The following is a 226,719-nucleotide window of genomic DNA, read 5'->3' as shown; positions in this document are numbered from 1 at the left end:
CGATCCGGCGGACCCGGCGCTCGACCAGCCGGCGCTCCAGCTCGCGCAGCAGACCACTGGCCAGGCCGCGCCCGCGCCAGGCCGGGGCGATGGCGATCCGCATCACCCAGGCCCGGTCGCCCGCCAGGTGGGCCAGCGCGGCGCCGATCGGGGCGCCCTGGCTGACCGCGACCACGGCCGGCTGCCGGGAGGTGAGCGCGGTGATGCACTCGGCCAGCGAGAACACCGACTCCTGGCCGAGCTCGGCGGTGGTGTCGATGAGGTGGACGACCGCCGCCAGGTCGTCCTCGCGGTAGTCGTGGATCAGCCAGTCCATGCCGGGGCCCGCTCTCTCGTGCTCGGTGGTCCCGGAACGGTAGGCCGAGGCAGGCCGGTGGGGCGCTCGACGGCGCGGACAACGGCGCGGGTGCGAACCGTACGGATCGCGGGTGGCCGTACCCGTCAGTAGTCGAACCCCAGGGCGCGCACCCGGTGGTCGAAGCTGGACGGGATCAGCTCCGGCTCGCCGACCGAGCGCAGTCCGGGCAGCCGGTCGTACAGCTCGCGGAAGAGCACCTTCATCTCCTGCCGGGCCAGGTAGGCGCCCAGGCAGAAGTGCGGGCCGCCGCCGCCGAAGCCCAGGTGCGGGTTGGGCGAGCGGGTGATGTCGAAGGCCTCCGGGTCGGTGAAGACCGCCTCGTCCCGGTTGGCCGAACCGAAGAACAGCACCACCTTGTCGCCCTCGCGCAGCCGGTTGCCGTGCAGCTCGAAGTCGGTCGCCACGGTGCGGCGGAACTGGATGATCGGCGTCGAGTACCGGACGATCTCCTCCACCGCGGTGCCCAGGTGGGTGTCCGGGTCGCCCAGCAGCAGGGCCCGCTGCTCGGGGTGGGTGGTCAGCAGGTGCAGCCCGTGGGCGAGCGCGTTGCGGGTGGTCTCCACGCCCGCCACCAGCAGCAGCGAGAAGAAGGCGCCCAGCTCCCGGGAGTTCAGCCGGCGGCCGTCCACGTCGGCGGTCACCAGGGCGGAGATCAGGTCGTCCGCGGGCCGGCGGCGGCGCTCCCGGCCCAGCGCGGCGATCACCGACTGCATCCGGGCCAGCGCCCGCAGCCCCCGACCGGGGACGCGGATCCGGCTGCGGGCCACGCCGGTGTTCTCCGAGGCGTGGTTGACCAGGGCCAGGATCTGCCGGCGCTGCCGGTCCGGGATGCCCATCATGGTGCAGATCACCTGGTACGGGAGCTCGGCGGCGACAGCGGTGACGAACTCCTCGGGGCGCTCGGCCACCACCCGGTCGACCAGCCCGGTCGCGATCTCCCGGATGGAGTCCTCGACCCGGGCGACCAGCCGCGGGGTGAACGCCCGGGAGACGATCCGGCGCAGGTCGGCGTGGCGGGGATCGTCCAGGTTGACCATCGAGTCACCGAACACCGTCCGCACCCAGCGGGCCGGCTCGGGCGTGGTGACACCCGGCCCGCTGAGGAACACCTCCGGCGTACGGCTGGCCGTCACCACGTCCGCGTGCCGCACCAGCGCGTGGAACGGCCGGCCGGTCGCCCGGTCGGTGAAGACCACCGGCGCGTCCAGTCGGCGCAGCTCGGCGAACGCCGCCGCGCGGTCGGGCGCGGGCAGCCGCCAGAACTCCGGGTCGCCGAGGTCGATCCCGCTCGGCGTGTGGACGCCCGCCGGTGCACTCATGCAGCACGTTATGGCGCACCGGCGGATGCGCTGTCAAATCCCGTCAACGGGACGGGAATTGGGATTATTGTCCGATCATCATGACTTACGGAAGGCGTCTGGGGTGTCCTGCCCGTCGGGGGTGCCGGGGGCGTCGGGGGTGCCGGGGGCATCGTCCTCGTCGGTCCCGCCGTCCTCCTCGCCCGGCTCCTCGACCGGAGCCAGGTCGCGGGCCAGCAGCGTCGCGCCGGCCACCGCTCCCGGCATCGCCAGCACCGTCAGGAACGGCACCAGGAACAGCAGCACCAACGCCGCACCGAAGCCCACCGCCAGCGGCAGCCGGCGACGCAGCATCCGCAGCCGCTCCTTCTGCGCGAAACCCCGGCGCTGCAGCGCGACGGCCGACAGCTCCACCGTCAGGAAGTAGCCCGACACGCAGATGCCGATCGCCGGCACCACCGTCTGCCCCACCACCGGGATGAACCCGCACAGGAACAGCACCACACCGAACGCCGCCACCCGCAGCAGCACCGCCAGGCTGTCCCGCGCCGAGACCAGCAGCTCCCGCCAGAGCGGCACCTCCGGCTTGGCCGGCGCGCTGCCCTCCGACTCGTCCACCTTCTCGCACAGCGACTCGTAGAACGGCTGCCCGACCAGCAGCGTCACCGCCGTGAACGTCACCAGCGCCAGCAGCCCGCCGGAACCCACCACCGCCACCGAGACCGCGTCCCGCACCAGCCCCTGCCAGGGCGAGCCCCAGCCGTCCGCGAACGGCGTCGCCCAGTCGGCGATGTCCCCCGACCAGACGATCAACGCGGTCATCACCGCGACGTACCCCACCAGGGTGATCAGCGCCGGAATCATCCCGAACGCCCACCACCGGCCGTGCCGCGCCACCCACCGCTGGCCCTTGAACAGATAGCCCAGGCCCGCCCCGAAATCTCGCATGCGGGAAGCCTACGGTCAGGTCCCCGGACCGCTCGGGCGGGGTGCCGAGCGGGTACGAGTCGAGAGCAGAGCCGCGGTGGCCGTACGACGGCCGGCACGACGGCGGCACGACGGACGGACCGAGCTGGAGGACCGATGGACCCGGAGAACGACACCGCGCGGATGCTGGCGGTCGCCGTCGAGGAGGCCCTCACCGGGCTCGCCGAAGGCGGCATCCCGATCGGGGCGGCCCTGTTCGGCCCCGACGGCGAACTGCTCGGCCGCGGCCACAACCGGCGCGTCCAGGACGGCGACCCGTCCATGCACGCCGAGACCGCCGCCTTCCGCGACGCCGGCCGACTGCGCGGCTACCGGCGCACGGTGATGGTCACCACGCTGTCACCTTGCTGGTACTGCTCCGGCCTGGTCCGGCAGTTCGGCATCGGACGGGTGGTGATCGGCGAAGCCCGCACCTTCAGCGGCGGCCACGACTGGCTCGCCGAGCACGGCGTGCGGATCACCCTGCTCGACGACCCCGAGTGCGTCCGGATGATGAGCGGCTTCATCGCCGCGCAGCCCGAGCTGTGGTTCGAGGACATCGGCGAATGACCGCGCCCGCCCGCCGGAAACCTCCGGCGGGCGGGCGCGGTCGTCCCTCGTCGTGACGTCAGGCGGTGCGGACCTCGGCGACGGCGGCGCCCAGCGCCTCCTTGATCCGGGGGCCGAGACGGGCGAACCCGAGCTCCTTCATGGCGGCCCGGAGCAGCTCGTCGTCGGACCGGGTGCTGCCGTCGGTGTCCAGCCACCGCACCAGCGCGACCAGCTCCGCCGGCTCGTACGCGGTCACCGGACGCCCGGCCACGACCGCCGGCCGCGCCGGCCGCCCACCGGCCTCGACGACCGCCTCGGACTCAACCTCGGCCACCGGCTCGGCCTCGGCAGCGGCCTCGACTACCGGCTCGGACTCAACCTCGGCCACGGGCTCGGCCTCGGCAACGGTCTCGACTACCGGCTCGGGCTCAACCTCGGCCACCAGCTCGACGTCAGCCTCCGGCTCAACCGCAGCCACGACCACGACCTCGGCCTCGACCTCAGCAGCGGTCTCTGGCTCGACAGCAGCCTCGGCGTCGGTGACTGCCTCCGACTCCGGCGAGGCAATGACCTCCGCCTCAGCGGCAGCCTCGACCTCCGGCTCCACGTCCGCCTCGGGCGCAGTGGCCGGCTCAGCGGCGACCTCGGGCTCGGCCGCAGCCTCGACCTCGACGACGGGCTCCGCCTCAGACTCGGCAGCAACCTCGACCTCGGCAACGGCAACGGGCTCAGACGCAACCTCGGCCTCGACCTCGGCAACGACCTTCGGGTCAGCCTCGGGCTCCGGCTCGGCAGCAGCCTCGGCCTCAGCGACGGCCACCGGCTCAGGCTCTGCGTCGGCCTCCACCTCGGTGGCGGCGTCCTCAACGGCGACCGGCTCAACGGCAGCCTCGACATCCGCCACCGACTCGGTCGCAGCCTCGGCCTCGGTGACGGTCTCCGCCTCAGCAGCAACCTCGAGCTCAGCGACGGGCTCCGGCTCCGGGTCCGCCTCGGCCTCGGTGGTGACCTCAGCGACGGGCTCGACGTCCGCCTCGGCCTCGGTGGTGACCTCAGCGACGGGCTCGACGTCCGCCTTGGCCTCGGTGGTGACCTCAGCGGCGGGCTCGACGTCCGTCTCCGGCTCGGTCTCCGGCTGCGCGGCGGTCGCGGCGTCGGTGACGGTTTCGTCGGCCGGGGTGCGGGGGCCGGCGGCGAGGGCGCTGCGGGCGGACTCGGGCTCCAGGTGGCGGTCGTACGCCGCGAGGGCGGCGTCGCGGTCGGCCTGGCGCTCGCTGAGTTCGGTCAGCAGGTCGCCGAGGCCCTGCTCGTCGAGGGCGGTGCGCAGCTCGCGGAGGGCGGGCAGCCGGTAGAGGGTGCCCTCGTCCGCGGCGAGCCGGTCGACGAGGTCGGCGAGTTCGCCGAGCGGGTGGGTGTCGAGGCTGCGGTCGGGCAGCAGCCGGCCGAGGGTGCGGACGGCGTCGGCGAGCGACTCGACGGCCTGGGCGGTCTCGGCGAGGAGGGTGCCGTCGACGGGTACGGACGGACGGGCGGTCGTGCCCTCGGCGGCGAGCGCGGCCCAGTCGGCGCGGACGGTGCCAGCGGCGAGCAGCGCTGCGTGCAGGTCGGCGCGTCCGGCGCGCTTGCCGCCGACGGCGTAGCCGCGGGCGGTGGAGCGCAGGGTGCGGCGCAGGCCCCAGGAGAGCTTGACGCCCTGGTCCTTGCGCCAGCGGCCGCTCGCGGTGGCGGCGGTGAGCGCGTCGAGGTCGGCGTCGTACGCGGCGGCGGTGAGGACCGCGGCGGTGGCGTGGACGCGCTGGAGCAGGTCGAGCAGGGTGGCGAGGCCGATCAGCGTCTCGGGGACGTCGAGGCCGGCCTTGGCGGCGATGCCGGTGACGGAGCTGCCGATGGCGCGGATGTCGCGGCTGCGCAGTTCGGCGAGGACGCTGGACGCGGCGCGGGCGTCCTCGGCGCCGGCGATCGAGTCCGCGGCCTCGAGCCAGGGGTTGGCGGCGGCGGTCAGGGTGAAGCCGCCCTGTTCGGCGTACCGGCCGAGCTCCTCGCGGGTGCTGGGGCGGTCGTCGCCGTCCCTCGGGCCGGGGGCGGCCGGGGCGGCCGACGCCGTGTTGTCGGCGTCCTTCAGGTTGGGCACAGTCATGTGAAGTCCGGTTCGTGGCGGGGGGAGGCGTTGGGACGGGAGGTGCGGCGGGGGTTTGCGGAGGGCCAGGATACGGGTGAGCGTTCGAGCCATGCACGCACCGGACCCCTGTCTGCACCGGCGTGCCACGGCGTCGCCGGGGGCGGCGTCATTGCCGTCCCCGCCGGTGCCGGGGTGCGAGGTGGGCGAGGTCCTCGATGGTGACGGGCGGGAGGTACTCGCGGACCGGGGTCCGCTCCCACCACGCGCCGTCGGAACGGAGTTGGCGCGGGTGGGTGAAACGGTAGCGGTAGAGCCTGGCGCGGACGCAGGCGGGCGGGCGGTCGGGGAAGGGGTTGTGGCGCAGCAGCCGGAGGGTGTCGGGGTCGTTGACGAGCAGCCGGGCGACGAACGGGGCGAACCAGGGCCTGGCGTAGTCGGGTGAGATCGCGGCGAACCACATCAGCCAGTCCAGGCGCAGGTGGTAGGGGGCGAACTGGCGGGGCATCCGTCGCAATTCGCCCGGTTTGCCCTTGAATCCGTACGGGTGCCAGCGGGTGTGCCGGTCCGGTGGGAATTCGGTGGTGCCTTCGACCACGATCTCGTACCGGATCCGGTTGACCGAGCCGAAGGCGCCGTACGCGTTGACCAGGTGGAGGCGGTTGAAGGAGAAGTTCATCCGCTGCCGCGGGGAGATCAGGTTGCGCACCGGCCACCAGCTGAGTGCCAGCACGAGGGCGGTGAGGGCGGCCAGCAGTCCCTGGTACCACAGTGGTTGGTCTCCGAACGAGGGCGGTGCGGGCAGTGCGGACAGCCGGGTGGTGTCGACGGCGGAGAGGGCGAGGGCGATGGTCAGCCAGTTGAGCCAGGCGAAGTTGCCGGAGAGGACGAGCCACAGCTGGGTGACGGTGATCAGCAGGGCGGCGACGGTCGCGCCGGGCTGGGGCAGGAAGAGGCCGAAGGGCACCACGAGTTGGACGGCGTGGTTGGCGGCGGCCTCGACCCTGTGCAGCGGGCGGGGCAGGTGGTGGAAGAACCAGCTGAGCGGGCCGGGCATCGGCTGGGTCTCGTGGTGGTAGTAGAGGCAGGTGAGCTCGCGCCAGCAGGCGTCGCCGCGCCATTTGATCAGTCCGGCGCCGAATTCGACCCGGAAGAGCAGCCAGCGCAGCAGCCACATGCCGAGGACGGGCGGTGCGAGGTCGCCGTTGCCGAGGAAGGCGGCCAGGAAGCCCGCCTCCAGCAGCAGGGACTCCCAGCCGAAGGCGTACCAGGTCTGGCCGACGTTGACGATCGAGAGGTAGAGCGCCCAGAGCAGCAGCCACAGGGCGATGGCGGCGGCCGGCGGCACGAGGTCGTCCGCCCCGGCGGCGAGGGCGGCGGAGAGCAGCGCGCCGGTCCAGGAGACGCCGGCGAACAGGCGGTCGGAGTAGCGCCAGTGGAACAGGCTGGGTGAGCGGCGGAAGCCGGCGCGGGCCAGGTGGCGCGGGACGGGCAGCATGCCGTGTTCGCCGATCAGGGCGCGGAACTGGCGTGCGGCGGCGACGAAGGCGATCACGTAGAGGGCGGCGATCAGGCTCTGGCACACCTCCCGGGCGAGCCAGTACTCGGGGGCGGCGAACCAGTCCATCCTGGCCGCTCCTCGGGTCGTCGGGTCGGCTGCGCTCGGGCCGCCCCCATCCGTACCACCCGGCGGGCCGGGGCGGCGGGCCTCGCGGGCGTGCCGGACCTGCCGGTTCATCCGGTCGGCCCACGGTCGGCACCCGACCGGCGCACGGCCGGCCCGCGGTCGGCGCACGCCCGCTCGACACCGCGACCGGTCGGCGGTATTTCGCGGTGATCCTGCCGGAATGCCGCTGTCGGGGACGGCCTGCGGTGTGGTCTCATGCGAGCGACCCCCACAACAGGACCGTAACCCGGAGATGCTCATGACCACCCAGTCCCGACCACCGGTCTCCCCTCCCCTCCAGGACTCCGCTCCCCCGGCGGCCCGCTCCACCTCCGGCGCGATCTGGGCCGCCCTCGGCATCGTGTACGTGGTCTGGGGCTCCACCTACCTGGCGATCCGGGTGGTGGTGGAGACCATCCCGCCGTTCCTCTCCGCCTCCGCCCGCTTCCTGGTCGCCGGGGCACTGCTGGCCGCGCTGGTGGCATGGCGGCAGGGCCCGTCCGCGCTGCGGGTGGGCGGGCGGCAGTTCGCGTCGGCGGCGCTGGTCGGCGTGCTGCTGCTGATCGGCGGCAACGGCCTGGTGGTGCTGGCCGAGCGGACGGTGCCGTCCGGGCTGACCGCGCTGCTGGTGGCGAGCGTGCCGCTGTGGGTGGTGCTGCTGCGGCGCGCGGCGGGCCGGCGGACCCCGGCGGCGACGGTCGGCGGGGTGCTGCTCGGCCTGGTCGGACTGCTGGTGCTGACCTCGCCCGGACTGACCGGCGAGGTGCGGCTGACCGGCCTGCTGATGGTGGTCGCGGCGGCGCTGGTCTGGGCGTTCGGCTCGTTCCTCGCGGGCTATCTGCCGATGCCGGCCAACCCGTTCGCGGCCAGCGTGTACGAGATGCTGACGGCCGGCGTCGGCGCGGGCCTGCTGGCGCTGGCACGGGGCGAGCAGCGGCACTTCGACCCGGCGGCGGTGTCCACCGCGTCCTGGTTCGCCCTGGCGTACCTGTTTACGTTCGGTTCACTTGTCGCGTTCACGGCCTATGCATGGCTGCTGCAGCGCGCACCGCTTCCGCTGGTCGCGACGTACGCGTACGTCAATCCGGTGGTGGCGGTGGTGCTCGGCTGGCTGATCCTCGCCGAGCCCCTGACCTGGCCGATCGTCCTGGGCGGCGCGATCGTGGTGGCCGGGGTGTGCCTGGTGGTGCGTACCGAGCGGTAGTCGGGGACCCTGAACGGAGCATTCAAGAAGGTAACGACTTGGTCGATTCTGTGAGCAGATTGTTTTACTTATTGACGTCACCTTGACGCGCCCGCTTGACTCCTTCACCTCGCTGCAATGTTGCGGCGCTGTCAGGAGGCCCCACCCACCATGAGCGCAACCCCGCCTCGCATCGCCGTCGCCACGGCCGCCGCCGTGGCGCTGGCCCTGTCGCTGTCCGCCTGCGGGTCGGACGGCGCGAAGCCGTCGTCGAGCAACAACCGAGCGGTCGGACTGCTCCTGCCCGAACGGGCGTCGTCCACCCGCTACGAGGCGTTCGACAAGCCGATGATCGAGGCTTCGGTCACCGGTCTGTGCACCCGCTGCACCGTCGACTACGCCAACGCCGACGGTGACGAGAACAAGCAGAAGGAGCAGTTCGACGCGCTGCTCTCCCGCGGGGTCAAGGTGATCGTGCTCGACCCGGTGAACGCCGCCGTCACCGCGCCCTGGGTCGAGAAGGCCACCAAGCAGGGCACCAAGGTGATCGCGTACGACCGGCTCGCCGCCGGCAAGGTCGCCGCGTACATCTCCTTCGACAACAAGCGCACCGGCGAACTCCAGGGCCAGGCCCTGCTGGACGCGCTGGGCCCGAAGGCCGCCAACGCCGAGATCGTGATGATCAACGGCTCGGAGACCGACCCGAACGCCGCCGACTTCAAGGAGGGCGCGCACAAGGCCCTCGACGGCAAGGTCAAGCGGATCGCCTACGAGCAGTCCGGCGAGTGGAAGCCGGAGGTCGCCGCGCAGAAGATGAACGACGCGATCGGCAAGCTCGGCAAGAACGGCTTCCAGGCCGTCTACTCCGCCAACGACGGCATGGCCGCCTCGATCATCGACACCCTGCACAAGGCCGGGCGCAACGACGTCCCGGTCGGCGGGCAGGACGCCTCGCTGGACGCGGTCCGGCGGGTGCTGACCGGTGAGCAGACGTACACCATCTACAAGCCGTACCGGCCGGAGGCGGACGCCGCCGCCAACCTCGCCGTCTACCTGCTGAAGGGCCTGGACGTCACCGCCGTCGCGGCCACCATCACCGACAGCCAGGGCAACCAGATCCCCTCGATGCTGCTCACCCCGATCGTGGTCACCAAGGCCAAGATCAACGACACGGTGATCGCCGGCGGGCTCTACAAGGCGTCCGAGGTCTGCTCCGGGACGTACGCCAAGGCCTGCAAGGACCTCGGCATCCAGGTCTGACCCGGGATCCGCCGCCGGGCCACCGGGCCACCGAGGCCGGCCGGCTCAGCGGCGGATCCGCTGGGTGGCGGCGATGCAGCCGACCACCGCCAGCGCCGCGACCGGCGCGGCGGCCGGCAGCCGCTCGCCCAGCACCAGCACCGCCCAGCCGAGCGTCAGCAGCGGCTGGGCGAGCTGCAGCTGACTGGCCCGGGGCACGCCGATCTCCGCCATCCCCCGGTACCAGGGCACGAAGCCGCCGAACTGCGAGACCGCGCCGACGTACACCAGGCCCAGCAGTCCGTGCGTGCTCGCCCGCACCGGTTCGGCGCCCAGCCCCAGTGCCGCGGTCAGCACCATCACCGGCAGCGCCGCCACCACCGCCCAGGCGATCACCTGCCAGCCCGGCATCCGCCGCGCCAGCCGGCCGCCCTCCGCGTAGCCGGCCGCGCAGACCAGCAGCGCGCCCATCAGGTACAGGTCCGCCAGGCCCGGCGCGCCGCTGCTCTGCTGCAGCGTGAACGCCGCCACCACGGCCGCCCCCGCACCCGCCGCCCACCAGAACGCCCGCGGCGGGCGGGCCCCCGTCCGCACCGCCGAGACCACCGCGGTGGCCAGCGGCAGCAGGCCGATCACCACCGCCGAGTGCGCAGTCGAGGAGCTGGTCAGCGCCAGCGTGGTGAGCAGCGGGAAGCCGAGCACGCACCCCGCCGCGACGACCAGCAGGCCCGGCCGGTCGGCCCGGGCCGGCAGCGGCACCCGGCGGACCACCAGGCAGACGCCCGCCACCAGGGCGGCCAGCACACCGCGCAGTCCGGTGGCGCTCCAGGGGCCGAAGCCGTCGAGCGCCCACACCGTGGCCGGGAAGCTGAAGGAGAAGCAGAGCACCCCGAGGGAGGCGCGGGCGGTGCCGCCGACCGCTATCGAGCGGGGGAGAAAAGCGCTATCGTGTGCTGTCATACAGGAGCGTAGCAGTTGCGAAGGGCGGCCGGCCATGGAGCGGACGAGCGTGGCTGAGCTGGCCTCGATGCTGCGGCGGGAGGTCGTCCGCTACTCCATCGGCGAGAAGCTGCCGTCCAGCCGGGAGCTCGTGCAGCGGCACCAGGTGAGCCCGGTGACGGTCTCCCGGGCGATCTCCGCGCTGGCCGCCGAGGGCCTGGTGGTGGCCCGGCCCGGCGCCGGGGTGTTCCGCGCCGAGCCGAGGCGCTCCGCACCCGCCCCCGGCGACACCTCCTGGCAGGAGGTCGCGCTCAGCGCCGAGGCCGGGCTGCCACCCGCCCGCTCCATCGACGCCTCCGGCGTGCTCACCGCCCTCGCCCTGCCGCCCGCCGAGGTGATCGACCTCAACAGCGGCTACCTGCACCCCTCGCTCCAGCCCGAGCAGGCCCTCGCCGGGGCGCTCGCCCGGGCCGGGCGGCGGCCCGGCGCCTGGAGCCGCCCGCCACTGGAGGGCCTGCCCGAGCTGCGCGCCTGGTTCGCCCGGGACATCGCCGAGAGCGTCACCGCGGCCGACGTGCTGATCGCCGCCGGCGGGCAGTCCGCGCTCACCACCGCGCTGCGCTCGCTGGCCGCGCCCGGCGCGCCGGTCCTGGTCGAGTCGCCGACCTACCCCGGGATGCTGGCGATCGCCCGCGCCGCCGGGCTGCGACCCGTCCCGGTGCCGGTCGACCGCGACGGGCTGCGCACCGACCTGCTGGCCGGAGCCTTCGCCGCCAGCGGCGCCCGGCTGCTGGTCTGCCAGCCGCTGTTCCAGAACCCCACCGGAACGGTGCTCTCCGCCGAGCGGCGCCGCGAGGTGGTGCGGATCGCCCGGGACGCCGGGGCGTTCGTGGTCGAGGACGACTTCGCCCGGCGGCTGGTGCACGCCGACGCGCCCGAACTGCCGCCGCCGCTCGCCGCCGACGACCCGGACGGCGTCGTGGTGCACATCCGCTCGCTCACCAAGGCCACCTCGCCCAACCTGCGGGTCGCGGCGCTCGCCGCGAAGGGTCCGGCGCTGGCCAGGCTGCGCGCGGTGCAGGCGGTGGACTCCTTCTTCGTACCGCGCCCGCTCCAGGAGGCGGCACTCGAACTGGTCGGCTCCCCCGGCTGGCCGCGCCACCTCAAGGCGCTCGGCAACGCCCTGCGGGAGCGGCGCACCGCTGCGGCCACGGCGCTCGGCGGGCTCGCCCCCGCCCGGCTGCCGTACGGCGGCTACCACCTGTGGCTCCGGCTGCCGGAGGGCACCGACCCGGCCGCCGTCGCGGCCGCCGCCCTGCGCGAGGGCGCAGCCGTCACCCCGGGCCGCGGCTACTTCACCGCCGAGCCGCCCGGCCCGCACCTGCGGGTCGGCTACGCCTGCGCCGAATCCCCGGCCCGGATCACCGAGGGCGTCCACCGCCTCCGCCGCGCCCTGGGCGAGACCTGAGGGCTGGGCCCGGGGGCTAGACCGCCGCCGCGCTGAGGGCGCGGTCGCGGACCCGGTCGAGCAGGGCGAGCAGCACGTCCTTGCTGGAGGCGCGGTCGCGCACGTCGCACAGGACCACCGGCACCGACGGGTCGAGGTCGAGCGCGGCCCGCACCTCGTCCGGGGTGCAGTCGCGGCGCCCGTGGAAGCAGTTGACCCCGACGGCGAACGGGATGCCGCGCTGCTCGAAGAAGTCGACCGCGGCGAAGCTGCTCTCCAGCCGCCGGGTGTCGGCCAGCACCACCGCGCCCAGCGCGCCGAGCGAGAGGTCGTCCCACATGAACCAGAAACGGAACTGCCCGGGCGTGCCGAACAGGTAGAGCACCAGCTCGTCGTGGATGGTGATCCGCCCGAAGTCCATCGCCACCGTGGTGGTGGACTTGGTGCGGACCCCGTCCAGGCTGTCCACGCCGACGCTGGCCTGGGTGATCCGCTCCTCGGTCTGCAGCGGCTCGATCTCGCTGACCGAGCCGACCATGGTGGTCTTGCCCACGCCGAAGCCGCCGGCGACCAGGATCTTGACCGCCCCCGGCACCAGGCCGGCGGTCATGCGGCGAGCTCCATCGTGTGTACCCCTCAGTGCAGGTGACGTGCGGTCGGGGCGGTCGGGCGGTCGGCCCGGCCGCCGGTCAGAGGTTGCGGACGCCCTCGATCACGGCCTGGATCAGCGCCAGGTCCGGGACCTCGGCCAGCGGGACGGGCGCGCGGGTGAGGATCAGCGCGGCCTCCGCGAGGTCGCCCAGCAGCACCTTGACCACGCTGACCGGCAGGTCCAGGCTGGCGGCGATCTCCGCCACCGCGAGCGGCCGCTCCAGGCAGAGCGCCAGGATGGCGGCCTGCTCCGGCGACATCCGCGTGGTGTCGGTGCGCGGGTCGGTGGTCACCACGAGGGTGATCAGCGAGAGGTCGGCCCGCTCGGAGGCGGTCCGCCCGCCGGTGATGGCGTACGGGCGGACCAGGTGACCGGCGTCGCGGTCGAACCAGGCGTCCTCGGACTCCACGGTCACGCGCCGTCACCCGCGGCGCCCCGACCGGCGTCGCTGCGCGGCGCGGCGGTCAGGTACTGGCCGACCTGCTTGACCAGCATGTTGATCTCGTACGCCATCAGGCCGGCGTCGACCTCCTCGGAGGTGAGGACGGCGAGCCGGGCGCCCTGGCCGGCGGTGGTGACGAACAGGAACAGCCGGTCCATCTCGATCACCGTCTGCCGGACGGTGCCGCCGTCGAAGCGCTGGCCCGCGCCGCGAGCCAGGCTCTGCAGGCCGGAGGCGACCGCGGAGAGGTGCTCGGCGTCCGCGCGGTCGAGCTGCTTCGACATGCCGACCAGCAGGCCGTCCTCGGACAGCACGATCGCGTGCCGGGTCTCGGGGACCCGGGACACCAGCTCGTCGAGGAGCCAGTTGAGATCGCGCTGGGTGTCGGTGAGCTGGGTCATCGGTGGGGATCCTCGGTAGGCGATGCGTCCTCGGGCGCCGGGGCGGCGGCCTCGGCGGCAGGGTGGTCGGGGGTCAGCCGGGCGCTCCGGGTGCCGCGCTGGATCGCGGCCATGGTGGCGCGGGAGCGCTGCGGGGTGTGCTCGGCGGCCGGTTCGGCGGGGGACGGCGCGGCGGGCTCGGGCCGTTCGGCCGCGGCCTCCCGCAGCTGGTCGGCCAGGCTGGCGTTGCGCACCCGCTTGGGCAGCACCGCGGGGGTGCGCAGCCCGTCGTCCTCGCCGGACTCGAAGCCCGAGCGGGCGGCGTCGAACCAGTCGGCGCCGGGCCGGGCCGGCTCCGCGAGCTCGACGGCGTCGGCCACCGCGCCGTGCACCGGCGGCTCCGGATCGGTCGGCGCGGACTCGGCCGGGTCGGCCTCCAGCGCCTCGGGCCGGGCGGCGGCGCGCGCGGAGAGGGCGGCGGCCAGCGCCGCGTCCAGGTCGTCCGGCTCCAGCGGGCCGTACGGATCGGCGGCCTCGGCGGTCGGCCGGGGGAAGGAGAAGGCGGCCACCACGGCGCCGGGCAAACCCGGGATCGCGTCGCCGGCCTGCGGCTCGACCGCCGCCGGCTCGACCGCGCCGCCGGTCAGCGCACTCAGCGCGGGCGCCGCGCCCGGGCCCGCGGCCGGGCCGGCGACCCGGGCGCCGAAGGGCAGCCCGGGGATGCCCGCCGGGGACTCCGGCTGCTCCAGCAGCGCGGCGGGGACCAGCACCACGGCCCGGGTGCCGCCGTACGGCGAGGGCCGCAGGGTGACCTGGATGTCGTGCCGGGCGGCGAGCCGGGAGACCACGAACAGGCCGAGCCGCAGGTCGTCGCCGAGCGCGGCGACGTCCAGCTCGGGCGGGTCGGCGAGGTAGGCGTTGAGCCGCTCGTACTCCTCCTCGGACATGCCGAGCCCGCGGTCCTCGACCTCGACGGCCAGGCCCTTGGGGACCTCCTGGGCGGAGACCAGCACCTGGGTGTACGGCGGGGAGAAGGTGGTGCCGTTCTCGATCAGCTCGGCGGTCAGGTGGATGACGTCGGCGACCGCCTGGCCGCTGAGCGAGATCCGCGGCACGCCCTGGACGGCGACCCGGGCGTAGTTCTCGGTCTCGGAGACCGAGCTGCGCAGCACGTTGACCATCGGCACCGCGTTGCGCCAGCGGCGGGCGGGCAGCGCGCCGCCGAGGATGACCAGGTTCTCGGCGTTGCGCCGCATCCGGGTGGCCAGGTGGTCGACCGCGAACAGCTCCTTGAGCAGCTCGGGTTCCTCGTGCTCGCGCTCCAGGGCGTCCAGCATGTTGATCTGGCGGTGGATCAGCACCTGGGTGCGGCGGGCGATGTTGAGGAAGACCTTCTTGGATCCCTCGCGGCCCTGGGCCTGCTGGACGATGGCGGCGACGGCGGCGCTCCGGACGGCGTCCACCGCCTCGGCGACCTGCTGGAGCTCGTCGCCGCCGGCCCGGCGGTCGCGCGGGGCGGCGGGGAAGGACTGGGCGAGCGGCGGGAGGTCCTCGCCGGCCCGGATCCGGTCGACCACGTCGGGCAGTTCGCTCTCGGCCAGGCCGCGGGCGAGCTCGCGCAGCCCGTCGATGCGGGCGGTGAGCGCGAGGGCGGTCTGGCGGCCGCGGACCAGGCTCCAGGCCAGGACGGCGGCGACCAGCGGGGTGCCGACCGCGGCCGCTGCGCCGTGCCCGCTGCTCAGCAGCAGGACGGCGGCCCAGCCCCAGCCGAGCGCCAGGCCCAGGCAGGGCACCAGGACCAGGGGAAGGAGCGAGGTGCGGAGGGAGCCGGAGCGGCCGGCGCGGTGTCCGGGGTGCGTGGCCGGTGTGCCTGGCATCTGAGTCCTTGTACGGGTGCGCGGCGCCGGGTGGACGCCCGGTCCAGTCGGTGGATTTGACTGTCCGTCATCGAACGGTTCCGTGCAGCGAGCTTGCTGGCTGCACGCACGCTACCAGCCCCGACGGGCCCGATAGCAACATCAACTGACGATACGTTAATGAACACGTCATGTCCGGGCGGCCCGTCGGACTGCTCCGACGGGCCGCCCGGTCCGGCGTCCTCGCAGGTCAGCTGGCCAGCGCCCGCAGGCCCGGGCCGTCGTCGGGGAGCTTCGCGAGGTGGCCGAGCTTCTCCGACCACTGGACGCCGTAACTGCCCGCCGCCACCTGCCCGAGACGCAGCCGCTGGACGTCCGAGGTGCCGGCCGGCGGGTAGACGTGGGTCGCGTCGCGCAGGTAGCGCTCGATCGCGAAGGACGACTGCAGGCCGCGCGCGGCGTGGATCTCCATCGCGGCGCGGGCCGAGTCCAGCGCGTACTCGGTGTTGATCAGCTTGGAGTTCATCAGCTCGGCGTCGCAGGGCAGTCCGCGGTCCAGCAGGTGGGCGGCGTGGTACGCGGCCAGCCGGGCGGTCATCAGCCGGGACTGCATCTCACCGATCTTCAGGCTGATGTTGGGCAGCGCGGACAGCGGCCGGCCGTACATCGTGCGGTCCTCGGCGAAGCGGACGGTGTCCTCGACGATCGCCCGGTGGATGCCGAGCGCGACCGCGGCCAGGTTGGGCCGCCCGTAGAGGATCGACGAGGAGTACGCGACGTCCAGCCCCTGGCCCTCGCGGCCGAGCCGGTTGGTGGCCGGGATCCGGCAGTCCTCGAAGACCAACTCGCCGAAGCTGAAGCCGTGCAGGCCGCTCTGGCTGCCGAGGTCGCCCAGCCGGAAGCCCGGCCGGTCGCTCTCCACCAGGAACGCGGAGAGCCCGCGCGAGCCCTTGCCGGTCCGGAACACCACGCCGTGCACGTCGCCGATGTGCGAGTTGCCGACGAACCACTTGCGACCGTTCAGCACGTACTCGTCGCCCTCGCGGCGGGCGGTGCCGGACATCCCGAGCACGTGGCCGCCGGACTCCGGCTCGGTGACCGCGATCGTCGGCAGCGCCTCCCCGGAGGCGAACCGCGGCAGCCAGTACCGGCGCTGCCGCTCGTTGCCGAAGTGGATCACCTTGGCGACGCCCAGCTGGGAGGCCTGGGCGATCGCGCCGATCGCGCCGCTGACCCGGGCCAGCTCCTCGATCACCACGGTCTTCGCCAGGTGGCCGAGCCCCATGCCGCCGTACTCGCGTCCTATCGTGACGCCTATCCAACCTCTGCGCGCGATCTCCCGCGCCAGCTCGAACTCGACCTCGCGGTCGGACTCCATCCGCGCCACCTGCGGGCGGACCTCCTTCTCGGCGAACGCCCGGACCTCCTCGCGGAGCCGGTCGTGGCGCTCGTCGGTGAAGTAGTCCGCACCTGTGCCCGTGCCCACCATGCTCCAGTGTCCTCTCGTGATCGGTCGTCGCCCCCGGCTGCCCCCCGAGGCCGCGTGGCCGCCCATCGCACGGGAGCGGACCTGTTCGGCGCCGCTCATTGTCATATGGGGTGAGCGTGGGACTCCAGGGTGTGATCATGGAATGGCGAGAAGTCGGCGGAACGAATTCGCGAATGGTTTGAGCGCCCGCCAGGTGGGAATTGATCTTGCCCAGGTTCCACGGAGCGGAACTGACGGGCCGTCTTCGAAGGCGCTACCGAAGTCTGATTACATGTGCGCCATGACAGATGTGATGGGCGCTCAGAACGCCTTCCCGGGCGGCGGTGGCGGCGAGTCGGAGCGGACCCGGCGCCTGCGCAGCCTCGGCTTGAACGACCCCAGCCCGGACGAGGCCTTCGACCGCTTCGCGCACCTCGCGGCCAGCATCACCAGGGCCCCGATCGCGATGGTGAACTTCGTCAACGACGAGCGGCAGATGTTCCGCGGGCTCTACATTCCGCCAAATCCGGCCCAGCTGGAGGACGACGACACCTGGGCCGACCGGGGCATCGCCTTCGACCTGCCCAACCGGGAGATGCCGCTCAGCCACGGCTTCTGCCCGCACGTGGTGGCACAGCGCTCCCCCCTCGCGCTGGACGACATCCTGGCCTACCCGCGGTTCGCCGGAAACCCGGTGGTGGACGAACTGGGTGTGCGCGCCTACCTGGGCGCCCCCCTGGTCGACGACACCAACACCGTGATCGGCACCGTCTGCGTGCTCGACCGCGAACCCCGCCAGTGGGGCCGCGAGCGGCTCAAGGACATCCAGCACCTCGCCGAGGCCCTGCTGTCCGAGATCCGGCTGCGCGACAACCTGCTGCTGCAGCAGCAGGAGATGTTCGCCGCGTTCGACGGCTCGCCGTTCCCGATCATGCTCACCGACGGCCCGGACCACCTGATCCGCTACGCCAACGGCGAGCACGCGGGCATCTTCGGCAACCCCGGGCCCTACGCGCCGATCGGCCAGATGTACCCGCAGCTGGCCGCCGCGGGCCTCGCCCACGCGGTCGCCGACGCGTACCTGAGCGGGCGGGCCACCGTGCTCAAGGAGGTCCGGGTGCAGTCCTACCTGCCCAGCGCCCGGCGCGCCGAGCAGGTGTACACCTTCACCTGCACCCCGCTGCGCAACGCCCGGAGCGGCCAGGTCAACGGCGTGCTGACGGTCGGCATGGACGTCACCGCGCAGTCCCGCACCGAGGAGGAGCTGGGCACCCTCGCGGCGCTGCTGGTCGACCGCCTGCAGCAGTCCGGCCGCGGCCTGCCCGGCTGAGATCGGTCGTGTCCCTGTCACTACGGCGTCGATCCCGGTACGGTCGTGCTGCGCGCCCGACCGGGTCGGGACGGCGTCGGGACAGGGGGCCCTCCGTCCGCGGCGCCGTGCTGCGCGCGCTCGCGGCCCGACCCTCCCTCCCACTCGTCCTCCCCGCGGGAACCCGCTCGCCCCGCGGACACCCGCCCGCGGGAACTCACGCCAGCTGCGCCACCAGGGCCGTGCGCAGGCCGGTCGGAAGGTTGGCCTCGGCGGCCAGGGTCGTGCGGTACGCGGCGTCCGCCCCGGCCGTCAGGCCGTCCAGGCCCAGCGCGGTCAGCGCCGCCGGCGGCGCCAGGTCGATCACCGGCCCGCTCGGCCGGTCGCCGAACGGGAGGCGCGGACGCAGCTCGGCGCCGGTCTGCTGGATCTCGTCCAGCGCCAGCCGCCAGGTCGGCCGCTCACCGGGCACGGCGAGCGGACCCGGGCCCACCCCGAGCGTGGGCAGCGAGGCCAGCGCCCCGGTCAGCCGCCGGGTCGCCTCGGCCAGCGTGACCCCCGCGACCAGCGGATCGCCGTCCTGGTCGTCCAGGTCCACCAGCCGCTCCGGTAGCGGCTCCTCCAGCCGGGCCCCCGGCGCGGCCAGGCTCCGCATCAACCCCGCCTCCCCGTACCGGGCCGTGCCGTCGATCGCCACCAGCCGGATGTCGCCGTCCCGGGCGGCGACCAGCCCCCGGTACGGATCGGCGTCGGTGGTGGCCACCGCCAGCAGATCGGCCCGCAGACCGGGCCGCAGCATCCCCAGCGCCCCGTCCCAGCGCAGGATCCGGGCCGCGTCACGGGTCGCCATCGCCACCAGCTCCTGCTCGGTCACCGTCCCCGCCGCGGCCAGCCGGGCCGCCTTCAACTCGCCCAGCAGCCCCTTCGACCCCGACACCGACCAGTCCGACCCCAGCGCCACCCGCACGCCCGCCGCCCGGGCCGCGGCGATGTCGGCCGTCCGTCCGTACAGCAGCAGGTTGGACAGCGGCGACCAGACCATCGAGCCGCCGTGATCGGCGAGGATCTTGAAGTCCTCGCTGCCGAGGCCGGTGCAGTGGATGCCGACCAGGTTCTCGGTGATCGCCCAGCGGCCGGGCTCGAACTCCAGCGCCCGGAAGTGGCCGCGAGCCACGTCGTCCACGCCCTCGGCGAGGTGCAGCAGCAGCCGCTGCTTGCGGTTCAGCCGGTCCAGGAAGCGGCGGGCGTCGTCCGCGTCCACGTCCGCGATCCGCGACGCGGCCGCCGGCAGCGCCGGGTCCTTCGGCTGCTCGACGTTGCGCACCACGCCCCGGTACATCCGGCGGGCGCCCGCGTTGCTGAACAGCGCGATGCCCTGGCTCGTCGTGGTCCCGTTCAGCAGCGCCTTCGCCTCGACGTACCGCACCACCGCGGGCATCAGCAGCGGATCGTGCCCCAGCGCCGTCATCGGCCCCGTCACCAGCCGCCGGTAGTCCTTCGTGCCGCCCCACTGGCCGCGGTTGTCGAACCGCTTGGGCACCTGCCACAGCTGCAGCACGTCGTACGGCAGGTGGTTGTGCAACTCGATCAGCCCCGGGTAGACCGTCGCCCCCGTCCCCGTCACCGGGACCCCCGCGAACCCCGCCGGCGGCGGCTCCGCCGCCGGCCGCACCGCCTCGATCACCCCGCCCGCCCCGACGTACAGCACCCCGTCCGGCAGGACCGTGTCCCGCTGGTCCATCGTGACGATCCGCCCGCGCAGGGCGATCCTCCCAGCCATCGCACCGACGCCTCCTCGCACAACCCGTCGGACTCCCCACCCCCCATCGTCCCGCCCCCACCCCCACCCAGCACCCCCACCGAAACCCCAGCCCCCGCAGCACCACCCCAGGCACCCCTCCCGGCGAAGCCGGCCCCCGCCACAGGCGAGCCAGCCCCGGCGAAGCCAAAGCCCACCCGCAGGCGCAGCTCGACGCGCCCCGCAGACGCACCCCCGGCGAAGCCGAAGCATCGCCACAGGCGCACCTCCCGGCGAAGCCGGAACACCGCCGAAAGCGGGCCACCACGGCGAAGCCAAAAGCCCACCGCAGACGCAACTCGACGCCCCACAGACACACCCCCGGCGAAGCCGAAGCATCGCCACAGACGCACCTCCCGGCGAAGCCGGAACACCGCCGCAGGCGGGCCAGGCCCGGCGAAGCCAAAGCCCACCCGCGCGCGCACTTTCCGGCGGACGCCGGGCAGAGCTTCAGGCGCGCCCGTGTCGCAGGCCCAGGGCCGTCGCAGGCAGCTCGGTCCCGGCCGGCCGTGGGCGCGGCGCGAAGCCACGCCGCAGGCGGGGGCGGGGCTCAGCCGGGGGCGAGTTGCAGGACGGCGATGCCCGCCAGGACGGTCGCGCCGGCGGCGAGCCGCCAGTGGCCGAGCCGTTCGCGGAAGACGACGGCGCCGATGACCGCGGCGACCACGATCCCGGTCTCCCGCATCGCGGCGATCACCGCCAGCTCACCGTACGACTGCGCCCAGACCACCAGCCCGTACGCGGTCAGTGACAGCACCCCGCCCGTCAGGCCGCGCAGGCGGCCGCCTCGCATCGCGCCTCGCAGGTCGCGCCCCCGCACCGCGAAGGCGACGAGCAGCATGGCCGCGCCCTGGGTGACGAACATCCAGGCGATGTATCCGCCGACGGAGGCGGACACCCGCACTCCCGTGCCGTCGATCACGGTGTACCCGGAGATCAGTACGCCGGTGGCGAGCGCGGCGCCGAGCGCGGGCAGTTGTTCGCGGCCGGGTGCGCCGCCGGCGAGGGCGAGGCCGGCCAGGCCGAGCGAGATGACCAGGACGCCGGCCCAGGTGCTGCCGGGCAGGGTCCGGTGGAGCAGGGTGACCGAGAGCAGCGCGACGGCGAGCGGGGAGGTGCCGCGGGCGATGGGGTACATCTGCCCGAAGTCGCCGAGCCGGTAGGCGCGGACCAGGAGCAGTTGGTAGCCGAGCTGGCAGGCGGTGGAGGCGGCGAGGTAGGGCAGGGCGGCCGCGCCGGGCAGTGGGAAGAGTGCGGTGAGGGCGAGTCCGCAGCCGAGGAACGCGCAGTTCATCAGGGCCATTCCGGCCAGTTTGTCGGTCGCGGAGTGGGCGAGCGCGTTCCACACCGCGTGCAGTACGGCGGCGGTCAGCACGACGATCGGCACCGCTGCTTCCGGTCCCACGAGCACCTCCGAGGCGAGAAGTTGTCTGCACAACTTAGCGCTCCTCGGTGAACGCCGGGCGTCGGGGCACCCGGGGGCCGCCCGCCGGGCGGAGCAGCCGGACCGGCAGACTGACGCCATGTCACCGACCCGCCCGACCTCCGCCGGCCTCCCCGCCCAGACGGCTGCCACCGTCCCCACCGCCTCCGCCACCGCGGCCACCACCGGCGCGATGGTGGTCTGCGGCGACGACGCGCTGGCGCTGCGGCTGGCCCAGGAGCTGACCACGGTGTACGGCCGGCCGGTGACCGTGGTGCTCCGCTCGCTGCGCGAGGGGCAGGGGCCGCAGCTGGCCGCGCTCGCCGCCCAGCACCCGGGCCTGCGGCTGGTGGAGGCCGAGGACCTCGCCTCGCACACCCTGGCCGCGGCCGGGGTGCGGGAGGCGTCCGCGCTGGCGCTGACCGGCGACGACGACCAGGCGAACATCCAGGCCGCGCTGCGGGCCCGGCGGCTCAATCCCGGGCTCCGGCTGGTGCTGCGGGTCTACAACCGCAAGCTCGGCCGCCGGGTGGGTCTGCTGCTCGACCGCACGGCCACCGCCCGTGAGCGTTCCGCCTCCACCGCCGTCCTGTCCACCTCGTTCACGGCCGCGCCGGCCCTGGTGGCCGCCGCGGTCTCCGGCGGCAGCGTGGTGGTCAATGTGGGCGGGCGGCTGCTGCGGGCCACCGAGCTGCCCGCCGGGCAGCCCGCCACCGGCACCGAACTGACCACCCTGGCGGCCCTCCCCGAGGCCCGGACGGCGCCGGCCGAGCTGCTGCCGGACGCGGCGGAGGGCCGCCGGCTGGTGCTGGAGATGCTCGGCGGCACCGCGGAGCCGCCCCGCCGCCGTCGCCACCTGCCGGGCCTGGCCGAACTGCCCTTCGCCGCCCTGTTCTCGCCCCGGCTGCGCTGGGCGTTCGGCTCGCTGGCCCTGCTGCTGCTGGCCTTCGCGGGTCTGACCTCGGCGCTGACCGGCGCCGACCCGCTGCACACCGGGTACCTCGCGGTGCTCGACGTGATCGCCATCGCCGACCCGGCCACCGACCAGGCAGCCCCGCGCAAGGTACTGCAGATCCTCACCGCCGTCAGCGGGCTGCTGCTGATGCCGCTGCTCACGGCCCTCGCCCTGGAGGCGCTGGGCACCTTCCGCGCCGCCAGCACGCTGCGCCGTCCGCCGCGCCGGATCTCCGGTCACGTGGTGCTGCTGGGCCTGGGCCGGGTCGGCAGCCGGGTGCTGGACCAGCTCTGGGAGCTGGACATCCCGGTGGTCTGCGTGGAGAGCGACCCGACGGCCCGCGGCGTGGCCCGGGCCAGGGCGTACGGGGTGCCGGTGGTGCTGGGCGACGCCACCCAGGAGGGGGTGCTGGAGGCGGCCCGGATCGGCCGCAGTTCGGCGCTGATCGCGCTGACCGGGGACAGCTCCAACCTGGAGGCCGCGGTCCTGGCCCGGGAGTCCTCCCCGGAGCTGCGGGTGGTGCTCGGGCTCTTCGACGACGACTTCGCGACCGAGCTGTACCGGGCGCTGCGCGACTCCTACCCGGAGGCGGAGACCCGCAGCCACAGCGTCTCGTTCCTGTCCGCGCCGGCGTTCGCCGCCGCGATGATGGGCCGGCAGGTGCTGGGCGCGCTCGCGGTGGGACGCCAGGTGGTGCTGATCGCGGCGGTGGACGTCTCCGGGCACCCGGAGCTCGCCGGGCGGACGGTCGCCGACGCCGAGCAGTCCGGCGCGGTGCGGATCATCGCCGTGCAGCCGGCCGGTACCGACCGGCCGGAGCCGCGCTGGCGGCCGGCCCGGGACAGGGTGCTCCGCGAGGGCGAGCAGGTGGTGGTGGCGGCCAGCCGGGCCGGCCTGGGCGCGATCCTCGGCCACTCGCCCGGCGAGTAGCGGAACCCGGGTCCGGCGGTGCCCGGTCCCGGCGGTGCCCGTCCCGCGCCGCCGGACACGCGTCGGGCCCGGCGCACCGTACGGATACGGAATGCCGGGCCCGGCGAAGCGCTGGACGTCAGCCGACGTTGACGGCCTTGAACTCGTCCCAGGACAGCAGGCCGTCCTTGCTGGTGTCGGCCTTGGCGATGATCGCCTGCGCGACCGTCACGGTGACGTTGAAGTCGCCCATCTCGGCCATGACCTTGGAGTACTCCTCCGGCGAGATGAAGCCGTCGCCGTTCACGTCGAAACGGTCGAACGCGGCCTTGGCCTTGTCGATGTCCATCTGGACGATGCCCCTTCTGAGTGTTGCTGTGACGCCCGTACCCTAGCCCAGGCCCGGCTCAGCTTGCGATGCCGCAGTACTGCTGCTGCTTGCCGATGGCCCGGTACATGCAGTCGGCGTTCTCCAGCAGCCGCAGCATCGCCTCCCGGTTGCGGGTGGTCTCCCGGGTGATGACCGAGCCGGGCGGGTAGAAGCCGCCGCCGCTGCTGGAGGTCGGGTACATCTCGAAGGTGTACGCGAAGATCCGCTGCGCGCCCCACAGCCAGTCGTCGATCGACCCGTCGGTGATGTACAGGTCGCTGGACTGCTCGGGGGTGTAGCCGTTGGTGCCGGCCATGTTCCGCCCGAAGGCGGCGAAGGTGTTGGCCTCGTCGGCGGTCATGCCGGTCGCGGTGTCGGCGGTGGTCCAGCCGAACGGCCAGAGCACCAGCTCGCTGTAGGTGTGGAAGTCGATCGCCGCGGTGATCTGCTGCTTGCCGCCGACCACCCGGGAGCGCACGAAGTCGGCCACCACCTTGACCTCCTTCGCGGACTCCGGGGCGCTGCCCCGGTAGGTCTCGCTGGAGGTGGAGCCGGACGAGCCGCCGCAGCAGCCGAACTTGTAGTCCCAGTTCCGGTTGAGGTCGGTGCCGACGTACCGGCTGCCGGAGTTGGGCTGGCGGTCCTTGCGCCAGCTCTTGTAGCTGCCGGTGGAGATGTCGTACTCGCCGCCGTCCGGGTTGAGGTCCGGGACGATCCAGATCTCCCGGCCGTTGACCGCGGCCGCGATCCGGGAGTCGGTGGCGTACTTGTCGCCGAGCTCGTGCAGCAGGTAGAGCGCCATCTCCACGGTCAGGTGCTCGCGGGCGTGCTGGTGGAAGGTGAACAGCACCTCGGGCTCGTTCTCGTCGGTGGCGACGTTGTCGCTGACCTTCACCGCGAGGATGTCCCGGCCCTCGTAGGACTTCCCGATCACCTGCTTGCTCATGATCCCGGGGTGGGCGGCGACCACGGCGTTGATGTCGGCGGTGGCCTCGGCGTAGTTGTGGTAGGCCGAGTCCTTGCTGGGGAAGTCGTTGATGCCGGGGCCGAGCTGGGCGTTCTGCTCGGGGCCGGGCAGCTCGGTGAGCCGCCAGCCGAGGGCCTTCAGCCGCAGCAGTTCGGCGGCGTTGGCGGAGACGACCAGCGAGCGGGCGTCCACCTCGTCGATGGAGGCGCCGGTGGCGGCGACGGCGGTCCGCTCGGCCACCGTGGAGGGGCCGTCGACCGCGTACTGGCGGACGGTCTCCTCGGCTGCCCCGATCCGAGCGGCGTCGAAGCGGGCCGCGTCGAAGGGTGCGGCGTCGGAGCGCGCGGCGGCGGGAGCGGCCGCGCCGAGCGGTGCGGCGAGGGCGAGTGTGAGCAGGGCGGCGGCGGCGAGGGCCGGCCGGCCGCGGCGGGGCAGTCGCATGACTGTCCTCCTGTGGGGGTCCGGTGGGGGATTTCGGAACGTACGGAGGAGGCGCGCCCAGCCGATGGTGACTCAATGTCATGGGACCGTCAAGAGAGCGCGTCATCAGTCAACACCCATGACACGACTGATGGTTGACTCGTACTGGGCCGAACGGCGGCGCGTCGGCGGATGGCACTGCGCCTGCCGGGTGACACTGGACGGGTGCCCGAGCTGCCCGAAGTGCAGGCCCTGGCCGAGCGCATGACCACCGCCTGCGCCGGCCGCACCCTCGCCCGCGTGGACACCCTCTCCGTCCAGGTGCTCAAGACCTTCGACCCGCCGGTCCACGCGCTGCACGGCCTTCCGGTGCGGGAGGTCGGCCGGCACGGCAAGTTCCTGGACCTGGCGACGGAGGACGGCCCCCACCTGGTGGTCCACCTCGCCCGGGCGGGCTGGGTGCACGAGCGCACCTCCTTCCCCGCCGCGCCGCCGAGCCGCCGCGGCCCGCTCGCGCTGCGGATCGTGCTGGACGACGGGTCCGGCTTCGACCTGACCGAGCAGGGCACGACCAAGCGGCTGGCCGCGTACGTGGTGACCGATCCGCAACTGGTGCCCGGCGTCGCCCGGCTCGGGCCGGACGCCCTGGCGGTGACCGCGCAGGAGCTGGGCGCGCTGGCGGACGGGGCGCGGCAGCGGTTGAAGACCTTCCTGACCGACCAGGCGGTCATGGCCGGGATCGGGAACGCCTACTCCGACGAGATCCTGCACGCGGCGCGGCTCTCGCCGTACGCGATGGCGTCCGCGCTGAAGGAGGAGCAGGTCGAGCGGCTGCACGCGGCGGTCCGGCAGGTGCTCGGCACGGCGCTGGAGCACGCCCGCTCGGCACCGCCCGGCGGCCTGAAGTCCGAGAAGAAGGCCGGCCTCGCCGTGCACGGGCGGGCCGGGGAGCGCTGCCCGATCTGCGGGGACACCGTCCGCTCGGTCGACTTCGCCGACTCCTCGCTGCAGTACTGCCCGACCTGCCAGACCGGCGGCCGGACCCTGGCCGACCGGAGACTGTCGCGACTCCTCAAGTAGATGATTGAATCTGCGCAGAACGAGTTATTTTCGAGCGCATTCAATCATGGGAGCCTGTCGTCGTGATCCTGACCGTCACCCCCAACCCGGCCCTGGACGTCACGTACGCGGTGCCCGGGTTCCGGCCGCACCGCAGCCACCGGGTGGCCGAGGTCGCCGCCCAGGCCGGCGGCAAGGGGGTGAACGTCGCCCGGGTGCTGAGCGCGCTGGGCCGGGAGGCGCAGTGCGTCCTGCCGCTCGGCGGCGCGACGGGCGACGCGGTCGAGGCCGACCTGCGGGCGGCCGGGCTGCGGTACCACGCGGTGCGGATCGCCGGCGAGACCCGCCGGACCGTCGCCGTGGTCGACGAGACCGACGCCACCATGCTCAACGAGGCCGGTCCGGAACTGACGGACGCCGAGTGGCAGCGGCTGTGCCGCGAGGTCGGGCGGCTGCTGCCCGGGGTGGGCGTCCTGGTGCTGTCCGGCAGCCTGCCGCGCGGCGTACCGGCCGACGGGTACGCGCAGCTGGTGGCCCTGGCGCGGCGGGCCGAGGTGCCCTGCGTCCTCGACGCGGACGGCCCCGCCCTCACCGCCGCGCTCGCCGCCGGCCCGACCGTGGTCAAGCCGAACGCCGCCGAACTGGCCGCCGCCACCGGCCTCACCGACCCGGCCGCGGCCGCCGCCGCCCTGCTCGAACGCGGCGCCGGCGCCGTCCTGGCCTCCCTCGGACCGGACGGGCTGCTCGCCGTCGACCCCGAGGGCGCCTGGCGCTGCGCACCGCCCGCCGCCGTCACCGGCAACCCCACCGGCGCCGGCGACTCCGTGGTCGCCGCGCTGGCCGCGGGCCTGCTCGGCGGCGCCGGCTGGCAGGCGATCCTGCCCGACGCGGTGGCCCTCTCCGCCGCCACCGTGCTCGCCCCGCGGGCCGGCCGGTTCGACGCCCCCGCCTACCACCGCCTCCGCGCCACCACGACCGCGCACGCGGGGCGGTAGGCGGGGGCGGTCGACGGGGGGGCGTCGGCGGGCTTCGGCTGGGGGCGTCGGCCGGGTGGGCGGTCGGCGGGGGGCGTCGGCCGGTGGGCGTCGGCCGGTGGGCAGTCGGCGGGGGCCGAGGGCCGGGGGGCCCGGCGCCTACCGGACGTACTCCGCCAGGTGCTGGGCCGTCAGCGTGCCGCCCGCGGCGATCAGCTCCGCCGGAGTGCCCTCGAAGACGACCCGGCCGCCGTCGTGGCCGGCGCCCGGACCGAGGTCGATGATCCAGTCGGCGTGCGCCATGACGGCCTGGTGGTGCTCGATCACGATCACCGACTTGCCGGCGTCGACCAGCCGGTCGAGCAGGCCGAGGAGTTGCTCGACGTCGGCCAGGTGCAGGCCGGTGGTGGGCTCGTCGAGGACGTAGACGCCGCCCCGGTCGGCCATGTGGGTGGCGAGCTTGAGCCGCTGCCGCTCGCCGCCGGACAGCGTGGTGAGCGGCTGACCGAGGCTGACGTACCCGAGGCCGACGTCCGCCAGACGGTCCAGGATCCGGCTGGCGGCCGGGGTCTTGGCCTCCCCCGCCGCGAAGAACTCGCGCGCCTCGGCGACGGGCATGGCCAGCACCTCGCTGATGTCCCGCCCGCCGAAGCGGTACTCGAGCACCGAGGCGTCGAACCGCTTGCCCTCGCACTCCTCGCACGGGGTGGCCACCCCCGCCATCATCGCCAGGTCGGTGTAGACCACGCCCGCGCCGTTGCAGTTCGGGCAGGCACCCTCCGAGTTGGCGCTGAACAGCGCCGGCTTGACCCCGTTGGCCTTGGCGAAGGCCTTGCGGATCGGCTCCAGCAGCCCGGTGTAGGTGGCCGGGTTGCTGCGCCGGGAGCCCTTGATCGGGGCCTGGTCGACCGAGACCACCCCCTCCCCCGCCGGGATCGACCCGTGCACCAGCGAGCTCTTACCCGAACCGGCGACACCGGTGATCACGGTCAGCACCCCGAGCGGGATGTCGACGTCCACGTCCCGCAGGTTGTTGGCGGACGCCCCGCGGATCGACAGCTTCCCGGTCGCCGCGCGCACCGAGGGCTTCACCGCGGCCCGGTCGTCGAAGTGACGCCCGGTCACCGTCCCGCTGGAGCGCAGCCCGCCGACCGTCCCCTCGAAGCAGACCGTGCCGCCCGCCGTGCCGGCGCCGGGGCCGAGGTCGACGACGTGGTCCGCTATCGCGATGGTCTCCGGCTTGTGCTCGACCACCAGCACCGTGTTGCCCTTGTCGCGCAGGCGCAGCAGCAGGCCGTTCATCCGCTGGATGTCGTGCGGGTGCAGGCCGGTGGTGGGCTCGTCGAAGACGTACGTGACGTCGGTGAGCGAGGAGCCGAGGTGGCGGATCATCTTCACCCGCTGGGCCTCGCCGCCCGAGAGGGTGCCGGCCGGACGCTCCAGCGAGAGGTAGCCGAGGCCGATCTCGACGAAGGAGTCGAGGGTGTGCCGGAGGGTGGCGAGCAGCGGGGCGACGGACGGCTCGTCCAGGCCGCGGACCCACTCCGCCAGGTCGCTGATCTGCATCGCGCAGGCGTCGGCGATCGAGACGCCGCGGATCCTGGAGGAGCGGGCGGCCTCGCTCAACCGGGTGCCGCCGCAGTCGGGGCAGGTGGTGAAGGTGACGGCCCGGTCGACGAACTCCCGGATGTGCGGCTGCATGCCCTCCTTCTCCTTGGCGAGCATGGACTTCTGGATCCGCGGGATCAGGCCCTCGTAGGTCATGTTGATCCCGGCGATCTTCATCCGGGTCGGCTCGTGGTGCAGGAAGGCGGCCAGTTCCTTCTTGGTGAACTTCCCGATCGGCTTGTCCGAGGGGAAGAGCCCGGACTCGCTGTACAGCCGGTGGTTCCAGCCGCCGGGCTTGTAGCCGGGGATGGTGAGCGCGCCCTCGTCCAGCGACTTGGTGTCGTCGTAGAGCTGCGCCAGGTCGATGTCGTTGACGTTGCCGCGGCCCTCGCAGCGCGGACACATGCCGCCGGTGATGCTGAAGCTGCGGCGCTCCTTGACGGTCTGTCCGCCGCGCTCCACGGTGACCGCGCCGGCGCCGCTGATCGAGGCGACGTTGAAGGAGTACGCCTTGGGCGAGCCGATGTGCGGGTCGCCGAGCCGGCTGAACAGGATGCGCAGCATCGCGTTGGCGTCGGTGGCGGTGCCGACGGTGGAGCGCGGGTCGGCGCCCATCCGCTGCTGGTCGACGATGATCGCGGTGGTCAGCCCCTCCAGGACGTCCACCTCGGGCCGGGCGAGGGTGGGCATGAAGCCCTGGACGAAGGCGCTGTAGGTCTCGTTGATCAGGCGCTGCGACTCGGCGGCGACGGTGTCGAAGACCAGCGAGCTCTTGCCCGAGCCGGAGACACCGGTGAAGACGGTCAGCCGGCGCTTGGGGATCTCAACGCTGACGTCCTTGAGGTTGTTCTCGCGGGCGCCGATCACCCGGATCAGGTCGTGGCTGTCGGCGGTGTGCGACTCGGCCCTGCTCATCGTGTCTCCCTCTCGTCCTCGCCCTGGTTGCCGATCTAACCAGGTCCGGCTGTCACTGACTTCACTGAAGAGAGGCTGAACCCACCCCCTGAGGTCACACCCGACTCCTACGCTCCGAGCATCTGATAACAAGAGTCCGAAAGACGTGACGATGCTCTTCATCTCCCTCCTGCTGCTGGCCGCCGGCCTGGTCGTCATGGTGCTCCGGCGCCGCGGCGCGGTCCGGGGTCGGGCGGCAACCGCCGGCGGCATCCTGACCGGCGTGCTGGGCGTCCTGCTCGGCGTGACCACCTTCGTCCACGTGGTGGAGCCGTACGAGGTCGCCGTGCCCACCACGCTCGGCAAGATCGGCGGCACCTGGCAGCCCGGGCTGCACCTGAAGTCCCCGCTCACCGACGTGACGAGCTTCTCCACCCGCCCGTCCGACCTGAACCTGAACGGCAACGACACGGTCGAGGTCCGCTCCTCCGAGGGCGGCGTGCTCTACGCCGACCTCACCGTGAAGTGGTCGATCGACCCGCAGCACACCCTCGCCCTGTACAAGCTCGCCGGCAGCGCCGAGGCGGTGCAGCAGCGGCTGGTCCAGCCCGACAGCCGCGAGATCGTCCGCAACGTCTTCGCCAAGCACACCGGCGTCGAGGGGTACACCTCCCAGCGCGAGGCCATCGCCGCCGAGATCGAGAAGCAGATCACCGACCGGCTCGCCCCGCGCGGCATCCTGGTCAACGGCGTCAACCTGCGCAACGTCAAGCCCAGCGACAGCCTGCAGCACGCGATCGAGGCGAAGATCCAGCAGGACCAGGCCACCGCCCAGGCCGAGGCCGCCGTCCGCACCGCCAAGGCGGAGGCCGAGAAGCGGAAGATCGACGCCGACTCCACCGCCGCCGCCAACGCGGCGATCGCCGGCTCGCTGACCGACAAGCTGCTGCTCAGCCAGTGCATCGAGGCCTTCAAGGCCGCCGCCGAGAAGAACCCGGTGTACGCAAGCCCCTGCGGCAGCGGCGGCACCCCGGTGATCGTCGACTCCACCAAGCGCTGACCGCTACGGCCCGCCGTCGGCCCCCGGGCCCCCGGGCCGTCGTCGGGCCGTCGTCGGGCCGTCGCCACAGGCGCAGGCGCGCCCGTCCCCGCACTCGCCGCGTGCTTCCCCGCACTCGCCGCGTGCTTCCCCGCACTCGCCGCGTGCTTGCCTCGCCTTCCAGGCCCTCGTCGCGTCACTCCGCGCCCTTCCGCGCCCTCCTCCGCGTCCTTCCGCGCCCTTGCCGTCGGACGGTGGCGAGGGCGTGGAATGCTTCTCGTACGAGGCGCGACGGCGGAGGTGCCGCGGTGACAGCTGGGCTCGGCGAACGGTCCAACGGGGAGACCGACGCGGTGGTGGTCGGCTCCGGCCCGAACGGGCTGGCCGCCGCCCTGGCCCTCGCCGCCGCAGGCCTGCGGGTCGAGGTGTACGAGGCCGCCGACACCCCGGGCGGCGGTACCCGGACCGCCGAAACCACCCTCCCCGGCTACCGCCACGACCTCTGCTCGGTCGCCCACCCGATGGCCCTCGCCTCGCCGTTCTACCGGGCCTTCGGCCTCGCCGACCGGGTCGAGCTGTTGCAACCCGCAGCCGCCTTCGCCCAGCCGCTGGACGGTCGGCCGGCCGCCGTCGCCTGGCGCGACCTGGACCGGACCGCCGCCGGCCTCGGCCGGGACGGCCGGGCGTGGCGCGCGGTCTTCGGCCCCCTCGTCGACCACTGGCCGGACCTGGTCGACACCGCCCTCTCCGACCAACGGACCCCACCCACGACGCCGCTCACGAAACCGCTCACCGCACTGCGGCTGCTGCTGCGGGTCGCCGAGTTCGGCACCCCCGCCTGGACCGCCCGGTTCCGCGAACCCGCCGCCCGCGCCCTGCTCGCCGGCGTCGCCGCCCACGCGATCCAGCCGCCTCGCACCCTCCCCGCGGCAGGCGCCGGGCTGCTGCTCGCCACCCTCGGACACGCCGTCGGCTGGCCCGTCCCGCGCGGCGGCAGCCAGGCCATCGCCGACGCCATGACCGCCGAACTCACCCGGCTCGGCGGCCGGATCCACACCGGTCGGCCGATCGGCCGGCTCACCGACCTGCCCCGGGCCCGCGCCGTCCTGCTCGACACCAGCCCCGCCGGGCTGCTCCGCATCGCCGGTCCCGCCCTGCCCGAACGCCACGCCCGGCAGCTGCGCGCCTTCCGCTACGGCGCGGGCGCCTGCAAGGTCGACTTCGCGCTCTCCGGACCCGTCCCGTGGACCGACCCCGACTGCGCGTACGCCGGCACCCTGCACCTGTCCGGCACCCAGGAGGAGACCCTCGCCGTCGAACGCGAGGTCGCCGCCGGCCGGCACCCCGAGCGCCCGTACGTGCTCGCCGTCCAGCCCGGCATCGTGGACACCACCCGCGCCCCCGCCGGCCGCCACACCCTCTACACCTACGCGCACGTCCCGCACGGATCCACCCTGGACGTCGCCGACGCCGTCACCGCCCAGGTCGAGCGCTTCGCCCCCGGCTTCCGCGACCTGGTCCTCGCCCGGCACACCACCACCGCAGCCGACCTGGCCCGGTACAACGCCAACTACGTCGGCGGGGACATCAGCGCCGGCGCCATGACCCTGCGCCAGACCGTGTTCCGGCCACGCCCCGCACTCGACCCCTACCGCACCCCGCTCCCCGGGCTGTACCTGTGCTCGGCCTCCACCCCGCCCGGCCCCGGCGTCCACGGCATGTCCGGACTGCACGCCGCCCGGCGGGCACTGCGCCACACCTTCCACCTCGACGCCGACCCGCTCGCCCTCCTCACCGGCCTCCGGACCTGAGGCGTCCGGCCGGGTGGCCGGCCGGCCGGTCTACTCGCCGGGCGGCCGGGCTGCTCGCCGGGCGGCCGGGTGGCGATCGACCGACTCGACCGACCGACGATCAGCGCAGCCGCGGCGGACCCAGCAGATCGAGCACGGTGCCCCACTCGAAGGGCGCGTCGTCGTCCGCGGCCGCCCGTGGTCGTGCCTGCTCCTCCGCCGGGAAGCGAACACCCATCCCGGACAGCCGCTCGACCGCCGCCCGGTACGCCGGATGGGCGGCCAGCGCGGCGTTCACCCTCGGATGCACCGCCGTCGGAACACCCAGTCCGTACGCCTCGCACAGGATCGCCAGCGCCAGGGTGTCCGCGATGCCCGCCGCCCACTTGTTGACCGTGTTGAACGTCGCCGGAGCCACCGCGATCGCGTCCGGCGGCGGCAGCGGCCGCGACGCTCCCGGCGCCCGCCACTCGCAGCGCACCGGCAGACCGGTCTGCGCCTCCAGCGCCGCCCGGTCGACGATCGCCAGGGAATTCGGCGTCGCCACCACCCCCACCCGCCAGCCTCGGCCCCTGGCCGTCTCGATCAGCTCCGACACCTCCGCAGCCACCCCCGCCGCACACACCACGATGTACAGGAACGGCTCACGCTGCGCGTCCACCCCACGACTCCCCTCGTCCGCCGGCTCGCGACTCTGCCCGACCGCCGCGAGTCTAGGCGCGGCCCGCCGCCGCCCTGTCGGTCAGCTCTCGGACGGAGCAGTGTCCGGCGGTGGCCGGGTCGCGGGTGGCCTGGTCGCGGGTGGCGGACTCCCGGACGGACTCCCTGTGGGCGGGGTCGCTGGCGGGCTGCCGGGCGGGCTCCCCGGCGGGGGCGGCGAGGAGAGCGGCTGGGTGACGACCACCTCGGCGGGGCGCAGCAGGTGGCCGCCGACCCGGTAGCCGGTGCGGACGATCTCGGCGCAGACCGGTCCGGCTCCCGGCACAGCGGTGCCGGTGTCACCGGGCGCCCGGTCCACCGCGTCGTGGCAGGTCGGGTCGAACGGATCACCGGGCTCACCGACGGACTCCAGCCCGAGCGCGCCGAGCCGGCTCTCCAGCAGTTCGGCGACGGCGCGCAGCCCACCGGTGAGGCGGCCCTGGGCGCGGGCGGCGTCCAAGGCGTCGAGCACCGGCAGCAGCCCGGCCAGCACGTTGGCGACGGCGGCCTCGCCCACCACGAGCCGGTCCCGGTGGACTCGCTTGCGGTAGTTCGCGAACTCCGCCTGCAGGCGTTGCAGGTCCGCCGTCCGCTCGGCCAGCAGCCGTTCGATCCGATCACCACCGGGGTCGGTCATCGCCGTCCGCCTCCTCAGCCCTCCTCTCCGGCATAGGCACCGCCGGCAACCGTGTCAAGGCGGGGCTACGGGAGCACACCCGCCAGCACCAGCAGGGCGCAGACCCCGAGGTTGACCGTCCGGTATGCCAGGAACACCGCCACGAACTCCCGGATGGTCGCGCTCGGCCAGAAGTACGCGGCGGTCGGCGAACCGACCACCTGGCCGTTGATCCCCGCCTTGCGTGCGAGCAGCGCGGCGCGGAAGGCGTGGAAGTTGTTGGTGACCACGACGCAGAGGTAGTCCGGCTTCTCCCGAGCCATGATCACCTGCGAGAAGGCGAGGTTCTCCTCCGTGTTGCGCGAGCGGTCCTCCCGCTCGATCCGGTCGTCGGGGACGCCTCGCTCCAAGAGGTAGTCGGCCATGGCGTGGGACTCCGGCACCCCCTCATCGGGCCCCTTCCCACCGGAGGCGATGATCACCGGGGCCCGGCCGCGGAGCGTCTGCGCCTCGTACAGCAGTCGCCCACGGTCGAGCCGGCCGGCGAGCAGCGGGGTGACCCGGACGCCGCCGGCCAGGCCCGCACCGAGCACCACCACGTAGTCGACGTCCTCGCGCGGGGTGAGCCGACCGTACAGGAAGCCGTAGCCGATGAAGCAGAGGAACAGGAACGAGAGGTAGCTGGCCAGCAGGAAGACCGTCCTGGCCGCGACCACCAGGGCGTGCGAGTCGGCCTGGGTGGCGGCGAGCAGCAGTCCGACGACGCCGAGGATGCCGAGGCCGGCGAGGAGTGACAGCAGGTTGGCGAGTCGGCGGCCCTCCTTCTGGATCATCTTCACGCCGTTGGCGATCAGCAGTCCGGCCAGGACCAGGGTGCCGACGGCGGGTAGCAGCACCATCGCGACCAGGACGAGTTCGGCGGCGACGGAGTCGGCCCGGCCGAGTTCGACCAGCATGGCGAGGGCGGTGAAGGTGACGGTCAGCCCCAGCAGGACGGCGTTGCTGAACCGCCGGGGGTCACGCAGGACCCCGCCGATGAACAGCGCCAGGAAGATCGCAGCCGGGGCGTAGACCAGCAGCCCTGTCATTGTCGGTACCCCCGCTGTCCCGGTTCCGTCGAAGTGGTCGGTGCGGTCGAAGTGGTCGAAGCGGTCGGTGCCGTCGAGGGCATCAGCGGGTCGCGGAGCCCGCGTTCTCCCGGGCCGGGTGGTCCTCGGGCAGGCCCTCGGCGAGGTCCTCGGCGAGCAGGCGCTTGGCGATGGTGTCGGCGGCGGCGCGCAGCTCGGCACTGCGCGGACGGCCCCGGTCCTCCTCCAACCGCTCGTTCAGCCAGTTCGACCAGGCCTTGGTGATCGCGGCGGCCTCCCGGTCGCCGGCCTCGGTGTGGGCGTAGAAACCGTTCTGTCGGCTCAGGTAGCCCTCCTGGACCATCCGGGTGAACGTCGGCTCCAGCACCTCCGGGGGAACGCGGCGGCGGGCCGCGATCAGGTTGATGTTGGCGTGGCCCACGGCTCGGGTGAAGAACTCGACCTGCATCACCGCCCAGGCCCCGGCGACGTCCAGCCGGGTGCCGGAGGATCCGACCACTCGGCGCGCGGTGTCCATGCCCACCTGCCGGATGATCTTGCCGACGGCCAGCTCCAGCACCCGCGCGGAGTCGCCGGAGGTCGGCTGGGCGAAGCCCTCGCCCATGTCGGTGGAGCTGGCCCTGGCGGTGTCGCGCAGCTTGACCTGCTTGAGGAAGAGCGCCACCACGAAGCCGATCAGGGCCACCGGGACGGTCCACAGGAAGACGGTGTGCAGGGAGTCCGCGTACGCGTCGATGATCGGGGCGGCCTGGTCGGGCGGCAGCTCGTGCACGCCCTGCGGGCTCTGTGCCGCGGCGGCGAGTGCCCGCGGGTCGGCGCCGGTGGTCCGGGCGGCCTCGGCGACGCCCTGGGCGAGGTTCGGTTTGAGGGAGTTGACGTAGATGGTGCCGAAGACGGCGGTACCGAAGGAGCTGCCGAGGGTGCGGAAGAAGGTGACGCCGGAGGTGGCGGTGCCGAGGTCCGTGTAGTCCACGGTGTTCTGCACGGCGATGGTCAACACCTGCATGCACAGGCCGATGCCGACGCCGAGCACGAACATGTACAGCGAGGCCAGCCAGGCGCTGGTGCCGGCCCGCATCAGCGAGAGCAGGTAGAGGCCGAGGGCCATGACCAGCGAGCCGACCACCGGGAACCAGCGGTACTGGCCGGTCTTGGAGACCACGTTGCCGCTGAACACCGAGGCGATCAGGAGGCCGATCACCATCGGCAGGGTGCGCACGCCGGAGATGGTCGCCGAGTCGCCGTCGACGTACTGCAGGAAGGTCGGCAGGAAGGTCATCGCGCCGAGCATCGCGAAGCCGACGATGAAGCTGAGGACGGAGCAGACGGTGAAGACCGGGTTGCGGAACAGCCGCATCGGCAGCATCGGCTCGGCCGCACGGGTCTCCGCCCAGCAGAACGCCGCGAGTGCGAGCACGCCGACCACGAACAGGCCGATGATCACCGGCGAGCCCCAGGCGTACTCGTTGCCGCCCCAACTGGTGGCCAGGATCAGTGCGCTGGCGCCGACCGCGACGAGGGTGATGCCCAGGTAGTCGATGACCGGCCGGGCCACCGACCGCACCGCCGGGATGTTCCGGGCCGCCGCGATGACCACCAGGATCGCGATCGGCACGTTCACGTAGAACGCCCAGCGCCAGGTCAGGTGGTCGGTGAACAGGCCGCCCAGCAGCGGACCGATCACCGTGGCCACACCGAACACCGCGCCGATCGCGCCCTGGTACTTGCCCCGCTCGCGCAGCGGGATGACGTCGGCGATCAGCGCCATCGAGGTGACCATCAGGCCGCCGGCACCGACGCCCTGCATCGCCCGCCAGGCGATCAGCAAGGACATGTTGGTTGCCAGGCCGCACAGGAACGAGCCGGTGATGAAGACGATCGCCGAGACCTGGAAGACCACCTTGCGGCCGAACAGGTCGCCGAACTTCCCGACCAGTGCGGTGGTGACGGTCTCCGCCAGCAGGTACGAGGTCACCACCCAGGACATGTGCGAGGCGCCACCGAGGTCAGCGACGATCGTCGGCAGCGCGGTGCCGACGATCGTCTGGTCCAGGGCAGCCAGCAGCATGCCGAGCATGATGGTGCCGAAGACGATGTTGCGCTGCCGCCGGTCGAGCACGGGCGGCGCCGACGACGGGCTGGCGGGTGCGGTCTCGCTGGTGGTGGTCACCCTCGCATCGTCACACCGGTGATCGTCCGCCGCCCGTCCGCAGGTCCGGCCCGGTGACGGGGCGTCCGGACCGGCCGGGGCCCCGACAACTTCCGGCGATCCGTCTGACACAGGGTCGGGAGTCCACCGCGTTAAACGGTCATGGACCGCACAACAACCACTGCGCCAGGTCACCTGGACTTCCGGGAGTTCGCTGCGGCGAGGGGGCGCCACCTGGTCAGAACCGCTTATCTGCTGACCGGTGGCGACGCACACCTCGCCGAGGACCTCGCCCAGGAGGCCCTCGGCCGGGTCTACGGCCGCTGGCGGAAGGTCTCCCGCCTGGAGAACCCGGCCGGATACACCCAGACCGTCCTGGTCAACACCTTCCTGTCGTACCGGCGACGCCGCAGCAGCGGGGAGCACGTCACCGACACCTTCACCGACGGCGCCGCCCCGGAACCCGATCCGGCCCTGCGGATCACCCTGCTGCAGGTGCTCTCCGAACTGCCCGCCCGGGACCGGGCGGTGCTGGTACTGCGCTTCTGGGAGGACCGCAGCGTCGAGGAGACCGCCTCCGCCCTGCACCTGACCGCCGGAGCCGTCCGCTCCCGCAGCAGCCGTGCCCTGGCGCGCCTGCGGGAGCGACTGGGCGCCGATTCGCTTTCGATGCTGAGGAGCTGACCGATGGTTGTCGACGCATTCGAGGAAGAGTTCGCCAAGGCGCTGCGGAACTCCGCCGAGCTGGCGCCGGACCTGCCGGGCGAGATGCTCGCCCGTGTCGCCGAGGCCCGCGGCCAGGCCAGGCGGGGACGCCGCCGGGCCGCCTCGGTGGCCGGCGCGGGAGTGCTCGGTGTGGCGCTGCTGGCGTCCGCCGGCCACCTGGGTCTGGCGTTCCCCGGCGGGGACGGGGACAAGGTCAAGCCGGGCGGCCCTCGCGGCCGGATCACCGGCACGTACATGAGCCAGACCCTGCGTGCGCTGCTGCCCGCCGGCGGGATCAGCGACGAGCAGGGCTTCGGCATCGGGCAGATGGCCATGCCCGACATGGGGCCGACCGCCTGGCTGCAGTTCGACGACGGGCACGGCTCGGTGCAGGTCAACCTCTCCACCGACCGAGTCGATCTGCCGATCGGCGCCGACACCCCGGGCACCCGGTGCGAGGACCCCTTCGACACCCCGATCGAGAGCTGCGACCGGACCGTCCGCCCGGACGGCTCGATCGTGGTGGTCACCAAACAACTGCCGCGCTCGCCGGCCACCGACCGCACATGGATCGCCACCTACACCGGAACCGACGGACGCCATGTCCGCCTCTCTGAACGCGACTTCCAACCTAACGGCACCTCCTCCGGTCGTACCCAACTGCCACTGACACCCGAGCAGCTCACCGCCGTGATCACCAGCTCCACCTGGGACCCGCTGTTCGAGGACTTCCGGCGGGGCGCCACCGGACGGCCGACCGCACCCGAGCCGGTCCTCGCCGCACCCACGAACCTGCTGGCCACCCTCCGGCAGCTCCTCCCGACCGGCGTCACTCCGGGCGACCCCGGTCCGCAGGACATCCCGGGGCGGGCCCATCTGCCGGTCACCGCCGCGGACCGCACCGGCAGCCTCCTCGTCCAGATCGAGCCGAACTGGGGGAACGCCGAGCAGCGGAACTCGTTCGGCTCGGACAGCAACCAGCACGACCTGGTGCGCGCCGCCGACGGCACCGTCTCGGTGATCCGGCTCACCGGGACGTCCAAGGGCCAGCCCGAGCCGGTGCACTACTGGCAGGCCGAGGTGCTCCGGCCCGACGGCACGATGATCACCCTCTCCGAGGTGAACAGCACCACCTGGTACGGCGCCAAGCCCGGCACTCCGGTGCTGACGGTCGAACAGCTGCGCACCATCGCACTCGACCCCGCGTGGGTGCGGTGAACCGTGTCGGCAGGCCGGGACGGTGAGCCGGAGGCGCCGAGTCGGGGACATCTGCTCACAATGAGGGGATGGAGCGCCAGGGCCGTCCGGAGTGTCTGTTCTGCCAGGTGATCACCGGGGAGGTGCCGGTGCACCTGGTGCTCGAGGACGAGGTGGCGGTGGCGTTCCTCGACCACCGGCCGCTCTTCCACGGGCACGTGCTGGTCGTACCCCGGACGCACGTGGAGACCCTCACCGATCTGCCGGAGGACCTGGTCGGCCCGTTCTTCGAACGGGTCCGCGAGGTCACGGCAGCGGTCGAGGCCGGGATGGCGGCGGCAGGCAGCTTCGTCGCCGCCAACAACCGGGTCAGCCAGTCCGTGCCCCACCTCCACGTCCATGTGGTGCCGCGCAACCGCAAGGACGGCCTGCGGGGGTTCTTCTGGCCGCGCACCCGCTACGGCGACGACGCCCAGGCCGCCGACACTGCCGCACGGATCCGCGAAGCGCTCCGGTCGGAGAGTTAGAGGACGGCTATGGACAGGGGCCGGGTGCCGGCGGGGAGGCGATGGGTGTCGCCGCTGGCGAGGTCGATGACGGTGAGGCCGTTCCAGTAGCCGTCGCGGGTGAAGCCGCCGGTGACGTAGGCGGTGCGGCCGTCAGGGCTGGTGGTGACGGTCTCGTGGGGGCCGTCGAGGGGGTAGAGCCGCTCGGTGCCGTCGGGATTGCGGACGGTCAACGAGGGGCCGGCGTCGGTGGCGGGGTCGATCGGCCCGGTGCCCACGACGAGGAGGCGTCCGTCGGGGGCGAGAGTGGCGCCGTGCTGGTGGGTGTGGGCGGTCATCGGCTCGATGGTGGTGCGGCCGGTGGCGGGGTCGACGACGGCCAGCCGCTCCCCCTCGAACGGGAGCAGCAGTCTGCCGTCGGAAGGACGGACGGCGGTGTAGTGCGGCTTGAGCCAGGACCCGAGGCCGCCCTCCGTGCCGTACGGGGCGACTTCGATCCGCCTGGGAACGAGTGTGGCGGTGGGGACCGCGGTGACGTCGAAGGAGTCATGGTCGGTGGCGTAGACCGTGGCGCCGTCCGGCGAGACGTCCACGTCGAAGGGGCGGCGGCCGACCGGGACGGTGTCGGTCACCTTGCGTGCCGCAGTGTCGACGACCTCCAGGACGCCGTCGCCACCGGGCACGTTCACCCCCACATAGGCGCGGCGGCCGTCCGGGGAGAGCGCTATGCCCATGCCCCCGCCGCGGTACTCACCGGTGGTGACGCGGCCGGTCGCCGTCCGGTACGGAATCAGGTCGAGTCGGGTGCGGGACGCGGTGTCGACGACGGCGACACCCTCGGCGGTGGCGACCCAGGCACGGCCCGCGCCGTCGACCGCCAGACCGTAGGGGGCGGTGCCGACCTCGACGGAGCCGATGGCGCCGCGTTGCGGGTCGACGAAGGTCACCGTGTCCGCACCGAAGTCGGTCACCAGGAACGTGCCGGTCGGGGTCGGTGCGGCAGGGGTGGCCGGCGCGGTGGGGGAGGTCGCTCCGGCGGGAGAGGTCGAGGGCGGGGCAGCGGTGGTGGAGGGCGGGGACGCCGCCGAGGGCGAGGCGGCCGGGCCGGGTGCACAGGCGGTGACGAGGCCGGCCACGGCCGCGACGGGGACGATCAAGGCGCGAAGCACACGGGGGCGGGGGCGGGGGCGGGGCTCACTGGGGGCGGACCGCTTGCGCATCATCTGGACACCTCCGGGCTTCTCCTCGGTTGGTGCCACCATCCTGGTCCGACGGCCGGTGCCTCCACATCGACGGACCGGCTCCGTTGCGCTCCCGGATCGGTCGACACCCGTGTCAACCGATCGGTGGACGCGCGGGCCCGCCCGGATGCGAGATGGTCTAGAGGCCGAGCAACACGGGGTCCGAGGCAAGGGCGCGCAGCGGTTCGCGGGGGTCGGCGACCAGACGGCGGGCGTTGAGGTCCAGGATGCCTCCGACCACGTCGAACTCGGCAGCGAGCACACCGTCGGTGCGGGTGATCCGCTGCTCCAGGCGGAAGGTCTTCCCCTCCGCCCAGATGAAGGCACAACTCACATCCACCTCGTCGCCGGCGCGCAGCTCGCGGCGGTACTTGATGGTGGTCTCCAGGACAACCGGTCCCACGCCCTTGGAGAGGAGGTCGGCCTGGCGGATGCCCGCCGCCTGGAGGTGCTCCCAGCGGGCGTGCTCGGCGTACTGGAGGTAAACGGCCTGGTTGAGGTGGCCCTGGGTGTCGGTCTCGTACCCGCGGACGGTGATCCGTACGGAGAATGCCTCGTCGCTCATGTCTCGGCACGCTACTCCCGACGGTCCGTCAGCGCCGTGTCCGGTGTCACGTGGCGCCCGGGGTGCAGACCCGACCTGCGGGCCCGTCAGGAATGTCGGCCTCGACCGGGAGATCGGGGCCGTCGGGGAGGTCGCACCCGTCAGGAAGGGCGCCGGTATCGGAGAGGCCGTGGGCGTCGAGGAGGCCACGGGCGTCGAGGAGGGCGCGTGCATCAGGGAAGCCGCATGCATCAGGAAGGCCGCGGAGGGGAGGGGTCGGCCATCACATTGATCTCGACGATCCGACCGCCCCGGACAGTCAGGCTCACGACGGCTTGCGGGTGACCGTTCGGAGCGGCCAGGAGACCGGGCTCACCGTTGATCAGGATGCGGCAGGAGCCGTCGACGAGCCCGACGAGGGCAAGCGCTTCGCGCGCGACCGTCTCGGCGCCACGAACCACCCGCGAGGGGCCGGCACCGGGTGACGCACCGGGGCGCCCCGCGGAGGGCTGGGACTGCTGCTCGGCCATCGCCCGCTCTCCTCGTGGTCGGTACGGCACCAGGGCCGGCCGGCCGACAGCTGGTCGGTCCGTCACCGGGGCGACGGAGTGGAACCGGCAGATGTGACGGCAGTACGAAATGCGATCGGGGAGGTGCCAGTCCGTTGATGGAAGTACTTGGCGAAGTTGGCGGCGTCCGCGAAGCCGAGGTGCTCGGCGATCCGGGCGGCGGAGCGGTCGCTGTGCGCCAGCAGGCGCTTGGCCTCCAGGATCACCCGGCGGTCGACGAACTCCTTCGCGCCGACCCCGGCCGCCGCCAGGGTTGCCCGGGAGAGCGTGCGCGGCGAGTAGCCGAGGGCCCGTGCGTAGTCCTCGACCCGACGGGTACGGGTGTAGTCGCGTTCCACGGCTTGGCGGAACCGCAGGTACGTCTCCCCCGGCTCGACGGCCCCGGCCCCGGCCGGCGCCGTGAGATGGGCGAGACGCAGCACGACGGCGGCAAGCAGGTGCCGCAGCAGCGCGAGGTGGACATCGGCGGGCAGCGCCCCGCCGGAGTCGAACTCTCGGTGCAGGTGGCGGACGGCGCCGTCGAGGGCTTCCCGGTCCTCACCGCACGGCTGCTGCACGGCGGGCGCGAACGGATCGTCGAGCCGAGCGGCGGCAACCGTCGCGGGGTCGGGGAAGCCCGGTTCGAACAGCACCAGCGTCCCCTCGGCCCCGGTGAGCCCGCCCCACTGCTGGACCTGACCGGGCCGCACCCACAGCCACGTGCCGGGTTCGAGCGTGTAGCCGGTGAAGTCGACGGTGTGGCACAGCCTGCCGGTGTCCAGCGTGAGCAGATGGTGGAAGGCAGGCCGCTGAGGCCGGAAGAAGGCGTCTCCGGGGTGGCGTCGGCGCAGCTCGGCCAGGGTCATCACCTCGACGCCCGCCGGGGTGCCGGGCGGAGCGGCGAACGGGACTTCCGGAATCTCCGGTCCGCGGGTCCGCTGCTGAGCCTGTCGCATTCTCACCACATCCGCTGCCAGGCTACCTCTCCGCCGGCCCTCTCCGGCGCGCGCCCGTACCGCCGCGGGTTCCGTGCGTCAGTACCATCGCCGCATGGTGATCACGTACGAGTGGCGCGACGGGTTCACGGACGGGGAGTTGGGCGAGCTGCACGCGGCCGGCTTCGGCTACCGGCCGACCGGCCACGGGTGGGGCGAGCAGGTGCGGCGGCACAGCCTCGGCTGGGTGTGCGCCCGGGAGGCCGGCGGGCGCCTGATCGGGTTCGTCAACGTGGCCTGGGACGGCGGGCGGCACGCCTTCCTGCTGGACACGGTGGTGTCACCGGATGCCCAGCGCGGTGGGATCGGCTCCCGACTGGTCGCGGAGGCGGCGCGGGAGGCCCGTGCGGCCGGATGCGAGTGGCTGCACGTGGACTTCGAGCCGGAGCTGTCGGCGTTCTATCTCACCGAGTGCGGGTTCCGGACGACAGCGGCCGGGCTGCTCCGTCTGACCGACTGACTGGCACCCCCGCCCGGCAGGCGCCCACGGGCGGCAGTCGCCGCCGGCCGATCGGGACCCCGGACGGCTCGGAACCCCGGACCGACCGGCACCCTGGGCCGACCTGGTACCCCAAACCGACCGGCACCACCACCGTCCGACAGCTACCGCCGCCATCCGCGCCACACCGCAGCACGCCCCCGCTCCCGGCTGCAGCTCCAGCCCCGACCTCCCCGGCCCCGACCACGACGACGGTCACAACGACGGCCACGACCACGGCCCCGGCCCGCACCGTGACCGCACAACGCGACGGTCGGTCAGCCGAGGAGGTCGAGCACCGGGCGCAGCCCGTCCGGTCGCTGCTCGACAGGCAGGTGGTCGACCCGGTGGAAGGCGCAGCCGAGGGCGGCGGCCGCGCCGTCGGCGGGGACGTCGTCGCCGACCATCAGGACGTCGGCGGGAGCCAGGCCGAGGCGGTCGCACGCCTCCTGGAAGATCGTCGGCTCGGGCTTCTGCGCCCCGAACTCGAAGGAGAGGAGGTACACGTCCACGAACTCGTCGAGCCCGTGGCGGCGGAAGATCGGACGCAGGTCCCAGCCGATGTTGCTGACCACGGCGACCGGGATGCCGCGGCGGCGGAGTTCGCGCAGGACGGGTCCGGCGTCCGCGTAGGGCTGCCAGGCGTCAGGGTCCATGTGCCGGTCGTAGAGCGCGTCCGCGTCGACGGCAGCCACGGCAGCCACATCAGAGGCGGCCGCATCGAAGGCGGCCACGACGGAAACGTCCGCGTCCACGGCGGTGGGCGGCTCCGCGGCCCCGGCGAGCGCGGCGCGGGCCAACCCGGCGTAGGCGGTGCGGTGTTCGGCGGCACCGAGGTCCCGGATCGCCCATGCGTCGGCCAGCTCGGCGGGCAGGGTGCGCGGCGGGACACCACCCGGAAGCGCACCGAACTCCTCCAGCCGGGCGACCAGTTCCGCGCGCTCGGCAGCATCGAGGACGAGGGCCGTCGCGGCGAGGTAGCCGTCCAGCCAGCGCGCGGTCGAGTCGATCCTGAACAGCGTGCCGGAGAAGTCGAACATCACACCTTTGATCACGCCGTCGAGCCTACCGTCGTGCCGTTCCACCCCTCCCGGTCGAGGGCGTGAACGGTGACCGGCTTGCCGGACAACGTGTCCTCGCGGAGCGGGGAGAACCCGAGTCGCGCCGCCACGGCGGCGGAGGGCGCGTTGCCGGGAGCGATCATGGCGGTGATCCGCGCCAGTCCGAGGGCGCCGAAGCCCCAGTCGAGCACGGCGCTCGCCGCCTCGGTCGCGTAGCCGCGGCCCCAGTGGGCGCGGGCAAAGGTCCAGCCGGCCTCGGTCTCCTGGTACTGCGCCCACCAGTTGAGTCCGCAGCGCCCGATCGCCTCGCCGGTGTCGCGGAGTTCCACCGCGCAGAGGCCGTGGCCGCGCTCCGTCCACTGCTGCTCGATGGCCCGCAGCCGGTCGGCGGCCTGCTCCTCGGTGTAGGCGCCGACGAAGCGGTTGACCTCCGGGTCGGCGTGCAGGCGGACCCACCACTCGGTGTCGGCGCTGGTCAGCGGGCGCAGCCGAAGCCGTTCGGTGGTCAGGACAGGATGGTTGGCGATCTCCCTCATGCCCAGACCGTACGCGAATGCCGTCCGCTACTTGACGGTAGGTTCGCGGCGGGGGACGGTGGGCGTCCGCAGGCGGAGGGAGCGGCGATGGGGCCACAGTTCGGCGATTTCCAGAACGAGATCTACTTCGAGGGCCTGTTCGGCGTCCAGCCGAAGTACCCGATGGCCTTCGCCGAGCTGGCGGAGCGGGCCGCGGCCGCGCTGCCGCCTTCGGTGTGGTCGTACGTGGCGGGCGGCGCCGGCGACGAACACACCCAGCGGGCCAACGCTGCGGCGTTCGAGCGCTGGGGGCTGGTCCCCCGGATGATGGTCGGCGCGGCGCAGCGCGACCTGGGCGTGGAGCTGTTCGGACTGTCGCTGCCGACGCCGCTGCTGCTGGCACCCGTCGGGGTGCTCGGGCTGTGCGCACCGGACGGTCACGGCGACCTGGCGACGGCCCGCGCCGCCGCCCGCACCGGCGTGCCGATGATCGCCTCCACCCTCTCGGTGGACCCGCTGGAGCAGGTGGCCGCGGAGTTCGGCGACACTCCCGGGTTCTTCCAGCTGTACCCGCCGAACGACCGGGCGCTGGCCGAGAGCCTGGTGCACCGGGCCGAGCAGGCCGGCTACCGGGGCATCGTGGTCACCCTGGACACCTGGGTGACCGGCTGGCGTCCGCGCGACCTGGCCACCGGCAACTTCCCGCAGCTGCGCGGGCACTGCCTGGCCAACTACACCTCCGACCCGGTGTTCCGGGCCCGGCTGGCCGCCGCCGGCGTCGACCCGGACGGCGATCCACGGCAGGCGGTCATGGAGTGGACCCAGGTCTTCCCCAGCCCGTTGACCTGGGACGACCTGGCGTGGCTGCGGTCGCTGACCTCACTGCCGCTGATCCTCAAGGGCATCTGCCACCCGGAGGACGTCCGGCGGGCGCGGGACGGCGGCGCGGACGGCATCTACTGCTCCAACCACGGCGGCCGGCAGGCCAACGGCGGGCTGCCCGCGCTGGAGTCGCTGCCCGAGGTGGTGGAGGCGGCGGACGGGCTGCCGGTGCTGTTCGACTCCGGGGTGCGCAGCGGCGCGGACGCGGTGAAGGCGCTGGCACTCGGCGCCACGGCCGTCGCGATCGGGCGCCCCTACGTGTACGGGCTCGCCCTGGGCGGGACGGACGGCGCGGTACACGTGCTGCGCTCGCTGCTGGCCGAGGCGGACCTGCTGATGGCGGTGGACGGCTACCCGTCGATCGCAACACTGCGGGCGGAGGGAGCGCTGCGGCGGCTCTGAGTGACGAGCCGGGCAAGGGAGCGCGAGGCACTGCACAGCACTGAGGGGGCACTGGAAGTCTTATTGCGAGCTAGTTGCAATAAAGAGCTAGATGCAGCAGAGTGGTGGGCGCGGGGTCGAGATCGTCTTCCCACCCGGCGCCCGCCGGTCCACGGTGCCGGCCCCGCCACCGAGACCGATCGACCGACACCACCGTGGGCGCGCCCGGCCCGGCCAGACGCGCCACACCGCTGCCAGGGACACCCGGCGCCGCGCCACGGGCTCGACGGCGCCCGCGGCCGCTGCCACGGCGCCGGGCCGCAGCACCGGGCCGCAGCGCTGAACCGCAGCACCGAGCCGTAGCGCTGAACCGCAGCGCCGCGGCGCTACCCCAGCGGGAGCCGGACCACCATGGTCTTTCCGCCCCCGTCCGGGTCGGCGTGCGAGTCCATGCCGCCGCCAAACGCCTCCGCCAGCTCCGCGACCAGCCCGAGACCCCAGCCGCCGCTGCCGTCCTGGTGCGGCACGGCCAGCGCCTGCGGGCAGTGCGGATGCCGGTCGTGCACGCTCACCACGAGTTCGTCCGGCCCCACGGTCAGGCCGAGGGCGGTGCTCGGCGAGTGCTCGGCGGCGTGCCGGACAGCATTGGTCACCAGCTCGCTCACGACCAGCAGCACCGTGTCGGTCAGCGGGTGGTCCGGTCCGATGCCGTGCGCGCCCAGTTCGGCGCGCACCCGGCGTCGTGCCTCCGGCACGGACGCGGGCACGGTGGGGAGGCTCAGGCCGTACCGCACGGTCTGGGGCAGGTCCGCGACAGCCATGTCGGTCCCTTCAAGCGGGGCGGTCGACCACGGGGTGGGGTGCCGTCGTCCGGCCGCGGTGGGGCTCGGCCACCCTGCCCCGCCCGGAGCGGCGGACAGACTGCCGATGACTTGTACCGTAAGGCCGAATGGCCGGATCTGCTGCGGCGAATGGTGGACAATGGCCACAAGTCGCCAGCGGAAGATCCCTATTCTGGCCGTATGTCGGACGACCTCCTGGAGCCGGTCGGGCTGGGCGCGACGGAGAGTGCGCTCTACCTCCACGTGCTGTCCGCACCCCGCTCCACCACCGCCCAGCTCGCCGAGGCGCTCAGCTCCACCCCGGCGGGCATCCGCACGGCGCTCGGCCGTCTCGTCACCACCGGCCTGGTCACCCGGCTCGCCGGGTCACCGGTCCGGTACACCGCCGCGCCACCCGAGGTCGCGGTCGACGCGCTCGCCGCGCAGCGCCAGCACGAGATGGACCTGCTGCGCAGCCGGATCCGCGAACTCGCGCACAAGTTCCAGAAGTTGGACAGCTCCAAGTCCGCCGAGCTGGTCGAGCTGATCGAGGGCCAGGAAGCCATGCGGCACCGCGCCGAGCAGCTCCAGCTCGGCGCCCAGCAGGAGATCCTGATCATCGACTGTCCGCCGTACTTCGACGACCCGACCGCCAATCCGATGGAGTTCCAGCTCCTCGAGCGCGGTGTCGTCTACCGGGCGCTGTACGACGCCCCCGGGCTGGAGGGCGCCGCCCGGATGGGCTTCGTGATGGAGTGCATCGCGGCGGGCGAGCAGGCCAGGAGCCTGCCGTCGGTGCGGATGAAGATGCTGGTCGCGGACCGCCGCTACGCGATGATCCCGCTCAGCTTCGAGGCCACCGAGTCCACCGCCGCGCTGTGGGTGCGGCCCTCGCCGCTGCTGACGGCGCTGGTGACCTGCTTCGACCTGCTCTGGGAGCGGGCGACGCCGCTCGGCGTCGGTCAGCAGACCGGAGAGCTCGACGAACGCGACCGGGAACTGCTGGCGATGATGGCCAGCGGGATGAAGGACGCCGCGATCGTCCGCAGCCTCGGCATCACCCAGCGCACCATGACCCGCCGGATCAGCCACATCCTGAACGTCCTGGACTCCCAGACCCGCTTCCAGGCCGGTCTCCAGGCCGCCCGCCGCGGCTGGCTCTGAGCCGCGATGCGGGGCGGAGCGGCGACGTCGGGCGGAGCACCACACCCGGGTAGGGCGCTACGCCAGGGCGGGGCGGCCGGGCGCGGCCGGCGGCCGGACCGCGGTCACTTCGCGGAGACGGCCCGCAGGTGGGCGAGGACGAGCGGGTCGATCCGGTCAGCGACCAGCCGGCCTTCGAGGTTCTCCACGCCAGCCCAGGTGTCCAGCGAGTCGTAGCCGAGGCCGGACAGCAGCGCGCGGACCTCGGCGGCGAGCTCGCCGGTGAGGTCGAGCAGGGTGGCCGGGTCGGGGGTGCCGTGCAGGATCTCGTGGACGGCGAGCAGCCGGCGCAGTTCGGCGATCGGGTCGGTGTGGTCGTCGACCCGCAGGTCGTACGCGACGTCGCCGTAGCCACCGACGCCGCGGCCGGGGTCGACGATGTACAGGGCGGCGCTCTGTCGACCACGGCGGTCGCCGCCGGCCGCGTCGCCGGCGGCGAGGGCGGCCACCAGGCGGTCGGCGAAGGGGAGTTCGGCGGAGGCCAGCCAGACCGCCTCGGCATCGCGGACGACCTCGGGCCCGACCAGCAGGTTGCCCTGGATCGCGTAGCCGTGGCCGGCGGCGCCGCCCGCCCAGTCGAGGCACTCCGCACCGGTGAAGGAGGCGCCCGCGCCCTCGGGGCCGACCACACCGAGCTGGCGGTGGGCGCTCTTCGGGTCGGCGGCGGTCAGGGCGGCGACCACCGCGTCCGGTTCGACTCCGGTGCGCAGCATCGCCAGGCCCTGTTCGCGGTAGGCGACATTGGCCCACGCCTGGGTCGCGAGGGCGCCGACGGCCGCTCCGGCGGCCGGTACCACCGCGCCGACGGCGAGGAACTTGCTGGCCACGGCGATCCCGAAGGCCGGGCCGGAACGCGCCACGATGGAGAAGGTCACGTCGGTCGACACTAGTCCGCCCGGCGCGTGGCGTCCATGTCACGCGCCGGGCGGTCCACCGGATGGGCCGAGCGGGCCTGCACGGGGTCGAATCCGGGCCGCATCCGGTCCGGTTCGGCACCGGATCAGGACTTGATCCGGGACCGACGCGGGCCGGATGCGGGCACGGCACCGGGTTGCCACCGGGTCGGATCCAGGACCGGCGTACGGGGTCGACACGGGGTCAGCTCCGGTCGCCAGCACGTCGATGCGCGGCCGCCTCCCGGCCGACACCGATCCGCGTCCGGACCGAAGCCGACTCGGCCTCGCCGCCACCGCCGCTGCGGCTGCCGGCCGCAGCACCGGCACCGGGTCAACATCCTTGCTCAGAAGCCGAATCGGCCGCGCCGATCGGCCGGCACCAGGTCGGTGTACTCGGGGTGCTTGCCGATCCAGGCGCGGATGAACGGGCAGTACGGAAGCACGGCGAGGCCGCGTTCGCGGGCGGCGTCCAGGGCGGCGCGGGCGAGCCGCCCACCGAGTCCGCGGCCCTCGAACTGCGGGTCGATCTCGGTGTGGATGAACGCCAGTTCCCCCTCGGAGAGGTGGTACTCGGCGAAGCCAGCCAGGCCTTCGTCGGTGTGGATCTCGAAGCGGGACAGCTCCGGGTTGTCGCTGACGCGGGGTTCCATCTGTGCTCCTCGGTGGGTGGTTCGGGCTCGGTGTTCCGCCGGACGGTGACGCCCGACGGCCGCCGGTCGACGGCTGTCGGTCGACGGCCGTCGGGGTGGTTCAGCCGTTCCGCAGGGCGGCCAGCTGCTGCTCGAACGGGACCACCGTCTCGGTGACCCGGCCGGACGTCTGCGGCCGGTGGGCCATCAGCTCGGCGAGTTCGCCCGCCGCCCGGGCGATCCGGGCGGCCAGCCCGCCGTCCGCGGTGCCGGCCGAGCCCCAGTCCTCGGACGCCGCGTACACGGCCGTCGGCGCGACCACTGACCGCAGGTACGCGAAGAGCGGCCGCATCGCGTGCTCCAGGGCGAGCGAGTGGCGGGCGGTGCCGCCGGTCGCGGCGATCAGCACCGGGGTGCCGGTCAGCGCGTCCCGGTCGAGCACGTCGACGAAGGACTTGAACAGGCCGCTGTACGAGGCGCTGAAGATCGGCGAGACGGCGATCACACCGTCCGCCCGTTCCACCGCCTCGATCGCGCGGCGCAGCGCCGGGCCGGGGAAGCCGGTCACCAGGTTGTCGGCGATGTCTCGGGCGAGGTCGCGGAGTTCGACCACGGTGACCTCCACCTCCCGGCCGCCGTCGCGCAGTTCGCGCGCGACGGCGTCGGACAGGCGGTCGGCCAGCAGCCGGGTGGAGGACGGGACGGACAACCCGGCCGTCACCACCGCCAGCTTCAGCGCGCTCACTTCGCCACCTCCGCCGCTCCAGCAGCGACCGACCCGGCAACCGACCCGGCAACCGACCCAGCCGCGGACTCGGCAACGGCCTCACCGGCCGAGGCGGCCGAGCCGGTACGCGTCGCGGCAAGGCGGGCAGCGTGGGTCGGGCCGTCGGGCACCTCGGCCGGGCGGTTCTTGGCGAACTCCTGGCGCAGCACCGGCACGACCTCCTCACCGAGCAGGTCCAGCTGCTCGAGCACCGTCTTCAGCGGCAGGCCGGCGTGGTCCATCAGGAACAGCTGGCGCTGGTAGTCGCCGAAGGACTCGCGGAAGGTCAGCGTCTTCTCGATGACCTCCTGCGGGCTGCCGACGGTGAGCGGGGTCTGGTCGGTGAACTCCTCCAGCGAGGGCCCGTGGCCGTAGACGGGGGCGTTGTCGAAGTAGGGACGGAACTCGCGCACCGCGTCCTGCGAGTTCTTGCGCATGAACACCTGGCCTCCGAGGCCGACGATCGCCTGCTCGGGCGTGCCGTGGCCGTAGTGGGCGTACCGCTCGCGGTACAGCTCGATCAGCTTCTGGAAGTGCTCCTTGGGCCAGAAGATGTTGTTGGCGAAGAAGCCGTCACCGTAGTACGCGGCCTGCTCGGCGATCTCCGGCGAGCGGATCGAGCCGTGCCAGACGAACGGCGGGGTGTCGTCGAGCGGGCGCGGGGTGGAGGTGAAGGACTGCAGGGGCGTGCGGAAGCGGCCCCGCCAGTCGACGTTCTCCTCGCGCCACAGCTGGTGCAGCAGCGCGTAGTTCTCGATCGCGAGCGGGATGCCCTGGCGGATGTCCTGCCCGAACCACGGGTAGACGGGGCCGGTGTTCCCGCGGCCCATCATCACGTCGACCCGGCCCTCGGCGAGGTGCTGGAGCATCGCGAAGTCCTCGGCGATCTTCACCGGGTCGTTGGTGGTGATCAGGGTGGTGGAGGTGGAGAGGATCAGGCGCTCGGTGCGGGCGGCGATGTACCCGAGCATGGTGGTGGGCGAGGACGGCACGAACGGCGGGTTGTGGTGCTCGCCGGTGGCGAAGACGTCGAGGCCGACCTCCTCGGCCTTGAGGGCGATGGCCACCATCGCCTTGATCCGCTCGTGCTCGGTCGGGGTCCGACCGGTGGTGGGGTCGGTGGTCACGTCGCCGACGCTGAAGATCCCGAACTGCACCGTCACCGCTCTCAGCTCCTCCTGGTTGATTCAATATTCAACCATGCAGAACGGGGTCGGTGCCAGCACTATTCCCTGAGGTCGGAGGCGGTCCCGGAGCCGAGGGTGGCGACCGCCTGGGCCAGCCACTCGGTCCAGAACGACTCCAGCTGGATACCGCCCTGCAGGACCAGGTGGTGCAGGGCGTTCTCCTCCCCGGCACGTTCCGGCGGGAAGTCGCGGGCCTCGATCTCCCGGTACTCGGCGAGCTGGCGCCGGTGCAGTTCCAGGTGGCGGCCCAGCTCCGCACCGAGCCCGTCGGCACCCACCACGGCGGCGGCGCGCAGCCGCAACAGCAGCGGGTCCCGGATCGGCTTGGGCTCCTGCCGCTCCCCCACCCACGCCGCCAGCGCCTCACGGCCGGCGGGCAGCACCTCGTACTCCTTGCGCGGGCCGCGGGCGTCCGCCGCCTGCGGGAGCGCGCGGATCAGGCCGGTCTGCTCCAGCCGGCCCAGCTCACGGTAGATCTGCTGGTGGGTGGCCGACCAGAAGAAGCCGATCGACTTGTCGAACCGCCGCGTCAGCTCCAGGCCCGAGGACGGCTTCTCCAGCAGGGCGGTCAGGATGGCGTGCGGCAGCGACATGCGACCGATCCTAGGCCCGCCGCCCCGACCGGCCGGGTGGCGCCGCCACGGGGTCGTAGAGTCGGGTCATGGCTACGGACGAGACCACGGCGCGGGTCGACAGTTGGATCTGGGCGGTGCGGCTGATCAAGACGCGATCGGCGGCCGGGGCGGCGTGCCGCGGCGGGCACGTGAAGGTGAACGGTGACCGGGCGAAGCCCGCGCAGCACGTCAAGCCCGGGGACGAGGTACGGGTCCGGGTCGAGGGCTGGGAGCGGGTGGTCGAGGTGACCCGGGTGATCAGCAAGCGGGTCGGCCCGCCGGTTGCCGCCGAGTGCTTCGTCGACCAGAGCCCGCCGCGGCCGCCCCGCACCGAGGTACCGGCGGTGGCCGGTCTGCGCGACCGGGGTACGGGCCGCCCGACCAAGCGTGACCGCCGCGACCTGGAGCGCCTGCACGGACTGCGCCCGTCCTGAGCGGACGGCGGGACACGGACGGCAGGACACGGACGGCAGGACGCGGACGGCGGGAGGGGAGAATGGCAGGCATGTCGCGACGTCGCAGGCCCACCGCCCCAGCTCCATCTCCTTCTCCCTCCCCCGCCGCTCCCGAGGCGTGCCCGTGCGGTCTGCCCGCGCGCTACGCGGAGTGCTGCGGCCGGCTGCACCGGGGCGAGGCGCAGGCGGCCACGGCGGAGCTGTTGATGCGGTCGCGGTTCAGCGCGTTCGCGGTGCACGACGAGGCGTACCTGCTGCGCAGCTGGGCGCCGGAGACCCGGCCGGCCGAGGTGGATTTCGACCCGGAGCTGCGCTGGGAGCGGCTGGAGGTGCTGGGCGCCACCGAGGGCGGCGCGTTCCACACCGAGGGCACGGTGGAGTTCCGCGCGTACTACCGGGTGGGCCGGGAGGCGGGGGTGCTGCGCGAGAACAGCCACTTCCGTCGCGAGGCCGGTGCGTGGGTCTACGTGGACGGCGTCGTCGACTGAGCCCGGGGGCGGCCGTCGCGCACCCGGTGCTTGAGGTCGAGCAGCGCGCCGGAGGTGCCGCGCGGGGCCAGCCAGGAGACGTCGTGCCGGTCGACGGCGCCGAAGCGGTACTTGTACGGTTCGGTGCCGCGCAGGAAGTCGAAGGTGTGCAGGCCCTGGTCGGCGCAGGCGCGGATCGCCTGGTCGATCACGGCGGTGCCGAGCCGCAGCGGGGCCAGCTCCGGCTCCCAGCCGATCTGGTAGTAGGAGAAGCCGCTGCCCCAGCGGAACCCGTAGAGGGCGCCGACGAGCCGGTCCTCCTGTTCGGCGAGCAGGAAGGCCGGTCCGCCGCCGCTGCCCGAGGCGGCTGCGCGTTCGATCACCCGGGCGTGCAGGGGCCGGCGCTGCCCGTCGAAGGTGGTGGGGCGGCCGAGCGCCGCACGCCGCAGCCGGTGCAGGCGCAGCACCCGGTCGAGGACGTCGGGCCCGGCCTGGTCCGGGGTGGCCCAGCGGAAGGTGACGCCGGCGGCGGCGAGCTTGCGCCCGTACCGGCGGACGGTGGATCGGAACTGGCGGGAGCCGAGGGCGTCCGCGCCCGCGGTGAGGTCGGCGCGGGGGCAGGCGGCGCGGGCGACCGGGCGGGCGTGGCCGGGCAGCAGGTCGGCCTGGTCCGGGTCGAGGTCGGGCAGCCACAGGGTGGCGCGCCGGGCCCGTTCGGCGAGGAACTCGCGGACCTCTGCGCGGCGTCCGGGCAGCGCGGGGATTCCGCAGTGGTCGGCGGCGCCGGGTCCGGAGCCGAGCAGGGTGAGGCAGCCAACGGTGAGCGGTGCGCGCGGGTGCAGCCGCAGCCGGGTGTTCAGCAGCGGGACGACCGCCTCCGGCCGGCCGTCGGCGCCGCGCCACACGGCGATCTCGGCGGGCCGGCCCGCGCCGAGCGTCTCCCACCAGGAGAGCACCCAGTCGGGCGTCATGAACCAGGAGCCGCCCGGGTCGGCGGCGACCAGCGCCCGCCAGCCGTCGACGAGTTCGGCGGGCAGGTCGGGCGTGGTGTGGATCTCCGGTGCTGCGGTCACTCTTCCCCCCAAGGAAGGCGCGGTACGGGTCGGGCGGCCCGGCAGGTGCGACGGCCGGCTCGGGCGCGTCCGGTGGACCCGGGCAGGTCCGGCGGCCGGCTCGGGCACGTCCGGCGGCTCGGGCGCGTCCGGTGGACCCGGGCAGGTCGGGCGGCCCGCGCGGGCCGGGTCAGACCCCGCCGCGCATCCGGTGCACGGTGGGGTGCAGCCCGGACAGAATGGTGTCGAACCTGGCCCGTCCGGTGTGCGAGTTCACCCGAAGTCGGCTGATCCGCAGCGGCGAGGCGGGCAGCAGCCGGTCGTGCCGGTGGTCGAACAGGAAGGCCAGCCGGTAGCCGAGTTCGCGCAGCAACTGCTCGGCGCGCGGGTCGTGGTTGCCGTTCGGGTAGGCGAAGGTGGTGGGCGGGGCACCCAGCCAGCCGGTGAGCATGGTGTGCGCCTCGGCGATCTCGGTGCGCAGGGTGTCGTCCGCGCAGCGGTCGAGGCAGGGGTGGGTCATGGTGTGGTTGCCGATCGCCACGCCGCCCTCGCGGAGCACGAACAGTTCCTGCGCGGTGAGTTGGGGGGTGCGCGGCGCGGGGGCGGCGGCGGTTGCGCGCAGTTCCTCCAGCGCGGTGAGCCGCTCGGCGTCGGGGAGCCGCTTGAGGCGGGCGACCAGGGCGCCCGGCGCGAGCGCGCCGAGGGCCGTGCGTCCGCCGGAGCCGGCCAGCTCGGCAGCCTCCGTCCACCAGAACGGCTGGTCGCTGCCGATCAGTTGCGGGATGACGTACGCCGCGGCCGGGATCCGGTTGCGGATCAGGGCCGGCAGGCCGTGGGTGAGCAGCGACCGGTCGCCGTCGTCGAAGGTCACCAGGACGCTGCGCAGGGGCAGCGGCCGACCCTCGGTGACGGCGCGCTCGACCTGGGCGAGCGAGACGGGGTTGGCGGTGCTCGCCAGCCGCTCCAACTGGGCGGCGAAGCTCACCGGGTCGTCCACCCCGTGGTACGCGAGTACCGCCAATCGGCGGGTGGACGCGGCCCGGAACGCGAGCTGAAGTGGTGAGTGGCGCAGCAGCGCGTCGGCCGCCCGCCTGCGGGCACGGCGCATGATTCCCCCCGGTCCGGTGCACAGCGGAGCGTCGCCGCCCCAGGTCAACAGAATCCCATGGACAGGTAATGCCTGTCCCAATTCCTGTGAGATTCCTGAATCCGACCGGATCTGATGGTACGTCGGGCGGGCCGCCCGGGTCAGGCGGTCTCGGCGTGGATCCGGCCCGCCGCGGCGGCGGCCGCGAGTGCGGCGTGGTCGGCCGCGTTGAGGTCGGCGTAGCGGAGCGCGAAGCGGGCGATCGCGCGGTCGAAGGTGTCGGAGGAGCCGAGGTAGGCGGCGATGGCGATCCGGTCGCCGGACCGGGCGTGGGCGCGGGCCAGCGCGGTGCCGCAGAGCCCGGCGTACGCGCGCAGGCGGCCCGCCGACATGGTGCCGACCTCGGCGGAGCCCTTCATGTCACGCAGCTGGCGCCAGTAGAAGTGCCGGCCTCCGGGGGCGGTCATCCAGCCGAGGAAGATGTCGCCGGCGGCCTGGGTGAGGTGCTGTCCGGCCACCACCCGCCGACCGTGGTGGTCGTGGCCGCCGGGCGGCAGGTACGCCTCCAGGACGGACGCCTCGGCCTGCTTGAGCTGGAGGATCAGCGGGTCCTTCTCGTCGCGGCCCCGGAGCAGCACGACGAAGCAGCGGGTGCCGACACTGCCGACGCCCACCACCTTCATGGCGGCGTCCACGAAGTCGTACCGGTCGAGCAGCTCGCCGCGCTCGTCGGACAGGGTGGCGCGGTAGTCGGAGAGCATCGCGTGCAGCTCGTCCGGGTCCACGGCGGTGCGCTGGACCAGCGGCGGGTTGTCGACGAAACGGCGGCGTCCGTCGACCACCTCGGTGAGCTTGCCGGCGGCCTGCAGGCTGTCGCGGCGGCGGGCGGCGGCGAGCTTGGCCTCGATCTTGCGGCGCTGGCCTCCGGAGCCGACCAGCGGGAGCAGCTGTTCGGCGTCGATCCGCCGGTACCAGACCGCGAGTTCGCCCTCCTCGGCGAGGCTCCGCACGCCCTCCCGGTAGGCGCGGACGGCGCCCAGCACCACCTCGCGGCCCTCCTCGTCGTCGGCGCCGTTCTCCCGGGCGGCGACGGCGAGGCTGGCGGCGAGCCGTTTGACGTCCCACTCGAAGGGGCCCGGCAGGGTCTCGTCGAAGTCGTTGAGGTCGAACAGCAGCGCCCGGTCGGGTGCGCCGAACACCCCGAAGTTGGCCAGGTGGGCGTCCCCGCAGAGCTGGACGTTCAGCCCGGTGTGCGGGCCGGAGGCGAGGTCGGCGGCCATCACGGCAGCGGCGCCGCGCAGGAAGGCGAAGGCGGAGGCGGACATCCGCCCGTACCGGATCGGGACCAGCTCGGGCAGCCGGGTGGCGGCCTGCGCCTCCAGCACGGCGACCGGGTCGGGCCGGTCGGCGGCGGGCTCCCACTCGCCGTGTGCCGAGCGCGGCACCTGCTTGCGCGCCTGCCGCCCGTACCCCTCGCGTACCCGCACCGGCTCGGCCATCGGCTGCTCCTCCCACGCGCTCCGGCGCCCGGGCCCGGCGGCAGCCCGCCGGCCCGGGCCCGGACTTTCGGGGAGAGGTACCGCCGGGCCGCCCGCCGGCATGCGGGGAGCGGCCCGGCGGCGGGCGGATTCACCCGGTCGGCCCAGGAAATCCGTCGACCCGAACCCGGAGGCCCGAACCAGGAGGCCCGGGGGAACCCCGAAGACCCCGGAAGTCCGAGCGACCCCCGGAGGCCCCGGGAACCCGCTCCGGTCACATGTTGATCATGTGACCGGCGAGGCCGTGGATCGCCTCCTTGACCGCTTCGCCGAGGGTCGGGTGGGCGTGCACGTTGCGCGCCACCTCGTGCACCGTCAGGTCCCACTGCTGGGCCAGGGTCAGCTCCGGCAGCAGCTCGGTGACCTCGGGGCCGATCAGGTGGGCGCCGAGCAGCTCGCCGTACTTGTTGTCGCTGATCACCTTGACGAAGCCGATCGGGTGGCCGAGGCCGTGGGCCTTGCCGTTCGCGGTGAACGGGAACTTGGCGACCTTGACGTCGTAGCCCTGCTCGCGGGCCTGCGCCTCGGTGTAGCCGAAGCTGGCGACCTGCGGCTGGCAGTAGGTGGCGCGCGGGACCATCACGAAGTCGATCTCCATGGTCTCCGCGCCGGCGATGGTCTCGGCCGCGATCACGGCCATCGACTCGGCGGCGTGCGCCAGCATCAGCTTGGCGGTGACGTCGCCGATCGCGAAGATGTGGTCGACCGAGGTGCGGCCGCGGCCGTCCACCGCGATCGCGCCGCGGTCGGTGAGCTTCACGCCGGTGTTCTCCAGGCCGTAGCCGTTGACCCGCGGCACGAAGCCGATCGCCTGGAGCACCTTGTCGGCCTCCAGCACCTGCTGCTGCCCGTCGCGCGTCACGGTGACCCGGACCGGCGCGTTCGGGTCGGAGTCGTCGATCGACTCGACCCGGGTGGAGGTGAGCACCTCGATGCCGAGCTTGCGGTACTGCTTCGCCAGTTCGACGGAGACGTCGGCGTCCTCCAGCGGCACCATCCGGTCGAGGAACTCGACGATGGTCACCTTCACGCCGTAGTTGTGCAGCACGTAGGCGAACTCGACGCCGATCGCGCCGGCGCCCGCGATGATGATCGAACCGGGCAGCTGCTCGGTGAGGATCTGCTCCTCGTAGGTCACCACCCGGTCGCTCAGGCTGGTGCCCGGCAGCAGCCGGGTGGTGGCGCCGGCGGCGACGATGCAGTGGTCGAAGGTGACGACCTCGAAGCCGCCGTCGTTCAGCGCCACCTGGATGGTGCGGTCGTCGACGAAGGTGCCGCGGCCGTCGTACTCGGTGATGCCGTTCTTCTTCATCAGGTAGTGGACGCCCTTGACCCGGCCGTCGGCGACCTGGCGGCTGCGCTGGAAGGCGGCACCGAAGTCGAAGGTGACCTTGCCCTCCACCTGGATGCCGTAGGTCTTCGCCTCCTTGGTCACCGTGTGCGCCAGCTCGGCGTTGCGCAGCAGGGCCTTGGACGGGATGCAGCCCACGTTCAGGCACACTCCGCCCCAGTACTTGGACTCGATCACCGCCGTGCGCAGGCCCAGCTGGGCCGACCGGACCGCGGCGGTGTAGCCGCCGGGGCCCGCGCCGAGGACGACGACGTCGTAGTGGGTGCTGCTCATGATGCTGTGGTCCTCCGAGGAGCGAGGCTGCGTGCGGTCCCGGTCATCGTGTCAGGACCGCAGGCGGCGCGCCCAGCGCCGCTGCGGAGTGTGAGCAAGGGATCAGGGTCAGTAGATCAGGTAGCCGGGGCGCAGGCCGGCGTCGTCGATGTCACCGCCGGCCTGCGTACGGAGTCGGCGGCTGAGTTCGTCCAGGGCGCGGGAGGCGGCGACCTCCTCGCCGATCCGGGTGACGGGGCGGTCGGCGGCACTGCGCTCGGCGGCACCGCGGCCGGTCAGGGCGGGGGCGCCCGTACCGATCAGCCGCGCCTCGCAGGCGGTGTGCGTGCCGTCCTCCTCGAAGCTGAGTTCGACGTCCCACTGGTTGTGCATGGCGGCACCTCCTGCTAACAGCGTGGTCCCGGGTGCGGGGCCGGGCAAGAGGTGGCAGCGCCCGGCCGGGTGGGGGTGCCGCCGACCACGCGGTGACCACCGGCCGCGCGGTCGGCGGCCGCTCGGGAACCCGGGACCATTCTGCGCGGCGGCGGGGGGAAAGCGGTGGAGCGACAGGCCCCGCGGGGCCGGTTCGGCCGCCCGGGGGGATCCTCCGACGATCGGCTCGTCGTTCCATCCGACATGGCGTCAACTCCGGTAAAAGCAAAGATCGTTGGGCCACATTTCCTCGTGTACGGTTTCGTTCGCCCGGTATCCGTTCCGAGAGGACCAGCAATTCCGTGACAGGGGCCAACGAGCTGGACGTGGCAGTGGTCGGAGCCGGGATCGCCGGGCTGTCCGCCGCCCACCACCTGCGGGCGGCGGGGCGCGAGGTGACCCTGCTGGAGGCGAGCGAACGGGTCGGCGGCCGGATGGCCACCACCCGGCACGACGGCTACCTGGTGGACGAGGGCGCCGACACCCTCGCCGGACGCGGCCAGGAAGCCACCTGGGAGCTGATCCGCGCGGCCGGGATCCCGGCGGACCGGCTCCTGGCGGTCGAGGCCGGGCTCGCCCTCTGGCGGCACGGCCGGGCCCACCCCTACCTCGCCCACCCCAAGGGACTGACGACCGGCGCCGGGCTGTCGCTGCGCGGACGCGCACAGTGGCTCCGGCTCGCCGCGCGCCTCGCCGCGCGCGCCCGCTCCTTCGACGCCGACCGACCGGAGGCCACCCCGCTCGGCGACCTGACGATCAGCCAGTACGCCGGCCGCGGCGAACTGCTGGACGGCCTGCTCCAACCGGTCGCCGCGCACCGCTTCGGCTGGCGCCCGGACCGCTCGGCCGCCGCCCCGCTGGTCACCGACCTGCTCCCGGTCGGCGGCGGCGCCCGCCGGACGGCCTACCGCGACGGCATGGACGCCCTGCCCCGCGCCCTCGCCGCACGGCACGAGGTCAACCTGAAGGCCGAGGTGCGGGAGGTGGTGCCGCTGCACGGCGGCGGCGCCGCGCTCCGGCTCGCCGACGGCCTGCTGCTGCGCGCCCGGCAGGTCGTGCTGGCCGTCCCCGCGCCGCTCGCGCTGCGGGTCCTGGAGGACCGCGTTCCCGACGAGGAGCGGCCGTACCTGGAGGCCGGCGGCTACACGCCGATGCTGAAGGTCTCCTGCCTGCTGGACCGCCCCCTGCCGAGCCCGACCCGCAGCCCCAGCTACGCCCTGGCCGTCCCGGCCACCGAGAGCCGGGTGTGCAGCGGCCTGGTCCTGGACCACCTCCGGGCGGCGGGCCGGGCACCGGCCGGTCGCGGCCTGGTAGGCATCCTCCTCTCCCCGTGGATCTGCCCGGAGCTGCTGGACGCGCCGGACGCCAGGATCGCCGAGCTGGCCTGCGCGGAGGCCGAGCGCTTCCTGCCCGGCCTCCGCGAGGCGACCCTCACCACCCTGGTCCACCGCTTCCGCCACGGCCTGCCCGAGTGCACACCCGCCGCCCTGCGGCTGCGCGCCGCGTTCCTGCGCCGGCCGGTGCGGACGGTCGAGTACGCCGGGGACTGGGTGATGCTCAGGCCCACCGGCGAAGGCGCGATCCGCTCCGGGAAGCTGGCCGCCCGGCGACTGCTGGAGGCCGCCGGATGAGCCCCGTCCCGGTGTGGGCGGCGACCGGGCTGCTGCCGGTCGACTGCGAGCTGCTGCTGCACCTGCTGCGGACGCCGGCGGCTCCTCCGGCGGACGGCCGGACGGAGGCCCTGTCCCTGGCGGGCGGTCCGTGGGCGGACGGGGCCGGCGGGCCGGTGCCGGACACCGTGCGGGCCATGGAGCGGTACGCCGCGGCGGCCGACCGGCTGGGGTTGGCGACGGTGCACTTCGGCTCGCCGCTGCCGGCGGAGCTGGACCGCCCGGACGTGCCGCCGGCGGTCCGCCGGGCCGTGGCCGAGCGGCCGGGTTACCTGGCGGACCGGCCCAGCCTGGTGCTGCGGCTCGGGCCGGCGCGTTCCGCGGCCCGCACGGTGATGGTCAACGTGCGGCTGGACGCCGCCCCCGGGTCGGCGCCGGTCTCCTTCGACGGGCGGCGGGTCCGCGGGCCCGGCGCGAACGGCGGCGCGGGCCCGGCGGTGGCGCTGCTGGCCGGGATCCGGGCGGCGCTGGCGATGGCGCCCGCCCTGGGGGAGCGGATCACCGTGCTGGTCCAGCTGGCGGCGGGCGGGGCCGGTGGTGTGCTGGGCACCCGTCCGCTGGTGGAGCGCGGGTACGTCGGCGCGCTGAACGTCTTCTGCGCGCCGACCGGTCTGCGCTGGCTCCCCCGGGCGACCGCCGCCTCGACGGCCCGGCTGCGGGTCCGCGGCGAGGACGTGGCCGCCGACCGGACGGACGGGCGCATCGAGGCGGCGGTGCTGCTGGGCTTCCTCGCCCAGTACCTGGCCCGCGAGCTCGCCGACCGGCCGGTGCGGATCGGCGGGCTCACGGCCGGTCCGCTGCCCGGCGTGGCCGCGGGTGGCGGCGAGTTGCTGCTGGAGCTGCCGTACGGGGACGCGGCGGCCGGGCGCGCGGCGGAGCGGACGGTGGAGGCGGCCGTGGCCGGCGGGCTGGCCCGCTTCCGGACGGACTTCGCCGACCTGCCCGGCCTCGCCCGGACCGCCGGGGAGTGCGCCCGGATCACCGCCGTGGAGTGGCTGCAGCGCGGGCTGCCCGTACTGGACTCCCGCCACCCGGCGCTGGAGCGGCTGCTGACCCGGGCCGGCCTCGCCCGGTGGCCCGGGGAGGAGCCCGCGTTCGACAGCGACGCGATCTGGACCGCCGGGCTGCCGGACACCCTCACCGTGCTGTTCGGCCCCGGCACCGCCGTCCCTGCCACCGGCGACGCGGGCGAGTCCGTGGACCTCGACCGGCTCGACGAGTTCGCCGACGCCGTCGCCCGGCTGCTCACCGCGTTCGCCGCATCCACCACCTCCACCTCCACCGCATCCACCACGGACGGCTGACCGGCTGACCGGACGCCCGGTCAACTGCCCGCCGGAGCAGCGCCCGTGCGGGTGATCATGAGCCGGTCGCGCCTCCTGGCGGCCCGTCCCGCCCGTAGGCTCGCACGGTGACCGACTCCTGCCTCCGCTCCCCCTCCGCCGCCTCCCCCGCGCCCGTCGTGGCCGTCGTGGCCGTCCGGGCCGGAGTCTGAGCGGTGGAACTCTGGCTGCTCAACCACCTGTCCACCTTCACCCTCGGCGTGGTGGTGGTCGGCGGGATCGTCGTGCTGGCGGTGCTGGGCAGCGCGCTCACCCGCCGGTACCACCCGGCGACCGCCGAGGGCGGCCACAACGAGATGGTCGGGGTGGTGCTCTCCATGTTCGGCGCGATCTACGGGGTGATCCTGGCCTTCGTGATCGTCAACCTGTGGACGCAGTTGCAGAGCGCCGAGTCGGTCATCGCCACCGAGGCCACCGCCGCGGCGCAGATCGTCCGGGACGCCCAGGCGTTCCCGCCCGGCCCGCGCACCGAGGTGCAGACCGCGGTGGGCAGCTACGTGCACGCGGTGGTCGAGCAGCAGTGGCCGCTGATGCGCGACGGCAGCGGCGACTACGGCCGCACCTCGCCCAAGCTGGAGGCGGTGTACCACGCGCTGCGCGGGTACGAGCCGACCACCGGGACCGAGCAGACCTTCTACGAGCAGGCGGTCACCAACCTCGACCAGGTGGTCGCCCAGCGCCGGGCCCGGATCACCCAGAGCCACCAGCAGCTGCCCGTCCTGCTGCAGGTGCTGGTGTTCGGCGGCGCGGTGGTGATCCTGCCGCTGACCTTCCTGTACGGAATCCGCAGCCGCCGCATCCAGCTGCTGTTCGTCGGCTCGGTGGCCGCGCTGATCGGGTTCAGCCTGCTGCTGGTGGTGGTGCTGGACCGGCCGTTCTCCGGCGACCTGAGCGTCAGCCCGCAGCCGTTCAAGGACGGCGCGCTGGCCGTCTTCTGGACCGACCCGCAGACCGTGGCCACCGGCCCCTGACCGGGCCCCGCCCACCGGGCCGGGCACATCCCGCCGACCCTCCCCGACCTCACAGGTTGCGCCCCCGCCGGTGCGGCACGCGTAACGGCGGGGGGCCGTCCGATGTCACCTGCCCGCAACAGGAGCTGCCTAGCTTGGGCCTCGCATCGGATCGAGGAGGCCAGAGGGTGACGGCAGCGACGGCGGGCACACCGGCGGGCGACCGGGTGCGGACGGTCTGCTCGTACTGCGGCGTCGGCTGCGGGATCGTCCTGGAGATCGGCCGCGACGCGGCCGGCCGGCGCACCGTCGCGAAGGTCTCGGGCGACCCCGAGCACCCGGCGAACGCGGGCCGGCTGTGCACCAAGGGCGCGACCGGTGCCGAGCTGATGTCCGCGCCCGGCCGGCTGACCACCGCGCTGCACCGCACCGACCGGGGCGCCGAACCCGAGCCGCTGGACGTGGACGAGGCGATCGCCGAGACCGCCCGCCGGCTGCGCGCGGTCCTGGACGAGCACGGCCCGGACGCGCTCGCCTTCTACGTCTCCGGCCAGATGAGCCTGGAGGCGCAGTACCTGGCCAACAAGCTGGCCAAGGGCTTCGTGCGGACCAACTCCATCGAGTCCAACTCCCGTCTGTGCATGGCCAGTGCGGGCAGCGGCTACAAGCTCTCGCTCGGTGCGGACGGCCCGCCCGGCTCGTACCGGGACTTCGACCACGCCGACGTCTTCCTGGTGATCGGCTCCAACATGGCCGACTGCCACCCGATCCTGTTCCTGCGGATGATGGACCGCGTGAAGGCCGGCGCCAAGCTGATCGTGGTGGACCCGCGGCGCTCCGCGACCGCCGCCAAGGCCGACCTGTTCCTGCAGATCCGGCCCGGCACCGACCTGGCGCTGCTGAACGGCCTGCTCCACCTGCTGGTCGAAGGCGGCTTCACCGACCAGGAGTTCATCGCCGAGCACACCGAGGGCTGGGAGCAGCTGCCGGCCTTCCTGGCCGACTACCCGCCGGCGAAGGTCGCCGAACTGACCGGTCTGCCCGAGGAGTCGATCCGCGAGGCGGCCCGGCTGATCGGCGAGGCCGGCGAGTGGATGAGCTGCTGGACCATGGGCCTCAACCAGTCCACCCACGGCACCTGGAACACCAACGCCCTGGTCAACCTGCACCTGGCGACCGGCGCGATCTGCCGTCCGGGCAGCGGCCCGTTCTCGCTCACCGGCCAGCCGAACGCCATGGGCGGCCGGGAGATGGGCTACATGGGCCCGGGCCTGCCCGGCCAGCGCTCCGTCCTGGTGGCGGAGGAGCGGCGGTTCACCGAGGAGGTGTGGGGCCTGCCGGAGGGCACCCTGCGCACCGAGGTCGGCGGCGGCACGATCGAGCTGTTCGAGCGGATGGCGGCCGGCCGGGTCAAGGCGTGCTGGATCATCTGCACCAACCCGGTCGCCTCGGTGGCCAACCGGCGGACCGTGATCGAGGGCCTGGAGGCCGCCGAACTGGTGATCACCCAGGACGTGTTCGCCGACACCGAGACCAACGCGTACGCCGACCTGGTGCTGCCCGCCACGCTCTGGGCCGAGTCCGACGGCGTGCAGGTCAACTCCGAACGCAACCTGACGCTGGTGCAGGGCGTCCTCGACCCACCCGGACAGGCGCTGCCCGACTGGCAGTTGATCGCCCGGGTGGCCTGCGCGATGGGCTTCGCCGAGGCGTTCGCCTACGCGAGCGCCGAGGAGGTCTTCGAGGAGCTCAAGCGCTTCCGGAACCCGAAGACCGGCTGGGACCTGCGCGGTGTCTCGTACGAGCGGCTGCGGCGGACCCCGGTGCAGTGGCCGGCCGCCGCCGAGGACGGTCCGGACCGCAACCCGGTGCGCTACCGCAACGACGGCGTCAGCCAGCAGCTGCTGGTCCGCGAGGACGGCACCCGGCCCGCGCTGGCCTTCCCGACCCCCAGCGGGCGGGCCGTCTTCCACGCCCGGCCGCACGCCGACCCGGCCGAACTCCCGGACGAAGACTTCCCGTTCGTGCTGAACACCGGCCGGGTCCAGCACCAGTGGCACACCCTGACCAAGACCGGCAAGGTCGCCAAGCTGAACCGGCTCAACCCCGGCCCGTTCGTCGAGATCCACCCGCTGGACGCGGAAGCGCTCGGCCTCGCGGACGGGGACGCGGTCGAGATCGCCTCCCGGCGCGGCCGGGCCGTGCTGCCCGCCGTGGTCACCGACCGGGTGCGGCAGGGCACCTGCTTCGCGCCGATGCACTGGAACGACCTGTTCGGCGAGTACCTGAGCGTCAACGCGGTCACCTCGGACGCGGTCGACCCGGTCTCCCAGCAGCCGGAGCTGAAGTTCTGCGCCGTCGCGCTGAGCCGCTCCACCGTTCCCGTGCCGGACTTCACCGCCGCCGGCTCCGGACGTGCCGGGACCACCGGATCAGCCGCACCCGCCGCACCCGCCGAGGCCGCCGCGGCGCCCCGGCCCGGCGGCGGGCCGGGCCCGGCGGGGCCGCTGCCCTCGCTGGCCGAGGTCTTCGGCGTCGCCGAGCTGGTGCCCCCGGTCCTGGCGGAGGACGAACGGCGGTACCTGGCGGGCTTCCTGGTCGGCGTGGCCGCCGCGCCCGCCGCCGTCGGGGTGCCCGCGCTGCCCGTCGGGGCGCCGTTCGCCCGCGAGCACGCGCTGTGGGTGGACGGGATGCTCGCCGGGCTGTTCTCCCGCTCCACCGACCGCTCCACCGTCCTCTCCCCCGCACCCGGGGCCGACGCCCCGGCCCCGCCCGGCCGCCGGGTGCTCGTCCTGTGGGCCTCGCAGACCGGCAACGCCGAGGAGTTCGCCACCACCGTCGCCGGACGCCTGACCGCCTCCGGCCGCACCGCCTCGGTCCTGTCGATGGCCGACTGCCCGCCCGGCACGATCGTGCCCGGCACCGACCTGCTGGTGGTCACTTCCACCTTCGGCGACGGCGACGCGCCCGACAACGGGGCCGACTTCTGGCAGTCGCTGAACGCCGCCGACGCCCGCCGCTTCGCCGACCTGCGCTACGCGGTGCTGGCGTTCGGCGACTCCAACTACGACGACTTCTGCGGCCACGGCCGCCGGCTGGACGCCCGGCTCGGCGAGCTCGGCGGCGTCCGGCTGCTGGAACGCCGGGACTGCGAACCGGACTTCGAGCAGCCCGCCGAGGAGTGGCTGACCGAGGTGCTCGGCCTGCTCGGCACCGCCGCCGCCCCGGCCGCCGCCGCGGCGCCCTCGGCGTCGCCGGCCGGCGGCCGCCCCTCCAAGGCCGCCCCGCACACCGCCCGGCTGGTCGGCAACCGGCTGCTCAGCCTGCCGGGCGCGGCCAAGGAGGTCCGGCGGTTCACCTTCGACCTCGGCGAGGACGGCCCGGCGTACGAGGCGGGCGACGCGCTCGGCGTGTGGCCGGTCAACTGCCCCGACCTGGTCGACGAATGGCTCGCCGCCACCGGCCTCGACCGGAACGCCGAGGTGGCCCTCGGCGGCCTCGACCCGCTGCCGTTCGGCGAGGCGCTGGAACGCCACCTGGACATCACCAGGATCACCCCCGACCTGCTGCGGCTCGCCGCCGACCGGACCGGCGACCGGACCCTGCGCAAGCTGCTCCGCCCGGACAACAAGGGCGAACTGGCGCAGTGGGCCTGGGACCGGCAGGCGGCGGACGTGCTCGCCGAGTACCCCGTCCGGGTGTCCGCCCAGGAGTGGGCCGACCGGCTGAAGCGGCTGCAGCCCCGGCTGTACTCGATATCCTCCAGCCCGCTCGCCGACCCGCGGCACGTCTCGCTCACCGTGTCCGTGCTGCGCTACGAGGGCCGCAGCGGCCGGCTCCGCAAGGGCGTCGCCTCCACCTTCCTCGCCGACGCCGGGCCGGACAGCCCCGTCCCGGTGTTCGTGCAGCGCTCGGCGCACTTCCGGCCGCCCGCCGACCCCGCCGTCCCGGCGGTGATGGTCGGCCCCGGCACCGGCGTGGCGCCCTTCCTCGGGTTCCTGGAGGAGCGCCGGGCCCGCGGCCACCACGGCGGCAACTGGCTGCTCTTCGGCGAGCAGCGCCGGGCCACCGACTTCTACTACCGCGAGGAGCTGGAGGAGCTGCACCGCCACGGCACGCTGACCCGCCTGGACCTGGCCTTCTCCCGCGACCAGCGCAACAAGGTCTACGTCCAGGACCGGATGCGCGAGCACGGCGCCCAGCTCTGGTCCTGGCTGCAGGACGGCGCCCACTTCTACGTCTGCGGCGACGCCAACCGGATGGCCAAGGACGTGGACCGCACCCTGCGCGAGATAGCCGTCGCCCACGGCGGCCTCGGCGAGGACGAGGCCGCCGCCTGGCTCAAGCGGCTCTCCGCAGAGAAGCGCTACGCCCGCGACGTCTACTGATACTGACCGGCGTCTACTGACCGCCGGCGCGGCCCGCCGGCCCGAGGACCGGGAGCGGGGGGAGGGCGCCGGTGTCGAGCCACCCGGTGAGGAGCGGGGTGAGGCGGTGGGGGCTGTAGCGGGCGGCGTGGGCGGTGAAGTCCGCGGTGGTGACCACCGAGTGGCGGCGGGTGGTGGCCCAGTCGCGGACCATCCGGAAGAACGCCTCGTCGCCCAGGGCGACCCGCAGGGCGTGGACGGTGAGGCCCCCGCGCTCGTAGACCCGGTCGTCGAACATCAGCCGCCGGCCGGGGTCGCCGATCCGCAGGTCCTGCGGCAGGCCGAGCAGCTGCCGGTACGCGGCCTCGGCCTTGCGCTGGGCGGACACCCCGCCGGAGCGCTCGGACCACAGCCACTCGGCGTACTTGGCGAAACCCTCGTTCAGCCAGATGTGCTGCCAGCCGCCGACGGTCACGCTGTTGCCGAACCACTGGTGGGCCAGCTCGTGCGCGACCAGCCGCTCGGCGCCGCGGGCGCCGTCCACGTGGTTGGTGCCGAAGGTGGCCAGGCCCTGGGCCTCGACCGGCACGTCCAGCTCCTCGTCGGCGACCACCACGGTGTACCCGTCGAAGGGGTACGGGCCGAAGAGGTCCTCGAAGAGCCACATCATCTGCGGCTGCCGGGCGAAGTCGTGCTCGAAGCGCTCGCGCAGCGCGGCCGGCACGTACCCGGTCTGCGGCACCTGGCCGGTCTCCCGCTCGGCCAGCGGGACCGCCCGGTACGGGCCGATGGAGACGCCGACCAGGTAGCTGGCGGTCGGTGCGGACTGCTCGTACACCCAGGTGGTGGCGGAGGCCCGGGTGGTGCGGGTGAGCAGCCGCCCACCGGTGACCACGGTGTACGGGGACGGCGTGGTGAGCGAGATCTGGTAACTGGCCTTGTCGGAGGGCCGGTCGTTGCATGGGTACCAGGAGGGCGCGCCGACCGGCTGGCTGGCGACCAGGGCGCCGTCGGTCAGCTCCTCCCAGCCGAGGCCGCCCCAGGGGCTGCGGACCGGCCTGGGGTTGCCCGACCAGTGCACCTCGACGGTGAAGGCGGCCCCGGCGGCGGGCGCCTTGGCGGGCTTGACCCGCAGCTTGCCGCCGCGGTGGGCGTAGTGCGCGGCCCGGCCGTCGACCAGCACCCGGCCGATCCGGAAGTCGGCCAGGTCCAGGGCGAACTCGCGCAGCTGCACCGGGCCCGCTATGGCGTTGATCCGGGCCGAGCCGGCCAGCCGGTTGGGGCCCGGCCGGTAGTCGAGGGTGAGCTCGTAGCGGTGGGCGTGCCAGCGGTGGTCACCGTTGGCGGGGAAGTACGGGTCAGCGGCCGCGGCCTGCTTGGGGCTCACCGGTTCGATCTCTCCGTGCGCGGTCTCGGTCATGGCGTGGCTACTGCCAGGCCTCGATCGGGTTGCCGAGCCAGCGGGTGTCGGCCGGGACCGTCTCCGCGCGCATCACGAGGGACGCCGGGCCGAGGGTGGAACGTTCCCCGATGGTACTGCCGGGCAGCACGATTCCGCCCGGGCCCAGGGTGGCGCCCTCGCGGAGGACCACAGTATCCAGCCTCATGATCCGGTCGTGGAAGAGGTGGGTCTGCAGCACGCAGCCGCGGTTGACGCTGACGCCGGCGCCCAGCTCGACCAGGTCGGCCTCGGGCAGCCAGTAGCTCTCGCACCACACGCCGCGCCCGATCCGGGCGCCGAGACCGCGCAGCCACAGGGCCATCACGGCGGTGCCGGGGATCCGCCCGACCAGCCACGGGACGGCCAGCACCTCGACGAAGGTGTCGGCGAGCTCGTTGCGCCACACGAAGCCGGACCACAGCGGGTGCTCGCCGACCCGGAACTTCCCGACCAGCACCCACTTGGCGGCGATCGCCACCGCGCAGGCCACCACGCCGGCGCCGAGCACCACCAGGCCGGACAGCAGCGGGGCGTCCAGCGCGCAGAGCGCGGCCGCGGTGCAGACCGCCAGGGTGGCGGAGGCGAAGACCGGCAGCATCCGGGCCAGCTCGGTCAGGCCGCGCGCCCACAGCAGCCGGGTCGGCGGGTCGTAGGTGCGGCCCTCGTCGGCGGTGTCGGCGGAGCGCGGCAGCTTCACCGGCGGCATGCCCAGGTAGGAGCTGCCGCGCTTGGCCTTCTTCGGGGTCGCCGAGAGCACGCCGACCAGACCGCGGTCGGGCACCGAGCGGCCGGGCGCGGTCATCCCGGAGTTGCCGAGGAAGGCCTTGCGGCCGATCTCGGCCTTCCCGATCCGCAGCCAGCCGCCGCCCAGCTCGTACGGGGCGATCAGGGTGTCGTCGGCGAGGAAGGCGCCGTCGCCGACCTTGGTGAGGCTGGGCAGCGCCAGCACCGTGGAGACCTCGGCGCGGCGGCCGACCCGCATGCCGAGCAGCCGCAGCCACACCGGGGTGACCAGGCCCGCGTAGAGCGGGAAGAGGGTCTCCCGGGCCAGGTCCATCAGCTGGGTGACGGTCCAGGCCTGCCAGCCGATCCGGCCGTGCAGCGGGTGGTGGCCGGTGCGCAGCCCCCGGCTGAGCAGCCGGACCCCGGCCAGCACCAGCGCCGCGTACGTCAGGCCGTACGCCAGCGTCGCGGGCACCACGGCGAGCAGCGCGCCGCGCAGCGCGGCCTGCAGGTCGTCGCCGGGGTGCACGAAGAGGCCGGCGACCAGCAGCGCGGGGACGGCGGACAGCAGCGGCAGGACGCCGAGGGCGAAGCCGGTCGCGCCGTACACGGCGGCCCAGCGGGGGCTGCGGGCCGGGCGCTGCTTGGGCCAGGAGCGCTCGGCCTTGCCGAGCTTCACGGCGGGGGCGCCCGCCCAGCGCTGGCCGGTGGGGATCTGCCCGGTCACGCCGGAGCCGGGCGCGACCTCGGCCCGCTTGCCGATCCGGGCGCCGGGGAAGAGCGTGGAGCGGGTGCCGATCACCGCGCCGGAGCCGACCCGGATCGCGCCGACCTCCAGCCGGTCGCCGTCCAGCCAGTAGCCGGACAGGTCGACCTCGTTCTCGATCGCGCAGCCCTTGCCGAGCCTCAGGAAGCCGGTGACCGGCGGCAGGGCGTGCAGGTCGACGTCCTCGCCGACCTTGGCGCCCAGCGCCCGCGCGTAGCGCACCAGCCAGGAGCCGGAGAGCGAGCCGGCGCCGACCGCCTCGGCGAGGCGCTCGGCGGTCCACAGCCGCAGGTGGACCGAGCCGCCGCGCGGGTGGGAGCCGGGCCTGACGCCGCGCAGCAGCAGCCGGGCGCCGCCGGCCGCCAGCGCGATCCGGCCGGGCGCGGAGAACAGCAGCAGGGCGGCCGCGCCGACCGTCCACCAGGACGCGGTCGGTGCCCAGGCGTAGCCGCCGAGCAGGTGCAGGACATTGCCGAGGGCGAGCAGCGCCACCGTCCAGCGCAGGCCGGTCAGGGTGGCCAGCGGCAGCAGCAGGAGGGTCTGGAGCAGCTGGGCGCGGGCCGGCGTCGGCTCGACGCTGCGGGCCTCGCCGTCCGCCTGCACAGAGCGCTCCAGCAGCCGGGCCAGCTTGCGCAGGGTCGGCTGCTGGTAGATGTCGAGCACCGACACCGACGGGTAGCGGCCGCGCAGCCGGGTGGTCAGCTGGGCGGCGGCCAGCGAGCCGCCGCCGATCGCGAAGAAGTCGTCGCCGGCGCCGCGCACCGGGGCTCCGAGCACCTCGGCCCACTGCTCGGCCAGCCAGGCCTCGGTGCCGTACAGCTGCTCGCTCGGGCCGGACTGCTCCAGCTCCGGCAGCGGCCAGGGCAGTGCGTCGCGGTCGACCTTGCCGGAGGTCCGGGTGGGCAGCTCGTCGACCGGCGCCAGCAGCGGCACCAGGGCCGCGGGCAGCTCGGCGCGCAGCCGCTCCACGGCCGCGTCCCGGTCGAAGCCGTCCTGGGTGACCAGGTAGCCGACCAGCAGCTGGTTGCCGCCGCGGGCGGTGCGCACCGCGGCCGCGGCTCCGGCGACGCCGGGCAGGGCCTGCAGGGCGGCGTCCACCTCGCCGAGCTCGATCCGCCGGCCGCCGAGCTTGATCTGCTCGTCGCCGCGGCCGAGGAAGACCAGCCCCTCGGGTTCGGCCCGGACCAGGTCGCCGCTGCGGTAGGCGCGCTCCCAGCCGAGCGACTCCAGCGGGGCGTACTTCTCGGCGTCCTTGACCGGGTCCAGGTACCGGGCCAGGCCGACGCCGCCGATCACCAGCTGCCCGCTGCCGCCCATCGGCACCGGCTCGCCGGCCTCGTCGACCACCGCGAGTTCCCAGCCGTCGAGCGGCAGGCCGATCCGGACCGGGCCCTCGCCGGTCATCAGCGAGCCGCAGGCGACCACGGTGGCCTCGGTCGGGCCGTAGGTGTTCCACACCTCGCGGCCCTCGGTGACCAGCCGCTCCACCAGCTCGGGCGGGCACGCCTCGCCGCCGAAGATCAGCAGCCGGACCTCGTTCAGCGCCTCGGCCGGCCAGAGCGCGGCCAGCGTGGGCACCGTGGAGATCACGGTGATCTCCTGCTCGGCCAGCCACGGGCCCAGGTCCACGCCGCTGCGCACCTGGGCGCGCGGCACCGGCACCAGGCAGGCGCCGTGCCGCCAGGCCAGCCACATCTCCTCGCAGGACGCGTCGAAGGCCACCGAGAGGCCGGCCATCACCCGGTCGCCGGGGCCGATCGGCTCGTCCTGCAGGAACATCGCGGCCTCGGCGTCGACGAACGCGGCCGCGCTGCGGTGGCTGACCGCCACGCCCTTGGGCTTGCCGGTCGAGCCGGAGGTGAAGATGATCCAGGCGTCGTGCTCCGGCCCGGGGTCCGCGGCCGCGCTGCCCGAGGGCTTCACCGCGCCGAGCGTCCCGCCGGCGCCGAGCACCGCGTTGACATCCGCCTCGCCGAACACCAGGTCGGCGCGCTCGTCCGGGTCCTCCGCGTCCACCGGCACGTACGCGGCGCCCGCCGCCAGCACCGCCAGGATCCCCACGTACAGCTCGTTGGTGCCGGACGGCACCCGGACGCCGACCCGGGCGCCGAGGCCGATCCCGGCCTCCGCCAGCTGGCGGCGCTGCCGTTCGACCGCCGTCATCAGCTCCGCGTACGAGAGCACCACGGCGCCGTCGTCCAGCGCGGGCTCGTCCGGGTGGGCGGCCGCGGTGGCGCGCACCACCTCCACCAGCGTCCGGACGTCGGGCGCCGACTGCCCTCCGAACAACGCCATCGGCGTGTCGGACACGGTCATCGGGGTGGTCATCGCAGCCATCCGGTCCTCGTCATGGGATTCCCCGGACCGACCCAGCGCAGGCGCCCCGAAGCAAGACAACCCGGTCGATTCTACCGACCGATGGCAAACAACCCCGTCAGGGACGCGGCGGTCCGCCGGATCCCGAGGTCGGGCGCCCGCTCCCGGCGCCGGCGGCCGGACGGCCGTCCCCGCCCGGCCGCCGGTCCGTCAGTAGCGCTGCGCGGCGGCCGTGATCGCCTCGCGGATCCGGTGGTAGGTGCCGCACCGGCAGATGTTGCGGATCTCGTCGAGGTCGGACTCGGCGATCTCCCGCCCGGCCTCCCGGGCCTGCCGGACCTTGGCCACGGCGGCCATGATCTGGCCGGGCTGGCAGTAGCCGCACTGGGCGACGTCGTACTCGATCCAGGCCTCCTGCATCGGGTGCAGTTCGCGTCCGACGGTGGCCGGCAGGCCCTCGATGGTGGTGACCGAGTCGTCCGGCGCCAGGTCGCCGACCGGGACGGCGCAGGGGGTGAAGGCCCGTCCGTTCAGGTGGCTGGTGCAGGACTGGCAGACGCCCACCCCGCAGCCGTACTTGGGGCCGGTGACGCCGAGTACGTCGCGCAGCACCCAGAGCAGGCGGACGTCGTCCTCGATGTCCACGGTGACCCGGTCGCCGTTGAGGATGAAGGTGTGCTGGGGCACGGACTGGCTCCTAACAGGTGCGGCTGCTAATACGCGCGGCTGCGGCCGTCGGTGGGCGACTGCGGGATCGGCGGCACGGCGGGCACCGGTTCGAAGCCGAGCGGCCCGTCGTGGTTGATCGGGAAGGTGGTCGGCATGGTGCCGGTGGCCCGGCCGTACGCGCAGGCGACCGCCGCCATCGCGCCGGCGACCGCCAACTCGCCCGCCCCGCCCGGGACTCCGGTGGTGGTCGGCATCACCACGATCTCCAGCTCCGGCGGGGTGTTCCACTGCCGGGTGTAGTAGTACTGGTCCCAACTGCCTTCCAGGAAGCGGCCGTCCTTCAGGTGCAGGCTGGAACTGAGGGCCACCGCGATGCCGTCCATGATGCCGCCCATCATCTGCGCCTCCAGCCCGCGCGGGTTGACCGCGAGTCCGACGTCCACGGCGCACACCACCTTGGTCACCCGCGGCCCGGTGTACGCGTGCGGGACGCTCCGCCCGACGGTCTGCGGCCGGCAGTCGATCTCGGCGAGCACGGCGACGAACGAGTGGTACTCGGGGTGGACGGCGAGCCCCTGCGCCGTCCCGGCGGGCATCGCGCGGCCCCACCGGCCGAGCTCCGCGACCTTGTCGAGCACCGCCCTGGCCCGCTCCTCCTTGAGGAACCGCCGCCGGAAGGCGTACGGGTCCCGGCCCGTCCCCCTGGCCAGCTGGTCGACCACCAGCTCCTGCGCGCAGCGCACGTTCGGCGAGTAGATGTTGCGCATCGAGCCGGTGTTGAAGCCGTGGTCGACCTCGCTGAGCAGCTGGGTGGTGACCCCGAAGTGGTACGGGCTCTGGGTGGTGAGCGCGAACATGGTCTCGGAGAAGCCCAGGTCCGCGACGGGCAGCTCGGCGGCCATCGCGGTGAGCATCTCGCCGAGCCCGTGGCCGAAGTCGGTGGCGACCGAGGTGTGCCGCTGCTCGTACGTCAGCACCTCGCCCAGCGAGTACGTCGCCCGGACCCGGGAGGTGGCCATCGGGTGGACCCGGCCCTGGCGGAAGTCGTCGGTGCGGTGCCACATCAGCCGGACCGCCTTGCCCATCGCCCGGGAGACCTCGGCGGCTTCCAGCGCCGCGTCGTGGAAGAGCTTGCGGCCGAACGAGCCGCCGCCCTCGACCACGTGCACGGTGACCGCTCCGACCGGCAGGCCCAGGCGCGCCGCGATCTCCTCCTGGGCGGCGATCGGCGCCTTCAGCGAGGCCCAGACCTCCGCCCGGTCGGGCCGGACGTCCGCCACCGCGCAGTTGGTCTCCAGGGCCGCGTTGCTGGCGAAGTGGAAGGTGAAGCGGGCATCCACGGCCTTGGTGAGCAGCGGCAGCGGCGGCACCACCAGCGGCAGTTCGGCGGCCCGCAGCTCCTGCAGCACGTCCGCCTCGCTCACGCCCTCCGCGGTGCCCGGCCCCCAGTCCACGCTCAGCGCGCGGACGGCGTCGACGCACTGGCCGAAGGTCCGGGCGCGCACCGCGACCCCGGTGCGCACCGTCACCACGTCGGTGACCCCCGGCATCGCCCGGACCTCGGCGAGGTTGCGGACCGACCGCACGGTGCCGTTGATCGTCGGCGGGCGGCAGACCATCGTGGGCAGCGCGCCCGGCACCCGCACGTCCATCGCGAACTGCTTGCGGCCGGTGACCGCGGCCAGCGCGTCGACCCGGGTCCGGCCGGTGCCGATCACCTCGAACCGGGAGGCGTCCTTGAGCTCCACCGCGACCCGCGCGGTCACCGCGCTGCCCGCCCGGACCGCCAGCTCGCCGTAGCCGACGCTGCGGCCGTCCGGCGCGAGGACCGCGCCGGCCCTGGCGACCAGCCCGGCGAGCGGGGCGCCGAGCAGTTCCGCGGCCGCCGCGAGCAGCCGGCCGCGGGCCACCGCGGCGGCCACCCGGACCGGCGTGTACGTGGAGGCGGTGGTGGTGGAGCCGCCGGTCAGCTGGTTGAACAGCAGCTCGGGCCGGGCGTCGGCGAGGGTGACGCGGACCCGCTCCAGCGGCAGCTCCAGCTCCTCGGCGATCAGCATCGCGGTGGAGGTGGTGATGCCCTGGCCGACCTCGGCGCGGGGCAGGGCGAAGGAGGCCGTGCCGTCCTCGTGGAGCTGCACGGTGATCAGGCCGGAGGTGGGCAGCGCCGCGTCGGTGACCAGGTCGGTCAGGTCGTACAGCTCGGCCGGCCCGGGCAGCGAGGGCACCGCGGCCGCGGCCGGGCCCGCCTCCCCGAGCTGGGCCGCCACGGTCAGCGTCGACGCGGCCAGCACGTACCCCAGGAACCGCCGCCGCCCCAGCTCCCCGCCCCGGCCGTCCATCGCCCCACACCCCTCCGCCACGGGGACGCACCGACCGGCGTCCGCGCCGGAGGGGATCCTGTCAGGCACACCCCCTCCGGCGCACCCCCGCGGTCAGGCGTCCCGGGTCAGCCGACGTGGACGCGGGGGCGGCGGGTGCGGTCGGGCTCGGCCTCGCGGAGCACCTCGCGGGTGACCGGCGCGACCTCGCCCTGCCCGAACAGGAAGAACCGCAGGAACTGCGCGAAGGGGTTGCCCTCGGTCCACTCGAAGTAGATGTGCGGCTGCTGCCCGGTGCGGTCGCGGACGTGCAGCAGCAGCGCGGCGAGTGCGTTCGGCACGCTGGAGTGCTCCAGGGTCAGCACCCGGTACCGGTCGTGCAGCACCTCGCCGCGGACCCGCAGCTCCGCCTCGAAGTCGGACGGGTCGAGCACCGTCACCTCGACGAAGACCAGGTCGTCCTCGGCCGGCAGGTCGTTGTCGGTGCGGATCTGGTGCGCCTTGTCGCGGTACTCGGAGAGGTCGCGGCTGTTCGGCTCGTTGGCGATCAGCCGGATGGTGCGGTGCGCGGTGTCCCGGACGAAGCGGTCGGCGACCCCGTCCAGGACCACGTCGGTGACGCGGAGCTCGAAGGCCCGGGCGAGCCGGGAGGCGATCGAGACCAGGATGATGGCGGCGATGAAGCAGGCTCCGATCTTCACGCCGTCCGGCCGCTCGGCGATGTTGGCCGCCGTGGTGTAGACGAAGACCGCGGCGATCACCGCGAAGCCGACGGTCCAGCGGCGCTGCCGGGCGGCGTGCGCGGCGATGGTCACCGCGATCGCCGCCGAGGTGATCAGCACCAGGACGCCGGTGGCGTAGGCGCCGCCCTGGGCGTCGACGCTGGCGTCGAAGATCCAGGTGACCAGGAAGGCGATGGCGGTGAGCACCAGGACCATCGGGCGCACGGCCCGCGCCCAGTGCGGGGCCATGCCGTACCGGGGCAGGTAGCGCGGCATCAGGTTGAGCAGTCCGGCCATCGCCGAGGCGCCGGCGAACCACAGGATCAGGATGGTCGACAGGTCGTAGACGGAGCCGAACGCACCGCCCAGGTACTCGTGCGCCAGGTACGCGAGCGCCCGTCCGTTGGCCGCGCCGCCCGGCTCGAAGGCGGACTCGGGGATGAGCAGGGTGGTGATGAAGCTGGTGGTGATCAGGGCGACGCTCATGATCAGCGCTGCGGTGGTGAGCAGCTTGCGGGCGCCGCGGATCCGCCCGGTCGGCTTCTCCTCGGTGTCGTCCCGGTCGCCCTCGATGTGCGGCATCACCGCGACCCCGGTCTCGAAGCCGGACAGGCCGAGCGCCAGCTTGGGGAAGACCACCAGGGCGACGCCGATCATGGCGAGCGGGCTGCTGTGCTCGGCGGAGAGCGCGTCCGTCCAGTCGCCGATCAGGCCCGGATCGGTCAGCACGTGCCACAGCCCGACCGCGATCACCACCACGTTCAGCGCCAGGTAGACCGCGACCAGGCCGACCGCCAGGCCGATCGCCTCGCCGAAGCCCTTCAGGAACACCGCGCCGAGCAGCGAGATCAGCAGCAGGGTGATCAGCACCTGCTTGCCGTCGAGCGCGCTGCTCAGGTGCGGGTTCTCCACCAGGTGGGCGGTGGCGTCGGCGGCGGACAGCGTGATGGTGATCAGGAAGTCGGTGGCCGCGAAGCCCAGCAGGGCCAGCACGAACAGCTTGCCCTTCCAGAACGACAGCAGCCGCTCCAGCATGGCGATCGACCCTTCGCCGTGCGGGCTCTCCTGGGCCACCCGCCGGTACACCGGCAGCGCGCCGAACAGGGTCACCATCACCAGCACGACGGTCGCCACCGGCGACAGCGCCCCGGCCGCGAGGGCGGCGATGCCCGGCTGGTAGCCGAGCGTGGAGAAGTAGTCCAGGCCGGTCAGGCACATGACCTTCCACCAGCGCTGCCCCTTGTGCTCGGGCGGCGTCTGGGCGTGCGGTCCTGGGTGCTGCTTGGCCATGTCGGACAGGCCCTCCAGCAGCCACGCGCGGAACCGGCTGCGCGCCGAACCCCCCTCGACCGGTGCGGCGGCGACCACATGTCCTCCCGTCGGCTCCGCCGCCCCGTCGGGCGGGCGGCGGGGTCAGACTATGCGACCGCCTGACCGGAGATCAGTCGCCACGCGCCGCAGGTCAGGACGGCACCCGGAAGCGCTGCGCGCCGTTGCCCGGCGTGCAGGCCTGGAGGACGGGCTGGCGCCCGGCGCCGTTGTCGGTCAGGCAGTACTGCCCCTGGAAGTCCTTGATGTAGTACGTGCCGCCGCCGGCGTCGGCGAGCCGCCAGGAGGTGGTGTTCGGGAACGTGGTGCCGAGCACGACCGGCGGCGCCGAGCCGTCGAAGGTGGCCTGGAAGGCGAGTGCCGGCGAACCCAGGTTGCACACCCGGAACCCGTCGAAGGACCCGAACTCCCGCACCCAGCCGTACTGGCTCCGACCGCCCATCAGCACCGGGGTGTTGTCGGTGAGGCTGTCGGTGGCCGGCCCGAGCTTGCGGCCCGAGCCGACGTTGACGATGTCGCCCCAGTGGTCGCCGCCGCAGTTGGCGGGCCGGGTCGGCCCGGGTGCGGGCGTGGACGGCGCGGGCTGCGCGGTCCGCGTCGGGGTGCTCCCGCCGCCCCCGGCTGCCGCGCCGCCGCCCCCGGCCGCCGCACCGGAGCCCGAGCCCGAGCCCGAACCGGCACCCGAGCCGGAGCCGGTACCCGTACCGGCACCCGCCCCCGCGCCCGTACCCGCGCCGACGCCTCCGGCCGCGGCACCGCCCGCCTCCGCACCCGGCTGCGTCCCGCCCGCCGCCGCGCCGGACGCCGCGCCCGGCGGCACGTCCCCGGCCGCGGAGGGTGCGGCCGAGCCGCCGGGCGCCGTGGACCCCGCCGCGGCACCGGAGCCGGAGCCGCCACCCGGAGTGAGGGGCGCGCTCGCCGTGCCCTGCCGGCCGCCCTGGTCGGTACGGAACGGCGCGGCCTCCACCATCCACACGGTGCCCGCGCCGACCGAGATCACCACCGGCACCACCAGCGGCACCAGGATCCCGCGCCGCCGGGGCCGCCCGCCGCCGGCCTGCGTCGCCGCCTCCACCACCGGCGCCGGGCCCGCGGGCGCGGCCGGCGCGGGCGCGGCAGGCTCCGGCTCCACAGCGGGCACCGGCTCCACGGCGGGCACCGGCTCCACGACCGTCCGACCGGCGGCCGCGGCCCGCGCGGCGGCGGCCATCGCCGCGGCGTCCGGGTGCCGCTCCTCCGGCTCCTTCCGCAGCGCCCGGGCGACGAACGCGCGGACCGCCGGCGGGAAGCCCTCCGGCAGCTCCGGCGCGGGCTCCCGGATGTGCTTGAGCACCACCTCCAGGACCGCTTCGCCGGTGAACGGCGGCTCTCCGGTGAGCAGTTCGTAGCAGACCGCGCCGAGCGAGTAGAGGTCGCTCGCGGGCGTCACCGCCCGGCCCTCGGCCTGCTCGGGCGCCACGTACAGGGCGGTGCCGAGCACCGCGTGGGTGGCGGTGATCTTCGTCCCGCCCTCGGCGCGGGCGATGCCGAAGTCCGTGACGGTGATCCGCCCGTCCCGGCGCAGCATCAGGTTGGAGGGCTTGATGTCGCGGTGCACCACGTCCTTGCCGTGCGCCTCGTGCAGCGCCTCGGCTGCCTGGGCGACCAGGTCGAGGGCCTGCTCGACGGGCAGTGGGCCACGCGCGGCCAGCACCTCGTGCAGCGGCTCGCCCTCGACCAGCTCCATCACGATGTACGCGGCCGGACCGCTGCCGGGTCCGGTCTCGCTCTCGCCGTAGTCGTGGACGTCGACCACGCCGGGGTGGCTCAGCCCGGCGACGATCCGCGCCTCACGGCGGAAGCGCCGGGCGAAGCGCTCGTCGTCCAGCAGGGCGGGGAGCAGGATCTTCACCGCGACCCGGCGTTCCAGCACCCCGTCCTCGGCCTGCCAGACGTCGCCCATCGCGCCGCCGCCGATCCGCTCGACGAGCGTGTAGCGCCCGCCCAGCACGGTGCCCCGACCCCACATGCCAGCCCCCGTTGTCATGTCCCACTGAAGATCCGTCAGCTCGCGGTCAGTCTGCCAGAGCCGCCCGGGTACACCAACGGCCGCCCCGGCGGGCGGGATCGGACCGGTCGCAGCATGATCGCGGCGTGGGGTCCGACCGAGAGGAGCACACCGTGAACGACGACGTGGCGGCGCTGGACGGCGAGACCGGCACTCCCCAGGAGTGGTTCTTCTGCCTGGACCACCACCGGGTGGAGCGCGACTACCAGTGCCCGGTCACCTCCCTGCTGGGACCGTTCCCGAGCGCCGAGGTGGCCGGGCACGCCCTGCAGCGGGCCGAGCACAACAACGCGGTCTGGCGGTCCGATCAGGACTGAGGCCGCGCCCGTCGCCCCGGCCGGTCCGGGGCCGGCACTCCCGTACGCTCGCCTCCATGAACGATCGGCCGGCCCTGGACCTGAACCTGCTGCGCACGTTCCTCGCCGTCCACCGCTCCGGCTCCTTCACCGCCGCCGCCCAGCAGCTCGGCCTCTCCCAGTCCACCGTCACCGCGCAGGTCCGGGCCCTGGAGGAGCGACTGGGCGGCCCGCTCTTCGAGCGCCGGGCCCGCGGCGCCGCCCCGCTGCCGCACGCCGACGCCCTCGCCGTCCGCGTCGCCGGCCCGCTGGACGCGCTCGCCGGCACGATCGGCGGATCCCCGGACGCCGGGCCGGAGCCGGTCCGCCTCGCCGGGCCCGCCGAGTTCCTCGGGACGGTGCTGCTCCCCGCGCTCGCCCCGCTGGTCGCCGACGGCGTCCGGATCGAGGTCGCCACCGGCCTGACCGACCCGCTGCTGACCGCGCTGCGCGCCGGCCGGCACGACCTGGTCGTCGCCACCCAGCGCCCGCGCGGCCGCACCCTGTACGCCGAACCGCTCGCCGACGAGGAGTTCGTCCTGGTCGCCGCCCCCGTCTGGGCGGACCGGCTGGCCGGCCGCGAGCTGCCCGGCGCGCTCGACCGCGTCCCGCCGGTCGGGTACGCCGCGGACCTGCCCATCCTGCGCCGCTACTGGCGGCACGTGTTCGACCGCCGGCTGCAGACGGCGGCCGCGCTCACCGTGCCCGACCTGCGCGGCGTGCTGGCCGCGGTGGCCGCCGGCGCCGGCTGGACGGTCCTGCCGTCCTACCTGTGCCGGGCCGAACTCGCCTCCGGCGCCCTGCGGGTGCTCCACCACCCCGAGGACCCGCCGATCAACACCGCCTACCTGGTGCAGCACCCCACCGGCTCCGCCAACCCGCACACCGCCCTGGTCCGCGAGCGGCTGCTGGCCGCCGCCCGCGCGCAGTGACCGCACCGCCCCCGGAGGACCGCTTGCACCCCGAACCGCCGCTCTTCCTGCTCGGCCGGCTCGGCCCGTACTTCACCGTGCGCGCCGGCGACGCGCCGCCGCCCGGCTTCCGGCCGCTGCGCGAGCTGTACGCACCCGGACCCGGCACCCCGCTCGCCGCCAAGTTCGCTGCCGCCGCACGGCAGTTGGGCACCAGGGAGGCACGGGTCGCCGTCTCGGTGGTGCACCTCGGCCTCGCCGCCCGGCTCTGGTCGGTCGCCCTCGGCCACGCCGCACTCACCGGGGCCGTGCCCGAACTCGGCCCGGACCTGGCCCACTTCCACCTGCCGCCGACCGGACCGCTCGACCTCTGGCTGCCACCCGCGCCCGGCGCCCCGGCGCCGGACCCCGCCGAGGAGCTGCACCGCGCCGTCACCACCGCCAACCTCGGCCCGCTCTCCGACGCCGTCCGCTCCCACGCCCCGCTGGCGACCCGCCTGCTCGACGGCAACAGCGCCTCCGCGCTGGCCGGCGCCGCCCGGATGATCACCGCCGACCCCGTCCTGCGGCAGGCCGGCGCCGCCCGCGCCGCCGACTCCCTGGTCCGCTCCCTGCTGGAGCGCCCGCCGCTGCTCGGCACCGGCACCCTCGCCCCCGGCGGTCCACCGCGCTTCCGGCGCACCTCCTGCTGCCTGTACTACCGCGTCACCGGCGGCGGCATCTGCGGCGACTGCGTCTTCGACCGGGCGCCGGCCCGCAATCCTCAACCACATGGTTGAACGTCTGCCGCGGGGCACGTATCGTCAACCACATGGTTGAAGGTGCTCCGGCGCTGGACGCGGTCTTCCACGCCCTCGCGCACGACGCGCGACGGGACATGCTGCGCCGGCTCGCGGCCGGCGAGCTCACCGTGGGAGAACTCGCCGCGCCGCTGCAGATGTCCCTCGCGGCGGCGTCGAAGCACGTGAAGGTGCTCGAACAGGCCGGGCTCGTGCGACGGACCGTCACCGGCCGCCGCCACCTGTGCCGCCTGCGGCCCGGCCCGCTCTCCGACGCGGCCGCGTGGCTGCGCTTCGCCGAGCGCTTCTGGGACGAGCGCCTCGACTCCCTGCAGGACGTTCTGGAGCAAGCGACCGCTCTCGACGAGGAGGCCCAGCATGCCGTCCGCCACCGTTCCCTTCCCGACGATCAGGCGTGAGCGCACGCTCGCCGCGCCGCCGCACGCCGTCTACCGGGCCTGGCTCGATCCGCAGCTCGTCCGCCGGTGGCTGGCCCCGGGCGGGCCGGCACCGGTCCGGGCCGAGATCGACGAGCGGGTCGGCGGCCGCTACCGGGTCCATCAGCCCCGGCCGGACGTGCCGGTCGACGGCTTCGAGGCCGAACTGCTGGAGCTGGTGCCGGACGAGCGGATCGTCCTGCGCTGGGGCTTCACCGGCTCCGGCCGCGAGGAGGGGCCGCACTTCGACTCACTGCTGACGGTCACCCTGCACCCGGCTCCCGGCGGCGGCACCCGCTTGGTCCTGCTGCACGAGCACCTGGGGGCCCTCGCCGAGGCCCTGCCCGAGGCCGCCTCGCAGGCGGCCGGCGGCTGGGACGCCCTGCTCGACCGCCTGGCCGCGGCGGTGGCGGCGTGAACCCCGGCGTGGACTCCGCCGTGAACCCCGGCGCGAACCCCGACCTGCGGCCGGCCACCTCGGCGCTGGCGGAGCTCGTCCGCGGCGTCCGGGACGAGCAGCTCGGCCTGCCGACGCCCTGCGGCGGGCTGACCGTCGGCGAACTGCTCGACCACATCGACGGCCTGTGCGTCGCGTTCGCCGCCGCGGGCACCAAGACGCAGCACCCGGACGGCGGCCGGGCCCGGGTGCCGGACGCGTCCCGGCTCGGCACCGACTGGCGGGAGCGGCTGCCGCGGCGGCTGGACGCACTCGCCGAGGCCTGGCACCCCGCGGCCGCCTGGGAGGGCAGCACCCGGATCGGCGGCGGCGAGATGCCGGCCGCGGCGGCCGGCGCCTCCGCCGTGGACGAGGTCGTGGTGCACGGCTGGGAGCTCGCCGTCGCGACCGGCCGGCACTACCCGGGCGAGGACCCGGCCCTGGCCGGGGCGGTGGCCGCGGCCCTCGGCTGGGTCCACGCGGTGGTCGACCGGCAACCGGACGGCATCCCGGGCCTGTTCGGCCCGCCGGTGCCCACCTCCGACGACGCCTCGCCGTTCACCCGGTTGCTCGCCCTGACCGGCCGTTCCCCGGCCTGGCAGCCGGTCGACGCCGCGGGCTGATCCCCTCGGCCGCCTACTCCTGGTCGTCCCGGGGCGGCGCGGGCCTGGTGTGGAGGACCTCGCGGGCCTGCTCCGCGGCGCGGGCGATGCTCTCCGAGATGAAGTCGACGAAACGGGCGATGTTCTCCAGCCGCTCGGCGGCCGGCGTCTCCGGGCCGAGGACGGCGACGCCCTGCCGGGCGGTGGCGACGAGTTCGGCGGTGGAGCGGGCGGTGGCCATGGTGGAGCGGTACCAGACGTCGTCGTCGACGATGTACCGCTCCCGGCGCCGCTCGTCGCGCTCCCGCCGGACCAGCCCCTGGCCGTCGAGGAAGGCGACCGCCTTGGAGACCGACGCCGGGCTGACCTGGAGGCGCTGGGCGAGCTCGGAGGCGCCGAGGCTGCCGGTGTCGCTGGTGTAGAGCGCGACCAGGATCCGGGCGGGCATCTTGGACATGCCCGAACCCATCAGCACCGTGGTGAACACCTCCTCGTACGCGCGCACCGCCTCGGAGTCGCGCCCGTACGGCTGCGCGGGCGCCTTGGGGCCGCGTGCGGCCGCGGGCCGGCGGCGGTGGGCCCGCTGCTCGGTGGCGCGGTGGGCGAGGTCGGCACGGTAGCCGTTGGGGCCGCCGTTGCGCATCACCTCGCGGGTGACCGTCGAGGTGGGCCGGTCGAGCCGCCGGGCGATCTCCGCGTAGGCGAGGCCGTCGGCCAGGCCCAGCGCGATCTGCTGGCGTTCCGGCTGGGTGAGTCTGCCTCCCGGCATCGCGGTCTCCTTCATGGTCCGTGGTGGCGGCCAGCATAGCGTTCACTCTCTTTCCATTGCAACGCACGCCTGGCCTGACGTTGCGTTGTTTCCAGCCCCATTGCAACAATTTCACCACTTTAACCTGCATCGATGCCTAAATATCGCAACGAATTCGTTGCCAGTTCCCTGATCGCAACGTAGCGTTTCCAGCATCAGAAACGCCGCTCCGCAGAGACGGGACCCAGAGATGCAGACCTTCGCCACCACCGCCCCGATCACCACCGTCATCGACCTGCCGGCCGGCCGGATCCGCCTCGTGGCGGACGACCGCGCCGACGCCACCGTCGAGGTCCGGCCCGCCGACGCCGCGAAGGGCCGCGACGTCACCGCCGCCGAGCGGACCTCGGTCGACTACGCCGGCGGCGTGCTGCGGATCGCCGCCGCCCCGGCCCGGCACCGGCTCGTGGGCCCCATCGGCAGCGTCGAGATCACCGTCCGGCTGCCGGCCGGCTCGCACGTCGAGGCGAAGGTCTCCGACGCCGACGTGCGCGGCACCGGCCGGCTCGGCGACGTCACCCTGACCGCCGACCGCGCCGCGGTCGAGCTCGCCGAGACCGCGGCCGCCCACCTCACCGTGCTGGCCGGCGACATCACCGTCGGCCGGCTCGGCGGCCCGGCCGGGATCAGCACCGACCACGGCGACATCGGCGTGGCCAAGGCGGTGCACGGCGCGGTCGTGCTGCGCACCCGGTCCGGCGACGTGACGGTGGGCGCCGCCCGCGGCGTCTCCGCCGTCCTCGACGCCGGCACCGGCCACGGCCGGATCGGCAACGCCCTCCGCAACGACGGCACTCCCGGCCTCACCATCAGCGCCACCACCGGCCACGGCGACATCACCGCCCGCAGCCTCTGAGCCGGCGGCGCCCCCGCCTCCCCCACCACTCCCGAAAGGCAGCCACCCCCATGAACACCTCCATGAGCACCGCGCACTCCCCCTGGTCCGGCACGGTCGCGATCGAGGACACCGCCCTCGCGGTCACCGACACCGGCGGCACCGGCCGCCCGGTGGTCTACCTCAACGGCTCGTACGCCGACCAGTCGCACTGGCGCCGGGTGATCGCCGAACTCGGCGACGGCTTCCGGCACATCAGCTACGACGAGCGCGCCCGCGGCAGGTCCCGGACCTCCTCGGACTACTCCTTCGAGGCCTGCCTGCGCGACCTCGACGCGGTGCTCACCGCGCGGGGCGTGGAACGGCCGATCCTGATCGGCTGGTCCTACGGCGCGGCCCTGGCGATCCACTGGGCCGCACGGCACCCGGACCGGGTCGCCGGGGTGGTCTCCGTCGACGGCGCCCTCCCGCACGAGTGGCTGACCGAGGAGACCAAGGTGCAGATCCGCAGGCTGTTCCGCCGGCTCAGCCCGCTCTTCCCGGTCGCCCGCCGGATCGGCATGGCCGCGCGGATGAGCGCCGCGCAGCACGCCGAGATCAACATCGAGATCAACGAGCTGCTCGCACCGGCCGCCATCGACCCGGTCTTCGACCGGGTGAGCACACCGGTCCGGTACGTGCTCGCCACCGGCGGCAACCTCGGCGGCGAGGCCGGGCTGATGGAGTCGATCCGCGCCAACATCGAACCGGTGCTGGCCCGTCGGCCCAACATCCGGGTCTCCGCCAAGGTCCCCAGCAACCACTCGAAGATCCTGCGCAAGGACTTCCGGGCGCTGGCCGAGGCGGTCCGCGAGGTCGCCGCCGTCCGGGAGCTCCCGCTCGGCTGACCCCCGTGGCGAACGGCACCGCCGTCCGCCACGGGGTCCTACTCCCGCACGGTGTCCGCCAGTTGCCGGGCCAGCACCGCCGGTGCCGTCACCAGCGAGGGCCCGTACCAGGTCAGGTGGCGGCCGCCGACCAGGGCCGCCGGCACCCCGGGGAAGGCCTCCGGTCCGTCCGTCGCCGTGAAGCGGTACGGCTCGTCCGGCAGCACCACCAGCTCCGGCCCCGATGCCCGCAGCTCCTCCAGCGGAACGGCCGGGTAGCGCTCCGCGTGGTCCGCGTACAACTGCTCGACGCCGAGCCGGCGCAGCAGGTCCCCGGCGAAGGTGTCGCGGCCCAGCACCATCCACGGCCGCCGCCAGATCGGCACCACCGCCCGGACCGGCTCGCCCGCCGGCCGCGGAAGCCCGGCCCACGCCCGGCGCGCCTCGGCGAGCCAGGGCTGCGCGGGCAGTCCGCACGCGCCGGCCAGCATCCGCTCCAGCGAGTCGAACGCCTCGTCCAGCGTCCGGATCCGGGTCACCCAGACCGGCACCCCGGCGGCCCGGAGCGCGTCGAGTTCGACCGCCCGGTTCTCCTCCTCGTTGGCGACCACCAGGTCCGGCCGCAGCGCGACGATCCGCGCCACGTCCGGGTTCTTGGTGCCGCCGATCCGCGCCACGTCCAGCTCCGCCGGGTGGCTGCACCAGTCGGTGGCGCCGACCAGCAGGCCGGGCGCGCTCTCGGCGATCGCCTCGGTGAGCGAGGGCACCAGGGACACCACCCGGCGCACCGCGCCGAGCCGGACCCCGGCGCCCAGGTCGTCCCGCAGCAACCGCTCCCCGCCGGTGGCGGCGTCGGAGGCGGAGTCGGGGGCGGACGCGCCGTCGGGGGCGGACGCGCCGTCGGGGGCGGACGCGTCGTCGGGGGCGGGTGCGGAACCGGTGGCGGACACGGTCCGACCCTACGCCACCCGCACCGCCGACCCATCGGCCGTCCGATACCACCCATCGGCCCGCGCATTGGCGGGCCCGCGGGTACCCGGCCTACGGTCGAGGACGTACCCGTACCGACCGCGCACCAGACGAGCGGAGCAGCACCCGATGTCAAAGATCCTTTTCGTGATGACCGGCGCCGACCACTGGACCCTGGCCGACGGCACCGAGCACCCGTCCGGCTACTGGGCGGAGGAGGCGGTGACCCCGTACGAGGCGTTCACCGCCGCCGGGCACCAGGTCGTCGTCGCCACCCCGGGCGGGGTGGTCCCGACCGTCGACCGGGGCAGCCTGTCGCCCGAGGCCAACGGCGGACCGGAGGGCGCCGCCCGGATCGAGCGGGCGCTCGCCGCGATGCCCGAGCTGCGGCAGCCGATCGGCCTGGACGAGGTGAAGCTCGACGAGTACGCGGCCGTGTTCTACCCGGGCGGCCACGGCCCGATGGAGGACCTGTCGGCGGACCCGGACTCCGGCCGCCTGCTGGTCGACGCGCTGGCGTCCGGCCGCCCGCTGGGCGTGGTCTGCCACGGTTCGGCCGCGCTGCTCGCGGCGGTCACCGCGGACGGCACCAACGCCTTCGCCGGCTACCGGGCGACCTCGTTCAGCAACACCGAGGAGACGCTGGCCGGCCTCGCCGAGCGGGCGGCGTGGCTGCTGGAGACCCGCCTGGTCGAGGCGGGCGTGGACGTCCGCAACGGCGAGCCGTGGGCCCCGCACGTGGTGGTCGACCGCAACCTGGTCACCGGGCAGAACCCGGCCTCCTCCGCACCGGTCGCGGCCGAGCTGCTCGGCAAGCTGGCCTGACCGCCCGGGACGGCCCGGAGCGGGCGCACACCGCCCGGAACGCACGGATGCCCGGCAACCCCTGGGGGTTGCCGGGCATCCGCCGCGTCCACCGGTCACTGCGGAGGTTCGTCGCGGAACTGCTCCTTGGCCTTGTCCTGAGCCATGTCGACCTGGCCGCTGTACTGGCCGCCGGTCCTCTCGTCGGCCATGTCACCGGCCTTGTCCACGGCCTTGTCGGCCTGGTCCTCGTGGCCCTTGAGCATCTGCTTGAGCTTGTCCATCATCGACATCCTGGTGCCTCCTCGGCGGTGACCCCCGCTCCCACCTTCACCGCAGGAGCAGGGGTCCGCCCAGGTAGTACGCCATCCGTGTGACGGACGCCGGGCCCGGGGGCCGGGTCAGACCGCCGGGGCCGGGAAAGTCGGGTACTCGACGCCGGAGACGTGCTGGACGACCCGGACCACCTGGCAGGAGTAGCCGAACTCGTTGTCGTACCACAGGTAGAGGATGGCGTTGTCGCCCTCCACCTTCAGCGCACCGGCGTCCACGATCGAGGCGTGCCGCGAGCCGATGAAGTCGCTGGAGACCGCGTCCGGCGCCGTGGTGAAGTCGATCTGGCGCTTCAGCGGCGAGGTCAGCGAGATGTTCCGCAGGTACTCCAGGACGTCCTCGCGGTCCGTCTCGGTGGCCAGCTGCAGGTTCAGGATCGCGATCGAGACGTCCGGCACGGGGACGCGGATCGAGCTGCCGGTGATCTTCGCCTTGAGCTCCGGCAGGGCCTTGGCGACGGCCGAGGCGGCACCGGTCTCGGTGATCACCATGTTCATCGGCGCGGAACGGCCGCGACGGTCGGCCTTGTGGAAGTTGTCCAGCAGGTTCTGGTCGTTGGTGAACGAGTGGACGGTCTCCACGTGGCCGCGGAGCACGCCGTACTTGTCCGCCATCGCCTTCAGCGGCGGGACGATCGCGTTGGTGGTGCAGGACGCGCAGGAGATGATCTGCTCGTCCGGCTTCACGGTGTCGTGGTTGACGCCGTGCACGATGTTCGGGACGTCGCCCTTGCCCGGGGCGGTCAGCACGACCTTGGCGATGCCGGGGCGCAGGTGCTTGGACAGGCCCTCGCGGTCGCGCCAGCGGCCGGTGTTGTCGATCAGGATCGCGTCCTTGATCCCGTACGCGGTGTAGTCCACCTCGGACGGGTCGTTGGAGTAGATCACCTGGATCTCGTTGCCGTTCGCGACGATCTTGTTGTTGGCCTCGTCCACCGTGATGGAGCCCGAGAACTGGCCGTGGATCGAGTCGCGGCGCAGCAGCGAGGCGCGCTTCACCAGGTCGTCGCCACCGCTGTTGCGGACCACGATCGCGCGCAGCCGCAGGCCGTTGCCGCCGCCGGCCTTCTCGACCAGCAGGCGGGCCAGCAGGCGGCCGATCCGGCCGAAGCCGTACAGCACGACGTCGCGGCCCTCGCGGCGCTCCAGCTTGTTGTCACCCAGCGCACCCGCCACCGCCTGCGCGGTGAACTCCTCCACCGACAGACCGCGGTCGTCGGACTTGTACATCGCGGCGAGCATGCCGATGTCGATCTGGGAGGGGCCGAGGTCCAGCGTGGTGAGCGCGCTCAGGAACGGCAGCGTCTCGGTGACCGACAGCTCCTCGCCGTCGATCTGGCGGGCGAATCGGTGAGTCTTCAGGATGCTGATCACCGACTTGTTCACCAGGGAACGGCTGTGGACCAGGACGTTCACGTCCCGCTCCCGGTGCAGTCGCCCAATGATCGGGATCATCGACTCCGCGATCTCCTCGCGGTTGATCCAGTCCGTGAACACGTCGTCGTTGACAGTCACAAGTCCATCTTTCGAGCTAGAGGAGGGTGGGGCCATGTTAACGTTCGAGCCTTTTCCGCTGACCAGCGGCCTACGTCACACTCCACCCCGTCCGCCCGGCCGGCCCGCGGGGCCACTCCTCGGCTACCGGCAACTTCCCGGCCGCTGAGCTCGGTTGACGGGCCGTGGACGGGGTCCCCGGCCCGGCCCGGCGGGGGTGCCGACGTGGCCGAATTCACAGCAAGGCTGCGGACCCCGCGGTCACCGAGCGTGCCGGGCCCGGCGCCCGCCGGTGGAAATGTCCACTCCCGGTCACTCCCGGCCGCTCCGTCGCCGCTCCGGCCGCTCCCGGACCGGCGACGGACGGTTGCCGACGCCCGCGGCGCCCGCGGGCCGGACCGTCGGGATCCCGGCCATCCGGACGGACCGCGGACCGACCCTCCACAGGCGCCATTGTTAACGCTAACAATTAGTCCGTCAACCCCCTCCGCAGGCGCCGCCTGTGAGACCTAACGGTGATCCCGACAACCCTTGACGGGGTTTCTGTGAGCGTTAACACTCGTGAAACGCCGAGGCCGCGCGCCGATCGCGGCACATCACTGGAGGAACTGTGCGCAAGCTTTCGATGGCCCTCGCCGCTGCGGGCCTCACGCTGTCCCTGGCCGCCTGCGGCCAGAGCGCCAACGGCGTCGGGGACGGCGCCTCGGGCGCGGCCAAGGGAGACGCCAAGGGCGGGCTGGTGGGCATCGCGATGCCCACCAAGTCGTCGGAGCGGTGGATCAACGACGGCAACAACATGGTCAAGGAGTTCCAGGCCAAGGGGTACAAGACCGACCTGCAGTACGGCGACAACGTGGTGGAGAACCAGGTCGCCCAGCTCGAGAACATGATCACCAAGGGTGCGAAGCTCCTGGTGGTCGCCGCCATCGACGGCTCCTCGCTGACCAACGTGCTGCAGAAGGCGGCCGACGCCCACATCCCGGTGATCTCCTACGACCGGCTGATCCGCGGCACCAAGAACGTCGACTACTACGCGACCTTCGACAACTACAAGGTCGGTGTCCTCCAGGGCACCTACATCGCCGACAAGCTGGGCCTGAAGGACGGCAAGGGCCCGTTCAACGTCGAGCTGTTCGCCGGCTCGCCGGACGACAACAACGCGAACTTCTTCTTCAACGGTGCGATGAGCGTGCTCAAGCCGTACATCGACGAGAAGAAGGTGGTCGTGCAGTCCGGCCAGACCGCCTTCAACCAGGTCGCCACGCTGCGCTGGGACGGCGGGGTGGCGCAGTCGCGGATGGACAACCTGCTGAGCAAGTCGTACACCTCGGCCCGGGTCGATGCCGTGCTGTCGCCGTACGACGGCATCTCGATCGGCATCCTGTCCTCGCTCAAGGGCGTCGGCTACGGTACGGCGGGCAAGGCGCTGCCGATCGTCACCGGTCAGGACGCCGAGCTGGCCTCGGTGAAGTCGATCATCGCCGGCGAGCAGACCCAGACCGTCTACAAGGACACCCGCGAACTGGCCAAGGTGGCCGTGCAGATGGGCGACGCGGTGCTCACCGGCGGCAAGCCGGAGGTCAACGACACCACCCAGTACGAGAACGGCGCCAAGACGGTGCCCGCCTACCTGCTGCAGCCGGTCAGCGTCGACAAGGAGAACTACTCGAAGGTGCTGGTGGACAGCGGCCAGTACAGCGCGGACCAGCTCAAGTAACGGACCGAAGCGGTGCGGTGGGCGGGTCGGCGAGCCGCCCCGCCCACCGCACCCCCAGAGATACGGATGGCGCAACCATGGCCGGACCGGTCCTCGAGATGCGTTCGATCAGCAAGTCATTCCCGGGCGTCAAGGCGCTCTCCGACGTCAACCTCAGCGTAGCCGCCGGCGAGGTGCACGCCATCTGCGGTGAGAACGGCGCCGGCAAGTCCACCCTGATGAAGGTGGTCAGCGGCGTCTACCCGCACGGCAGCTACGAGGGCGAGATCCTCTTCGAGGACGAGCCCTGCCGGTTCAAGGACATCCGCGCCAGCGAGCAGCGCGGCATCGTCATCATCCACCAGGAGCTCGCCCTGGTGCCGTACCTGTCGATCGCCGAGAACATCTTCCTCGGCAACGAGCACGCCAAGCGCGGCGTGATCAGCTGGAACCGCACCCTCACCCACGCCAAGGAGCTGCTGGAGCGGGTCGGCCTGCACGACAGCCCGCAGACCCGGATCGCCGACATCGGCGTGGGCAAGCAGCAGCTCGTCGAGATCGCCAAGGCCCTGGCGAAGGAGGTGAAGCTGCTGATCCTGGACGAGCCGACCGCCGCGCTGAACGACGAGGACAGCCGCAAGCTGCTCGACCTGATCCTGGAGCTCAAGGCGCAGGGCATCTCCTGCATCATCATCTCGCACAAGCTGAACGAGATCGCCCGGGTCGCCGACTCGGTGACCATCCTGCGCGACGGCCGGACCATCGAGACCATCGCGATCGGCGCCGAGGGCATCTCCGAGGACCGGATCATCCGCGGCATGGTCGGCCGCGACCTGGAGCACCGCTACCCCGAGCGGACCCCGCAGATCGGCGAGGTCGCCTTCGCGGTCGAGAACTGGACCGTGCAGCACCCGATCGACCACCAGCGCAAGGTGGTCGACAACGCCTCCCTGAACGTTCGGCGCGGCGAGATCGTCGGCATCGCCGGCCTGATGGGCGCCGGGCGCACCGAGCTCGCGATGAGCGTCTTCGGGCGCTCCTACGGCCGGTACACCGGCGGCCGGGTGCTGCTGGACGGGCGCGAGGTGCGCACCCGCACGGTGCCGGAGGCGATCGCGCACGGCCTCGCGTACGTCACCGAGGACCGCAAGCAGCTCGGGCTCAACCTGAGCGACAACATCAGCCGGAACATCTCGCTGAGCGCGCTCGGCAAGGTGGCCAGGCGCGGCTGGGTGAACCAGCACGAGGAGCGGCGGGTCGCCGAGTCCTACCGGAAGACCATGAACATCAAGGCTCCCTCGGTGTTCGCGGAGACCGGGAAGCTCAGCGGCGGCAACCAGCAGAAGGTCGTCCTCAGCAAGTGGATCTTCGCCGGTCCCGAGGTGCTGATCCTGGACGAGCCGACCCGCGGCATCGACGTCGGCGCCAAGGCGGAGATCTACACGGTGATCGCCGACCTCGCCGAGCAGGGCAAGGCGGTGCTGGTGATCTCCTCCGAGCTGCCGGAACTCCTCGGCCTGTGCGACCGGATCTACACCATGGCCGAGGGCCGGATCACCGGCGAGGTGGACCGCGCCGACGCCACCCAGGAATCCCTGATGCGACTCATGACGATGAGCGCCGTACCCCACGACGAGCAGGTGTAAGGGCATGACCCAGACCGAGACCACCCCGCAGACCCCGCCCGCCGGTGCGTCGGCGCCCGCCCGCCGATCGGTCGGCGAGGTGCTGGGCTCCGCGCTGCGCGGCAACGTCCGCCAGTACGGCATGCTGGTCGCGCTCGCGCTGATCGTGGTGCTGTTCCAGATCTGGACCGACGGCATCCTGCTGCAGCCGCTGAACATCACCAACCTGATCCAGCAGAACGGCTACATCCTGATCCTGGCCATCGGCATGATGATCGTCATCATCGCCGGGCACATCGACCTCTCGGTCGGTTCGCTGGCGGCGTTCGTCGGCGCGGCGGCCGCCGTGATGATGGTCAAGCACCAGGTGCCGTGGCCGGTCGCGCTGGTCGCCGCGCTGCTGATCGGTGCGGCGGCGGGTGCCTGGCAGGGCTTCTGGATCGCCTACATCGGCATCCCGTCGTTCATCGTGACGCTGGCCGGCATGCTGCTGTTCCGCGGCGGCACCCAGATCCTGCTGCAGGGCCAGTCGGTGGCACCGTTCCCGACCGGCTTCCAGAAGATCAGCAGCGGCTTCCTGCCGGAGGTCGGACCGCAGACCAACTACCACAACCTGACCCTGCTGCTCGGCCTCGCAGTGCTCGCGATCTCCGTCCTGCAGGAGGTGCGCGGACGGCGCCAGGCCGCCTCGCACGGCCTGGAGGTGCTGCCCGTCGGCCTGTTCGCGGCCAAGCTGGTCGCGATCGCGGCGGCGGTGCTGGTGTTCACGCTGCTGCTGGCCAGCTACCACGGTGTGCCGATCGTGCTGCTGATCCTCGGCGCGCTGCTGGTCGGCTTCGGTTACGTGATGCGCAACTCCATCCTCGGCCGCCACACCTACGCGATCGGCGGCAACGAGGCGGCGGCCAAGCTGTCCGGTGTGAAGAGCAAGCGGGTGGTCTTCCTCGCCTTCGTCAACATGGGCGTGCTGGCCGCGCTGGCCGGCCTGGTCTTCGCCGCGCGGTTGAACGCCGGCACCCCGCAGGCGGGCATCAACTTCGAACTGGAGGCCATCGCCGCGGCGTTCATCGGCGGCGCCTCCGCGACCGGCGGCGTCGGCACGGTGCTCGGCGCGATCATCGGCGGCCTGGTGCTCGGCGTGCTCAACAACGGCATGTCGATCGTCGGCGTCGGCACCGACTACCAGCAGGTGATCAAGGGCCTGGTGCTGCTCGCGGCGGTCGGCTTCGACGTCTACAACAAGCGCAAGGTCGGTTCCTGACCCGCTGACCGCGCGGGAGGCCCCCGTCTACGGACGGGGGCCTCCGGCGTAGCCGGACCTGTGGTCGCGACGAGGACGGCCCGGTGGAACCGCTCCACCGGGCCGTCCGTACTTCTACTGCGGCAGTCGGACCACGTCGTAGCTGCTCTGCCGCAGATGGCGGTCGGGGAAGTCGACCGGAACGGGCACCTCGGTGCCGCCGTGCGCGAGGGTGCCGGCCCGGCCGCACGGGGGCGGCCGGGCCGGGGGTGGGGGCTCGGGGGTGGGGGGTCGGGGGTGGGGGTCGTCACTGCCGGTAGAAAGTGGCGTCCTGCTGGGCGAGCGCGGTGGTGACCGGCTGGGTGTACAGCAGGTACTCGTAGTGCCGCAGGTACTGGCCGGGGCTGCTGTACGCCTCGTAGCTCACCCCGGCGGCATCCGCGAGGCCCGACCGCTGGTAGAAGCTGGCGCTGTCCTTGAAGGCGGTGGTGCCGTCGTTCTTCTCCACCCACACCTCGCCGTTCCTGCTGTGCAGGTAGTAGCCGGGGAAGTTGGCGGACTCCAGCGAGACGGTGCCGCTGCCGGACAGGCCGGTGACGGTCCGGAACTGGGAGTCGGCGAGGTTGGCGACGTCGGGCTCCAGCTTCGCCCGGTAGTCCCAGTGCCGGACGAAGTACGTCGGGTAGTTGTACGAGGACAGCCGGATCGGAGTGGCGCCGTCGGCCACCGGGATGCCGAAGTTGGGCGTGCCGTCGGCGTTCCAGTACACCTTCTGCACCCGGGTGCGGCGGTTCGGGTCGTTCAGCGGGTCGCCGGTGATGTCCTTGTACGAGCGGTCGTGGTAGACCATGATGTCGCTCTTGCCGTCCTCGGAGACGGTGAACTGGTTGTGCCCCGGCCCGTACTGCGAGGTGGCCGCGTTGCCGGCGAACACCGGCGAGGTGCTCTTCGTCCACGCCGCCGGGTCGAGCAGGTCCGCGGTGGCCGAGGCGGTCAGCATGCCCAGGCAGTAGTTGCTGTCGGTGGCCGACGCCGAGTAGGTCAGGAAGACCTTGCCGCCGTGCTGGATCAGCGCCGGGCCCTCGTTGACCTTGTAGCCGACCGTCTCCCAGCCGTACGTGGGCACGGTCAGCCGCACCGGGGTGCCGGAGATGGTCCAGGGGTTGCTCAGCTTGGCGATGTAGACGTTGGAGTTGGTGGCGATCGCCGGGTCCTTCTGCGCCCAGCTGAGGTAACGCACGCCGTTGACCGTGAAGGTGGTGGCGTCCAGGGAGAAGGAGTCCATCGGGGTGGCGATCCGCCCCTTCTCCGTCCAGCCGCCGGTCAGCGGGTTGGCGGAGGAGGACTCCAGCACGTACATCCGGATCTTCCACTGGTCGGCGGAGTCGCCGGCCGCGAAGTAGACGTACCACTTGCCGCCGATGTAGTGGATCTCCGGCGCCCAGACGTGGTTGGCCATCGCGCCGCTGGCGTGCTTGGTCCAGATCACCGTCTCGGGGGCACCGGCCAGGCCCTGGATGGTGGTGGCACGGCGCAGGACGATCCGGTCGTACTCGGGGACGGTGGCGGTGAAGTAGTAGTAGCCGTCGGTGTGCTTGTAGATCTGGGCGTCCGCCCGCTGGTTGATCAGCGGGTTGCTGTAGCCGACCGCGGGCGAGGCGGGAACGGCGGCCTGCGCGGCGGGAGCGGGCAGCAGCGGGGCGGCGAGGACGGCGGCCGCAGCGGCGAGCGGGAGTGTGCGCTTCATCGGGTGGGGTCTCCTGGGCGTGTCTTCCGGATCACGTCGGATCAGCGGGCGTCGTTGAGGTGTGTGCATCGGCGGCGCCGGGCGGCGACCGCCCGGCGCCGCCGAAGGACACGCCTCAACCGGCCGTGAGCTGCCACTGCTGGCAGGCGTTGTCGAGCCAGGACCACTGGCGGACGTCCGCGCCGTCGGCGGTGGAGCAGCCGGCGACGTCGGCGACCTTGCCGCTGTTGGCGTTGACCAGGCGCACCCAGCCGCCCTGGTCGCTGACCACCAGGCGGAAGCGCTGGCAGGCGTTGTTCAGCCAGGACCACTGGCGCAGGTCCGCGCCGTCGGCCGTCGAGCAGTCGGCGGTGTCCAGCACCTTGCCGCCGGCCACGTTCACCAGCCGGGAGGTGTCGTCGCCGCGGTCCTCGATCCGCCACTTCTGCGCGGCGGCGCCGTTGCAGGACCACTGCCGGATGTTGGCGCCGTCGGCGGCCGAACCGTTCTCCAGGTCGAGGCACTTGCCGCTGTTGCGGTTGACCAGGGTGTAGCTGGTCGGGGTGGTCGCGGTCTCACCGGACGGCCCTGCCAGCGAGGTGCCGAGCGCGACCGGGGCGCCGAAGTTCGGGGTGCCGTCGGCGTTCCAGCTGAACTTCTGGGCGCGGGTGGTGCGGTTGTTGTCGCAGCCGCCGGAGGCGGAGTCGTTGGCGTGGTAGACGATCCAGCTCTCGGTGCCGTCCGGGGAGGTGAAGAAGCCGTTGTGGCCGGGCCCGTAGACGCCGGCGGCGTCGTCGCGCTGGAAGACCGGCGTGGACTTCTTGGTCCAGGAGGAGGCGAGCAGCGGGTTGCTGCCGGTGAGTTCGAGCCGGCCGAGCTTGTAGTCGGCGGTGGTGCAGTAGCTCGCCGAGTAGACGATGAAGGTCTTGCCGTTGTGGTAGAGCGGCTCCGGGCCCTCGTTGACCGCGGCGCCGGACTTCTCCCAGCTGTAGGTGGGGGTGGAGATCACGCTCAGCGCGCCGCTCACCGTGTACGGGTTGGACATCGGCGCGATGACCAGGTTCTGGGTGCCGCCGCCGAAGGCGCTGCCGAGCAGGTACAGCGAGCCGTTCACCCGGAGCACGCTGCCATCGATCAGCCAGGTGTCGGTGCCCGGCGCGGCGAGGTCGTTCTTGAAGGTGTACGGGCCCATGGGGTCGGTACCGGCGCTCTCGGCGACGTGCAGGCGCTGGGTCGGCCCGTAGTCGCCGACGTTCTGGCCGGCGACGTAGTACAGGTACCAATGGTTGTTGAAGAAGTGCAGCTCCGGTGCCCAGATGTTGCAGCAGCGGTTGGGGTTGCTGTCGCTGAACACCCGCACGCTCGGCGCGGTCGCCAGACCGGCCAGCGTCGGCGACCTGCGCATGGTGATCTCGGAGGTCCAGGACGTGGTCACCAGGTAGTAGTTGCCGCTGTAGTACTCAAGCCACGGGTCGGCACCCTTCTGCGACTTGATCGGGTTGGTGTACGTGCGGCCGGCGGCCGCCGCCGCCGCGGGCTGCGCGGGCACCGCGAGGGAGCTGCACAGCAGGGCGAAGAGGGCGGCCACCGACAGGGCGAGCCAGGTACGCGAACGGGTGGGGGTCACGCGCGGTCCCTTCGGGGGAAGTTGCTCGGTCAACGCTCACAATCTGGTGTCTCGGGGTCCTCGGCACGGTCCACCGAGAACCGGTAGACCGTGCTGGAGCGGTACTCATCGCCGGGCCGCAGCACGGTCGAGGGGTACTCGGGATGGTTCGGCGAGTCGGGGAAGTGCTGGGCCTCCAGCGCGATGCCCGCGTACGCGGGGTAGGGCGCGCCACCCGGGCCGGTCAGCGAGCCGTCGAACTGGTTGCCGGTGTACACCTGCAGTCCGGGCTCGGTGGTCAGACAGTCGAGCCGGCGGCCACTGCCCGGGTGCCACAGGGTGGCCACCCGGCGCAGGCCGGTGCCGTTCGCCCGGAGCACCCAGTTGTGGTCGAAACCGTCGCCCGCCAGCCAGAGTTGGGGGTGCGGTGCGGACAGCCTGCCGCCCAGCCCGGCCGGCCGGGTGAGGTCGAACGGGGTGCCGCTGACCGGTTCGGGCGGCCCGAACGGGATCAGCTCGCTGTCCACCGGCAGGTAGTGGTCGGCCTCCACCCGGATCAGGTGGTCCAGGATGCGGCCGACGCCCTCGCCGGCCAGGTTGACGTACGCGTGGTTGGTCAGGTTGACCACGGTGGGGGCGTCGGTCACCGCCGTGTAGTCGATGCTCAGCGCGCCGTCGCGGTCCAGCAGGTACGTCACGGAGGCCCGGACGGCGCCGGGGAAGCCCTGGTCGCCGTCCGGGCTGTGCAGGGTGAACCGGACGCCGACGCGGTCCTCGTCGCGGACCTCCTCGCCCTCCCACCGGCGGGTGGCGAAGCCGTCCGGGCCGCCGTGCAGGGTGTGGCCGTTGCGCTGGCTCGCCAGCTTGTGCACGGCGCCGTCGAGCGGCAGCTCGCCGCGGGCGACGCGGTTGGCGAAGCGCCCCACGGTCGCACCGAAGTAGCAGGCACCGCCGAGCAGTTCGGCCGGGCCCCGGGCGCCGAGCACGACGTTGGCCAGCCGGCCGTCGCGGTCCGGCGCGTGCAGCGCCTGCAGCCGCGCGCCGAGGCCCAGCACCTCGGCCCGCACGCCGTCCTCGGCGCCGAACACCCAGCGCTCGACCTCGCTGCCGTCCGGCAGCTGCCACGGCGCTTCCTGGCGGATCATCATCGGTGCAACACCTCTCGGGTGGGACGGTCGGCACCCGGCGGCGCAGCCGCCCCGCCGGGCAGCGCCCCGAGCCCCCGGCGGGGGCTCGGGGACGGTCTGCGTCAGAAGCCCTGGGCGAGGCGGTAGTAGGCCTGGTTCCAGCGCAGTTCGCGGGTGAAGCGGCGGATGCTGGTGTCCTGGTCGATCACCACCAGCTCGGTGGCGAGCATCTCGGCGAGGTCCTCCAGTTCCTCGGTGCCCACGGCGCGGGAGAGCACCGTGTGGTGGGGCGCGCCGGCGGTCAGCCACGCCTCGGTGGAGGTCCGCAGGTCCGGGCGGGGCTTCCAGACCGCGCGGGCGACCGGCAGGGCGGGCAGCGGCTCCGCGGGGTCGACCACGTCGATCTCGTTGGCGACCAGCCGGAACCGCTCGCCCATGTCGGCCAGACCGACCACCACCGCGGGGCCCGGCTCGGCGTCGAAGACCAGCCGCACCGGGTCCTCCCGGCCGCCGATCCCCAGCGGGTGCACCTCGCACGACGGCACCGCGGCGGCGATCGACGGACAGACCTCCAGCATGTGCGCGCCCAGGATCACCTCCCGCCCCGGCTCCAGGTGGTAGGTGTAGTCCTCCATGAAGGACGTGCCACCGGGCAGGCCGGAGGCGACCGTCTTCAGGGTCCGCAGCAGCACCGAGGTCTTCCAGTCGCCCTCACCGCCGAAGCCGTAGCCGTCGGCCATCAACCGCTGGACCGCCAGCCCCGGAAGCTGGCGCAGGCCCCCCAGGTCCTCGAAGTTGGTGGTGAACGCCCCGAAGCCGCCCTCCTGAAGGAAGCCCCGCAGGCCGGCCTCGATCCGGGCCGCGTAGCGCAGCGAGGCGTGCCGCTCGCCACCGGGGCGCAGCTCGGGCGCCAGACGGTAGCGCTGGTCGTAGTCCTTGACCAGCTCGGTGACCGCGGCGTCGGCGACCGCGTCCACGGCGGCGACCAGGTCGTTGACGCCGTAGGTGTTGACGGAGACGCCGAAGCGCCGCTGGGCCTCGACCTTGTCGCCCTCGGTGACGGCGACGTCGCGCATGTTGTCGCCGAACCGGGCCAGGCGCAGGGTGGCGAGTTCGGCGCGGCCGGCGGCCGCGCGGGCCCAGGCGCCGACCCGGCGCGCCACGGTCGGGTCGGAGACGTGGCCGGCGACGGTCTTGCGGGAAACACCGAGGCGGGCCTGCACGAAGCCGAACTCGCGGTCGCCGTGGGCGGCCTGGTTCAGGTTCATGAAGTCCATGTCGATGGTGGACCAGGGCAGTTCACGGTTGGCCTGGGTGTGCAGGTGGAGCAGCGGCTTGCGCAGCGCGTCCAGGCCGGCGATCCACATCTTCGCCGGGGAGAAGGTGTGCATCCAGGCGATCAGGCCGATGCAGGTGTCGTCGGCGTTGGCGTCCAGGCAGATCCGGCGGATCGCGTCGGCGTCGGTGAGGACCGGCTTCCAGACGATCCGCACCGCCACGGCCGGATCGGCGTCCAGCTGGTCGGCGATGGCGCGGGACTGGTCGGCGACCTGGCGCAGGGTGTCCTGGCCGTAGAGGCCCTGGCTGCCGGTGAGGAACCAGATCTCGCGGCCTGCGAATGCGTGGGTCATCGGGGTTCGGCTCCTTAGCGGGCAGCGGGCTGCTGGCCGTAGACGTGCTGGTAGCGGTGGTTGAGGTGGTCGATGTCGGCCTGCGCGATCGGCACCGGCTCGCCCAGCTGGCGACAGATGTGCACGGTGCGGGCCACGTCCTCGCACATCACCGCGGCCTTCACCGCGGCCTTCGCGTCCGCTCCGATGGTGAACACGCCGTGGCTCTTCATCAGCACCGCCGGCGAGCGGTGACCGGTCAGGGTGTCCACGATGCCCCGGCCGATCGAGTCGTCACCGATCAACGCGAACGGGCCGACGGGGATCTCCGCGCCGAACTCGTCCGCCATCGCGGTCAGCACGCACGGCACCGCCTCACCCCGGGCGGCCCAGGCACTGGCATACGTGGAATGGGTGTGCACCACACCCCCCACCCCGGGCATCGCGCGATACACGTAGGCGTGCGCGGCCGTGTCCGAGGACGGCGAATGCTCACCCTCCACGACATTGCCGTCCAGATCGCACAGGATCATGCTCGCCGGCGTCAGCTCGTCGTAGGACACACCGCTGGGCTTGATGACCATCAGGTCCTCACCCGGCACCCGCGCGGACACGTTCCCCGCCGTCCACACCACCAGCCCGTAACGGACCAGCTCCTGATGCAGATCACTCACCTGACGGCGAATCAGTTCAATGGTGTCGCTCATGGGTGTGTCAGTCCTCGCTGTCGGTCGGGGCAGACGGGGCGACCAGCACGGCCGGTGCGGCCGGTGCGGCCGGTGCGGCCGGTGCGGTGGGTGCGGCCGGTGCGGCCGGTGCGGCCGGTGCGGTGGGTGCGGCCGGTGCGGTGGGTACGGTCGGGGCGGTGGGTGCGGTCAGTGCCGCGTTGCGGATGCGGCGCAGGCGGTGGAGCTGCTTGTCGGGGCCGGTGCCGAAGTGGTCGTGCAGGGCCCGGTACTCGGCGAACAGCGCGTCGTAGGCGTCCGCGCGGGCGGTGTCGGGCCGGTAGGCGGCGCGCTCGACCCGGCCCATCGCCGCGGCGGCGGCCCGCACGTCCCGATGGGCGCCGGCCGCGACAGCGGCGTGGATCGCCGAGCCCAGCGCCGGGCCCTGCTCGGAGAGCGCGAGCGAGACCGGCCGGCGCAGCACGTCCGCGTAGATCTGCATGAGCAGGGTGTTCTTCTTCAGGCCGCCGGTGACCACGAACTCGGTGACCGGCACGCCGCCGGCCTCGAGTGCTTCGACGATCACGCGGGTGCCGTAGGCGGTGGCCTCCAGCAGGGCGCGGTAGATCTCCTCGGGGCGGGTGGCCAGGGTCAGGCCCACGATCACGCCGGACAGGTGGTGGTCGACCAGGGTGGAGCGGTTGCCGTTCATCCAGTCCAGCGCGACCAGGCCGTGGCCGCCGACCGGCTGGTCGGCGATCTTGCGGGTCAGCAGCTGGTGGAGGTCCTCGCCGCGCGCCTGCGCCTCGGCCAGGTAGTCGGCGGGCACGCCCTGGCGCAGCCACCAGGCGAAGATGTCGCCGACCGCGCTCTGCCCGGCCTCGTAACCCCAGGCGCCGGCGACGATGCCGCCCTCGACCACACCGCAGATACCGGGGACCTCCGCCGGCGCGGGGCCGTTGACCACGTGGCAGGTGGAGGTGCCCATGATGGCCAGCAGCCGGCCGTTGTCCACCGCCTGCGCGGCCGGCGCCGCCACGTGCGCGTCCACGTTCCCGGCGGCCACCGCGATACCCTCCGGCAGGCCCGTCCAGGCCGCGGCCTGGGCGGTCAGCGACCCGACCCGCGAGCCCAGCGGCGCGAGCGGATGCTCCAGCCGGGTCCGGGCGAAGTCCGCGAAACCCGGGTGCAGGGCCGCCAGGTACTCCTCACTCGGATAGGAGCCGTCCTGATGGATCCCCTTGTACCCGGCCGTGCAGGCATTGCGGGACTCGGCACCGGTGAGCTGCCACACGATCCAGTCCGCCGCCTCGATCCACCGCTCGCACGCCGCATAGACGGCCGGGTCCTCCTCCAGCACCTGCAACGCCTTGGCGTACTGCCACTCCGCGGAGATCCTCCCGCCGTAGCGGTGGATCCACTTCTCACCCCGCGCACGGGCCAGCGCATTGATCCGGTCCGCCTGCCCCTGCGCCGCATGGTGCTTCCACAACTTCGGCCAGGCATGCGGACGACCCGCCCACTGCGCAAGCTCGGCAAGCGGCGTGCCGTCCGCCAGCACCGGCAACACCGTGCACGCCGTGAAATCCGTCGCGACACCGACCACCGCAGAGGGGTCGACACCCGCCGCCGCCACCGCCGCCGGAACGGCCTCGCGCAACACCTCACGCCAGTCCTCGAAATGCTGCAACGCCCAATCCGGAGGCAGCCGCAAACCCGAACCGGGCAACCGCTCCTCGATCACCGCATGCGGATAGGCGTGCACGGCGGTACCCAGCTCCTCGCCGTCACGGACCCGCACCACCACCGCACGGCCCGACAGAGTCCCGAAGTCGATACCGACCACATAGCTCTCCGGTCCACTCGCCTGGTCTCGGGAGAAGGTCACGGTCACTGTCTCTTCCTCGGTGCATCGGGTGGAGCGGGACGGAGGGTGGGGCGCCGACCGCCGGCGGTCCCGCAGCACTGCGGCGCCGGCGGCCGGCAAATGTTCCGCCGCACTCACCCTCCGAAGGAGCGGAACGGGAACCGCTCGGGGCCGCCCGGAGAAGCGGGGGCCGGTGGACCCGGCGGGGTCACACAGGATTGTTAGCGCTCACATTTCCCCTGTCAAGGCACCCGTGCCACCACCGAAAGGTCCAGGTGCCGCAGTGGACGCTGCCGGAGGCGTCAGGTGCGGCGGGTGGCGTCGAGGCGCTGTCAGCGCTCATCATTCAGCCGGGCAAGGCCCTCCCACCCCGCTTCCCCATCCCGACCGCCTCACCCGACTTCCTGCTGCACCGTCAACTCAGAATCCCTGAAAGGAGTTTGCGCCGATGCGACCGAAGCGGTCAGCCGGACACGCGGTCGGCAACGCGGCGAGCGCCGTCGCCGGGTTCGGCAGCAGTGGCGGGCGGTCGAGCGGCAGTCCGGTCCCCAGGTCGGTGAACGTCAGTGTGCCGTCAGCGCGCGCCGGACACCCCGCACCCGGTGGTCGGCCACCGCCGTGATCGCGGCCGTCTCCTCGACGTCCGCACCGCGGCGGACACCGTCGAGCGTCCACCCACGCGGCGTCGAGGCCCCGGCGGCGCACCGGGCGGAGTGGACGGCGAGGAGACCGGCCCCGGCAATCGCCAGGACCGGATGCCGCTCCGCACCCGGAAGCGCCACCGGCTCCGGGGCCAGGTCGCCCAGGTGTGCCCCGGCGGCGCCCGCCCGGCATGATCCGAAAGACAGACCTAGTCCCGGCGGGCCGGGCCGGCGCTGCGGCGGAGGACCATCTCCGGGGAGATCTGGACGTGGCTGCGGGTGTGGGTGACGCCCGCGAGCTCCTCCAGGAGGAGTTCGAGGGCGCGGCGGCCGAGCTCGCCGAAGTCCTGGCGGACGGTGGTCAGCGGCGGGGTGAAGTACGCCGCCTCGGGGATGTCGTCGAAGCCGACCACGCTGATGTCGCCGGGCATCGCGCGGCCCGCCTCGTGCAGGGCGCGCAGCAGTCCGAGCGCCATGTGGTCGTTGGCGCAGAAGACGGCGCTGACCTCGGGGTCCTGGGCGATCCGGCGCCCCGCCTCGTAGCCGGAGCGGGCGCTCCAGTCGCCGCTCTCCGCTTGTGGGACGTGCGCCCCGGCGGCTTCCAGGGTCTGCCGCCAGCCGTCCTGGCGGTCGCGGCTCTCCATCCAGCCGGACGGCCCGGCGAGGTGGTGGACGGTGCGGTGGCCGAGGTCGAGCAGGTGCCGGGTGGCGGCCTCGGCGCCGGCCCGGTTGTCGACCGAGACCATCGGCACCCGGGCCTGGCTGCCGGAACCGACCGCGACGACCGGCACCGAGCTGGAGAGCTTGGCGACCGCGCTGACCGCGGAGATCTGCGGCGCGATCACCACGACGCCCTCCACGCCCTGGTCGCGCAGCCGGTCGACGGCCTCCTGGACGGAGCGGCTGTCCAGCGAGCGCAGGCTGGCGACGCTGACGAAGTAGTCGGCGGTGCGGGCGGCCCGCTCGATGCCGTCGAGCATGGAGGCGGGACCGTACAGGGTGGAGTCGAAGCTGACCACGCCGAGGGTCTGGGAGCGGCGGGTGACCAGGGCGCGGGCAGCGGAGTTCGGGCGGTAGTCGAGCTCGCGGATCGCGGCCAACACCTTCTCCCGGGTGCCCGGCCGGACGTGCGGGGCGCCGTTGAGCACCCGGGACACCGTCTGGTGGGAGACGCCGGCCAGCTTGGCGACATCCGCCATCACCGGCAGGCGCGCATCCGTACCGACCGCTTCAGTTCCCACGCGCAGCCCCCTCTGGTGCCCCGGTCCGACCGTCCGCCACGTTGGGTGCGCGGCGGTGCCACTGTCTCATGTCCACTCAGTCCAGCGTATATGTTCACGTTAACAATCGGCCGGCCCCGATCTTCCGCCCGACGGCGGCCGCATCGTCGGCGGGCAGGGGCGGGATCATCCGCCGTGCGCCGTGCGCGGGCCGGCGACGCTGGAGGCGGCAACGGCGGGCAGGACGCCCAGCGCGAGGATCCCGCACGCCACCGCCAGGACCGGGTAGCTCGTCGCGGCGACCACCAGTCCCGACGCCATGCCGCCGGTCGCACCGGCCAGCGCGACCGAGACGTCGACCAGACCCTGCGTCCGGGCGCGGGTGGCCAACGGCACGGTGTCGGTGACGATCGCCGTCCCGGAGACCAGGCCGAGGTTCCACCCGATGCCGAGCAGGGCGAGGGCCAGCGCGAGCAGGGCGACCGAGTCGGCCGGGGCGAGCGCCGCCAGCAACCCGGCCACCAGCAGCACCACTCCGGACGCGACGGCCAGCCGGCGGCGCCCGTACCGGTCGACCAGCCGGCCGGTGATCGGCGAGGGCAGGTACATCGCACCGATGTGGATGCCGATGACCAGGCCGGTCGCGGCGGTGCCGTGCCCGTGGTCGTGCAGCTGCACCGGGGTCATCGTCATGATCGCCACCATCACCAGCTGGGTGAGCACCATGACCAGCGCGCCCACCAGCACGCCCCGCGGGTCGCCGTTCTCGAAGCCCGTACCAGTGCCGGTGCCGGTGCGGGTGCCGACGGTGCTCCGCGGGGAGGGGCCGTCCGAGGCCGCGGCTTCGGCCTCGGCCTCGGCGAAGGTGCGGGCGAGCAGCAGTGGGTCCGGGCGCAGGCGCAGCGCGAGGACGAGCGCGGCGAGCGCGTACGCGGCGCCGGACAGCAGGAACGGCCCGGCGAGGTGCGGGATGCCGAACGCCCCGGCGAGGTGGCCGGTCGGCGCGGCCAGGTTCGGACCGAGCACACCGCCGAGGGTGGTCGCGACCAGCACGGTGGACACCGCGCGGGCCCGGTGGTTCGGATCGGCGAGATCGGCACCCGCGTAGCGGGCCTGGAGGTTGGTGGCCGTGCCGGCGCCGTAGACGAACAGGGCGGCGAAGAGCAGCACGGCGTTGTCCAGGACCGCCGCCGTGATCACGCCCGCGCTGCCGACGGCTCCGGCCAGGTAGCCGGCGGCGAGGCCCGGCCGGCGGCCGCGGGCCTGGGAGATCCGGCCGACGGCGACCGCCGCGAGGGCGGAGCCGGCGGTGAACAGGGCGCTGGGCAGGCCGGCGAGTCCGGTGGAGTGCAGCATGTCCTGCGCGAGCAGCGCCCCGACGGTCACTCCGGCGGCGAGGCCCGCGCCGCTGAGCACCTGCGAGGCGACCAGCACGCGCAGGGTGTGCTGTTGTGCCCGGGCACGGTCGGATGCGGCAGCAGGGGCGGGTGCGGAGCCGGGGTCGGCCGGTGGCTTGGCGGTCATGTCACGTCCGGTCTCGGTGGGAAGCGGGTGCGCGCCGCCCGGGCGACCGGGAGATCGTCACAGGACGGCGGGGCGAAGCAGCGGGGCGAAGCAGCGGGGCGAAGCAGCGGGGCGAAGCAGCGGGGCGAAGCAGCGGGGCGGATCGGCAGGCCAGTGCGTCGAGGCTCGGGCGGCGGAGCGGAACAGCGCTGCGGAGCGGCGGAGCAGTCGGCCGAGCCGAGCAGAGCAGAGCGCGGCAGCGGTCCGAAGCGGTGGAACGGGTCGGCGGAGCGTGGCGGTGGTGCCCGGGCTGCCGGGGGCTGAGTGCGGGTCAGTCGCCGAGGGCGAGTTTGACGGCGAATGCCGCGACCACCGTGCCGGTGATGCGGTCGAGCAGGCGGCGGACCCGGGGGCGGCGCAGCCGGGCGCCGAGTGCGGCGGCGGAGGCGATCAGTACGGCCGACCAGAGCACGCCGAGCACGACGTGCACGCAGGTCAGCAGCAGGCCGGTGGTGAAGTGCGGTGCCCCGGCCGGGATGAACTGCGGTAGTACGGCCACGTAGAACACCCCCACCTTGGGGTTGAGCAGGTTGGTGAGGGTACCCTGCCGCCAACCGGCCGCGAAGCCGTCACGGTCGTCGCTGCCGTCACGGTCGTCGCTGCCGTCGGTGCCGTGCTGCGGGGATCCGCGGAAGCTGCCGTGGACCATCCGGGCCGCCATCCACACCAGGTAGGCGACCCCGCCCCAGCGCAGCGCCTCGTACCCGAGGCGGGAGGCGGTCAGCAGCGCGGTCACCCCGAGCGAGGCGCCCGCGCCCCACAGGAGGGTGCCGGTCTGGATCCCGAGCACGACGCCGCGGGCGCGCCGCCGCCGGCCGAGCGCGGCGGTGCGCAGGATCAGGGCCGTGTCGAGGCCGGGTGTCAGTGTCAGGAGCCCCACGACGAGGGCGAACGACCACAGCGCAGTGCTCATTGCCATGGCTCGGCATCGTAGGTCAACAGAACCGTCGGAAGGAATTGCCCATGACCACCACGTGGACGCTCCGTCCCGCCACCGCCGCGGACGTGGAGCCGATCGCCGAGCTCCGCGCCGAGGTGATGCGGCCGGACCTGGAGCGGCTCGGCCGCTACGACGGGGCGCGCGTGCGGCAGCGGTTCCGGGACGGGTTCGTCGCGGCGCACACCTGGGTGATCGAGGTGGAGGGGCGGCTCGCCGGTTCGGTGGCGCTGCGGCCGGCCGAGGACGGGCACTGGCTGGAGCACTTCTACCTCGCGGCCGGGCAGCAGGGGCGGGGCGTCGGCGGCGCGGTGCTGCGCGGGCTGCTGGCCGACTGCGACCGGGCGGGGCGGCCGGTGCGGCTGAACGTCCTGCAGGGCAGCCCGGCCCGCCGCCTGTACGAGCGGCACGGCTTCGCCCTGACCTCCGAGGACCCGGTCGACGTCTTCATGCTCCGGGCGCCGGTCTCCCCAGCAGCCCTGTGATCCGGTCGAACTGACGGGTGCACAGGGGGTCCACCTGCGTGAACATCACTGCTACGCTACCGCCGCCCGCGCTGACCTGAGAACGTTCACGGACGAACGTTCGCACCCCCGGAAGAGGCCGTACCACGGACATCATCCTCGACGAGGCGTCCGCGGAGTTCCACGACTTCTTCGAACGCCACCACGCCGAACTCGCCCGTCTCGCCCATCTGTTGACCGGTGAGACGGACGCCGCGGACGACCTCGCCGCCGATGCCCTGGTGGTGCTGTGGCACCGCTGGGACCGGGTCCGGCAGGCCGACCAGCCGCTCGCGTACGCCCGCGGCGTGGTGGTCAACCTCGCCCGCGCGCGGATCCGCGGACTGGTCCGGGAGCGGCGGCGGACGATGCTGTTCTGGTCGCGCTTCCCGGAACCGGTCGAGGGTCCGGACGTGGCAGCGATCATGGACGTCCGTGCCGCGCTCGCCCGACTGCCGTTCCGCAAGCGGGCCTGCGTGGTGCTGCGACACGCCTTCGACCTGTCCGAACGCGAGACCGCGCAACAACTGCGGATCTCGGTCGGTACGGTGAAGAGCCAGACCTCCAAGGGGCTGGCCGAACTCCAGCTGCTGCTCGGCCCACGAGCCGCCGGGCACCTGGCCGGAAGGGGGAGCCGGTGACAGACGACCGGAAGCAGCCGTCCTCGCCGCCCGAGACGACCGCCCTGCTGCGCGGCGCCGCCGAGGCCCACCGCCCCGACCGGGCCCGGATCCTCGCCCGCGTCGAACGCGGCGTGCAGCGGCCGGACGCGGAGCCGGGCCGCCGCCGGGCGGCCTCCCTGCCGTGGTGGCCGAAGGCCGCGATGGCCGCCGCGGCCACCATCGGCGTGACCGTCGCGGGCGGGTTCGCGGTGGCCGCGATCGGGCAGTCCCCCGCCCCGCAGCCGGTGCGCACCGCACTCGCGCCCGGCACCCCCTCCCCCGCGCCGGACACCTCGACCGCCCCGGCCCCGGCCCCGCCCTCCGAGCCCACCGGACCGCAGTCCTCGCCGTCGCCGCAGACCACCGGTTCGGCCGCGGCCGGTGCCGGCGCCACGGGCAGCCCCGCGTCGCCACCGCCGTCCGCCTCCTCGACGCAGCAGCGCTCCCGGACGACCTCGTCCTCCTCGCCCCGGGTCGGCGGCGGCGCCGGCGGGGGTGCCGGGACGCACGACGGCCCGCTGCGGTCGGACGGCGTGGTCGACCCGACCAGCAACGACTACTGGGCGCAGAACAACGTCACGGTGCGGACCGACGAGCCGCTGACCGTGCTCGGGGTCGACCTGCGGATCGCCCTCACCCCCGGCGTCGCCGAGGCCGGGCACTGGCAGTCCCGCTCGGACGGGGACTTCGTGTTCACGGCCCGGGAGGAGGGCGGGTACCTGGTGTACCGCTGGGCATTGCGGTCCGGCGTCACGCTGCCCCCCGGGGCGTACGTGTTCGCCGGGCAGTACACCCACGCGGCCGACCGGCAGTACAGCGGCGACGGCTACCACGTGGAGGCGGCGGTCGGCCTGGGGCCGGCACCGGCGTGGGAGGGGTTCGCCCCCGCGCCCTGAGGGCGACCTGACGGGCCCGGAGGAGGGCCCGGCGGAGGCTCCGGCACGGGGTCCTGAAGCCGCCGGAAAAATTTCTCGGATCCCGCGGCAACCTTTACCGGCCCGGCGGCAACTGGAAGGTGGAACCGTGCGCAGGACGCACCGGTCCCGCCCGACGGGACAGTCCCCCACCGACCGCCCGGCCGCGACCCCCACCGTGGCCGGGCACCTCCGTCACGCGGCCGCCCTCCGCTCCGCCCGAGTTGACCCTGACCCCGCGTCAGGGTCGAGGGTGGGGGCGGAACGAGAGGTGGAGCGATGAGTTATTCGGTCGGGCAGGTCTCCGGGTTCGCGGGCGTCACGGTGCGCACCCTGCACCACTACGACAGGTCGGGGCTGCTGGTGCCCAGCGAGCGCAGCGCCGCCGGGTACCGCCGGTACAGCGGCGCCGACCTGGCCCGGCTGCAACAGGTCCTGTTCTACCGGGAGCTCGGCTTCCCGCTGGAGGAGATCGCGGCGATCCTGGACGACCCGCGGGCCGACGCGCTGGACCAGCTCCGGCGCCGGCGCGACGAGCTGCGCGGGCAGATCGCCCGGCTGGAGAAGCTGGTCGACGTCGCCGAGCGGGCCATCGAGCTGCAGCGCACCGGTGTCGAACTCGGCCCGGAGGAGCGGTTCGAGGTCTTCGGCGACGTCGCGTTCGACCTCAGCTACGCCACCGACGCCCACCTCAAGTGGGCGGACAGCGAGCACCACCGGGAGTCGCTGGCCCGGGCCGCCGCCCACACCAAGGAGGACTGGCGGCAGCTGATGGCCGAGGCGGCGTCCTGGCGGGCCGCGCTGCTCGCCGCGTTCGACGCGGATGCCCCGGCGGACGGCGCGGCGGCGCTGGAGCTCGCCGAGGAGCACCGGCAGCACATCGTCCGCTGGTTCAACGACTGCCCGCCCGAGGTGCACCGCCGGATCGCCGACGACTACGTGGAGGACGCCCGCGCCTTCGCCCTGGTCGTCCCGCCCGGTGAGCAGCGGCCGGGGCTGGACGCCTTCCTGCGCGAGGCGATCCGCGCCAACGCGGCCCGGATCGAGTTCCGCGGGGCGGCGGGGCCCCACCGCTGACCGCCCGGGCCGCGGGTTCACGGGGATCGGTGTTCGGCGGCCAGGCGCAGGGCCTCGCGCTCGCGCGGGGTGCGGGCGTCGAGCGGCCCGTCGGCGGGGGCCGGCCCGGGCCGGCGGCCGGGCCGGGCCGGGGCAGCGGTCATCCGGCCTCGCCGACGGCCTTGTTGAGCAGGACGACGTTGACGCCCCGCTGTCCGAGGAAGCCCAGTGACGGGCCCTCGGTGCACTTCTCGATCAGCTGTTCCAGCTTCTCGGCCGGCAGGCCGCGCTCCCTGGCCACCCGCTGGACCTGTTCCTTCGCGTAGGCGACGGAGATGTGCGGGTCGAGACCGGACCCGGAGGCGGTGACCGCGTCGGCCGGGACGGTGGCCGGGTCGACACCGTCGAAGGCGGCGATCGCGGCCCGGCGGTCCCGGATCGCCGCGGTCAGCTTCTCGTCGTTCGGGCCGAGGTTGGAGGCACCGGAGGCCTTCGGGTCGTAGGAGCCGGCGGAGAAGCGCGGCTGGAACCACTTCGGGTCCGGCTTCGCCTCCTCGTTCGCGTCGTCGGGGTTCTGCTTCGGCAGGTCGAAGCTCTGGCCGAGGAGGCTGGACCCGACCTCCTTGCCGTCCGAGGTGACGATCGAACCGTCGGCCTTGTCGGCGAAGGCGACCTGGCTGATGCCGGTGACCAGCAGCGGGTAGGCGATGCCGAGGATCACGGTCATCACCAGCAGCATCCGCATCGCGGTGAGGTGGGTGCGCACGATGGTGGGCATGGGTCTGGCCCCTCTCAGCTCAGGCCGGGGATGAACTGGACGATCAGGTCGATCGCCTTGATGCCGACGAACGGGACGATCAGGCCGCCGAGCCCGTAGATCCCGATGTTGCGGGCCAGTAGCGAACTCGCCCCGGACGGACGGTACGTGACGCCGCGCAGGGCGAGCGGGATCAGGCCGATGATGACCAGGGCGTTGAAGACGATCGCCGAGGTGATCGCGGACTGCGGGCTGTGCAGGCCCATGATGTTCAGGTGCTTGAGGCCCGGGTACACGCCGGCGAACATCTCCGGGATGATCGCGAAGTACTTGGCGACGTCGTTGGCGATCGAGAAGGTGGTCAACGCGCCGCGGGTGATCAGGAGTTGTTTGCCGATCTCGACGATCTCGATCAGTTTGGTCGGGTTGGAGTCGAGGTCCACCATGTTGCCGGCCTCCTTGGCCGCCATGGTGCCGGTGTTCATGGCGACGCCGACGTCGGCCTGGGCGAGGGCGGGGGCGTCGTTGGTGCCGTCGCCGGTCATCGCGACCAGTCTGCCGCCCTCCTGTTCCTTGCGGATCAGGGCCATCTTGTCCTCGGGGGTGGCCTCGGCGAGGAAGTCGTCGACGCCCGCCTCCTCCGCGATCGCCTTGGCGGTCAGCGGGTTGTCACCCGTGATCATGACGGTCCTGATGCCCATGCGCCGCAGTTCCTCGAAGCGTTCGCGCATGCCCTCCTTGACCACGTCCTTGAGGTGGACGACGCCCAGGACGCGCGGCGACGCCCCGTTCCGCTGCTCGGCCACCACCAACGGGGTGCCACCGGACGCGGAGATCCCGTCGACCAGCTGCGCCACGTCCGCGCCGACCGAACCGCCCTGCTCCGTGACCCAGTTCGCGACCGACCCGGCCGCGCCCTTGCGGACCTGCCGGCCGTCCACGTCGACACCGGACATCCTGGTCCGGGCGGTGAACGGCACCCAGGTGGCGTGCGCCAACTCGCCCCGGGCGCGGGCTCGCAGACCGTGCCCGGTCTTCGCGAGGACCACGATGGAGCGGCCCTCGGGGGTCTCGTCCGCCAGCGACGACAGCTGCGCCGCGTCCGCGAGTTCACCGGTCTCCACGCCGGCGGCGGGGAGGAACTCTGCGGCCTGCCGGTTGCCGAGGGTGATGGTGCCGGTCTTGTCGAGCAGCAGGGTGTCGACGTCGCCGGCGGCCTCGACCGCGCGGCCGGACATGGCGAGCACGTTGCGCTGGACCAGGCGGTCCATACCGGCGATGCCGATCGCCGAGAGCAGCGCGCCGATGGTGGTCGGGATCAGCGCGACGATCAGCGCGACCAGGACGATCGTCGACTGCGGGGCTCCCGCGTAGGTCGCCATCGGCTGCAGGGTCACCACGGCGATCAGGAAGACGATCGTGAGGGACGCCAGCAGGATGTTGAGCGCGATCTCGTTCGGGGTCTTCTGCCTCGCCGCGCCCTCGACCAGGGCGATCATCCGGTCGATGAAGGTCTTGCCCGGCTCCGAGGAGATCCTGACCACGATCCGGTCGGACAGCACCTTCGTGCCGCCGGTGACCGCGCTGCGGTCGCCGCCGGACTCGCGGATCACCGGCGCGGACTCTCCGGTGATCGCCGACTCGTCGACGCTGGCGACGCCCTCGACCACGTCGCCGTCACCGGGTATGACCTGTCCGGCCTCGACCACCACGTGGTCGCCGAGCCGCAGCGCGGTGCCCGCCACCTCCTCCTCGGCCCGCGAGCCGGGCCAGTCGACCAGGCGCCGGGCGACGCTCTCCGTCCTGGCCCTGCGCAGCGTGTCGGCCTGGGCCTTGCCCCGGCCCTCGGCAACCGCCTCGGCCAGGTTGGCGAAGACGGTGGTCAGCCACAGCCAGGCGGTGATCGCCCAGGCGAAGACCGACGGGTCGGCGATCGCGGCGACCGTGGTGACGACGGACCCGACCTCCACGACGAACATGACCGGGTTCCTGACCATCACCCGGGGGTCGAGCTTCCTCACCGCGTCCGGCAGGGAGGCGATGATCAGCCTGGGGTCGACAAGGGTGCTGGACATCAGTGGAGACCTTCCGCGATCGGCCCGAGCGCGAGGGCCGGGAAGTAGGTGAGGCCGACGACGACGAGGACCACGCCCGCCAGCAGTCCGACGAACAGCGGCCTGTGGGTGGGCAGCGTGCCCGCGCTCGCCGGGACGGGCTGCTGCCTGGCGAGCGAGCCGGCCAGCGCGAGGACGAACACCATCGGCAGGAAGCGGCCGAGGACCATCGCCAGACCCAGCGCCGTGTCGTACCACGCGGTGTTGACGGTGATGCCGGCGAACGCCGAGCCGTTGTTGTTGCTCGCCGAGGTGAACGCGTACAGGACCTCGGAGAAGCCGTGCGCACCGGAGTTGAGCATGCCCGCCCGCTCGCCGGGCAGGGCGATCGCCACTCCGGTGCCGATGAGCACGATGGCGGGGGTGGTGAGGATGTAGAGGGAGGCGAACTTCATCTCCCGGCCGCCGAGCTTCTTGCCCAGGTACTCGGGGGTGCGGCCGACCATCAGGCCCGCCACGAAGACGGCGACGATGGCGAGGATCAGCATGCCGTACAGGCCGGAGCCGGTGCCGCCGGGCGCGATCTCGCCGAGCATCATGTTGAAGACCGTCAGCCCGCCGCCGAACGGCGTGAACGAGTCGTGGAAGGAGTTCACCGCACCGGTCGAGGTCAGCGTCGTGGACGCCGCGAACAGGCTGGAGGCGGCGATGCCGAAGCGCTGTTCCTTGCCCTCCGTCGCACCACCGGCGGCGCTCAGCGCCGTACCGGAGTGCTGGAACTCCGCCAGCGTGATCAGCGCCACGGACGCCACCCAGAACAGGCCCATCACGGCGACGACCGCGTAGCCCTGGCGGTGGTCGCCGACCATCCGGCCGAAGGTCCGGGGCAGGGCGAACGGGATGACCAGCAGCAGGAAGACCTCCAGCCCGTTGGTGAAGCCGGTCGGGTTCTCGAAGGGGTGGGCGGAGTTGGCGTTGAAGAAGCCGCCGCCGTTCGTACCGAGTTCCTTGATGACCTCCTGGGAGGCCACCGGGCCGCCCGGGACCGCCTGGGTGCCGCCGGTCAGGGTCGCGACCTCGTGGAAGCCGTGGAAGTTCTGGATCACGCCGTTGGCCACCAGGACCAGCGCGAACACGATCGAGAGCGGCAGCAGCAGGCGCAGCACGATCCGGGTCAGGTCGACCCAGAAGTTGCCGACCCGGTCGGTGCGGTTGCGGGTGAAGCCGCGGATCAGCGCGGCCATCACCGCGATGCCGACGGCCGCGGAGACGAAGTTCTGCACCGCCAGGCCCGCCATCTGCACCAGGTGGCCCATCGCGGCCTCGCCGCTGTACGACTGCCAGTTGGTGTTGGTGGTGAAGGAGATCGCGGTGTTCCACGCCTGGTGCGGGGCCGTCTCCGGGACACCCAGCGACAGCAGCAGGTGCGTCTGGAGGCGGATCAGCCCGTACAGGAACAGCACCGACAGGGCCGAGAAGGCCAGCGCCGAGCGCAGGTAGACGGGCCAGCGCTGGTCGGCGTCGCCGTCGACGCCGACCAGTCGGTAGAGGCCCTTCTCGGCTCTCCGGTGCTTCGGGGACATCAGCAGGTGGGCGATGTGGTCGCCCAGGGGGCGGTAGCAGAGGGCCAGGGCGCCGACCAGGGCGAGGGCCTGCAGCCACCCGGTGAGGGTCGAGTCCATGGTCAGAACTTCTCCGGGTGGAGCAGTGCGAGGACGAGGTAGCCGACGAGGGCGACGGCGACGACGAGACCTGCGATGTTGTCGGCACTCACAGCTTCTCGACCCCCCGCGCGATGAGGGCGATGACGGCGAACACGGCGACCGTGATGCCGACGAAGACGAGATCGAGCATGGCTATCGCTCCACCAACTGGACGGATCTGCGCCGGTGGAAGTACCGGCAGCAGCAGCCAATCAGCAGGTCACGGGCGTATCGGCGGTCCTGACGCGCCCCTTACGGCGAGGCCGCCGCCCTTGACGCCCCCTTGACGGCGCCCGGGTCCGGACACGCCGACGCCCCGGTCGGCGGGTGCCGTCCGGGGCGTCGAAGGGGGCCCGAACCGTCGGGTCAGACGCGCTCGGGTTCGCGTTCGGCGCGGGTCTGCGCGGGCTCTCCGCGCCGCGCGGCGCCCGGGGCGCGGCGGGCCGGCCGGTCGGCCCGCGGGGCGGAGGCGAGCTGCCAGGGCACGCTGATCACCATCACGCCCGGGGTGAACAGCAGCCGGGACTTCAGCCACAGCGCCGACTGGTTGTGCAGCAGGTGCTCCCACCAGTGGCCGACCACGTACTCCGGGATGAAGACCGCCACAGCCTCGCGCGGACTGCTGCGCCGGTAGTCGCGCACGTAGCTCACCACCGGCTTGGTGATCTCCCGGTACGGCGAGTCCAGGACCTTCAGCGGCACCTCGATCCCGTACGCGTCCCACTGGCCGCGCAGTTCGTCCGTGGCGTCCTGCTCCACCGCGACGGTGAGGGCCTCCAGGGTGTCCGGACGGAACGCCTCCGCGTAACCCAGCGCCCGCAGCGTCGCCTTGTGCAGCTTGGAGACCAGCACCACGCCGTGCACCTTCGACGGCCTGACCGACTCCGCCCGCGGATCCTCCACCGCCAGCTCCGCCGAGACCGCGTCGTAGTGCCGGCGGATCCCCCGCATCATCAGCCACAGCAGCCCCGCCGCCAGCACCGCCAGCCACGCACCCTGGGTGAACTTGGTGATCAGCACGATCACCAGCACCAGCGCGGTCGTCACCGCCCCCAGCCCGTTGATCACCCGCGAGCGCTGCGCACCCGCCCGCACCGCCGGATCGGACTCGCTCGCCAGCGTGCGGTTCCAGTGCCGGACCATGCCGACCTGCGACAGCGTGAACGAGGTGAACACGCCCAGGATGTACAGGTGGATCAGGCTGGTGACGTCCGCCTTGTAGAACCACAGCAGTCCGCCGGCCACCACCGCCAGCGCGATGATGCCGTTGGAGAACGCCAGCCGGTCGCCCCGGGTGTGCATCTGCCGCGGCAGGTAGCGGTGCTGGGCCAGGATCGACGCCAGCAGCGGGAAGCCGTTGAACGCCGTGTTCGCGGCCAGGATCAGCACCAGCGCCGTCGCCGCCTGGATGAAGTAGAACAGCACGCTGCCGTCACCGCCCAGGAAGGTCGACGCCAGCTGCGCGATCACCGTCTGCTGGGTGTACGCCGCGCAGTCGCCCGGCAGGCCGCTCAACTGGCAGGCGTCGTCCACGTAGTGCACGTGCGAGGTCATCGCGAGGACGGTGACGCCGACGAACATCAGCACCGCGACGATGCCCATCGCGCTCATCGTGGACGCCGCGTTCTTCGACTTCGGCGCCCGGAACGCGGGCACGCCGTTGGAGATCGCCTCCACGCCCGTCAGCGCCGTGCAGCCCGAGGCGAACGCCCGCAGGCCCAGCATCAGCAGGCCCAGGCCCGCCAGGTTGTCCCCGCCCTCGGCCGGGTGGATCCCGAAGGCGGCGGTCGGCGCCTGCGGATCGTCCCCGAACACCACCCGCACCAGGCCGGTCACCACCATCAGCAGGATGCCGCCGATGAACAGGTACGTCGGCGCGGCGAACGCCCGCCCCGACTCCCGCACCCCGCGCAGGTTCATCGCGGTCAGCACCGCCACGAAGAACAGCGCCAGCCCCACCCGGTAGCCGGCCAGTCCGCCGAACGCCGAGATGATGTTGTCCACGCCCGAGGCGACCGACACCGCCACCGTCATCACGTAGTCGACCAGCAGCGACGCCGCCACCACCAGACCCGCGCCCGGACCGAGGTTCTTCGACACCACCTCGTACGAGCCGCCGCCCGACGGGTAGGCGTGCACCACCTGCCGGTAGGACATCACCACCACCGCCATCAGCGCGACCACACCCGCCGCCACCCACGGCGTCAGGTACAGGAAGGCGGTGCCGCCCACGGTCAGGACGAGCAGGATCTCGCCGGTCGCGTAGGCCACCGAGGACAGCGGGTCGGAAGCGAAGATCGGCAGCGCCAGCCGCTTGGGCAGCAGCGTCTCGCCCAGCTCCTCGCTGCGCATGGCCTTGCCGATCACGAGGCGCTTGAGCGCCTGGGGCACGTTGAACACCCCAGCGAGAGTAGGCGCCCCGGGCGAATCGACAAGTGGACCGTCCACCCCCGCCCATCGGCACGTTTCCGCAGGTCGGAGCAGGTGGACGAGCCCGCCGACAGGCCGGGGAGGCCGGCGTTAAGGAATCGCTAATATCACCGGCCCGAGACGCCCGAACCCAGATACAACGGACTATTCGGGCACCGGGCCGAGCACGCGGTCGAGGTAGGGGTTGGTGAAGACGCCCTCCGGGTCGAGGGCGTCGCGCAGGGCGGTGAAGTCGTCGAAGCGCGCGTAGCGCGGGCGCAGCTCGTCGGCGGTGAGGGTGTGCATCTTGCCCCAGTGCGGGCGGGCGCCGTAGGCGGAGAGGATCCGCTGGCAGGCGTCGAAGTACCGCCGGGGGGACATCCGGTGGTACTGGTGGACGGCGATGTAGCAGTTCTCCCGCTCGTGGGCGGTGGAGAGCCAGATGTCGTCGGCGGCGGCGAACCGGACCTCGATCGGGAAGGAGACCCGCTCGTCGTGGCGGTCGATCCACTGCCCGATCTCCCGCAGGGCGTCCGCCGCGTGCTCGCGCGGAACGGCGAACTCGCTCTCCAGGAAGCGCACCTCGCGCGGCGAGGCGAAGACCTTGTACGACAGGTCGGTCCACTCGCGGGCGGACATCGCCTTCGCCGAGAAGCGCGCGATCGGCCGGACGGTGCCGGGGAAGCGGGCGCCGATCCGGCAGAGCGCCTTGAAGCCGGGGCCCATCAGCGCCTCGTCGAGGCGCCGAGTGAGGGCGGGCACCGGGCGCAGCGGGGTGGAGCCGGGCAGCCGGGTGAACCGCCGGGTCAGCGCGGTCTCGCTGTGCGGGAACCAGAAGAACTCGAAGTGGTCGTTCCCGTCGGCGAGTTGCTGGACGCCGTCGAGGACCTCGGCGACCGGCATCGCGGTGTCGCGGGCGTGCAGGGCGAACAACGGCACGCACTGCAGGGTGACCCGGGTGATCACGCCGAGCGCGCCGAGGCCGACCCGGGCGGCGGCGAACAGGTCGGGCCGCTCCTCGGTCGAGCAGCGCACCAGGGTGCCGTCGGCGAGGGCGAGTTCGAGCCCGCGCACCTGGGTGGCGATGCCGCCGAAGCGGACGCCGGAGCCGTGCGTGCCGGTGGAGATGGCGCCGGAGACGGTCTGCCGGTCGATGTCGCCGAGGATCTCCATCGCGAGGCCGTGCTCGGCGAGCAGCGGGTTGAGCCGCCACAGCGGCATGCCGGCGCCGACGGTGACCAGGCCGCTCGCCGCGTCGACCTCGAGGAGCCCGTCCAGGTGGTCCAGGCGCAGCTGGACGCCGGGGGCGACGGCGATCGGGGTGAAGGAGTGGCCGGCGCCGACGGCCTTGACCCGGTGGCCGTCCCGGACGGCGACGGCGACCGCCTCGGCGACCTCTCCGGCGTCGCGCGGGGCGACCACGCGGACCGGCCGCGCCTGCTCGTTGCCCGCCCAGTTGCGCCACGTATCCGCCATGTCCCGCACTCCTCGTCGGCCCGGTGTTGCACGGAAGAATGAACTTGGTCGGTCGTCCAAGTCAACCGTCCTACACCCTTGACTTGGACGACCGACCAAGTCATGGTTTCGCCCCAGGAACCCCGGCCGGCCCCGTGAGAGGACACCGCCCGTGAGCATCGAGCACCTGCGGCAGGCGACCGCCGAGCTGCGTCCGCCGTTCGCCGTCGTCGACCTGGACGCGCTGCGCGCCAACGCCGACCAGCTGGTGCGCCGCTCCGGCGGCAAGCCGATCCGGCTGGCCAGCAAGTCGCTGCGCTGCCGGGCCCTGATCGAACGCACCCTGCGGGTGCCCGGCTTCCGCGGCGTGATGGCCTTCACCGTGCCCGAGGCCCGCTGGCTGGCCGGGGCCCTCGGCGAGGAGGCCGGCGACATCCTGGTCGGCTACCCCTGCGCCGACCCCGGACCGCTCGCCGAACTCGCCGCCGACGAGCGGGCCGCGGCCCGCGTCACCCTGATGGCCGACTGCGTCGAGCACCTCGACCTCCTCGCGGCCGCCGCCGGAAAGACCGGCCCCCGGCTGCGGGTCTGCCTCGACCTGGACGCCTCGCTGCGCCTGCTCGGCGGCCGGGTCCACCTCGGCATGCGGCGCTCCCCGCTGCACGCCCCCGACACCGTCGGCGCGCTCGCCCGCGCCGTCCTCGCCCGGCCCCGCCTGCACCTGGTCGGCGTGATGGCGTACGAGGGCCAGATCGCCGGCATGGCGGACGACGCCCCGGGGTCGCCGCTGCGGCGGGCCGGCGTCCGCGCGATGCAGCGCGCCTCCGCCCGCGAGCTGGCCGAGCGGCGGGCCGCCGCCGTCCGCGCCGTCCTCGACGTGGCCCCGCTGGAATTCGTCAACGGCGGCGGCACCGGCAGCCTGGAGTCCACCGCCGCGGAGTCCGCCGTCACCGAACTCGCGGCCGGCTCCGGCCTGTACGCGCCCGTCCTGTTCGACCACTACCGCGCCTTCACCCCGCGCCCCGCCGCGTACTTCGCGCTCACCGTCACCCGCCGCCCCGCACCCCGGCACGTCACCGTGCTCGGCGGCGGCTGGATCGCCTCCGGCCCGGCCGGTCCCGACCGGCTGCCGACCCCCGTCTGGCCCGCCGGACTCCGCCTGCTCCCCCGCGAAGGCGCCGGCGAGGTGCAGACACCGCTCCTCGGAGCCGCCGCCGACCGGCTGCGGATCGGCGACCGGGTCTGGTTCCGGCACGCCAAGGCCGGCGAGCTGTGCGAGCGGATCGACCGGCTGCACCTGGTCGAGGACGGCCGGATCGTCGACGAGGTGCCCACCTACCGCGGCGAGGACCGGGCCTTCCTGTGACCGCCCCGGCCTCCGGTAACGTGCCAGGCGTCCGCCGCCCCCGGAGCCCCAGGAGCCCCGCATGAACCGCCGATCCGCCGACGAGCGCCGCGAGGAGCTGATCGAGGCGGCGATCCGGGTCATGATCCGTGACGGCGTCGCCAGGGCCACCACCCGCGCCGTGGTCGCCGAGGCCGGACTGCCGCTCGGCGCCTTCCACTACTGCTTCCGCTCCAAGGAGGAGCTGCTGCAGAGCGTCGTCGAACGGATCATGGCCCGCTCGCTGGCCCCCGCGCTGGGCGCGGTCACCGCCGCCGGCCCGCCCGAGCAGGTCGTCCGCACCGCCCTGCACGCCTACTGGGACCGCATCCGGCAGAGCCCCGACGAGCAGTTGCTCACCTATGAACTCACCCAGTACGCGCTGCGCCAGCCCGGCCTCACCGACCTCGCCCGCCGCCAGTACCAGCACTACCTGAGCACCGTCCGCACCTCGCTGGAGGCCCTCGCCCGGCTCGCCGACATCGAGTGGACGGTGCCGCTGCCGGTCCTCACCCGCTACGGCATGGGGATGCTCGACGGCCTCACCCTCACCTGGCTGATCGACCGCGACGAGGAGCTCACCACCGCCGCCCTCGACGAGTACGCCCGCTACCTCACCTCCGTGGCCCGCCCGCGCGGTGCCTGACGCCCGTTGATCACGTCCGTCCGGACGGGAGATGATCTTCACGTCATCACGCCCCTCCGACGGGAGACAGCACCTTGCTCGAAGGCGACCTGGTCCGGCTGCGCGCCCTGCGCGCCGACGACGCCGAACACCACCTGCGCTGGCGCAACGACCCCGAGGTGGTCCGCTGGGCCGCCGCCGGCGACCCCTGCTTCGGGCCGGTGACGGCCGAAGGACTCGCCATCGCCTTCGAGTCGATGCTGCGCCTCGTCCCGCTCAAGGAAGCCGTCCTCACCATCGAGGACCGCACCGACGGCCGCCCCATCGGCATGGCCGACTACCGCGACCTCGACCCGTACGGCGGCGCCGCCACGCTCGGCGTCACCATCGGCGAACGCGCGTACTGGGGCCGCGGCCACGGCTCCCAGGCCCTCGCGCTGCTGGTGGACCACCTCTTCGGCGCGTACCCGCTGCGCCGCCTGGAACTCGACACCTGGAGCGGCAACGAACGCGCCCTGCGCGCCTTCACCCGCCTCGGCTTCCAGGAGGAGGGCCGCCGCCGCCAGGCCGTCCAGCTCGCCGGCCACTACTACGACCGCGTCCTCCTCGGCCTCCTCCGCGAGGAGTGGAAGCCCGCCCCGACCGGCCGGGCCTGAACCCGCCGCCAGGCCGCCTTCAGCCCGGCGAAAACGCCGCCGGCGAACCGGCCCGCAGGGCCTCGACCTCCCGACCTCCGCCCGTTGCATGCCGCTTCGCGGCGGGCCGGTGGGCGGGTGCGCGGGTCAGCCGGGGGTGGTCATGGGCAGGGGGTGGGGGCGCTTCGCGGTGCGGCCGTCGCCGGAGGAGCGGCCGGTGAGGCGGCGGCCGAGCCAGGGGCCGAGGAACCGTCCGGCCCAGGCGAGTTCGGCGGCGGCACGGCGCCAGACCGGGGCCGGGGGCAGCGGCGGCAGCGGCTCGCGCCAGGTGCCGTCGCTGCCGGGCAGGCCCAGCGCGTCCGCCGCGGCGGCGGCGATCCGGGCGTGGCCGAGCGGTGCGAGGTGCAGCCGGTCACCGCTCCACAAGCGCGGGTCGACGCTGACCTCGTACCCGGAGGTGTCGACGACCAGCACGCCGTGCCGGGCCGCCGCCTCCCGGATCCGGGTGTTGAAGTCGAGCAGCCGGGGCCGCAGCGGCGCGGCGACCGGCACGATCCGGGTGAGGTCGGGGAAGGTGAAGGTGATCACCCGTGCCCCGCTCCGCGTCAGCGCGGCGTACATCGCCTCCAACTCCCCCGCGACCGCGTCCGGTTCGCACCCGGGGCGGATCAGGTCGTTCATCCCGGCCATCACGCTCGCCAGGTCGGGCCGCAGCGCGAGCGCCGCCGCCAGCTGCCCCGCGCGGATCTCGGCGGCACGCTTGCCCCGCACCGCGAGGTTGGCGTACGTGAACCCCGCTTCACCGGCGGCGAGTTGTTCGGCGAGCCGGTCGGCCCAGCCCCGGTGGCCGGAGGTCTCGTCGCCGTCGCCGAGGCCCTCGGTCTGCGAGTCGCCCAGCGCGACGAAGCGCCGGTACGCCGTCACCGCTCCCGCTCCGCGGCGGCTCCCGCCTCCGCCGCCGCCTCCGCGGCGATCCGCTCGAACTGCGCGCCCATAGCCGCGGACAGCGCCTGCGCGGCGGAGAGCGGCCGTACCATCACGGTGAAGTCGTCGATCAGCCCGTCCTCGTCGAAGTGCAGGAAGTCGCAGCCGTTGATCTCGCGCCCGTCCACGGTGGCGGTGAACACCAGGGCGTGGTCGCGGCCGCCCGGATCGGCGATCTCCCGGACGTAGCGGAAGTCCTCGAAGACCCGCAGCACGCCCCGCAGGATCGCCGCGGTGATGGGCTTGCCCGGGTACGGCTTGAACGCGACCGGGCTGGTGAACACGACGTTCTCGGCGAGCAGCGCGGTGATGGCCCGCTCGTCGCGGTCCTCGACGGCCTTGCGGAAGGGGTGCATCGGCTCAGCTCCAGGGTCATCCATAGTCACCGAATTGAATAGGTGTGTCGGCGAGTATGCCACGGGTGCTACGTTGACCGCATGGCTCTGCGGAACGCACTGATGGCCGCCCTGCTGGAGGGCGAGGCGTCCGGCTACGACCTCGCCAAGGGGTTCGACGCCTCGGTCGCCAACTTCTGGATGGCCACCCCCCAGCAGCTCTACCGCGAGCTCGACCGCATGGAGGCGGACGGCCTGATCAGCGCCCGGGTCGTCGAGCAGGAGAAGCGCCCCAACAAGCGCCTGTTCTCGCTCACCGACGCCGGGCTCGCCGCCGTCCACGCCTACACCGCGGAACTCCCCGCCAGGCCCAGCACCATCCGCGACGAGCTGCTGGTCAAGGTGCAGTGCGTCGACGCGGGCGACGCCGCCGCGGTCCGGGAGGCGGTCGCCGAACGCACGGACTGGTCGCGCGCCAAGCTCGCCCGCTACGAGCGGCTGCGCGGCCGGCTGCTGGGCGGCCGGTCCGAGGAGCAGCACCTGGCCGAGGCCGACCGGGTCGGGCCGTACCTCACGCTGCTGCGCGGCATCGCCTTCGAGCAGGAGAACGTCCGCTGGGGCGAGATCGCCCTCCGGGTCCTGGACGGGCGGGCGGCCGTCCGGCACTGAGGCGGGGCGCCGCGTGCCATCCTGGGCGCATGCGGTTCACCTTCGACGCGGAGCTGTGGATCTGGGACGCCCGGCGCTCCGACAGCTGGACCTTCGTCACCCTGCCCGCCGACGCCTCCGACGAGATCCGCGACCGCGGCGCCGGCCCCCGGCGCGGCTTCGGCTCGCAACGCGTCCGGGTCACCATCGGGGCCACCAGCTGGCAGACCTCGGTCTTCCCGGACAGCACGAGCGGCTGCTACGTCCTGCCGGTCAAGCGCGCCGTCCGCACGGCCGAGTCCCTGCTCCCCGGCGACACCGCGACGGTCGGCGTCGAACTCCTCTAGAAGTCTGATGAAGATGTTGGGTTCTGGCCTCGTCGCGTGTGCGGTGGGGCCAGACTCGTTTCGTGGCGATGGGGGAATGGGCTGGGGAGTTGGTCGGGCCGGATGTGTGGGAGACCTGCCGGGAGTTGATCCCGGCCGGGAGTGTGTTCGCGTTCCTGGCCGAGCACCGGGAGGCCCTGTTCCCGGGCTCGATGTTCGCGGACATGTATCCGTCGAGGAACGGGCGGCCGAGTATGCCGCCGCAGGTCCTGGCGGCGGCCGTGGTCCTGCAGAGCCTGCACGGCCTGTCGGACGTCGACACGGTCCAGCAGTTGCGGTGCGACCTGCGGTGGAAGGCCGCGTGCGGGCTCGGCCTGCACGACACCGCGTTCGACCCGTCGCTGCTGGCCTACTTCCGGCGCCGGCTGCAGCGCTCACCGGATCCGAACCGGTTGTTCGCCCGGGTCAAGGAGGTGGTGGCGGCCACCGGCGTGCTCAGGGGCAGGCAGCGGCGGGCGCTGGACTCCACCGTGCTGGACGACGCGGTGGCCACCCAGGACACCGTCACCCAGCTGATCGCCGCGATCCGCCGGGTGATCCGGGACGTCCCCGACGCGGAGCGGACCGCCGCCGCGTGGTGCACCGCCCACGACTACACCGACCCGGGCAAGCCCCGCATCGCCTGGAGTGACGAGGCCGCCCGCACCGCACTGGTGGACGCCCTGGTCACCGACGCGCTGAACCTGCTGGGCCGCCTGCCCGAACGGCCACTGGACGAGAAGGCCGCGGACGCCGTCGGACTGCTGGCCCTGGTCGCCGGTCAGGACGTCGAGGTCGCCGACGGCTCCGACGGACGCGACGGCCGATGGCGGATCGCCCGCGGCACCGCCCGCGACCGCATCGTGTCCACGGTGGACCCCGAGGCCCGGCACATCCACAAGAACCGCACCCGCCACCAGGAGGGCTTCCGCGCCCACGCCGCGTTCGAGCCCGAGACCGGTCTGCTGACCGAGGTCGCCCTCACCGCCGGCACCGGAGCGGACAACCACGAGGCCGCCGTCGCCCAGGACCTGCTCGCCGACGAGACCGGGACCCTGACCGTCCTCGGCGACACCGCCTACGGCACCGGCGACCTGCGCGAAGCCCTCGAGGACGACGGCCATACCCTGATCATCAAGCCCCCGCCACTGCGGCAGGCCGTCCCCGGCGGCTTCACCGGCGACGACTTCCACGTCGACACCCACGCCGGCACCGTCACCTGCCCCGCCGGCCACACCAAACCCCTCGGCCGCCCGGATGCCAAGGGCGCCCGGGCAGCCCAGTTCAAGAAGCTCTGCACCGACTGTCCCCTGCGCGATCGGTGCACCCGCTCCAAGACCGGCCGAGCATTCCAGGTCCACGCCCACTACGACCGCCTGAAAGCCGCCCGCGACCAGGCAGCCGACCCCGACTGGCAGGCCGAATACCGCCGCTGGCGGCCACCGGTCGAACGCGCCATTGCCTGGCTCACCGCACAGGCCAACCGCCGCGTCCCCTACCGAGGCGTCCTGAGGAACGACACCTGGCTCCACAACCGCGCCGCCGCACTCAACCTCCGCCGACTGATCAACCTCGGACTCACCCGCACCCGCCACACCTGGACCATCACCCCCACCACCACATAGCGCAGAAGGGCCGCCCCAACCGGGACAGCCCTCCCAATGCCAAGATCTTCATCAGACTTCTAGGCCTCACCCTGCCCGCCGCGGCGCCCGAGCAGCACGGCGGTCGCCGCGGCGGCCAGCACTGCGGTGACGGCGGCTCCGGTGGCGGCGGCGGGCACGCCCCAGGTCTGCCAGGCGAGGCCGAACAGCGCGGAGGACGCCAGGTAGGCCAGGGCCTGGCCGCTCTGGACCAGGGCGAGGCCGGTGGTGCGCAGCCGCTCCGGGAGGACCGGGGTGGCCAGGGCCATCAGGACGCCGTCGGTGGCGGCGTAGAAGAGCCCGTGCAGCAGCAGGACGGCGAGGACGAGCGGCGGGCCGCCGAGCGGACCGGCCAGCAGCAGGTACCCGGCGGCGACGGCGAGGTAGCCGGCGAGCAGGACGGGGGTCCGGCCGATCCGGTCGGCCAGGGCCCCGAGCGGCGCGGCGAGCAGCAGGTACGCGAGCGCGGTGCCCACCGCGAGCAGCGGGAACCAGCCGGTGGCGAGCGCGGTGCGGCGTTGGAGCAGCAGGTACACGAAGCCGTCGCCGACCGTGGCCAGGCCCAACAGGCAGGCCGCGCCGAGGAGTCGGCGGACGGCCGGGCGGCCGAGCAGCGCGGCGGCCTCCCGGGCGCGCGGGGCGGCCGTGGACCGCGGCCCGGGCCGGTCACGGTGGTCGCGGACGAACAGGGCCAGCAGCAGCACCCCGAAGCAGGCCACGCAGAACGAGGTCAGGAAGACCGCGTCGAAGGCCTGGTCGGCGGCGGCGAGGACGGCCAGCGCGACCAGCGGCCCGGTGAAGGCACCCACCGCGTCCATCGCGCGGTGCACGCCGAACGCCCGGCCGAGGACGGCGGGCGGGACGGAGAGGCCGATCAGCGCGTCCCGGGGGGCGGTGCGCAGGCCCTTGCCGGCCCGGTCGGCGGTGACGGCGAGCGCGAGCCCGGCGGTCGAGGCGCCGGCGGCGAGCAGGCCGAGTCGCGCGGCGGCGGACAGGCCGTAGCCGAGGCCTGCGGTGGCCTTGCGGCGGCGGGTCCGGTCGGCGAGGTAGCCGCCGGCCAGCCGCAGCAGCACGGTCGCCCCGCCGTACAGGCCGTCGAGCAGGCCGTACGCGGCGGGGCCGAGGTGCAGGCCGGCGACGAGGTAGAGCGGGAGGACGGCCGTGACCATCTCCGAGGAGACGTCGGTGGTCAGGCTGACGGCGCCGAGTGCGAGGACGTTGCCGCCGACCTGGCGCCAGGGGGCGGCGGCGCCTCCGCGCCGGCGGGGGCGGATGCCGGTGGTGGTGAGGTACACGGGCGGTCGGTCCTTCGCAGCGGTGGGGGCCGGTCCGGGCGGTCGGACCCGGTTCAGGGCAGCCGGGCGGGTGATTCGGCGTCGGCGGCGAGCAGGCGCGGGGTGCCGCTGCCGTCGGCGGGGACGGTCCAGACGTCGGCGCCGGCGCGGCCCCGGTGCGGCAGCGCGTAGGCGAGGGTGCCGTCGTCCAGCCAGGCGGCCTGGTCGTCGACGCTGCGGGTCTCGGCGGACGGGGTCTGCGCCAGGTCGGCGAGCGAGAGCACGGTCAGGCGCCAACTCCGGTCGGGGAGCATCTTCTTGTACGCGATCCGGGTGCCGTCGGGCGAGAGCGACGGGCATTCGACGTTCTCGGCGAGGACGTGCAGGTCGCGCCGGGCGAAGTCGCCGCGGACCAGCAGGCGTTGCCCGCCGGTGGCCAGGGTCGCGTAGAACCGGTTGTCGTCGGCGGCGAAGGTGACGCCCCAGAGGTTGGCGTCGGGCGGGGAGTGGTGGCCGTCGACGGTGAAGTTCTCCAGGTTCCCGGCGAGTTCGCCCGTCCCGGTGTCGAGGATGCCCGAACGGGTGGAGAATTGACCGCCGTTGTAGGAGTCACCGGTGACGAAGACCGTCCAGGAGACCATCCGGCCGGTCGGCGAGACCCGGGCCCGGTTCGGCACGCCGTTCAGCGGGAGCGTCCGCAGCTCCTTCAACGCCTGGTCGGTCACCACCAGTTCGGCCGAGACCGGGCCCTGCCGCAGGCAGACCCCGGTGCCGGCCGCCGCATACAGCCGCAGGCAGGAGAGCGGGCTGACGGCCCGGCTGCCGTCCTCGCGGACCAGGGCGAGGCGCCCGCTCTGCGTGTCGCGGACCAGCAGGCCGGCGGTCCGGAGCGTGAGGCCGGACGCGGGCGGACCGGCCGCCGGTCTGGCGCGGGCCAGGATGTAGCCCGCGCAGACGGCCGTGAGCAGCAGGGCGACGGTCGCGGCGACCAGGATCCGCCTTGTCACGATGGGTGTCCTCCGTGGTTCCGGTCAGCCGACGGTGACGTCGTCGAACCAGGTGATGCTGGGGTCACCGGGGTAGTTGTCGTCGTGGTTGACCAGTTGGAGGGTGTAGGAGTGGCCGGGGGTGAGGGTGTCGGTGATCTTCTGCCAACCGCCGTTCGCCGTGCACGTCCTGGGCAGCGGGGTGGTGGTCGTGCCGCTGGTGTTGTGCTTGAGCACGACGGTGGCCCAGGCGTAGCGGACGGTGTCGCGGCAGTCGCCCTTCCACCACACGGTGAGCGTGGTGGCGCCCGGCGGGGCGGTGAAGGTCTGGGAGATCACCGAGTCCCCGTCGGTGGGCGTGGTGGCGCCGGCCGCCCCGCTGTACGCGCCGCTGCGTCCGGCGGCGACGGCGGTGGTGCCGGAGACCGTCCAGCCGTTGAACGTCCCGTACTCGAAGCCGCCGTTGACCACGCCCGGCACGGGCGTCGGGGAGGGCGAGGGGGACGGGGAGGAGCTGGAGCTCGGCGAGGGCGAGGGCGACGGTGAGGGCGAGGTGGTCCACACGTCGGTGATCGGGGCCGCGCCGGCGGCGCTGCCGAGCGGGGTGAGCCCGTAGGCGTCCTCGATGGTGCGCAGCAGGTTGTAGTGGTTGATCTGCTCGGCGTAGGTGCCGGTCCTGACCTGGGCGCCGACCAGGACGGTGGCGATCTGGTTGACCGAGCTGAAGTTGTCCTCGTCGAAGGTGACCACCAACAGGCTGTTGTGGGTCTTCGCCCACTGCGCGTACGCGTCGAGGTTGGTGCGCAGCCAGCTGTCGCCGGTGGGGATCGACGCGGAGCAGCCGGTGGCGCCGTGCATGTCGTTGCACATGTCCGGGACCACGAAGGAGACCGTGGGCAGTTGGGTGTAGTCGGTCGGGAAGGTGCTGTACCGGACGTTGCTCGCGGCCGGCACGTTGTCGAAGTCCACCCAGGGGTTGTGCTTGCGCACGTACCGGCCGTCGCTGGACGAGCAGCCGGTGAAGCCGTCGCTCGGCAGGCCCTCGGAGTAGCCCTTGAAGGTGAACCCGGCGGCGATCAACTGGCTGCCCAGGTTGGCCTTCCCGGTGAAGTTCTTGGGGCAGCTGTCGTCGGTGACGCCCTGCTGGCCGCCGGAGAACAGCGCGACGTAGTTGCCCTGGCTGGGGTGGGTCACGCCGAACGACTGGCTGAAGCTCGCGCCCTGCGCCGCCAGCGAGTTGATGTACGGCGCGTCCGCGCTGCCGATCACCGCCGAGTAGTCCTTGTTCTCGAACGGGACCACCACGACGTGGTCGAACCGCGGCACCGAGCCGACGGCGGTCTGCGCGCCGGCGGCGGTGTCCGTCCGCGCGCCCGCCGCCACGCCCGCGCCGGTGGCCGCGGCCAGCGCGGCGCACAGCGCGGCCACCGCGAGTCTTCTTCTCAGCATGGGGTCTGCTCCCTTCCGGTCCGGTGGAGATCGCCGCCATGCTGGTGCGGCCGCGGGCGGCTGGGAAGCCGCCCGGCGCGACGGTCCGTGGACGACGGGCCGCCGCGGACCGCGCCGACCTGGACCGATCCGCGGCGAGCCGAAAAATTCAGTACCGGCCGGTAACCGAGGGGCTGTCACCACCCGCCACTCCGGGCATGATGTGTCCCCGACAGGAAGACGGTGACCGAGCCGGAAGGAGGCGGACCCGATCGACGGCACACGCGAGCCAATCGCCCACCGGCCGTTCCACACGGCCCTGCGGGAGGCCATCACCGCCCGCGGCCTCACCCTGGCCCGGCTGCGCGAGCACCTGGCCGCACGCGGACAGCCGGTCGGGGTGTCCACGCTCAGCAACTGGCAGCGCGGCGCCGGCCGGCCCCGCGGCCCGCAGGGCCTGCGCGCCCTGACCGAGCTGGAGCGGCTGCTCGACGTCCGCCCCGGCAGCCTGGCCCGCCTGTTGGACGAACCCGTCGGCCGTGGCCGCCGCGCCACCGCCATCCCCGGCACCCCCGTCCGGGAGGCGCGGCGGCTGCGCGCCCGGCTCGACCCCGACCGCGACCCCGGCCTGGCCGAACTCGCGGTGCACCACGACGTCACCGTCTCCGAGCACGGCTGGGAGACCGCCGTCCGGCTGGTGGTCCGCTCCCGCCGCACCGGCGCCGACCGGCACGTGGTGCTGGCGCACGCCACCAACGGCACGGTGCCGCTGATCCGCACCGGCCGCGACTGCCGCCTGGGCCGGGTGTGCGCCGACCCCGCGCAGGCCCTGCTGGCCGCCGAGATCCTGCTGCCACCGCTCGACCGCGGCGAGACCTTCACCGTCGAGTACCGCACCACCGGCAGCGGCGAGGAGTCCTACCACGGCCACTGGTTCCGCACCCCGGGGCAGCGCTACGAACTCACCGTCCGGCTGCCGGCCGCCCGCGGCTACCGCCACGCGGCCCGGATCTGGCGGCTCGACAGCCGCCTCCCGCACAAGGACGTCGCCCGGCTGCGCCTGATCGGCGGCACCGTCGCCCACCTGCTCGACCCGGACGTCGCCCCCGGCTTCCACGGCATCCGCTGGGCCCGCTGACCCGGCCGCCGGCCTGGCCACCGGACCGCCGGTCGACCCCGGCCACCGGCCCGCCCGCTCTCCCCGGCCGCCGTCGTGCCCGCCGCTGCGGCCCCACCGCCGCCGCACCGCTCCGCTTCACCCGCCCGCCGGCTCCGCGCACCGCCCGCTCCGGCGAATCTCAACCGCCCTGCCCGGCGCGGGCGTAGCGGCCCGGGGTGACGCCGAGGACCCGCTTGAAGTGCCGGTTCAGGTGCGACTGGTCGTAGAAGCCGGCGGCGGTCGCCGCCAGCGCGGGCGGGTGGCCGCCGAGCAGCAGCCGGCGGGCCCGGTCGACCCGCCGGGACATCACGTACTGGTGCGGCGCGATGCCGTACGCGGCGCTGAACGCCCGCACCAGGTGCGTCGGGTGCGCGTGCAGCAGCCGGCCGGCCTCGTCCAGCGTGACGGCGGCCGGCAGCCGGGCGTCCAACAGGTCGCGCAGGTCCCCGGCGACGCCGCGCGGCGGGCCGCCGCCGGTGACCGCCGGGCGGGGGCGCAGGATCGCCCGCAGGCGCTCGCCGATGAACGCCAGCCGGCTCTCCGCCTCCAGTTCGTCGCCCGGGTCGGCGAGCGCGGCGTGCAACTGGACGACCCGTCGGCGCAGCAGCGGGTCGGTCAGGTCGGGGCCGTCGACCGCCGCGCCGATGTAGCGCTCGTCGAGCTGCGTCATGTCCAGGTAGACCACCCGCTTGCGGAAGCCGTCGGCGGTGGCCGGCTCGCCGTTGTGCGGGACCTGCGGCGGCAGCAGGCTGACCGTGTCGCCCGGGGTGCCGCGCTCGTGCCGGTCCAGGTGGTAGCGGACCGCGCCGGAGTCGACGATCAGCACCGTCCACGCGTCGTGGACGTGCATCGGGTACACGTGCTCGGTGAAGCGGGCGTGCAGCACCTCCACCACGCCCGGGACCGCCGGGCGCCAAGCCGACACCTCCGGTCGCGACGCCATGCAAGGAACGTACAAGACCGGGCCGCCCGGCATCGCGCAGTCTCGACCCGTGAACACCCCCGAGCAGACCTCGCCGGCCGCGCCGGCCGCACCCGCCGCTCCCGCCGCCCCCGTCCGCTTCGACACCAAGATCGCCGTCCTGCTCCGCGAGGACCTCGAACCCTGGCAGCGGCTGAACGTCACCGCCTTCCTGGTCAGCGGCCTCGGCACGGCGGCGCCCGAACTGATCGGCGAGCCCTACCGGGACGCCGACGACACCGCCTACCTGCCGATGCTGCGCCAGCCCGTCCTGGTCCTCGAAGGCGGCAAGGAGACCGTCGGCCTCGCCCACCGGCGGGCGCTCTCCCGCTCCCTCCCCCTCGCCGTCTTCACCTCGGACCTCTTCACCACCGGCAACGACCGCGACAACCGGGCCGCCGTCCGCGCCGTGCCCACCGCCGACCTCGACCTGGTCGGCCTCGCCGTCCACGGCCCGCGGAACGCCGTCGACAAGGTCCTCAAGGGAGCCAGGATGCACCCCTGACGGCCAGGGTGTCGGCCGGTCCGTCGAGGTGGGCGGGGGTGGCCGCGCCGGGCCGCGAGGCCACCCCCTGTTCCTGTGCGCCGTGCGGCGCGAAGACCGTGCGTGCCGTTGCCGCTCGGCGCCGGAAGCAGTCCCGGCGAGACGGCGGCGGGCCGCGGTCCGGCTACTGCCAGGGGCCGGGGGCCGGCGGCGGGGTGACGGGCGGGCGGTCGTCGCAGGTGATGGTGTTGGGCACCTCCCACGGCGCGAGCCAGGAGCTGTTGCCGCCCTGGTCGGCGAGCCGGAACTCCGAACCGTCCGGGGTGAAGTGGAAGGTTCCGCAGTTGTTGACGCCGACCGCGCCGACGTTGCGCGCCCGGACGTTCTCGAAGGTCGCCGAGCCGGCCGCCCGGGCGCTGACCACCGAGGTGCCGGTGCCGTCCACCTTGACGTCCTTGAAGTGCACGTTCGTGATCGAGTAGAGGTCCTTGACCGGCCAGTCGGCGACGAACATGGCGGCGTTGTAGGTGTTGTCGAGGAAGTCGTCGCCGGTGACCTGGACGTCCGCCTCGATATCCTTCTCCAGGGCGTAGAACCAGATCGCGCCGAGGCCGACGCGCCAGTTCAGCTCGAAGGTGCCGGCCCGCACGGTGGTGTTGTCGGTGATCCGCAGCTGTCCGGCGAACGCCTCCGCGCCGAAGCGGGAGCCGACGTGCAGGGCGCTGCCCTCGCGGATCGGGTCGGCGACCAGGTTGTTCGACACCGTGTTGTCGGCGCCGCCGTAGATCGCGATGCCGTTGGCCAGGGTCGGCGTCTGGACGGTGTTGTGGTCGATGACGTTGCCGGCGTCCTGGGCCTTCTCCGACCACAGGGCGATGCCGTCGTCACCGGTGTTGCGGATGAAGTTGTTCGAGATGACCGAGTCGGTCACCGCGGTGTGGAAGTTGATGCCGTCGGCGATCTGGTCGGCGATCTGGTTGCCGGTGATCCGCAGGTTGCGCATCGGGCCGTCGAGCCACATGCCGACCTTGGTGTGGTGGATGTACAGGCCCTCGATGCTGGAGTCGCTGAGCGCCCCGCCGACGCCGTTGACCTGGTCGGTGTCGATCCGCTCGCGCACGTCGCCCTCGATGGCGAAGCCGGACAGGTGCACGTTGCGGCTGCCGCCCTCGGCGGCGTCCTTGCCGTAGAAGCCGACGCCGGTGTGCGCACCGCCCGGCAGGTCCGTCCGGTGGCCCTTGACCACGGTGTACCAGCTGCCGGCGCCGACGACCGTGACGTCGTCCACGACGATGTGCCGGTTGACCTGGTAGGTGCCCGGCGGGAGGTAGACCTTGAGGTGCTTCTGCCGGGCGAAGGCGACGGCCCGGTCGATGGCGTCGGCCGAGTCGCGGCGGCCGGTCGGGTCGGCGCCGAAGACCAGGACGTTGGCGGCGAGCAGCTCCACGTGCGGCGGGGCCACGGTCTGCGAGTCCAGCAGGTCGACGACGGTGGCGGCGGCCCCGGCGGGGACGCTGAGGCGGACCTTGGCGCCGGCCGGGTAGCTGCGGCCGAGCAGCAGCCGCTGCTCGTCGAAGGCGTGCCCCGGCCGGAAGGGCTTGGAGACGACCGGCGCCGGGGTGGTGGCGGCGGGGACGCAGCCGCACTCGGTGATCCACCAGTCCGGGTGGAGCAGGTCCGCGCCCGGGTCGTCGGTGAACGGGTACTGGTTGTAGAGCCAGGAGTACTGGGAGGTCAGCGTCATGGTGTGGCGCCGCTTGCCGTCGACGCTCACGTCCAGCGGGGAGGTGGTGCCGCCGCCGGTCGGGGCGTCCGGGAGGCTGTAGCGGACGGTGATCGCGTTGGCGGCCTTCGGCAGGGTGAACTCGACGTACTGGCCGGGCTGGAGCCGGACGGCGTCGCGGCCGGACGCCTCCGCGGCCAGGCTGTACGCCTCCCGGTTCGCGCCGAGCGCGGTGCCGGTGGTCGGCGCGTTCTCCGCCTCCTGCTCCTGGAAGCCGAGGTCGGCGCCGCGGCCGGCGACCAGGGACGGGTCCAGGGCGGCCCGGGTGACCTTGGCGGCCGGGCCGCCCTGCGCGTGGGCGACGCCGCCGCCGGCGGCGGTGGCGAGGCAGACCGCGGCGGCCAGCGCGGTGGCGGAGCTGCGTGGGAAGTGCATGGTGGGATACCTCCCGTACGGGGCTGACGAGTCGGGGGTGTGGGGGTGGGTGGTGGAACCGGAAGGGGCCGCACCACTCCCCCCAAGGAAAGATGCGGCCCCCGGAGCGCCCTGCGCTCCGTCCGTGTCAGGGCAGACGGAGCCAGGCCGCCGTGTCGGGGGGCAGCTGACCGTCGGTCAGCGGCCCGCTGGTGAGCAGCACCGCGTCGTGCGCGGGCAGCTCCACCGGCGCGGTGCCGAGGTTGGCCACGCAGGCGAAGCCCTCGGTGCCGCGGCTGAACGCGAGGACCTCCGGCGCGGCCGGCAGCCACGCCATGTCCGGTGCGGCGAGGGAGCGTTCGGCCCGCCGGATGCGCAGCGCGGCGCGGTACAGCTCCAGCATCGAGTCCGGGTCGGCGGACTGCGCGGCGACGGTGAGGCGCCCCCAGTCGGCCGGCTGCGGCAGCCACGGCTCCTTCGAACCGTCCGGGGAGAAGCCGAACGGCGCCTCGACACCCGACCAGGGCAGCGGGACGCGGCAGCCGTCCCGGCCCGGGTCGGTGCCCCCGGAGCGGAAGTGCATCGGGTCCTGGAGGCGGTCCAGCGGCAGGTCCTCCACCTCGGGCAGGCCCAGCTCCTCGCCCTGGTAGAGGTAGAGCGAGCCGGGCAGGGCCAGGGTGAGCAGCGCGGCGGCGCGGGCCCGGCGCAGGCCGAGCGCCAGGTCGGTCGGGGTGCCGAAGGCCTTGGTGTCGAAGTCGAACCGGGTGTCGGTGCGGCCGTACCGGGTGACGGTGCGGGTGACGTCGTGGTTGCACAGCACCCAGGTGGCGGGGGCGCCGACCGGGGCGTGCGCGCCGAGCGTGGCGTCGACCGAGGCGCGCAGCTGCGCCGCGTCCCACGGGCGGGCCAGGAAGTCGAAGTTGAACGCGGTGTGCAGCTCGTCCGGGCGCAGGTAGCGGGCGAACCGTTCGGTGTCGGGCACCCAGATCTCGCCGATCAGCACGCGCGGCTGCTCGTAGGAGTCGGCGATGGCCCGCCAGGACCGGTAGATCTCGTGCAGGTCGTCCCGGTCGATGTAGGGGTGCGGGCTCGCGCCCTCGACCAGGTCGGGCAGGCCCGGGTCCTTGGCCAGCAGGCCGGCCGAGTCGATCCGGACGCCGGCCGCGCCGCGGTCGAACCAGAACCGCAGGATCTCCTCGTGCTCGCGGCGGACCAGCGGGTGGTCCCAGTTGAGGTCCGGCTGGGCGGCGGCGAACAGGTGGAGGTACCACCAGCCGTCGTCGATCCGGGTCCACGGGCAGCCCCCGAACTCCGACTCCCAGTTGTTGGGCGGCAGTTCGCCCCACTCGCCGCGGCCCTCGCGGAAGTGGAACAGCTCCCGCTCGGGGCTGCCGGGGGCCGCCGCCAGCGCGGCGCGGAACCACGGGTGCTGGTCGGAGACGTGGTTGGGCACCACGTCCACGATGGTGCGGATGCCGTGCTCGCGCGCCTCGACGATGAGCTTCTCGGCGTCCTGGAGGGTGCCGAACACCGGGTCGACGTCCCGGTAGTCGGCGACGTCGTAGCCGCCGTCGGCCATCGGCGAGGGGTACCAGGGGTTGAACCAGATGGCGTCCACGCCGAGTTCGGCGAGGTACGACAGCTTTGCGCGAACTCCGGCGAGGTCCCCGATGCCGTCACCGTTGCCGTCGGCGAAACTGCGCGGGTACACCTGGTAGATCGCCGCGTTCCGCCACCACTGCTCTGACACGGTCCGGGTTTCCTTTCGAGGGGCGTTGTCGGGACGGGGGTTGCGCGGGTTCAGCCCTTGAGGCTGCCTGCGGTGAGGCCCGCCATGATGTTCCGCTGGAAGACCAGGAACAGGACGATGGTCGGGAGCGAGGCGAGGAAGAGCCCGGCGATCAGCGTGTTCTGCGGCATGGAGGTCGCCGCGGTGTTGACGCCGACGTTGAGCGTCTCGTGGGCGGGCACGGTGATCAGCGGCCACAGGAAGTCCTTCCAGACCGCGACCAGGCCGAAGATCGAGACCACGCCGAGGATCGGCCGCGACAGCGGCAGGACCACGGACCACAGCACCCGTACCGGGCCGGCCCCGTCGATCGAGGCCGCGTCGAGCAGTTCGTCGGGGATCGAGTCGAAGAAGCGCTTCAGCAGGAAGATGTTGAACGCGTTGGCCACGGTGGGCAGCCAGATCACCCACGGGGTGTTCATCAGGTTCCAGTGCACCAGCGGCAGGTCGAGCACCGTCAGGTACTGCGGGATCACCAGGGCCGCGGCCGGGATCATCATCGAGGCCAGCATCATCCCGAGGATCACGTTGCCGAAGACCGGGCGCAGCTTGGAGAGCGAGTACGCGGCGGCGACGCAGAAGACCAGCTGCAGGAGCAGCGCGCCGCCGGCGTAGACGACCGTGTTGAGCAGCAGCTGCGCCATCCCGAGCCGGTCCCAGGCCTCGGTGAAGGCGTGGGTGCCGGGGCTCTCCGGGAAGAGCGTCGGCGGGGTCCGGACCAGCTCCTGGGGGGACTTGAAGCCGCCGGTGGCCATCCAGTAGAGCGGGCCGATGAAGACGATCGTCGCCATCACCAGGGTGAGGACCAGGACGATCCGGTACGTCCGGCGGCCGGCGGGCTGGTTGAGGCGCACCGGGGAGATCAGGGTGCGGGTCGCGCCGGAACGGGCTTCCTTGCTCATCGTCACTCCTCCCCGCCCCGGCGCTCCAGCCAGAGGTAGACGGCCGAGAAGGCGCCGAGTACCAGCAGCAGGACGACGCCCAGTGCGGCCGCGGTGTTGAACTTGTCGTAGCTGAACGCGTAGTTGTAGAGCAGGTAGACCACGGTGGTGGTCGAGCCCTGGGGTCCGCCGCCGGTGAGCACGAAGGACTCGGTGAACATCTGCATGGTGGCGACCACCTGCAGCATCAGCATCAGCGAGAGGATCAGCCGGGTCTGCGGCACGGTGACGTGCCAGATCCGGCGCAGCAGTCCGGCGCCGTCCAGCTCGGCGGCCTCGTAGAGCTCGCCGGGGATGCTCTGCAGGGCGGCGAGGTAGACCAGGGTGGCGCTGCCCATGTTGGCCCAGGTGGAGACGATCACCAGCGAGAGCATCGCGGTGTCCTGCGAGGCGAGCCAGGACGAGGTCGGCAGGTGCAGCGCCTCGAGGATCTGGTTGAACAGGCCGTAGCCGGGGTCCATGAAGTACTTGAAGAGCAGGATGCCGGCGACCGGCGGCAGCATCACGGGCAGGTAGACCAGGATGCGCAGGTAGCTCTGGGCGTGCCGGAACTCGTTGATCACGATCGCGGAGACGAACGGCGCCACGAAGCCGAAGAACAGGGCGATGCCGGTGAACTCGAGGGTGTGCTGCCAGGCCGGCCAGAACTCCGGGTCGGCGAAGATCTGGCGGAAGTTGTCGAACCCGACCCAGTGGGTCTCGCCGTAGCGGACCTTCTGGAACGACATGACGATCTCACGGACCATCGGGTACCAGGTGAAGAGCGCGAAGCAGAGCAGGGCGCCGATCAGGAAGGCGTGGGCGCGCAGGTTGCGCGTCAGCGCGCGGCGCCAGGCCCCGCCCGGCGGCGGGTTGCCGGTGCGGGCCGCTTCGGCGCGGGCCGGGCCGCGGGTCAGCGTGGTGGTCATGGGAGGTGGCTCCTCGTCAGGGTGCCGGCCGCCGGCCGGACCGCGGGGAGGTGCGGTCCGGCCGGGCGGCGGGTCACTGGTTGGCCAGGATCTGGTTCGCCTGGGCCTCGGCGGTGGCGAGCACCGTGTCGAGGTTCGCGTTGGGGTCGGTCATCGCGGCCGACATCGCGGTGTCGAGGATCTTGTACAGCTGCTGGGCCGCCGGGGGCTCGGTCAGCGTGGTGGTGGGGTTCTTGACGTAGGGGTCGTAGTTGGACAGCGGCAGGTTGCCGTTAGTCTTCAGCGACTCGGTGATCGCCTTGATCTGCGGCGAGTCGGCGCTCCAGAAGTACGGCTGCGGGACGGCGATCGCGACCGGGTCCTTGCTGCTGCCGGCCAGGGTCTTGGCGCGGGCGTAGTTGAACTGGCCGGAGTCCGGGGTCTGGTACTGGAAGTTGATCCAGGCGATCTCGGCCTTGATCTGGTTCGGGGTCTGGCCCTTCTTGATGTAGTACAGGTCGCCGCCGCCGAGGCTGTTGCCCGGGCCGGTGGCGCCCGGCATCGGGCCGAGGCCGTAGGCCTTGGCGTCCGCGCCGAGCACCTCGATCAGGTGCTTGATGACGTCGGGCGCGCCGAGGAACATGCCGACCTTGCCGGTGGCCAGCGGCGGGAAGGCGTCGGCCCAGCCGGTCACCGGGGTGGCGCTGATGCTCTGGTCGGTGAAGCGCATGTCGTGCAGGCGCTTGAGGACCTGCTTGCCCTCGGCGGAGTTGAACGCGGCCTTCTTGCCGTCCTGCGAGACCATCTTGCCGCCGAGGCTGTAGAGCTCGGAGGTGAAGTGCCAGCCGCCGGTGTTGCCGCCGCTGTAGTCCTCGTAGCCGGAGATGCCGTTGCCGAGGGCGGAGATCTTCTTGGCCGCGGCCTGGACCTCGTCCCAGGTCTTCGGCGGGTTGTCCGGGTCGAGGCCGGCCTGCTTGAACAGGTCGCGGTTGTAGACCAGGCCGGTGCTGTAGTAGTTGATCGGCAGCGCGTAGACCTTGCCGTCGACCGTCATGTTCTGCTTGACGCTCGGCAGCATGGAGGAGAAGCCGGGCACCGTCTGGTCGTTGACGTAGGCGGTGATGTCCTGGGCGTCGCCGGAGTTCAGCGTGGCGTCGCGGTCGGTGAAGTAGGCGTGGAAGGCGCCGGTCTCGTCGTGCGCCTTGTACTGCGCGGTCTGCTGGGCCGGCACCTCGCACTGGCCGACGTACGGCTTCGCGTTGATGGTGACGTTCGGGTACTTGGTCTTGAAGAGCGCCAGGTCGTCGGCGTAGTTCGCCTTGCCCGCCGCCTGGTCCGCACCCGGAGCGCAGTCGATGGAGATGGTGACGGTCGCGTTCGGGTCGAGCGGCTTGCCGTCCGCCGTGCCGCCGGCGGCGTCGCCGCTGCCGGAGGAGCCGCTGGAGCAGGCGGCGGTGGTCAGCAGCAGCCCTGCCGCGAGAGCGACGGCGGCCATCCTGCTCGATCTGTTCAGCTTCATGCGTACCCCATGGGTGGGAAGAGGTTTCGGTGAGGCCGGGCGAAAGCCGACGTGTGAGGAACGTAGGTCCTTGAACCAGTGATTGCAAGAGGTTGACGACAGACTGAAAAGTTACGACTGTGCATCGGGGGGCCCTCGACCCCTTCTGGGGCCTTGCGCCGCATCCGAACGGCGATCCTGGGCCCTTGCGGACCACCTTGCAGGTTCTTGCCAAATACTGTTCTACTTTTGCGCATGAAGAGCAGACTCTCCGTGGTGGCGCAGAAAGTCGGAGTCAGCGAGGCCACCGTCAGCCGGGTCCTCAACGGCCGGCCGGGGGTCTCCGCAGCCACCCGCAACGCGGTGCTCACCGCACTCGACGTGCTGGGCTACGAACGGCCCACCCAGCTGCGCGGCGAACGCGCCCGACTGATCGGCCTGGTCCTGCCCGAGCTGCAGAACCCGATCTTCCCGGCGCTGGCCGAGGTGGTCGGCGGCGCGCTCGCCCAGCGCGGCTTCACGCCGCTGCTGTGCACCCGCACCGCGGGCGGCCTCGGCGAGGCCGGGCACGTCAGCATGCTGCTCGAACAGCGGGTCTCCGGGGTGGTCTTCGCCGGCGGGCACTGCGCCGAGGCGGACGCCTCCCACGAGCACTTCGCGCAGCTGCGCGAGCGCGGCGTCCCGGTGGTGCTGCTGAACGCCGCCGTGGAGCGGCTCGGCTTCCCCCAGGTCTCCACCGACGACACCGTCGCGGTGGCCCAGGCCTTCGCCCACCTGACCGCGCTCGGGCACGAGCGGATCGGCCTGGTGGTCGGCCCGGAGGGCCACGTGCCCTCCCGCCGCAAGCTCGCCTCCTACGTCCACCAGTACGCCCTCCAGGGCCGCGAACCGCGCCCCGAGTGGATAGCGCGCGCCCTGTTCGGCCTGGAGGGCGGCCACGCGGCCGCAGGGCGCCTCCTGGAGGCCGGCGTCACCGGCGTCGTCTGCGCCAGCGACCCGTTCGCCCTCGGCGTCGTCCGGGCCGCCCGACGGGCCGGCCTGGACGTCCCCGGGGACCTCTCGGTGATCGGCTTCGACGACTCGGCGTTCATCAACTGCACCCAGCCGCCGCTGACCACCGTCCGGCAGCCGATCGAGTCGCTCGGCCGGGCCGCGGTCGAGCTGCTGGTCGGCCAGATCGACGGCGCCGCGATCGCCCCCGGGGAGCTGCTGTTCGAGCCCGAGCTGGTCGTCCGCGGCTCCACCGGCCCGGCCCGGCACCGGCCCGCCGCGTAGGAGCTCTTCGGAGGGACGACGAAGAGGGCGGGCGCCCGGGGCGCCCGCCCTCTCCCGTTCCCCGGTTACGGGTTGACGGTGATCTTGAAGGTGGAGGTGGTGTTCTGGATGTCCTTGAAGTTGTTGCTCAGGGTGAGGTGGTTGAAGGTGACCGAGCCGACCGCCGGGCCCTGCCCCGCCTCGGGCATCTCGTTGGCCCAGATGCCGTAGCCGGACTTGGCGTCGAAGGCGTCGCCGCTCCTGCGGGCACCGGTGATCGAGACGTTGGTGAACACCGTGTCCGTGACCGGGTTCTGCGGCTGGCCGCCGCTGTAGTTGGTCTGGAACATGATGCCGCTGTACGTCGGGTCCACGATGTCCACGTCGCTCACCCGGATGCCCTGGAACACCTTGGAGGCCGAGAAGACCCAGATCGCCGGGAAGACCTGCGCCCCCCAGAAGTGGCCGCCGCCCCGCACGATCGAGATGTTCTGCAGGTCGGTCGTCGGCGAGGCGCCGAAGCCGTTCATCGGGTAGCCGAAGTCCAGCGAGGAGATCGTGATGCCCGAGTAGCAGAGGGTGTCCGCGATGTAGATGTTGCGGAAGGTGTTGGCGTAGCCGCCGTAGACCGCGATGCCGGCCGCGCGCCAGGTCAGGATCGAGGTGAGGTTCTCGAAGACGTTGTTCTTCTCGTCGGCGCCGCCGGCGTCGATCGCGGAGAACAGCGCGAAGGAGTCGTCACCGGTCGCCCGGGCCTCGTTGTTGGAGACCAGGTTGTCGGTCGAGCCGTTGGTCATGTTGATGCCGTCGGCGAAGGTGTCGCGGATCCGCGAGTTGGTGATCCTCATGGAGTCCGTGTTGGCACCCCAGTACATGCAGACCATGTGCTCGGTCCAGATGTTGTCGATCGTGATGTTCGCGACGTTGGCGAAGTCGAAGACCTTGCCCGGGCCGTCGATCCGCGAGGTGTAGTTGCCGAAGTAGGCGAACCCGGCGAAGGTCGAGCCGTTGGCGGTGGCCTCGGCCCGGAAGCCGACGTCGGTGTTGGACTGGCCGGTCGGCGCGTAGAACCGGGTGAACCACGGGCCGGCGCCGATCACCTTGACGGCCTTGCCGTACACCTGGAACTTGTTCGCGGTCTGGTAGTCGCCCGCGGGGAGGTAGACGCCCACCAGCGTGCCGGTGGTGTCCATCCGGACCTTGTCCAGGGCGTTCTGCACGTCCTGGTGGGTGAAGCCGGTCGGCACGACGTACTTCGCCGGGTCCGGGTTGGCGACCTGGGTGGCCTGCTCCAGGCTGACGAAGTCGATCGCGTACTGGCTGGTGTTGGCCGAGTCCTTCTGCAGCTTGATCTTGTGGCCGGCCGGGACGTTCACCCCGAGCAGCACGTTGGCCTCGTCGTAGACGTGCCGCGGGCTGCCCGCGCTCGGCGCGTTGCCGGGCGAGGTCTCGTTGCCGTACAGCCAGGCGTACTTCGAGGTCAGGTCGATCGACTTGAGGAAGCTGCCGTCCACGTAGACGTTCAGGGTGGCGTTGGTGCCGTCACCGCCCGCCGCGTCCGGGATGGAGAACCGGGTGACCAGGGTGTTGGTCGGCGCCTTGGTGGTGAACTCCACCGACGAACCGGTCTGGTTGAGGGTCACCGCCCTGCGGCCGGAGGCCTCGCCGGCCACGTCGCCGATGGTCCGGTTCGGGCCGACCACGGCCGCCCCGCCGGCCAGCACGCCGTCCTCGGCCTCGTAGGTGTCGAACGGCATGTTCGCGCCGCGGCCCACGTACAGCTGCTGGGTGCTGGTGTTGTTGCCCTGCTTGACCGGCAGCTCGTTGCTGTCGTTGGCGATCACGGTCTTCACCGTGTACCGGCCGTTGGCCGCCGTCCAGCTGCCCAGCGAGACGGGCGAGGTGGTCGCGCCGGCGGCGATCGCACCGCTGTACGAGCCGGTCAGGGTCTTCACCACGGCGCCGGTGGTGGCGTCCGCGACGGTCAGGGTGACCGCGTGGCTGCCGGCCGCCGAGGCGACGGTGCCCTGGTTCTTGATCGCGACGGTGAAGTTCACCGCGCTGCCCACCGCCGGGTTCGACGGCGACCAGGCGACCGGCGCGGCCACCAGGTCGGAGCTGGCCACCGGGGAGACGGTCAGCGGGGTCGGGCTGGTGAAGCCGTTGTTGGTCTCGTCCTGCTCGACCACCGCGCCCGCCGCGTCGGCCTTCGCGGACAGCTGGTAGCTTCCGGCGTTCTGCGCGCCGATCGCCGCCGAGACGGTCGCCGAGGCGCCCGCCGCCAGCGCGCCGACCTGCGCGGTGCCGACCTTGGTGGAGCCCAGGAAGAGGTCGACCGCGCTCGCGCCGGCCGCCGCCGTACCGGCGTTCTTCACCGTGGCGGACAGCGTGACCGCGTCGGTCTCCACCGGGCTCGCCGGGGAGCCGGTGATGCCGGTGACCACCAGGTCCGGGTTGGGCGCCGGGGTGCCGACCACCTGGAACTCGGCGACCTGCCCCGCCGGGGCACCCGAGTTGGCGGTGATCCTCAGCTGCACGTCGGCCACCCGGGCGCTCACCGGGATGGTGACCGTGTTGCCGCTCGCCGGGTCGAAGGTGTAGCTCTTCGCCGCCACCAGGCTGGTGAAGTTCTGGCTGCTCTGCTCGCGGCCCAGCACCTCGACGGTCTCGGTCCGGGTCGACCACGCCGAGGCCGGGTTGAGCTTCAGCACCACCGAGCTGGTGTCGGCGTTGGCGCCCAGCGCCACCGTCAGGGAGTTCGGGTAGGAGCCGCCCGCACCCTCCCAGTAGGTGGTCACGTCGTTGTCGTTGGCGTTGCCCGCGACGAAGGTGAACACCGAGGACGAGGCGGTGATCGCCTTGCCCGCCGCCAGGTTGGTCCCGGTGCCGCCGCCGCTGCCGGTGCGCACCACGGTGTTGCTGCTGGCCGACTGGTTGCCCGCCGCGTCCTTGGCCTTCACGTAGTACGAGACGGTCGCGGTGTCCGGCTGGCTGTCGGTGTACGTCAGCACGTTGCCCGCCACGCTGGTGCGCAGCGCGCCGTTGGCGTACACGTCGTACCCGGTCACCCCGACGTTGTCGCTCGACGCGCCCCAGGTCAGCTTGATCTGGCCGGAGGCCGGCTGGGTGAACGCCAGGCCGGCCGGCGCCGACGGGTCCTGGGTGTCACCGGTCTGCCCGGTGCGGGTCACCGTGTTGCTGGCCGCGGACTGGTTGCCCGCCGCGTCCTTCGCCTTCACGTAGTACGAGACCGTCGCCGAGTCGGCGCGGCTGTCGGTGTACGTCAGCGCGTTGCCGGCGACACTGGTCAGCAGCTGCCCGTCGGCGTACACGTCGTAGCCCGCCACCCCGACGTTGTCGGTCGAGGCGCCCCAGGTCAGCTTGATCTGCCCGGAGGCCGGCTGGGTGTACGCCAGGTTGGCGGGCGCGGACGGCGCCTGCACGTCGCCGGAGTTCGGGCCGTACGCCTCGAACTCCGCCAGCTGCGCGGCCGGCCACGCGGTGTTGGCCGTGAAGGTCAGCCGCAGGTAACGGGTCGTGGTGGTCGGCAGGTTGACGGTGACCGCGTTGCCGCCCGCCGGGTCGAAGGTGTACGCCGCCGAGGCCACCAGGTCGGTGAAGTTGGTGCCGTCGGTGGAGCCCTGGACCTTCAGCGTCTCGTCGCGCCGCTCCCAGCCGGTGGGCAGCTTGAGCACCAGCTTGTTCACCGGCACCGCGGAGCCGAGGTCGCCCTGCACCCACTGCGGGAAGGCGTTGTTACTGCTCTCCCAGTAGCTGGCCTGGCTGCCGTCCGCCGCGTTGCCCGGGGTGTACTGCCCGTTCGAGCTGGACGCGGTGAAGGTGCGGCCCTGCAGCAGGTTCGCCGAGGCGCTGGCCGCGCCGTACACCTCGAACTCGGAGAACTGCGCGGCCGGCCAGACGCTGTTCGCGGCGACCTGGATCCGCACGTAACGCGCATTGGTTGAGCCGAAGTTGATCCGGACGGTGTTGCCCGCACCCGGGTCGAAGGAGTAGGCGGTGGCGCCCACCACGGTGGAGAAGTTGCTGCCGTCCGTGGAGCCGAGCACCGTCAGCGTCTCGCTGCGGCTCTCCCAACTGCCGGGCAGCTTAAGCACCACCTGGTCGATCGCCGCGGAGCTGCCCAGGTCGACCTGCACCCACTGGGGCAGCGCGCCGTTGCCGCTCTCCCAATAGGTCGACTGGTTGCCGTCGTTGACGTTCCCGACCACGTACTGGCCGTTGACGCTGCTCGCGGTGACCGGCTTGCCGGCGGCGAGGTTCGGACCGCCTGCGGCGTGGGCCGGCAGCAGCGGCCCCGCGAGCAGGAGCATGCCCACCGCGACTGACGACGCCGTCAGCCGCGGGAGGATGCGTTGTGATCTCATGACATCCCTCTGTCTCTGAGTGGGTGGGGGTCTCTGAGCTGGTGGGGGGAGTGGGAGTCGAGAAAGCGACTAACTTCTGTCACTCTTTTGCGCTCGGCTGGGCAAGGGTTACAGAGGCATGACGAGCATGTCAACGGATCGGAACACCCCTCCGCACACGAAGCCACCCCGTCCCGACCACCCGAACCACCCGGCCCACCAGCCCCTGCGGGGTCGCCGGCAGCCCCACCCCGCGCCGCCGGGCGCCTCCCCCGCCCCCGCCCCGCGCAGCGTTCCCCCGCTCCCGTCCCGGCCGGGTCCGACGCCCCGTCACCGTCAGCGCCCTCCCCTACACTCGCCGACCGTGACCACCCTCATGACCTACGCAGGCGCCGCCGCCCCCGACGCCCTCCAGACCCGCACCGGCGGCATCCCCCTCGCCCCGCCCGGCACCGCCTGGCCCCACTGCGCCACCTGCACCGGTCCCATGCAGTTCCTCGCCCACGTCCTCCTCGACGACCTCGGCCACCACGCCGGCCAGGGCGCCACCGGAGGCCGCGGCCTCCTCGCCCTCTTCATGTGCCAGAACGACCCGGGCATGTGCGCCGAATGGAACCCCACCTCGGGCGGCAACCAGGCGCTGATCTTCCCCACCACCGGCCTGCAGCCCATCCCCGTCCCCACCCTCGACACCGAGAACGAGGACGAGGACACCGTCCTCCTCGGCGAGGTCAGCGCCGTCACCTTCGAGCCCCCGACCCCCGCGGACTACGACCAGGCACACAAGGAATGGCGGACAACCCACACCAGCCGCTCCCCCATGGAGATCCTCGGCCAACTCGGCGGCCACCCCACCTGGCTCCAGTACGACGAAACCCCCGCCTGCCCGACCTGCACCGAGGCGATGACCCTGGTCACCCAGCTCGAAGAAGGTTGCACCCACACCACCGGCATGAACTTCGGCGGCCGCGGCAAGGCCTACGCCTTCGCCTGCGAGCCCTGCGCCCGAGCCCGCTTCCTCTGGCAGTGCTGACCGCCGCACTGCCGGCAGGACATGGCGTGCCCCAAGGTGCAGGGCCCGAGGAGGCCTCCGGAGGAGAACTGCCGCCGGCTCCGTGAGGGCAAGCATTCGGACATGGATGACGAGCTGGTGCGATGGGCCGTCCAGACGGCTGAGGCCGAGCTCAGCGGCTTCCTGCCGCAACGGTGGGCACATTCGCGAGGTGTGGCGGCACGTGCAGGAGGCCTCGCGAGCGTGCTCGGCGATGATGCCGGCCTACTTCGCGCGGCAGCCGTGCTGCACGACATCGGATACGCGCCCCGGCTGGTGACTACCGGATTCCACCCGCTCGACGGCGCCCGGTTACTCCGTGACGTCCATGGCGCGGACCACCGGCTGACACGGTTGGTGGCGAACCACTCGTTCGCACTGCTGGAGGCGGAGGAGCGCGGGCTTCGTGGTGCGCTGGAGGCAGAGTTCCCGCCGCTGGAGGACCAGCGACTGGTGGACGCGCTGGTCTTCTGCGACATGACGACGACACCCGGCGGGGCCAGCACGACTGCCGCGGAACGGGTGGCGGAGATCGTCAGCCGCCACGGGGCGGACAGCGTGGTGGGGCGGTTCATCCGCCGGTCGACACCGGAGGTCTTGGCGGCGGTGGCGCGAGTGGAGGCGACGCCGGCTACTCAGCCGAGGTAGGGGTAGGTGCCAGCGAGGTAGTCGCCGATCTGCTGACGCATGCCGGGGTGGATGTCGTACTGGTCGAGGTCCACGGACAGGACCCAGCGGACGCCGTCGGCCTCGTCGTTGATGGTGGGCTCGCCACCCACGGGACGGCCGATGTAGGCGTTCTCGTACTGCTGGCGGATCTCGCCGTCGGTGTAGGCGACGATGTGGTTCGGATTGGTGTAGACGCCCAGGAAGCCGGTCACCACCGCGACGACGCCCGTCTCCTCCAGGCCGGTGTCGCGACGGCGTTGGAGCAAGATGGCGCTGTCGTCGTCAACCACGAGCAGGTTGCTGGCGAAGACAAGGGTGTCGGCCTTCGGGGCGTCGGGGTCGTTGAGGTACTCAGTCCTGCCCGTGCGTGCTGTTCCCCTCAGGTTCGGGGTCCAGGGCCTTGCGTTGACCCAGACGGCTTCGAAGCTCCGAGCGTAGTTGTCGAACCAGTCCGTGGAGTTGATTCGCTTGAGGTGTAACAGAGGGTTCGCACTCGCGGGCTGACCCCACACGTGGGGATTGACCAGGAGTTCACCGTCGTACCGGAACAGCGAGTTGTGGAGCGTGGTGTCGTGGAGGCGCACTTCGCAGCCGACCTCGGCCGACAGGCTCCGGTAGTAGGTGAGCGAGGCGCGGATCTTCGCGGCGCGGCTGTCGCCGATGCCCTCCTCGCGACCCCGGACGGCGGCGGCCCGGCCCATCGGATCTCCGAAGCGGAGACGTACGCGAACGCCGGCCGCGGCCCGTTCTGCGAGCATTCCGGCGACATGCGGATTGGTCTGGGCGAAGAACGTCCCGGAGAGCACGAGCACGTCGATCTGCGTTTCGGCCTCCTGCAGCAGCGACAGCCACATCTCCCTGGGCACACTCGCCCGGTTGGCGTAAGAAGTCATCTCATTTGGGCTTATGGGCTGTTCACGTGACGATCGTGGAGCGCCTGGTGCCGGACGAGTTGCGGGAGTTGTTCCAGCGGGTGGTGCCGCCGGCGCCGACCCGGCCGCAGGGCGGTGGCCGTCGGCGGCACGGGGACCGTGAGGTGCTGACCGCGATCGTGTTCGTGGCGCCCTCGGGGATGGCGTCCCGCCGAGTGGTGTAGCAGCGATCTTGGAGTAGGCCATGGTCAGCGACTCGACAGCCGCTGTCCGGCCCTTGCGAGCCCTTGATCGACGGGACGTTCCCCCCCGCCGCCACCTGCGCCGAGAACGGCAGCGGGTCGCCCCGCGAGCCCCGGTCCAGGAACCTCGCTCCGCCGGAACGTCAGCACACGGAGGTTCCACCACCACGCGGGACACGACCTCGAAGCCGCCCTCCCGGTCGCGGAACACCTCGATCTCGACCGGATCGTCTGGTGGCACCTCGCCACCGTCGAACTCACACCACCCTCGTCCACCGGCAGCGACCGCCAGCTGACGCGCCAATGGGCCAACCATCCTCGGCAACCGACTGCCAAAGCCCAGCAGGTCTCCGGGCGATGGATCGGCGGCCGGGCCCGGAACCGCGAATTCGCATCCGACCGGGAATTCACACATTCCCGCAAGGGGGCAATGTGCAGGCCGCATCAGCCCGGGACTGACAGGTTGCCAACCACTCGGCCGAGCCAACATCGGTACGCCTGACGCCCCTTGACAGTGCTTCACAGCCGAGACGATGATCACTCCGCCAACCATCGATGACGAACGGGGTTGACGGGGGAATCGCGCCTGAGCCGCATTGCCTCGAATTCGCCGGGGGAAGGTGGGTCCATGCTGATCCGTCCGATGACCGAGCACGAACTGACCGACGCATACGGCATCCGCTACCAGCAGCTCTACCCGCACGGCGGGGAGGACTTGGCCCCCTGGGGGTTCGGCAGGGCCGTGGTCGAGCCCGGCGGGGCGACCGAGCCGCACCAGCACGAGGAGAACGAGGTCTTCGTCTTCCTTGAGGGCAGCGGCGAGATCACCATCGGCGAGGAGCGCGCGCCCGTCCACCCCGACCTGTCCGTGTTCATCCCCGGCGGCAGCCGCCACCAGGTGACGAACGCCAGCAGCGACCAGCGGCTGGTCTTCCTCTCCATCTACTGGCCGGAGAGCCACGGACCCGTCAGCCTCTGAGGAGCCCACCCGCGATGCCCGTGTTCAGCATAGTCACCGCCGCACCGCCGACCCCGAACGGCGACCTCCACCTGGGGCACCTGGCCGGCCCGTACTCCGGCGCCGACGTCTACACCCGCGCCTGCCACCTGCGCGCCGAGGGCGCCCTGTACGCGACCGGCTCGGACGTCCACCAGAGCTACGTGCCGGCCAAAGCCCGCACCCTGGGCCACGAACCCCTGGCGATGGCCCAGGACTTCGCCGACGAGATCGCCGCCATCTTCGACTCGATCGGCTTCGCTGTCGACTCCTACGTCCGCCCCCAGCACTCGACGGGCCACCAGGAGGCCGTCCGCGACTTCGTGCTCGCGCTGGAGCGGCAGGGCCGGCTGGAGCGCCGCACCGAGGACTGCCTCTACTGCGAGGGCTGCGAGCGCTACCTCTTCGAGGCGTACGTCCGGGGCGGCTGCCCGCACTGCGGTGTGGCCACCGACGGCAGCTCCTGCGAGGTCTGCGCCTGGCCCAACGTCTGCACCGACCTGGCCGACCCCCGCTGCACCAGCTGCGACCGGGCCCCCGTGCTGCGCTCCTACCAGCGCCTGGTCTTCCCGCTCAGCCGGTACACCGAGCGGCTCGCCGAGTACCACCGCCGGACGGTGATGAGCCCGCGGCTCCGCGCCTTCTGCCTGGAGCTGACCGCGGCCGGGCTGCCGGACATCCCGCTCAGTCACCCCACCGGCTGGGGTCTGCCGGTGCCGGTAGCGGGCTTCGAGGACCAGCGGGTCTACGTCTGGGCCGAGATGGCGCCAGGCTACCTCAACGCGGTGGCCGAGGCGCTCAGCCGCCGGGGCGACGCCACCGACCCCCGGCAGGTGTGGGACAGCGCCGAGGTCGTGCAGTTCTTCGGCTTCGACAACAGCTACTTCCACGCCGCGCTGATCCCCGCCCTGCTGATGGCCTGCGACGAGGCGTTGCGGCTGCCGGACGCGCTGCTGACCAACGAGTTCTACGAGCTCGACGCGGCGAAGTTCTCCACCAGCCGCCGGCACGCGATCTGGGCCACCGACCTGCTGGCCCACGTGCCCGCCGACACCGTGCGCTTCGTGCTGGCCCTGGACCGGCCCGAGGACGAGCGGACCAACTTCACCTGGCAGCGCTTCCACGCTCTGGCGGACGGCGAGTTGGCCGGGCGCTGGCAGCCCTGGCTGGCCTCGGTGCTCGACCGCCTGGCGGCCGGCGCCGCCACCGAGCTCACCGGCCTGACCGACGGGCACCGCACGCAGCTGGCCGAGCTGGCCCGCCTCGCCGCCCGCGGCCACGGCGCGTACCTGGCCGGGAGCTTCTCGCCGCGCACCGCCGCCCAGGCGCTCTGCGACCTGGTCCGCAGCACCGCCGGGTTCGCGGCCGGGCACCCCGAGGACGCCGCGACGCTTGCGGTGGAGGCGACGGCCGCGCAGCTGCTCGCCCAGCTCGCCTACCCCGTCATGCCGGAGTTCGCCGAGCGGCTCTGGCGGGCGCTGGGCCACACCGGGCCGGTCCGCTGGACGGGCGTCGGCCCGCTCGCGGCCGAGGGCGCGGCGGAGGCGGGGATCACCTTCTTCGGCCCCCAGCCCGCCGATCTGGAGGCCAAGGTGATGGACCGGTGAGCGGCCGGCTCCGTTGAGCACCGCGCTCGTCGTCGGGGCGGGGGTGGTCGGCCTCTCGGTCGCCCGTGAACTCGCCCTCCGAGGGCACCGGGTGACCGTTGCCGACCCCAACCAGCCCGGCGAGCAGGGACCTTCGGCGGCCGAGTCCCGCATCCTGCGCTGCGCCTACGGGGCGCGGAGCCGGTACGCGGAGCTCACCTGGCGGTCGCTGGGCCGCTGGCGGGAGTTGGAGCGCGAGAGCGGGCAGCAGTTGCTGGTCCCGTCCGGGGTGCTCAGCTTCGCCTCGCGGGGGACGGCCACCGGCTGGGAGGAACGGTCGCTGGCCGCGCTGCGTGGCCTCGGCGTCCCGGCTGAGCGGCTGTCGCCCAGGGAAGTGGCCCGGCGCTTCCCCGCCGTGGGCACCGAGGGACTGGAGTTCGCGCTGTACGAGCCAGAGGCGGGCGTGCTGCGCGCCCGCCGGGCCGTCCGGGCGCTGGCCGCCTCCTGCCGGGCGCACGGCTGCGCGTTCGTGCGCGGCGAGGCCCGGCCGGCCGGGGCGGGGGTGCTGGTGGACGGCGCCGAGCACCGGGCCGACCTGGTGGTCTGGGCGGTCGGCGCCGCCCTGCCCGGGCTCTTCCCTGAGCTGGCCTGCGGGCGGCCGGCGGGCCAGGTGAGCTACTACCTGGACTCGCCCGCGCTGCCCTGCGGGCCCGGGGCACCGGCCTGGCTCGACCTGGGCCGCGCCATGTACGGCATAGGGGCGTTGAGCAGCGCCGGGGTCAAGGTCGTCCCCGACGTCGAGGCGCCGCCCGGTGTGTTGCCCGCCTCGCCGCCCGAACTGCCGCAGCCCGCCCGGGCCTACCTGCAGCGACGGTTCCCGGCGCTGGCCGGGGCGCCGGTGCTCGCCGCCGAGACCTGTACCTACACGACCACCGAGGACGAGGAGTTCGTCCTGGGGCGGCACCCGGCCGCCCCGACCGTCTGGCTGGTAGGGGGCGACTCCGGCCACGGCTTCAAGAACGCGCCCGCATGGGGGAGTTACGTATGCGACGTACTGGAGGGCACGACCTCGCCGCACCCGCGGTGGCGGCTGCGCCCGGCGACGACCCGCTGACGGCGGCCCTGGACCGGCTCGTCCCGGGTGCTCCGGAGCGCAGCTTCGGCGCCGACATCGACGAGGCCCACACCGTGCTGCTGTCGGCGACGGCCTCCAAGGAGGAGAAGGAGGCAGAGCTGCGCCGATGGTTCGGCAGCCACCAGCCGTGCGTCTTCGCCAAGGTGGCCGCCCGGCCGGACGCGGACCCGGCGCTCGACATCTGCTGGGTGGACGAGGAGGATCTGGCACTCGGCGCCGACCATGTCGAGAAGCTGCTCCAACAGGCCCGCGAGCGCTGGAAGTCGCGCGCCGTGGCGGGCCGCACCAGCAGTCTGCAGGTGATGTTCAACAGCGCCCGGCTGGCCCACGCCCGGCCGGGGCCGGAGCTGGTGGAGGTGTTCCGACTGCTGGTCGGGCTGCACCTGCCGGAGTGGGCGCCGATCGCAGCCGACACCATCTGCTTGGACGGCGTGCCGCTGCGCCGTCCCGACGGGCGCCTGGAGCTGTTCGCGGCCAGCATGACGGTGTTCTTCACCGGTGCCCACCTCACCCGGGCGCACGACCACCGGGTGCCGGGCGGCATGCTGCTCAACATCAACGCCGTGGGCCACCACACCCAGGTCGCGCACGATGCCGGCCGGTTCCGAACCCACGCCGAAGCCGTCCGCAACTCCCATGGCACGGCGCTGCGTTCGGTCGGCAACGGCGGCATCGGGCACCCGACCGGTCACAGCAGCACCTGGCACCTGGGCGGCGACTGCCCGGCCGGTTACGGTCTGCGCCGACCACCCCGGCCGGGCCACCTGCCATCCGACGCCGACCCCGAGCGGTACGGCTCGCTCTACCACATCGACGTCACCGTCTCCTCGTACTACGCAGACCCGACACCCTACCCGCCACCCGCCACCGGGCCGGCCCCGGGCGAGTGGACCATGATGCTCGACTACTTCACCGCCGAGGAGAATCCGGCTTACCACAACGCCGCCCTGATGGCCGGTCTACCCATCGGGCCGGAGCAGCTGCACGACGCACCCTGGCGGCCGGAGCCCCGGCCGAACAGCCGGCGGGAGTTCTGATGACCGGGCTGATGGACCTGCGCCCGGGTGACACCCTGCCGGGCGGGCTGAGCGTCCGGGGCGCCGTCCAGGTCGGCAGCGCCACCCAGCGCTGGGCGGAGTACCTGCTGACCGGCGAGGCCGCCGGGACCGGCACGACACTCTGGCTGGCGGTCGAGGCCTTGCCGGACGGCACCGAACGCAGCTCGTACTGGCACCGCACCACCGCCGAGGCGGCCGGCTTCGACCCCGATCTCCCCACCCTGGACGGCCAGTTGCTCGCCGTGGTCGAGCGCGGCCACGGCGACTACCGGGCAGTCGGCGAGTTCGGCGGCCTGCCCGGCCTGCGCGCCGGCACCGGCCGGCTGCACTACGTCGACTACACCGGCCCCGGGCTCCGGGCCAGCCTGGAGTACTTCGGCCCGGCGGGCCACGACGCCCCCGGCTCCCCCGGCCTCCTCGGCGTCGAGGCCCGGCCGCCCGCCTGAACCTCCCTCGTACCACAGAACGGACCAGATACCCGTGACCGACCGTCCCACCGAGTGGTGGAGCACCTTCTTCACCGACGTCTACACCGGCTCCGACCTGGAGCTGCGCGACGCGGCCACCGCCGAGGCGATGGTGCGCTGCGTCACCAGCGCGCTCGACCTGAAACCCGGCGCCACCCTGCTCGACCTGGCCTGCGGCACCGGCCGCCACAGCGTGCCGCTCGGCGCGGCGGGTTTCCGGGTCACCGGCGTGGACCTGATGGAGCCGTACCTCGCACAGGGCCGCGAGCGGGCCGAGCGCGCCGGGCAACGGGTCTCCTTCGTGCGGGCCGACATGCGCGACCTGAGCGCCCTCCCCGAGGGCTCCTTCGACGCCGTGGTGAGCCTGCACACCAGCTTCGGCTTCTTCCACACCGAGGAGGAGAACCTCGCCGTCCTGCGCGAGGTCCGCGACCGCCTTTCCCCGGGCGGGCGGCTCCTGATCGACGTGATGAACCGGGACTGGTTCCTCACCCAGAGCGGCGAGTCCTTCGGCACCGCGCCGGAGGAGTTCGTGGTCCGCAACTTCGACTCCAGCACCGGGACGACGTACCTGTACGAGGAGCGGTTCGACGCGCTGACCAGCCGGATCGCCTGGAACATCCAGGCTTTCGACCCCGCCTCGGGCACCGTCCGGCGCACTGTCACCGCCGACTACCGCGTCTACAGCGCCCACGAGCTCACCGCCCTGCTCACCCGAGCAGGCCTGACCCCGGACGGGCTGCACGGGGACTACGACCTCAGCCCGTTCCACATCCACTCACCGCACCTGATCTGCACGGCCACCCGCCCGGCCGGAGAGGAGTGACCCCATGCCCCGCACCTTCCAGGAGACCGCCCTCCACCGCATGATCCACGCCCAGGCGGAGGCCGTCGACCGCCTGGCCGAGGCCGACCTCGCGCAGGCCGCCGAGCGGCTGGCCGGCGCCCGCCGGGTGCTGCTGCTCGGCACCGGCACCAGCCAGCACGCCGCCGAGCTCGGCGCCATGATGCTCGGTCACGCCGGGGTGGACGCCCGCTGGTCCTCCGCCGCCCAGTTCGCCCGATGGGGCGCGCCGCTGCGCTCCGGCGACGCCGTCGTGGTGATCACCCACACGGCCGAGACGGCCTTCGCGCTGCGCTGCCGCGAGCAGGCGCTCGCGGCAGGCGTGCCCACGGTCTCGATCACCGGCGTCGGCACCGGCGACTGGCCGGAGGCGGTCGAGACAGTGGCCAAGGAGCAGTCCGAGACCTACACCGTCAGCTACACCGCCGCCCTCACCGTGCTCGCCGGGCTCGCCCACCGCCTGGGCGCCGAGAGTTACGGCCCCGAGCAGCTGCACCGCGCTGCCGAGGCGATCCGCGAGGCCGGCCAGGACCCGGGCCTGGATGCCGTCGCCCTGCCCGCCCGGGCGCTGGCCGTGATCGGCGCCGGGCCCTGGGGCGTCACCGCCCGGGAGGGCGCGCTGAAGGTCCGCGAGGCCGCCCGCATCCTCGCCGAGGGCTACGAGTCGGAGCTCTACCTGCACGGCTCGGCCGTGCCGTTCGGTGCCGCCGACGGCCTGCTGCTGTTGGAGCCCGGGGCCGACCAGGACGGCCTGACCGCCGCCCTCGGCGCGGCCGCCGCCGCGGAGGGCATCACCGTCGGCACCCTCTCCGCCACCGGCGCGGCCGCCGAACTGCCCCCGGTGCTGGCCCAGCTCCCGCTGACCGTCCGGCTCCAGCTGCTGGCCGGCCACTGGGCCGAACTGCGCCACCAGAACCCGGACGTGGCGATCGTCGGCGCCTGGGCCAAGACCGAGCTGTGGGGCATCGGCGCGCCGTGACCCACCGGTGTTTCCGGGCCCGGCCCGGGGACACCCCGCTGAGGAGAAGACGTCGGCCATCCGCTGCTCGAACCACTCCTGCGGCGTGGCCGCGCCCTTGATCCGCTCGGCGGTGCGCTCGTTGCTGAACGGGAACAACGGGCTGATCGGCGCGTCAGGGTTCCCCGGGACGGCCGGATCACGACCGCGGTCCTGCGGGACGCCACTCACTGGGACGAGGTGGTGATGGAGCTGGGCTTGGAGCACCTACGGCGCCCCGACCTCCGCCATACCGGGCTCACGTGGATGGCGGACGCGGGCGTGCCACTGCACGTCCTGCGGAAGATCGCTGGTCACGGATCGCTGACGACCACCCAGCGGTATCTACACCCGGACCGCCGCTCGATCGAGCTGGCCGGCGAGGCGCTGAGCGCCCACCTCAGCGGGCCGCGGCAGGCCCCCGGTCCCGCCGTGGTCCCGCAGGACCCTTCCGGTCGGCGTCTGCGGCTTGTTCGCTGACCCGACCACAGAAACGGCAAAAGCCCCGCTGGCCTGGACTTCTGTCCAGTCAGCGGGGCTCCGACATCACTGTCGGGACGACAGGATTTGAACCTGCGACCCCTTGACCCCCAGGCGCATCAGCGCGGCACCAGCTCGGCCACTCGGCATGGTGAACCGATCCACATGCTCGTCGCCCGCGGCGCTTCGTCCCAGCCGATGCGTCGCTGTTCTGGCCTGTTGATGTCAGCTGCGGATGTCAGCCACGGCAAGGTACTGGGACTGCAAATGCCATTGGAGCCACGCACCGATCAGGGCAGAGACACACCAACTTGGTTGGCGCCCATGGACCTTATGCTCATGGCAGGTACCAGCATGAGGAGAGACGTGGGGATCCGAGACCTGACGGATGTAGATGCGGTCCTGAGCGCGCTCAGGGAGTTCGACGATGTAGGGCAGAAGAGCTTCCTCGAGACCCACGGCTTCAGGTCCTCCACCCGCTACTACCTCCAACACGCCGACTGCCTCTACGACCCCAAGGCGATCGCGGGAGTTGCCCACGGCTACCAACACGGGAAGTCCCTGGCCTACAACGACTTCCACGGCGGAGAGGCGAGCACCAACGCCGTCCTGCGGCGTCTCGGCTTCACCGTCCTGTCCGGCATACCCTCCACCATCGAGGAGGAGCGGGCCTGGCGCTTCACCATCTGGAAGAACCTCTGCGCCCGGCAGAACGCCGACGGGCTGCTCTCCCCCGGCGACCTGCGCGCAGTGAACGCCTACGGCAGCCAACAGGGCATCTGGGTCGACAAGGCCCGCACCGAGAAGCTGAGCCCCGTCGGCCTGGCCGTGGGACTCAAGCACACGGGCGTCGACTACCCCGACGAGGTGGACGACGAAGGGGCGCTCTACCACTACCCCGAGACCAAGCGGGCCGGCCAGGACATCGCCGAGATCGACGCCACCAAGGAGACGGCCGCCCACCAGCTGCCCGTCTTCCTCATCTCGGAGCACGGTCCACTGCGCTCGGTACGGCTCGGTTGGGTCGCAGGTTGGGAGGACGAGAGCAAGCTCTTCTTCATCACGTTCGGCGAGCGAGCACCGGAGCAGATCCTCGACAAGGACCACTCAGAGGACCACGCCTTCCAGTTAGAGGGCAGCCGGCGCCGTCAACGCACGGGAACCGTCGTTAGCCGGCCCGACCAGGCCCGCTTCAAAATCGAGGTCTTCCAGCGGTACGGTCCCCGATGCCCGCTGTCCGGTGTTGCGGTCCCCCAAATGATCGAAGCCGCCCATCTCCGGCCCGACGCCGAGAACGGCAGCTCCGACCCCCGCAACGGCCTCCCCATGAACGCAGCCCTCCACCGCGCGTTCGACGCCCACCTCTTCGCCGTCCACCCGACCACCCTCCACGTGATGGTCCGCCCTCAGGGCCCGACGCTGGAGGAGCTCGGAATCACCACTCCCCGACTGGCACTGCCCAAGCTCCCGCACGAGAGCGCGCTGGAATGGCGCTACACAAAGTGGCTCGAGAAGAACAAGATCGATCCCGCGGATGTTGTACCGCCCGGCGGCCACTGACTCCCGCCTCCACGCCCTGAGGACACCTCGCGTTCGCCGACGCGCCCAGCCGTGCACCCCTCGATCCCCCCGCGCGCCCTTGTGATACCGAACCGGTCGTCTGATCTTCGAAGCGACAGGTCTTGGCACTGGAAGCGCGGGGGGACCGATGGCAGCAGAGGGTCGAGTGACGCCGTGGGCTGAGGAAGCGTTCGGGGCGCTCGCCCCCCGGCTCATGGACCTGGTGCCAGAGTGCCTGGCTCGTGCTCACGCGCGAGCACGAGACGCCCACGAGGGCGCTCAAACGCAAACCCTCGAAGCGTACGGGCACGGGCTCTACGCGGCACAGTTTGAGCAGCTGGCCATGGGACTTGCCGACCTACCTGGTGCGGATGCCGTCCGGCTCCAGGCCCGCACCGTCATGGTGGTAGCCGGGCACGTCCTCTACCCGATCCGGTACGCAAAGAGAGACACGCCGGTGAGCACCGCGAAGCTCCGACGGACATCCGGTCTTCGTGCCGACCTGATCCGCCGTCATGGGCCCGACCCGCGGCAAGGCGAACTCGACCTCGGACCAGCCTTCGAAGCGCCCGAGGACGAAGTTCACGGCGATCTCTCCAAGCTGTCCCCAGACACGAAGCTCATCCTGGTCGCCTACGCATGCGCGTACCACAGCGGCATCGTTCGACTGGAGTGGGGATCGGCAGAACTGCAACAACGAGACCGATCCTTGGTGTGGCACCACCACGAGCCACTCCCAATACCCCGAGGCCCTGGACAGCTGGCAGGCTGAGTTCACCGCCGTTTGCACTTCACCTCTTGACCCCAAGATCGCGGAATCAACCGCTTTCCGCAGGTCAACCACTGATTACCGGACAAGTGCGCGTTCCGCCGAGCTGGCACAGTTCGACTCCACCCACACCGTGCGGTCCTGATCTGGTCTTCAGCGGTTCCCGCTGTGCGGCGCCGGCAAGCCCGCTGCCAAGTGCCACCTCACCAGGCAAGATCGGTAGGGACGATCAATGACAGGCAGAAGACCCACTTACCGCCCTGGCTTGACACTGAACAATCATCCAGGTTCGCCAAATACCTTCAAATCGAACCCATATTCGGATTTGTCGCAGTGTCAGTCTCGCCAGCTACAGTCCCACCTGCAGATGACCGCACGTGACGGCACTAGTGACCCTACGCAGGACACATGGGATCATCACGTGTGATCGGCCGACAGCGCCACGGGGAGGGTACGTGCGGTTCAGTGAAACGTTCGGCATCGTTCGCACAGATGAGGACGACTGGTTCGACCCTTTGCTCCTTGCAGATACCAACCTCTGCATTGACCCCTTCCTTATTTATGACGATGGGGAAGAGTTCTGGGCACACGCCCACGATGACATGATCGACTTCTTTGCCATGGTGCTGGCCCTAGTGAAGGCCGCGAAGGGCAATGAGAGGTCCTCGTCATGGGGAAAAGCCAAGTCACTCCTCCTGTTTCCCGAACCGGACGAATTCTGCTTGGGAGTGACCGAAGGGAGCCCACGGGGCTCCGGCGCGGGCAAGGGACTCCAAGTTCCCATGCTAGCGAGCGCAAAGGTTGCAGTGAATTACGATATCGAATCGGTCGGCCACATCGAGGAGCTTGTGCTCTTCCAGGAAGGCATGGGCCTCGATCGCATCAGCGACATGGTCTGCAACATTCTGAAATCTTACTTCATTAGGTACACTCAGAAAGTAGCAGCTCGCCACTCAGTCCCAATGGAGAAGGTTCGAGTACGCCATTCTTCATGGGATAACTCAACGTCACGATGGCGCGACGCAATTGTCGACTTGCCGCGCAACCCCTACACGGGGTCCGGCGTCCTACTTTCACCTGCGCGGTTTCTTCGTGAGCTCCTCACGGTTGGCGCCGACGAGTTTTGGGACTGGGCATGGCGGGAAGATCCGGAGACCCTGCGCGCCAACTTCAACTACGACCTGGCAACGAAGGTGTCGGCCGCCCTCAAGGCCCAGATGGCGCGCCAGAATCCCAAGCTGGTCAAGGACTTCATGCGCGTATGTGAGTCGCGCGAGAAGACACCCTACGATATCGAGAATGACCCGCTCCTGAGAACCAGCACCTACGAGCTCGGCACTTCGCTTGCGCGGGAAAATCCACTTTCTTTTACGCCAACTCAACCTGATGAATTCCAGCGCTTCATCGAAGCGCTGGTCGAGGCATACGGCCACGGCATTGAGAACTCCGATGGATGGCGACTACTATGGGATAAGGAGAAGTTCCGCCCCGAAAGCGCGTGCCAGTCACTCTTCAGGTTTACCGCCGCCCAGTATTGCCGGGCGCATCAGATTGATCTGACTTCAGAGTCCAACGCTGGGCGCGGACCTGTCGACTTCAAGTTCGTCCAGAACTGGTCCTCTCGCGCCCTGATAGAAATGAAGCTGGCAAACAATTCAGGGTTTTGGCACGGCTTGACCAAGCAAACCGTCCAGTACCTCAAGTCCGAGGAGATTAGGCACGCACTATTTGTGTGCATCGGATTCGAGAACAAGCATTTCGACCCGAAGTTCATGGGTGAAGTTCGACTGCTTGCGGACGAAACATCAAAGAAGTACAATGTCGAGATCAAGCCAATCTTTATCGACGCGCGACCGAAGCTATCGGCATCCAAGTTGCGATGATTATCCGTGAACGTCTAACCACCACCCAGTAGGGCGATTTAGCCTGAATTCGCACGGAATCGAATCGCGCTTGTCCCGTGGGCACGCGAGGTGCGGCCTGGCTGAACCATCGGATGGTTCAGCCAGGCCGTGGAGCCGGACGGGACGAGCGACCTGACCGGGAGTAAGTCGCAGGTCTGGAAAACTGGCCACGCCGAACTACATTCCGTCAGACCGCGTTTGAGATCTCACGGGCTGGTGCGTTGGGACAAGTGTTGTCGGCTCGCGATTCCTGGCAGGAAGCCTCCCAGCCCGGCACCGGATCAGCGGGCGACGTCCCCGAATCGTGACCGAGCCCCCAGCCGCCCGGCGACAGGAACCACGAACGAGTGCATCAGGCCGCGTCGCACCGGACCACCCGGCAGAAGCGCGCCACGATGGCCTCCATGCCCAAGAAGCCGCTCAACCCAGGCGAGCACCAAGAACTCGGCGCCGTCCTCGCCGGCATCCGCAACGAGCTCCTCGCCCGTGGCGTCCAGGTAGCGAGCGCCTACGCCCGCACAGGACCCAACGGTGCCGCCGCCCGCAGGCTCACTGCCGCGGTCAACGCCCTCGATGACGCGCGCGCCGAACTGGATCGTCAGTTCTTCCGTGAGTTCCCCGAAACCGCTACACCCCAGACCTACTACCCGGGCCACGATGCTGCTGCCGTCGTCCTCCGAGGGGACCTCCAGCGCGCCATCATGGCCAGCCCCGAGGCCTGACCGGCGTCCCTGCTTGCACGTGATCGGCTGATCGTGCAACGCTGTTGCCGGCATGACACATGCGCCAACTTCCAGAAGGGCCCGGCCAAACGGTCGGGTCCTTCGCCGTTCCCGAGGAGGCCGCGATGGATGAACTGATGACCGGGCCCGAGGCGGTTGAGCTCTGCAGCGTCAGCCTGATCACCATCCGTTCCTGTCACCGGCCCGGGATCATCGCGCCCGATGGCCTCGACGAGCGCGGCCGACCGCACTACCGCCAGCCCACCATCCCCCCGCCGAGAAGCGCACCCGGGCCCGCACCGGCCGCGTCGTCGGGCGGCAGGCCGCCTGAGATTCAGCGAGTCTCGAGATTCTCACTGTCCCGGACGATCGGACGCCAACAACACCTGTGCGGACGGGCACGGGAACGGAACCCGGCATGTCGGACACTGCGACTGATGATCCCTCGGATGAATCATCGAGAGGTCATGCCGAAGCGCTGCAGCAGCCGCTGGCCACTTCCGAGGATTGATCGCCAGAAGGGCCACCGACACCATGAGGCCTGCGGCGCCGACGATTCCGCCAGCCACGCTCAGCGGCAGCCCCTGTCCCCAACAGAGCTGCTGAAGATCCCGATCGAGCTTGTCAGTCCCGTACGACGTCGGATCTGAAATTGCCGCCGCAATTGCCGGACCACACGTTCCGGTGGTCCCCAAGACACTGACCGTCACCGGCAGCATCCACAGCACACCCATCACCGCCAAGGCGACGATCGCGGTTATGGCGGCAGCAAGCTTGCGCACAACGGGCTCCTGATCTCACGGGCAACCGCGGCATCCTCCCGCCACCCACAACCCCCATGCAAGGCCCACCACAGACCAGCGACCCGCCGTCGCCCCCCGCGGCGGCCCGCTCCTACTTCGCGGGCGCGTCACCATCCATCGAGGCGGCTGCCGGCTGACCAGCCGAGCTGAGGCCAACAGCGACTGCCAGCAGGCCGATGCCGAGGATCACGAATCCCGCAGATCCACGGGCGGGCGCCTACCCCGGCGCCAACCTCCCCTTGGCGCATCAGCGATGCGCTGGAAGGCAGTCGGCGCCGCCAGCGCACCGGCTCTCTACATGGCCGTGATGGTAATCGCCACGGCAGGGTGCCTGCTGGGCACCCACAGTTGCCCAACCACCGATGAGAGTCCCGGCAGCCGCTGACCGTAGACGCGGGGCATCGGATGACTGTAGGGAGCTGCTTCCTGGCCCGCCTGCGTTGGAACGCCCCGGTGCACACGGCCTCAGGAAGCCCCTTGCACCCCTGTCGCCCGCGCAGGTCGCGGATTCTCGGAACGAGCGTTGAGACGTGACTCGACCACAGGCACTCCGGGCTCGGCCTGCTTGAGGGCCGCGGCTGGCAGCTCAACCGATCACGCAAGTCGTGACATTACGGGACACATCGAGTCATGCACAGGGTCGCCTCAGTCGACAATTCGACCGCGAGATGGCTTAGTTGCCCGATAGTCTGCGTCGCATCGATCAGTCGCCGTCTCCCGCATTCGGGAGCTGACATGTGTCGCCGTAACCCCCACTGGGGTGCTGACACAAGAGGAGAAGTGTTGTCCGGCACGAACTACAGCTACGACATCCCGGACCACCCGATCAAGTACATCCAGGTGGACCCGCGATCTATCAAGTTCGACCCCCGCGCCCAGCGGAACCTCAATAAGTCGCGCGCGCAGGCCATCGCCGAGAAGTTGGTCCCCAGCGCGCTCGGGACGCCGATCCTCTCGCAGCGCAAGGACGGCCAGTACGCGGTTGACGGCATGCACCGCGTCTACGCCTGCCAGCTCATTCTGACTGGGAAGGTGACGGTCCCGGAGAGAGTCCGCGAAGCCATCCAGACCATCGCCTGCGAGGTCCACTTCGATCTGTCCATGGCCAATGAGGCATCCCTGTTCATCATCAAGAACAAGGAGTCCTCCAAGGTCGGCCCGACCGACGAGTTCAGGATCGGCGTGCTGGCCGGACACCCGCTCTTCCAAGACACCAACACCGTCCTGGAGAAGCACCAGCTCAAGGTCGGCAGCAGCACCGCCAACAGTGTGCGCGGGATCAAGGGGATCCTCGGCATCGTGATGGAGCATGGTCCCGACATCTTGGACCGGTCGCTCACCATCGCCGAGGACGCCTGGGGTCGCACTCCCGATACGTGGCACTCCGTCACGATCGGCGGTATCGCCACGGTGATGTCCAAGCACCCCGAGCTGAAGCCTGCCGAGTTGGCGCAGAAGCTCAAGCGTCAGGGCGATCCCACTGCCTTCAAGGCAAAGATCCAGACGATCGCCACCAACAACAACACCCAGGCCGACGGCACCAGGGGCCGCTTGAAGGCGGCTCACCTGGCAGTTGCCTCCGCCTGGAACGCGAACCGTCGCGTCAACCGCATTCCCGTCCCGAACATCTTCGAGTAACGGCTGCGCACAGCGCCCCGCTTCCTCACCTGGGGAGCGGGGCACCGCGCATTCTTCTGGGACATCCCCGCCGGACAACGAACCTGGCAGCGGACCCTGGAACTACCGCGAAGACGACACGCCCTTCGACACCCCAGACCTCCCAGGCCGCCCCTTCTGGGCCACCGACACGGGCGGACACCAATAGGTCGGCTGCATCTACACGTATGGCCGGAATGCGTAATCGATGTGCGCGGCCAAGTCGACCCGAAGATGTGGGTTCTTGTTCGACTGGCGGACCCAACTCACAAGCCGCTCAGGACTCACGACGTACACGCCACGGCAGCGTAGGAGCGGTCCCCACATCGGCGCCCTGTGGATGACCATGACCGCCTGGGGCTCGCCAAGCATGTCACGGAGGGACGACTCAATCTCCGCAAGGAGCTTTTGGACTTGTTCGGTGCAGTCCCACCTGCCATACATCAGTGTCGTCTCGCTTCTGGGCCGGACGTCCGCCCCGGGGACTGGCTTCCAGTTTTTGGAATCGATGACGAGGAGCTGCCGCTGGGGACCGATCAAAATGTGGTCGAGGTTCGCGGTACGTTCCGGGATGCGCCGATCGTTGAGGATGACCCAGCCTTCGCGCTCCAGCGGCTTGAGAATTCGGTAGGTGGCCTCCTCGCCCTCGGCACCGCGCTCCCACCGCTCAGCTTCCTTCAACGCTTCCGGGGTGGCCGGCACCTTATAGGTCTTCGGCTCGCTCCAACCCACAACGGGGCGCCTCCTCGCGGTGGCGTAGGCGATCGCGCCGATGAGAACAGCGATCAGTCCGAGACTGATGCCCAGCTCGGCAATGTAGGCGAGGAGAACCCATGCCAGGGCGTACGCGGTGGCGACGACCGCGCACTTGCCCTTACTGCGGATGGTGTAGAGACGCTGCGGCTCGACGGTTCGGATCGTGCCGGCGCGGAGCCGGGCGGCTTCGCGCCGTGCGCTGGCGCCGGGGGTGTTTGTTTGGCTGACGCGCTGCGGGGTCACTGTCACAGCGGCAGTCTGTCAGCGCTCCGTGACAGTTCGTGACCCATTTTTGAGGCTGGCCCCACCTCGGTCTGCCCGGTCCGCCAGCCGCGCTCCTCGACGCAGCACCGTACATCCGTCACCGGTGGTTCCAGACGCCCTCCCACGCCATCCCCTGTCGTTCAGCGAGCTTGGAATCATGCCGTCTGGTCGGCGTGCCTCGAGCAGAGCCGGCCAGCGCCCCCTGTCACAGCGGCGGGCTGGCCTTGAAGGTGTGGGCGTGGTGCCAGTCGTAGTACGGCTGCCGTTCCACGTTCCACCAGGCCACGGTTCGGCCAGCCAGGTGTTGCTGGATGTGCTGAGCGACGCCTGGAACTCCCATGGCCAGTGGGCTCACCTGGAGGACGCCCCCGGGGCCCACCGCGACGTAGCCGTGTTCGTAGAGGGCGTCGCAGCCGAAGGTGCAGGCAAGCATCGCGATGTTGGCCAGGTCTCGTTTCTCCTCGTCGGTGCACATCGCGCGCTTCTTGATGTGCGCTCCGATGAGGAAGGCTGCGGGAAGCTCCCGGCCGCACAGTGCGCACTGGCCGGTCGCGCCGGGGAGCAGGCGGCGCTTGAGGGCGGCCTGTTCCCCGCGGTAGGCACGCTGGGCCTTGCGCTCGAGCTCGCCATCGAAGGCAGCGACCGCTGCTTCCTCGGCCTCAGGGTCGATAGGGGCGGTGAGTGCGGTGGCGGGTTCGAGGGTGAGCAGGGTCTGGAGGGTGTCGCTCTCGTCCTCGTTCAGGATGGAGATGCCCATGATGTTGCGGTTGGGGTTCCAGTTGAGGAGCTGGCGAACCTCCTCGATGGGGATGTCGAAACCTCGCGTGCCGGAGAGGGCATACATGTACTCCCATGTGCTTCCGGCGTAATCGGTCCCCCAGAGGCGAGTGGCGAGGTCCCGGTTGCGCCACATCAGGGCGATCGTTCCGCCGAAGTAGAGGCGCTTGTCCCCGCTGAAGAACACCCAGTCTCCGGGGCGCATCTTTTTGATCTTCGAGAGGTTGATCTCCTTCTTGCCCGGGACGACGCCCCACATCTCGGCTGCGCCGTCGGGGAACAGCTGCTTGAGCTGGTCCAGGACGCCAGGCTGCAGGAGGTCGGCGTGGTCGTCGAAGACGACCGGGTTCACGATGGTGTCCTGGTAGTGCTGGGCGACGTCCTTTTCCGACCGGCGTGCCGGCTGCATGACGATCCGCATCAACTTGGTTGTCCCCCCAGGTGCGTGTACTTGTCGGCGCGGCCCCGGGCCAGGTGGGCCGGGTAACGGCGCCGGTTGGTCTCGATCTTCTCAAGCAACGCCTGTTCCAGGTCAAGGTTCAACACATCAGCCATCCTGAGCAGGTAGGCGAAGACGTCAGCCATCTCCTCACGGACCTGCACCGCTCGGTCGGGATCGTCCATCACGGTCGCGGACTGCTCGGGGGTCAGCCACTGAAAGATCTCCAACAGTTCCCCGCTTTCACCGGCCAGCGCCATGGCGAGGTTCTTCGGGGTGTGGAACTGCTGCCAGTCGCGTTCCGCGGTGAACTCGGCCAGTGCCTGCTGGAGGTCTTTGATCGTCATAGCGCAAGGGATACCAGCGGGTGGCCACGAGCTGCCAACCCCAGCCCTGGCATTAGCCCTGCGGGTTGTCCGCTCCGGGTGGTACAGATGTTTGCCATGCATCTGTACGGGGGGAGCGTCGCCGAAGCGGCGCAGAAGGTGGTGCAGCCGCAGTTCATCGCGGCCTGCGAGAAGCTGGCTACCAAGCTGTTCGGTACCGCTCCAAGCCCGGAAGAGGTCCGCAGTTGGAGCCGCAGCTGGCCGGCGCTGCTATCCGCCCTCACCGCCGCCGGCCTGGATGACCTGTATGTCGTGCTGGAGTACTGCCTGCCCGCAACGGGCGAACGAGTGGACGCGCTGCTCCTCGGCGAGGATGGCGGTGGCTACCTGACGGCCGTAGCGATTGAGTTGAAGCAGTGGACGAGCGTGAGGACGGACCCGCGCCGTCCGGGCCTGGTGCTTGCTGGCCAGCGGGTTGTTCAGCACCCTGCCCGGCAGGTCGGCGGCTACGTCCGCTACCTGGAAGACTGGATCGATCAGGACCAGCTTCCGCTGCTGGCCCGCGGTGTCGTTGTCCTCCATGACGCCGGCCCAGAACTAGTCGACGAGCTGCGGGCGCTCGCCGCTAACGGCCCCTCGGCCGCCTTCCCCATCCTGGGACGCGATGACCTCGACGCAGCCCAACCGCCCCATGCTGTGGCTCAGCAGCTGGCCTGTGCCGATCTGAAATCCCCGCCCGACGAGGCGATAGCCGCGCTGCTGGCTGCCCGGCACCGTCCCTCACGTGGGCTGCTGGCGCGGGCAGGTCGGGTGATCGAGGGCCACGATGCGTTCCGTCTCATCGGGGACCAGGACGTTGCCCGCCAGACCGCCTTGCACACTGTCACCTCAGCCCGCCAGCAGCGGACGAAGGGCATCGTCGTCGTGACGGGTGGCCCCGGGACCGGTAAGAGTGTGATCGCCTGCCGGCTCCTTGGCGACCTGTGCCAGCTCCCCGACGCCAACCCCCGCCTCCTCTCCCCCTCCGGCACACTGACCCGCCAGCTCAAGCGGACCGTCGGCGAGGACTCTCGCGGACTCATCGCCACCTTCGCCGGCCGTGTCCCATCGGGCATCACCAGCAGCAGTGTGGTCCTCATCGACGAAGCTCACCGAGCCCGCACTGGGTTCGCCGGACAACGCGACCGCTTCCCGATCATTCTGGGCAACCTGATCGACCGGGCCGCCGTCACCGTGCTGTTCCTCGACGAGCAGCAGATCATCCGACCCGACGAGGGCATCAGCCTCACCGAACTCAAGGCACACGCCGACAGGAAGGGATATGCCTTTGCGCGCATCGATCTGACCGCCCAGTTCCGCTGCAACGGATCCCAGGCCTACCACCAGTGGATCGACCAGCTCCTCGCACCCGCTGGCCCCGCCCCCGTCTGGAGCGGCACCGACTACGACCTTGCACTCGCCGCAGATCCTGACGAGTTCACCCACTGGGTGGAGGCCCATGTCAGCGATGGCCGCACCGCTCGAATCACCGCGGGCTTCTGCTGGCCCTGGGAAGCCCCCTCCACTCCACCGCTCCTCCCCGAAGTCGTAATCCGCTGGGACAGCCCCTCCGGACAACGGACCTGGGAGCGGCCCTGGAACTACCGCGAAGACGCCACGCCCTTCGACACCCCTGACCTCCCCGGCCGCCCTTTCTGGGCTACCGACATCGGCGGACACCAGCAGGTCGGCTGCGTCTACACAGCGCAGGGCATGGAGTACAGCCACAACACCGTGATCATCGGCAATGACCTCATCCGCCGCGACAACCGCTGGATCGCCCAGCCAGCAGAAAGCCACGATGGCAAGCTCAACAAGCTCCCCGCTGACCAGTACCTCCGCTACGCCCTCAACACCTACCGCGTCCTAGCCACCCGCGGCACCCAAGGCACCCGCTTCTACTCCACCGACCCCGCCACCCAGACCTACCTACAACACCTGCTACCGCCACACAGGCGGTAGCAGGCGAAAGACCCTTGACCCCAGATCGCGCTGGAAGCTATCGCTGAAGGTCAGAGGCATGGGCATACACAACATAGAGAGCGGCCACGCTGGAGTTGCGCTGTCGTGCGCACAACGTGTGGTCCCGTGGTGGTCTCGGGCGCCAGCCTCGTGGGGATGCCGACCGCCTCGGGGTCCCTCGTGCTGCCGCCGCAGAGGGGTGCGTGGCGAGCGGCTGTTCAGGGTCTGGTCGCTGCCGTCGCGAAGGCCACCGAGTTTGCCGAGTCGCCATCCGCGGTCGTCGAGGGCGGCCGCGCCGCTGGCCAGCGAGCCGAGAAGGACAGTCGCGTATCGCCATGGACGCGGTGAGCTGAGACCGCTCGTCGCTCCATGTGCGCGGCATCTAAACTGGAGCCACGGCCTAAGCGCCATGAGTCGCGGTCCCAGCTGTTCCTCACCCGGACGCCTGAGCCGGCCAGAAGCGAACACCACGGGAAGTGCGGCCAAACGCTCCGTAAAAGGCCATACGATCTCCCTGAGGCTAGGGGGCTCCATGGACATCTCCACGTTGCGCAACCCATACGACTACCGGAACCCGGTGCGCGATCAGGCCATCTTCGCCGGCCGAACCGACGAGCTAGCCGTCATCGCGTACGAGCTCGATCAAGCAGCTGCGGATCACCCATCGGTGTGTGTGGTCTTGCACGGCCCTCGAGCTTCCGGCAAGACCAGCCTGCTCAATGCAACTGAGCAGATGGCTTCGAAGCGCGGGTTCATCACTACACGTGTGGAGTTGATCGAGGGCGACGAGAAGCCGACAGTCTTCTTCCGCAAGGTGTACGAGGAGCTTGTCTCAGCGCTGGCTGCCGCAGCGTCAGGTGCCACGAAGATGCCCTGCAACGTCACCGGCGTGCGCCGGGTGATGGCACGAGCAGCCGAGGGTGAATCTGTGGCGCCGCTGGAGTTTCCGGAGGCGATAGCCCTAGCTGACTCAACGGAGCATGTACCCGAGGCGGCCCTGCGGGCAGATCTCTCCTATTTCGTTAGGCTTTTCGAACAGCCGATCGTCCTGCTCATCGACGAGGCGCAGCTGATAGCCAACGACCCCAAGGCACTGTCAGTGCTGCGTTTTCTAGCAGCACGCGTCAATGGACTCGTGCTAGTGCTCGCCGGCACCTCTGGGCTTGTCGAGCAAATCACGAAAGTCCACTCGCCGATCCTGCGGCAGTTCCGGGAGATTGAGGTCCGAGGTTTCGTCGAAGTAGAAGACGTTCGGAACTGCATATTGCGGCCACTCCTAAGCATTGGGATCGATGGCAAGGTTTCGAGAGACGTCGTATCTTCCATGATTCAGCTCACAGATGGAAATCCTTACGAGATTCAACTGTACTGCCACGAGATGTTCGCCAGATGGCAGCGCGGTCTGGCAGATGGCCTGATACTCGCACCAGACGTTCTCGAAGGAATCCGATCCCGCATGGAATCGGGCCGTGCAGACGTCCTAAATCGCCCGCTAATCCGCGCAGTGCGAAGGATGTCACCATTCGAGCTTATAGCGTTCAACGTCCTGACATCATCCCTCGGTCACGCCACGGCAGAGGAAGCATGGTTCGCGTACAGAATGACAGGGCGGCAGGAAATAACGCGCACACAGTATGATCAGTGCCGGGAGATGCTAATCAAGGACGGCATCCTCGCCAGTGACGAAATTATTCATTTCGCCATAGATTCCGAACTATTTGACGAGATCTATGTCCGACTGTGGACGGCGCGCGAGATTGGACAAGAGCCACATACGCAGTTCACCAGTCGAAACAATGTTCGATCTTTGCTGATCGACCGACTTTTTAATCTACTCCACGGTTTCGCCAAGAAGCCTCTTAGAATCTTTCCGACATGCTGCTTCCGCATGACCAGGAGTCGCGTAGACGAGATCTTCAAAGCTCTTGAAACTCTCCCCGCCGCAGGCCCAGACGCTACTCCCAGGGTCCACTTGCTACATTCTGCGATCCTGCAGGCAGGCGAACCATCGGCACTCGACCTGACCGCAATCACCTGCACGTATGGCCGCAACTCTGTAGAACGCTGGTTGTACTCCGCAGATACGGAAAATATTGAGCTGGCCGAGCATCCCGAATTTATAGCAGCCGCCGACCGGATTGCACATCTTGGCGGGAATCTCAGTGCAGCCAAGGTCCGAGTACCGCTCCGGTCGTGGCCAGCCCATGAATGGTTCGAAAAGTCTACAGGCCAACTGCGATCCAGGTTGGCAGAAAACCACCTCGCGGCGGCCTACGACGCATATACCGTCGGAGATTCATCCGCAACGCTAAGTAATCTCCAACTGTCCTTCACGCTCAACCCCGGCTGGGAGCAAGCCAACAATCTAACGTATATCAATCTGGCTTCTGGGCGGCCCGACGAGGCACTCGAATGGGCCGACCGTGCCGTCAGCCTGGCTCCAATACCATGGACGCGCTCGTTGAGTCTCTACAATAACGCCTTGGCTCAACTACTAGTCGGCAATCGGGATGCATCGGCCGCCCTCCTCGGTCAGGCCGCTAAGGAATTGGACACCCGAGTGGTGGATGATCCAATCATCGAATTCCTACTCTTGCCGGCGCCCGACGACGTCGCCCTCCTGCATGAAGAAACCGGCGTGAGCCTCAAGGAAGCGGTCGTACGTGTCCGCGCTGCGTTGAGCAGCGACTCTGTGGCCGCCAACATAACGGAGGACATCGAGCCCGAGAAGGAACATGAGCATTCAAAGCAAGAGGCGAGCGCCGATGATCTCAGAGACCCAAGCCGGGCACCCATCGTCCTCTTCGTAGCCACCGAGTGGGCCTCACTGCACGGCGGCCTCAGCACTTTCAACCGCGACCTGTGCCGTGCGACAGCCGCTGCCGGCGCGCAGGTGTTCTGCGTCGTGCTATCCGCCTCGCCCGAGGAGTTGACAGCTGCGGCTGACGCCGGGATCACTCTGCTCCCAGCCCCCAAAATGCCTGGAGCATCTGAGGACATGAGGCTCACTAGCCGGCCAAAACTTCCCGATGGAGGCGTGCCCGATCTTGTAGTGGGCCACAGCCGGATCACCGGGCCGGCGGCAAAGAAGCTCACCGATGATTTCTTCCCCTCTGCACGCCGGCTGCACTTCCTACACATGGCTCCGGACGAGATCGAGTGGTACAAGCTCGATCGAGAAAGCGATGCCGGGCTGCGGGCCGAGGAACGAACCGACATCGAGCGCGCGCTCGGAAGAAGCGCGCATCGTGTGGTCACCGTCGGACCCCGACTGCACGACCAATTCATGGCGGAATTTGCCAACCCGCTGCGACTCGACCCAGGGTTTGACGCCGCCGTGACGGCCGTGGAACGCAAGCCGCCGGGTGGGTCTCCGTTGCGAGTGCTACTTCTTGGTCGAGTCGAGGATGCACAACTCAAAGGAGTGGACCTGGCCGCTGCCGCCTGCGGCCAGGTGGCCGCGTGGAGGCAGGAGGACGGTCTCAGTCGGATCAGACTAGTTGTCCGCGGGACCCCCGAGGCAACTTCCGAGGAAGAACGGGCGAGGATTGGGGCATGGGCAGCCAGCCCTCTACTCCACCTGGTGGTCCGCGAATACACATCCACTCAAGATCGCATCGACAATGATCTAAATAGTGCCAGCTTGGTTATCATGCCGTCTCGATCCGAAGGATTCGGCCTAGTCGGCGCCGAGGCGATCTCCCTTGGAATCCCGGTTCTCGCCAGTTCGGAGAGCGGTCTCGCTCAGCTGTTGCGCGAAGTCCTGGGGCGCGAGTCGGCAGACAATTTCGTAGTATCCATTTCCGGCAACGACGAGAAGGACACGGACAAATGGGCCCGGAATATTGACCGAAAGCTTCGAGACCTCCCGGCGGCATTTCAGCAAGCGTCTAATCTACGGGCAAACCTGGCTGAACACGCGCCATGGTCCAAGGCGGCTGCCGCAATACTTGGCGAAATCGGGGAAAAGTGATCCCGCTAGAATTGATCACACTATCTCAACCTCGGCCGCACCCACTTTTCGTCCCGGATCATTTTGATAACCCGCGATTCGAGTTCGCCCCAGCCTCGTTCGCGTCCATCTGGCGATCACCGGAGTCGCAAGTCGGCGTGAACTGTCACGGGCGACACCGTACGGTGGGCCGAGACTGGGTAGCTGGCCACCCGCGTTAACGTCAGCCATCGTGCCTGATGGGCAGCGCAGAGCCTGGCAGCCTTCCCCTGAAATCGTTCATCCTGTCTAGGTATCGACCTAGAGAAGGGAGCGGCCAGTGCCCGAGCGGAGCCCGCGCGGCACCTACCTGCGGATCGCTGATGCGCTGCGCACGGAGATCAGTGAAGACTCCACGATGACATCGCTTCCTTCCGAAGCAGAGCTGATGGAGGCGCACGGCGTCGCCCGCACCACGGTGAAGCGTGCTCTCGACGTCCTCGCCGCAGAGGGTCTGGTCCGGTCACAGCCTGGAGTCGGATGGGTTGTCGGACGCGCCGAGCCCAAAGTCCCGGTGCTCGAACAGCTCACCGCTCTTGCCCGACAGCTCGACGTTGGGGCCGATTTCCCGTCGGAAAAGGAACTTGCCGAGACCACCGGTGCAGCACGAGGTACCGTCCGGCGTGCCCTCGCACAGTTGGAGGGCGCAGGGGTCCTCGAAGTGCGCCATGGGAAGGGCCGCACCGTCCGCGCCCTGCCCGCCAATCACATCTAGGAGCAGATACCCGTGTGGGCTTACGACCTTGCCGAGTCCTTGTTGTCTGACGACCTGCCTCGCCGCTGGGCCCACTCCAAGGGGGTCGCCAGCAAGGCGCGCACCTTGGCTGGGATCCTCGGCCCGGACGCCGAGCTGCTGGAGTCGGCAGCCGTCCTGCATGACATCGGCTACTCGCCGCGGATCGTCGACACCGGGTTCCATCCGCTCGACGGTGCTCGGTTCCTCCGCGCGGAGGACGTGGACGAGCGCGTCGTGCGACTGGTCGCCCACCACTCATGCGCGCTGCTCGAAGCCGAAGAGCGCGGGCTGCGGCAAGAGCTGGAGGTGGAGTTTCAGCTGGAGGAACCCCACCTGGTGGATGCCTTGATCTACTGCGACATGACCACCACCCCGGACGGCACGCCAACGACCACGCCGGACCGGGTCGCGGAGATCGTGGGCCGGTATGGGCCCGACAGTGTGGTCGGCCGGTTCATCCGCCGCGCTGAGCCGCAGATCGACGCGGCCGCGCGCCGAGTCGAAGGTCGGCTGCTTCAGGTCGGCACGACGGCCTAGCCGATGTACGGCTGAGACCTCGCCGGCTCCAGGCCGTGCTTAATCCGCAGTCGCATGGACGGGTGAATGTCGAGGTCGTCGAGGTCCGCTGGATCCACCCAGCGGACCTCCTTCGACTCCGAACTCGTCCGCAGGGCTCCGCCAACCGGCCGAGCCTTGAAGCAGATGGAGAACTGCTGCCTCACCTCCCCATCGTCGTAGGCCATCACGTGCCCAGGGTCGGTATACAGGCCAACGACCGCGGCGACCTCAACGTCAATCCCGGTCTCTTCCCGTACCTCCCGCGCTACCGTGTCGGCCACGGATTCGCCGACGTCGTGCCCGCCGCCCGGGAGTGCCCACAGTCCGTTGTCTGTCTTGTGGATCAGCAACAGCCGCCCCTCAGCATCCATGACCACGGCGGTGACCGAGGGCACGACGGAGTTCGCCGGCGGGGCATCCGGATCATGGAAGTAGTCGACGCGACTCACGCGGCAGCCTCACTTTCGAGTTGGTGCGAGGTGATGGTCCGAGAAGACTCCCAGATCCGTTCGATACCCGCCGCGTACGTACTGAACAGCTCGCCGCCGGGCACCTGGGAGAGGTGCAGCACCGGGGCCAGGTAGGCGCCGACGCCGTAGACATGCCCGTTCACGAGCAGATCGTCGTCGGAGCGGTAGAGCGAGTTGTAGAGCGTGGTCGAGTGGAGCCGGAACTCCACCCCCGGGACCCCGAACAGTGGCGCGTAGTTGGCCAGCGCGTTGCGGATCTTGCCTGCCATCGCGGGCCCAATCCCCTCGTCCTCGCCCCTTTGGGCCACGGCGGCGCAGTCGGGATCGCCCAGCATGAGCCGCACAGGCACGCCCGCATGCGCCTTCTCCTGGACAAGCCTGAAGAACAGAGGATCTTCCGAGAGCCAGAAGCCTGCGTAGGCGACTAGGTCGAAGTTCCGCATGGCCTTGGCGTAGAGGGACGTCCAGACTTCCTTTGGCACTACCGCACGGTGCGGGTACAGCTTCACTAGCTCCGCCCGACCAGCCTCGGCAGTCGCGTGGCTGGTCTGCTCGTTTGGCCAGAGGTCCGACAGGTCACGCTGCAAGAGATTCGCCATCGCGTACTGAAAGCGCCGATACGGTCGGCGCTCGTCCTTGGCCTCGACCCATCGCTCAACAGTCCGCGAGCTGACGCCCAACCGGGTCGCAATCTCATCAACCGTCAACTTGCTCGCGAGGATCGCCCCTCGCAGCCTCTCGTTGGCCATCTCGCCCTCCCATGGACGAAGTTGCGGCGCTTGGACGATCCGGGACGACTTGACCGTAGCGAAGTCGAGCCGCAGCCGTCCAGGTGGGCCGTATCTCGACAGGGCTGGAAGGTCGAATCTAGTGATGCGGCCGGAACTCCTCCGGCCGAACCGAGACGAAGGACTTGACGGAGCGTCTCCTTCTCGGCACTGTAAGAGACATGTTCAACATGTCTCGCATGTCGAGGCGGATGAACTGACAGCCCTTCTTTGGGCCGCCCTGAAAGGCGAAAACACGCAGTTCAGGGCAAGGGCACCGCCCATCAGGGCGGCGGCTGTTAGCTGAGGCGGAGGACGCTGCAATCTCCGCAAAGGCCAGAAATCAGGGGCTTCGGCCCTGACTGGCGAGGTGGCCCGGTGACCGCGAGCAACGGCCGGAGGGTGGGGGCGTGGCCCCCCTTGCAGTGTGTGTCCCTTGTCCCTTGAACCGAAGGAGGTGGTCCCGATGGGCCTGATCATCCGCGAGTCCCATAGGTCGCCTCGCTGTGCCGTTGGCCAGTGAGGCGTTGACCAGCGCTCACGGTTCCCGGCGTGCACCGCTTCGGCGGCCGGTACATCGGGTTTCCGCGGCCGCTCGTCGAGCGTCCGACCCGCACACCTCGCTACGGCTGCGGCTCCGGTGCTGGAACACCGGAGCCGCCAAGGGCCGTCCCGGATGAAGGAACACGACCCATGAGACTGATTGTCGCAGGCCAGGAGGCCGTTACGGCCTCCGAGTTCGCCGAATTGGCCCTCGGTATCGACGTGGAGCTGTTCGCCGGCACCACGGACGAGACGGCCACCGACACGGTGGTGCGCCTCGACGTGGCCCGGGACGTGCTGCGCGACCTCGCCCCCGAGCCCGCCCGCTACGCCAAGGCACTGATGCGCACGGCCGAGCGGCGCCGGGCGCTGGTGTGGAAGGCGGCGGCGTGATGACCCGGTTCGTGCGCCGCGGGATCCGCGGCACCGCCCACCCGCACCTGACCGCCCGCCCCACCAGCCCCTACGCCGTGGAGGTCGTCCCCTCCGAGGCCGGCAGCCTGCCCGGTGCCGCGTGCAAGGGTGTGGATCCGGACCTGTTCTTCGCCGAGCCTGACGGGGACGACACCGAGGCCGACGCGGCGGCGGCCGAGTTCGCGACTCGCCGGGCCAAGGCGGTGTGTGCCAGCTGCCTGGTCAAGGACAGGTGCCTGGCCCTCGCGCTGAAGCGCGGTGAGCCGCACGGCGTCTTCGGCGGCCTGACGGCCGATGAGCGGGCCCGGCTCAGGAAGAAGATGAACGACGCCGCTTACCGCTCCCGCATCGTGGCCGGGGGTGGTGCGCGGTGACCACGATGGCCGCCCCCGGAGCTGTTTCGGCCGCACCCTCCGCTGCTTCAACGACGCGTACCACCGCTTCGGGCGGCGGCGTGACGGCGGCCGGGGCGGTGATGTGGGGGCTGACGTTCCTCGCCGTCGCCGGTGGGGCGGTGCTCGCCGGGATCGGCTTCACCGGCTCCTACACGGCGCTGGTGAACCTCGGTTTCAGGCACAACCTCGGCGACTTCAGCTACGCCTTCCCGGTGGGTGTGGACGTCGGGATCGTGGTCCTGCTGGCCCTGGATCTGCACCTGATCCGCCGCCGCACCCCGTGGCCGGTGCTCCGGCTGCTGGCCCACGGTTTCACCGCCGCCACGATCTACTTCAACGCCGCCTCGGCCGGCTCCATCGCGAACGATCCGACCGGGTCGGCGATGCACGCGGTCATCCCGGTGATGTTCATCGCCGCGGTGGAGGCCGGGCGCCGCCTCGTCATCCGGATCACCCGGATCGAGGCCGGCCGCCCGTCCGAGGGGGTGCCGCTGCACCGGTGGCTGCTGGCCCCGTGGCCGGCCTGGATGATGTTCCGGCGGATGCGGCTGTACGGCATCGACTCCTACCAGCGGGCGATCGAGCTGGAGCGGGAGCGGATCGTCTATCGGGTGTTGCTGGAGCGCGACCACGGCTCCGACCTGCGCAAAGCCCCTGCGGATGCGCTGCTGCCGCTCACGATGGCCCGCTTCGGGCTGAGCGTGGACGAGGCCCTGGCCCTGCCCGCCGAGGCGGAGGAGCGCGCCCGGCTGCGGGCCGAGCGCCGCGAGGCGTTCGAGGCCGACCTCGCCGCCCGCGCCGATGCCCGCACGGCCGACACGCAGATCTTCCGCCTGCGCACGCAGGGGAAGGTGGAGGCCGCCGGGTTCGAGGTCGGGGCGGAGACCGCCACGGCCAAGGCCCGCGCCCACGCCCGGACCGTGGCGGCCGGCCGGGAGGCCGAGGCGGTGATGGCCGCCGCGGCAGCCGAGCAGGAGGCAGCCGAGGCCCGCCGGCGTGCTGCCGAAACCGACCAGGCCGCCGCCGAAACGGAGCAGGCCGCCGCTGAAACCCGGCGCCGCGCCGCCGAAACCGAGCGCCAGGCCGCAGCGTTCGAGCGGGCCTGCGCCCAGGAGGAGGAGGCCGCCGAGGAGGCCCGGCTGCGTGCCGCTGAAGCGGCCCGTGCCGCGGCTGAAACGGAGGCGGCCGCTGCCGAAGCGCGCCGCCGCGGTGCCGAGGCCGACCGGCAGAGGGCCCTGGCCGCGCACGACCGGATCGCCCTTGAGGAGGCCTCGGAGGCGGCGCGGCTGCGTGCGGCCGAAGCCCGGCGGCGTGCGGCTGAAACGGAGATGCGTGCGCTCGAAATGGAGGACGAGGCGAAGTTGACCCCGTCCGCCCGCGGTGCGCGCAAGGTCGCCCGGATGATCCTCGCCGCGTACGGCCCCGACCACACCGGTCCGGTCAACCCGGAGGCCGTCGACCTCCAGACGATCGCGAACGCCCTCGGGGTCTCGATCGCCACCGCCTCCCAGCGCCGCGCGGACGCCGCCGACCTGCTCGCCTCCGGCTACAGCACGCCGGTGCACGCGTCCTGACCTGCAACAACACCGCTCTTGCAACGCTTTTCGAAGGGATCGCCTCGCCATGTCCGAGCACAACATCCCGGCCGTGGAGCCGGAGTTCGAGCAGACCCGCGTCATGAACGTCTTCCCGCTGCACCGCTTCACCTGCGCCCACACCACCAACGAGGCCGGCAACGTCCACTGGTGGCACATCTTCACCGCCGACGGCCGCTACCTCGGCGCCGCCAACCGCCCCGAGCACGTCGGCGCGGTCATCCAGCAGGCCCGCTGACCAAGCAGGAGACCGCAAATGACCGACACCCCGACCGTGGTCGAGATCACGACCACGCCCGCACCCGCGGCCACCCCGCCCAAGCCCACCAATCCGCCCGCCGCCATGCCGGGCATCCCGCTGGCCCTGGCCGCGGCGAACGCCGCCGGAACCGTCGCCTCCGGCGCCCTCGCACTCGGCGGCCCCGCAGCCCTGGCCGTCGCCGGCACCACCGCGGCCGTCCTCGCCGCCGGCGGCGCCGTCCGCCGTGCCCGAAACCGCACCCGTGGCCTCCGGCTGCACAACCCGTCGGGCACCGGCAGGACGCCCACCCGTGGCAACGCGCTCGGCCGGATTCCCGCCGCCCGCACGGGCAACAGCGCAGGTCACGGGTCCGCGTTCGGTCTCGGCGGGCCCGGTGCATCGGCCTCGCGCACCGCTGGCAGGACCCCCACCCACCCCGCGGCACACACCCCGGCCTCCGCCCCCGGTGGGCGCCACCGGAGCGCGAGCCCCGGCGGTGTCGGCCCTCACCCCGCCAGGCACACGACCACCTCGGCCGGGCCTGCGCGTTCTCGGGCCCACGGACACGCCGAGGGCACCGCGCCGCGCCGCCCCGGGCCGGCGAGGTCCATCAAATCGGCTTCTCAGCAGTCTCGTTCCGCTAGCCGTCCCGGTACGGTGCACGACCTGCGCAAGCCCGCCGGCGGGTCGGCGGTGCCGGCCGGACGGTGGCCCGGTCTGTCGCCGAAGAAGGCGGCGAAGATCGCCACGCGGACGGACAAGCGCCTGGCCAAGGGCCTGGCGCGGGCCCGCAAGCGCGCCGGCCTCGACCCGACGACCGGCACCGACGCCGGCGCGGCCGGCTCCAAGTTGGCCGCATCCGAAGGTGCTTCGGCCCAGCAGGCGAAGATGCTCCGACGCTCGCGGCTGCGGCACGCCGCCCGGATGACCGCCTCCGGCCTGATCGCGGGTCTGGTCGGCGCCGGCTCGGCGGCGGCGTTCAACTGGCGCCACCGGGGCAAGGTCTCCTGCCACGTCCGCGCGGTATGGCGGCGCCTGGCCGACCGGGCCCGCGCCGTGAAGCAGACCCGCGACGCCGCGATCCTCGCTGGAACCACCGGCAAGGGCCAGGACAGCACCACCCCGGTCGTGCCGGTCCCGGCCGAGACCGTCAACGTGCCCGGCCGCGAGAAGCCCGGCCCCGCCAGTGCTCTTAAGAGGCTCGCGGGGCAGGTCGTGGCCGGTCGTACGGCGTCCCGCATCACCCTCGGCAAGCCCACCAACGCCAAGGAGGCATCCGTGTCCGACTCCGAGTCCACCGTTCCCGCGTTCTCCCTCTCTTCCGCGGCCGACGTCATGCTCCAGGCCGCCTCCACGTTCGACCCCGAGCAGATGCCGGAGTTCGGCGTCCTCGCCGACGACCTCCCCATCGCGTTCGCCACCATCCAGGAAGTGCTGCGGGTGCTGGCCGAGAAGGGCGCCGAGCAGCTCGCCCTGGAGCCGGTCGTCTCGGAGGAGATCGCGCAGGGCTACCAGGCCATGGGCCGGGTGGTGCAGGCGCTGGAGAACGTCGGCCCGGTGTTCCGGCAGGCCCACGCCGCCGACCTCGACCGCTACGACAACCCGCGCAACGGCCTGGAGGCCGAACGCAAGTGGAACGTCTGATCCCGCACGTCCCGACCGTCCCTGGGGCCGCCCACCAGCGTGGTGGGCGGCCCGCCTTTCTCGCCGGGAGCGATGCCCCATGACCAGTACCAACCGCACCAAGAACCCGAGCCGGGTCGACTGGAAGGCCGGCCACGGCGTGCTGTCCGGCACCGTGAATGGCACCCTCGGCGCCCTGACCACCGCGAGCCTCGGCCACGCCACCGGCATGCCCGCCGGGTGGGCACTCGCCGCCGGCGCCGCAGGCGCCCTCGGCACTCTCGCCGCCGGCATGCGCCGCCGCCTCACCGCCGCCACCCTGACCTTCCGCACTACGTGCTGGCTGACCGCGGGCGGCTGGTCGTCCTGGGCGATTGCCCACGGTGGCCCGTGGACCTGGCCCCACCTCGGTGCGCTCGCCGTCGCCGGGATCACGGCCGGCACCCTCGCCCCGGTCCTCGCTGGGCACGAGGAGATCGAGCAGGAGGCCCGCCGGCACCTGCTGCTGATCGGTGCCCGCCGGCAGATGGCCGCCGAGTGGACCGACCGCATCAAGCGCGTCTGCGGCGTCGACGTCACCGTGCTCGGCATTGAGCACTGGCCGTCCGGCGCCGGCTACACCCTCGAACTCGAACTCCCCGAGGGCGGCACCACCCGCCGCTCCATCACCGACCGGACCGAGGGTCTTGGCTCCGACCTCGACCTCCCCGACGGCTGCGGCCTGCAGGTCATGCCCGGCATCTCGCGGCGCCGGGTGCTGGTCATGGTGACCACCAAGTCCCTCGCCGGGGTCGAGCTCCCCTTCCCGGTGGAGGAGTTGGGCGAGGTCACCACGGTCAACAACCCGGTCCCGACCGGGCTGATGTCCGATGGGGCGCGGGCGGAGCTGGACCTGCGGCAGGCGTCCACGATCGTCACCGGGCCGACCGGCTCCGGCAAGACGAACTGGCTGCACACCCTGATCGCCCTGCTCAACCAGACCAACGACACCCTGGTGTGGGTGATCGACCTGAACGCCGGCTCCATCGGCCTGCCCTGGCTGAACGCCTGGCGCGACGCCCAGCTCAACCGGGAGGGCTCCCGGTGGGCCGGCGCGGACATCCCCACCCCGGGCGTGGACTGGGTCGCCTCCACCCCGGCCGAGGCGAAGCGCATGCTGGCCGCGGCGGTGCGGATCGCCAAGCGCCGCAAGGTCGCCTACCAGGACGCCATGCGCGAGGCAGACGACGACAAGCTCCCCGTCGGCCCGACCCTGCCCGAGATCGTGATCGTCATGGACGAGGGCGCCGAGGTTGCCGTCACCCGCGAGGCCCGCGCCGTCCTCGCCGGCGTCTCCGAGGTCATCCGGATCGCCCGCGCCATGGCGATCCGCGCCGTGATCTCCGTCCTGCGGGTCACCCAGGACGTCATGCCCGACCCGCTGGTGCGCAAGATGGCGTCCAACCGGGTCGCCACCGGCGCCTACGAGGACTCCGAACTCGGGCACCTCTTCGGCTGGCGGGCCCTGCGCGCCGAGGACAGCTTCGACGGGCCCGGGTCGCTGCTGGTCGGCACCGAGGGCAAGCAGCCCGGCAAGGCCCGCCAGTGGCGAATCACCCCCACCCAGATCGAGGACATCACCGCGCTCACCGCCCGCCGCCGCCCGGCCCTCGACGGCCCCTCGCTGGAGGCCGCCGGCGAGGACTACACCGACCGCTGGACCATGGACCGCTGCGGCCACCTCTGGGCCACCGCCACCGTCCCCGCCGACAGCTCCACCGCCGCGGCGGCCGGGGCCGGAGGTCCGACCGACGGCGCGCCGGCCAGTGGGTGGAAGCACACCGCGCACTGGGACAAGACCCCCGCCACCGGCCCGGCGGACGACCTGGAAGCCCTCTGGGCCCTACCCCCGGCCACCGAGCCCGGCAGCGGCGACGCAAGCGCCGCCGACTGGTCCGACCCCTCCACCTGGACCAGCGGACGCGAACAGACCGGCCCGGATGAACCCGGGGCGAAGGACGCCGCCCTGGCCCTGCTCATCGCCGCCGGCCCGGAGGGCACCGGCGCCTCCGCCATGGAGCGGGCCCTGAAAGCCTCCTTCGGCACCCGCCGGCCGGTCCTCCAAAACTGGCTCAAGGCATGGGTCGAGAGCGGCGAGGCGGTCCGCGTCGGCGAGGGCACCAAGGCCCGCTACATCCACCGCAACCACGCCCCCGACGCCTGATCCACGGCCCTCGCTTGTCACCTGTCACACCAGTCGCCAGAGGGGGCATCCCGGCCGGCGCGGTCCTGTAATCCACCGTCTGACCTGCGGATTACAAGTGACAGACAAGTGACAGGCGACAAGTGACAGACAAGCCCGATGACAAGCCGCATGACAAGCACGAGACCCGCCCAGGCGCGCTCCCGGGCGGGGCTCACCGCACCCCGAACCGCTGCCCGGAAAGGGGCCCATCCGTGATCGTCTCCATCAGCCTGACCGCCCTGTTCGGCGTCGGCACCGTACTGCTGATCCGCGGACGCCGCGTCTCCCTGCCGACCGCCGCCACCGCCTGGCTGTCCGGCTTCACCCTCGCCTCCACCGGCATCGCCGGCCCCGTCAACACCTTCCTCACCGCCATGGTCAGCCTCGTCACCCACCACTGACCCCTCGAAGGAGAGCACCGCCATGAACCAGCAGCCCTACGCGCAGCCCACCCCGGCGGTGCTCTACACCACCGACGGCCAACCCCTCTACACCGCACCGCCCCAGACCGCCCCGCTCAGCGTCTACCGGCCCGCCCCGCTCCCGCAGCCCGTGCCGGTGCACGCGGTCGACCCGACCTCCGTCTACCTCCCCACCCCCGCAGCGGAGCCGGGCCGGGACGTGTGGCCCGCCCGCCTCCTCGCCGGCGGCATCGGCACCGGCGCCGCCGGCATCGGCCTCGGCTTCCTCTTCCAGGCCATCGCCGCCGCCGCGACTGGCATCGGTCTGCTCGCCGCGGTCCTCGCCCTGATCTGGCTACTCAAGAACACCAGCAGCAGCGGGGGCGGCCGGTCGGGCGCCGTGAACCTCTCCGTCAACGTCACCAACCGCAACCGCTGACCGGGACGAGCCGACCATGAGTCTCTCCATCCAACCGCTTTCGCTCGCGGAGGCTGGTGCCGCTGTTGAGAAGCTCCACCGTCATCACAGGAAGCCCCAGGGGCACAAGTTCAGCCTGGCGCTGATGTCCGGCAAAGACTTGGTTGGCGTGGCGGTCGTCGGCCGGCCAGTTGCTCGGGCCTTCGATGATGGCCTGACCCTGGAAGTCACCCGGGTGGCCACCGACGGCGCCACTAACGCCTGCTCGGCTCTGTACGGAGCTGCTTGGCGAACCGCCCGAGCAGCTGGCTATCGCAGGCTGATCACCTACACACAAGACGGCGAGTCCGGCGCATCCCTACGTGCGGTCGGATGGCGCCGAGCGGCGGAGTTGTCGCCGCGCCGGGGCTGGGACACCCCATCTCGGCACCGAGATGACCGAGGCACCGATCGAATCGCCCGCGTGCTGTGGGAGATCACCACCGCTAACGCCGCCCCGGCCATGAGGGCCCGTGACGCAATCCGTGACGAAATTCAGTGCCTTGCCTGTGGCGATCCGATGCCGCTTCGCCGGGGTCGCGGGCGCCCAGCCCGCTACTGCACGCCCCGATGTCGCCAACGCGCCTTCCGCCACCGCGCTGAGCACTCCGGCCCCAACTCGGTCACCGGCGAAGCCCTGGGCTACTGAGTCTGTGCCACCCGGCCGTGCCGCCCACCTACCGCCTTCTAAGCGGTAGGTGGGCGGTGCGGGGGACGGACAGACCCGCTCCCGACACCCGAAGTGCCTTTGGAGGCCACCGTGTCCGTGGGAGAAACCCCGATCACCGTCGTCGGCAACCTGACCGACGACCCCGAACTGCGCTTCACCCCCGCCGGAGTGGCGATGGCCCGCTTCACCATCGCCTCCACCCCGCGCACCTGGGACAAGACCACCAACCAGTGGAAGGACGGCACCGCGCTGTTCCTGCGCACCACCGCATGGCGGGAGGTCGCCGAACACGTCGCCGACTCCCTGACCAAGGGCATGCGCGTCGTGGCCACCGGCCGGCTCGTCCAGCACAACTGGCAGACCCCCGAGGGCGAGAACCGCTCCATGCTCGGCCTCGAACTGGACGACATCGGCCCCAGCCTGAAGTTCGCCACCGCCAAGGTCACCAAGGCCCAGCGCACCAACGTCGGCCAGAGCCCGACGGCGGGCGGCGACCCGTGGGCCTCGGCCGGGCCCGCCCCCGCCAGCGGCGGGCCGCGCGGCGGCGAAGAGCCCCCGTTCTAGGACCGACACCGATCCCGCAACCGCTGAACCGAGAGATCGCCGGTGCCGGTCTACTCAGGAAGAGGGTGACCCACGAAGTGGGTGCCATCGAAGTAGACAAGCTGGATATCCGCGGACTCCAGCAGGTCCTTAAGGTCATTGCTGGGTTCGCTGGGCAGCAAGGCTGCATAGCGCAGGCCATCCCGCACGTAGCGGATTGCGTGACGGCGGTAGTCCATGAGCTGCCCAACAATCTGGCGAACATGCTGACGATCGGCCAGGGCCTTCACCTCGTACAACACGTTGGCCGTCTTGTCATAGGTGTCCGTCCGCAGCACCCGTCCTTCGACCGGCAGACGAATCACCCCGTACTGGCTGCCCAACTCCTCCAGGTAAGCCTCGAACTTCACCCGGAGTTCAGCTTCCCGGTATGTCACCTGGCGCTCGGTGGCGGCGATCACCTGAACCGTTGCCCTCTGGGCGACGTTCTCAGGCGGCGCAATTCCGGGCTGAACCCGAAAAGCCGCCATCGCGACGCTGCTGGCCTCCGCGACCAGTTCGAGCATCTCTGAGGCCCCGGGCGAAGCAAGTTCGATTCCGCCCGGCGTCACCAGGACGTCGTCCTCGGGATCGAAGACGAGCGTTGCGTTAGGGGCAGGACGGAGTCGGAACACGATGACCCGGCGCCGGTTGCCCTTCGAGTCGTTGTTCCAACCGAACTCGAACGGCTTGATCGGGTCAACCATGACCTCGCCGATGTACCGCTGCCGTGTGGTCTGGCTGCCCGACACAAAGCCATCACCGATGAACAGCGACACCGGAACACCGTTCAGAGCGTGGTCGCGCAACCCTGTGTTGTCCCGATTCCAATACTGGTTGCCGAACCGCCCGGACGCCGTATACGTGTACAGCGGGCCGTACTCGTCGTCCTCCGCCCGACCGTCGAAGGTGTAGCTGTTCTCCCTACTCGCCGCCTTGTCGGAGAAGACGAAAATCCGCCGCTCCTTCCGGCTGGTGAGCATGATTCCGGCCTGTGTGTTTCCCCCGTAGATGGCCGCCAGAGCAGCGCGCGTCGTGACGGTCTTACCGGGCACCAGCGTCAGTTCGTCATTCGGCATACCGGCCAGCCTACGCAGCACCTCCGACACACCAGCACACCCGAAATCCGTCCACACCACATCAAAACCCCGCAACAGCCGCCGAATCTTGGCAGAGAGACGGCTGTCGCGGGGTCGAACCCAGTCCGTACGAGACGAACCAGGACACCAGCATGCCCCAGTTCACCACCCGCACGCTCGCCCTCGCCGACGACACCCACGACCGGACCCACGCCTCCGACGGCCACTCCCGGTACGGCACCTACCTCGACCTCAACGCCGGCCTCCTCCACGACGACGGCCACCCGCTCACCGCGGCCGGGTTCGCGTTCTCCGCCTGGCAGATCGCCACCAGCCCGGTCATGGCGCCCGGCTACGTCCGCGTCCGCCCCGACCTGCACTCCCTCACCGTCGTCTCCGCCGGCGACGACGGCCGAGACGTCGCCCTGCGCATCACCGTGCCCCTGCGGCACCGAGCCCTCGCCGCTTGGCCGGCGCGGATGGTCGCCGACTGGCAGGCCGACCCCTGGGCCACCGACCGCGGCTTCACCGCGCTCGCCGAGCCCGAGCCCGCCGGCCGCACCGCCCTGCTCGTCACCGCCACCGTGCTGCTGCCGGTGCCCGCGCACGTCCTGCACACCCCGACCGCCGCCGAGCCGAGCCCGGAGATGACCCGGCAGGCCAAGCAGGCGGTCAAGGCCCTCACCCGGTGGACGAACGACCACGCGCACCTGGTCAACGACCTGTGTGCGGGGGCCGAGCGGTGACCCCGGTCCGGGTCCCGCCGCTGGCCGGCGGCGACCAGTGGCAAGTCGTGCTCGCCGCCGCGGCCGGACGCTGCCAGTGCCGCGGCGCCTGCGGCAAGTCCCACGCCAAGGACGGCGGACGCTGCAAGGCCGAGCACGGCGCCTACCGCAACCACGGCGGCGGCACCGTCCGCCTCCTGGTCGCCCCCGCCGAGCCGGCCGACCTGCTCCTGCCCCCGCACCGCGCCGCCGCACTCCCGAAGCGGGCACTCGCGGCGTGGTGCCCGCCCTGCCACGACGCCGCCCGCACAGCGGCCCGCAGGACCCACACCGTTCCGGCCGTGGAGCCGGACGCCCTCTTCGACCTCTGACCCCCTCGGCCGCCGGCCGCTCCCTGCGCGGGGTGGCCGGCGGCGTCTGGAAGGACCTACAGGTGACCGCACAACCCGACCTGCTCGCCGCCGCCCTGGCCTGCATCCACCGCGGCTGGCCCGTCTTCCCGCTTCGCCCCAACAACAAGCGCCCCGCCCTCCACCACGAGACCCGCTGCCCCCGCACCGGCCCCTGCACCACCGGCCACGCCGGATGGGAACAGCGCGCCACCACCGACCCCGACGTCATCCAGCGGGCGTGGCAGCACGGCCCGTACAACGTCGGCCTCGCCACCGGCCCCGCAGGGCTGCTGGTGGTCGACCTCGACGTCCCCAAGCACCCCAGCGACACGCCGCCCCCGCGGTGGGCCGAGCACGGTGTCAGCGACGGCGCCGACGTCCTCGCCGCGCTGTGCGAGCAGCATCAGCAGCCCTACCCGACCACCCGCGCCGTGCGGACCGGTTCCGGGGGCGCCCACCTGTACTTCACCGCCCCGCCCGGCCTCGCCTTGCGGAACACCCGAGGCGAGCAGGGCAACGGCCTCGGGTGGAAGGTCGACACCCGTGCCGGCGGCGGCTACGTCGTCGCCGCCGGGTCCGTGGTCGAGGGCCGGCCCTACACCGTCGAACACGACACCGGCCCTGCTCCGCTGCCTGGTTGGCTCGCCGACCTGCTCGCTCCGCCCGCGTCCCGACCGGTTTGGCAGCCCGTCAAACCGCGATCCGGAGGCGGGAGCGGCCACGGGTACGCGGCGGCAGCCCTGCTCAACGAGACGGCGAACGTCGCCGCCGCCGGCGAGGGAGCGCGGAACTGGACCCTCACCCGCGCCGCCCGGGCATTGGGCCGGTTCGTCGCCAACGGCACGCTCGCCCGGGCCGAGGTCGAAGACGCTCTTAAGGGCGCGGGCGAGGCGTGCGGCCTCCCCGCCCGGGACGTCACCGCGACCATCACCAGCGCCCTGAACTGGTCCATCGCCAACAACCCGCGAGGAGCAGCCGCATGACCACCACCCCCGCCCGCTCCCCCCTTAAGAGCACTCCCGCCCCCGGCGCCGCCGAGGTCGAGGACGGCGCCGCCCTGCTCGACGCGGTCGAAGCCCACCACCGGCGCTTCAACGTCTTCCCCAGCGAGGCCGCCTATGTCGCCGTGGTGCTGTGGGACGCCCACGCGCACCTCATGGACTGCTTCGAGGCCACCCCGCGCCTGGCGTTCCTCTCCCCGGAGCCCGCCAGCGGCAAGACCCGCGCGCTGGAGATCGTGGAGACCCTGGTCCCGAGGCCGATCGTCACCGTGGACATCAGCCCCTCGGCGCTGTTCCGGTCCGTCTCCGACGGCGACTCCCGCCCGACCGTCCTGTTCGACGAGATCGACACCGTCTTCGGGGCCGCCGCCAGCGGCAACGAGGAACTCCGCGGCCTGATCAACGCCGGCTACCGCCGCACCGGCGGCATCTTCCGCTCCGTCCGCGACGGCGAGAACCACGTCGTGCAGAAGTTCCCCGTCTACTCCGCCCTCGCCATGGGCGGCCTCGGCGACCTGCCCGACACCATCATGAGCCGCTCCGTCGTCATCCGGATGCGCCGCCGCGCCCCCAACGAGACGGTCGAGCAGTTCCGCCAGCGCACCAACGAACCGGAAGGCCACGCCCTGCGCGACCGCCTCGCCGCTTGGGCCGACAGCATCCGCGAACGGATCGAGGGAGCCTGGCCCGAGATGCCCGACGGGGTCGCTGACCGGTCCGCCGACGTGTGGGAGCCCCTGCTCGCCGTCGCCGACGCCGCCGGCGGACACTGGCCCGCCCGCGCCCGCGCCGCCTGCCTCGAACTCGTCAACGCCGCCAAGGCCAACGACAAGGGCAGCGTCGGCATCCGCCTCCTCACCGACCTGCGCGAGATCTTCGCCGGCGCCGAACGGCTCACCAGCGCCGTCATCATCGAACGCCTCACCGGCATGGACGACGCCCCGTGGGCCGACCTCGACGGCCGACCCCTCAACACCCGCAGCCTCTCCAAGATGCTCGGCGAGTACGTCACCGCTGCCAACGACCGCATCCGACCCCGCAACATCAAGATCGGAACCGCCGTCGCCAAGGGCTACTACGCCGCCGACCTCGCCGACGCCTGGGCACGCTACTGCCCGCCCATCCCCGAAACGCCCGCTACCACCGCTACTCCCGCTACCGCCCAGGTCAGGGCCCTCTTCCCGGTAGCGGAACCGGTAGCGGTAGCGGACGAAAAGCCGCCCGCCCTGTCCGACCCGGCGCCCGGTCTCGTCACCATCGGCTGACGCCACCAATCCGCTACCGCTACCCCATCCGCTACCGCCGCACCCCCTCCCACCTGCGCGGTAGCGGAGTAGCGGCGGTAGCGGACCTCAGAGGACTACCGCCCGGGCAACCGCTTCAGGAGGACCGCTCAATGACGTCCGCCGTACCCGAGGCCATGACCGTGAAAGAGGTCATGGCTGCCCTCCGACTCAGTCGCAGCAAGGTCTACGACCTTCTGCGCTCAAGGGAACTTCCGAGCTTCACCATCGGTCGCTTGCGGCGCTTCGACACCGCCGATGTGACCGCCTACATGCGCAAGCGAGTTGAGGAGAACCACTAGTGGCCAGGCGCGCCAACGGCGAAGGCACTATCACCCGACGCAAGGACGGGCGGTACGCCGCCGCCGCATACGTGTACAAGCCGGACGGCACCCGCGCCCGGAAATGGGTCTACGGCAAGACCCGGACCGAGGTCGCGAACAAGCTGACGGAGATGCAGGAGAAGACCCGTCAGGGTATTCCGGCCATCACGTCCAACATGCCGCTCGACAAATACCTCGACTACTGGCTCGGGACGGTTGCCCCTGAGCGATACAAGCCGTCGACCATGTCGAGCTACGAGCCCATTACGCGGGTCTACATCGTTCCCGCACTCGGGCGGAAGCCGCTCAACAGGCTGACGCCAGCGGACGTACGCCGCTTCCTCTCGGACTTCCGCAATGGCTGCCTCTGCTGCCTGCGCCGGGTCGACCACAACCGCGCGGTCGACAAGCGTGAATGCTGCGCGGTGGGCAAGTGCTGCAAGCGGCAGCCGTCGGCGCGCACGGTTCAGTACGCCCACGCTGTGCTCCGGTCCTCGCTGCAGAACGCCGTACGCGAGGAGTTGCTGGCCCGAAACGTGGCGCGGCTGGTCGAGCGTCCCTCGGTGCCGCACAAGGAGGTCCAGCCGCTCAGCGCTGCCGAGGTCCGCCTCCTTCTGCGCGCCGCGCGGGATCACCGGCTGTACCCGCTCTGGCTGCTGCTCGTCTCCACGGGCCTCCGTCGAGGCGAGGTGCTCGCGTTGACCTGGGCTGACATCGACATCGACGCTCGGCAGCTCCGGGTGCGTCGCAACCTCCAACGGGTGAAGGGCACCCTGGTGTTCGGCACCCCGAAGACCGCGCGCTCCCTGCGGACCATCGCGCTGCCGGCGTCCTGCGTCGCGCAGCTGCGACGGCGGCGCGAGGACCAGCTTCAGGAGCGCGCGGAGGCGGGCTTGGACTGGCAGCCGCTCGATATCCAGCCTGACAGCCTGGTGTTCACCACGCTGACCGGCACGGCGCTCGACCCGCGGAACCTGAACCGCAGCCTCGCAGCGCTCTGCACCTCGGCCGGCATCCGGCGGATCAGGGTGCACGACCTGCGACACACCTGTGCCTCGCTGATGCTCGCCGAGGGGGTCGGCGTGCGGACCATCATGGAGACACTCGGACACAGCACGATCACCATGACCCTGGACACCTACGCGCACGTCATGCAGTCGACGCTGCGGGAGGCCGCGGACCGGATGGACGACGCGCTCGGCGTGGTCGCCAACAATGGGCCGGAGGGCGGCGGGGACGACGACGGTCCGGCCGCTGCGGGAGTGCTCGTGAGGCGCTGAGCAAGGCGCTGATGTCAGCCATGGATGTCGAAAGGGCCGGAGACTCATGTCTCCGGCCCTCTGACCACTGTCGGGACGACAGGATTTGAACCTGCGACCCCTTGACCCCCAGTCAAGTGCGCTACCAAGCTGCGCCACGTCCCGTGGTCGTGCTGCTTCGGGTCTCCGACCGGTTGGTCGGTGATCTTCGGCGGTGCGACCTGTCGCCGATCTCTCGGCGACGTGGAAAACAATACAGCACGTCGGGGGGTGCTCGCTGCCAGGTTTCGGCTGGCGTGGTGCGGTGGGAAGGGTGCAGGTCAGGGGGTGGGTCGGCGGGCGTCGTAGCGGAGGAAGGCGGGGCGTCGGGCGGCGAGGAGGAGGACGGCGGCGACGCAGGCGAGTCCGCCGGTGATGACGGAGACGGTGGGGGTGGTGAGGGCGGCGACGGTGCCGGATTCGAAGTCGCCGAGGCGGGGGCCACCGGCGACGACGACGATGAAGATGCCTTGGAGGCGGCCGCGCATGTCGTCGGGGGCGGCGACCTGCATCATCGTGTTGCGGAAGATCATGCTGATGGTGTCGGCGCAGCCGGCGGCGGTGAGGAAGAGCAGGCCGAGCCAGAGCTGGTGGATGAGGCCGAACGCGGCGATGGCGAGTCCCCAGGCGGCGACGGCGGTGAGGACGGCGGCGCCGTGGCGGTGGACGCGGGCGATCCAGCCGGAGAAGAGTCCGCCGGCGAGGGCGCCGACGGCGGGTGCGGCGACGAGGAGGCCGACGGTGCCGGGTCCGCCGCCGTAGAAGCCGACGGCGATGGCGGGGAAGAGGGCGCGGGGCAGCCCGAAGATCATGGCGGCGAGGTCGGCGAGGAAGCTGGTCCGCAGGTTGGGCTGCTCGCGGAGGAAGCGGAGCCCGTCCAGGACGGAGGCGCGGGCGCCGGTGGCGCCCGTCGGGCGCATCGCGGGCAGCCGCCACATCGCGTACAGCGTGGCCCCGAACGCGACGGTGTCGAGGGCGTAGGCGGAGCCTGCGCCGTACGCGCCGATGAGGAGGCCGCCGAGCATCGGGCCGACGGTGAGGCCGAGGTTCATGCCGATGGTGTTGAGGGCGTTGGCGGCGGGGAGCTGTTCGCGCGGGACGAGGCGCGGGATCATCGCGGACCGTGCCGGTGAGCTGGCCGCGAAGAACGCGCCTTGCAGGGCGACGGCGGCGTACAGCAGGCCGACCTGCTCGGCGCCGAGGAGGGCCTGGAGGGCGAGGCCGCCGGAGACGACGGCGAGGCCCGCGGAGCCGATCATGCCGAGGCGGCGGCGGTCGACGGTGTCGGCGATGGCGCCGCCGTATAGGCCGAAGACGACGAGCGGGAGGAGGGAGCAGAGGCCGACCAGCCCGGTGGCGAAGGTGGAGTGGGTGAGTTGGTAGACCTGGACGGAGACGGCGACGGCGGTCATCTGCTGGCCGATGGCGGAGACGGCCTGGCCGAACCAGAGCCGCCGGTAGTCGGGGATCTCCCGGAGCGGTCCGAGGTCGGCGAGTGCGCCCCGCGACAGTCGGGAGAGCCGGGACGGTACGGGCAGTCCCGACGCTCCCGATGACCCAGACGCCGCCGATGCCGCCGACGGCCCGGACGCCGCCGACGCTCCCGACGGCCCGGACGCCGCCGACGCTCCCGACGACCCGGACGGACCCGACACCCCCGAGGCCTGCGGCGCCTGCTTCGGCGGGCTGTCGGCCGGGGCCTCCGGCTGCGCGGAGTCGGGCCTGGACGCCTGTTGTTCTGTCGACACATCGACCATGTTCGGATACGGACCCCGCCACTTGGTCGGGCGGGGTCCGTCTGTCGCCGCGTCAGGCGACCACCGAGGCGCGTCGGACGGCCGCCGCGGGCCGGGGCACGTCAGCCGAGCAGTTCGGCCGTCACCACGTGCCGCTCGCCCGCCTCCACCGCGACGGGCAGCCGGTTGCCGGGCGGCGGAAAGGGGCAGACGAAGTGGTCGGCGAAGGCGCAGGGCGGCAGGTAGGCGCGGTTGAGGTCGAGCACGGTGTGCCCGTCCGCGTCGGGCGCGGGCAGGGTGATGAACCGGAACCGGTACGTCTCGTGGCCGCTGGTCGCGTCGGCGATGACGCCGCTCAGCCGCCCGTCCGCTCCCGCGCGGCTGACGGTGAGCGTGTACGGCTCGCCGGCCAGGGTGAAGGCGATCTGGCCGGTGACGTCGAGCGGGCGTTCGCGCCCGTCGGCGTTGGGGACGACCACCGCGCGGTCGCCGGTCTCGTAGGGCGTGAAGACGGCGGGGACGGCCCAGTCGGCGGCGTACGGGAACACCGAGATGCAGTTGAACGCGGTGCGCGCGGCGGACTGCGGGTCGAAGACGCGCAGCGCGAGCTCGCCCTCGCGTTCGATCGGCACCAGGCGCAGGTCTCCGAGGACGGCGAGGTCGGGTGCCGGGTCGGTGTCGGGGCGCAGCGCCACCTCGCCCTCGAGCAGGCCGTTGCCGCGCTCGGCCCGGAGGCCGTCGGTCGCCTCGACGACGGCTCGGACGGTCCCGTCGGCGGCCCACCACTGGCCGGGCAGGCCTGGGATCTTGGTGGGTTCGGGCTCCAGCCAGTGGGTGCCGGTCAGGGACAGCGGGCCGTGCGGGGCGCTCACGGAGGCGGTGCGGGACTCGGTCCAGCGCTCCCACTCGTCGGCGGCGGTGGCGGTCATCGGTGGAACCCTCCCAGGGAAGTCGAAGCGGAGAAGCGGACAGGTTGCCGGCTCGGCGGCGGCGAAGCGGCGGCGAGGGGGCAGCGGAAGCTGAGGCAGAAGCGCCGCCCCGCGGCGGCTCAGCGACCGGCGAGCGGCCGGAACAGTCCCTCCTGCATGACGGAGACGACCAGGCGGCCGCTGCGGTCGTAGATCTCGCCGCGGGCGAGGCCGCGGGCGGCGTGCGCGATCGGCGACTCCTGCCGGTAGAGCAGCCAGTCGTCGGCGCGGAACGGGCGGTGGAACCACATGGCGTGGTCGAGCGAGGCCATGTCGAAGTTCCGCTCGCCCCAGAGCGGTTCGACGGGGGCGCGGACGGCGTCCAGCAGCGTCATGTCGCTGGCGTAGGTGAGGGCACACACGTGGATCAGCGGGTCGTCGGGCAGGGCGCCGTTGGTGCGCAGCCAGACGCCGCTGCGCGCCTCGACGCCGTCGAGTTCCTCGCGGGACCACCTCAGCCGGTCGACGTAGCGGATGTCGAAGGGCTGGCGGCGGCTGATGAACGGGGGGAGCTCGCCGAGCTTGGAGCCGACCTCGTCGAGGGCGCTGGGCAGCTCCTCGGGTCCGGGCACGTCGGGCATGGTGTTCTGGTGCTCGATGCCGCCCTGCTCGGGCTTGTGGAAGTCGGCGGTGAGCGCGAAGATCGACCGCCCGCCCTGGATGGCGAGCACCCGGCGGGTGGTGAAGGATCGGCCGTCGCGGATCCGGTCGACCTGGTAGACGATCGGCACGCCGGGGATGCCGGGGCGCAGGAAGTAGGAGTGCAGCGAGTGCACCGGCCGGTCGGCGTCGACCGTCCGTCCGGCGGCGACCATGGCCTGGCCGGCGACCTGGCCGCCGAAGGTGCGCTGGAGCGCCTCCTCGGGGCTGCGGCCGCGGAAGATGTTCAGCTCGATCTGTTCCAGGTCGAGCAGGTCGACGAGCTGGTCGACGGGGGTTCCCATGTGCGCGCTCCCTCTCCTGGCGATCGGGCGGGCTCTGGGTGTGTGCCCGTGATCACCGCATACCTCACCCTCAAGTTTCCTCGCCGTCCGGGAATTCCCGCCGCCCGGGGCGGTCAATCGGAGCACCGGACGGTCGACCACCGGAGCACCGGGCGGTCGACTGCTGGAGCACCGGTCGGTCAGTCCAGCCCCGACTGCCGCACGGTGATGTTCAGCCGCCCGACCAGCCCGAGCGCGGGGTCGGCGGTGCCCGGCAGGGTCCGCACCACGCCGTGGTACGCGAACCGGGACGGCCCGCCGAAGACCAGCAGGTCGCCGCTGCGCAGCTCCAGGTCGGTCCAGGGGCGGGTGCGGGTCTCGGTGTTGCCGAGCCGGAAGAGGGCGGTGTCCCCCAGGGACAGCGAGACGACGGGGGCGTCGATCCGCTCCTCGCGGTCCCGGTGCAGGCCCATCCTGGCGCCGTGCGGGTAGTGGTTGACCAGCGCGACGTCCGGCTCGTACCCGGGCGCCCCGGCCACGTCGCCCAGCCCCTCGCCGTACGCGTCCGCGAGCGCCCGCCGGGCGAGCGTGCGCAGTTCGTCGGGGAAGGGCTTGACCGGCTCGCCGTCGCCGTCGACCACGGTGCGGGCGTAGCCGTACGGGTACCAGTGCCAGCCGAGGCAGACGGTGCGGACGGACATCACACCGCCGGTGGGCAGGACGGTGGTGCGCATCCCGGCCGGCGGGCGGGCCCAGGCGCGGCAGGTGTCGACCAGCTCGCGCTGCTCGGCGGCGGAGAGCCAGTCGGGCAGCAGGACGGCGCCGGGCGCGGGGTCGGCGCGCTCACGGGGGAAGAGTTCGCCGCTCACTCCCCCATCCTTCCACCGGCGACCGCACTCGATCCGACACCGCCGCCGGTGGACCGTTCGGCGCAGCCGCCCGCGGCGCGAGGGTGCGCGGCGGTGGGCGACGGCAGAGGCTGACGGGGAGGCCAAGCGCGGGAAGGGAGCCGGGATGGACCCGCTGGAGTTCAGGATCATCGACTTCCCCGAGGAGTCCCTGTACAAGACGGCCGTGCTGGTGCTCGGCGCGCACCGGGCGGTGCTGGTGGACGCGGGTTTCCGGCTGTCGGACGGGCGGCGGCTGGTGCAGGAGGTCGAGCGCAGCGGGCGGCGGCTGGCGGCGGTGATCATCAGCCACGGCGACCCGGACTGCTACTTCGGCGCCGAGGCGCTGCGGGACGCGTTTCCCGAGACGCCGGTCCTGGCGCCGGCCCGGGTGATCGAGCGGATCGAGGAGACGTACGCCGCCAAGCGGACCGCCTGGGCGCACCTCGGCGGGGAGCTGTCCACCCGGCTGGTCGACCTGGAGCCGCTGCCGACGGGCGGGGCGATCGAGCTGGAGGGCCACCGGCTGGAGCTGCGCGGCGCGGAGCTGGGGCTGCCGGACCACCACTACCTGTGGGAGCACCGCAGCCGCTCGGTGTTCGGCGGGGTGCTGCTGTACCAGGACCTGCACGTGTGGACGGCGGACACCCCGCACGCCGCCGAGCGCGAGGCGTGGATCGACCTGCTGGACGGGATCGAGGCACTGGACCCGGCGTTCGTCGCGGCCGGCCACCGGCGGGCCGGCGGGGCCACCGACGGCACCGCGATCCGCTGGACCCGCGACTACCTGAAGGCCTTCGAGACCGAGCTCGGCAAGTCGCCGGACGCGGCCGGTGCCGAGGCGGGGCTGCGCCGCCGCTACCCGGACGCCGGGCTGCCGTACGCCGCCGAGCTCGGCACCAAGGTCGCCAAGGGCGAGGTGCCCTGGGCCTGACCACCACCTGATCGGCAAAAAGCGGTACTCAGCGCTTGAGGACGCCGATCTGGCGGGCGCAGGCGCCCCACGCCTGCCAGCCCTGGCGGCGCAGGATCTCCTCGGCGACCGCGATCTGCTGGCGCCGCGGTGCCAGGTCGGGCCGCTCGGCGTACTGCAGGCCACCGGCCTCGCGCCAGGTCGGGGGCCAGATCTGCAGGCCGCCGTAGAAGCCGTTGCCGGTGTCGGCGTGCCAGTCGCCGTCGCTCTCGCACTGGGCGAGGCGGTCCCAGGTGGCGTCGGGGGTGGGCAGCGCGGACGCGCGGGTGGGGGCGAGCGCGGCGAGGGCCGGTATCAGCAGGGCGGCCACCAGGAGTGGCCGGTTCGTCACACGGTTGCGCATCCCTCGACGGTAAGCAGCCGGCTCCCCCACCGCCGCGCGTCGTGCACCCGTCCGTGGATACGTCCGGGCACCCGTCCGGGGAGGCGAGGACGGAAGCGACGGGAGTGCGCGGAACGGCGGAAGCCGCCGGCTCCCCGAGGGGAGACGGCGGCTTCGCGCGCGAGCCGACCGGAGGTCAGACGGACAGGACCTGGCCCGGGTAGATCAGGTTCGGGTTGCCGCCGACGACGCCGGTGTTGTTGTTGTACAGGGTGTGCCAGTCGACGCCCTGGGAAGCGGCGATCTTGCTCAGGGTGTCGCCGGACTTCACGGTGTAGGTGCCGCCCTTGGAGGTGTTCACCGGGGCCGAGGGGGCCGGGGTGCTCTTCTTGGCGGTGTCGGTGTTGCTCGGGGTGGTGCTCTGCTCGGCGGCCTTCGGGGCCGCGGCGCGGGTCTCGGAGCGCGAGGCCTTGGCCGAGGAGTCGGTGGTCGACGCCGAGGAGTCGGTGGTCGACTTGGAGGTGGTCGACTTGGAGGTGGTGGTGGACGAGGAGGTGTCCACGTCGGCGGCGGCGCCGCCCTTGGTCAGACCGGCCTGGACGGAGCAGACGGGCCAGGCACCCGGGCCCTGGTCGGCCAGCACCTTCTCGGCGACGGAGATCTGCTGCGCCTTGGTGGCCTGGTTGGCCTGCGGCGCGTACTGGGTGCCGCCGTAGGCGGCCCAGGTGCTGGAGGTGAACTGCAGGCCACCGTAGAAGCCGTTACCGGTGTTGATGGACCAGTTGCCGGTGGACTCGCACTGCGCGACCTTGTCCCAGGTGGAGACCGAGGCGGCAGAGGCGGTGTTGGCCGTGACGAGGCCGGCCACCGGCAGGGCGACCAGCGCGCCGCCCATGACGGCCACCCGGACGCGGTTGCGCTTGGTGGCGGTGGTGGCAGCGGCGGTCTCGTTACGGAAGGTCATGAGAATCCTCTCGACAGCCCCGGGCGGGCATGCGGAACCAGGCCTGTGAAAGGCCACGGTTCCGCTCGCCGCGTCCGCAGGACGGCCGTGCACGTGTCGGACGTGCCGCGCCGCCCCGGCCACCCTCCGCGCACCGGACCGGCCTTGCGGCGGTCGTGCGTCCGGGGGTGATCCCGGGTAGTGCTCGTTGCACTGGCTACGAAGCTACGAGTCGGCCGGGCGGGCTCCAAACACTTTCGGGACTTCCCAGGTCAATGCGGCGTTACCGGCGGTATTGATCTAGCAAATTGCTGCAATTTGCCCCATTTGTCCGATGATTCCATGATCAAACACGCCTCAAATGCGGCCTGCGTCACAGTTTGCCCCCTGTGAGGTCGGGCACAGCATCGACACGTTGCGACCAGGACGCTACGCAGGGCAGTCAGAACTGCGGCAAATCCCGTCGGAGCCGAGCTCACCCGTGACCCCAGCCACAACGGTCCGTTGGTAATGGCGGTCGGGCGCACCCGCGCCGCGGTCCCCATGCCCCAGAGGAACCGAGGAGTCTCCGTGCCACGCATGCTCGAGGTGAGCGAGGACGTACGAGCCGAGATCGGCGACGGCGAGGCCGACAGCCTGCTGGCCGGTGCCAACGCGCCCTCCGCCTACGACTGCACCTCCTGCCGCCAACCGGGTGACTCCCTCGTGGAGCCCACCAGCACCGTGCTGTTCGTCGGCGACGAGACGGCGGTGCTGGCCTTCGCCCACTCCCGCTGCATCCCCTCCCAGGTGGTGCCGGTCTCCGAGGAGCAGCTGCTGGGCGCGGTCCGCAGCATCAGCCAGGCGCAGGCCGGGGGGCAGGCCACGCCCGACGTGCTGACCGCCGCGCTCGCCGCCCAGGCCGCCGCCCCGTCCGCCCCCGCCATGGGAGCCCCGGCCATGGGAGCCCCCGCACCGGGCGTCCCCGCAGCGGGAATCCCCGCGCCGGGCGCTCCCGTACCGGCCGCCGCGCCGCCCGTCGCCGCGCCCGCGCAGCTGACCGCACCGGCGGTGAACACCCCCTCCCCCTCCTCCTCCGGCATCGCCCAGCCCGCCCAGCCCGCGGTGCTCGGGGTGACCTGCGGCATCGTGCTGTGCGGGGACACCGGGCTGGCCGCGCTGGTGGTCGAGCCGACCGGCCCGGTCGGCCGGCCGGGCAGCCTCACCGGGGAGGACGAGTTCCTGTCGCTGCTGACCGAACACGGCTTCCAGCTGGTCGAGGAGGTCAACCAGCTGCCGGTCCGGCCGACCCGCGGCTGGTCGGTGCTGATGGCGATGGGCCGGCTGCACGCGATCCTGCAGCCCTCCGCCACCGGTGGCAGCGCCGCGTGGTGGCAGGCGCACCAGCCGCTCCAGGTCACCGACGCCTGGCGGGTGGCGGCCGGGCGCCAGTCCGAGGTGATCATGTACGCCGTGCCGGCCGGAACCGTCGGCCGCCAGCCGCGCGAGGACCTGCTGCGCCTGGCGCTCGACCGCGCCGCCGCCCAGGGCCTGCTCGCCGCCGCGATGCTCCCGCTGGCGGGCACGTGACCACCGCCCCCGACCCCGCGCCCGGCACTCCCGGCGCCGCACCGACACCCGCGCCCGGGACCCCACCCGGGACCCCGCCCGAGTCCGGAATCGGCACCGGCCCCGGAGCCGTCGCCCCGGCCGCTCCCCCCGGCCTCCACGACGGCGCGCCCACGACACCCGGCCCGGCGGACCCGGCCGGCCCGGCCAAGAACACCGCCGCACCCGGCCCCGCCGCACCCGGCCCCATGGAGCCAGCGGGACCAACGGGGCCGACGGGGCCGACGGGGCCGACGGGGCCGACGGGCGGCGAACGGCCGCCCGCCGCACCCCCGTTCACCACCGAGAACGCGCCGACTGGCATAGGACAGCCCGGACGCTTCCCGCATCCCCGGGCGGACTCGCTCGTTGGCTCCTACGTGTACAGCTACGACGTCGCCTCCCCGAGCCGCCCTTCCGCCACCACCACCCCCGCCCGGCAGATCCCGAGCATGCGCCCGTCGTACGACGCGGAGCACCCGGTCTCGCCCACGCCGATCTACGACGCGCTGTACTCCGAGTACCGGCGGCTGTTCCGGGCACTGCCGGGTGACCGCTCGGGCGAGGAGAACATGCGGTTCACCGGCTTCGCGGTGCGTGAGCCGCAGCCGCTCGAAGGACTGCCGTACCCGCAGCAGCAGGCGTTCCACACGTACCCGGGGCACAGCCACGGGACGCCGCAGTACATGCCCACGCAGGCCCAGCCCCCCGAGGGCACGGGCTGGGTGTCGGCCGGTTACCTCGGTCCGGCGCAGCCGGCGGCCGGCACGGGGGGCGGGCGGCACCGCTCGATGCTCTCCCTGCCGCCGGGCCGCAGCAGCCACGCCTGACGCGCGGCGCAGGGAACGGCGAAGGGCCGGGCGGGAGTCGGAACTCCCACCCGGCCCTTCGGACGCTCAGGCCCGGATCACTTGCGCTTGCGCTTCTCGCGGACCCGGACGGAGATCGAGATCGGCGTGCCCACGAAGCCGAACTCCTCGCGCAGCCGGCGCTCGATGAAGCGCCGGTAGCCGGCCTCCAGGAAGCCGGAGGCGAACAGCACGAACCGCGGCGGACGGGTGCCCGCCTGGGTGCCGAACAGCACGCGCGGCTGCTTGCCGCCGCGGATCGGGTGCGGGTGGGCGGCGACCAGCTCACCGAGGAAGGCGTTCAGCCGCGCGGTGGAGACGCGGGTCTCCCAGCCCTGCAGCGCGGTCTCGATCGCCGGGACGAGCTTCTCCATGTGCCGGCCGGTCTTCGCCGAGACGTTGACCCGGGGCGCCCACTGGACCTGGACCAGGTCGCGCTCGATCTCGCGCTCCAGGTAGTAGCGGCGCTCCTCGTCCAGCTGGTCCCACTTGTTGTACGCGATGACCACGGCGCGCCCGGCCTCGACGGCCATCGAGATGATCCGGGTGTCCTGCTCCGCGAGGGTCTCGCTGGCGTCGATCAGGACCACCGCGACCTCGGCCTTCTCCAGCGCGGAGGCGGTGCGCAGCGAGGCGTAGAAGTCGGCGCCGGCGGTCTGGTGGACGCGGCGGCGGATACCGGCGGTGTCGACGAACTTCCAGGTCTTGCCGCCGAGTTCGATCATCTCGTCGACCGGGTCGCGGGTGGTGCCGGCCAGCTCGTTGACGACCACCCGCTCCTCGCCGGCGACCTTGTTGAGCAGGCTGGACTTGCCGACGTTCGGCCGGCCGATCAGCGCGACCCGGCGCGGGCCGCCCGGCGCCTGGCCGTTGCCGAACAGCTGCGGCGGGGCCTCGGGCAGCACCTCGAGCACGGCGTCCAGCAGGTCGCCGGAGCCGCGGCCGTGCAGCGCGGAGACGGGGTACGGCTCGCCGAGGCCGAGCGACCACAGGTACGCGGCCTCCGCCTCGGTGGACGGGCCGTCCACCTTGTTGGCGCACAGCACCACCGGCTTGCCGGAGCGGCGGATCAGCTTGATCAGCGCCTCGTCGGTGTCGGTGGCGCCCACGGTGGCGTCCACCACGAACAGCACCGCGTCGGCGGACTGGATGCCGAACTCGGCCTGCGCGGCGACCATCGCGTCCAGGCCGAAGACGTCCAGCTCCCAGCCGCCGGTGTCGACCAGCTTGAACCGGCGGCCCGCCCACATCGCCTCGTAGGTGACGCGGTCGCGGGTGACGCCGGGGCGGTCCTCGACGACCGCCTCGCGGCGGCCGATGATGCGGTTGACCAGGGTGGACTTGCCGACGTTCGGCCGGCCGACGACGGCCAGCACCGGCAGCGGGCCGTGCGAGGCGCCGTCCAGGTCGGCGTTGATCTCGTCGGCGTCGAAGCCCTCCTCGGCGGCGAGCGCCATGAACTCGGCGTACTCGGCGTCGCCGAGCTCGCCGTGGTGGGCGTGCTCGACCGGGGTGTCGTTGCTCATGTTCCTGTATTCCTTTTCCCGGCCCGGCCCTTCCCAGGGGCGTGCCGTGCGTACCTGCCCCGCGGGCAGCGCGAAACTACGTGGCTCGTAGTCGGACGGTTGTCGTGGTGTCGTGGGTGTTCTAGGCGGCCGGGAGGGCGGCCTTCTCCTCGACCAGGGCGGTGATCCGGCCGATCACCTGCTCCAGGGTGAGGTCGCTGGTGTCGACCAGGACCGCGTCGGCCGCCTGGGTGAGCGGCGCGGTCTCCCGGGAGGAGTCCGCGGCGTCCCGGCGGGCGAGGTCGGCGGCCATCGCGGTGATGGTCGCCTCGTCGAGGCCCTTGGCGCGCAGCTCGGCGGCCCGGCGCTCGGCGCGGGCCGTCTCGGAGGCGGTCAGGAAGACCTTGACGGTGGCGTGGGGGAAGACGACCGAGCCCATGTCGCGGCCCTCGGCGACGATGCCGCGCTCGGCGACCTCGGCGCAGCCGCGCTGCAGCTCGACCAGGCGGGTGCGGACCGCGGGGACGGCGGCGACCGCGCTGACCTTGGCGGTCACCTCGGGGCCGCGGATCGGCCCGGAGACGTCCTGCCCGTCGACGGTTATCGTCGGGCCGTCGGCGTCCGTACCGGAGACGATCACCGGCTTGGTGCACGCGATGGCGACCGCCTCGGCGTCCTCCACGTCCATGTCGTTGGCCAGCATCCACCAGGTCATCGCCCGGTACATCGCACCGGTGTCGAGGAAGCTCAGTCCCAGCCGGGCGGCGACCGCCCGGGAGACGGTCGACTTCCCGGAGCCGGAGGGTCCGTCGATGGCGACGACGACCGGGGCGTGCGACGCTCGGTCGGCAGTTTCCACGGGGCGAACCTCTCTGTGCTGTACGCGCTGTGCTGCACGCGGTGCTGGGCGCACCGTCGTGCGGTGGTGCTCGGCGCGGAAAAATCGGGGATGTCCCACTCAAGGTTAATGGACCGGCGTGCCGGTCCACGTCGCCGTGGGCGCAGCCCTCAGTCCCGCACCGCCCAGCCGCGCTCGCGCAGGCCGGTGACCAGCGGCTTGACCACGCCGGCCGCGACCGCGAGCTGCACGTGGCCGACCTGCTGGCCGGTCGAGTGCTCGATCGTGACGTCCTCGATGTTCACCCCGAGCGCGCCGACCTCGCCGAACAGCCGGCCCAGCTCGCCCGGCTGGTCGCCGAGCACCACGGTGACCGTCTCGTACCGGGTCGGCGGGGCGCCGTGCTTGCCCGGGATCCGCGACTGGCCGGTGTTGCCGCGCCGCATCACCGCCTCGATCCCGGCCGCGCCCGCCCGCCGCTCGCCCTCGTCGGACGCCTGCAGGGCGCGCAGCGCGGTCACCGTCTCGCCCAGGTCGACGGCGACCTCCTCCAGGATGTCCGCCACGACGCCGGCGTTCGCCGACAGGATGTCCACCCACATCCCGGGGCTGGACGCGGCGATCCTGGTGACGTCCCGCACGCCCTGGCCGGACAGCCTTATCGCCGTCTCGTCCGCGTTCTCCAGCCGGGCGGCGACCAGCGAGGACAGCAGCTGGGGGGCGTGCGAGACCAGCGCCACGGCGCGGTCGTGCGCGGCCGCGTCCATCACGATCGGCATCGCCCCGCACAGGGCCACCAGCTCCAGCGCCGCGTTCAGCGTCTCGGTGTCGGTGTCGGGGGTGGGCGTGAGCACCCACGGGCGGCCCTCGAACAGGTCCGCGCGGGCGGCCAGCGGGCCGGACCGCTCCCGGCCCGCCATGGGGTGGCCGCCGATGTAGTGCGCGGTGTCCAGCCCCAGCGCGGCGACCTCCGCGCGCGGGCCCGCCTTCACGCTCGCCACGTCCGTGTAGCAGCGGGCCAGGCCGCGCCGCTGGCAGTCCGCGAGCACCTTCCCCACCAGCGCCGGCGGCACCGCGACGATCGCCAGGTCCACCGGCCCCTCGGCCGGCTCCGTGACGCCCGCCCCGAGCGACGCCGCCGTCCGCGCGGCGTCCGGGTCGGCGTCCTCCAGGTGGACGGTCAGCCCGCGCCGGGTGAGCGCGAGCGCGGCGGACGTGCCGATCAGACCGGTGCCGACGACGGCGACAGTGCGCATGGCTTGCTGGATCTCCTGACACGACGGGCTACTGCTGCCCCATCCTCTCGCACATCCCACCCCCGGGTCGCCGCCCGTCCGCCCCCCGGACGCCCCCGGCCGGGACGGCCACGGAGCACCACCCGACCCGACACCCAGCCCGGCAGCCCGCACGCACCACCCCGCCGAAGCCCGCCGCAGGCGGTCCCACGCACCGGGCGACGGCCCGCCGGAGCGCTCGGAGGCGTGCCGCGCAACGTGCAACGCGTGCCGCAACCGGCTGGGCGGCTTCGCGGAACCCGGAAAACCCGTCGCAGGCGCAACGCCGCGCGCGCAGCGCAGAGCCCGCCGCAGGCGCGAGCCCCGGGGGCACGTTCGGCTTCCCGCCGGAGGCCGAAGTCGCATGATCGCGGTGGACATCCAGGGCCGAGCACAGCGAGCCCGCCGCAGGCGCAACGCCGCGCGCAACGCAAAGCCCGCCGCAGGCGCGAGCCCCGGGGGCACGTTCGACTTCCCGCCGGAGGCCGAAGTCGCGTGATCGCGGTGGACATCCGGGGCTGAGCACAGCGAGCCCGCCGCAGGCGTCCCTTGCCCGCCGCAGGCGCAACGCCGCGCGCGGCGCAAAGCCCGCCGCAGGCGCGGCGGCTCGCGCAGCGCGAGAGCTTCCGGGCCCGGACGCGGCGGCTCGCGGGTGCTTCGTCGTCCTACCGTCGGCGGGCCGGAACCGGGGGGTGGCGGGGGACGTCCGGTACACCGACGCGCAGGTGGAAATCCCGGTCGGGGGGCGGGCTGCGGGTGCAGACTGGGCGCCCGGGCCGGGGTTCTGACGAAGGGGGTACGGCGGGTGGCGGCGGAGCGTTCGCGGGTGTGGGAGTCGAGTCTGGAGTCGGTGGTCGTCCATGCGGTCGGTGCGGTGTGCCGGCGGCGGACGGCGGGCGTGGTGCCGGCGGACGGCCGGGTGCGGGTGTCGGGTCTGCCGCGGGTGCTCGGGGCGGGGACGCTGCGGGCCCGGGTGGTCGACGGCGGCGGCCGGGTGACCGAGGCGCGGGTGGAGACGGAGGCCCGGCCGGCGACGGCGCGGGAGCTGCCGGAACTGCGGACCCGGGTGGAGGCGCTGCGCGAGGAGTACGAGGCGCTCTCGGAGCGGCGGAGCCGTCATCGCGCCCGGATCGACGAGGTGGCGACGCTCCGCCCGTCGCCCCCGCCGCGCCGCGAGGACGAGCCGCACCGTCGCACGCCCGCCGAGGCGTGGCTGGACCTGGCCGATTTCGTGGAGGCCCGGCTGACCGCGCTGCACGCCCGTCTCACCGAGCTGGACGAGGAGTTGCGCCTGGCCGGCCACGCCCTCGCGGTCGCCGAGGACGAGCTGGCCCGCGCGTCGACGGCGGGCCCGAGCGGCGCGCTGGCGTCGGGTTCGGTGGCGGCGCTCACGGTCGCGGGGGCCGGCGCCGGCGAGGTGGTCCTGGAGCTGGAGTACGTGGTGCCGGGTGCCCGCTGGGTGCCGTCGTACCGGTTGTCGCACCGGCGCGGCGAGGCGGAGGGCCACCTGGTGCTGTGCGCGTCGGTGGCGCAGTTGACGGGCGAGGACTGGTCGTCGGTGCGGCTTGCGCTGTCCACCGCGGATGTGGCGCGCCGTACCGAGCTGCCGCGCCTGCGGTCGGTGCGGATCGGCCGCCGTCAGCCGGCGCCCGCGCCGTCGGGGTGGCGCGAGCCGCCGCCGGGCCTCGCGGACCTGTTCGCGGGCTGGGACGCGGCCGCGAAGTCGGCCCCGGCCCGCCCGGCCCGGCCCCGCCGGGCGACCCCTCCGCCGCCCCCGCAGCCACAGCCGTACGGCGCCCCGGCGGGGTACGGCGGCACCGGGTACGGCACCGGGGCGTACGGCAGCCCGGGCTACGCGGCCCCGGGTTTCGACAGCCCGGAGTTCCTCGGCGACACCGCGGGCGGCGCGCTGCCTGCGCCGATGCCGATGCCCGCGCCGCCGCCGCAGATCGCCCCGGCCCCGGCCGCGTTCGCCGGCCCGCCGCCGGCTCCGAGCGGTGCCGCCCCGGAGGTGACGCGCAGCGCCCGCCCGGGCGGCCGCACCCGCTCCGCGCCGACGCTCGCCGCCCCGGCCGGTTTCGCCGCAGCAGCCGCCCCGCCCGCGCCGTCGGGCCCGGCAGCACCCGGCGGAGGGGGGCCGGGCGCGGCCGCGGAGGCCCCAACGAGCGGCCCGCACCCCAGCACCGCCCAGCTGGACTACGCCGCGCTCACCCTCGTCGGCCCCGACCGGTCGGCCGCGGACCGCGGCCGCCTGCTCGCCGACGCGAAGGCGGACCCGGCGGAGGACGAGGCGCTGCGCCAGGCGAACGCCCTGCACCAGTCGCTGCCGCTGCCGGCCCGCGCGGTCAGCCCGCGCACCTCGGCGGGTTCCTTCGACTACCGGTACGACGCCGCCGCGCCGGCGGACATCCCGTCGGACGGCACCTGGCACACCGTCACGGTGGCGGAGCTCCCGGTGGGCCTGCGCACCGAGTACGTGTGCGTGCCGTCCGTGGAGGAGGCGGTGTACGCGACGCTGGTGCTGTCCAACTCGACCGGGCACGCGCTGCTCGCCGGCCCGGTCGAGGTGACCGTGGACGGCGACTTCCTGCTGACCGCCGCGCTGCCGACGCTCGCCCCGGGCGCGACCCGCGAGGTGGGCCTGGGGCAGGCGGAGGGCATCCGGGTGGCCCGCCGCACCGAGCTGCGCGAGTCGTCCGCGGGGATGCTCAACTCGACCACCGTGCTGGACCACCGGGTCCGGATCGAGCTGGTCAACAACCTGGCGCGGCCGGCGCTGGTCGAGGTGCGCGAGCGCGTCCCGGTCAGTTCCGAGTCGGACGTCCGGATCGAGGAGCGGCCCGGCTGGTCGCCGCCCGACCCGGACACCGTGAACGACCCGGCGGGCAATCCGCCGTCGACCCGCGTCCGCCGGGTGGAGCTGCCCGCGGGCGGCTCCGCCGTGCTGGACGGCGGCTACGAGATCCGCATTCCGGCCGGCAAGGCCCTGGTCGGCGGCAACCGGAGGAGCTGAACCATGAACGACACGCCCGCTTCGGCGATCCCGCTGCCGGTCACCGCCGTCACCTGTCTGGAGGACCGCGCGCTGGTGGAACGCGCGACCGTCCTCGACCTGGCGGCCGGCGTCCACCGGCTGCGCCTCGGCCCGGTCACCGCGCTGGCCGTGGACCGCTCGCTGCGCGCCGAGCTGACCCCTACGGAGAGCACCCGGGGCACCGCCACCGTGCTGGACGCCCGGGTCGTCCGCAGCTGGTCCCCGCGCGCCCCGCTGCCGCCGACCGCCGACGACTCGCCGCTGCGCCACCGGATCCACGACCTGGAGCAGGAGCAGCTCACCGCGACCCGCCACCGCGAGCGCCTGGAGGCGCGCCTCGCGCTGCTCGCGCAGCTCGCCGCCGATCTGCTGCGGGAGATCGGCGAGGGCGCCGGCCGCGGCGAGGTGGAGCACGCCCGCTGGACGCGCGAGCTGGACCGGGTGGACGCCGAGCGCGAGTCGTACGGCGAGCAGGTGCGGGCCGTCCGCGCCCGGCTGGCCCGGCTGGCGGCCGAGCTGGCGGAGGCGGAGGCCGCGCTGGACGAGGCGGAGGAGGAGCCGGCCGAGCTGACCGCGTACGTCGAGCTGACGGTGGACGCGTCGGCCGCCGGTCCGGCCCGCCTGCGGGTGGAGCACCTGACTCCGTGCGCGCTGTGGCGCCCCGCGTACCGGGCGACGCTGGACGGCGGCACGCTGCGGCTGGAGACCGACGCGATGGTGTGGCAGCGCACCGGCGAGGACTGGTCGGGCGTGCGGCTGACGCTGTCGACGGCCCGCTCGGCGCTGGCCGGTGAGCCGCCCCGGCTGACCGAGGACCGTCTCACGCTGCGCGAGCGCTCCGCCGAGGAGCGCCGCACGGTCGAGGTGGAGCTGCGCGAGGAGGTCATCTCGGACACCGGGCCCGCCGGCACCGGCGGGTCGACCGGCCTGCCGGGGGTGGACGACGGCGGCGAGGTGCGGGTGCTGCGCGCCGCGGATCCGGCGTCGGTGCCCGGTGACGGGCGGGCCCACCGGGTGCCGCTGAGCGACTTCGCCGCCCCGGCGGGCAGCGAGTTCGTCTGCGCGCCGGAGCTGTCGCCGCTGGTCACCCGGGTGGTCCGGTTCACCAACGCCTCGGGGCACGCGCTGCTGGCCGGTCCGGTGGACCTGGTGCAGGGCAGCGGCTTCACCGGCCGGGCGGAGCTGGCATTCACCGCGCCGGGCGCCCCGGCGGAGCTGGCGTTCGGCTCCACCGACGGCTACCGGGTGGTCCGGGAGACCGAGGAGAGCCGCGACTCGGCCGGGCTGACCCAGCGCACCGTGGTCACCCGGACGGTCCGGCTGCACCTGTCGCGCTTCTCCGGCCCGGACGAGCACGACGAGCGCCTGGTGACCCTGCGGGAGCGGATCCCGGTCTCCGAGGTCTCCGCGGTGGAGGTCAGGCTGCGCAAGGAGTCCTGCTCACCCGTGCCGGACGAGCTGGACGCCGAGGGCGTGGTCCGCTGGGACGTCGCGCTGCCGCCGGGCGGGCGCCGCACGGTGACCCTGGTGTACGAGGTGTCCGCCTCGGGCAAGGTCGCCGGGCTGTGACCGTCCGTCAGCCCGTCAACTCCGGTACAAAAGAGACATGATCTACCATCTCGCTCCGCTGGACGACTGGCTCCGCGACCCGGGCCGCCCGTACACCGCCGCCTCGCTGCTCACCGACGGGTTCATCCACTGCTCGGCGGACGAGCAGACGGCGCTGGCCGTGGCCAACGCGTTCTTCACGAACACGCCGGACCCGCTGATGGTCCTGCTGATCGAGGAGGGCCTGGTCGAGCCGATGGTGAAGTGGGAGGCGGCGGCCGGCGGGCCGCCGCCCGGCGCCACGCCGGGCGTGCTCTTCCCGCACATCTACGGCCGGCTCAACCGCACCGCCGTGGTCGGCCTGGAGAAGCTGGACCGCGGTCAGGACGGCCGCTGGGCCACCCTGCGGCCCTGGAGCTGACCGGCCCGCCACCGCCCCGCCACCGCCCGGCCCGCCGCCCGCAGGAGGCGGCGCCGGGCGAAACGGGAGGTGCTAGATCCAGCCGCGCTCGCGGGCGGCCATGCCCGCCTGGAAGCGGGTGGTGGAGCCGAGCTCGCGCATCAGGCCCTGCAGCCGCCGCTGGGTGGTGCGCGCGGACCAGCCGAGCGAGCGGGCGATCGACTCGTCGGTCAGCCCGGCGGCCAGCAGGCCGAGCAGCTTGAGGTGGTCGGACTCCGGCTCGGGGCCCTCGGTGCCGCCGCCGAGCGCGGTCTGCAGCGGCACCGCCCGCTCCCACTCGGCCTCGAACAGCGCGTCCAGCGCCTGCAGCAGCGCGGACGGGTGGATCACGTACGCCGCGTCCAGGACGCTGTCCCCGACCGAGATCGGGATGATCGCCATCTTGTCGTCCGACATCATCATCTTCATCGGCAGCACGGGCCGCACCCGCGCCTCCTCGCCGTCCGCGACGCCGACCAGGATCTCCTGCTCCAGGCGCCCCGGCCAGGCGATCGCCTCCTTGTCGAAGACGGTCCGGATCCGCACCCCGGACTTGAGCTTGGCCCGCTGCCGGGGCTGCTGCACGGTCGGGTCCATCACGTACGGCGGGCAGTCGAAGCCGCGCACCTGGTACTGGCTGGTGTCGACCAGGTGCTCCAGCCTCTGGGCGATCGCCTCGCCGCCGGTCAGCACCTCGACGGAGTGCGCGGGGTCGGTGTAGCGGGACGCCTCGCGGAAGGCGTCCATCAGGCGGTGCATCTCGGCGCGGGCGCTGCGCAGCTGGGCCTCGCGGTGGCCGATCAGGGTGCCGATCGCGACGTCCGGCGCGACGGCGAGGTAGCGCTCGCGGTCGACCGGGGCGCGGGTGGCCATGCCCTGCTCGGCCAACCGGTCCAGCGCGTCCTGGCTCTGTTGGAGCGTCAGGCCGCACTGCTCGGACAGCTCGGTCGCGGTGGACTGCGGGGCGACCACCAGCGCCGCGTACACCTGCCCGTCCGGCCGTCCGAGGCCGAGCACTCCGAATGAGTCGAGCACCTCGCTCCTTCCCCCACCCCCGGCCCCGACCGCCGTGGCGCTTTTACGCCACGCGTCGGAGCGAACATCGGTGGCAATCCTCTGCCACCGGGATGTGTGCTGACAAGGCCATGCGGCCAGGCTCACATAAAAACCCAGGTAAAACACGTCGAGGGCCCCACCGCTGCACGGCGGTGGGGCCCTCGGCCGCTGCGAACTACAGGCCGACCTACAGGCCGACCTCGCGCATCAGCTGGCCGACCTCCGGGTTGGTGAGGCGGCGCAGCCAGCCCGACTTCTGGTCGCCGAGGGCGATCGGGCCGAAGTGGGTGCGCACCAGCTTGTCGACCGGGAAGCCGACCTCCGCCAGCAGGCGGCGGACGATGTGCTTGCGGCCCTCGTGCAGGGTCACCTCGACCAGGTAGTTCTTGCCGAGGTTGGAGACCACCTTGAAGTCGTCGACCCGGGCGAAGCCGTCCTCCAGCTCCACGCCGCGCTCCAGCTGCTTGCCGAGGTCGCGCGGGATCGGACCGGTGATGGCGGCCAGGTAGGTCTTGGTCACGCCGTACTTGGGGTGGGTGAGGCGGTGGGCCAGCTCGCCGTGGTTGGTGAGCAGGATGATGCCCTCGGTCTCGGTGTCCAGGCGGCCGACGTGGAACAGCCGGGTCTCCCGGTTGGTCACGTAGTCGCCCAGGCACTGCCGGCCCTCGGGGTCCTCCATGGTGGAGACCACGCCGACCGGCTTGTTCAGCGCGAAGAACAGGTACGACTGGGTGGCGACGGTCAGGCCGTCCACCTTGATCTCGTCGTGCTGCGGGTCGACCCGCTTGCCCTGCTCGGTGACCAGGACGCCGTTGACCTCGACCCGGCCCTGCTCGATCAGCTCCTCGCAGGCCCGACGGCTGCCCATGCCCGCGCGGGCCAGCACCTTCTGCAGGCGCTCGCCCTCGGGCTCGCCGAAGGTCTTCGGGGTCTTCACGGCCGGCTTGTCGTAACGCGCCAGCACCGCGTCCTCGATCTTGGCCTGCAGCTCCCGGGAGCGCTGCGGCTGGCGCCGCGGGTCACCCGGGGCGCCCTGGCCCTCGCGGCGCGGCCGCGGCGCGGGTCCGGGCTTGCGGCCGCCGTACGCACCCCGTGACGGGGTGGCGTTCGGGCCGCCGCCGAACTCGGGACGGTCGTACCGGCGCTCCTCCGGGCGCAGCGGACGGTCCGGGTACTCCCGGCCGCCGTCACGCCGGTCGCGCGGCTGGCCGCCGCCCTGACCGCCGCGCGAGCCGCCACCGTACGAGCCACCACGGCCGCCGGAGCCGCCGCCGTAGGACGAGCCGCCCCGACCGCCGGAGCCGCCGCCGTAGGACGAGCCGCCCCGACCGCCGGAGCCGCCGCCGTAGGACGAACCGCCCCGACCGCCCGAGCCGCCCCCGTAGGACGAACCGCCCCGACCCTGCTGCCCACCCCTGCTGTTGTTCTGTCCGCCCCGGCCCTGGCCGCCGCTGTTCCTACCGTTGCTGCCACTGCTACGCATCAAAATGTCCGTACGTCGTATCCGTCTGGTCTGCCGCCTGGTTCGGCCCGTCCTGTGCAGCCGCGACCGCCTCCGCGATCACCGTGCCTTCGAGGGACTCCGCTTCTACGTCGTCGACCTCGGGCAGGAAGGGCGCGAGCTCCGGCAGCTCATCCAGGCCGCGCAGCCCCATCCGTTCCAGGAAGTGGTTCGTCGTCCGATACAGGATCGCTCCGGTTTCGGGCTCGGATCCGGCTTCTTCCACCAGTCCTCGCTGTACCAGGGTACGCATCACGCCGTCACAGTTCACACCGCGTACCGCAGAGACCCGTCCGCGCGACACCGGCTGCCGGTACGCGACCACCGCCAGCGTCTCCAGCGCCGCCTGCGTCAACCGGGCCTGCTGGCCGTCCAGAACGAAGCGGTCGACCGCCGCCGCGCACTCCGGCCTGCTGTAGAAACGCCAGCCGCCCGCCACCAGCCGCAGGTCGAAACCGCGGCCCTGGGCCGCGTACTCCGCCGACAGCGCCCGCAGCGCCACGCCCACCACGCCGCGCGGCGCGTCCAGCACCGCGGCCAGCCGCGCCTCCGGGACCGGCTCGTCGGCGACCATCAGCACCGCCTCCAGCGCGGCGCCCAGCGGTACCCCGAGCTCGTCGAGCGCCGGCTCCCCGGCGGCCGGTTCCGAGCCCGGCTCCGGGCCCGGTGCGGGGCCCGGTTCGGGAATCCGCCCGGGAAGTCGATCGGCGGCGGGCGCGACGACGGATTCGGCGGCGGGCTCCGCGCCGGGCTCGGGCAGCGGGTCGGGCAGCGGGTCGGGCTGCTCCGCGTACGCCGACTCCTGCCACTCCCCCGGGCGGACCTGCCCGGGCAGGCCGAGGGCGCGGCGCGGCTGCTTGGCGGTCATGCGGGATCGTCCTCCCTGCTCCCGCCCGGCGGGCGGTCGAACTCGTCCGTCACCTCGACCTGCCGGTCGGTCTCCGCGACCCAGCGCACCAGCAGCTCCCCGAGCGCCTCCGGCTGCTCGAAGTCCAGCGCCTTCTCCCGGTAGAGCTCCAGCAGCGCGAGGAAGCGCGCGACCACCACCAGGGTGTTCTCCGCGTCCGCGACCAGCCGGCCGAAGCTCGCCTCGCCGAGCGCGGTCAGCCGGTCGACCACCAGCGCCGCCTGCTCGCGCACGCTCACCGGCGGGGTGTGGATGTGGTCGACGTACACCACCGGCTTCGGCTTCGGCGCCATCGCCTTCGCGGCGAGCTGCGCGAAGCGCTCGGGGCCGATGGTGAGCACCACCTCGGGCAGCAGCTCCGCGTGGTGCGGCTCCAGGCCGACGGTGCGCGGGCGGGAGAGCAGCTCGGCCGCCCAGCGCTCCGCGAAGACGGCCGCCGCCTGCTTGTACGCCCGGTACTGCAGCAACCGCGCGAACAGCAGGTCGCGCGCCTCCAGCAGCGCCAGGTCCTCCTCGTCCTCGATCTCGGCGGCCGGCAGCAGCCGGGCCGCCTTGAGGTCGAGCAGGGTCGCCGCCACCACCAGGAACTCGGTGGCCGCGTCCAGGTCCCACTCCGGCCCCATCGCCCGGATGTGCGCCACGAACTCGTCGGTGACCTTGGAGAGGGCGACCTCGGTGACGTCCAGCTTGTGCTTGGCGATCAGGCTCAGCAGCAGGTCGAACGGGCCCTCGAAGTTGGCCAGCCGCACCTGGAAGCCCCCGCGCGCCTCCGCCTCGGAGACGCCGGCGACCTGCTGCGGCACACCCGGACCCGTCATGACCCGCCCATCCTCGCACCCGGTCGGGGCGGACGGGCAGTGGCGCGCGAGCTCGCGCTAGCGGCTGCTCACCGGCCGCGCAGGCGGCGGACCAGGATCGACGCCTCGCCGCGCTGCTCCAGGTCGGCCAGCACGACCGAGATGGCCTCCCGGACCACCCGACCGCGGTCGACCGCCAGACCGTGCTCCCCGCGCAGCACCAGACGGGCGCTCTCGAGGTCCATCAGCTCCTCGGCGGAGACGTACACGGTGATCTTCTCGTCGTGCCGCTCGCGCCCGGTGGGGCGGCGCGGGGCGCGGCCGCGCGGCGCGCGGGGGCGGCGGACCCCGTCCGCGGCCTCCTCCGCAGCGGCCGCGTGCGGGCCGCTGCGGGCCCCGGCGCCCTGCCCGGGCACCTGACCCTCGGCGGCGCCTCTCGGGGCCGCCACGGCCCCGCTGCCGGCCTGCGGGCCGCCCGCCGGGCCGGCGGGCCCCGGTACGCCGTTGGCCGCGCCGTTGACCGGTGCGCCGTTCGCCCGGCCGCCGTCGGCCGGCGCGCTGCCGGGCTCGGCGGTGCGGGCGGTCTCCGTGCGGCCCTCGCCCGACCGGGCGAGGGAGGGCGACAGGGCCATTCCCCCGGTGGCCCGGAACAGCTCGTCGGCCCCGGGGAGACTCACTCGGCGGGGCGGCACCGGTCGAGCACCTCCCTGGCGAGCTGGCGGTAGGCGGCGGCGCCGACCGAGTTGGTCGCGTACGTGGTGATCGGCTCGCCGGCCACCGTGGTCTCCGGGAACCGGACGGTCCGCCCGATGACCGTGTGGAACACGTGCTCGCCGAAGGCCTCCACGACGCGCGCCAGCACCTCGCGGCTGTGCACGGTGCGCGAGTCGTACATGGTGGCGAGGATGCCGTCCAGGCGGAGCTCCGGGTTGAGGCGCTCGCAGACCTTCTCGATCGTCTCGGTGAGCAGCGCGACACCGCGCAGCGCGAAGAACTCGCACTCCAGCGGCACGATCACGCTGTGAGCCGCCGTCAGCGCGTTGACCGTCAGCAGGCCGAGGGACGGCTGGCAGTCGATGATGACGTAGTCGTAGTCGGGCAGCAGCGGCTTCAGCGCGCGGGCCAGCGCCGACTCGCGGGCGACCTCGCTGACCAGCTGCACCTCGGCGGCGGACAGGTCGATGTTGGACGGCAGCAGGTCCATGCCGGGCACCGCGGTCTTCAGCAGCACCTCATCGGCCGTCAGTCCCCGCTCCATCAGCAGGTTGTAGACGGTGACGTCCAGCTCCATCGGGTTGACGCCCAGGCCGACCGACAGCGCCCCCTGCGGGTCGAAGTCGACCAGGAGCACCCGGCGGCCGTACTCCGCCAGCGCGGCACCCAGGTTGATGGTCGACGTGGTCTTGCCGACGCCGCCCTTCTGGTTGCACATCGCGATGATCTGCGCGGGGCCGTGCTCGGCCAGCGGCGCGGGGATCGGGAAGTACGGCAGCGGCCGGCCGGTCGGGCCGACCCGCTCGCGGCGCTGGCGGGCGGCGTCGGGCGCCAGGGTGGCGGCGTACTCCGGGTCCGGCTCGTACTCGGCGTCCGGGTCGTCGTAGGGGCCGTAGGCCAGCTCGCTGTAGGACAGCCCGTACGCCGCGAAGTCCGCGTCGAAGTCGGGGGCGGCGGGAGCGGCGCTCTGCCGCGCCTCGAAGGTGCGGACCGCGACCGAGCCGACCTCCACCGCGCCCACCGTGGCCTGCCGGGCCTCGTCGTTCGGCTGCCCGGCGGAGAGCTCCGCCAGTCCTGGCTGACCACCCCCGGGAGCAAATGTCGACTCATTCACAAGTCGTCTTACCTCCTTGGGCGTCCAGGACTCTATGTCGATTCGTCAGCGTGGCAGCATGCCGACGGTTTGCGACTCTAGGCCGTTGCAGGCGTTCGCAGCAACACAATCCACGGTAGTGGGCATGATGTGTCGGCCGTTCATCGCCTCACTGTCAAGGGATGAGCTGCCCTACGACCCTAACGTTTCTGCGGACCCCGATCCTCCCCCGAGGTCGCGTCAGATGCCATTGTCGACAGAGCGGGTGACACGACGCACAGAAATTGACCGACCCGTCCGGATCGGTCGGCGCGCCGCAGGTGGGGCGGGCGGCAGGCACGCCGAAACGCCCCCGGCCCGAGGGGAGCGGGCCGGGGGCGTTCGTCGTGCGGCGGCGTCAGGCGAGGACGCTCTCCAGGGAGACCGACGGCAGGCCGAAGGCCTCGGCGACGGCCGCGTAGGTGATCTGGCCCTCGTGGACGTTCAGGCCCTTGGCGAGCGCGGCGTCGCGGCGCAGCGCCTCCTTCCACCCGCGGTTGGCCAGCTCGACGACGTACGGCAGCGTCGCGTTGGTCAGCGCGTAGGTGGAGGTGTTCGGGACGGCGCCCGGCATGTTGGCGACGCAGTAGAACACCGAGTTGTGGACCTCGAAGGTCGGGTTCGCGTGCGTGGTGGGACGGGAGTCCTCGAAGCAGCCGCCCTGGTCGATCGCGATGTCGACGAGCACGGAGCCCGGCTTCATGCGGGAGACCAGCTCGTTGGTGACGAGCTTCGGGGCCTTGGCGCCCGGGATGAGGACGGCGCCGATGACCAGGTCGGCCTCCAGGACGGCCTTCTCCAGCTCGAAGCTGTTGGACATGATGGCCTTGATCTTGTTGCCGAAGATCTTGTCGGCCTCGCGCAGCTTGTTGATGTCGCGGTCGAGCAGGGTCACGTCGTAGCCCATGCCGATGGCGATGGTGGCGGCGTGCCAACCGGAGACGCCACCGCCGATGACGACGGCCTTGGCCGGGTGGGTGCCGGGCACGCCGCCGGGGAGGACGCCGCGGCCGCCGGCCGGACGCATCAGGTGGTAGGAGCCGACCTGCGGGGCGAGACGGCCCGCGACCTCGGACATCGGGGCGAGCAGCGGCAGCGCGCCGTTGCCCAGCTGCACGGTCTCGTACGCGATGGCGGTGGTGCCGGAGGCGACCAGTGCGTCGGTGCCGGCGCGGTCCGCGGCGAGGTGGAGGTACGTGAAGACGGTCTGGCCCTTGCGCAGACGGTGGTACTCCTCGGCGATGGGCTCCTTGACCTTCAGCAGCAGGTCGGCGGCGGCCCACACCTCGTCGGCGGTGGGGAGGATGGTGGCGCCGGCGGCCACGTACTCCTCGTTGGGGATCGAGGAGCCGAGACCGGCGTTGTCCTCGATGACGACCTCGTGTCCGTTGCGGACCAGCTCATGCACGCCGGCGGGCGTGATGGCCACGCGGTACTCGTGGTTCTTGACCTCGCGGGGGATGCCGACCTTCACGGCTAAACACGTCCTCTTGCCATGGGGGTCCCTACCGGAGAAGACCGGCGGGCGGCGCGCACGACAGGGGCCGCCGGATACGCCGGGGCACGGTTCGCTGCGCGACTGCTGTCGAGTGTAATGAAGCCCAGCGGATCCGTCAGCCTTCCAAAGTGACTAAATCCGCCGGACCCATTGGCAGGTTCGTAGGCTTGCAGGGCACTTCAGGCGCCAAAGCACAGTAAAACACCCATATCAGACACTACTCCTGAATCAGGCTTTTACCCTCTTGATCGAGCCGCTGCTGCAGGCGGTGCAGGGTGGCCGTCACGGCCGCCTCGCCCCGGGCGTCGCCCAGGCGGCGCAGCACTCCGGCCGCCGCGCGGTACTCGCGCAGCGCCTCCTCGAAGCGGCGCTGGGCGGCGTGCGCCTCGCCGAGCCGGGCCAGCAGCCTCGCCTCGCCGGCCCGGTCGCCGAACCCCTGGCGCAGGGCGAGCGCCCGGCCGTACCAATCCGCGGCGCGCACCGGGTCGGCGAGCGCCCGCTGGGCGTTGCCCGCGCCCTCCATCGCGCGGGCGCAGCCGGGCTCGTCGCCCGCCTCCCTGGCCCGGTCGACCGCCTGCCGGTACTGCCCGTCGGCCCGCTCCCAGTGGGCGGCCGCCGCCTGCAGGTCGGCGAGGTTGAGCAGGGCGGCCGCGGCCCGGCGCGGGGCCCGCTGCCGCATCGCGACCTCCAGCACGGACTCGTGCAGCTGGTACAGGTCGGCCGGGGCGGCGGCGCCGGTCAGCGGCAGGGCCCGCAGCAGGGCGGTGACCAGACGGCCGGCGGTCCCGTCCAGGTCGCCCTCGCCGACCGCGCTCGCCACGGCCGCGAGCAGCTGCTCGCGCTCCTCGGCGAGCCAGCCGGCCGCGTGGGCGGCGGTGCGCAGCCGCAGCGGCCCGGGCAGCGGGTCCGGGTTGGGGCCGGCCGCCGGGTCGAGCAGCATCCGCGCCGAGTCGACCAGCCGGACCAGCCGTTCCAGCATCCGGGCCCGGGCCAGCTCGACCTCGGACGGACGGTCCTGCTCCTCGCGCAGCTCGACCAGGCGGACGTACAGCCGGCCCGGCACCCAGTAGCGCCGGGTGCCGTCGGCGGCCGCCGGCTCGCGTTCCAGCAGCTCCTGCTCGGCCAGCTGCTCCAGCGCCTCCCCGGCCTCCGGCGCGGGGCAGCCGACCAGGGCGGAGGCGATCCGCAGGTCCGCGAGCTGCGCGGGGGCGAGGGTCAGCATCCGCAGCATCCGCGCCCGGGCGGCCGGCAGCCGCCGGTAGAGCAGTTCGAAGGCACCCTTCAGCGGATCGCTGTCCGCCACCGGCACCGGCTCCGCCTCCCGGGGCTCCCGCCGCACCTCCGGCGCCCCGTCCCGCGCGGCCCCGTCCCGCCCAGCCCCGTCCCGCCCGGCCCCGTTCCTGGTACCCCCGGTCCGCCCCGCGGAGGCCGTACCGCCGGCGGCGTCCACGCGCGCACCGCTCGCGCGTCCCTCGCCCCCGGCCGCGCCGTCGCCACCGCCCCCGTGGCGGGAACCCGCCCGCTCCGCGTCCGCGGCGGTCCCCCCGGGCACCGGGGGCTCCGTGCCCGCACGACCGCCCTTCCGCTCCTCCCCCGCCTCGGCCGCCTTGCCGCCCTTGCCGCTCCGGCCGCCGAACCACTGGCCGCCCCGGGCCCGCGGCCGCGCCGTCGCGTCCTCCTCGGTCGGCGGGTGCAGGGCCTTCGCGGCGTCCGTGACCGCGGCCTGCGGGTTGGCCCGCAGCCAGCCGGCCATCATCCGCAGGGCCGCCGGACGGCCCGCGCACGCCTCGGCGAGGTCGCCGGCGCCGGCCGGGTCGCAGCTGATCCGGGTGCCGCCGACCAGTTCGCCGAGCAGGCGCACCGCGACGGACTGGTCGAGCCCGCCCAGGATCACCGGGTCGATGCCCTCGATCCCGGTGAGCGGCCCGAAGGTGGTGGCGAGGACCAGCGACTCGGTCTTCTCGGCGAGCAGCGGCCCCACCTGCGCGGCGTCCCGGACGTCGTCGAGCAGCAGCAGCGCCCGCCGCCCGCCGAGTTCGGCGCGCAGCGCCTCGCACGCCGGGTCGTCTCCGGTGCCACCCGGCAGCAGCGCCTCGACCGCGCCGCCCAGCTGCTCGAGCAGCAGCCGGGCGGCCCGGCCGGCCTCGACCCGGGTGCCGTCGGGGGCGGAGAGCCGGGCGTACAGCAGGCCGTCGGGGTAGTCCGCGGCGACCGAGCGGGCGTAGCGGACGGCGAGCGAGGTCCGACCGGAGCCGGGGCGGCCGGCCAGCACCACGATCCGGCCCCGGCCCTTGCCGGGACGGGCAGCCGCCTGCGCGAGGGCCGCCAGCTCGGTGCCGCGCCCGCCGAATGGCGCGACGGTGGCGGGCAGCAGGTCGGGCCCGCCCGTCGCGGCGGGCTGCTCGTCGATCGTCGCCGTCTTCCTCGCCACCCGCGCCACTCCCGACCAGTCGCTCAGCCGACCCGGCCCACCTCGGACCCTGTTCGCGAAGCGTAGTTCGAGCCCGCGCGCCAGCCGAGCTGACATCCGGTACTACCAACCGCCGAATCACCCCACCGGATCAACCGCCGGCTCGCCCCCACCCGCCCGGAGGGCCACCCGCTCGGGTGACCGCCCCCTCCGGGGACCGCCCCGCACAGCGGCAGTCCGCCGAACGGGCCCCGCCCGCCACCCCGCGCCTTCGGCCGCTCCGCGAAGCGGCAGGCAGGCAGTCGGGCAACCCCGCCGGGAGGGCCACCCGCTCGGGCGACCGTCCCCTCCGGGGGCAGCGCCGCACAGCGGCAGTCCGCCGACGGGACGCACCGAGCGGGCCCCTCCGGCCGAAGGCAGACGCCCGGCAGCCTCACCGGCCCGTCCGCTCTCCCGCCCGCCACCCGCGCCCGCCGCCGCGGCGCGAAGCAGCGGCAGCTGGAGGGAGGACACCCGCTGGCTCGCCCCCCACCCCGCCGCCCGGAGGGCCGTCCACTCGGGCGACCGCCCCCTCCGGGGACCGCGCCGCACGGCGGCAGTCCGCCGAGCGGCCCCGCCCGCCACCCCGCGCCTGCGGCCGCTCCGCGAAGCGGCAGGCAGCCGAAGGGAGGGCACCCCACCACACCCCGCCCGGAGGGCCACCCGCTCAGGCGGCCTTCCCCTCCGGGGAGCGCGCCGCACGGCGGCAGTGCACCGAGCGGGCGCCCGCCGGGCGCAGCGCGGGCCGCCCGCACGGGGCCGTCAGAACGGCCGGGCCGACCAGGGGCTGTCCGCCGGGCGCAGCGCGTCGAGGCCGCCCGTGGCGAGCGCCGCGTTGAGCGCCAGCACCCCGCTGACCATGGTCGGGCTCTGCAGTTCCCCCGCGAGGACCAGCCGGACCAGCTCGGCGAGCGGCACCCGGGCCGTCTCGATCTCCAGTTCCTCCCCGTGCGCGGCGTACCGCTCCTCCTCCGCCTCGGCGAGGTCGGTCGCCACGAACAGGCGCAGCGCCTCGTTCGAGCCGCCCGGCGAGGTGTAGAGGTCGACCAGGACCCGCCACTCACCGGCCTTGCAGTGCGCCTCCTCGTAGAGCTCCCGCTGGGCGGCGTGCAGCGGGTTCTCGCCGGGCACGTCCAGCAGGCCGGCCGGCAGCTCCCACAGGCGCCGCTTCACCGGGTGGCGGTACTGGCGGAGCACCAGCACGCGCTGGTCCGCGTCGAGGGCGAGCACCGCCACCGACCCGGGGTGCAGCTGGTAGTCGCGCCGCGCCCAGCTCCCGTCCGGCATCCGGACCTCCTCGGTCCGCACCCCGGTCACCCTGCCCTGGAACGGCGTGGATCCGTTCCGCTCCGGCCACTGCTCCGCCGTGTCCCGAACCTGCTCGGCCATGTCGCACCACTCCCCTTTTCGTCAGTACGACACAATCTACGCCACGCCGCGCCCGGAAACGCCGAACGGCGGCCGTGCGGAACACATCCGCACGACCGCCGCCCGACTGCCGGCAGGGGCTTACTGCTCGCCGGTCTTGATCTTGATGGCCGCCGCCACCAGACCCGCGAACAGCGGGTGCGGGCGGGTCGGGCGGGACTTCAGCTCCGGGTGCGCCTGGGTGGCGACCAGGTAGGGGTGCACCTCGCGCGGGTACTCGACGTACTCCACCAGGTCGCCCTTCGGGGACAGGCCGGAGAACTGCAGGCCGGTCTTCTCCAGGTCGGCGCGGTACGCGTTGTTGACCTCGTAGCGGTGGCGGTGGCGCTCCTCGACGTACTGCTCGCCGCCGTAGACCTCGCGCACGATCGAGCCCTCGGCGAGCTTCGCCGGGTAGAGGCCCAGGCGCATGGTGCCGCCCAGGTCGCCCTTGCCGTCGACGATCGCCAGCTGCTCGGCCATGGTCGAGATCACCGGGTACTTGGCGGCCGCGTCGAACTCGGTCGAGTTGGCCTCCGGCAGGCCCGCCAGGTTGCGCGCCGCCTCGATGACCACGCACTGCAGGCCCAGGCACAGGCCCAGCAGCGGGATGCGGTTCTCGCGGCCGTAGGTGATGGCGGCGACCTTGCCGTCCACACCGCGGTCGCCGAAGCCACCGGGGATGCAGATCGCGTCGACGTCGCCGAGCTGCTCCTGCGCGCCCTCGGGGGTCAGGCAGTCGTCGGAGGTGACCCACTTGATCTGGACCCGCGCGTTGTTGGCGAAGCCGCCGGCGCGCAGCGCCTCGGTGACCGACAGGTACGCGTCCGGCAGGTCGATGTACTTGCCGACCAGCGCGACCTTGACCTCGTGCTGCGGCTCGTGGACGCGGCGCAGCAGGTCGTCCCAGGTGGTCCAGTCGACGTCGCGGAACGCCAGGTCGAGGCGGCGCACCACGTACGCGTCCAGGCCCTCGCCGTGCAGCACCTTGGGGATGTCGTAGATCGACTTGGCGTCGATGGCCGCGACCACGGCCTCCTCGTCCACGTCGCACATCAGCGAGATCTTGCGCTTGATGGCCTGCGGGACCTCGCGGTCGGCGCGCAGCACGATCGCGTCCGGCTGGATGCCGATGTTGCGCAGCGCGGCGACGGAGTGCTGGGTGGGCTTGGTCTTCAGCTCGCCCGAGGGGCCGATGTACGGCAGCAGGGAGACGTGGACGAAGAAGACGTTGTCCCGGCCGACCTCGTGGCGGACCTGGCGGACCGCCTCCAGAAACGGCAGCGACTCGATGTCGCCGACGGTGCCGCCGACCTCGGTGATGACCACGTCGACGTCCTCGGTCGCCATCCGGCGGATCCGGGACTTGATCTCGTTGGTGATGTGCGGGATGACCTGGACGGTGTCGCCCAGGTACTCGCCGCGGCGCTCCTTGGCGATGACCGTCGAGTACACCTGGCCGGTGGTGACGTTCGCCGAGCCGTGCAGGTTGGTGTCGAGGAACCGCTCGTAGTGGCCGATGTCCAGGTCGGTCTCGGCGCCGTCGTCGGTGACGAAGACCTCACCGTGCTGGAACGGGTTCATCGTGCCCGGGTCCACGTTGAGGTACGGGTCGAGCTTCTGCATCGTCACGCGCAGGCCGCGTGCCTTGAGCAGGGCGCCGAGGCTGGAGGCGGTGAGCCCCTTGCCGAGCGAAGAGGCGACACCCCCGGTGACGAAGAGGTGCTTGGTCGTCACGGCGCGGCCGGAGGCCGACTTGCCGGAATGGGGCTGTGCCAAGAGGGGGCTCCCGTGGGTCGCGTGTCGAGGGTGACGCCGGTGGAGGGGCTGTCCGCCTGTCCTGCCCACCAGTCCACGGGATACCAGCGTATCAGTGCGACGGCGAGGAGGCGTCCGCGCGTGTCGCGGCGGGCCCCCTCGGGGCGGTCCGGGATGACCCGGAAGGATCATCTCCGGATGGTCCTTCCGGGCAACGCCGTATCCCCCGATTGGACCGATTATGTTCCGACTTTCCGCCAGGACGGCCGCACTGTGCGATCTCCGCGTGCCCCCGCCCCCGACGCCGGTTTATCCTGCACGGACGCCTCGCCGACGGCCCGGAGCGCCCGGCCCGGTTCCCGGGCTCCCCACTCCCCCTCCGAACGCCCGCCGTCGGGTAACCGAGCACCGACCGCGAACTGGAGAACCATGGCCGGCCGTATCGAGGACTACGCACTCATCGGAGACATGCAGACCGCCGCCCTGGTCAGCAGGGACGGCGCCGTCGACTGGATGTGCCTGCCGAGATTCGACTCCCCCGCGGTCTTCGCCGGGCTGCTGGGCACCGATGAGCACGGGTTCTGGCGGATCGGCCCCGCCGAGCCGGTCGACGCTCCCGCCGCGCCCCCGGCCCGGGACGGCGCTTTCACCGATCCGGGTGAGAGCCCGCAGCCCCCGGTCACCGCCGCCGCCCCCGCCGTGCCGTGCGACCGGCGCCGCTACCGCGGCGACTCGCTGATCCTCGAGCAGGAGTGGGACACCCAGGGCGGCAGCGTCCGGGTGATCGACTTCATGCCGCCGCGCCACCTGCTCGGCACCCCGGACGTCCCGCAGATGATCCGCATCGTCGAGGGCCTCAAGGGCCGGGTCCGGATGCGCTCCGCGGTCCGCATGCGCTTCTCCTACGGCCGGATCGTCCCCTGGGTGCACCGGGTCGAGCAGCCCGACGGCGGGCACCGCACGGTCGCCGTCGCCGGCCCCGACTCGGTCTGGCTCGACGGCGCGGCCGAGACGTACGGGCGCGACCTGACCACCTACGCCGACTTCACCGTCGGCGAGGGCGAGCGGATCACCTTCGGCCTCACCTGGAAGGCCTCGCACGAGCCGGCCCCCGCCCCGCCGGAGGCCGAGCGGGAGCTGGAGGCCACCGAGCGCTTCTGGCGCGAGTGGGTCGGCCAGTGCACCTACCAGGGCCCCTACCGGGAGGCCGTGGTCCGCTCCCTGATCACCCTCAAGGCGCTCACCTACGCCCCCACCGGCGGCATCGTCGCCGCCCCCACCACCTCGCTGCCCGAGGACCTCGGCGGCGAACGCAACTGGGACTACCGCTACACCTGGCTGCGGGACGCCGCGATCACCCTCTCCTCGCTGCTGCGCACCGGCTACCGCGAGGAGGCCCGCGCCTGGCGCGAGTGGCTGCTGCGCGCGGTGGCCGGCGACCCGGAGAACCTGCAGATCATGTACGGCATCGCGGGCGAGCGCGAGCTCACCGAGTCCTCGCTCGACTGGCTGCCGGGCTACGAGAACTCCAAGCCCGTCCGGATCGGCAACGGCGCCGCGGGCCAGCTCCAACTCGACGTCTACGGCGAGGTCGTGGAGGCCCTGCACCTCGCCCACATGACCGGCCTCGCCCGGCACGACCACGCGCACCACCTCCAGCTCAAGCTGATCGGCTACCTGGAGGAGCACTGGCGCAACCCCGACGAGGGCATCTGGGAGGTCCGCGGCCCGCGCCGGCACTTCGTCCACTCCAAGGTGATGGCCTGGGTCGCCGTGGACCGCACCATCAAGCTGATCGAGCAGACCAACGCCGAGGGCCCGCTGGAGCGCTGGCGCGAGCTGCGCGACGAGATCCACCGCGACGTCTGCGACCGGGGCTACGACCCCGGGCGCAACACCTTCACCCAGTACTACGGCAGCAAGGAACTGGACGCCTCGCTGCTGCTCATCCCGCAGGTCGGCTTCCTGCCCGCCGACGACAAGCGCGTGATCGGCACCATCGAGGCCATCCAGCGCGAACTGTCCACCGAGGACGGCTTCGTGCTGCGCTACCCCACCCACGACGAACAGGGCGTCAACGTCGACGGGCTCTCCGGCCACGAGGGCGCGTTCCTCGCCTGCTCGTTCTGGCTGGCCGACGACCTCGCCATGATCGGCCGGGTCGGCGAGGCCCGCGAACTGTTCGAGAAGCTGCTCTCGCTGCGCAACGACCTCGGCCTGCTCGCCGAGGAGTGGGACCCGCGCGCCAAGCGCCAGGTCGGCAACTTCCCGCAGGCCTTCAGCCACGTCCCGCTGATCGACACCGCCCTGCGCCTCACCGCCTGCGCCGGCGCCTACATGGCCGAACCCGTCACGGTCTGAACCACCGCCGTTCCCCGCGCCCCGGAAGGGGCTCGGGGAACGGCGGTGGCAGCCCCGCGAGCGGTGACGTCCTCAGCTCCCCGACCGCTGCACCAACTCGTCGTACGTCGACAGCACCTGGGCCACCGTCGCCGCCTCGTCCGGCCACGTGGTCGCCTGCTGCCGCCCCGCCTCCGCCAGCTCCCGCCGCCGACCCGGGTCTCCCAGCAGCTTCGCGACCGCGTCACCCAGCGCCCGGGCGTCCCCGAAGGGAACCAGCACCGCGGCGTCCCCCACCAGCTCCGGCACGCCGCCCACCGAGGTCGACACCACCGGCACCCCGGCGCGCATCGCCTCCTGCACCACCAGCGAGCGCGCCTCCCAGCGGCTGCTCACCACCACCACGTCCGCGGCGCCCAGCAGGTCCGGCACGTCCGTCCGGTAGCCGAGCAGTTCGACCGGCAGCTTCTCGACCGCGATCCGCTCCCGCAGCGCCGAGCGCTCCGGGCCGTCCCCGACGATCGCCACCAGCGGGTCCGCGGCGGTGAACCGGCCGACCGCGTCCAGCAGCAGGCCGAAGCACTTCTGCGCCACCAGCCGGCCGACGCCGAGCACCACCGGCTGCTCGGGCTCCGCGCCGAGCGCGGCCCGCGCCTCCTCCCGTCCGAGGGTGCCGGGCGGGATGGGCGGCGCGGCGACCGGTCCGAGCCGGGCGTCGGCGGCGCCCAGCTCCCGGGCCCGGGCGACCAGGTCCGAGGAGGCGCCGAGCACCAGGTCGGCGGTCCGCACCACCCGCTGCTCCATCAGCCGCTGCAGCCGCCGCTCCATGCCGGTGGCCAGCACCGCGTGGTGCGAGGTGACCACCAGGGGGGTCTGCGGGCGCAGTCCGGGGAAGCGGCCGGCCGTGCGCAGCGCCAGGTCGGAGAGCAGACCGGCGCGCATGCCGTGGGCGTGCACCACGTCGGCCCCGGTGAACGCCTTGCGCAGCTCGCCGATCGCGGTGGCGTCGCTGCGGGCGCCGGCGGTCGGGGCGATCTCGACGACGTGCAGCCGGGCGCCGGTCGCGGAGAAGCCGAACAGCTGGTCCGCGCCGTCCGGGGCACACACCGTCACCGAGACTCCGTGTGCGACCAACCCGTGTGCGAGGGACCGCACATGGGCGCCGATGCCGCCGGTGGCGGCGGCCATGACGAGGACCACGTGCAGTTGGGGTGCTGCGGTGGCCCGGGCGGCGGAATGCTCCACGTCGTCTCGCTCCGACTCGATCAAAAGCCAGTGTCCAGCCGCCACCATGCCAGGTCCGGCGGGTCCTTGGACAGTCGGCGTCGCCCGCGGGCGCGTCGCGCGGCACGTCGCGCCCCGCGCCCGCGGGCACTGTTACAGGTTCACCCCCGCGGCTTCACCCCGCGGCTCCATCCGGCAGCTCGACCCGACGGCTTCACCCCGCGCGCGAGGTGCGCGCCGCGGCGAGCAGTTCCTCGGCGTGCGCGCGGCCGAGTTCGGAGTCCTCCAGACCGGCCAGCATGCGGGAGAGTTCGCGGACCCGCTCCTCGTCGCTGAGCGTCTTGACGCCGCTGCGGGTGACGGTGCCGTCGTTGGTCTTCTCCACCACCAGGTGCCGGTCGGCGAAGGCGGCGACCTGCGGGAGGTGGGTGACCACCACGACCTGCGCGCTGCGGGCCAGCTTGGCCAGGCGCCGGCCGATCTCGACCGCCGCCTTGCCGCCGACGCCGGCGTCCACCTCGTCGAACAGGTAGGTGGGCACCGGGTCGGCGCCCGCGAACACGACCTCGACCGCGAGCATCACCCGGGAGAGCTCACCGCCCGAGGCGCCCTTGGCGATCGGCCGCGGCTGGGCACCGGGGTGCGGGGCGAGCAGCACCTCGACCTCGTCCACGCCGTGCGCGCCGTACGCGACGGCCCGGCCGTCCACCTCGATGCCTGACAGGTCGTCGACCTGGCTGATCGCGAAGCTCACCCGGGCGTGCGGCATGGCCAGTTCGGCCAGCTCGTCGGAGACCGCGGCGGCGAACTTGTCGGCGGCGGCCTGCCGGGCGGCCGACACCTCGGCGGCCAGGTCGCCCAGTTCGGCGCGCAGCGCGGTCTCCTGGGCGCCGAGCTCGTCGATCCGCTCGTCGTCGCCGTCGAGTTCGGCGAGCCGCAGCGCACCGGCCTCCGCCCAGGCGATCACCTCGGCGAGGGTGCCCTCGGGGCCCGCGTACTTGCGCAGCAGGTGCGACAGGACCGCCCGGCGGTCCTCGACCGCGGCGAGGCGGACCGGGTCGGCGTCCAGGTCGTCGGCGTACCCGGCGAGGTCGCCCGCCACGTCGGCGAGCAGGTAGCCGACCTCGTTCAGCCGGTCCGCGAGCGAGGCCAGCCGCTCGTCGTGGTGGCGGACCGCGTCCAACGCGCGGCGGGACTGGGCGAGCAGGGTGCCCGCGTCCACCGCCTCCGGGTCGGTCGGGTCGCCGGCCAGCGCGGCGTGCGCCAGCGTCGCGGCGGAGGACAGCGCGTCGGCGTGGCCCAGGCGCTCGGCCTCGGCGGCGAGCTCCACGTCCTCGCCGGCCACCGGCTCGGCGGCGGCGACCTCGTCCAGGCCGAAGCGCAGCAGGTCCGCCTCCTGGGCGCGCTCGCGCGCCCTGGTGGTCAGCTCCTCCAGGGTCGTCGACACCTCGCGCAGCCGCCGGTACACCTCGCGGTAGCGCGCCAGCGGCTCGGCGACCGCCTCGCCCGCGTACCGGTCCAGCGCGCCGCGCTGGCGGGACGGGCGCAGCAGCCGCTGCTGGTCGGTCTGGCCGTGCACGGCGATCAGGTCCTCGCCCAGCTCGGCGAGCAGGCCGACCGGGACGGAGCGCCCGCCGACGTGCGCGCGGGAGCGGCCCTCGGCGGAGACGGTCCGGCTGATCAGCAGCTCGCCGTCGTCGAGCTCGGCCCCCGCCTCGACCGCGCGGGCCACCGCGGGGCTGTCCGCGGACAGCGCGAGGCGGCCCTCCACCACGGCCCGGTCCGAGCCGTTGCGCACCAGCGCCGGGTCCGCCCGGCCGCCGAGCAGCAGCCCCAGGCTCGTCACCACCATGGTCTTGCCCGCACCGGTCTCACCGGTCACGGCGGTGAAGCCGGGCGCCAGCTCGACCACCGCGTCGTCGATGACGCCCAGATCCCGTATCCGCATCTCGTCCAACACGGTGACGACCTTACGAGGTTCCACCGTCGCTCCGCGACGACCACCGGTCCCACGAACCCATTTTCATCCCCACGGGACCCTCCCGGGCAGGCGGCCGCTACCCTCCGCCCCGCCGGAGGCCGGGGAGCCCGCGCCGCAGGCGCGGCCCGCCGCGGGGTCAGCCGGCCCGGCCCTCCGGTACGGTGCACCAGCGCAGGAAGAACTGCGCCAGCGGGCCGATCGCCAGCGCGTACAGCACCGTGCCGACGCCCACCGTGCCGCCCAGCAGCACCCCGGCGGTCAGCACCGTCGCCTCGATCAGCGTCCGCACCAGGCGGATCGAGCGGCCGGTGCGCCGGTGCAGGCCGGTCATGAGGCCGTCCCGCGGGCCGGGGCCGAGCCGGGCGCCGATGTACATCCCGGTGGCCAGGCCGTTGAGCAGCACGCCGGCGAGCAGCAGCGGCACCCGGACGGCCAGCGCGTGCTGGACCGGCACCACCGCCAGGGTGGTGTCCAGCGCCACCCCCAGCACCAGGACGTTCCCGACCGTCCCGACCCCGGGGCGCTGCCGCAGCGGGATCCACAGCAGCAGCACCAGCGCGCCGACGACCGTCATCCAGACGCCGACGCCCATCCCCAGGTGCCGGGAGAGCCCTTGGTGCAGGCTGTCCCAGGGGCTGCCGCCGAGCGAGGCCCGCAGGATCAGTCCGACGCTGGAGCCGTACAGCCACAGGCCGACCGCCAGCTGTCCGAGCCGCCGGCCGAGCCGCCGCCCCCTCCACTCGATCCCCGGCCGGGGCAGCACGTCGGTCGCCATGGCTGTCTCTCCTCACTTGCTCTGGTCCACGAACTGGACCCATCATGGGAAGTCCAATCAGGACTCCGACAGGTCCAATCACCCACAAGTGGACTGATTTCCCGATGAGCGACTGGCACAGCACCCTCACCCCGCCCGCCCTGGCCCGCCTGCTGGACGGCGCCCGCCTGCCGGACCTCCCCCGCCGCCCCGCCTACCGGGCGCTCGCCGACCGGATCGCCACCCTGGTCGCCGAGGGCCGGCTGCCGGTCGGCACCCGGCTGCCCGCCGAACGCGAACTGGCCGCCGAACTCGCCCTGAGCCGCACCACCGTCGCCGCCGGGTACGAGGCGCTGCGCGCCGAGGGCTACCTGCTGAGCCGCCGCGGTTCCGGCAGCTGGACGACCCTGCCCGAGGGCTCCCGCCCACCGGGCGACGCCCTGCACCCCGTCCCGCCGGACGAGCGCGAGAGCGTCCTCGACCTCGGCGTGGCCGCCCTGCCCGCCCCGCAGCCCTGGCTCGGCCGGGCGGCGGCCCGCGCCCTGGAGCTGCTGCCCGCCTACGCCGCCGGGCACGGCAACTACCCGACCGGGGTGCCGGTGCTGCGCGAGGCCGTCGCCCGCCGCTACACCGAGCGCGGCCTGCCGACCACCCCGGACCAGGTGCTGGTCACCACCGGCGCGATGAGCGCCCTCAACCTCGCGCAGCGCGCCCTGATCGGCCGCGGCGACCGGGTCGCCGTCGAGGCGCCCAGCTACGCGCACAGCCTGCAGTCGCTGCGGCTGGCCGGCGCCCGCCTGGTCCCGGTGCCGATGGCCGGCCCCGGCCGGCCCCGCTGGGACCTCGCCGAGTGGCAGCGCGTGCTGCGCGGCGCCGCACCCCGGCTCGCCTACACCATCCCGGACTTCCACAACCCGACCGGCGCCCTGATCGACGAGGACCAGCGCCGCGAACTGCTCGCCCACGCCCGCGCCGCCGGCACCGCCCTCCTGGTCGACGAGACCCCCGCCGAACTCGGCTGGGACACCCCGGAGTCGGAGCTCCCCCGGCCGCTGGCCGCGCTGGACCGCACCGCCCAGGTGGTCACCGCCGGCTCCGCGGCGAAGCTGCTGTGGGGCGGCCTGCGGATCGGCTGGCTGCGCGCCGCCCCCGCCCTGGTCCGGCAGCTGGCCGAGACCCGGGCGTTCAGCGACATCGGCACCCCGGTGCTCGACCAGCTGATCGCCGCCGTCCTGCTCACCGACGACCTGGCGGAGGTCCGCGCCCACCAGCACGAGCGGCTGCGCTCCAGCGCCCGCGCCCTCGCCGCCGAACTCCACCGGCAGCTGCCCGACTGGCGGTTCACCATGCCGCCGGGCGGCCTGGCGCTGTGGGTGGGCACCGCCGGGGTCTCCGGCGGCGCCCTGGCCCGGGCCGGCGAGCGGGTCGGCGTCCGCCTCGCGGCGGGCACCCGGTTCGGCGTCGACGGCGCGTTCGAGAACTACCTGCGGATCCCGCTCACCGTCCCGCCGGCCGGCGCCGAGGCGGCCGTCGCCCGGCTCGTCGCCGCCGCCGACCTGGCCGCCACCGGCCGCTGGTCACCGCTGGACGACACCTCGCCGCTCGCCGTCTGACACCGGCCGGGCACAGCCGCCGGCGCTTCCCGTACGCCGTGCGCCCGGACACCGGCCCGGCACAGCCGCCGGTGCTTCCCGTACGCCGTGCGCCCGGGCACC

At 72.6% G+C, this 226,719-nt stretch carries 194 protein-coding genes, 1 tRNA gene and 2 pseudogenes (1 of these 197 cut by a window edge); 90 read left to right on the top strand and 107 right to left on the bottom strand.

Features of this window, described 5'->3' with window-relative positions:
• The 3 genes from ABEB06_RS28480 to ABEB06_RS28470 form a co-directional block, all read right to left on the bottom strand.
• Positions 1-316: the start of a GNAT family N-acetyltransferase gene (locus ABEB06_RS28480; RefSeq protein WP_345699749.1), read on the bottom strand. 971 nt of this gene lie to the left of the window's left edge; only the first 316 of its 1,287 coding nucleotides appear in the window; its start codon is at positions 314-316; its stop codon lies beyond the left edge, outside the window.
• 125 nt (positions 317-441) lie between these two features.
• A complete protein-coding gene (locus tag ABEB06_RS28475; protein WP_345699748.1) occupies positions 442-1,677 on the bottom strand; it encodes a cytochrome P450 in 1,236 nt (411 codons plus the stop codon).
• A gap of 78 nt (positions 1,678-1,755) precedes the next feature.
• Complete coding sequence (locus ABEB06_RS28470; RefSeq protein WP_345699747.1) at positions 1,756-2,604, bottom strand: EI24 domain-containing protein; 849 nt, start codon at positions 2,602-2,604, stop codon at positions 1,756-1,758.
• Positions 2,605-2,739: 135 nt separating this feature from the next.
• Between ABEB06_RS28470 and ABEB06_RS28465 the strand changes: the two genes are divergently transcribed.
• Positions 2,740-3,192, top strand: coding sequence for a nucleoside deaminase (locus ABEB06_RS28465; RefSeq protein ID WP_345699746.1), 453 nt, complete (start codon positions 2,740-2,742; stop codon positions 3,190-3,192).
• Between the two features lie 58 nt (positions 3,193-3,250).
• On the opposite strand, the gene ABEB06_RS28460 is transcribed toward ABEB06_RS28465, so the two are convergent.
• Complete coding sequence (locus ABEB06_RS28460; RefSeq protein WP_345699745.1) at positions 3,251-5,311, bottom strand: hypothetical protein; 2,061 nt, start codon at positions 5,309-5,311, stop codon at positions 3,251-3,253.
• A 148-nt stretch (positions 5,312-5,459) separates the two neighbouring features.
• Positions 5,460-6,917 carry a lipase maturation factor family protein gene (locus ABEB06_RS28455; protein ID WP_345699744.1) on the bottom strand — a complete coding sequence of 486 codons (1,458 nt, stop codon included), beginning with the start codon at positions 6,915-6,917 and terminating at the stop codon, positions 5,460-5,462.
• Between the two features lie 298 nt (positions 6,918-7,215).
• Here ABEB06_RS28455 and ABEB06_RS28450 point away from each other — a divergent pair, with 298 nt between their 5' ends.
• Positions 7,216-8,160, top strand: a complete 945-nt coding sequence (locus ABEB06_RS28450; RefSeq protein WP_345699743.1) for an EamA family transporter — start codon at positions 7,216-7,218, stop codon at positions 8,158-8,160.
• Positions 8,161-8,310: 150 nt separating this feature from the next.
• The gene (locus ABEB06_RS28445) at positions 8,311-9,399 is read left to right on the top strand and encodes a sugar ABC transporter substrate-binding protein (protein WP_345699742.1); all 1,089 of its coding nucleotides are present in this window, start codon (positions 8,311-8,313) and stop codon (positions 9,397-9,399) included.
• A 45-nt stretch (positions 9,400-9,444) separates the two neighbouring features.
• Here the strand turns inward: ABEB06_RS28445 and ABEB06_RS28440 are convergent, their stop codons facing one another.
• The gene (locus ABEB06_RS28440; RefSeq protein WP_345699741.1) at positions 9,445-10,338 is read right to left on the bottom strand and encodes a DMT family transporter; all 894 of its coding nucleotides are present in this window, start codon (positions 10,336-10,338) and stop codon (positions 9,445-9,447) included.
• A gap of 34 nt (positions 10,339-10,372) precedes the next feature.
• Here ABEB06_RS28440 and ABEB06_RS28435 point away from each other — a divergent pair, with 34 nt between their 5' ends.
• Positions 10,373-11,785, top strand: a complete 1,413-nt coding sequence (locus tag ABEB06_RS28435; protein WP_345699740.1) for an aminotransferase-like domain-containing protein — start codon at positions 10,373-10,375, stop codon at positions 11,783-11,785.
• A 16-nt stretch (positions 11,786-11,801) separates the two neighbouring features.
• On the opposite strand, the gene ABEB06_RS28430 is transcribed toward ABEB06_RS28435, so the two are convergent.
• The 5 genes from ABEB06_RS28430 to ABEB06_RS28410 all read right to left on the bottom strand — a co-directional run bounded on the left by ABEB06_RS28430 (position 11,802) and on the right by ABEB06_RS28410 (position 16,583).
• A complete protein-coding gene (locus ABEB06_RS28430; protein ID WP_345699739.1) occupies positions 11,802-12,374 on the bottom strand; it encodes a GTP-binding protein in 573 nt (190 codons plus the stop codon).
• Between the two features lie 79 nt (positions 12,375-12,453).
• Positions 12,454-12,831 carry a DUF742 domain-containing protein gene (locus ABEB06_RS28425; RefSeq protein WP_345699738.1) on the bottom strand — a complete coding sequence of 126 codons (378 nt, stop codon included), beginning with the start codon at positions 12,829-12,831 and terminating at the stop codon, positions 12,454-12,456.
• A complete protein-coding gene (locus ABEB06_RS28420; RefSeq protein WP_345699737.1) occupies positions 12,828-13,259 on the bottom strand; it encodes a roadblock/LC7 domain-containing protein in 432 nt (143 codons plus the stop codon). The genes ABEB06_RS28425 and ABEB06_RS28420 overlap by 4 nt, the downstream gene beginning before the upstream one ends.
• Positions 13,256-15,115, bottom strand: a complete 1,860-nt coding sequence (locus ABEB06_RS28415; RefSeq protein ID WP_345699736.1) for a sensor histidine kinase — start codon at positions 15,113-15,115, stop codon at positions 13,256-13,258. Before ABEB06_RS28415 ends, ABEB06_RS28420 begins: the two co-directional genes overlap by 4 nt.
• A 229-nt stretch (positions 15,116-15,344) precedes the next feature.
• A complete protein-coding gene (locus ABEB06_RS28410; protein ID WP_345699735.1) occupies positions 15,345-16,583 on the bottom strand; it encodes an acyl-CoA dehydrogenase family protein in 1,239 nt (412 codons plus the stop codon).
• 280 nt (positions 16,584-16,863) lie between these two features.
• Here ABEB06_RS28410 and ABEB06_RS28405 point away from each other — a divergent pair, with 280 nt between their 5' ends.
• Positions 16,864-17,892 carry a GAF domain-containing protein gene (locus tag ABEB06_RS28405; RefSeq protein WP_345699734.1) on the top strand — a complete coding sequence of 343 codons (1,029 nt, stop codon included), beginning with the start codon at positions 16,864-16,866 and terminating at the stop codon, positions 17,890-17,892.
• 196 nt (positions 17,893-18,088) lie between these two features.
• Here the strand turns inward: ABEB06_RS28405 and ABEB06_RS28400 are convergent, their stop codons facing one another.
• Positions 18,089-19,651 carry an amidohydrolase family protein gene (locus ABEB06_RS28400; RefSeq protein WP_345699733.1) on the bottom strand — a complete coding sequence of 521 codons (1,563 nt, stop codon included), beginning with the start codon at positions 19,649-19,651 and terminating at the stop codon, positions 18,089-18,091.
• Between the two features lie 568 nt (positions 19,652-20,219).
• Entirely contained in the window at positions 20,220-21,074 is an 855-nt protein-coding gene (locus tag ABEB06_RS28395; protein WP_345699732.1) for an EamA family transporter, read from the bottom strand.
• A 118-nt stretch (positions 21,075-21,192) separates the two neighbouring features.
• On the opposite strand from ABEB06_RS28395, the gene ABEB06_RS28390 reads away from it, so the two are divergent.
• The gene (locus tag ABEB06_RS28390; RefSeq protein WP_345699731.1) at positions 21,193-22,977 is read left to right on the top strand and encodes an NAD-binding protein; all 1,785 of its coding nucleotides are present in this window, start codon (positions 21,193-21,195) and stop codon (positions 22,975-22,977) included.
• Between the two features lie 118 nt (positions 22,978-23,095).
• On the opposite strand, the gene ABEB06_RS28385 is transcribed toward ABEB06_RS28390, so the two are convergent.
• Positions 23,096-23,305: an EF-hand domain-containing protein gene (locus tag ABEB06_RS28385; RefSeq protein ID WP_345699730.1), complete on the bottom strand. Its 210-nt coding sequence runs from the start codon at positions 23,303-23,305 to the stop codon at positions 23,096-23,098.
• A 58-nt stretch (positions 23,306-23,363) separates the two neighbouring features.
• The gene (locus tag ABEB06_RS28380; protein ID WP_345699729.1) at positions 23,364-24,734 is read right to left on the bottom strand and encodes a M14 family metallopeptidase; all 1,371 of its coding nucleotides are present in this window, start codon (positions 24,732-24,734) and stop codon (positions 23,364-23,366) included.
• Positions 24,735-24,938: 204 nt separating this feature from the next.
• On the opposite strand from ABEB06_RS28380, the gene ABEB06_RS28375 reads away from it, so the two are divergent.
• Both ABEB06_RS28375 and ABEB06_RS28370 read left to right on the top strand, forming a co-directional pair.
• Complete coding sequence (locus tag ABEB06_RS28375) at positions 24,939-25,793, top strand: Fpg/Nei family DNA glycosylase (protein ID WP_345699728.1); 855 nt, start codon at positions 24,939-24,941, stop codon at positions 25,791-25,793.
• A gap of 62 nt (positions 25,794-25,855) precedes the next feature.
• Entirely contained in the window at positions 25,856-26,767 is a 912-nt protein-coding gene (locus ABEB06_RS28370; RefSeq protein ID WP_345699727.1) for a 1-phosphofructokinase family hexose kinase, read from the top strand.
• A 138-nt stretch (positions 26,768-26,905) separates the two neighbouring features.
• On the opposite strand, the gene ABEB06_RS28365 is transcribed toward ABEB06_RS28370, so the two are convergent.
• Positions 26,906-29,269: an ATP-binding cassette domain-containing protein gene (locus ABEB06_RS28365; protein WP_345699726.1), complete on the bottom strand. Its 2,364-nt coding sequence runs from the start codon at positions 29,267-29,269 to the stop codon at positions 26,906-26,908.
• A 151-nt stretch (positions 29,270-29,420) separates the two neighbouring features.
• Between ABEB06_RS28365 and ABEB06_RS28360 the strand changes: the two genes are divergently transcribed.
• Both ABEB06_RS28360 and ABEB06_RS28355 read left to right on the top strand, forming a co-directional pair.
• Positions 29,421-30,308: a prohibitin family protein gene (locus tag ABEB06_RS28360; RefSeq protein ID WP_345702022.1), complete on the top strand. Its 888-nt coding sequence runs from the start codon at positions 29,421-29,423 to the stop codon at positions 30,306-30,308.
• Between the two features lie 287 nt (positions 30,309-30,595).
• Positions 30,596-32,098, top strand: a complete 1,503-nt coding sequence (locus tag ABEB06_RS28355) for a phytoene desaturase family protein (RefSeq protein WP_345699725.1) — start codon at positions 30,596-30,598, stop codon at positions 32,096-32,098.
• 100 nt (positions 32,099-32,198) lie between these two features.
• Here the strand turns inward: ABEB06_RS28355 and ABEB06_RS28350 are convergent, their stop codons facing one another.
• The 4 genes from ABEB06_RS28350 to ABEB06_RS28335 form a co-directional block, all read right to left on the bottom strand.
• Positions 32,199-32,738, bottom strand: coding sequence for a flavoprotein (locus tag ABEB06_RS28350; protein ID WP_345699724.1), 540 nt, complete (start codon positions 32,736-32,738; stop codon positions 32,199-32,201).
• Positions 32,739-32,819: 81 nt separating this feature from the next.
• A complete protein-coding gene (gene grpE, locus ABEB06_RS28345) occupies positions 32,820-33,413 on the bottom strand; it encodes a nucleotide exchange factor GrpE (RefSeq protein WP_345699723.1) in 594 nt (197 codons plus the stop codon).
• 65 nt (positions 33,414-33,478) lie between these two features.
• A complete protein-coding gene (locus ABEB06_RS28340) occupies positions 33,479-34,471 on the bottom strand; it encodes a YdcF family protein (protein WP_345702021.1) in 993 nt (330 codons plus the stop codon).
• Positions 34,472-34,562: 91 nt separating this feature from the next.
• Complete coding sequence (locus tag ABEB06_RS28335; RefSeq protein ID WP_345699722.1) at positions 34,563-36,650, bottom strand: MDR family MFS transporter; 2,088 nt, start codon at positions 36,648-36,650, stop codon at positions 34,563-34,565.
• 141 nt (positions 36,651-36,791) lie between these two features.
• Here ABEB06_RS28335 and ABEB06_RS28330 point away from each other — a divergent pair, with 141 nt between their 5' ends.
• The 3 genes from ABEB06_RS28330 to ABEB06_RS28320 all read left to right on the top strand — a co-directional run bounded on the left by ABEB06_RS28330 (position 36,792) and on the right by ABEB06_RS28320 (position 39,058).
• Positions 36,792-37,313, top strand: coding sequence for a SigE family RNA polymerase sigma factor (locus ABEB06_RS28330; RefSeq protein WP_345699721.1), 522 nt, complete (start codon positions 36,792-36,794; stop codon positions 37,311-37,313).
• Positions 37,314-37,316: 3 nt separating this feature from the next.
• On the top strand, positions 37,317-38,552 hold the full coding sequence (locus ABEB06_RS28325; protein ID WP_345699720.1) for a hypothetical protein: 1,236 nt from the start codon (positions 37,317-37,319) through the stop codon (positions 38,550-38,552).
• Between the two features lie 68 nt (positions 38,553-38,620).
• On the top strand, positions 38,621-39,058 hold the full coding sequence (locus ABEB06_RS28320; protein ID WP_345699719.1) for an HIT family protein: 438 nt from the start codon (positions 38,621-38,623) through the stop codon (positions 39,056-39,058).
• On the opposite strand, the gene ABEB06_RS28315 is transcribed toward ABEB06_RS28320, so the two are convergent.
• The 4 genes from ABEB06_RS28315 to ABEB06_RS28300 all read right to left on the bottom strand — a co-directional run bounded on the left by ABEB06_RS28315 (position 39,055) and on the right by ABEB06_RS28300 (position 42,326).
• The gene (locus ABEB06_RS28315) at positions 39,055-40,257 is read right to left on the bottom strand and encodes a YncE family protein (RefSeq protein ID WP_425559808.1); all 1,203 of its coding nucleotides are present in this window, start codon (positions 40,255-40,257) and stop codon (positions 39,055-39,057) included. The two genes, ABEB06_RS28320 and ABEB06_RS28315, sit on opposite strands and share 4 nt — an antisense overlap.
• Before the next feature lie 160 nt (positions 40,258-40,417).
• Positions 40,418-40,843, bottom strand: a complete 426-nt coding sequence (locus ABEB06_RS28310) for an acyl-CoA thioesterase (protein WP_345699718.1) — start codon at positions 40,841-40,843, stop codon at positions 40,418-40,420.
• Positions 40,844-41,073: 230 nt separating this feature from the next.
• On the bottom strand, positions 41,074-41,352 hold the full coding sequence (locus ABEB06_RS28305; protein ID WP_345699717.1) for a sigma-70 family RNA polymerase sigma factor family protein: 279 nt from the start codon (positions 41,350-41,352) through the stop codon (positions 41,074-41,076).
• 62 nt (positions 41,353-41,414) lie between these two features.
• Positions 41,415-42,326, bottom strand: coding sequence for a helix-turn-helix transcriptional regulator (locus ABEB06_RS28300; RefSeq protein ID WP_345699716.1), 912 nt, complete (start codon positions 42,324-42,326; stop codon positions 41,415-41,417).
• A gap of 94 nt (positions 42,327-42,420) precedes the next feature.
• Between ABEB06_RS28300 and ABEB06_RS28295 the strand changes: the two genes are divergently transcribed.
• On the top strand, positions 42,421-42,825 hold the full coding sequence (locus ABEB06_RS28295) for a GNAT family N-acetyltransferase (RefSeq protein WP_345699715.1): 405 nt from the start codon (positions 42,421-42,423) through the stop codon (positions 42,823-42,825).
• Between the two features lie 296 nt (positions 42,826-43,121).
• Here the strand turns inward: ABEB06_RS28295 and ABEB06_RS28290 are convergent, their stop codons facing one another.
• Both ABEB06_RS28290 and ABEB06_RS28285 read right to left on the bottom strand, forming a co-directional pair.
• Positions 43,122-43,895, bottom strand: coding sequence for an HAD-IA family hydrolase (locus tag ABEB06_RS28290; protein WP_345702019.1), 774 nt, complete (start codon positions 43,893-43,895; stop codon positions 43,122-43,124).
• Complete coding sequence (locus tag ABEB06_RS28285; protein ID WP_345699714.1) at positions 43,895-44,440, bottom strand: GNAT family N-acetyltransferase; 546 nt, start codon at positions 44,438-44,440, stop codon at positions 43,895-43,897. Before ABEB06_RS28285 ends, ABEB06_RS28290 begins: the two co-directional genes overlap by 1 nt.
• An 87-nt stretch (positions 44,441-44,527) precedes the next feature.
• Here ABEB06_RS28285 and ABEB06_RS28280 point away from each other — a divergent pair, with 87 nt between their 5' ends.
• Complete coding sequence (locus ABEB06_RS28280) at positions 44,528-45,703, top strand: alpha-hydroxy-acid oxidizing protein (protein WP_345699713.1); 1,176 nt, start codon at positions 44,528-44,530, stop codon at positions 45,701-45,703.
• 365 nt (positions 45,704-46,068) lie between these two features.
• On the opposite strand, the gene ABEB06_RS28275 is transcribed toward ABEB06_RS28280, so the two are convergent.
• Entirely contained in the window at positions 46,069-46,503 is a 435-nt protein-coding gene (locus ABEB06_RS28275; protein ID WP_345699712.1) for an ATP-binding protein, read from the bottom strand.
• A 201-nt stretch (positions 46,504-46,704) separates the two neighbouring features.
• On the opposite strand from ABEB06_RS28275, the gene ABEB06_RS28270 reads away from it, so the two are divergent.
• On the top strand, positions 46,705-47,667 hold the full coding sequence (locus tag ABEB06_RS28270) for a helix-turn-helix domain-containing protein (RefSeq protein ID WP_345699711.1): 963 nt from the start codon (positions 46,705-46,707) through the stop codon (positions 47,665-47,667).
• 104 nt (positions 47,668-47,771) lie between these two features.
• Here the strand turns inward: ABEB06_RS28270 and ABEB06_RS28265 are convergent, their stop codons facing one another.
• The 5 genes from ABEB06_RS28265 to ABEB06_RS28245 all read right to left on the bottom strand — a co-directional run bounded on the left by ABEB06_RS28265 (position 47,772) and on the right by ABEB06_RS28245 (position 51,777).
• Positions 47,772-48,581 (bottom strand): DUF1028 domain-containing protein, encoded by an 810-nt coding sequence (locus tag ABEB06_RS28265; RefSeq protein ID WP_345699710.1) that lies wholly within the window; start codon positions 48,579-48,581, stop codon positions 47,772-47,774.
• A gap of 365 nt (positions 48,582-48,946) precedes the next feature.
• Positions 48,947-49,252 carry a GNAT family N-acetyltransferase gene (locus ABEB06_RS28260; protein ID WP_345699709.1) on the bottom strand — a complete coding sequence of 102 codons (306 nt, stop codon included), beginning with the start codon at positions 49,250-49,252 and terminating at the stop codon, positions 48,947-48,949.
• Positions 49,253-49,352: 100 nt separating this feature from the next.
• A complete protein-coding gene (locus ABEB06_RS28255; protein ID WP_345699708.1) occupies positions 49,353-49,976 on the bottom strand; it encodes an FMN reductase in 624 nt (207 codons plus the stop codon).
• Complete coding sequence (locus tag ABEB06_RS28250) at positions 49,973-51,154, bottom strand: LLM class flavin-dependent oxidoreductase (protein ID WP_345702018.1); 1,182 nt, start codon at positions 51,152-51,154, stop codon at positions 49,973-49,975. The genes ABEB06_RS28255 and ABEB06_RS28250 overlap by 4 nt, the downstream gene beginning before the upstream one ends.
• Positions 51,155-51,222: 68 nt before the next feature.
• Positions 51,223-51,777 (bottom strand): PadR family transcriptional regulator, encoded by a 555-nt coding sequence (locus ABEB06_RS28245; RefSeq protein ID WP_345699707.1) that lies wholly within the window; start codon positions 51,775-51,777, stop codon positions 51,223-51,225.
• Between the two features lie 68 nt (positions 51,778-51,845).
• Here ABEB06_RS28245 and ABEB06_RS28240 point away from each other — a divergent pair, with 68 nt between their 5' ends.
• Both ABEB06_RS28240 and ABEB06_RS28235 read left to right on the top strand, forming a co-directional pair.
• Positions 51,846-52,232: an RNA-binding S4 domain-containing protein gene (locus ABEB06_RS28240; RefSeq protein WP_345699706.1), complete on the top strand. Its 387-nt coding sequence runs from the start codon at positions 51,846-51,848 to the stop codon at positions 52,230-52,232.
• Between the two features lie 71 nt (positions 52,233-52,303).
• A complete protein-coding gene (locus ABEB06_RS28235; RefSeq protein WP_345699705.1) occupies positions 52,304-52,741 on the top strand; it encodes a YchJ family protein in 438 nt (145 codons plus the stop codon).
• Here the strand turns inward: ABEB06_RS28235 and ABEB06_RS28230 are convergent.
• The 5 genes from ABEB06_RS28230 to ABEB06_RS28210 all read right to left on the bottom strand — a co-directional run bounded on the left by ABEB06_RS28230 (position 52,717) and on the right by ABEB06_RS28210 (position 58,393).
• Positions 52,717-53,793: a GNAT family N-acetyltransferase gene (locus ABEB06_RS28230; protein ID WP_345699704.1), complete on the bottom strand. Its 1,077-nt coding sequence runs from the start codon at positions 53,791-53,793 to the stop codon at positions 52,717-52,719. The genes ABEB06_RS28235 and ABEB06_RS28230 overlap by 25 nt on opposite strands.
• Before the next feature lie 169 nt (positions 53,794-53,962).
• Positions 53,963-54,880, bottom strand: coding sequence for a polysaccharide deacetylase family protein (locus ABEB06_RS28225; protein ID WP_345699703.1), 918 nt, complete (start codon positions 54,878-54,880; stop codon positions 53,963-53,965).
• 140 nt (positions 54,881-55,020) lie between these two features.
• Positions 55,021-56,358, bottom strand: a complete 1,338-nt coding sequence (locus ABEB06_RS28220) for a DUF2252 domain-containing protein (protein WP_345699702.1) — start codon at positions 56,356-56,358, stop codon at positions 55,021-55,023.
• Between the two features lie 253 nt (positions 56,359-56,611).
• Entirely contained in the window at positions 56,612-58,021 is a 1,410-nt protein-coding gene (gene lpdA, locus ABEB06_RS28215) for a dihydrolipoyl dehydrogenase (protein ID WP_345699701.1), read from the bottom strand.
• A 108-nt stretch (positions 58,022-58,129) separates the two neighbouring features.
• Positions 58,130-58,393: a dsRBD fold-containing protein gene (locus tag ABEB06_RS28210; RefSeq protein ID WP_345699700.1), complete on the bottom strand. Its 264-nt coding sequence runs from the start codon at positions 58,391-58,393 to the stop codon at positions 58,130-58,132.
• A 341-nt stretch (positions 58,394-58,734) separates the two neighbouring features.
• Between ABEB06_RS28210 and ABEB06_RS28205 the strand changes: the two genes are divergently transcribed.
• From ABEB06_RS28205 to ABEB06_RS28190, 4 genes are all read left to right on the top strand, one after another.
• The gene (locus ABEB06_RS28205; protein WP_345699699.1) at positions 58,735-60,063 is read left to right on the top strand and encodes a protoporphyrinogen/coproporphyrinogen oxidase; all 1,329 of its coding nucleotides are present in this window, start codon (positions 58,735-58,737) and stop codon (positions 60,061-60,063) included.
• A complete protein-coding gene (locus ABEB06_RS28200) occupies positions 60,060-61,406 on the top strand; it encodes a peptidase M20 (protein ID WP_345699698.1) in 1,347 nt (448 codons plus the stop codon). The genes ABEB06_RS28205 and ABEB06_RS28200 overlap by 4 nt, the downstream gene beginning before the upstream one ends.
• 194 nt (positions 61,407-61,600) lie before the next feature.
• Positions 61,601-62,416, top strand: a complete 816-nt coding sequence (locus ABEB06_RS28195) for a bestrophin-like domain (protein WP_345699697.1) — start codon at positions 61,601-61,603, stop codon at positions 62,414-62,416.
• A gap of 167 nt (positions 62,417-62,583) precedes the next feature.
• Complete coding sequence (locus ABEB06_RS28190; protein WP_345699696.1) at positions 62,584-66,783, top strand: bifunctional nitrate reductase/sulfite reductase flavoprotein subunit alpha; 4,200 nt, start codon at positions 62,584-62,586, stop codon at positions 66,781-66,783.
• A gap of 13 nt (positions 66,784-66,796) precedes the next feature.
• Here ABEB06_RS28190 and ABEB06_RS28185 read toward each other — a convergent pair whose 3' ends face one another.
• The 6 genes from ABEB06_RS28185 to ABEB06_RS28160 all read right to left on the bottom strand — a co-directional run bounded on the left by ABEB06_RS28185 (position 66,797) and on the right by ABEB06_RS28160 (position 79,072).
• Positions 66,797-68,182: a M1 family metallopeptidase gene (locus ABEB06_RS28185; RefSeq protein WP_345699695.1), complete on the bottom strand. Its 1,386-nt coding sequence runs from the start codon at positions 68,180-68,182 to the stop codon at positions 66,797-66,799.
• A 7-nt stretch (positions 68,183-68,189) separates the two neighbouring features.
• Positions 68,190-72,008: a Pls/PosA family non-ribosomal peptide synthetase gene (locus ABEB06_RS28180; RefSeq protein WP_345702017.1), complete on the bottom strand. Its 3,819-nt coding sequence runs from the start codon at positions 72,006-72,008 to the stop codon at positions 68,190-68,192.
• A gap of 210 nt (positions 72,009-72,218) precedes the next feature.
• The gene (locus tag ABEB06_RS28175; protein WP_345699694.1) at positions 72,219-72,695 is read right to left on the bottom strand and encodes a (2Fe-2S)-binding protein; all 477 of its coding nucleotides are present in this window, start codon (positions 72,693-72,695) and stop codon (positions 72,219-72,221) included.
• Positions 72,696-72,721: 26 nt separating this feature from the next.
• Positions 72,722-75,016, bottom strand: coding sequence for a molybdopterin cofactor-binding domain-containing protein (locus ABEB06_RS28170; RefSeq protein WP_345699693.1), 2,295 nt, complete (start codon positions 75,014-75,016; stop codon positions 72,722-72,724).
• Between the two features lie 107 nt (positions 75,017-75,123).
• Positions 75,124-77,085 carry an APC family permease gene (locus ABEB06_RS28165; protein WP_345699692.1) on the bottom strand — a complete coding sequence of 654 codons (1,962 nt, stop codon included), beginning with the start codon at positions 77,083-77,085 and terminating at the stop codon, positions 75,124-75,126.
• 94 nt (positions 77,086-77,179) lie between these two features.
• Entirely contained in the window at positions 77,180-79,072 is a 1,893-nt protein-coding gene (locus ABEB06_RS28160; RefSeq protein ID WP_345699691.1) for a serine/threonine protein kinase, read from the bottom strand.
• A gap of 134 nt (positions 79,073-79,206) precedes the next feature.
• Here ABEB06_RS28160 and ABEB06_RS28155 point away from each other — a divergent pair, with 134 nt between their 5' ends.
• Genes ABEB06_RS28155 through ABEB06_RS28130 form a run of 6 tightly spaced genes read left to right on the top strand, consistent with a single transcriptional unit; the run spans position 79,207 to position 82,614 of the window.
• Positions 79,207-79,410 carry a hypothetical protein gene (locus tag ABEB06_RS28155; protein WP_345699690.1) on the top strand — a complete coding sequence of 68 codons (204 nt, stop codon included), beginning with the start codon at positions 79,207-79,209 and terminating at the stop codon, positions 79,408-79,410.
• Between the two features lie 56 nt (positions 79,411-79,466).
• On the top strand, positions 79,467-80,360 hold the full coding sequence (locus ABEB06_RS28150; protein WP_345699689.1) for a LysR family transcriptional regulator: 894 nt from the start codon (positions 79,467-79,469) through the stop codon (positions 80,358-80,360).
• A 23-nt stretch (positions 80,361-80,383) separates the two neighbouring features.
• Entirely contained in the window at positions 80,384-81,118 is a 735-nt protein-coding gene (locus tag ABEB06_RS28145) for a (2Fe-2S)-binding protein (RefSeq protein WP_345699688.1), read from the top strand.
• A gap of 32 nt (positions 81,119-81,150) precedes the next feature.
• Complete coding sequence (locus ABEB06_RS28140; RefSeq protein WP_345699687.1) at positions 81,151-81,537, top strand: ArsR/SmtB family transcription factor; 387 nt, start codon at positions 81,151-81,153, stop codon at positions 81,535-81,537.
• Positions 81,497-81,973, top strand: a complete 477-nt coding sequence (locus tag ABEB06_RS28135; RefSeq protein WP_345699686.1) for an SRPBCC family protein — start codon at positions 81,497-81,499, stop codon at positions 81,971-81,973. Before ABEB06_RS28140 ends, ABEB06_RS28135 begins: the two co-directional genes overlap by 41 nt.
• Positions 81,970-82,614 carry a TIGR03086 family metal-binding protein gene (locus tag ABEB06_RS28130; RefSeq protein WP_345699685.1) on the top strand — a complete coding sequence of 215 codons (645 nt, stop codon included), beginning with the start codon at positions 81,970-81,972 and terminating at the stop codon, positions 82,612-82,614. Before ABEB06_RS28135 ends, ABEB06_RS28130 begins: the two co-directional genes overlap by 4 nt.
• A 13-nt stretch (positions 82,615-82,627) precedes the next feature.
• On the opposite strand, the gene ABEB06_RS28125 is transcribed toward ABEB06_RS28130, so the two are convergent.
• On the bottom strand, positions 82,628-83,362 hold the full coding sequence (locus tag ABEB06_RS28125; protein WP_345699684.1) for a GbsR/MarR family transcriptional regulator: 735 nt from the start codon (positions 83,360-83,362) through the stop codon (positions 82,628-82,630).
• A 229-nt stretch (positions 83,363-83,591) separates the two neighbouring features.
• Between ABEB06_RS28125 and ABEB06_RS28120 the strand changes: the two genes are divergently transcribed.
• Both ABEB06_RS28120 and ABEB06_RS28115 read left to right on the top strand, forming a co-directional pair.
• On the top strand, positions 83,592-84,257 hold the full coding sequence (locus tag ABEB06_RS28120; RefSeq protein WP_345699683.1) for a DUF4097 family beta strand repeat-containing protein: 666 nt from the start codon (positions 83,592-83,594) through the stop codon (positions 84,255-84,257).
• A 62-nt stretch (positions 84,258-84,319) separates the two neighbouring features.
• Positions 84,320-85,123 carry an alpha/beta hydrolase gene (locus ABEB06_RS28115; RefSeq protein WP_345699682.1) on the top strand — a complete coding sequence of 268 codons (804 nt, stop codon included), beginning with the start codon at positions 84,320-84,322 and terminating at the stop codon, positions 85,121-85,123.
• Between the two features lie 38 nt (positions 85,124-85,161).
• Here the strand turns inward: ABEB06_RS28115 and ABEB06_RS28110 are convergent, their stop codons facing one another.
• Positions 85,162-85,929 carry a helical backbone metal receptor gene (locus ABEB06_RS28110; RefSeq protein WP_345702016.1) on the bottom strand — a complete coding sequence of 256 codons (768 nt, stop codon included), beginning with the start codon at positions 85,927-85,929 and terminating at the stop codon, positions 85,162-85,164.
• A gap of 271 nt (positions 85,930-86,200) precedes the next feature.
• On the opposite strand from ABEB06_RS28110, the gene ABEB06_RS28105 reads away from it, so the two are divergent.
• Positions 86,201-86,896: a type 1 glutamine amidotransferase domain-containing protein gene (locus ABEB06_RS28105; RefSeq protein ID WP_345699681.1), complete on the top strand. Its 696-nt coding sequence runs from the start codon at positions 86,201-86,203 to the stop codon at positions 86,894-86,896.
• Between the two features lie 95 nt (positions 86,897-86,991).
• Here ABEB06_RS28105 and ABEB06_RS28100 read toward each other — a convergent pair whose 3' ends face one another.
• Both ABEB06_RS28100 and ABEB06_RS28095 read right to left on the bottom strand, forming a co-directional pair.
• A complete protein-coding gene (locus tag ABEB06_RS28100) occupies positions 86,992-87,168 on the bottom strand; it encodes an antitoxin (protein WP_345699680.1) in 177 nt (58 codons plus the stop codon).
• Positions 87,169-87,276: 108 nt separating this feature from the next.
• Positions 87,277-88,722, bottom strand: a complete 1,446-nt coding sequence (locus tag ABEB06_RS28095; protein WP_345699679.1) for a glyceraldehyde-3-phosphate dehydrogenase — start codon at positions 88,720-88,722, stop codon at positions 87,277-87,279.
• 604 nt (positions 88,723-89,326) lie between these two features.
• Here ABEB06_RS28095 and chvE point away from each other — a divergent pair.
• The 3 genes from chvE to mmsB all read left to right on the top strand — a co-directional run bounded on the left by chvE (position 89,327) and on the right by mmsB (position 93,283).
• On the top strand, positions 89,327-90,418 hold the full coding sequence (chvE, locus tag ABEB06_RS28090) for a multiple monosaccharide ABC transporter substrate-binding protein (protein ID WP_345702015.1): 1,092 nt from the start codon (positions 89,327-89,329) through the stop codon (positions 90,416-90,418).
• 77 nt (positions 90,419-90,495) lie between these two features.
• On the top strand, positions 90,496-92,043 hold the full coding sequence (gene mmsA, locus ABEB06_RS28085) for a multiple monosaccharide ABC transporter ATP-binding protein (protein WP_345699678.1): 1,548 nt from the start codon (positions 90,496-90,498) through the stop codon (positions 92,041-92,043).
• Between the two features lie 4 nt (positions 92,044-92,047).
• A complete protein-coding gene (gene mmsB / locus ABEB06_RS28080; protein WP_345699677.1) occupies positions 92,048-93,283 on the top strand; it encodes a multiple monosaccharide ABC transporter permease in 1,236 nt (411 codons plus the stop codon).
• Positions 93,284-93,569: 286 nt separating this feature from the next.
• On the opposite strand, the gene ABEB06_RS28075 is transcribed toward mmsB, so the two are convergent.
• From ABEB06_RS28075 to ABEB06_RS28035, 9 genes and pseudogenes are all read right to left on the bottom strand, one after another.
• Positions 93,570-95,009: a family 43 glycosylhydrolase gene (locus tag ABEB06_RS28075; protein ID WP_345699676.1), complete on the bottom strand. Its 1,440-nt coding sequence runs from the start codon at positions 95,007-95,009 to the stop codon at positions 93,570-93,572.
• Positions 95,010-95,124: 115 nt separating this feature from the next.
• The gene (locus ABEB06_RS28070; RefSeq protein ID WP_345699675.1) at positions 95,125-96,615 is read right to left on the bottom strand and encodes a family 43 glycosylhydrolase; all 1,491 of its coding nucleotides are present in this window, start codon (positions 96,613-96,615) and stop codon (positions 95,125-95,127) included.
• Between the two features lie 29 nt (positions 96,616-96,644).
• Entirely contained in the window at positions 96,645-97,742 is a 1,098-nt protein-coding gene (locus tag ABEB06_RS28065; RefSeq protein WP_345699674.1) for an aldose epimerase family protein, read from the bottom strand.
• Positions 97,743-97,843: 101 nt separating this feature from the next.
• The gene (gene araA, locus ABEB06_RS28060) at positions 97,844-99,352 is read right to left on the bottom strand and encodes an L-arabinose isomerase (protein WP_345699673.1); all 1,509 of its coding nucleotides are present in this window, start codon (positions 99,350-99,352) and stop codon (positions 97,844-97,846) included.
• Positions 99,353-99,366: 14 nt separating this feature from the next.
• Complete coding sequence (locus ABEB06_RS28055) at positions 99,367-100,038, bottom strand: L-ribulose-5-phosphate 4-epimerase (RefSeq protein ID WP_345699672.1); 672 nt, start codon at positions 100,036-100,038, stop codon at positions 99,367-99,369.
• A 163-nt stretch (positions 100,039-100,201) separates the two neighbouring features.
• Positions 100,202-101,890 (bottom strand): annotated as a pseudogene (locus ABEB06_RS28050) (ribulokinase); the annotation flags it as partial.
• A gap of 823 nt (positions 101,891-102,713) precedes the next feature.
• Entirely contained in the window at positions 102,714-103,703 is a 990-nt protein-coding gene (locus ABEB06_RS28045; protein ID WP_425559807.1) for a LacI family DNA-binding transcriptional regulator, read from the bottom strand.
• Positions 103,704-103,910: 207 nt separating this feature from the next.
• A complete protein-coding gene (locus ABEB06_RS28040) occupies positions 103,911-105,248 on the bottom strand; it encodes an MFS transporter (protein ID WP_345699670.1) in 1,338 nt (445 codons plus the stop codon).
• A 310-nt stretch (positions 105,249-105,558) separates the two neighbouring features.
• The gene (locus tag ABEB06_RS28035) at positions 105,559-106,206 is read right to left on the bottom strand and encodes a LysE family translocator (RefSeq protein WP_345699669.1); all 648 of its coding nucleotides are present in this window, start codon (positions 106,204-106,206) and stop codon (positions 105,559-105,561) included.
• 44 nt (positions 106,207-106,250) lie between these two features.
• Between ABEB06_RS28035 and ABEB06_RS28030 the strand changes: the two genes are divergently transcribed.
• From ABEB06_RS28030 to ABEB06_RS28015, 4 genes are all read left to right on the top strand, one after another.
• Positions 106,251-106,709 (top strand): GNAT family N-acetyltransferase, encoded by a 459-nt coding sequence (locus tag ABEB06_RS28030; protein ID WP_345699668.1) that lies wholly within the window; start codon positions 106,251-106,253, stop codon positions 106,707-106,709.
• Positions 106,710-106,840: 131 nt separating this feature from the next.
• Positions 106,841-107,368, top strand: coding sequence for a SigE family RNA polymerase sigma factor (locus ABEB06_RS28025; RefSeq protein WP_345702014.1), 528 nt, complete (start codon positions 106,841-106,843; stop codon positions 107,366-107,368).
• Positions 107,365-108,285 carry a hypothetical protein gene (locus ABEB06_RS28020; protein ID WP_345699667.1) on the top strand — a complete coding sequence of 307 codons (921 nt, stop codon included), beginning with the start codon at positions 107,365-107,367 and terminating at the stop codon, positions 108,283-108,285. Before ABEB06_RS28025 ends, ABEB06_RS28020 begins: the two co-directional genes overlap by 4 nt.
• A 297-nt stretch (positions 108,286-108,582) precedes the next feature.
• A complete protein-coding gene (locus tag ABEB06_RS28015; RefSeq protein WP_345699666.1) occupies positions 108,583-109,380 on the top strand; it encodes a MerR family transcriptional regulator in 798 nt (265 codons plus the stop codon).
• Positions 109,381-109,397: 17 nt separating this feature from the next.
• Here ABEB06_RS28015 and ABEB06_RS28010 read toward each other — a convergent pair whose 3' ends face one another.
• The 7 genes from ABEB06_RS28010 to ABEB06_RS27980 form a co-directional block, all read right to left on the bottom strand.
• Positions 109,398-109,523, bottom strand: a complete 126-nt coding sequence (locus ABEB06_RS28010) for a hypothetical protein (protein ID WP_345699665.1) — start codon at positions 109,521-109,523, stop codon at positions 109,398-109,400.
• On the bottom strand, positions 109,520-110,137 hold the full coding sequence (kdpC, locus tag ABEB06_RS28005) for a potassium-transporting ATPase subunit KdpC (RefSeq protein ID WP_345699664.1): 618 nt from the start codon (positions 110,135-110,137) through the stop codon (positions 109,520-109,522). The genes ABEB06_RS28010 and kdpC overlap by 4 nt, the downstream gene beginning before the upstream one ends.
• 14 nt (positions 110,138-110,151) lie before the next feature.
• Entirely contained in the window at positions 110,152-112,191 is a 2,040-nt protein-coding gene (gene kdpB / locus ABEB06_RS28000; protein ID WP_345699663.1) for a potassium-transporting ATPase subunit KdpB, read from the bottom strand.
• A complete protein-coding gene (gene kdpA, locus ABEB06_RS27995; RefSeq protein ID WP_345699662.1) occupies positions 112,191-113,852 on the bottom strand; it encodes a potassium-transporting ATPase subunit KdpA in 1,662 nt (553 codons plus the stop codon). Before kdpA ends, kdpB begins: the two co-directional genes overlap by 1 nt.
• A 2-nt stretch (positions 113,853-113,854) precedes the next feature.
• Positions 113,855-113,944 (bottom strand): K(+)-transporting ATPase subunit F, encoded by a 90-nt coding sequence (kdpF, locus tag ABEB06_RS27990; RefSeq protein WP_345699661.1) that lies wholly within the window; start codon positions 113,942-113,944, stop codon positions 113,855-113,857.
• 295 nt (positions 113,945-114,239) lie between these two features.
• On the bottom strand, positions 114,240-116,225 hold the full coding sequence (locus ABEB06_RS27985; protein ID WP_345702013.1) for an APC family permease: 1,986 nt from the start codon (positions 116,223-116,225) through the stop codon (positions 114,240-114,242).
• Positions 116,226-116,447: 222 nt separating this feature from the next.
• Positions 116,448-117,758, bottom strand: a complete 1,311-nt coding sequence (locus ABEB06_RS27980) for a D-arabinono-1,4-lactone oxidase (RefSeq protein ID WP_345699660.1) — start codon at positions 117,756-117,758, stop codon at positions 116,448-116,450.
• A gap of 151 nt (positions 117,759-117,909) precedes the next feature.
• On the opposite strand from ABEB06_RS27980, the gene ABEB06_RS27975 reads away from it, so the two are divergent.
• The 3 genes from ABEB06_RS27975 to ABEB06_RS27965 all read left to right on the top strand — a co-directional run bounded on the left by ABEB06_RS27975 (position 117,910) and on the right by ABEB06_RS27965 (position 120,402).
• A complete protein-coding gene (locus tag ABEB06_RS27975) occupies positions 117,910-119,103 on the top strand; it encodes an amino acid deaminase/aldolase (RefSeq protein ID WP_345699659.1) in 1,194 nt (397 codons plus the stop codon).
• Positions 119,104-119,164: 61 nt separating this feature from the next.
• Positions 119,165-119,767 carry a TetR/AcrR family transcriptional regulator gene (locus tag ABEB06_RS27970; protein ID WP_345699658.1) on the top strand — a complete coding sequence of 201 codons (603 nt, stop codon included), beginning with the start codon at positions 119,165-119,167 and terminating at the stop codon, positions 119,765-119,767.
• A gap of 74 nt (positions 119,768-119,841) precedes the next feature.
• Positions 119,842-120,402 carry a GNAT family N-acetyltransferase gene (locus ABEB06_RS27965; RefSeq protein WP_345699657.1) on the top strand — a complete coding sequence of 187 codons (561 nt, stop codon included), beginning with the start codon at positions 119,842-119,844 and terminating at the stop codon, positions 120,400-120,402.
• A gap of 126 nt (positions 120,403-120,528) precedes the next feature.
• Here ABEB06_RS27965 and ABEB06_RS27960 read toward each other — a convergent pair whose 3' ends face one another.
• Both ABEB06_RS27960 and ABEB06_RS27955 read right to left on the bottom strand, forming a co-directional pair.
• Positions 120,529-121,305 (bottom strand): SGNH/GDSL hydrolase family protein, encoded by a 777-nt coding sequence (locus ABEB06_RS27960; RefSeq protein WP_345699656.1) that lies wholly within the window; start codon positions 121,303-121,305, stop codon positions 120,529-120,531.
• On the bottom strand, positions 121,302-121,721 hold the full coding sequence (locus ABEB06_RS27955) for a nuclear transport factor 2 family protein (protein WP_345699655.1): 420 nt from the start codon (positions 121,719-121,721) through the stop codon (positions 121,302-121,304). Before ABEB06_RS27955 ends, ABEB06_RS27960 begins: the two co-directional genes overlap by 4 nt.
• An 81-nt stretch (positions 121,722-121,802) precedes the next feature.
• Between ABEB06_RS27955 and ABEB06_RS27950 the strand changes: the two genes are divergently transcribed.
• From ABEB06_RS27950 to ABEB06_RS27940, 3 genes are all read left to right on the top strand, one after another.
• Positions 121,803-122,369 (top strand): PadR family transcriptional regulator, encoded by a 567-nt coding sequence (locus tag ABEB06_RS27950; RefSeq protein WP_345699654.1) that lies wholly within the window; start codon positions 121,803-121,805, stop codon positions 122,367-122,369.
• Positions 122,370-122,398: 29 nt separating this feature from the next.
• The gene (locus tag ABEB06_RS27945) at positions 122,399-122,695 is read left to right on the top strand and encodes a DUF1905 domain-containing protein (RefSeq protein WP_345699653.1); all 297 of its coding nucleotides are present in this window, start codon (positions 122,399-122,401) and stop codon (positions 122,693-122,695) included.
• A gap of 68 nt (positions 122,696-122,763) precedes the next feature.
• Complete coding sequence (locus ABEB06_RS27940; protein ID WP_345701881.1) at positions 122,764-124,338, top strand: IS1182 family transposase; 1,575 nt, start codon at positions 122,764-122,766, stop codon at positions 124,336-124,338.
• 59 nt (positions 124,339-124,397) lie between these two features.
• Here the strand turns inward: ABEB06_RS27940 and ABEB06_RS27935 are convergent, their stop codons facing one another.
• The 3 genes from ABEB06_RS27935 to ABEB06_RS27925 are packed head-to-tail and all read right to left on the bottom strand — an operon-like array spanning position 124,398 to position 128,065.
• Positions 124,398-125,651, bottom strand: a complete 1,254-nt coding sequence (locus ABEB06_RS27935) for an MFS transporter (protein ID WP_345699652.1) — start codon at positions 125,649-125,651, stop codon at positions 124,398-124,400.
• Positions 125,652-125,704: 53 nt separating this feature from the next.
• Complete coding sequence (locus ABEB06_RS27930; protein ID WP_345699651.1) at positions 125,705-126,637, bottom strand: TolB-like translocation protein; 933 nt, start codon at positions 126,635-126,637, stop codon at positions 125,705-125,707.
• Positions 126,638-126,661: 24 nt separating this feature from the next.
• Positions 126,662-128,065, bottom strand: a complete 1,404-nt coding sequence (locus ABEB06_RS27925) for an alkaline phosphatase family protein (protein ID WP_345699650.1) — start codon at positions 128,063-128,065, stop codon at positions 126,662-126,664.
• Between the two features lie 379 nt (positions 128,066-128,444).
• Here ABEB06_RS27925 and ABEB06_RS27920 point away from each other — a divergent pair, with 379 nt between their 5' ends.
• The gene (locus ABEB06_RS27920) at positions 128,445-129,182 is read left to right on the top strand and encodes a hypothetical protein (RefSeq protein ID WP_345699649.1); all 738 of its coding nucleotides are present in this window, start codon (positions 128,445-128,447) and stop codon (positions 129,180-129,182) included.
• A gap of 160 nt (positions 129,183-129,342) precedes the next feature.
• On the opposite strand, the gene ABEB06_RS27915 is transcribed toward ABEB06_RS27920, so the two are convergent.
• On the bottom strand, positions 129,343-130,146 hold the full coding sequence (locus ABEB06_RS27915) for a helix-turn-helix transcriptional regulator (RefSeq protein WP_345699648.1): 804 nt from the start codon (positions 130,144-130,146) through the stop codon (positions 129,343-129,345).
• Here ABEB06_RS27915 and ABEB06_RS27910 point away from each other — a divergent pair.
• Positions 130,145-130,669, top strand: coding sequence for a DUF2000 family protein (locus ABEB06_RS27910; RefSeq protein WP_345699647.1), 525 nt, complete (start codon positions 130,145-130,147; stop codon positions 130,667-130,669). The two genes, ABEB06_RS27915 and ABEB06_RS27910, sit on opposite strands and share 2 nt — an antisense overlap.
• A gap of 163 nt (positions 130,670-130,832) precedes the next feature.
• Here the strand turns inward: ABEB06_RS27910 and ABEB06_RS27905 are convergent, their stop codons facing one another.
• From ABEB06_RS27905 to ABEB06_RS27885, 5 genes are all read right to left on the bottom strand, one after another.
• Positions 130,833-132,806: a glycosyl hydrolase family 28-related protein gene (locus ABEB06_RS27905; protein ID WP_345699646.1), complete on the bottom strand. Its 1,974-nt coding sequence runs from the start codon at positions 132,804-132,806 to the stop codon at positions 130,833-130,835.
• A 127-nt stretch (positions 132,807-132,933) separates the two neighbouring features.
• A complete protein-coding gene (locus tag ABEB06_RS27900) occupies positions 132,934-134,535 on the bottom strand; it encodes a glycoside hydrolase family 13 protein (RefSeq protein WP_345699645.1) in 1,602 nt (533 codons plus the stop codon).
• Positions 134,536-134,585: 50 nt separating this feature from the next.
• Positions 134,586-135,476 (bottom strand): carbohydrate ABC transporter permease, encoded by an 891-nt coding sequence (locus ABEB06_RS27895; RefSeq protein WP_345699644.1) that lies wholly within the window; start codon positions 135,474-135,476, stop codon positions 134,586-134,588.
• A gap of 2 nt (positions 135,477-135,478) precedes the next feature.
• Positions 135,479-136,423: a carbohydrate ABC transporter permease gene (locus ABEB06_RS27890; protein ID WP_345699643.1), complete on the bottom strand. Its 945-nt coding sequence runs from the start codon at positions 136,421-136,423 to the stop codon at positions 135,479-135,481.
• A gap of 73 nt (positions 136,424-136,496) precedes the next feature.
• A complete protein-coding gene (locus ABEB06_RS27885) occupies positions 136,497-137,921 on the bottom strand; it encodes an extracellular solute-binding protein (RefSeq protein WP_345699642.1) in 1,425 nt (474 codons plus the stop codon).
• Positions 137,922-138,155: 234 nt separating this feature from the next.
• Between ABEB06_RS27885 and ABEB06_RS27880 the strand changes: the two genes are divergently transcribed.
• Positions 138,156-139,175, top strand: a complete 1,020-nt coding sequence (locus ABEB06_RS27880; RefSeq protein ID WP_345699641.1) for a LacI family DNA-binding transcriptional regulator — start codon at positions 138,156-138,158, stop codon at positions 139,173-139,175.
• A gap of 65 nt (positions 139,176-139,240) precedes the next feature.
• Here ABEB06_RS27880 and ABEB06_RS27875 read toward each other — a convergent pair whose 3' ends face one another.
• Positions 139,241-143,539, bottom strand: coding sequence for a discoidin domain-containing protein (locus tag ABEB06_RS27875; RefSeq protein ID WP_345699640.1), 4,299 nt, complete (start codon positions 143,537-143,539; stop codon positions 139,241-139,243).
• A 343-nt stretch (positions 143,540-143,882) separates the two neighbouring features.
• Between ABEB06_RS27875 and ABEB06_RS27870 the strand changes: the two genes are divergently transcribed.
• The gene (locus ABEB06_RS27870; RefSeq protein ID WP_345699639.1) at positions 143,883-144,551 is read left to right on the top strand and encodes a DUF1963 domain-containing protein; all 669 of its coding nucleotides are present in this window, start codon (positions 143,883-143,885) and stop codon (positions 144,549-144,551) included.
• A 102-nt stretch (positions 144,552-144,653) separates the two neighbouring features.
• A complete protein-coding gene (locus tag ABEB06_RS27865) occupies positions 144,654-145,217 on the top strand; it encodes an HD domain-containing protein (RefSeq protein ID WP_345699638.1) in 564 nt (187 codons plus the stop codon).
• Here ABEB06_RS27865 and ABEB06_RS27860 read toward each other — a convergent pair.
• Entirely contained in the window at positions 145,205-145,621 is a 417-nt protein-coding gene (locus ABEB06_RS27860; protein ID WP_345702012.1) for an NUDIX hydrolase, read from the bottom strand. The two genes, ABEB06_RS27865 and ABEB06_RS27860, sit on opposite strands and share 13 nt — an antisense overlap.
• Before the next feature lie 536 nt (positions 145,622-146,157).
• Between ABEB06_RS27860 and ABEB06_RS27850 the strand changes: the two are divergent.
• The 10 genes and pseudogenes from ABEB06_RS27850 to ABEB06_RS27805 all read left to right on the top strand — a co-directional run.
• Positions 146,158-146,310 (top strand): annotated as a pseudogene (locus ABEB06_RS27850) (IS5/IS1182 family transposase); the annotation flags it as partial.
• A gap of 670 nt (positions 146,311-146,980) precedes the next feature.
• On the top strand, positions 146,981-147,331 hold the full coding sequence (locus tag ABEB06_RS27845) for a cupin domain-containing protein (RefSeq protein WP_345699637.1): 351 nt from the start codon (positions 146,981-146,983) through the stop codon (positions 147,329-147,331).
• Between the two features lie 14 nt (positions 147,332-147,345).
• Positions 147,346-148,956, top strand: coding sequence for a methionine--tRNA ligase (locus tag ABEB06_RS27840; protein ID WP_345699636.1), 1,611 nt, complete (start codon positions 147,346-147,348; stop codon positions 148,954-148,956).
• A gap of 13 nt (positions 148,957-148,969) precedes the next feature.
• Positions 148,970-150,049, top strand: a complete 1,080-nt coding sequence (locus tag ABEB06_RS27835; protein ID WP_345699635.1) for an FAD-dependent oxidoreductase — start codon at positions 148,970-148,972, stop codon at positions 150,047-150,049.
• A complete protein-coding gene (locus ABEB06_RS27830; RefSeq protein ID WP_345699634.1) occupies positions 149,980-151,107 on the top strand; it encodes a hypothetical protein in 1,128 nt (375 codons plus the stop codon). Before ABEB06_RS27835 ends, ABEB06_RS27830 begins: the two co-directional genes overlap by 70 nt.
• Entirely contained in the window at positions 151,107-151,574 is a 468-nt protein-coding gene (locus tag ABEB06_RS27825) for a DUF4178 domain-containing protein (protein WP_345699633.1), read from the top strand. Before ABEB06_RS27830 ends, ABEB06_RS27825 begins: the two co-directional genes overlap by 1 nt.
• A gap of 34 nt (positions 151,575-151,608) precedes the next feature.
• A complete protein-coding gene (locus ABEB06_RS27820; RefSeq protein ID WP_345699632.1) occupies positions 151,609-152,421 on the top strand; it encodes a class I SAM-dependent methyltransferase in 813 nt (270 codons plus the stop codon).
• Positions 152,422-152,425: 4 nt separating this feature from the next.
• A complete protein-coding gene (locus tag ABEB06_RS27815) occupies positions 152,426-153,418 on the top strand; it encodes an SIS domain-containing protein (protein WP_345699631.1) in 993 nt (330 codons plus the stop codon).
• A gap of 219 nt (positions 153,419-153,637) precedes the next feature.
• Positions 153,638-153,916: a tyrosine-type recombinase/integrase gene (locus tag ABEB06_RS27810; RefSeq protein WP_425559706.1), complete on the top strand. Its 279-nt coding sequence runs from the start codon at positions 153,638-153,640 to the stop codon at positions 153,914-153,916.
• A 366-nt stretch (positions 153,917-154,282) separates the two neighbouring features.
• Positions 154,283-155,476, top strand: a complete 1,194-nt coding sequence (locus tag ABEB06_RS27805; RefSeq protein WP_345699630.1) for an HNH endonuclease — start codon at positions 154,283-154,285, stop codon at positions 155,474-155,476.
• A 358-nt stretch (positions 155,477-155,834) separates the two neighbouring features.
• Here ABEB06_RS27805 and ABEB06_RS27800 read toward each other — a convergent pair whose 3' ends face one another.
• The gene (locus ABEB06_RS27800) at positions 155,835-156,062 is read right to left on the bottom strand and encodes a hypothetical protein (protein ID WP_345699629.1); all 228 of its coding nucleotides are present in this window, start codon (positions 156,060-156,062) and stop codon (positions 155,835-155,837) included.
• Between the two features lie 638 nt (positions 156,063-156,700).
• Between ABEB06_RS27800 and ABEB06_RS27795 the strand changes: the two genes are divergently transcribed.
• Positions 156,701-158,128 carry a hypothetical protein gene (locus tag ABEB06_RS27795; protein ID WP_345699628.1) on the top strand — a complete coding sequence of 476 codons (1,428 nt, stop codon included), beginning with the start codon at positions 156,701-156,703 and terminating at the stop codon, positions 158,126-158,128.
• A gap of 425 nt (positions 158,129-158,553) precedes the next feature.
• The gene (locus ABEB06_RS27790; RefSeq protein ID WP_345699627.1) at positions 158,554-158,871 is read left to right on the top strand and encodes a hypothetical protein; all 318 of its coding nucleotides are present in this window, start codon (positions 158,554-158,556) and stop codon (positions 158,869-158,871) included.
• A gap of 353 nt (positions 158,872-159,224) precedes the next feature.
• On the opposite strand, the gene ABEB06_RS27785 is transcribed toward ABEB06_RS27790, so the two are convergent.
• Entirely contained in the window at positions 159,225-159,653 is a 429-nt protein-coding gene (locus ABEB06_RS27785) for a hypothetical protein (protein WP_345699626.1), read from the bottom strand.
• An 804-nt stretch (positions 159,654-160,457) separates the two neighbouring features.
• Between ABEB06_RS27785 and ABEB06_RS27780 the strand changes: the two genes are divergently transcribed.
• Positions 160,458-161,312: a DUF6551 family protein gene (locus tag ABEB06_RS27780; protein ID WP_345699625.1), complete on the top strand. Its 855-nt coding sequence runs from the start codon at positions 160,458-160,460 to the stop codon at positions 161,310-161,312.
• A 198-nt stretch (positions 161,313-161,510) separates the two neighbouring features.
• Here ABEB06_RS27780 and ABEB06_RS27775 read toward each other — a convergent pair whose 3' ends face one another.
• The 3 genes from ABEB06_RS27775 to ABEB06_RS27765 form a co-directional block, all read right to left on the bottom strand.
• Positions 161,511-162,335 (bottom strand): nuclease-related domain-containing protein, encoded by an 825-nt coding sequence (locus tag ABEB06_RS27775; RefSeq protein WP_345699624.1) that lies wholly within the window; start codon positions 162,333-162,335, stop codon positions 161,511-161,513.
• A gap of 220 nt (positions 162,336-162,555) precedes the next feature.
• Positions 162,556-163,548, bottom strand: coding sequence for a hypothetical protein (locus tag ABEB06_RS27770; protein ID WP_345699623.1), 993 nt, complete (start codon positions 163,546-163,548; stop codon positions 162,556-162,558).
• On the bottom strand, positions 163,548-163,913 hold the full coding sequence (locus tag ABEB06_RS27765) for a nucleotide pyrophosphohydrolase (protein WP_345699622.1): 366 nt from the start codon (positions 163,911-163,913) through the stop codon (positions 163,548-163,550). Before ABEB06_RS27765 ends, ABEB06_RS27770 begins: the two co-directional genes overlap by 1 nt.
• A gap of 87 nt (positions 163,914-164,000) precedes the next feature.
• Between ABEB06_RS27765 and ABEB06_RS27760 the strand changes: the two genes are divergently transcribed.
• The 4 genes from ABEB06_RS27760 (at position 164,001) to ABEB06_RS27745 (ending at position 171,157) form a co-directional block, all read left to right on the top strand.
• On the top strand, positions 164,001-165,893 hold the full coding sequence (locus ABEB06_RS27760; protein WP_345699621.1) for a DNA/RNA helicase domain-containing protein: 1,893 nt from the start codon (positions 164,001-164,003) through the stop codon (positions 165,891-165,893).
• A 532-nt stretch (positions 165,894-166,425) separates the two neighbouring features.
• A complete protein-coding gene (locus ABEB06_RS27755; protein ID WP_345699620.1) occupies positions 166,426-169,866 on the top strand; it encodes a glycosyltransferase in 3,441 nt (1,146 codons plus the stop codon).
• Positions 169,867-170,164: 298 nt separating this feature from the next.
• Positions 170,165-170,599 carry a GntR family transcriptional regulator gene (locus ABEB06_RS27750; protein ID WP_345699619.1) on the top strand — a complete coding sequence of 145 codons (435 nt, stop codon included), beginning with the start codon at positions 170,165-170,167 and terminating at the stop codon, positions 170,597-170,599.
• A 6-nt stretch (positions 170,600-170,605) separates the two neighbouring features.
• The gene (locus ABEB06_RS27745; RefSeq protein WP_345702011.1) at positions 170,606-171,157 is read left to right on the top strand and encodes an HD domain-containing protein; all 552 of its coding nucleotides are present in this window, start codon (positions 170,606-170,608) and stop codon (positions 171,155-171,157) included.
• On the opposite strand, the gene ABEB06_RS27740 is transcribed toward ABEB06_RS27745, so the two are convergent.
• A complete protein-coding gene (locus ABEB06_RS27740) occupies positions 171,154-171,627 on the bottom strand; it encodes an NUDIX domain-containing protein (protein WP_345699618.1) in 474 nt (157 codons plus the stop codon). The genes ABEB06_RS27745 and ABEB06_RS27740 overlap by 4 nt on opposite strands.
• The gene (locus ABEB06_RS27735) at positions 171,624-172,397 is read right to left on the bottom strand and encodes a helix-turn-helix domain-containing protein (protein WP_345699617.1); all 774 of its coding nucleotides are present in this window, start codon (positions 172,395-172,397) and stop codon (positions 171,624-171,626) included. Before ABEB06_RS27735 ends, ABEB06_RS27740 begins: the two co-directional genes overlap by 4 nt.
• A 711-nt stretch (positions 172,398-173,108) precedes the next feature.
• Between ABEB06_RS27735 and ABEB06_RS27730 the strand changes: the two genes are divergently transcribed.
• From ABEB06_RS27730 to ABEB06_RS27685, 10 genes are all read left to right on the top strand, one after another.
• Complete coding sequence (locus ABEB06_RS27730; RefSeq protein ID WP_345699616.1) at positions 173,109-173,351, top strand: hypothetical protein; 243 nt, start codon at positions 173,109-173,111, stop codon at positions 173,349-173,351.
• Positions 173,351-173,746 (top strand): WhiB family transcriptional regulator, encoded by a 396-nt coding sequence (locus tag ABEB06_RS27725; protein WP_345699615.1) that lies wholly within the window; start codon positions 173,351-173,353, stop codon positions 173,744-173,746. Before ABEB06_RS27730 ends, ABEB06_RS27725 begins: the two co-directional genes overlap by 1 nt.
• 5 nt (positions 173,747-173,751) lie before the next feature.
• Entirely contained in the window at positions 173,752-175,341 is a 1,590-nt protein-coding gene (locus ABEB06_RS27720) for a DUF2637 domain-containing protein (RefSeq protein ID WP_345702010.1), read from the top strand.
• A 49-nt stretch (positions 175,342-175,390) separates the two neighbouring features.
• Positions 175,391-175,600, top strand: a complete 210-nt coding sequence (locus tag ABEB06_RS27715; RefSeq protein ID WP_345699614.1) for a hypothetical protein — start codon at positions 175,391-175,393, stop codon at positions 175,598-175,600.
• 18 nt (positions 175,601-175,618) lie between these two features.
• A complete protein-coding gene (locus tag ABEB06_RS27710; RefSeq protein WP_345699613.1) occupies positions 175,619-177,247 on the top strand; it encodes a hypothetical protein in 1,629 nt (542 codons plus the stop codon).
• Between the two features lie 79 nt (positions 177,248-177,326).
• Positions 177,327-179,429: a hypothetical protein gene (locus tag ABEB06_RS27705; RefSeq protein WP_345699612.1), complete on the top strand. Its 2,103-nt coding sequence runs from the start codon at positions 177,327-177,329 to the stop codon at positions 179,427-179,429.
• A 233-nt stretch (positions 179,430-179,662) separates the two neighbouring features.
• The gene (locus ABEB06_RS27700; protein ID WP_345699611.1) at positions 179,663-179,851 is read left to right on the top strand and encodes a hypothetical protein; all 189 of its coding nucleotides are present in this window, start codon (positions 179,663-179,665) and stop codon (positions 179,849-179,851) included.
• A 22-nt stretch (positions 179,852-179,873) separates the two neighbouring features.
• Positions 179,874-180,290: a hypothetical protein gene (locus ABEB06_RS27695; RefSeq protein WP_345699610.1), complete on the top strand. Its 417-nt coding sequence runs from the start codon at positions 179,874-179,876 to the stop codon at positions 180,288-180,290.
• Between the two features lie 16 nt (positions 180,291-180,306).
• Positions 180,307-180,957: an XF1762 family protein gene (locus ABEB06_RS27690; protein WP_345699609.1), complete on the top strand. Its 651-nt coding sequence runs from the start codon at positions 180,307-180,309 to the stop codon at positions 180,955-180,957.
• Between the two features lie 111 nt (positions 180,958-181,068).
• On the top strand, positions 181,069-181,542 hold the full coding sequence (locus ABEB06_RS27685) for a single-stranded DNA-binding protein (protein WP_345699608.1): 474 nt from the start codon (positions 181,069-181,071) through the stop codon (positions 181,540-181,542).
• A gap of 50 nt (positions 181,543-181,592) precedes the next feature.
• Here the strand turns inward: ABEB06_RS27685 and ABEB06_RS27680 are convergent, their stop codons facing one another.
• The gene (locus ABEB06_RS27680) at positions 181,593-182,639 is read right to left on the bottom strand and encodes an SRA domain-containing endonuclease (protein ID WP_345699607.1); all 1,047 of its coding nucleotides are present in this window, start codon (positions 182,637-182,639) and stop codon (positions 181,593-181,595) included.
• A gap of 152 nt (positions 182,640-182,791) precedes the next feature.
• Here ABEB06_RS27680 and ABEB06_RS27675 point away from each other — a divergent pair, with 152 nt between their 5' ends.
• From ABEB06_RS27675 to ABEB06_RS27650, 6 genes are all read left to right on the top strand, one after another.
• The gene (locus ABEB06_RS27675) at positions 182,792-183,385 is read left to right on the top strand and encodes a hypothetical protein (protein WP_345699606.1); all 594 of its coding nucleotides are present in this window, start codon (positions 182,792-182,794) and stop codon (positions 183,383-183,385) included.
• Complete coding sequence (locus tag ABEB06_RS27670) at positions 183,382-183,735, top strand: hypothetical protein (RefSeq protein WP_345699605.1); 354 nt, start codon at positions 183,382-183,384, stop codon at positions 183,733-183,735. The genes ABEB06_RS27675 and ABEB06_RS27670 overlap by 4 nt, the downstream gene beginning before the upstream one ends.
• 62 nt (positions 183,736-183,797) lie before the next feature.
• Positions 183,798-184,739, top strand: coding sequence for a bifunctional DNA primase/polymerase (locus ABEB06_RS27665; RefSeq protein WP_345699604.1), 942 nt, complete (start codon positions 183,798-183,800; stop codon positions 184,737-184,739).
• A complete protein-coding gene (locus ABEB06_RS27660; protein WP_345699603.1) occupies positions 184,736-186,022 on the top strand; it encodes a DUF3631 domain-containing protein in 1,287 nt (428 codons plus the stop codon). Before ABEB06_RS27665 ends, ABEB06_RS27660 begins: the two co-directional genes overlap by 4 nt.
• A gap of 131 nt (positions 186,023-186,153) precedes the next feature.
• Entirely contained in the window at positions 186,154-186,342 is a 189-nt protein-coding gene (locus ABEB06_RS27655; RefSeq protein ID WP_345699602.1) for a helix-turn-helix domain-containing protein, read from the top strand.
• Complete coding sequence (locus tag ABEB06_RS27650; protein ID WP_345699601.1) at positions 186,342-187,643, top strand: tyrosine-type recombinase/integrase; 1,302 nt, start codon at positions 186,342-186,344, stop codon at positions 187,641-187,643. Before ABEB06_RS27655 ends, ABEB06_RS27650 begins: the two co-directional genes overlap by 1 nt.
• A 70-nt stretch (positions 187,644-187,713) precedes the next feature.
• On the opposite strand, the gene ABEB06_RS27645 is transcribed toward ABEB06_RS27650, so the two are convergent.
• The 5 genes from ABEB06_RS27645 to ABEB06_RS27625 form a co-directional block, all read right to left on the bottom strand.
• Positions 187,714-187,787 (bottom strand) — tRNA-Pro (locus ABEB06_RS27645).
• A gap of 155 nt (positions 187,788-187,942) precedes the next feature.
• Positions 187,943-189,199, bottom strand: a complete 1,257-nt coding sequence (locus ABEB06_RS27640; RefSeq protein ID WP_345702009.1) for an MFS transporter — start codon at positions 189,197-189,199, stop codon at positions 187,943-187,945.
• A gap of 320 nt (positions 189,200-189,519) precedes the next feature.
• Complete coding sequence (locus ABEB06_RS27635) at positions 189,520-190,326, bottom strand: DUF1684 domain-containing protein (RefSeq protein WP_345699600.1); 807 nt, start codon at positions 190,324-190,326, stop codon at positions 189,520-189,522.
• A gap of 119 nt (positions 190,327-190,445) precedes the next feature.
• Positions 190,446-191,309 carry an acyl-CoA thioesterase gene (locus tag ABEB06_RS27630; protein WP_345699599.1) on the bottom strand — a complete coding sequence of 288 codons (864 nt, stop codon included), beginning with the start codon at positions 191,307-191,309 and terminating at the stop codon, positions 190,446-190,448.
• A gap of 179 nt (positions 191,310-191,488) precedes the next feature.
• On the bottom strand, positions 191,489-192,157 hold the full coding sequence (locus tag ABEB06_RS27625) for an alpha-ketoglutarate-dependent dioxygenase AlkB family protein (RefSeq protein ID WP_345699598.1): 669 nt from the start codon (positions 192,155-192,157) through the stop codon (positions 191,489-191,491).
• Between the two features lie 145 nt (positions 192,158-192,302).
• Here ABEB06_RS27625 and ABEB06_RS27620 point away from each other — a divergent pair, with 145 nt between their 5' ends.
• Positions 192,303-193,109, top strand: coding sequence for an MBL fold metallo-hydrolase (locus ABEB06_RS27620; protein WP_345699597.1), 807 nt, complete (start codon positions 192,303-192,305; stop codon positions 193,107-193,109).
• 28 nt (positions 193,110-193,137) lie between these two features.
• Here ABEB06_RS27620 and ABEB06_RS27615 read toward each other — a convergent pair whose 3' ends face one another.
• Both ABEB06_RS27615 and ABEB06_RS27610 read right to left on the bottom strand, forming a co-directional pair.
• The gene (locus ABEB06_RS27615; RefSeq protein ID WP_345699596.1) at positions 193,138-193,491 is read right to left on the bottom strand and encodes a transglycosylase family protein; all 354 of its coding nucleotides are present in this window, start codon (positions 193,489-193,491) and stop codon (positions 193,138-193,140) included.
• Positions 193,492-193,666: 175 nt separating this feature from the next.
• The gene (locus tag ABEB06_RS27610; RefSeq protein WP_345699595.1) at positions 193,667-194,434 is read right to left on the bottom strand and encodes a transglycosylase family protein; all 768 of its coding nucleotides are present in this window, start codon (positions 194,432-194,434) and stop codon (positions 193,667-193,669) included.
• A gap of 558 nt (positions 194,435-194,992) precedes the next feature.
• On the opposite strand from ABEB06_RS27610, the gene ABEB06_RS27605 reads away from it, so the two are divergent.
• Both ABEB06_RS27605 and ABEB06_RS27600 read left to right on the top strand, forming a co-directional pair.
• Entirely contained in the window at positions 194,993-195,982 is a 990-nt protein-coding gene (locus ABEB06_RS27605; protein ID WP_425559806.1) for a hypothetical protein, read from the top strand.
• A gap of 398 nt (positions 195,983-196,380) precedes the next feature.
• The gene (locus ABEB06_RS27600) at positions 196,381-196,830 is read left to right on the top strand and encodes a hypothetical protein (protein WP_345699593.1); all 450 of its coding nucleotides are present in this window, start codon (positions 196,381-196,383) and stop codon (positions 196,828-196,830) included.
• Between the two features lie 77 nt (positions 196,831-196,907).
• Here the strand turns inward: ABEB06_RS27600 and der are convergent, their stop codons facing one another.
• The 3 genes from der to ABEB06_RS27585 all read right to left on the bottom strand — a co-directional run bounded on the left by der (position 196,908) and on the right by ABEB06_RS27585 (position 200,447).
• The gene (der, locus tag ABEB06_RS27595; RefSeq protein ID WP_345699592.1) at positions 196,908-198,374 is read right to left on the bottom strand and encodes a ribosome biogenesis GTPase Der; all 1,467 of its coding nucleotides are present in this window, start codon (positions 198,372-198,374) and stop codon (positions 196,908-196,910) included.
• A 121-nt stretch (positions 198,375-198,495) separates the two neighbouring features.
• The gene (gene cmk, locus ABEB06_RS27590; protein ID WP_345699591.1) at positions 198,496-199,212 is read right to left on the bottom strand and encodes a (d)CMP kinase; all 717 of its coding nucleotides are present in this window, start codon (positions 199,210-199,212) and stop codon (positions 198,496-198,498) included.
• Positions 199,213-199,361: 149 nt separating this feature from the next.
• A complete protein-coding gene (locus tag ABEB06_RS27585) occupies positions 199,362-200,447 on the bottom strand; it encodes a prephenate dehydrogenase (protein ID WP_345699590.1) in 1,086 nt (361 codons plus the stop codon).
• Between the two features lie 844 nt (positions 200,448-201,291).
• Here ABEB06_RS27585 and ABEB06_RS27580 point away from each other — a divergent pair.
• From ABEB06_RS27580 to ABEB06_RS27570, 3 genes are read left to right on the top strand one after another with little or no spacing between them, the layout of a single operon-like run.
• Positions 201,292-203,478 carry a DUF4139 domain-containing protein gene (locus ABEB06_RS27580; RefSeq protein ID WP_345699589.1) on the top strand — a complete coding sequence of 729 codons (2,187 nt, stop codon included), beginning with the start codon at positions 201,292-201,294 and terminating at the stop codon, positions 203,476-203,478.
• A 3-nt stretch (positions 203,479-203,481) separates the two neighbouring features.
• Entirely contained in the window at positions 203,482-205,068 is a 1,587-nt protein-coding gene (locus ABEB06_RS27575) for a mucoidy inhibitor MuiA family protein (protein WP_345699588.1), read from the top strand.
• Positions 205,069-205,105: 37 nt separating this feature from the next.
• A complete protein-coding gene (locus ABEB06_RS27570; RefSeq protein ID WP_345699587.1) occupies positions 205,106-205,468 on the top strand; it encodes a DUF952 domain-containing protein in 363 nt (120 codons plus the stop codon).
• A 72-nt stretch (positions 205,469-205,540) separates the two neighbouring features.
• Here the strand turns inward: ABEB06_RS27570 and ABEB06_RS27565 are convergent, their stop codons facing one another.
• The 10 genes from ABEB06_RS27565 to pyrG form a co-directional block, all read right to left on the bottom strand.
• The gene (locus ABEB06_RS27565; RefSeq protein WP_345699586.1) at positions 205,541-206,521 is read right to left on the bottom strand and encodes a TrmB family transcriptional regulator; all 981 of its coding nucleotides are present in this window, start codon (positions 206,519-206,521) and stop codon (positions 205,541-205,543) included.
• A 208-nt stretch (positions 206,522-206,729) separates the two neighbouring features.
• Positions 206,730-208,025 carry a pseudouridine synthase gene (locus tag ABEB06_RS27560; RefSeq protein WP_345699585.1) on the bottom strand — a complete coding sequence of 432 codons (1,296 nt, stop codon included), beginning with the start codon at positions 208,023-208,025 and terminating at the stop codon, positions 206,730-206,732.
• Entirely contained in the window at positions 208,018-208,617 is a 600-nt protein-coding gene (gene scpB / locus ABEB06_RS27555) for an SMC-Scp complex subunit ScpB (RefSeq protein WP_425559805.1), read from the bottom strand. Before scpB ends, ABEB06_RS27560 begins: the two co-directional genes overlap by 8 nt.
• Before the next feature lie 290 nt (positions 208,618-208,907).
• Entirely contained in the window at positions 208,908-209,768 is an 861-nt protein-coding gene (locus ABEB06_RS27550; protein ID WP_345699584.1) for a segregation and condensation protein A, read from the bottom strand.
• A 68-nt stretch (positions 209,769-209,836) separates the two neighbouring features.
• Positions 209,837-210,424: a hypothetical protein gene (locus tag ABEB06_RS27545; RefSeq protein WP_345699583.1), complete on the bottom strand. Its 588-nt coding sequence runs from the start codon at positions 210,422-210,424 to the stop codon at positions 209,837-209,839.
• Entirely contained in the window at positions 210,421-211,482 is a 1,062-nt protein-coding gene (locus tag ABEB06_RS27540; RefSeq protein ID WP_345702007.1) for a ParA family protein, read from the bottom strand. The genes ABEB06_RS27545 and ABEB06_RS27540 overlap by 4 nt, the downstream gene beginning before the upstream one ends.
• Positions 211,483-211,951: 469 nt before the next feature.
• Complete coding sequence (ald, locus tag ABEB06_RS27535) at positions 211,952-213,067, bottom strand: alanine dehydrogenase (RefSeq protein WP_345699582.1); 1,116 nt, start codon at positions 213,065-213,067, stop codon at positions 211,952-211,954.
• Positions 213,068-213,308: 241 nt separating this feature from the next.
• Entirely contained in the window at positions 213,309-215,522 is a 2,214-nt protein-coding gene (locus ABEB06_RS27530) for an ATP-binding protein (RefSeq protein WP_345699581.1), read from the bottom strand.
• A gap of 780 nt (positions 215,523-216,302) precedes the next feature.
• A complete protein-coding gene (locus tag ABEB06_RS27525) occupies positions 216,303-216,929 on the bottom strand; it encodes an NUDIX domain-containing protein (protein WP_345699580.1) in 627 nt (208 codons plus the stop codon).
• Between the two features lie 120 nt (positions 216,930-217,049).
• Positions 217,050-218,726 carry a CTP synthase gene (gene pyrG, locus ABEB06_RS27520; RefSeq protein WP_345699579.1) on the bottom strand — a complete coding sequence of 559 codons (1,677 nt, stop codon included), beginning with the start codon at positions 218,724-218,726 and terminating at the stop codon, positions 217,050-217,052.
• A gap of 408 nt (positions 218,727-219,134) precedes the next feature.
• Between pyrG and ABEB06_RS27515 the strand changes: the two genes are divergently transcribed.
• Positions 219,135-221,066, top strand: a complete 1,932-nt coding sequence (locus ABEB06_RS27515; RefSeq protein ID WP_345699578.1) for a glycoside hydrolase family 15 protein — start codon at positions 219,135-219,137, stop codon at positions 221,064-221,066.
• 72 nt (positions 221,067-221,138) lie between these two features.
• Here the strand turns inward: ABEB06_RS27515 and ABEB06_RS27510 are convergent, their stop codons facing one another.
• From ABEB06_RS27510 to yczE, 3 genes are all read right to left on the bottom strand, one after another.
• Positions 221,139-222,290 (bottom strand): glycosyltransferase family 4 protein, encoded by a 1,152-nt coding sequence (locus ABEB06_RS27510; protein ID WP_345699577.1) that lies wholly within the window; start codon positions 222,288-222,290, stop codon positions 221,139-221,141.
• 193 nt (positions 222,291-222,483) lie between these two features.
• Positions 222,484-224,217, bottom strand: coding sequence for a DNA repair protein RecN (gene recN / locus ABEB06_RS27505; RefSeq protein WP_345702006.1), 1,734 nt, complete (start codon positions 224,215-224,217; stop codon positions 222,484-222,486).
• A 169-nt stretch (positions 224,218-224,386) separates the two neighbouring features.
• Positions 224,387-225,025, bottom strand: coding sequence for a membrane protein YczE (yczE, locus tag ABEB06_RS27500; RefSeq protein WP_345699576.1), 639 nt, complete (start codon positions 225,023-225,025; stop codon positions 224,387-224,389).
• Positions 225,026-225,129: 104 nt separating this feature from the next.
• Here yczE and yczR point away from each other — a divergent pair, with 104 nt between their 5' ends.
• Positions 225,130-226,617, top strand: a complete 1,488-nt coding sequence (gene yczR, locus ABEB06_RS27495; RefSeq protein ID WP_345699575.1) for a MocR-like transcription factor YczR — start codon at positions 225,130-225,132, stop codon at positions 226,615-226,617.
• Positions 226,618-226,719 lie beyond the last annotated feature (102 nt).

This window comes from Kitasatospora terrestris (assembly GCF_039542905.1).
Classification (GTDB): Bacteria; Actinomycetota; Actinomycetes; order Streptomycetales; family Streptomycetaceae; genus Kitasatospora; species Kitasatospora terrestris.
Note: the sequence above shows the minus strand (reverse complement) of the source record. Positions and strands in the feature narration are given on the sequence as shown.

What these genes read in the sequence shown, in the direction of transcription:
- ABEB06_RS27790 (WP_345699627.1), top strand. Translation starts at nt 158,554, where the DNA reads ATGCCCAAGAAGCCGCTCAACCCAGGCGAGCACCAAGAACTCGGCGCC.
- ABEB06_RS28400 (WP_345699733.1), bottom strand. Translation starts at nt 19,651, where the DNA reads ATGGCTGGGAGGATCGCCCTGCGCGGGCGGATCGTCACGATGGACCAG.
- ABEB06_RS28280 (WP_345699713.1), top strand. Translation starts at nt 44,528, where the DNA reads ATGGGGCCACAGTTCGGCGATTTCCAGAACGAGATCTACTTCGAGGGC.
- ABEB06_RS27910 (WP_345699647.1), top strand. Translation starts at nt 130,145, where the DNA reads ATGCAAGGAACGTACAAGACCGGGCCGCCCGGCATCGCGCAGTCTCGA.
- ABEB06_RS28220 (WP_345699702.1), bottom strand. Translation starts at nt 56,358, where the DNA reads ATGGCCGAGCCGGTGCGGGTACGCGAGGGGTACGGGCGGCAGGCGCGC.
- ABEB06_RS27755 (WP_345699620.1), top strand. Translation starts at nt 166,426, where the DNA reads ATGGACATCTCCACGTTGCGCAACCCATACGACTACCGGAACCCGGTG.
- ABEB06_RS27615 (WP_345699596.1), bottom strand. Translation starts at nt 193,491, where the DNA reads ATGCGCAACCGTGTGACGAACCGGCCACTCCTGGTGGCCGCCCTGCTG.
- ABEB06_RS28040 (WP_345699670.1), bottom strand. Translation starts at nt 105,248, where the DNA reads ATGACCGCCAAGCCACCGGCCGACCCCGGCTCCGCACCCGCCCCTGCT.
- ABEB06_RS27720 (WP_345702010.1), top strand. Translation starts at nt 173,752, where the DNA reads ATGGCCGCCCCCGGAGCTGTTTCGGCCGCACCCTCCGCTGCTTCAACG.
- ABEB06_RS28445 (WP_345699742.1), top strand. Translation starts at nt 8,311, where the DNA reads ATGAGCGCAACCCCGCCTCGCATCGCCGTCGCCACGGCCGCCGCCGTG.
- mmsA (WP_345699678.1), top strand. Translation starts at nt 90,496, where the DNA reads ATGGCCGGACCGGTCCTCGAGATGCGTTCGATCAGCAAGTCATTCCCG.
- ABEB06_RS27955 (WP_345699655.1), bottom strand. Translation starts at nt 121,721, where the DNA reads ATGCACCCCTTCCGCAAGGCCGTCGAGGACCGCGACGAGCGGGCCATC.
- ABEB06_RS28120 (WP_345699683.1), top strand. Translation starts at nt 83,592, where the DNA reads ATGCAGACCTTCGCCACCACCGCCCCGATCACCACCGTCATCGACCTG.
- ABEB06_RS27885 (WP_345699642.1), bottom strand. Translation starts at nt 137,921, where the DNA reads ATGAAGCTGAACAGATCGAGCAGGATGGCCGCCGTCGCTCTCGCGGCA.
- ABEB06_RS28300 (WP_345699716.1), bottom strand. Translation starts at nt 42,326, where the DNA reads ATGCGACAGGCTCAGCAGCGGACCCGCGGACCGGAGATTCCGGAAGTC.
- ABEB06_RS28465 (WP_345699746.1), top strand. Translation starts at nt 2,740, where the DNA reads ATGGACCCGGAGAACGACACCGCGCGGATGCTGGCGGTCGCCGTCGAG.
- ABEB06_RS28015 (WP_345699666.1), top strand. Translation starts at nt 108,583, where the DNA reads ATGAGTTATTCGGTCGGGCAGGTCTCCGGGTTCGCGGGCGTCACGGTG.
- ABEB06_RS28140 (WP_345699687.1), top strand. Translation starts at nt 81,151, where the DNA reads ATGGTTGAAGGTGCTCCGGCGCTGGACGCGGTCTTCCACGCCCTCGCG.
- ABEB06_RS28100 (WP_345699680.1), bottom strand. Translation starts at nt 87,168, where the DNA reads ATGTCGATGATGGACAAGCTCAAGCAGATGCTCAAGGGCCACGAGGAC.
- ABEB06_RS27570 (WP_345699587.1), top strand. Translation starts at nt 205,106, where the DNA reads ATGATCTACCATCTCGCTCCGCTGGACGACTGGCTCCGCGACCCGGGC.
- ABEB06_RS27980 (WP_345699660.1), bottom strand. Translation starts at nt 117,758, where the DNA reads ATGGCGGATACGTGGCGCAACTGGGCGGGCAACGAGCAGGCGCGGCCG.
- ABEB06_RS27915 (WP_345699648.1), bottom strand. Translation starts at nt 130,146, where the DNA reads ATGGCGTCGCGACCGGAGGTGTCGGCTTGGCGCCCGGCGGTCCCGGGC.
- ABEB06_RS27575 (WP_345699588.1), top strand. Translation starts at nt 203,482, where the DNA reads ATGAACGACACGCCCGCTTCGGCGATCCCGCTGCCGGTCACCGCCGTC.
- ABEB06_RS28125 (WP_345699684.1), bottom strand. Translation starts at nt 83,362, where the DNA reads ATGCCGGGAGGCAGACTCACCCAGCCGGAACGCCAGCAGATCGCGCTG.
- ABEB06_RS28435 (WP_345699740.1), top strand. Translation starts at nt 10,373, where the DNA reads ATGGAGCGGACGAGCGTGGCTGAGCTGGCCTCGATGCTGCGGCGGGAG.
- ABEB06_RS28475 (WP_345699748.1), bottom strand. Translation starts at nt 1,677, where the DNA reads ATGAGTGCACCGGCGGGCGTCCACACGCCGAGCGGGATCGACCTCGGC.
- araA (WP_345699673.1), bottom strand. Translation starts at nt 99,352, where the DNA reads ATGACCCACGCATTCGCAGGCCGCGAGATCTGGTTCCTCACCGGCAGC.
- ABEB06_RS27550 (WP_345699584.1), bottom strand. Translation starts at nt 209,768, where the DNA reads ATGACGGGTCCGGGTGTGCCGCAGCAGGTCGCCGGCGTCTCCGAGGCG.
- ABEB06_RS28305 (WP_345699717.1), bottom strand. Translation starts at nt 41,352, where the DNA reads ATGGCCGAGCAGCAGTCCCAGCCCTCCGCGGGGCGCCCCGGTGCGTCA.
- ABEB06_RS28315 (WP_425559808.1), bottom strand. Translation starts at nt 40,257, where the DNA reads ATGCGCAAGCGGTCCGCCCCCAGTGAGCCCCGCCCCCGCCCCCGCCCC.
- ABEB06_RS27515 (WP_345699578.1), top strand. Translation starts at nt 219,135, where the DNA reads ATGGCCGGCCGTATCGAGGACTACGCACTCATCGGAGACATGCAGACC.
- lpdA (WP_345699701.1), bottom strand. Translation starts at nt 58,021, where the DNA reads ATGAGCAGCACCCACTACGACGTCGTCGTCCTCGGCGCGGGCCCCGGC.
- ABEB06_RS28160 (WP_345699691.1), bottom strand. Translation starts at nt 79,072, where the DNA reads ATGACAACGGGGGCTGGCATGTGGGGTCGGGGCACCGTGCTGGGCGGG.
- ABEB06_RS28270 (WP_345699711.1), top strand. Translation starts at nt 46,705, where the DNA reads ATGTCGGACGACCTCCTGGAGCCGGTCGGGCTGGGCGCGACGGAGAGT.
- ABEB06_RS28320 (WP_345699719.1), top strand. Translation starts at nt 38,621, where the DNA reads ATGGAGCGCCAGGGCCGTCCGGAGTGTCTGTTCTGCCAGGTGATCACC.
- ABEB06_RS27765 (WP_345699622.1), bottom strand. Translation starts at nt 163,913, where the DNA reads ATGACGATCAAAGACCTCCAGCAGGCACTGGCCGAGTTCACCGCGGAA.
- ABEB06_RS28325 (WP_345699720.1), top strand. Translation starts at nt 37,317, where the DNA reads ATGGTTGTCGACGCATTCGAGGAAGAGTTCGCCAAGGCGCTGCGGAAC.
- ABEB06_RS27895 (WP_345699644.1), bottom strand. Translation starts at nt 135,476, where the DNA reads ATGAGCAAGGAAGCCCGTTCCGGCGCGACCCGCACCCTGATCTCCCCG.
- ABEB06_RS27605 (WP_425559806.1), top strand. Translation starts at nt 194,993, where the DNA reads ATGCTCGAGGTGAGCGAGGACGTACGAGCCGAGATCGGCGACGGCGAG.
- ABEB06_RS28295 (WP_345699715.1), top strand. Translation starts at nt 42,421, where the DNA reads ATGGTGATCACGTACGAGTGGCGCGACGGGTTCACGGACGGGGAGTTG.
- ABEB06_RS27660 (WP_345699603.1), top strand. Translation starts at nt 184,736, where the DNA reads ATGACCACCACCCCCGCCCGCTCCCCCCTTAAGAGCACTCCCGCCCCC.
- ABEB06_RS27610 (WP_345699595.1), bottom strand. Translation starts at nt 194,434, where the DNA reads ATGACCTTCCGTAACGAGACCGCCGCTGCCACCACCGCCACCAAGCGC.
- ABEB06_RS28430 (WP_345699739.1), bottom strand. Translation starts at nt 12,374, where the DNA reads ATGACCGCCGGCCTGGTGCCGGGGGCGGTCAAGATCCTGGTCGCCGGC.
- scpB (WP_425559805.1), bottom strand. Translation starts at nt 208,617, where the DNA reads ATGGTCGCCGACGAGCCGGTCCCGGAGGCGCGGCTGGCCGCGGTGCTG.
- ABEB06_RS28390 (WP_345699731.1), top strand. Translation starts at nt 21,193, where the DNA reads ATGTCACCGACCCGCCCGACCTCCGCCGGCCTCCCCGCCCAGACGGCT.
- ABEB06_RS27905 (WP_345699646.1), bottom strand. Translation starts at nt 132,806, where the DNA reads ATGCACTTCCCACGCAGCTCCGCCACCGCGCTGGCCGCCGCGGTCTGC.
- ABEB06_RS27730 (WP_345699616.1), top strand. Translation starts at nt 173,109, where the DNA reads ATGAGACTGATTGTCGCAGGCCAGGAGGCCGTTACGGCCTCCGAGTTC.
- ABEB06_RS28170 (WP_345699693.1), bottom strand. Translation starts at nt 75,016, where the DNA reads ATGGACGGCCGGGGCGGGGAGCTGGGGCGGCGGCGGTTCCTGGGGTAC.
- ABEB06_RS28105 (WP_345699681.1), top strand. Translation starts at nt 86,201, where the DNA reads ATGTCAAAGATCCTTTTCGTGATGACCGGCGCCGACCACTGGACCCTG.
- ABEB06_RS28380 (WP_345699729.1), bottom strand. Translation starts at nt 24,734, where the DNA reads ATGCGACTGCCCCGCCGCGGCCGGCCGGCCCTCGCCGCCGCCGCCCTG.
- ABEB06_RS27970 (WP_345699658.1), top strand. Translation starts at nt 119,165, where the DNA reads ATGAACCGCCGATCCGCCGACGAGCGCCGCGAGGAGCTGATCGAGGCG.
- ABEB06_RS27690 (WP_345699609.1), top strand. Translation starts at nt 180,307, where the DNA reads ATGAGTCTCTCCATCCAACCGCTTTCGCTCGCGGAGGCTGGTGCCGCT.
- ABEB06_RS28240 (WP_345699706.1), top strand. Translation starts at nt 51,846, where the DNA reads ATGGCTACGGACGAGACCACGGCGCGGGTCGACAGTTGGATCTGGGCG.
- ABEB06_RS27680 (WP_345699607.1), bottom strand. Translation starts at nt 182,639, where the DNA reads ATGCCGAATGACGAACTGACGCTGGTGCCCGGTAAGACCGTCACGACG.
- ABEB06_RS28420 (WP_345699737.1), bottom strand. Translation starts at nt 13,259, where the DNA reads ATGACCCAGCTCACCGACACCCAGCGCGATCTCAACTGGCTCCTCGAC.
- ABEB06_RS27845 (WP_345699637.1), top strand. Translation starts at nt 146,981, where the DNA reads ATGCTGATCCGTCCGATGACCGAGCACGAACTGACCGACGCATACGGC.
- ABEB06_RS27560 (WP_345699585.1), bottom strand. Translation starts at nt 208,025, where the DNA reads ATGCGTAGCAGTGGCAGCAACGGTAGGAACAGCGGCGGCCAGGGCCGG.
- ABEB06_RS27890 (WP_345699643.1), bottom strand. Translation starts at nt 136,423, where the DNA reads ATGACCACCACGCTGACCCGCGGCCCGGCCCGCGCCGAAGCGGCCCGC.
- ABEB06_RS27695 (WP_345699610.1), top strand. Translation starts at nt 179,874, where the DNA reads ATGAACCAGCAGCCCTACGCGCAGCCCACCCCGGCGGTGCTCTACACC.
- ABEB06_RS28035 (WP_345699669.1), bottom strand. Translation starts at nt 106,206, where the DNA reads ATGGCAATGAGCACTGCGCTGTGGTCGTTCGCCCTCGTCGTGGGGCTC.
- ABEB06_RS28225 (WP_345699703.1), bottom strand. Translation starts at nt 54,880, where the DNA reads ATGCGCCGTGCCCGCAGGCGGGCGGCCGACGCGCTGCTGCGCCACTCA.
- ABEB06_RS27840 (WP_345699636.1), top strand. Translation starts at nt 147,346, where the DNA reads ATGCCCGTGTTCAGCATAGTCACCGCCGCACCGCCGACCCCGAACGGC.
- ABEB06_RS28405 (WP_345699734.1), top strand. Translation starts at nt 16,864, where the DNA reads ATGACAGATGTGATGGGCGCTCAGAACGCCTTCCCGGGCGGCGGTGGC.
- ABEB06_RS27760 (WP_345699621.1), top strand. Translation starts at nt 164,001, where the DNA reads ATGTTTGCCATGCATCTGTACGGGGGGAGCGTCGCCGAAGCGGCGCAG.
- kdpA (WP_345699662.1), bottom strand. Translation starts at nt 113,852, where the DNA reads ATGGACTCGACCCTCACCGGGTGGCTGCAGGCCCTCGCCCTGGTCGGC.
- ABEB06_RS27585 (WP_345699590.1), bottom strand. Translation starts at nt 200,447, where the DNA reads ATGCGCACTGTCGCCGTCGTCGGCACCGGTCTGATCGGCACGTCCGCC.
- ABEB06_RS28310 (WP_345699718.1), bottom strand. Translation starts at nt 40,843, where the DNA reads ATGAGCGACGAGGCATTCTCCGTACGGATCACCGTCCGCGGGTACGAG.
- ABEB06_RS28440 (WP_345699741.1), bottom strand. Translation starts at nt 10,338, where the DNA reads ATGACAGCACACGATAGCGCTTTTCTCCCCCGCTCGATAGCGGTCGGC.
- ABEB06_RS27985 (WP_345702013.1), bottom strand. Translation starts at nt 116,225, where the DNA reads ATGCGCAGCGAGGAGCTGGGCGAGACGCTGCTGCCCAAGCGGCTGGCG.
- yczE (WP_345699576.1), bottom strand. Translation starts at nt 225,025, where the DNA reads ATGGCGACCGACGTGCTGCCCCGGCCGGGGATCGAGTGGAGGGGGCGG.
- ABEB06_RS27630 (WP_345699599.1), bottom strand. Translation starts at nt 191,309, where the DNA reads ATGGGAACCCCCGTCGACCAGCTCGTCGACCTGCTCGACCTGGAACAG.
- ABEB06_RS27880 (WP_345699641.1), top strand. Translation starts at nt 138,156, where the DNA reads ATGAAGAGCAGACTCTCCGTGGTGGCGCAGAAAGTCGGAGTCAGCGAG.
- ABEB06_RS28045 (WP_425559807.1), bottom strand. Translation starts at nt 103,703, where the DNA reads ATGGCGGATGTCGCCAAGCTGGCCGGCGTCTCCCACCAGACGGTGTCC.
- ABEB06_RS28330 (WP_345699721.1), top strand. Translation starts at nt 36,792, where the DNA reads ATGGACCGCACAACAACCACTGCGCCAGGTCACCTGGACTTCCGGGAG.
- ABEB06_RS28235 (WP_345699705.1), top strand. Translation starts at nt 52,304, where the DNA reads ATGTCGCGACGTCGCAGGCCCACCGCCCCAGCTCCATCTCCTTCTCCC.
- ABEB06_RS28385 (WP_345699730.1), bottom strand. Translation starts at nt 23,305, where the DNA reads ATGGACATCGACAAGGCCAAGGCCGCGTTCGACCGTTTCGACGTGAAC.
- ABEB06_RS28150 (WP_345699689.1), top strand. Translation starts at nt 79,467, where the DNA reads ATGAACGATCGGCCGGCCCTGGACCTGAACCTGCTGCGCACGTTCCTC.
- chvE (WP_345702015.1), top strand. Translation starts at nt 89,327, where the DNA reads ATGGCCCTCGCCGCTGCGGGCCTCACGCTGTCCCTGGCCGCCTGCGGC.
- ABEB06_RS28075 (WP_345699676.1), bottom strand. Translation starts at nt 95,009, where the DNA reads ATGAAGCGCACACTCCCGCTCGCCGCTGCGGCCGCCGTCCTCGCCGCC.
- ABEB06_RS27770 (WP_345699623.1), bottom strand. Translation starts at nt 163,548, where the DNA reads ATGCGGATCGTCATGCAGCCGGCACGCCGGTCGGAAAAGGACGTCGCC.
- ABEB06_RS28285 (WP_345699714.1), bottom strand. Translation starts at nt 44,440, where the DNA reads ATGAGGGAGATCGCCAACCATCCTGTCCTGACCACCGAACGGCTTCGG.
- ABEB06_RS28260 (WP_345699709.1), bottom strand. Translation starts at nt 49,252, where the DNA reads ATGGAACCCCGCGTCAGCGACAACCCGGAGCTGTCCCGCTTCGAGATC.
- ABEB06_RS27945 (WP_345699653.1), top strand. Translation starts at nt 122,399, where the DNA reads ATGCGGTTCACCTTCGACGCGGAGCTGTGGATCTGGGACGCCCGGCGC.
- ABEB06_RS27875 (WP_345699640.1), bottom strand. Translation starts at nt 143,539, where the DNA reads ATGAGATCACAACGCATCCTCCCGCGGCTGACGGCGTCGTCAGTCGCG.
- ABEB06_RS28180 (WP_345702017.1), bottom strand. Translation starts at nt 72,008, where the DNA reads ATGACCGTGTCCGACACGCCGATGGCGTTGTTCGGAGGGCAGTCGGCG.
- ABEB06_RS27710 (WP_345699613.1), top strand. Translation starts at nt 175,619, where the DNA reads ATGACCGACACCCCGACCGTGGTCGAGATCACGACCACGCCCGCACCC.
- ABEB06_RS28415 (WP_345699736.1), bottom strand. Translation starts at nt 15,115, where the DNA reads ATGCCAGGCACACCGGCCACGCACCCCGGACACCGCGCCGGCCGCTCC.
- ABEB06_RS28115 (WP_345699682.1), top strand. Translation starts at nt 84,320, where the DNA reads ATGAGCACCGCGCACTCCCCCTGGTCCGGCACGGTCGCGATCGAGGAC.
- ABEB06_RS28460 (WP_345699745.1), bottom strand. Translation starts at nt 5,311, where the DNA reads ATGACTGTGCCCAACCTGAAGGACGCCGACAACACGGCGTCGGCCGCC.
- yczR (WP_345699575.1), top strand. Translation starts at nt 225,130, where the DNA reads ATGAGCGACTGGCACAGCACCCTCACCCCGCCCGCCCTGGCCCGCCTG.
- ABEB06_RS28030 (WP_345699668.1), top strand. Translation starts at nt 106,251, where the DNA reads ATGACCACCACGTGGACGCTCCGTCCCGCCACCGCCGCGGACGTGGAG.
- ABEB06_RS28135 (WP_345699686.1), top strand. Translation starts at nt 81,497, where the DNA reads ATGCCGTCCGCCACCGTTCCCTTCCCGACGATCAGGCGTGAGCGCACG.
- ABEB06_RS27675 (WP_345699606.1), top strand. Translation starts at nt 182,792, where the DNA reads ATGCCCCAGTTCACCACCCGCACGCTCGCCCTCGCCGACGACACCCAC.
- ABEB06_RS28065 (WP_345699674.1), bottom strand. Translation starts at nt 97,742, where the DNA reads ATGATGATCCGCCAGGAAGCGCCGTGGCAGCTGCCGGACGGCAGCGAG.
- ABEB06_RS27825 (WP_345699633.1), top strand. Translation starts at nt 151,107, where the DNA reads ATGACCGGGCTGATGGACCTGCGCCCGGGTGACACCCTGCCGGGCGGG.
- der (WP_345699592.1), bottom strand. Translation starts at nt 198,374, where the DNA reads ATGAGCAACGACACCCCGGTCGAGCACGCCCACCACGGCGAGCTCGGC.
- ABEB06_RS27830 (WP_345699634.1), top strand. Translation starts at nt 149,980, where the DNA reads ATGCGACGTACTGGAGGGCACGACCTCGCCGCACCCGCGGTGGCGGCT.
- ABEB06_RS28365 (WP_345699726.1), bottom strand. Translation starts at nt 29,269, where the DNA reads ATGAGCAGGGCCGAGTCGCACACCGCCGACAGCCACGACCTGATCCGG.
- grpE (WP_345699723.1), bottom strand. Translation starts at nt 33,413, where the DNA reads ATGACCGACCCCGGTGGTGATCGGATCGAACGGCTGCTGGCCGAGCGG.
- ABEB06_RS27635 (WP_345699600.1), bottom strand. Translation starts at nt 190,326, where the DNA reads ATGACCGCCACCGCCGCCGACGAGTGGGAGCGCTGGACCGAGTCCCGC.
- ABEB06_RS27865 (WP_345699638.1), top strand. Translation starts at nt 144,654, where the DNA reads ATGGATGACGAGCTGGTGCGATGGGCCGTCCAGACGGCTGAGGCCGAG.
- ABEB06_RS27725 (WP_345699615.1), top strand. Translation starts at nt 173,351, where the DNA reads ATGACCCGGTTCGTGCGCCGCGGGATCCGCGGCACCGCCCACCCGCAC.
- ABEB06_RS27715 (WP_345699614.1), top strand. Translation starts at nt 175,391, where the DNA reads ATGTCCGAGCACAACATCCCGGCCGTGGAGCCGGAGTTCGAGCAGACC.
- ABEB06_RS27950 (WP_345699654.1), top strand. Translation starts at nt 121,803, where the DNA reads ATGGCTCTGCGGAACGCACTGATGGCCGCCCTGCTGGAGGGCGAGGCG.
- ABEB06_RS27735 (WP_345699617.1), bottom strand. Translation starts at nt 172,397, where the DNA reads ATGGCCAACGAGAGGCTGCGAGGGGCGATCCTCGCGAGCAAGTTGACG.
- ABEB06_RS28360 (WP_345702022.1), top strand. Translation starts at nt 29,421, where the DNA reads ATGCTCTTCATCTCCCTCCTGCTGCTGGCCGCCGGCCTGGTCGTCATG.
- ABEB06_RS28010 (WP_345699665.1), bottom strand. Translation starts at nt 109,523, where the DNA reads ATGACCGCTGCCCCGGCCCGGCCCGGCCGCCGGCCCGGGCCGGCCCCC.
- ABEB06_RS28470 (WP_345699747.1), bottom strand. Translation starts at nt 2,604, where the DNA reads ATGCGAGATTTCGGGGCGGGCCTGGGCTATCTGTTCAAGGGCCAGCGG.
- ABEB06_RS27655 (WP_345699602.1), top strand. Translation starts at nt 186,154, where the DNA reads ATGACGTCCGCCGTACCCGAGGCCATGACCGTGAAAGAGGTCATGGCT.
- recN (WP_345702006.1), bottom strand. Translation starts at nt 224,217, where the DNA reads ATGCGGATACGGGATCTGGGCGTCATCGACGACGCGGTGGTCGAGCTG.
- ABEB06_RS28210 (WP_345699700.1), bottom strand. Translation starts at nt 58,393, where the DNA reads ATGCACAACCAGTGGGACGTCGAACTCAGCTTCGAGGAGGACGGCACG.
- ABEB06_RS28450 (WP_345699743.1), top strand. Translation starts at nt 7,216, where the DNA reads ATGACCACCCAGTCCCGACCACCGGTCTCCCCTCCCCTCCAGGACTCC.
- ABEB06_RS28455 (WP_345699744.1), bottom strand. Translation starts at nt 6,917, where the DNA reads ATGGACTGGTTCGCCGCCCCCGAGTACTGGCTCGCCCGGGAGGTGTGC.
- mmsB (WP_345699677.1), top strand. Translation starts at nt 92,048, where the DNA reads ATGACCCAGACCGAGACCACCCCGCAGACCCCGCCCGCCGGTGCGTCG.
- kdpB (WP_345699663.1), bottom strand. Translation starts at nt 112,191, where the DNA reads ATGTCCAGCACCCTTGTCGACCCCAGGCTGATCATCGCCTCCCTGCCG.
- ABEB06_RS28245 (WP_345699707.1), bottom strand. Translation starts at nt 51,777, where the DNA reads ATGTCGCTGCCGCACGCCATCCTGACCGCCCTGCTGGAGAAGCCGTCC.
- ABEB06_RS27925 (WP_345699650.1), bottom strand. Translation starts at nt 128,065, where the DNA reads ATGCTGAGAAGAAGACTCGCGGTGGCCGCGCTGTGCGCCGCGCTGGCC.
- ABEB06_RS28200 (WP_345699698.1), top strand. Translation starts at nt 60,060, where the DNA reads ATGAGCCCCGTCCCGGTGTGGGCGGCGACCGGGCTGCTGCCGGTCGAC.
- ABEB06_RS28055 (WP_345699672.1), bottom strand. Translation starts at nt 100,038, where the DNA reads ATGAGCGACACCATTGAACTGATTCGCCGTCAGGTGAGTGATCTGCAT.
- kdpC (WP_345699664.1), bottom strand. Translation starts at nt 110,137, where the DNA reads ATGCCCACCATCGTGCGCACCCACCTCACCGCGATGCGGATGCTGCTG.
- ABEB06_RS27620 (WP_345699597.1), top strand. Translation starts at nt 192,303, where the DNA reads ATGGACCCGCTGGAGTTCAGGATCATCGACTTCCCCGAGGAGTCCCTG.
- ABEB06_RS28185 (WP_345699695.1), bottom strand. Translation starts at nt 68,182, where the DNA reads ATGACCGAGACCGCGCACGGAGAGATCGAACCGGTGAGCCCCAAGCAG.
- ABEB06_RS28275 (WP_345699712.1), bottom strand. Translation starts at nt 46,503, where the DNA reads ATGGCTGTCGCGGACCTGCCCCAGACCGTGCGGTACGGCCTGAGCCTC.
- ABEB06_RS27525 (WP_345699580.1), bottom strand. Translation starts at nt 216,929, where the DNA reads ATGGCCGAGCAGGTTCGGGACACGGCGGAGCAGTGGCCGGAGCGGAAC.
- ABEB06_RS28410 (WP_345699735.1), bottom strand. Translation starts at nt 16,583, where the DNA reads ATGGTGGGCACGGGCACAGGTGCGGACTACTTCACCGACGAGCGCCAC.
- ABEB06_RS27815 (WP_345699631.1), top strand. Translation starts at nt 152,426, where the DNA reads ATGCCCCGCACCTTCCAGGAGACCGCCCTCCACCGCATGATCCACGCC.
- ABEB06_RS27940 (WP_345701881.1), top strand. Translation starts at nt 122,764, where the DNA reads ATGGGGGAATGGGCTGGGGAGTTGGTCGGGCCGGATGTGTGGGAGACC.
- ABEB06_RS27705 (WP_345699612.1), top strand. Translation starts at nt 177,327, where the DNA reads ATGACCAGTACCAACCGCACCAAGAACCCGAGCCGGGTCGACTGGAAG.